Source organism: Ancylobacter dichloromethanicus, assembly GCF_018390645.1.
GTDB classification, from domain to species: Bacteria; Pseudomonadota; Alphaproteobacteria; order Rhizobiales; family Xanthobacteraceae; genus Ancylobacter; species Ancylobacter dichloromethanicus.
The window spans coordinates 141,911-368,002 of record NZ_JAHBGC010000038.1 but is presented as its reverse complement, the minus strand read 5'-3'; the positions used below and the strand labels follow the sequence as shown (position 1 = coordinate 368,002).

At 66.1% G+C, this 226,092-nt stretch carries 214 protein-coding genes, 1 tRNA gene, 5 pseudogenes and 1 riboswitch (1 of these 221 running past the window's edge); of the genes and pseudogenes, 94 read left to right on the top strand and 126 right to left on the bottom strand.

What is annotated here, in order from left to right; genetic code table 11:
• The 6 genes from KHC23_RS18040 to acs form a co-directional block, all read left to right on the top strand.
• Positions 1-486, top strand: the 3' end of a protein-coding gene (locus KHC23_RS18040; protein ID WP_213374302.1) for an NAD(P)H-dependent glycerol-3-phosphate dehydrogenase. It extends 504 nt beyond the left edge of the window; only the last 486 of its 990 coding nucleotides appear in the window; its start codon lies off the left edge, out of view; the stop codon is at positions 484-486.
• A 1-nt stretch (position 487) separates the two neighbouring features.
• The gene (locus KHC23_RS18035; protein WP_213374300.1) at positions 488-907 is read left to right on the top strand and encodes an EVE domain-containing protein; all 420 of its coding nucleotides are present in this window, start codon (positions 488-490) and stop codon (positions 905-907) included.
• Positions 868-1,566, top strand: coding sequence for a class I SAM-dependent methyltransferase (locus KHC23_RS24495; protein WP_246544718.1), 699 nt, complete (start codon positions 868-870; stop codon positions 1,564-1,566). The genes KHC23_RS18035 and KHC23_RS24495 overlap by 40 nt, the downstream gene beginning before the upstream one ends.
• On the top strand, positions 1,548-1,811 hold the full coding sequence (locus KHC23_RS18030; protein WP_246544757.1) for a superoxide dismutase family protein: 264 nt from the start codon (positions 1,548-1,550) through the stop codon (positions 1,809-1,811). Before KHC23_RS24495 ends, KHC23_RS18030 begins: the two co-directional genes overlap by 19 nt.
• 129 nt (positions 1,812-1,940) lie before the next feature.
• Complete coding sequence (locus tag KHC23_RS18025; RefSeq protein ID WP_246544717.1) at positions 1,941-2,951, top strand: PRC-barrel domain-containing protein; 1,011 nt, start codon at positions 1,941-1,943, stop codon at positions 2,949-2,951.
• A gap of 239 nt (positions 2,952-3,190) precedes the next feature.
• Positions 3,191-5,149: an acetate--CoA ligase gene (acs, locus tag KHC23_RS18020; RefSeq protein ID WP_213374296.1), complete on the top strand. Its 1,959-nt coding sequence runs from the start codon at positions 3,191-3,193 to the stop codon at positions 5,147-5,149.
• 150 nt (positions 5,150-5,299) lie between these two features.
• Here acs and KHC23_RS18015 read toward each other — a convergent pair whose 3' ends face one another.
• Positions 5,300-10,153: an NAD-glutamate dehydrogenase gene (locus KHC23_RS18015; protein ID WP_213374295.1), complete on the bottom strand. Its 4,854-nt coding sequence runs from the start codon at positions 10,151-10,153 to the stop codon at positions 5,300-5,302.
• A 249-nt stretch (positions 10,154-10,402) separates the two neighbouring features.
• On the opposite strand from KHC23_RS18015, the gene KHC23_RS18010 reads away from it, so the two are divergent.
• Complete coding sequence (locus KHC23_RS18010) at positions 10,403-11,113, top strand: OmpW/AlkL family protein (RefSeq protein WP_213374294.1); 711 nt, start codon at positions 10,403-10,405, stop codon at positions 11,111-11,113.
• A 64-nt stretch (positions 11,114-11,177) separates the two neighbouring features.
• Here the strand turns inward: KHC23_RS18010 and purH are convergent, their stop codons facing one another.
• The 3 genes from purH to KHC23_RS17995 form a co-directional block, all read right to left on the bottom strand.
• Positions 11,178-12,779, bottom strand: a complete 1,602-nt coding sequence (gene purH, locus KHC23_RS18005) for a bifunctional phosphoribosylaminoimidazolecarboxamide formyltransferase/IMP cyclohydrolase (RefSeq protein ID WP_213374293.1) — start codon at positions 12,777-12,779, stop codon at positions 11,178-11,180.
• A 200-nt stretch (positions 12,780-12,979) separates the two neighbouring features.
• Positions 12,980-14,698 (bottom strand): heparinase II/III family protein, encoded by a 1,719-nt coding sequence (locus KHC23_RS18000; RefSeq protein WP_213374291.1) that lies wholly within the window; start codon positions 14,696-14,698, stop codon positions 12,980-12,982.
• Between the two features lie 136 nt (positions 14,699-14,834).
• A complete protein-coding gene (locus tag KHC23_RS17995; protein WP_213374289.1) occupies positions 14,835-16,160 on the bottom strand; it encodes an RsmB/NOP family class I SAM-dependent RNA methyltransferase in 1,326 nt (441 codons plus the stop codon).
• 202 nt (positions 16,161-16,362) lie between these two features.
• Here KHC23_RS17995 and KHC23_RS17990 point away from each other — a divergent pair, with 202 nt between their 5' ends.
• Positions 16,363-17,334 (top strand): glucokinase, encoded by a 972-nt coding sequence (locus KHC23_RS17990; protein WP_213374287.1) that lies wholly within the window; start codon positions 16,363-16,365, stop codon positions 17,332-17,334.
• On the opposite strand, the gene KHC23_RS17985 is transcribed toward KHC23_RS17990, so the two are convergent.
• From KHC23_RS17985 to KHC23_RS17975, 3 genes are all read right to left on the bottom strand, one after another.
• Positions 17,309-18,094, bottom strand: coding sequence for an RluA family pseudouridine synthase (locus KHC23_RS17985; RefSeq protein ID WP_213374286.1), 786 nt, complete (start codon positions 18,092-18,094; stop codon positions 17,309-17,311). The two genes, KHC23_RS17990 and KHC23_RS17985, sit on opposite strands and share 26 nt — an antisense overlap.
• A gap of 58 nt (positions 18,095-18,152) precedes the next feature.
• Positions 18,153-18,935 (bottom strand): 3-hydroxybutyrate dehydrogenase, encoded by a 783-nt coding sequence (locus tag KHC23_RS17980; RefSeq protein WP_213374285.1) that lies wholly within the window; start codon positions 18,933-18,935, stop codon positions 18,153-18,155.
• Positions 18,936-19,067: 132 nt separating this feature from the next.
• Complete coding sequence (locus KHC23_RS17975; RefSeq protein ID WP_213374284.1) at positions 19,068-19,508, bottom strand: hypothetical protein; 441 nt, start codon at positions 19,506-19,508, stop codon at positions 19,068-19,070.
• A gap of 194 nt (positions 19,509-19,702) precedes the next feature.
• Here KHC23_RS17975 and KHC23_RS17970 point away from each other — a divergent pair, with 194 nt between their 5' ends.
• The 7 genes from KHC23_RS17970 to KHC23_RS17940 all read left to right on the top strand — a co-directional run bounded on the left by KHC23_RS17970 (position 19,703) and on the right by KHC23_RS17940 (position 25,791).
• Positions 19,703-20,293: a Fur family transcriptional regulator gene (locus tag KHC23_RS17970; protein ID WP_213374283.1), complete on the top strand. Its 591-nt coding sequence runs from the start codon at positions 19,703-19,705 to the stop codon at positions 20,291-20,293.
• 67 nt (positions 20,294-20,360) lie between these two features.
• Positions 20,361-21,659: a flavodoxin-dependent (E)-4-hydroxy-3-methylbut-2-enyl-diphosphate synthase gene (gene ispG, locus KHC23_RS17965; protein ID WP_213374282.1), complete on the top strand. Its 1,299-nt coding sequence runs from the start codon at positions 20,361-20,363 to the stop codon at positions 21,657-21,659.
• A gap of 4 nt (positions 21,660-21,663) precedes the next feature.
• A complete protein-coding gene (locus KHC23_RS17960; RefSeq protein WP_213374281.1) occupies positions 21,664-22,059 on the top strand; it encodes a rhodanese-like domain-containing protein in 396 nt (131 codons plus the stop codon).
• Positions 22,060-22,489: 430 nt separating this feature from the next.
• A complete protein-coding gene (locus tag KHC23_RS17955; protein WP_213374279.1) occupies positions 22,490-22,786 on the top strand; it encodes a GIY-YIG nuclease family protein in 297 nt (98 codons plus the stop codon).
• A gap of 233 nt (positions 22,787-23,019) precedes the next feature.
• On the top strand, positions 23,020-24,057 hold the full coding sequence (locus tag KHC23_RS17950; protein ID WP_213374276.1) for an aspartate-semialdehyde dehydrogenase: 1,038 nt from the start codon (positions 23,020-23,022) through the stop codon (positions 24,055-24,057).
• 139 nt (positions 24,058-24,196) lie between these two features.
• The gene (locus KHC23_RS17945; protein ID WP_271188593.1) at positions 24,197-24,835 is read left to right on the top strand and encodes a DUF1007 family protein; all 639 of its coding nucleotides are present in this window, start codon (positions 24,197-24,199) and stop codon (positions 24,833-24,835) included.
• The gene (locus KHC23_RS17940) at positions 24,832-25,791 is read left to right on the top strand and encodes a nickel/cobalt transporter (RefSeq protein WP_213374274.1); all 960 of its coding nucleotides are present in this window, start codon (positions 24,832-24,834) and stop codon (positions 25,789-25,791) included. Before KHC23_RS17945 ends, KHC23_RS17940 begins: the two co-directional genes overlap by 4 nt.
• A gap of 106 nt (positions 25,792-25,897) precedes the next feature.
• Here KHC23_RS17940 and KHC23_RS17935 read toward each other — a convergent pair whose 3' ends face one another.
• From KHC23_RS17935 to KHC23_RS17900, 8 genes are all read right to left on the bottom strand, one after another.
• The gene (locus tag KHC23_RS17935) at positions 25,898-26,638 is read right to left on the bottom strand and encodes an acetoacetate decarboxylase (protein ID WP_213374272.1); all 741 of its coding nucleotides are present in this window, start codon (positions 26,636-26,638) and stop codon (positions 25,898-25,900) included.
• A gap of 103 nt (positions 26,639-26,741) precedes the next feature.
• Positions 26,742-30,182, bottom strand: coding sequence for an autotransporter family protein (locus tag KHC23_RS17930; protein ID WP_213374270.1), 3,441 nt, complete (start codon positions 30,180-30,182; stop codon positions 26,742-26,744).
• 186 nt (positions 30,183-30,368) lie between these two features.
• A complete protein-coding gene (locus KHC23_RS17925) occupies positions 30,369-31,364 on the bottom strand; it encodes a WD40 repeat domain-containing protein (RefSeq protein ID WP_213374268.1) in 996 nt (331 codons plus the stop codon).
• 199 nt (positions 31,365-31,563) lie between these two features.
• Positions 31,564-32,538: a CobW family GTP-binding protein gene (locus KHC23_RS17920; RefSeq protein ID WP_213374266.1), complete on the bottom strand. Its 975-nt coding sequence runs from the start codon at positions 32,536-32,538 to the stop codon at positions 31,564-31,566.
• A gap of 133 nt (positions 32,539-32,671) precedes the next feature.
• Positions 32,672-33,652, bottom strand: coding sequence for a metal ABC transporter substrate-binding protein (locus KHC23_RS17915; protein ID WP_213374264.1), 981 nt, complete (start codon positions 33,650-33,652; stop codon positions 32,672-32,674).
• 12 nt (positions 33,653-33,664) lie between these two features.
• Complete coding sequence (locus tag KHC23_RS17910; RefSeq protein WP_213374262.1) at positions 33,665-34,531, bottom strand: metal ABC transporter permease; 867 nt, start codon at positions 34,529-34,531, stop codon at positions 33,665-33,667.
• Positions 34,531-35,280 (bottom strand): zinc ABC transporter ATP-binding protein AztA, encoded by a 750-nt coding sequence (aztA, locus tag KHC23_RS17905; protein WP_213374531.1) that lies wholly within the window; start codon positions 35,278-35,280, stop codon positions 34,531-34,533. Before aztA ends, KHC23_RS17910 begins: the two co-directional genes overlap by 1 nt.
• A complete protein-coding gene (locus KHC23_RS17900) occupies positions 35,280-35,555 on the bottom strand; it encodes a hypothetical protein (protein WP_246544716.1) in 276 nt (91 codons plus the stop codon). Before KHC23_RS17900 ends, aztA begins: the two co-directional genes overlap by 1 nt.
• A 307-nt stretch (positions 35,556-35,862) precedes the next feature.
• Here KHC23_RS17900 and ppa point away from each other — a divergent pair, with 307 nt between their 5' ends.
• The gene (gene ppa / locus KHC23_RS17895) at positions 35,863-36,387 is read left to right on the top strand and encodes an inorganic diphosphatase (protein WP_213374258.1); all 525 of its coding nucleotides are present in this window, start codon (positions 35,863-35,865) and stop codon (positions 36,385-36,387) included.
• A 108-nt stretch (positions 36,388-36,495) separates the two neighbouring features.
• Here the strand turns inward: ppa and KHC23_RS17890 are convergent, their stop codons facing one another.
• The 3 genes from KHC23_RS17890 to KHC23_RS17880 are packed head-to-tail and all read right to left on the bottom strand — an operon-like array spanning position 36,496 to position 38,690.
• Positions 36,496-37,545: an Ldh family oxidoreductase gene (locus tag KHC23_RS17890; protein WP_213374256.1), complete on the bottom strand. Its 1,050-nt coding sequence runs from the start codon at positions 37,543-37,545 to the stop codon at positions 36,496-36,498.
• Positions 37,545-38,363 carry a creatininase family protein gene (locus KHC23_RS17885; protein ID WP_213374254.1) on the bottom strand — a complete coding sequence of 273 codons (819 nt, stop codon included), beginning with the start codon at positions 38,361-38,363 and terminating at the stop codon, positions 37,545-37,547. Before KHC23_RS17885 ends, KHC23_RS17890 begins: the two co-directional genes overlap by 1 nt.
• A 39-nt stretch (positions 38,364-38,402) precedes the next feature.
• Positions 38,403-38,690 carry a RidA family protein gene (locus tag KHC23_RS17880; protein ID WP_213374252.1) on the bottom strand — a complete coding sequence of 96 codons (288 nt, stop codon included), beginning with the start codon at positions 38,688-38,690 and terminating at the stop codon, positions 38,403-38,405.
• A 163-nt stretch (positions 38,691-38,853) separates the two neighbouring features.
• Here KHC23_RS17880 and KHC23_RS17875 point away from each other — a divergent pair, with 163 nt between their 5' ends.
• The 9 genes and pseudogenes from KHC23_RS17875 to KHC23_RS17835 all read left to right on the top strand — a co-directional run bounded on the left by KHC23_RS17875 (position 38,854) and on the right by KHC23_RS17835 (position 46,340).
• Positions 38,854-39,885 carry an ABC transporter substrate-binding protein gene (locus tag KHC23_RS17875; protein ID WP_213374250.1) on the top strand — a complete coding sequence of 344 codons (1,032 nt, stop codon included), beginning with the start codon at positions 38,854-38,856 and terminating at the stop codon, positions 39,883-39,885.
• Positions 39,886-39,946: 61 nt separating this feature from the next.
• Entirely contained in the window at positions 39,947-40,774 is an 828-nt protein-coding gene (locus KHC23_RS17870; protein WP_213374248.1) for an ABC transporter ATP-binding protein, read from the top strand.
• Positions 40,775-40,786: 12 nt separating this feature from the next.
• The gene (locus KHC23_RS17865; RefSeq protein ID WP_213374246.1) at positions 40,787-41,569 is read left to right on the top strand and encodes an ABC transporter permease; all 783 of its coding nucleotides are present in this window, start codon (positions 40,787-40,789) and stop codon (positions 41,567-41,569) included.
• A 2-nt stretch (positions 41,570-41,571) separates the two neighbouring features.
• Positions 41,572-42,879: a cytosine deaminase gene (locus tag KHC23_RS17860; RefSeq protein WP_213374529.1), complete on the top strand. Its 1,308-nt coding sequence runs from the start codon at positions 41,572-41,574 to the stop codon at positions 42,877-42,879.
• Between the two features lie 148 nt (positions 42,880-43,027).
• Positions 43,028-43,288: pseudogene (locus tag KHC23_RS17855) on the top strand (FAD-binding protein); the annotation flags it as partial.
• Complete coding sequence (locus tag KHC23_RS17850; protein ID WP_213374244.1) at positions 43,288-43,875, top strand: NAD(P)H-dependent oxidoreductase; 588 nt, start codon at positions 43,288-43,290, stop codon at positions 43,873-43,875. The pseudogene KHC23_RS17855 and the gene KHC23_RS17850, both read left to right, overlap by 1 nt.
• A gap of 124 nt (positions 43,876-43,999) precedes the next feature.
• Positions 44,000-44,494, top strand: a complete 495-nt coding sequence (locus KHC23_RS17845; protein ID WP_213374242.1) for a MarR family winged helix-turn-helix transcriptional regulator — start codon at positions 44,000-44,002, stop codon at positions 44,492-44,494.
• A gap of 87 nt (positions 44,495-44,581) precedes the next feature.
• Complete coding sequence (locus tag KHC23_RS17840) at positions 44,582-45,565, top strand: 2-hydroxyacid dehydrogenase (RefSeq protein WP_213374240.1); 984 nt, start codon at positions 44,582-44,584, stop codon at positions 45,563-45,565.
• 13 nt (positions 45,566-45,578) lie between these two features.
• On the top strand, positions 45,579-46,340 hold the full coding sequence (locus tag KHC23_RS17835) for an AprI/Inh family metalloprotease inhibitor (protein ID WP_213374238.1): 762 nt from the start codon (positions 45,579-45,581) through the stop codon (positions 46,338-46,340).
• 37 nt (positions 46,341-46,377) lie between these two features.
• Here KHC23_RS17835 and KHC23_RS17830 read toward each other — a convergent pair.
• Positions 46,378-46,542, bottom strand: a pseudogene (locus KHC23_RS17830) (JAB domain-containing protein); the annotation flags it as partial.
• A 103-nt stretch (positions 46,543-46,645) separates the two neighbouring features.
• Complete coding sequence (locus tag KHC23_RS17825) at positions 46,646-46,876, bottom strand: helix-turn-helix transcriptional regulator (RefSeq protein ID WP_025828128.1); 231 nt, start codon at positions 46,874-46,876, stop codon at positions 46,646-46,648.
• Positions 46,877-47,501: 625 nt separating this feature from the next.
• On the opposite strand from KHC23_RS17825, the gene KHC23_RS17820 reads away from it, so the two are divergent.
• Positions 47,502-47,578, top strand: a tRNA-Arg gene (locus tag KHC23_RS17820).
• A gap of 264 nt (positions 47,579-47,842) precedes the next feature.
• On the opposite strand, the pseudogene KHC23_RS17815 reads toward KHC23_RS17820, so the two are convergent.
• A pseudogene (locus KHC23_RS17815) lies at positions 47,843-48,256 on the bottom strand (MerR family transcriptional regulator).
• A 258-nt stretch (positions 48,257-48,514) separates the two neighbouring features.
• Here KHC23_RS17815 and KHC23_RS17810 point away from each other — a divergent pair.
• From KHC23_RS17810 to KHC23_RS17800, 3 genes are all read left to right on the top strand, one after another.
• The gene (locus KHC23_RS17810; protein ID WP_213374236.1) at positions 48,515-49,090 is read left to right on the top strand and encodes a carboxymuconolactone decarboxylase family protein; all 576 of its coding nucleotides are present in this window, start codon (positions 48,515-48,517) and stop codon (positions 49,088-49,090) included.
• Positions 49,091-49,220: 130 nt separating this feature from the next.
• On the top strand, positions 49,221-50,576 hold the full coding sequence (locus KHC23_RS17805) for a dihydrolipoyl dehydrogenase family protein (protein ID WP_213374234.1): 1,356 nt from the start codon (positions 49,221-49,223) through the stop codon (positions 50,574-50,576).
• 105 nt (positions 50,577-50,681) lie between these two features.
• Positions 50,682-51,398, top strand: coding sequence for a haloacid dehalogenase type II (locus KHC23_RS17800; protein ID WP_213374232.1), 717 nt, complete (start codon positions 50,682-50,684; stop codon positions 51,396-51,398).
• A gap of 206 nt (positions 51,399-51,604) precedes the next feature.
• On the opposite strand, the gene KHC23_RS17795 is transcribed toward KHC23_RS17800, so the two are convergent.
• From KHC23_RS17795 to KHC23_RS17780, 4 genes are read right to left on the bottom strand one after another with little or no spacing between them, the layout of a single operon-like run.
• A complete protein-coding gene (locus KHC23_RS17795; RefSeq protein WP_213374230.1) occupies positions 51,605-52,147 on the bottom strand; it encodes a phosphatase PAP2 family protein in 543 nt (180 codons plus the stop codon).
• A 42-nt stretch (positions 52,148-52,189) separates the two neighbouring features.
• Complete coding sequence (locus tag KHC23_RS17790; protein ID WP_213374228.1) at positions 52,190-52,666, bottom strand: DUF2127 domain-containing protein; 477 nt, start codon at positions 52,664-52,666, stop codon at positions 52,190-52,192.
• On the bottom strand, positions 52,663-53,934 hold the full coding sequence (locus KHC23_RS17785) for an MFS transporter (RefSeq protein ID WP_213374226.1): 1,272 nt from the start codon (positions 53,932-53,934) through the stop codon (positions 52,663-52,665). The genes KHC23_RS17790 and KHC23_RS17785 overlap by 4 nt, the downstream gene beginning before the upstream one ends.
• Entirely contained in the window at positions 53,918-54,460 is a 543-nt protein-coding gene (locus KHC23_RS17780; protein WP_213374224.1) for a Chromate resistance protein ChrB, read from the bottom strand. Before KHC23_RS17780 ends, KHC23_RS17785 begins: the two co-directional genes overlap by 17 nt.
• 104 nt (positions 54,461-54,564) lie before the next feature.
• On the opposite strand from KHC23_RS17780, the gene KHC23_RS17775 reads away from it, so the two are divergent.
• From KHC23_RS17775 to KHC23_RS17765, 3 genes are all read left to right on the top strand, one after another.
• The gene (locus KHC23_RS17775; protein WP_213374222.1) at positions 54,565-55,275 is read left to right on the top strand and encodes a MerR family DNA-binding protein; all 711 of its coding nucleotides are present in this window, start codon (positions 54,565-54,567) and stop codon (positions 55,273-55,275) included.
• Positions 55,276-55,405: 130 nt separating this feature from the next.
• Positions 55,406-57,853 (top strand): heavy metal translocating P-type ATPase, encoded by a 2,448-nt coding sequence (locus KHC23_RS17770; RefSeq protein ID WP_213374220.1) that lies wholly within the window; start codon positions 55,406-55,408, stop codon positions 57,851-57,853.
• A complete protein-coding gene (locus KHC23_RS17765) occupies positions 57,850-58,578 on the top strand; it encodes a cytochrome c biogenesis CcdA family protein (RefSeq protein ID WP_213374218.1) in 729 nt (242 codons plus the stop codon). The genes KHC23_RS17770 and KHC23_RS17765 overlap by 4 nt, the downstream gene beginning before the upstream one ends.
• A gap of 143 nt (positions 58,579-58,721) precedes the next feature.
• Here the strand turns inward: KHC23_RS17765 and KHC23_RS17760 are convergent, their stop codons facing one another.
• The gene (locus KHC23_RS17760; protein WP_213374216.1) at positions 58,722-59,150 is read right to left on the bottom strand and encodes a MerR family transcriptional regulator; all 429 of its coding nucleotides are present in this window, start codon (positions 59,148-59,150) and stop codon (positions 58,722-58,724) included.
• Between the two features lie 86 nt (positions 59,151-59,236).
• Here KHC23_RS17760 and KHC23_RS17755 point away from each other — a divergent pair, with 86 nt between their 5' ends.
• The 4 genes from KHC23_RS17755 to merA all read left to right on the top strand — a co-directional run bounded on the left by KHC23_RS17755 (position 59,237) and on the right by merA (position 61,745).
• On the top strand, positions 59,237-59,653 hold the full coding sequence (locus KHC23_RS17755) for a mercuric transporter MerT family protein (protein WP_213374214.1): 417 nt from the start codon (positions 59,237-59,239) through the stop codon (positions 59,651-59,653).
• A gap of 64 nt (positions 59,654-59,717) precedes the next feature.
• Positions 59,718-60,026, top strand: a complete 309-nt coding sequence (locus KHC23_RS17750; protein ID WP_213374212.1) for a heavy-metal-associated domain-containing protein — start codon at positions 59,718-59,720, stop codon at positions 60,024-60,026.
• 31 nt (positions 60,027-60,057) lie between these two features.
• Complete coding sequence (locus tag KHC23_RS17745; RefSeq protein WP_246544715.1) at positions 60,058-60,315, top strand: hypothetical protein; 258 nt, start codon at positions 60,058-60,060, stop codon at positions 60,313-60,315.
• Complete coding sequence (merA, locus tag KHC23_RS17740; protein WP_213374208.1) at positions 60,312-61,745, top strand: mercury(II) reductase; 1,434 nt, start codon at positions 60,312-60,314, stop codon at positions 61,743-61,745. The genes KHC23_RS17745 and merA overlap by 4 nt, the downstream gene beginning before the upstream one ends.
• 297 nt (positions 61,746-62,042) lie before the next feature.
• Here the strand turns inward: merA and KHC23_RS17735 are convergent, their stop codons facing one another.
• From KHC23_RS17735 to KHC23_RS17720, 4 genes are all read right to left on the bottom strand, one after another.
• The gene (locus tag KHC23_RS17735) at positions 62,043-62,690 is read right to left on the bottom strand and encodes a class I SAM-dependent methyltransferase (RefSeq protein ID WP_213374206.1); all 648 of its coding nucleotides are present in this window, start codon (positions 62,688-62,690) and stop codon (positions 62,043-62,045) included.
• Positions 62,691-62,697: 7 nt separating this feature from the next.
• Complete coding sequence (locus KHC23_RS17730; RefSeq protein WP_246544714.1) at positions 62,698-63,219, bottom strand: redoxin domain-containing protein; 522 nt, start codon at positions 63,217-63,219, stop codon at positions 62,698-62,700.
• A gap of 850 nt (positions 63,220-64,069) precedes the next feature.
• Entirely contained in the window at positions 64,070-65,170 is a 1,101-nt protein-coding gene (locus tag KHC23_RS17725) for an inorganic phosphate transporter (protein WP_213374204.1), read from the bottom strand.
• Positions 65,171-65,437: 267 nt separating this feature from the next.
• Positions 65,438-66,496, bottom strand: coding sequence for a methyltransferase domain-containing protein (locus KHC23_RS17720; protein WP_271188591.1), 1,059 nt, complete (start codon positions 66,494-66,496; stop codon positions 65,438-65,440).
• Between the two features lie 278 nt (positions 66,497-66,774).
• On the opposite strand from KHC23_RS17720, the gene KHC23_RS24490 reads away from it, so the two are divergent.
• The 3 genes from KHC23_RS24490 to KHC23_RS17710 are packed head-to-tail and all read left to right on the top strand — an operon-like array spanning position 66,775 to position 68,905.
• Entirely contained in the window at positions 66,775-67,539 is a 765-nt protein-coding gene (locus tag KHC23_RS24490) for a radical SAM protein (protein ID WP_271188590.1), read from the top strand.
• Between the two features lie 3 nt (positions 67,540-67,542).
• Positions 67,543-68,085 (top strand): hypothetical protein, encoded by a 543-nt coding sequence (locus KHC23_RS24485; RefSeq protein ID WP_246544713.1) that lies wholly within the window; start codon positions 67,543-67,545, stop codon positions 68,083-68,085.
• Positions 68,072-68,905: a DUF547 domain-containing protein gene (locus KHC23_RS17710; RefSeq protein WP_246544712.1), complete on the top strand. Its 834-nt coding sequence runs from the start codon at positions 68,072-68,074 to the stop codon at positions 68,903-68,905. Before KHC23_RS24485 ends, KHC23_RS17710 begins: the two co-directional genes overlap by 14 nt.
• A 42-nt stretch (positions 68,906-68,947) precedes the next feature.
• On the opposite strand, the gene cueR is transcribed toward KHC23_RS17710, so the two are convergent.
• Genes cueR through KHC23_RS24690 form a run of 3 tightly spaced genes read right to left on the bottom strand, consistent with a single transcriptional unit; the run spans position 68,948 to position 71,830 of the window.
• Positions 68,948-69,373: a Cu(I)-responsive transcriptional regulator gene (cueR, locus tag KHC23_RS17705; RefSeq protein ID WP_246544748.1), complete on the bottom strand. Its 426-nt coding sequence runs from the start codon at positions 69,371-69,373 to the stop codon at positions 68,948-68,950.
• Positions 69,374-69,375: 2 nt separating this feature from the next.
• The gene (locus KHC23_RS17700; RefSeq protein WP_271188589.1) at positions 69,376-71,577 is read right to left on the bottom strand and encodes a heavy metal translocating P-type ATPase; all 2,202 of its coding nucleotides are present in this window, start codon (positions 71,575-71,577) and stop codon (positions 69,376-69,378) included.
• Complete coding sequence (locus tag KHC23_RS24690; protein WP_271188588.1) at positions 71,564-71,830, bottom strand: heavy-metal-associated domain-containing protein; 267 nt, start codon at positions 71,828-71,830, stop codon at positions 71,564-71,566. The genes KHC23_RS17700 and KHC23_RS24690 overlap by 14 nt, the downstream gene beginning before the upstream one ends.
• Before the next feature lie 449 nt (positions 71,831-72,279).
• Here KHC23_RS24690 and KHC23_RS17695 point away from each other — a divergent pair, with 449 nt between their 5' ends.
• From KHC23_RS17695 to KHC23_RS17685, 3 genes are all read left to right on the top strand, one after another.
• Entirely contained in the window at positions 72,280-72,729 is a 450-nt protein-coding gene (locus tag KHC23_RS17695; RefSeq protein ID WP_213374202.1) for a DUF6789 family protein, read from the top strand.
• Between the two features lie 254 nt (positions 72,730-72,983).
• Positions 72,984-73,985: an HPP family protein gene (locus KHC23_RS17690; protein ID WP_213374200.1), complete on the top strand. Its 1,002-nt coding sequence runs from the start codon at positions 72,984-72,986 to the stop codon at positions 73,983-73,985.
• 8 nt (positions 73,986-73,993) lie between these two features.
• Positions 73,994-74,317 carry a hypothetical protein gene (locus tag KHC23_RS17685; RefSeq protein WP_213374198.1) on the top strand — a complete coding sequence of 108 codons (324 nt, stop codon included), beginning with the start codon at positions 73,994-73,996 and terminating at the stop codon, positions 74,315-74,317.
• Positions 74,318-74,472: 155 nt separating this feature from the next.
• On the opposite strand, the gene KHC23_RS17680 is transcribed toward KHC23_RS17685, so the two are convergent.
• The 4 genes from KHC23_RS17680 to KHC23_RS17665 form a co-directional block, all read right to left on the bottom strand.
• Positions 74,473-74,952: a DsrE family protein gene (locus KHC23_RS17680; RefSeq protein ID WP_246544711.1), complete on the bottom strand. Its 480-nt coding sequence runs from the start codon at positions 74,950-74,952 to the stop codon at positions 74,473-74,475.
• 160 nt (positions 74,953-75,112) lie between these two features.
• Complete coding sequence (locus KHC23_RS17675; protein ID WP_213374196.1) at positions 75,113-75,781, bottom strand: hypothetical protein; 669 nt, start codon at positions 75,779-75,781, stop codon at positions 75,113-75,115.
• A gap of 104 nt (positions 75,782-75,885) precedes the next feature.
• On the bottom strand, positions 75,886-76,614 hold the full coding sequence (locus KHC23_RS17670; protein WP_271188587.1) for a cytochrome c biogenesis CcdA family protein: 729 nt from the start codon (positions 76,612-76,614) through the stop codon (positions 75,886-75,888).
• Between the two features lie 21 nt (positions 76,615-76,635).
• Entirely contained in the window at positions 76,636-77,034 is a 399-nt protein-coding gene (locus KHC23_RS17665; RefSeq protein ID WP_213374194.1) for a thioredoxin family protein, read from the bottom strand.
• 441 nt (positions 77,035-77,475) lie between these two features.
• Between KHC23_RS17665 and KHC23_RS17660 the strand changes: the two genes are divergently transcribed.
• Positions 77,476-78,270: a C40 family peptidase gene (locus tag KHC23_RS17660; RefSeq protein WP_213374192.1), complete on the top strand. Its 795-nt coding sequence runs from the start codon at positions 77,476-77,478 to the stop codon at positions 78,268-78,270.
• 149 nt (positions 78,271-78,419) lie between these two features.
• Here KHC23_RS17660 and KHC23_RS17655 read toward each other — a convergent pair whose 3' ends face one another.
• Both KHC23_RS17655 and KHC23_RS17650 read right to left on the bottom strand, forming a co-directional pair.
• The gene (locus KHC23_RS17655) at positions 78,420-78,710 is read right to left on the bottom strand and encodes a DUF427 domain-containing protein (protein ID WP_213374191.1); all 291 of its coding nucleotides are present in this window, start codon (positions 78,708-78,710) and stop codon (positions 78,420-78,422) included.
• A gap of 111 nt (positions 78,711-78,821) precedes the next feature.
• Entirely contained in the window at positions 78,822-79,481 is a 660-nt protein-coding gene (locus tag KHC23_RS17650) for a DUF3047 domain-containing protein (protein WP_213374189.1), read from the bottom strand.
• Between the two features lie 314 nt (positions 79,482-79,795).
• On the opposite strand from KHC23_RS17650, the gene KHC23_RS17645 reads away from it, so the two are divergent.
• Both KHC23_RS17645 and KHC23_RS17640 read left to right on the top strand, forming a co-directional pair.
• Positions 79,796-80,032 (top strand): hypothetical protein, encoded by a 237-nt coding sequence (locus KHC23_RS17645; RefSeq protein WP_213374187.1) that lies wholly within the window; start codon positions 79,796-79,798, stop codon positions 80,030-80,032.
• Positions 80,033-80,093: 61 nt separating this feature from the next.
• Positions 80,094-80,708 (top strand): CDP-alcohol phosphatidyltransferase family protein, encoded by a 615-nt coding sequence (locus KHC23_RS17640; protein ID WP_213374185.1) that lies wholly within the window; start codon positions 80,094-80,096, stop codon positions 80,706-80,708.
• Here the strand turns inward: KHC23_RS17640 and KHC23_RS17635 are convergent.
• From KHC23_RS17635 to KHC23_RS17570, 14 genes are all read right to left on the bottom strand, one after another.
• Positions 80,705-81,889, bottom strand: a complete 1,185-nt coding sequence (locus tag KHC23_RS17635; protein ID WP_213374183.1) for an FAD-dependent oxidoreductase — start codon at positions 81,887-81,889, stop codon at positions 80,705-80,707. The two genes, KHC23_RS17640 and KHC23_RS17635, sit on opposite strands and share 4 nt — an antisense overlap.
• On the bottom strand, positions 81,883-83,313 hold the full coding sequence (locus KHC23_RS17630; protein ID WP_213374181.1) for a dihydrolipoyl dehydrogenase family protein: 1,431 nt from the start codon (positions 83,311-83,313) through the stop codon (positions 81,883-81,885). The genes KHC23_RS17635 and KHC23_RS17630 overlap by 7 nt, the downstream gene beginning before the upstream one ends.
• 3 nt (positions 83,314-83,316) lie before the next feature.
• On the bottom strand, positions 83,317-84,024 hold the full coding sequence (locus KHC23_RS17625; protein WP_213374180.1) for a TVP38/TMEM64 family protein: 708 nt from the start codon (positions 84,022-84,024) through the stop codon (positions 83,317-83,319).
• 11 nt (positions 84,025-84,035) lie between these two features.
• Positions 84,036-84,755, bottom strand: a complete 720-nt coding sequence (locus KHC23_RS17620) for a phosphonate ABC transporter ATP-binding protein (protein ID WP_213374179.1) — start codon at positions 84,753-84,755, stop codon at positions 84,036-84,038.
• A complete protein-coding gene (gene phnE / locus KHC23_RS17615; protein WP_213374178.1) occupies positions 84,752-85,564 on the bottom strand; it encodes a phosphonate ABC transporter, permease protein PhnE in 813 nt (270 codons plus the stop codon). Before phnE ends, KHC23_RS17620 begins: the two co-directional genes overlap by 4 nt.
• A gap of 2 nt (positions 85,565-85,566) precedes the next feature.
• Complete coding sequence (locus tag KHC23_RS17610; protein ID WP_246544710.1) at positions 85,567-86,520, bottom strand: phosphate/phosphite/phosphonate ABC transporter substrate-binding protein; 954 nt, start codon at positions 86,518-86,520, stop codon at positions 85,567-85,569.
• A 567-nt stretch (positions 86,521-87,087) separates the two neighbouring features.
• Positions 87,088-87,726, bottom strand: a complete 639-nt coding sequence (locus KHC23_RS17605; RefSeq protein WP_213374176.1) for a TIGR04282 family arsenosugar biosynthesis glycosyltransferase — start codon at positions 87,724-87,726, stop codon at positions 87,088-87,090.
• Positions 87,710-88,396 (bottom strand): TIGR04283 family arsenosugar biosynthesis glycosyltransferase, encoded by a 687-nt coding sequence (locus KHC23_RS17600; RefSeq protein ID WP_246544709.1) that lies wholly within the window; start codon positions 88,394-88,396, stop codon positions 87,710-87,712. Before KHC23_RS17600 ends, KHC23_RS17605 begins: the two co-directional genes overlap by 17 nt.
• Before the next feature lie 46 nt (positions 88,397-88,442).
• Positions 88,443-90,317: a radical SAM protein gene (locus KHC23_RS17595; protein WP_246544708.1), complete on the bottom strand. Its 1,875-nt coding sequence runs from the start codon at positions 90,315-90,317 to the stop codon at positions 88,443-88,445.
• Positions 90,307-91,221 (bottom strand): radical SAM protein, encoded by a 915-nt coding sequence (locus tag KHC23_RS24480; RefSeq protein ID WP_246544707.1) that lies wholly within the window; start codon positions 91,219-91,221, stop codon positions 90,307-90,309. Before KHC23_RS24480 ends, KHC23_RS17595 begins: the two co-directional genes overlap by 11 nt.
• A gap of 117 nt (positions 91,222-91,338) precedes the next feature.
• Positions 91,339-92,208 carry an S-methyl-5'-thioadenosine phosphorylase gene (locus KHC23_RS17585; protein WP_213374172.1) on the bottom strand — a complete coding sequence of 290 codons (870 nt, stop codon included), beginning with the start codon at positions 92,206-92,208 and terminating at the stop codon, positions 91,339-91,341.
• Positions 92,209-92,247: 39 nt separating this feature from the next.
• Positions 92,248-92,850, bottom strand: a complete 603-nt coding sequence (locus KHC23_RS17580; RefSeq protein WP_213374170.1) for a TlpA disulfide reductase family protein — start codon at positions 92,848-92,850, stop codon at positions 92,248-92,250.
• Positions 92,847-93,518 (bottom strand): NrsF family protein, encoded by a 672-nt coding sequence (locus KHC23_RS17575; protein ID WP_213374168.1) that lies wholly within the window; start codon positions 93,516-93,518, stop codon positions 92,847-92,849. Before KHC23_RS17575 ends, KHC23_RS17580 begins: the two co-directional genes overlap by 4 nt.
• Positions 93,515-94,150, bottom strand: coding sequence for a sigma-70 family RNA polymerase sigma factor (locus KHC23_RS17570; RefSeq protein ID WP_213374511.1), 636 nt, complete (start codon positions 94,148-94,150; stop codon positions 93,515-93,517). The genes KHC23_RS17575 and KHC23_RS17570 overlap by 4 nt, the downstream gene beginning before the upstream one ends.
• A gap of 547 nt (positions 94,151-94,697) precedes the next feature.
• On the opposite strand from KHC23_RS17570, the gene KHC23_RS17565 reads away from it, so the two are divergent.
• The 5 genes from KHC23_RS17565 to KHC23_RS17545 all read left to right on the top strand — a co-directional run bounded on the left by KHC23_RS17565 (position 94,698) and on the right by KHC23_RS17545 (position 98,490).
• Positions 94,698-95,042 carry a BufA1 family periplasmic bufferin-type metallophore gene (locus KHC23_RS17565; RefSeq protein WP_213374166.1) on the top strand — a complete coding sequence of 115 codons (345 nt, stop codon included), beginning with the start codon at positions 94,698-94,700 and terminating at the stop codon, positions 95,040-95,042.
• A gap of 68 nt (positions 95,043-95,110) precedes the next feature.
• Positions 95,111-96,001, top strand: coding sequence for an MNIO family bufferin maturase (gene bufB / locus KHC23_RS17560; protein WP_213374164.1), 891 nt, complete (start codon positions 95,111-95,113; stop codon positions 95,999-96,001).
• Positions 95,985-96,791 carry an HvfC/BufC N-terminal domain-containing protein gene (locus KHC23_RS17555; protein WP_213374162.1) on the top strand — a complete coding sequence of 269 codons (807 nt, stop codon included), beginning with the start codon at positions 95,985-95,987 and terminating at the stop codon, positions 96,789-96,791. The genes bufB and KHC23_RS17555 overlap by 17 nt, the downstream gene beginning before the upstream one ends.
• Positions 96,788-97,312 (top strand): DoxX family protein, encoded by a 525-nt coding sequence (locus KHC23_RS17550; protein ID WP_213374160.1) that lies wholly within the window; start codon positions 96,788-96,790, stop codon positions 97,310-97,312. Before KHC23_RS17555 ends, KHC23_RS17550 begins: the two co-directional genes overlap by 4 nt.
• Before the next feature lie 206 nt (positions 97,313-97,518).
• Positions 97,519-98,490, top strand: coding sequence for a LysR family transcriptional regulator (locus KHC23_RS17545; RefSeq protein ID WP_213374158.1), 972 nt, complete (start codon positions 97,519-97,521; stop codon positions 98,488-98,490).
• Here KHC23_RS17545 and KHC23_RS17540 read toward each other — a convergent pair.
• Genes KHC23_RS17540 through trbB form a run of 11 tightly spaced genes read right to left on the bottom strand, consistent with a single transcriptional unit; the run spans position 98,423 to position 108,279 of the window.
• Complete coding sequence (locus tag KHC23_RS17540; RefSeq protein ID WP_213374156.1) at positions 98,423-98,662, bottom strand: DUF2274 domain-containing protein; 240 nt, start codon at positions 98,660-98,662, stop codon at positions 98,423-98,425. The genes KHC23_RS17545 and KHC23_RS17540 overlap by 68 nt on opposite strands.
• A 1-nt stretch (position 98,663) precedes the next feature.
• Positions 98,664-99,923, bottom strand: a complete 1,260-nt coding sequence (locus KHC23_RS17535) for a TraB/TrbI/VirB10 family type IV secretion system protein (protein ID WP_271188586.1) — start codon at positions 99,921-99,923, stop codon at positions 98,664-98,666.
• Positions 99,920-100,972: a P-type conjugative transfer protein TrbG gene (gene trbG, locus KHC23_RS17530; protein ID WP_213374154.1), complete on the bottom strand. Its 1,053-nt coding sequence runs from the start codon at positions 100,970-100,972 to the stop codon at positions 99,920-99,922. Before trbG ends, KHC23_RS17535 begins: the two co-directional genes overlap by 4 nt.
• Positions 100,969-101,652, bottom strand: coding sequence for a conjugal transfer protein TrbF (trbF, locus tag KHC23_RS17525; RefSeq protein WP_213374152.1), 684 nt, complete (start codon positions 101,650-101,652; stop codon positions 100,969-100,971). Before trbF ends, trbG begins: the two co-directional genes overlap by 4 nt.
• A 2-nt stretch (positions 101,653-101,654) precedes the next feature.
• Positions 101,655-103,010: a P-type conjugative transfer protein TrbL gene (trbL, locus tag KHC23_RS17520; protein ID WP_213374150.1), complete on the bottom strand. Its 1,356-nt coding sequence runs from the start codon at positions 103,008-103,010 to the stop codon at positions 101,655-101,657.
• 1 nt (position 103,011) lies between these two features.
• The gene (gene trbK-alt / locus KHC23_RS17515) at positions 103,012-103,431 is read right to left on the bottom strand and encodes a putative entry exclusion protein TrbK-alt (RefSeq protein ID WP_213374147.1); all 420 of its coding nucleotides are present in this window, start codon (positions 103,429-103,431) and stop codon (positions 103,012-103,014) included.
• 10 nt (positions 103,432-103,441) lie between these two features.
• The gene (trbJ, locus tag KHC23_RS17510) at positions 103,442-104,203 is read right to left on the bottom strand and encodes a P-type conjugative transfer protein TrbJ (RefSeq protein ID WP_213374145.1); all 762 of its coding nucleotides are present in this window, start codon (positions 104,201-104,203) and stop codon (positions 103,442-103,444) included.
• Complete coding sequence (gene trbE, locus KHC23_RS17505) at positions 104,200-106,638, bottom strand: conjugal transfer protein TrbE (protein WP_213374143.1); 2,439 nt, start codon at positions 106,636-106,638, stop codon at positions 104,200-104,202. Before trbE ends, trbJ begins: the two co-directional genes overlap by 4 nt.
• 14 nt (positions 106,639-106,652) lie before the next feature.
• A complete protein-coding gene (locus KHC23_RS17500; RefSeq protein ID WP_213374141.1) occupies positions 106,653-106,934 on the bottom strand; it encodes a VirB3 family type IV secretion system protein in 282 nt (93 codons plus the stop codon).
• Positions 106,934-107,227: a TrbC/VirB2 family type IV secretion system protein gene (locus KHC23_RS17495; RefSeq protein WP_246544745.1), complete on the bottom strand. Its 294-nt coding sequence runs from the start codon at positions 107,225-107,227 to the stop codon at positions 106,934-106,936. The genes KHC23_RS17500 and KHC23_RS17495 overlap by 1 nt, the downstream gene beginning before the upstream one ends.
• Positions 107,228-107,262: 35 nt before the next feature.
• The gene (gene trbB / locus KHC23_RS17490) at positions 107,263-108,279 is read right to left on the bottom strand and encodes a P-type conjugative transfer ATPase TrbB (protein WP_213374136.1); all 1,017 of its coding nucleotides are present in this window, start codon (positions 108,277-108,279) and stop codon (positions 107,263-107,265) included.
• A gap of 167 nt (positions 108,280-108,446) precedes the next feature.
• On the opposite strand from trbB, the gene KHC23_RS17485 reads away from it, so the two are divergent.
• Positions 108,447-108,926, top strand: coding sequence for an SRPBCC family protein (locus KHC23_RS17485; protein ID WP_213374134.1), 480 nt, complete (start codon positions 108,447-108,449; stop codon positions 108,924-108,926).
• A 35-nt stretch (positions 108,927-108,961) separates the two neighbouring features.
• Here the strand turns inward: KHC23_RS17485 and KHC23_RS17480 are convergent, their stop codons facing one another.
• The 30 genes and pseudogenes from KHC23_RS17480 to KHC23_RS17340 form a co-directional block, all read right to left on the bottom strand.
• Positions 108,962-109,393, bottom strand: a complete 432-nt coding sequence (locus KHC23_RS17480; protein ID WP_213374131.1) for a ribbon-helix-helix protein, CopG family — start codon at positions 109,391-109,393, stop codon at positions 108,962-108,964.
• A 6-nt stretch (positions 109,394-109,399) separates the two neighbouring features.
• Positions 109,400-111,382, bottom strand: a complete 1,983-nt coding sequence (locus tag KHC23_RS17475; RefSeq protein WP_213374507.1) for a conjugal transfer protein TraG — start codon at positions 111,380-111,382, stop codon at positions 109,400-109,402.
• Between the two features lie 25 nt (positions 111,383-111,407).
• On the bottom strand, positions 111,408-113,147 hold the full coding sequence (locus KHC23_RS17470; protein ID WP_213374129.1) for a relaxase/mobilization nuclease domain-containing protein: 1,740 nt from the start codon (positions 113,145-113,147) through the stop codon (positions 111,408-111,410).
• 244 nt (positions 113,148-113,391) lie between these two features.
• A complete protein-coding gene (locus KHC23_RS17465; protein WP_213374127.1) occupies positions 113,392-114,099 on the bottom strand; it encodes a lytic transglycosylase domain-containing protein in 708 nt (235 codons plus the stop codon).
• A gap of 69 nt (positions 114,100-114,168) precedes the next feature.
• Positions 114,169-114,516, bottom strand: coding sequence for a DUF736 domain-containing protein (locus tag KHC23_RS17460; RefSeq protein WP_213374505.1), 348 nt, complete (start codon positions 114,514-114,516; stop codon positions 114,169-114,171).
• A gap of 68 nt (positions 114,517-114,584) precedes the next feature.
• Entirely contained in the window at positions 114,585-115,130 is a 546-nt protein-coding gene (locus KHC23_RS17455) for a S26 family signal peptidase (protein WP_213374125.1), read from the bottom strand.
• A complete protein-coding gene (locus KHC23_RS17450) occupies positions 115,127-115,648 on the bottom strand; it encodes a DUF2840 domain-containing protein (protein ID WP_213374123.1) in 522 nt (173 codons plus the stop codon). Before KHC23_RS17450 ends, KHC23_RS17455 begins: the two co-directional genes overlap by 4 nt.
• Entirely contained in the window at positions 115,645-115,899 is a 255-nt protein-coding gene (locus tag KHC23_RS17445; protein ID WP_213374121.1) for a ribbon-helix-helix protein, read from the bottom strand. Before KHC23_RS17445 ends, KHC23_RS17450 begins: the two co-directional genes overlap by 4 nt.
• On the bottom strand, positions 115,896-116,534 hold the full coding sequence (gene parA, locus KHC23_RS17440; protein ID WP_213374120.1) for a ParA family partition ATPase: 639 nt from the start codon (positions 116,532-116,534) through the stop codon (positions 115,896-115,898). The genes KHC23_RS17445 and parA overlap by 4 nt, the downstream gene beginning before the upstream one ends.
• Positions 116,531-117,691 carry a replication initiator protein A gene (locus KHC23_RS17435; protein ID WP_213374118.1) on the bottom strand — a complete coding sequence of 387 codons (1,161 nt, stop codon included), beginning with the start codon at positions 117,689-117,691 and terminating at the stop codon, positions 116,531-116,533. The genes parA and KHC23_RS17435 overlap by 4 nt, the downstream gene beginning before the upstream one ends.
• An 18-nt stretch (positions 117,692-117,709) precedes the next feature.
• Positions 117,710-117,991: a helix-turn-helix transcriptional regulator gene (locus KHC23_RS17430; RefSeq protein ID WP_006022608.1), complete on the bottom strand. Its 282-nt coding sequence runs from the start codon at positions 117,989-117,991 to the stop codon at positions 117,710-117,712.
• Between the two features lie 139 nt (positions 117,992-118,130).
• On the bottom strand, positions 118,131-118,706 hold the full coding sequence (locus KHC23_RS17425) for a DUF2285 domain-containing protein (protein ID WP_271188584.1): 576 nt from the start codon (positions 118,704-118,706) through the stop codon (positions 118,131-118,133).
• Complete coding sequence (locus KHC23_RS24475; RefSeq protein ID WP_373878496.1) at positions 118,597-118,905, bottom strand: transcriptional regulator domain-containing protein; 309 nt, start codon at positions 118,903-118,905, stop codon at positions 118,597-118,599. The genes KHC23_RS17425 and KHC23_RS24475 overlap by 110 nt, the downstream gene beginning before the upstream one ends.
• Before the next feature lie 113 nt (positions 118,906-119,018).
• Positions 119,019-119,285 carry a DNA -binding domain-containing protein gene (locus KHC23_RS17420; RefSeq protein ID WP_213374116.1) on the bottom strand — a complete coding sequence of 89 codons (267 nt, stop codon included), beginning with the start codon at positions 119,283-119,285 and terminating at the stop codon, positions 119,019-119,021.
• 101 nt (positions 119,286-119,386) lie between these two features.
• A complete protein-coding gene (locus KHC23_RS17415; RefSeq protein WP_024922546.1) occupies positions 119,387-119,641 on the bottom strand; it encodes a helix-turn-helix domain-containing protein in 255 nt (84 codons plus the stop codon).
• A gap of 206 nt (positions 119,642-119,847) precedes the next feature.
• Positions 119,848-120,177 carry a DUF736 domain-containing protein gene (locus KHC23_RS17410; RefSeq protein WP_024922551.1) on the bottom strand — a complete coding sequence of 110 codons (330 nt, stop codon included), beginning with the start codon at positions 120,175-120,177 and terminating at the stop codon, positions 119,848-119,850.
• Positions 120,178-120,772: 595 nt separating this feature from the next.
• On the bottom strand, positions 120,773-121,213 hold the full coding sequence (locus tag KHC23_RS17405; protein WP_213374114.1) for a hypothetical protein: 441 nt from the start codon (positions 121,211-121,213) through the stop codon (positions 120,773-120,775).
• 141 nt (positions 121,214-121,354) lie between these two features.
• Positions 121,355-121,522, bottom strand: coding sequence for a hypothetical protein (locus tag KHC23_RS17400; protein ID WP_213374112.1), 168 nt, complete (start codon positions 121,520-121,522; stop codon positions 121,355-121,357).
• A gap of 219 nt (positions 121,523-121,741) precedes the next feature.
• Positions 121,742-122,302 (bottom strand): hypothetical protein, encoded by a 561-nt coding sequence (locus KHC23_RS17395; protein WP_246544704.1) that lies wholly within the window; start codon positions 122,300-122,302, stop codon positions 121,742-121,744.
• Between the two features lie 122 nt (positions 122,303-122,424).
• Positions 122,425-123,348: a DUF2493 domain-containing protein gene (locus KHC23_RS17390; RefSeq protein WP_213374110.1), complete on the bottom strand. Its 924-nt coding sequence runs from the start codon at positions 123,346-123,348 to the stop codon at positions 122,425-122,427.
• A gap of 312 nt (positions 123,349-123,660) precedes the next feature.
• Positions 123,661-124,698 (bottom strand): DUF7146 domain-containing protein, encoded by a 1,038-nt coding sequence (locus KHC23_RS17385; RefSeq protein WP_213374108.1) that lies wholly within the window; start codon positions 124,696-124,698, stop codon positions 123,661-123,663.
• Complete coding sequence (locus tag KHC23_RS17380) at positions 124,698-129,005, bottom strand: strawberry notch family protein (RefSeq protein WP_213374106.1); 4,308 nt, start codon at positions 129,003-129,005, stop codon at positions 124,698-124,700. The genes KHC23_RS17385 and KHC23_RS17380 overlap by 1 nt, the downstream gene beginning before the upstream one ends.
• Before the next feature lie 174 nt (positions 129,006-129,179).
• Positions 129,180-129,437, bottom strand: coding sequence for a DUF6117 family protein (locus KHC23_RS17375; RefSeq protein WP_213374104.1), 258 nt, complete (start codon positions 129,435-129,437; stop codon positions 129,180-129,182).
• Entirely contained in the window at positions 129,434-129,850 is a 417-nt protein-coding gene (locus KHC23_RS17370; protein ID WP_213374102.1) for a hypothetical protein, read from the bottom strand. The genes KHC23_RS17375 and KHC23_RS17370 overlap by 4 nt, the downstream gene beginning before the upstream one ends.
• 94 nt (positions 129,851-129,944) lie before the next feature.
• A complete protein-coding gene (locus tag KHC23_RS17365) occupies positions 129,945-132,095 on the bottom strand; it encodes a ParB/RepB/Spo0J family partition protein (RefSeq protein ID WP_213374099.1) in 2,151 nt (716 codons plus the stop codon).
• A gap of 161 nt (positions 132,096-132,256) precedes the next feature.
• A pseudogene (locus KHC23_RS17360) lies at positions 132,257-133,051 on the bottom strand (DUF932 domain-containing protein); the annotation flags it as partial.
• A gap of 129 nt (positions 133,052-133,180) precedes the next feature.
• Positions 133,181-135,442, bottom strand: coding sequence for a bifunctional organomercurial lyase/mercury(II) reductase MerBA (gene merBA / locus KHC23_RS17355; RefSeq protein ID WP_213374097.1), 2,262 nt, complete (start codon positions 135,440-135,442; stop codon positions 133,181-133,183).
• A complete protein-coding gene (locus KHC23_RS17350; protein WP_061026727.1) occupies positions 135,439-135,687 on the bottom strand; it encodes a MerC domain-containing protein in 249 nt (82 codons plus the stop codon). The genes merBA and KHC23_RS17350 overlap by 4 nt, the downstream gene beginning before the upstream one ends.
• A 1-nt stretch (position 135,688) precedes the next feature.
• Positions 135,689-135,970 carry a cation transporter gene (locus KHC23_RS17345; protein WP_425514565.1) on the bottom strand — a complete coding sequence of 94 codons (282 nt, stop codon included), beginning with the start codon at positions 135,968-135,970 and terminating at the stop codon, positions 135,689-135,691.
• A 33-nt stretch (positions 135,971-136,003) separates the two neighbouring features.
• Positions 136,004-136,429 (bottom strand): mercuric transporter MerT family protein, encoded by a 426-nt coding sequence (locus tag KHC23_RS17340; protein ID WP_213374095.1) that lies wholly within the window; start codon positions 136,427-136,429, stop codon positions 136,004-136,006.
• An 85-nt stretch (positions 136,430-136,514) separates the two neighbouring features.
• Between KHC23_RS17340 and KHC23_RS17335 the strand changes: the two genes are divergently transcribed.
• On the top strand, positions 136,515-136,943 hold the full coding sequence (locus KHC23_RS17335) for a MerR family transcriptional regulator (protein ID WP_213374093.1): 429 nt from the start codon (positions 136,515-136,517) through the stop codon (positions 136,941-136,943).
• A gap of 43 nt (positions 136,944-136,986) precedes the next feature.
• Here KHC23_RS17335 and KHC23_RS17330 read toward each other — a convergent pair whose 3' ends face one another.
• The 9 genes and pseudogenes from KHC23_RS17330 to KHC23_RS17290 all read right to left on the bottom strand — a co-directional run bounded on the left by KHC23_RS17330 (position 136,987) and on the right by KHC23_RS17290 (position 149,895).
• The gene (locus KHC23_RS17330; protein WP_061026723.1) at positions 136,987-137,919 is read right to left on the bottom strand and encodes an ArdC family protein; all 933 of its coding nucleotides are present in this window, start codon (positions 137,917-137,919) and stop codon (positions 136,987-136,989) included.
• Positions 137,920-138,142: 223 nt separating this feature from the next.
• On the bottom strand, positions 138,143-138,538 hold the full coding sequence (locus tag KHC23_RS17325; RefSeq protein WP_246544703.1) for a hypothetical protein: 396 nt from the start codon (positions 138,536-138,538) through the stop codon (positions 138,143-138,145).
• A gap of 44 nt (positions 138,539-138,582) precedes the next feature.
• Positions 138,583-140,751 (bottom strand): hypothetical protein, encoded by a 2,169-nt coding sequence (locus KHC23_RS17320; protein ID WP_246544702.1) that lies wholly within the window; start codon positions 140,749-140,751, stop codon positions 138,583-138,585.
• Positions 140,748-142,589 (bottom strand): hypothetical protein, encoded by a 1,842-nt coding sequence (locus tag KHC23_RS17315; protein ID WP_213374091.1) that lies wholly within the window; start codon positions 142,587-142,589, stop codon positions 140,748-140,750. The genes KHC23_RS17320 and KHC23_RS17315 overlap by 4 nt, the downstream gene beginning before the upstream one ends.
• Positions 142,586-144,016: a tyrosine-type recombinase/integrase gene (locus KHC23_RS17310; RefSeq protein WP_271188598.1), complete on the bottom strand. Its 1,431-nt coding sequence runs from the start codon at positions 144,014-144,016 to the stop codon at positions 142,586-142,588. The genes KHC23_RS17315 and KHC23_RS17310 overlap by 4 nt, the downstream gene beginning before the upstream one ends.
• A gap of 260 nt (positions 144,017-144,276) precedes the next feature.
• A pseudogene (locus KHC23_RS17305) lies at positions 144,277-144,678 on the bottom strand (DUF932 domain-containing protein); the annotation flags it as partial.
• 344 nt (positions 144,679-145,022) lie between these two features.
• Entirely contained in the window at positions 145,023-148,562 is a 3,540-nt protein-coding gene (locus KHC23_RS17300) for a DEAD/DEAH box helicase (RefSeq protein WP_213374089.1), read from the bottom strand.
• Entirely contained in the window at positions 148,546-149,322 is a 777-nt protein-coding gene (locus tag KHC23_RS17295) for a Hachiman antiphage defense system protein HamA (RefSeq protein WP_213374087.1), read from the bottom strand. Before KHC23_RS17295 ends, KHC23_RS17300 begins: the two co-directional genes overlap by 17 nt.
• Positions 149,323-149,340: 18 nt before the next feature.
• Positions 149,341-149,895: a hypothetical protein gene (locus KHC23_RS17290; RefSeq protein WP_025825451.1), complete on the bottom strand. Its 555-nt coding sequence runs from the start codon at positions 149,893-149,895 to the stop codon at positions 149,341-149,343.
• A gap of 184 nt (positions 149,896-150,079) precedes the next feature.
• Between KHC23_RS17290 and KHC23_RS17285 the strand changes: the two genes are divergently transcribed.
• The 3 genes from KHC23_RS17285 (at position 150,080) to KHC23_RS17275 (ending at position 153,656) form a co-directional block, all read left to right on the top strand.
• Positions 150,080-150,862, top strand: coding sequence for a helix-turn-helix domain-containing protein (locus KHC23_RS17285; RefSeq protein WP_213374084.1), 783 nt, complete (start codon positions 150,080-150,082; stop codon positions 150,860-150,862).
• Between the two features lie 83 nt (positions 150,863-150,945).
• On the top strand, positions 150,946-151,170 hold the full coding sequence (locus KHC23_RS17280) for a hypothetical protein (RefSeq protein WP_213374082.1): 225 nt from the start codon (positions 150,946-150,948) through the stop codon (positions 151,168-151,170).
• On the top strand, positions 151,167-153,656 hold the full coding sequence (locus KHC23_RS17275) for an AAA family ATPase (RefSeq protein ID WP_213374080.1): 2,490 nt from the start codon (positions 151,167-151,169) through the stop codon (positions 153,654-153,656). Before KHC23_RS17280 ends, KHC23_RS17275 begins: the two co-directional genes overlap by 4 nt.
• A gap of 1 nt (position 153,657) precedes the next feature.
• Here KHC23_RS17275 and KHC23_RS17270 read toward each other — a convergent pair whose 3' ends face one another.
• The 6 genes from KHC23_RS17270 to KHC23_RS17245 form a co-directional block, all read right to left on the bottom strand.
• Complete coding sequence (locus tag KHC23_RS17270; RefSeq protein WP_213374078.1) at positions 153,658-154,419, bottom strand: hypothetical protein; 762 nt, start codon at positions 154,417-154,419, stop codon at positions 153,658-153,660.
• A complete protein-coding gene (locus KHC23_RS17265) occupies positions 154,412-155,758 on the bottom strand; it encodes a PDDEXK nuclease domain-containing protein (protein ID WP_213374076.1) in 1,347 nt (448 codons plus the stop codon). Before KHC23_RS17265 ends, KHC23_RS17270 begins: the two co-directional genes overlap by 8 nt.
• Positions 155,755-156,996, bottom strand: coding sequence for a tyrosine-type recombinase/integrase (locus KHC23_RS17260; protein WP_213374074.1), 1,242 nt, complete (start codon positions 156,994-156,996; stop codon positions 155,755-155,757). Before KHC23_RS17260 ends, KHC23_RS17265 begins: the two co-directional genes overlap by 4 nt.
• 155 nt (positions 156,997-157,151) lie before the next feature.
• Positions 157,152-157,829, bottom strand: coding sequence for a JAB domain-containing protein (locus KHC23_RS17255; protein ID WP_213374072.1), 678 nt, complete (start codon positions 157,827-157,829; stop codon positions 157,152-157,154).
• Positions 157,830-157,846: 17 nt separating this feature from the next.
• On the bottom strand, positions 157,847-158,674 hold the full coding sequence (map, locus tag KHC23_RS17250; protein ID WP_213374070.1) for a type I methionyl aminopeptidase: 828 nt from the start codon (positions 158,672-158,674) through the stop codon (positions 157,847-157,849).
• Between the two features lie 115 nt (positions 158,675-158,789).
• Complete coding sequence (locus KHC23_RS17245; RefSeq protein ID WP_213374068.1) at positions 158,790-159,971, bottom strand: GNAT family N-acetyltransferase; 1,182 nt, start codon at positions 159,969-159,971, stop codon at positions 158,790-158,792.
• A 149-nt stretch (positions 159,972-160,120) separates the two neighbouring features.
• Here KHC23_RS17245 and KHC23_RS17240 point away from each other — a divergent pair, with 149 nt between their 5' ends.
• From KHC23_RS17240 to KHC23_RS17220, 5 genes are all read left to right on the top strand, one after another.
• On the top strand, positions 160,121-161,326 hold the full coding sequence (locus KHC23_RS17240; RefSeq protein ID WP_213374066.1) for a pyridoxal phosphate-dependent aminotransferase: 1,206 nt from the start codon (positions 160,121-160,123) through the stop codon (positions 161,324-161,326).
• A gap of 52 nt (positions 161,327-161,378) precedes the next feature.
• Complete coding sequence (locus tag KHC23_RS17235; protein ID WP_213374064.1) at positions 161,379-161,957, top strand: lysozyme inhibitor LprI family protein; 579 nt, start codon at positions 161,379-161,381, stop codon at positions 161,955-161,957.
• A 114-nt stretch (positions 161,958-162,071) separates the two neighbouring features.
• A complete protein-coding gene (locus KHC23_RS17230; protein WP_213374062.1) occupies positions 162,072-162,833 on the top strand; it encodes an SDR family NAD(P)-dependent oxidoreductase in 762 nt (253 codons plus the stop codon).
• A gap of 123 nt (positions 162,834-162,956) precedes the next feature.
• On the top strand, positions 162,957-163,865 hold the full coding sequence (locus tag KHC23_RS17225) for a sugar kinase (protein ID WP_213374060.1): 909 nt from the start codon (positions 162,957-162,959) through the stop codon (positions 163,863-163,865).
• A gap of 202 nt (positions 163,866-164,067) precedes the next feature.
• A complete protein-coding gene (locus KHC23_RS17220) occupies positions 164,068-164,955 on the top strand; it encodes a cation diffusion facilitator family transporter (protein WP_213374495.1) in 888 nt (295 codons plus the stop codon).
• A gap of 3 nt (positions 164,956-164,958) precedes the next feature.
• On the opposite strand, the gene KHC23_RS17215 is transcribed toward KHC23_RS17220, so the two are convergent.
• Complete coding sequence (locus tag KHC23_RS17215; RefSeq protein WP_373878499.1) at positions 164,959-166,128, bottom strand: lytic murein transglycosylase; 1,170 nt, start codon at positions 166,126-166,128, stop codon at positions 164,959-164,961.
• A gap of 225 nt (positions 166,129-166,353) precedes the next feature.
• Positions 166,354-166,481, top strand: a riboswitch (TPP riboswitch).
• A gap of 93 nt (positions 166,482-166,574) precedes the next feature.
• Here KHC23_RS17215 and thiC point away from each other — a divergent pair.
• A complete protein-coding gene (thiC, locus tag KHC23_RS17210) occupies positions 166,575-168,437 on the top strand; it encodes a phosphomethylpyrimidine synthase ThiC (RefSeq protein ID WP_246544699.1) in 1,863 nt (620 codons plus the stop codon).
• A gap of 52 nt (positions 168,438-168,489) precedes the next feature.
• A complete protein-coding gene (locus tag KHC23_RS17205) occupies positions 168,490-168,933 on the top strand; it encodes an NUDIX hydrolase (RefSeq protein WP_213374058.1) in 444 nt (147 codons plus the stop codon).
• Positions 168,934-169,049: 116 nt separating this feature from the next.
• Here the strand turns inward: KHC23_RS17205 and oxlT (KHC23_RS17200) are convergent, their stop codons facing one another.
• Both oxlT (KHC23_RS17200) and oxlT (KHC23_RS17195) read right to left on the bottom strand, forming a co-directional pair.
• The gene (gene oxlT, locus KHC23_RS17200; RefSeq protein ID WP_213374489.1) at positions 169,050-170,357 is read right to left on the bottom strand and encodes an oxalate/formate MFS antiporter; all 1,308 of its coding nucleotides are present in this window, start codon (positions 170,355-170,357) and stop codon (positions 169,050-169,052) included.
• A 720-nt stretch (positions 170,358-171,077) separates the two neighbouring features.
• Positions 171,078-172,382, bottom strand: a complete 1,305-nt coding sequence (gene oxlT / locus KHC23_RS17195) for an oxalate/formate MFS antiporter (protein WP_213374056.1) — start codon at positions 172,380-172,382, stop codon at positions 171,078-171,080.
• 562 nt (positions 172,383-172,944) lie between these two features.
• Here oxlT (KHC23_RS17195) and KHC23_RS17190 point away from each other — a divergent pair.
• From KHC23_RS17190 to frc (KHC23_RS17170), 5 genes are all read left to right on the top strand, one after another.
• Positions 172,945-173,646, top strand: coding sequence for a GntR family transcriptional regulator (locus KHC23_RS17190; protein WP_213374054.1), 702 nt, complete (start codon positions 172,945-172,947; stop codon positions 173,644-173,646).
• A gap of 422 nt (positions 173,647-174,068) precedes the next feature.
• A complete protein-coding gene (locus KHC23_RS17185; RefSeq protein WP_213374052.1) occupies positions 174,069-174,794 on the top strand; it encodes a GntR family transcriptional regulator in 726 nt (241 codons plus the stop codon).
• A gap of 43 nt (positions 174,795-174,837) precedes the next feature.
• Complete coding sequence (gene oxc / locus KHC23_RS17180; RefSeq protein WP_213374050.1) at positions 174,838-176,577, top strand: oxalyl-CoA decarboxylase; 1,740 nt, start codon at positions 174,838-174,840, stop codon at positions 176,575-176,577.
• A 103-nt stretch (positions 176,578-176,680) separates the two neighbouring features.
• Positions 176,681-177,958, top strand: a complete 1,278-nt coding sequence (frc, locus tag KHC23_RS17175) for a formyl-CoA transferase (protein ID WP_213374048.1) — start codon at positions 176,681-176,683, stop codon at positions 177,956-177,958.
• A gap of 430 nt (positions 177,959-178,388) precedes the next feature.
• Positions 178,389-179,639, top strand: coding sequence for a formyl-CoA transferase (frc, locus tag KHC23_RS17170; RefSeq protein ID WP_213374046.1), 1,251 nt, complete (start codon positions 178,389-178,391; stop codon positions 179,637-179,639).
• Between the two features lie 245 nt (positions 179,640-179,884).
• Here frc (KHC23_RS17170) and KHC23_RS17165 read toward each other — a convergent pair whose 3' ends face one another.
• A complete protein-coding gene (locus KHC23_RS17165; protein WP_213374044.1) occupies positions 179,885-180,703 on the bottom strand; it encodes an IclR family transcriptional regulator in 819 nt (272 codons plus the stop codon).
• 385 nt (positions 180,704-181,088) lie between these two features.
• On the opposite strand from KHC23_RS17165, the gene gcl reads away from it, so the two are divergent.
• The 7 genes from gcl (at position 181,089) to sucD (ending at position 189,124) form a co-directional block, all read left to right on the top strand.
• Positions 181,089-182,852: a glyoxylate carboligase gene (gene gcl / locus KHC23_RS17160; RefSeq protein WP_213374042.1), complete on the top strand. Its 1,764-nt coding sequence runs from the start codon at positions 181,089-181,091 to the stop codon at positions 182,850-182,852.
• A gap of 180 nt (positions 182,853-183,032) precedes the next feature.
• Positions 183,033-183,818: a 2-oxo-tetronate isomerase gene (gene otnI / locus KHC23_RS17155; protein ID WP_213374040.1), complete on the top strand. Its 786-nt coding sequence runs from the start codon at positions 183,033-183,035 to the stop codon at positions 183,816-183,818.
• Between the two features lie 51 nt (positions 183,819-183,869).
• Positions 183,870-184,760 carry a 2-hydroxy-3-oxopropionate reductase gene (gene glxR / locus KHC23_RS17150; RefSeq protein ID WP_213374038.1) on the top strand — a complete coding sequence of 297 codons (891 nt, stop codon included), beginning with the start codon at positions 183,870-183,872 and terminating at the stop codon, positions 184,758-184,760.
• Between the two features lie 371 nt (positions 184,761-185,131).
• Positions 185,132-186,109, top strand: a complete 978-nt coding sequence (locus tag KHC23_RS17145; protein WP_213374036.1) for a 2-dehydropantoate 2-reductase — start codon at positions 185,132-185,134, stop codon at positions 186,107-186,109.
• A gap of 12 nt (positions 186,110-186,121) precedes the next feature.
• Positions 186,122-186,895 carry a fumarylacetoacetate hydrolase family protein gene (locus KHC23_RS17140; protein WP_213374034.1) on the top strand — a complete coding sequence of 258 codons (774 nt, stop codon included), beginning with the start codon at positions 186,122-186,124 and terminating at the stop codon, positions 186,893-186,895.
• A gap of 133 nt (positions 186,896-187,028) precedes the next feature.
• Positions 187,029-188,228, top strand: coding sequence for an ADP-forming succinate--CoA ligase subunit beta (gene sucC, locus KHC23_RS17135; RefSeq protein WP_213374032.1), 1,200 nt, complete (start codon positions 187,029-187,031; stop codon positions 188,226-188,228).
• Positions 188,228-189,124: a succinate--CoA ligase subunit alpha gene (gene sucD / locus KHC23_RS17130; RefSeq protein WP_213374030.1), complete on the top strand. Its 897-nt coding sequence runs from the start codon at positions 188,228-188,230 to the stop codon at positions 189,122-189,124. The genes sucC and sucD overlap by 1 nt, the downstream gene beginning before the upstream one ends.
• Positions 189,125-189,202: 78 nt before the next feature.
• Here sucD and KHC23_RS24685 read toward each other — a convergent pair whose 3' ends face one another.
• The 3 genes from KHC23_RS24685 to KHC23_RS17120 all read right to left on the bottom strand — a co-directional run bounded on the left by KHC23_RS24685 (position 189,203) and on the right by KHC23_RS17120 (position 192,435).
• The gene (locus KHC23_RS24685) at positions 189,203-189,331 is read right to left on the bottom strand and encodes a hypothetical protein (RefSeq protein ID WP_271188583.1); all 129 of its coding nucleotides are present in this window, start codon (positions 189,329-189,331) and stop codon (positions 189,203-189,205) included.
• A 247-nt stretch (positions 189,332-189,578) separates the two neighbouring features.
• Positions 189,579-191,117: a hypothetical protein gene (locus KHC23_RS17125; protein ID WP_213374028.1), complete on the bottom strand. Its 1,539-nt coding sequence runs from the start codon at positions 191,115-191,117 to the stop codon at positions 189,579-189,581.
• Between the two features lie 25 nt (positions 191,118-191,142).
• A complete protein-coding gene (locus KHC23_RS17120; protein WP_213374026.1) occupies positions 191,143-192,435 on the bottom strand; it encodes an adenylosuccinate synthase in 1,293 nt (430 codons plus the stop codon).
• Positions 192,436-192,717: 282 nt separating this feature from the next.
• Here KHC23_RS17120 and KHC23_RS17115 point away from each other — a divergent pair, with 282 nt between their 5' ends.
• Complete coding sequence (locus KHC23_RS17115) at positions 192,718-193,626, top strand: VOC family protein (RefSeq protein ID WP_213374024.1); 909 nt, start codon at positions 192,718-192,720, stop codon at positions 193,624-193,626.
• A 133-nt stretch (positions 193,627-193,759) separates the two neighbouring features.
• Entirely contained in the window at positions 193,760-194,743 is a 984-nt protein-coding gene (locus tag KHC23_RS17110; RefSeq protein WP_213374022.1) for a DMT family transporter, read from the top strand.
• Here KHC23_RS17110 and KHC23_RS17105 read toward each other — a convergent pair.
• Positions 194,684-195,523: a GNAT family N-acetyltransferase gene (locus KHC23_RS17105; RefSeq protein ID WP_213374021.1), complete on the bottom strand. Its 840-nt coding sequence runs from the start codon at positions 195,521-195,523 to the stop codon at positions 194,684-194,686. The two genes, KHC23_RS17110 and KHC23_RS17105, sit on opposite strands and share 60 nt — an antisense overlap.
• Before the next feature lie 35 nt (positions 195,524-195,558).
• On the opposite strand from KHC23_RS17105, the gene KHC23_RS17100 reads away from it, so the two are divergent.
• The gene (locus KHC23_RS17100) at positions 195,559-195,990 is read left to right on the top strand and encodes an ion channel (protein WP_213374020.1); all 432 of its coding nucleotides are present in this window, start codon (positions 195,559-195,561) and stop codon (positions 195,988-195,990) included.
• A gap of 66 nt (positions 195,991-196,056) precedes the next feature.
• On the opposite strand, the gene KHC23_RS17095 is transcribed toward KHC23_RS17100, so the two are convergent.
• On the bottom strand, positions 196,057-196,443 hold the full coding sequence (locus KHC23_RS17095) for an MliC family protein (RefSeq protein WP_213374019.1): 387 nt from the start codon (positions 196,441-196,443) through the stop codon (positions 196,057-196,059).
• A 4-nt stretch (positions 196,444-196,447) separates the two neighbouring features.
• On the bottom strand, positions 196,448-197,377 hold the full coding sequence (puuE, locus tag KHC23_RS17090) for an allantoinase PuuE (RefSeq protein WP_213374017.1): 930 nt from the start codon (positions 197,375-197,377) through the stop codon (positions 196,448-196,450).
• 225 nt (positions 197,378-197,602) lie between these two features.
• On the opposite strand from puuE, the gene eda reads away from it, so the two are divergent.
• On the top strand, positions 197,603-198,250 hold the full coding sequence (eda, locus tag KHC23_RS17085) for a bifunctional 4-hydroxy-2-oxoglutarate aldolase/2-dehydro-3-deoxy-phosphogluconate aldolase (RefSeq protein ID WP_213374015.1): 648 nt from the start codon (positions 197,603-197,605) through the stop codon (positions 198,248-198,250).
• Between the two features lie 70 nt (positions 198,251-198,320).
• Here the strand turns inward: eda and serA are convergent, their stop codons facing one another.
• Together serA and KHC23_RS17075 are read right to left on the bottom strand one after the other, a co-directional pair.
• The gene (gene serA / locus KHC23_RS17080) at positions 198,321-199,907 is read right to left on the bottom strand and encodes a phosphoglycerate dehydrogenase (protein ID WP_213374013.1); all 1,587 of its coding nucleotides are present in this window, start codon (positions 199,905-199,907) and stop codon (positions 198,321-198,323) included.
• Between the two features lie 229 nt (positions 199,908-200,136).
• Positions 200,137-201,312, bottom strand: coding sequence for a phosphoserine transaminase (locus KHC23_RS17075; RefSeq protein WP_213374011.1), 1,176 nt, complete (start codon positions 201,310-201,312; stop codon positions 200,137-200,139).
• Positions 201,313-201,613: 301 nt separating this feature from the next.
• Between KHC23_RS17075 and KHC23_RS17070 the strand changes: the two genes are divergently transcribed.
• The 3 genes from KHC23_RS17070 to KHC23_RS17060 all read left to right on the top strand — a co-directional run bounded on the left by KHC23_RS17070 (position 201,614) and on the right by KHC23_RS17060 (position 203,455).
• The gene (locus tag KHC23_RS17070; RefSeq protein ID WP_213374009.1) at positions 201,614-202,219 is read left to right on the top strand and encodes a hypothetical protein; all 606 of its coding nucleotides are present in this window, start codon (positions 201,614-201,616) and stop codon (positions 202,217-202,219) included.
• A 214-nt stretch (positions 202,220-202,433) separates the two neighbouring features.
• Complete coding sequence (locus tag KHC23_RS17065) at positions 202,434-202,937, top strand: invasion associated locus B family protein (RefSeq protein ID WP_213374007.1); 504 nt, start codon at positions 202,434-202,436, stop codon at positions 202,935-202,937.
• Between the two features lie 29 nt (positions 202,938-202,966).
• The gene (locus KHC23_RS17060) at positions 202,967-203,455 is read left to right on the top strand and encodes an SH3 domain-containing protein (protein ID WP_213374005.1); all 489 of its coding nucleotides are present in this window, start codon (positions 202,967-202,969) and stop codon (positions 203,453-203,455) included.
• A gap of 13 nt (positions 203,456-203,468) precedes the next feature.
• Here KHC23_RS17060 and KHC23_RS17055 read toward each other — a convergent pair whose 3' ends face one another.
• On the bottom strand, positions 203,469-204,167 hold the full coding sequence (locus tag KHC23_RS17055) for an outer membrane protein (RefSeq protein ID WP_213374003.1): 699 nt from the start codon (positions 204,165-204,167) through the stop codon (positions 203,469-203,471).
• 179 nt (positions 204,168-204,346) lie between these two features.
• Positions 204,347-205,183, bottom strand: coding sequence for a tellurite resistance TerB family protein (locus tag KHC23_RS17050; protein ID WP_213374001.1), 837 nt, complete (start codon positions 205,181-205,183; stop codon positions 204,347-204,349).
• A gap of 277 nt (positions 205,184-205,460) precedes the next feature.
• Here KHC23_RS17050 and KHC23_RS17045 point away from each other — a divergent pair, with 277 nt between their 5' ends.
• The 6 genes from KHC23_RS17045 to KHC23_RS17020 all read left to right on the top strand — a co-directional run bounded on the left by KHC23_RS17045 (position 205,461) and on the right by KHC23_RS17020 (position 213,635).
• Positions 205,461-206,711 (top strand): sarcosine oxidase subunit beta family protein, encoded by a 1,251-nt coding sequence (locus KHC23_RS17045; RefSeq protein ID WP_213373999.1) that lies wholly within the window; start codon positions 205,461-205,463, stop codon positions 206,709-206,711.
• Between the two features lie 168 nt (positions 206,712-206,879).
• Positions 206,880-207,185 carry a sarcosine oxidase subunit delta gene (locus KHC23_RS17040; protein WP_213373997.1) on the top strand — a complete coding sequence of 102 codons (306 nt, stop codon included), beginning with the start codon at positions 206,880-206,882 and terminating at the stop codon, positions 207,183-207,185.
• Between the two features lie 139 nt (positions 207,186-207,324).
• Positions 207,325-210,360 carry a sarcosine oxidase subunit alpha gene (locus KHC23_RS17035; RefSeq protein ID WP_213373995.1) on the top strand — a complete coding sequence of 1,012 codons (3,036 nt, stop codon included), beginning with the start codon at positions 207,325-207,327 and terminating at the stop codon, positions 210,358-210,360.
• Between the two features lie 10 nt (positions 210,361-210,370).
• On the top strand, positions 210,371-210,937 hold the full coding sequence (locus KHC23_RS17030; RefSeq protein WP_271188582.1) for a sarcosine oxidase subunit gamma: 567 nt from the start codon (positions 210,371-210,373) through the stop codon (positions 210,935-210,937).
• A gap of 192 nt (positions 210,938-211,129) precedes the next feature.
• A complete protein-coding gene (locus KHC23_RS17025; RefSeq protein ID WP_213373991.1) occupies positions 211,130-212,494 on the top strand; it encodes an L-serine ammonia-lyase in 1,365 nt (454 codons plus the stop codon).
• Positions 212,495-212,576: 82 nt separating this feature from the next.
• The gene (locus tag KHC23_RS17020) at positions 212,577-213,635 is read left to right on the top strand and encodes a GlxA family transcriptional regulator (protein WP_213373989.1); all 1,059 of its coding nucleotides are present in this window, start codon (positions 212,577-212,579) and stop codon (positions 213,633-213,635) included.
• Positions 213,636-213,654: 19 nt separating this feature from the next.
• Here the strand turns inward: KHC23_RS17020 and KHC23_RS17015 are convergent, their stop codons facing one another.
• Complete coding sequence (locus KHC23_RS17015) at positions 213,655-214,380, bottom strand: anti-sigma factor (RefSeq protein WP_213373987.1); 726 nt, start codon at positions 214,378-214,380, stop codon at positions 213,655-213,657.
• Complete coding sequence (locus KHC23_RS17010) at positions 214,377-214,946, bottom strand: sigma-70 family RNA polymerase sigma factor (protein ID WP_213373985.1); 570 nt, start codon at positions 214,944-214,946, stop codon at positions 214,377-214,379. The genes KHC23_RS17015 and KHC23_RS17010 overlap by 4 nt, the downstream gene beginning before the upstream one ends.
• 165 nt (positions 214,947-215,111) lie before the next feature.
• Between KHC23_RS17010 and KHC23_RS17005 the strand changes: the two genes are divergently transcribed.
• The 3 genes from KHC23_RS17005 (at position 215,112) to KHC23_RS16995 (ending at position 218,750) form a co-directional block, all read left to right on the top strand.
• The gene (locus KHC23_RS17005) at positions 215,112-215,906 is read left to right on the top strand and encodes a DUF4394 domain-containing protein (protein WP_213373982.1); all 795 of its coding nucleotides are present in this window, start codon (positions 215,112-215,114) and stop codon (positions 215,904-215,906) included.
• Between the two features lie 194 nt (positions 215,907-216,100).
• Positions 216,101-217,360 (top strand): aromatic ring-hydroxylating oxygenase subunit alpha, encoded by a 1,260-nt coding sequence (locus KHC23_RS17000; RefSeq protein ID WP_213373980.1) that lies wholly within the window; start codon positions 216,101-216,103, stop codon positions 217,358-217,360.
• A 223-nt stretch (positions 217,361-217,583) separates the two neighbouring features.
• On the top strand, positions 217,584-218,750 hold the full coding sequence (locus KHC23_RS16995; protein ID WP_213374487.1) for an FAD-binding oxidoreductase: 1,167 nt from the start codon (positions 217,584-217,586) through the stop codon (positions 218,748-218,750).
• 84 nt (positions 218,751-218,834) lie between these two features.
• On the opposite strand, the gene KHC23_RS16990 is transcribed toward KHC23_RS16995, so the two are convergent.
• The gene (locus KHC23_RS16990) at positions 218,835-219,608 is read right to left on the bottom strand and encodes a hypothetical protein (protein WP_213373978.1); all 774 of its coding nucleotides are present in this window, start codon (positions 219,606-219,608) and stop codon (positions 218,835-218,837) included.
• Positions 219,609-219,771: 163 nt separating this feature from the next.
• On the opposite strand from KHC23_RS16990, the gene KHC23_RS16985 reads away from it, so the two are divergent.
• The 4 genes from KHC23_RS16985 (at position 219,772) to KHC23_RS16970 (ending at position 226,030) form a co-directional block, all read left to right on the top strand.
• Positions 219,772-220,749: a GlxA family transcriptional regulator gene (locus KHC23_RS16985; protein WP_213373976.1), complete on the top strand. Its 978-nt coding sequence runs from the start codon at positions 219,772-219,774 to the stop codon at positions 220,747-220,749.
• Between the two features lie 138 nt (positions 220,750-220,887).
• Positions 220,888-221,673 (top strand): YoaK family protein, encoded by a 786-nt coding sequence (locus tag KHC23_RS16980; protein ID WP_246544698.1) that lies wholly within the window; start codon positions 220,888-220,890, stop codon positions 221,671-221,673.
• 122 nt (positions 221,674-221,795) lie between these two features.
• Positions 221,796-223,835 carry an NADH:flavin oxidoreductase gene (locus tag KHC23_RS16975; RefSeq protein ID WP_213373972.1) on the top strand — a complete coding sequence of 680 codons (2,040 nt, stop codon included), beginning with the start codon at positions 221,796-221,798 and terminating at the stop codon, positions 223,833-223,835.
• Between the two features lie 263 nt (positions 223,836-224,098).
• Complete coding sequence (locus tag KHC23_RS16970; RefSeq protein ID WP_213373970.1) at positions 224,099-226,030, top strand: DUF3483 domain-containing protein; 1,932 nt, start codon at positions 224,099-224,101, stop codon at positions 226,028-226,030.
• Positions 226,031-226,092 lie beyond the last annotated feature (62 nt).

The following is a 226,092-nucleotide window of genomic DNA, read 5'->3' as shown; positions in this document are numbered from 1 at the left end:
CTCGGCTCGGCCTCGTTCCGGCTCTATCACAGCCGCGATGTGCGCGGCGTCGAGATCGGCGGCGCGGCCAAGAACGTGCTGGCCATCGCCGCCGGCATCGTCGGCGGGCGCCGGCTCGGGGCCAGCGCCGGCGCGGCGCTGATCGCGCGCGGCTTCGCCGAGCTGATGCGCTTCGGCAAGGCGTTCGGCGCGCAGGCGGAAACGCTGACCGGCCTGTCGGGCCTCGGCGATCTCATCCTCACCTGCTCCACCGCCCAGTCGCGCAACTATGCGCTCGGCCTCAGCCTCGGGCAGGACGAGGGGCTGCACCCGCCCGGCCGGCTGGCCGAGGGCGCGCTCACCGCCGGCGTGCTGGTGGCGATGGCCGACGGGCGCGGCGTCGACATGCCGATCGCCCGCGCCGTCGAGGCGGTGCTGGCCGGGCGCAGCGATATCGAACAGGCGATCGGGTCGCTGCTGGCCCGCCCCCAGAAAGCGGAAGCGTGAGATGGCGCACTGGCTCTACAAGTCCGAACCGTTCAAATGGTCCTGGGAAATGCAGGTCGCGGCCGGGGCCAAGGGCACGCATTGGGACGGCGTGCGCAACCACCTCGCCAAGCAGCAGCTCCTCGCCATGAAGCTCGGCGACCGGGGCTTCTTCTACCACTCCAACGAGGGCAAGGAGATCGTCGGCATCGTCGAGGTGATCAAGGAAGCCTATCCCGACCCCAGCGATCCCAAGGGCATCTTCGTCATGGTCAACCTCAAGGCCGTGACCGCGCTGAAGAACCCGGTCTCGCTGGCCGCCGTCAAGACCGAGCCGCGCCTCGCCGAGATGGCGCTGATGAAATTCTCCCGCCTGTCGGTGCAGCCGGTCACCGACGCCGAATGGGACATCGTGCTGGAGATGGCGGGCGGCACACGGTGACGCCGCGCGTCATCGCCGATCCCACCGCCTTCATCCGCGCCGAAACCCGCCTTCTGGCCCCGCCGCTGGTGCCCGAGATCGTCCTCCACCTCGCCGCCGAATCGCTGCCGATCTGGCAGCGCACCGAGGAGGAGCTGGGCAAGATCGGCCTGCCCCCGCCGTTCTGGGCCTTCGCCTGGGCCGGCGGGCAGGCGCTGGCCCGCCATGTGCTGGACCATCCCGGGATCGTGCGCGGCAAGCGGGTGCTGGATTTCGCCGCCGGCTCCGGCCTCGTCGGCATCGCCGCCTGCAAGGCCGGCGCGGCCTGCGTCACCTGCGCCGACATCGACCCGTTCGCCCATGCCGCCACCGCGCTGAACGCGGCCGAGAACGGCGTCGCGCCGCTGACGGTGGTGGCCGCCGACGTGATCGGCACGCAAGGCGGGTGGGACGTGGTGCTCGCCGGCGACATCGCCTATGAGCGCGACCTCGCGACCAAGGTCTTCGCCTGGCTGGAGACCCTCCAATCCGCCGGGGCCGAGGTGTGGATCGGCGATCCCGGCCGCTCCTACCTGCCGCGCGGGCGGCTGGAAAAGGTGGCGGACTATGCCGTCCCGGTGTCGCGCGAGCTGGAGGATGCGGAGATCAAGGCCACCAGCGTCTGGCGCCCGCGGCGCTGAGGCGCCCTGCTGCTGCCCGTCGGCGGCGAACGACCGCTTTTTTTTCGGAACAGGGCGCCTTCCCCAACGTTGGCCCACTGAACGAAGCGCAGAAACGGCGCACCGATGTGACGCTCGATCCCGGCACCCTGTTCGACGATGACGGCTCGGCGCCGGTCCTCCACGCCGGGCCGGACGACTATGCCAGCCAGCCGGCCGGAAACGCCGGCAACCGCATCGCCTGCGGCGTGATCGTACGCCCCTGAGGCGCCTCGCGCCCTCCCGCCGGTTCCCCGAACATTCACCGGCATTCTTGATTATCGTTAGCGACCAAAGCGTTGGATCTCGAATGCCTCCCTGGCGGCGACCTGTCGCTACACCCAAGGAGACATATGATGATGAACCGAAACATGCTACGCGCGGCTGCAGCCACCTCGATACTGGGCCTCGCCGCGGGCGGCGCGCTCGCCCAGCCGGCCCCGTCCACCACCGGGCAGGCGCCCGCCGCGCGGATGCAGGGCGACCAGCAGATGGACAGGGGCGCATCGGGCGAGCGTACTGCCGGCCAGCGGCAGGCGGCGCGGCAATGCCTCGACAATCTGCGCGCCTTCAACGACCGGATGAACGAGGACGGGTTCTGGCTTTCCGGCTGGGGCGGCCCGGGCACCCAGGCCGATCTGCGGCCGGGCGGGCGCGCCGTCGACAGTGACGCCACCTCCGCCCAGCGCACCTCCGCCGCCGATAATGTGCCGACGAACCAGTCGCCGGCGGCGCGGGCGCCCAACACCCAGGACAACGCGGTGACGCAGCCGCGCCCGCCCTGGGGCGGCCGCAGCTGGGGTATCGCCTCCCCGCCCTACCAGATCCGCACCCTCTATTCCGCCGCCAATGTTCTTGGCCAGCGGGGCGACCAGCAGACCTGCAGCGCCGTGCTCGCGGAGATGCAGGACGTCTATGGCGACTACACCGGCCGGCTGAAGCAGGCGGGCGTCGAGCCCGGCGATGTCACCTCCTGGCGCCAGCAGCGTCTGGTGAGCGCCCGTCCCGTCACCGAGATCGACGCCGGGCTGATCAATCTCGCCGACATCACCGGCACCGAGGTTCGCAACCTGCAGGATGAGCAGCTCGGCACGGTGGAGGATGTGGTGCTGGATTCCGAGCAGGGCGGCATCCACTACGTCATCATCTCCAGCGGCGGCGTGCTCGGCATCGGCGAGGACATGGTGGCCCTGCCGTGGCAGTCGCTACGCACCACGCCGGGGCTGAACACCCTTGTGCTCAACGCCTCCGGCGAGGCTGTCGAGGACGCACCCTCGGTCGACCCGGCCCAGTTCGTCGACCCGAACGGATCCAGCGAGATCCGGCAGGAGGTCGACCGCTTCTGGCACGAGCAGACGAGCGGCTGAGCAGCGGCGCCGGGCGCCTCGCGCGCCCCGCGCCTTCTCTCGACAATGGGTTCCCGCGGGGTGGCCGCAAAGGCCGCCCCGCCGCGTGCCGGAGGTGCGGGCCGCGCGCCCGCGCCGTCCGCGCGATTACCTACCGACCAAAGTCGCGCGCCGCCGCGGCTTGTCCCGTCCCGGCCGGCTCCCCATAATCCCGCCGAAGCAAGAGGGCGCGCAGCGCCGGCCTTAAGGGGAGAAACGCCATGTCCGACAAGATTTACGATGTGCCCGCCGAATGGGCCAAGCGCGCTTTCCTCGACGACCACGCCTATCAGGCGAAGTATGAGGCCTCGGTGCGCGACCCGGAAGCCTTCTGGGCCGACGAGGGCAAGCGGATCGAGTGGTTCGAGCCCTATACCGTGGTCAAGAACACCTCCTTCGACCCCGGCCACGTCTCGATCAAATGGTTCGAGGACGGCGTCACCAACGTCTCCTGGAACTGTATCGACCGGCACTTGCCGACCCGTGCCGACCAGGTCGCCATCATCTGGGAAGGCGACGACCCGTCCGAGCAGCGCCACATCACCTATCAGGAGTTGCACGACGAGGTCTGCCGCTTCGCCAATGTGCTGCGCAACCGCAATGTCGAGAAGGGCGACCGCGTCACCCTCTACATGCCGATGATCCCCGAGGCGGCGTTCGCGATGCTCGCCTGCGCGCGGCTCGGCGCCGTCCATTCGGTGGTGTTCGGCGGCTTCTCGCCCGACAGCCTCGCCGGGCGCATCCGCGACTGCGGCTCCAAGGTCGTCATCACCGCCGACGAGGGCCTGCGCGGCGGCCGCAAGGTGCCGCTGAAGGCCAATGTCGACGCCGCCATCGCCAAGCTCGGCGATGTCGAGGTCGACCATGTCGTGGTGGTGCGCCGCACCGGCGGCGCGGTCAACATGGAGCCCGGCCGCGACGTCTGGTACCATGAGGCCGCCGACCTCGTGACCAGCCATTGCCCCGCCGCCCCCGTGGAGGCCGAGCACCCGCTGTTCATCCTCTACACCTCGGGCTCGACCGGCCTGCCCAAGGGTGTGCTGCACACCACCGGCGGCTATCTCGTCTACGCGTCGATGACCCACCAGTACGTGTTCGACTATCACGACGGCGACATCTACTGGTGCACCGCCGATATCGGCTGGGTCACCGGCCACAGCTACATCGTCTATGGCCCGCTGGCCAACGGCGCCACCACGCTGATGTTCGAGGGCGTGCCGAACTACCCGAGCGCGTCCCGCTTCTGGGAAGTGGTCGACAAGCACAAGGTCAACATCTTCTACACCGCCCCCACCGCCATCCGCGCGCTGATGCAGGGTGGCGACGCGCCGGTGACGAAGACCAGCCGCGCCTCGCTGCGCCTGCTCGGCTCGGTGGGCGAGCCGATCAACCCGGAAGCGTGGGAATGGTATCACCGCGTGGTCGGCGACGAGCGCTGCCCGATCGTCGACACCTGGTGGCAGACCGAGACCGGCGGCATCCTCATTACCCCGCTGCCCGGCGCCACCAGGCTCAAGCCCGGCTCGGCCACCCGCCCGTTCTTCGGCGTCGTCCCGGAAGTGGTCGATGCCGAGGGCCGGCCGATGGAGGGCGCCTGCGAGGGCAATCTGGTGATCGCCGATTCCTGGCCCGGGCAGATGCGCACGGTCTATGGCGACCATGAGCGCTTCATGCAGACCTATTTCTCCACCTATCCCGGCAAGTATTTCACCGGCGACGGCTGCCGCCGCGATGCCGACGGCTATTACTGGATCACCGGCCGGGTCGACGACGTGATCAACGTCTCCGGCCACCGCATGGGCACCGCCGAGGTGGAAAGCGCCCTGGTCGCTCATCCCAAGGTCTCCGAGGCCGCCGTGGTCGGCTATCCCCACGACATCAAGGGCCAGGGCATCTATGCCTATGTGACGCTGATGGCGGGGGTCGAGCCGTCCGAGGAACTGCGCAAGGAACTGGTGACCTGGGTGCGCCAGGAGATCGGCCCGATCGCCTCGCCGGACCTGGTCCAGTTCGCCCCCGGCCTGCCCAAGACCCGTTCCGGCAAGATCATGCGCCGCATCCTGCGCAAGATCGCCGAGGACGAGTTCGGCAATCTCGGCGACACCTCGACGCTGGCCGACCCGAACGTGGTGGAAGACCTCATCTCGCACCGCCAGAACAAGAAGCACGCGGCGGTTTGACCGCCCGCTGTATCGAACGTCATGGCCGGGCCTGGCCCGGCCATCCACCACGTCCCATCCGCTCAAGGGCGTGAATGTCCGGCGCAGGGCCGGGCACGGCGGGGGCACGGCCTGTTCGCCGCTCCCGGACCAGCGCCCGGGGTGCGGCGCCTACCCCCGCACCAGGTCGCCGATCAGGCTGGCGGCGACGGAGAGCTTGGACACGCTGAGCCCCGAGCCGGCGATGTCGTGCACGCCGTTGCGGGCCCGCTCCACCACCTCGCCGCGCGCCATTGCCCAGCTCGACACGCCGGCGACGCCCGCCCCGTGCTCCTCGATCACCTCGGCGGTGAGCCGCCTCACCGCGCTCTCGAACGCCGCGATGGCACGCTCCAGCGCCAGCCGGTCGTAATAGTCGGTCACCGAGAGCGTGCGGGCCGGGCCGAGGATGCGGTCGAGCCGGAACAGCAGGGCGACGGCGAAGAAGGTCACGGCGGCATCCGCCAGCGGCGCGCGCGTGCGGTCGGCGATCAGCACGATGTCGGTGGCGCTCTCCACCGCCGGCAGGCGGGCGATGCGCCGCGCCAGCGCCTCGGGCACCCCGGCCTGCGTCCACTGGCTGATGCGGGCATCGTGCAGCACCCGCGTCTCCTCCGGCAGCAATTCGCGCACCGGGCCGGAGAGCACCTTCTCCACCGGGCCGATGCCGGCAGCGTAGTGGCCGACCAGTTCGTCGAGATTGCGCCGCAGGTCGACATTGCGCAGGAACCAGATCGAGCGGTCGAGCAGCATGTCCTGCACGACGCCGTAGAGGTCGAGCTGCACCGCGCCCGGCACCTGCCCGTCCAGCGCGTCGATCTCGCGGTTCAGCACGGCAAGCCCGAAACCGTCGCGCACCACCGCGAAGGCCTTGGCGATGCTGTCGATGCCGGCGCCGGTCTCGTCCGAAAGCCGGGCGATGAAGGCCGGGCCGCCATGGTTGATCATGGCGTTGGACAGCCGGGTGGCGATGATGTCGCGCCGCAGCCGGTGGCGCTCGATGCCCTCGGGGAAATGCTCGCGCAGCTCGGCCGGGAAATAGGCCGCGAGTTCGCGCGCGAGATAGGGATCGTCCGGCACGTCGGTGTCGAGCAGGTCCGAATGGGCGGAAAGCTTGGCATAGGCGAACAGCACCGCCATTTCCGGCCGGGTCAGGCTCTCGCCGCGGCCGCGCCGCTCGTTCAGCTCGCTGTCGGAGGGCAGGAACTCGACCGCCCGGTCGAGCAGCCCGCGCCCCTCCAGCCGCTGCATCAGCCGCTGGATGAAGCCGAGCTCGTCGAGGCCGCGCATCTCGGCGAGCGAGAGCGCGAGCGTCTGCAGATAGTTGTTGGCCAGCACCAGCGCCGCCACGTCGCCGGTCATGCCGGCGAGGATCTGCGCCCGCGCCTGCGGGTCGAGCCGGCCTTCGCGCAGAGCGGGCCCCATGGCGATCTTGATGTTCACCTCGATGTCGGAGGTGTTCACCCCGGCGGAATTGTCGATGGCGTCGGTGTTGAGCCGCACGCCGCGCCGCGCCGCCTCAATGCGCCCGCGCTGGGTGACGCCGAGATTGGCGCCCTCGCCGATCACCCGCGCCCGCACCTCGCCGCCGGTGACGCGCACGCCGTCATTGGCGCGGTCGCCCGCCTGCGCGTCGGTCTCGCTGGAGGCGCGCACATAGGTGCCGATGCCGCCGAACCACAGCAGGTCGGCCGGGGCGCGCAATATGGCGCTGATCACCTCGGAGGGCGAGGCCGAGCTCTTGTCGAACCCCAGCACCTCGCGCATCGCCACGGTGAGCGGGATGCTCTTGGCGGTGCGCGGAAACACCCCGCCGCCCGGCGAGATCAGCGACTTGTCGTAGTCTTGCCAGGACGAGCGCGGCAGCGCGAACAGCCGCTTGCGCTCGCGGAAGGAGGCTTCGGGGTCGGGATTGGGGTCGAGGAAGATGTCGCGATGGTCGAAGGCGGCCACCAGCCGGATGGTGTTCTCCAGGATCATGCCGTTGCCGAACACGTCGCCCGACATGTCGCCGACGCCGACCACGGTGAACGGCGTGGTGCGGATATCCACGTCCATCTCGCGGAAATGCCGGCGCACCGCCTCCCAGGCGCCGCGCGCGGTGATGCCCATCGCCTTGTGGTCGTAGCCGACCGAGCCGCCGGAGGCGAAGGCGTCGCCGAGCCAGAAGCCGCGCTGCAGCGAGAGCGCGTTGGCGGTGTCGGAGAAGGTCGCGGTGCCCTTGTCGGCGGCGACCACCAGATAGGGGTCGTCCTCATCGTGCCGCACCGTGTGCGGGGGATGGACGGTGCGCCCCTCCTCGATGTTGTCGGTGACGTCGAGCAGGCTGGAGATGAACAGCTTGTAGGCCTCGATACCTTCGGCCTGTATGGCCTCGCGCGGGCCGGCGGGAAGCTGCTGCGGTACGAAGCCGCCCTTGGCGCCCACCGGCACGATGACGGCGTTCTTCACCTGCTGCGCCTTGACCAGGCCCAGCACCTCGGTGCGGAAGTCCTGCGGCCGGTCGGACCAGCGCAGGCCGCCGCGCGCGACGCGGCCGAAGCGCAGATGGATGCCTTCCACCCGTGGCGACTGCACGAAGATCTCGAACAGCGGGCGCGGCGCCGGCAGGCCCTCGACCTCGGCGCTGACGAACTTGACGGCGATGGTCGGCCGGTGGCCGCCCTGCGTGCCACGCTGGAAGAAATTGGTCCGCACCGCCGCGCCGACCAGATTGACGAAGCGGCGCAGGATGCGGTCCTCGTCGAGGCTGGGCACGTCGACCAGCGCGCTCTCGATCTCGGCCTGCAGCTCGGCCTGACGCTCCGCCCGGCGCTCGCCCCTGTCGGGATCGAAGCGGGCATGGAACAGCGCCACCAGCTTCTGGGTGATGGCGGGGTGGGCGTTGAGCGTCTGCCAGAGATAATCCTGGCTGAACGGGATGCCGACCTGGCGCAGGTAGCGCCCCAGCGCGCGCATCAGCGCGATGTCGCGCCAGCCGAGCTGGGCGTTGAGCGCGAGGGCGTTGAAGCCGTCGCTCTCGCCCCCGCGCAGCACCGCCATCAGCGTGGCGTGCAGCCGCGTCCCGAGCTTGTCGAGCGGGATGTCGCCGCCGCCGCGCCGCGACAGCAGCATGTCGTGCAGGTAGACCGGCGCCCCGCCGGCCGGGCGGATGGTGAAGGTGCGCTCGTCGATGACGACGAAGCCCATCGATTCGAGCAGCGGCACGCGCTCGGAGAGCAGGCGCGGCACCTTGTAGCTGAACACCTTGAGCGAGACCCGGCCGCGCTCGCGCAGCGACGAGGGGCGGAAATCCGCCGCCACCGGGCTGGCGTCGCTCAGGTCTTCGATCAGGCGCAGATCGTCGATCGCCTCGGGCGGCGCGCTGGCCGACTGGTAGCCGGCCGGAAACGCCCGGGCGTAGCGCTCCATCAGCTCGGTCGCCTTGCTGGCGGGAACCGTCGCCGCCAGCGCCTCGGCGAAACCGTCCGCCCAGGTGCGGATGATCTCGCCGATCGCCTCTTCCAGCGTCGCGCGGTTGACGTTCGGCACCTCGCCGGGGCCGCGCTCGATGATGAAGTGCACCCGCGTCAGCGGACCGTCGAGGAACATCGGGCGGAAGGCGGCGATCTGGCCGCCGAAGCTCGCCGCCAGCAGGTTGCCGATCTTCTCGCGCACTTCGCTGCCATAGCGGTCGCGCGGCACGAAGATGAGGATCGAGACGAAGCGGTCGAAGCGCTCGTTCAGCGCCAGCACCCGCACCCGGGGGTGCTCATCGAGCTGGAGAATGGCGAGCGCGAACTGGTAGAGCGCGGTCGAATCGATCTGGAACAGGTCGTCGCGCGGATAGGTTTCCAGCACCTTCACCAGCGCCCGGCCGGAATGGCTCTCGGGCGCGAAGCCGGCCCGCGCCAGCACGGTGGCGGTCTTGCGCCGGAGCATCGGGATGGTGCGGACCGAACTGGTATAGGCGGTGGCGGTGAACAGGCCGCAAATGCACAGCCCGCCGACCACCCGTCCCTGCGAATCGTAGCGCTTGACCAGCACCACGTCGATCCACGCCCGCCGGTGCACCCTGGACAGGGTGCGGGACTTGGTGACGATCAGCGGGGCGGGGTCGGCGAGCGCGTCGGTCAGGTCGGCGCTCACGCTGCGCGGGTCGCCGGTGGGGCGGAACAGGCGGAAATCCTCGTCCGCCGTCAGCCCCAGCGCATCCTCCATGCGCCGCTCGAACGTCGTCGCCTTCGGCCCGCCCGGCGTGCCGGTGGCCTGATAGTGGCGGCAGCCGAGAAAGGTGAAGCGCCCGGCCAGCAGCCATTCGAGGAAGGCGATGGCCTCTTCCCGCTCCTCGCGCGGCACCATGGCCGGGGCGAGGGTGAGATTGGTCACGGCGCCGCGCACCTGCGCCATCATCGGCTGCCAGGCGCCCACCACGACGCGCACCTGGTTCAGCACCAGGCTGAGTTCCTCGACCAGCGCCGCGCGCCGGCTCTCATCCTCGATCCGTGGCACATGGATCTGGATCAGGCTCTCGCGCCGCATGCGCGCGCCGGCCGACGTCTCGCCGGGAATCAGGCTGCTCACCTGGCCGTTGGCGTCGCGGTCGACGCCCATGATCGGGTGCACCACGAAGCTCGCGGTCAGGCCCTGCGCGTTCAGCGCGCCCATCACCGAATCGAGCAGGAACGGCATGTCGTCATTGACGATCTCGATCACCGAGACCCGGCCCAGCCGGTCGCCGCCCTCTGCGGCCTGCGGCTGCTCGATGCGGATGTCGAAGCTCTCGCGGCGGCGGAGCTTCAGATGGCCATAGGCGAGGCGCGCGAGCGTGGCGAGTTCGTGCGGGGTGTAGACACGCACATCCTCCGCCACCGCCCGACCGAACAAGCCATGGGCGAACCGGGCCGGCACGTCGCCGTCGGTCGCCTGCAGGATAAGGTCCGCCTGCTCGACGAGCTGGCGCGCAACGCGCTCGTCTTCGCTGGCCAGGAACCCTTCGACGCCCATCGCTTCCCCCTGCCGGATGCCCGGGCCCCTTATGGCCGCCCGCGTGCCGGCTGTCTCCGACATTTCTATTATACGTCTATTCTTCGCGCTGGAATGCGGGTTCCTCCTCGCCCATGCCTCTGTTGCCCGTCGGTCACAGCCACACAAGACTATCGCCCGCTTGATCTCGATCAAGCGGGCACCGCACCCCGCGCCTCACGAATAGGCGTGCGCCCCGTAGCGGGGCAAGTGATTCAAGGGGTTTGGGGCATGCCGTCCATCCGGTTCATATCAAGTCGCATTTCCGCTCCGGCGGCGGGGCTCGCGCTCATGGGCGCCGTGCTGGCCGGCACGCCGGCGCTCGCCGCCGACATGGGCAACGCCCCGCCGCTCGCCTACAAGGCCCCCGCCCCGGTGAAGGAGCCGAGCCCCTGGCAGATCCGCCTGCGCGTGCTCGGCGTGTTTCCCGAGGGCGGCGGCTCGGTGCACGGGGTCGGCGGCTCGAACCTCGACTATTCCGACTCCGTCGTCCCCGAGCTCGACATCACCTACTACTTCACCAAGAACTGGGCCGCCGAACTCATTCTCGGCGTGACGCCGCACGACATCAATGGCCGCGGCACGCTCTCCAACCTGAACAAGATCGCCGAGGTCTGGCTGCTGCCGCCGACCCTCACCCTGCAGTATCATTTCACCGATTTCGGCGCCTTCAAGCCTTATGTCGGCGCCGGCATCAACTACACCTTCTTCTTCGACCAGAAGGCCTATTCGGCCGATTCGATCGACGTGAAGGACACGTTCGGCTGGGCCCTGCAGGCCGGCTTCGACTACATGTTCGACGCCCATTGGGGCCTCAACGTCGACGTGAAGAAGCTGTTCCTGCAGCCCGATTTCGACGTCGTGGTCGCCGGCGAGACGCTGTCCGGCAAGGCCGATCTCGACCCGTGGATCGTCGGCCTCGGCGTCACCTACCGCTTCTGAGCGGCGGACACGCACAAATCGAAGGGCCGGCCCCGCGCCGGCCCTTTCGCGTTTCGCGCCCCGCTCAGTGGCGGAAATGGCGCACGCCGGTGAACACCATGGCGATGCCGGCCGCGTCCGCCGCCGCGATCACCTCATTGTCGCGGATCGAGCCGCCCGGCTGGATCACCGCGCTCGCCCCCGCCTCGATGGCGGTCACCAGCCCGTCGGCGAAGGGGAAGAAGGCGTCCGAGGCCACCACGCTGCCCCGCGTCAGCGGTTCCGCGAAGCCACCGGCCGCCGCCGCGTCGCGCGCCTTGTGGGCGGCGATGCGCGCCGAATCGACCCGGCTCATCTGCCCGGCGCCGATGCCCACCGTGGCGAGGTCCTTCGCGTAGACGATGGCGTTCGACTTCACATGCTTCACCACCCGGAAGGCGAAGGCGAGGTCGGCCAGTTCCTTCGTGGTCGGCGCGCGTTTCGTCACCACCTTCAGCGCCATGTCGTCGACCACCGCATTGTCGCGCGACTGCACGAGATAGCCGCCCGCCAGCGACTTCACCGCCGTGCCGCGCCCACGCGGGTCGGGCAGCGCGCCGGTGACCAGCAGGCGCAGATTCTTCTTCCCGCCGATGATGGCGGCGGCCTCCTCGGTGGCGTTGGGGGCGACGATCACCTCGGTGAAGATCTCGACGATGGCGCGGGCGGCCTCGGCGTCCAGCGTGCGGTTCAGCGCCACGATGCCGCCGAAGGCCGAGGTCGGGTCGCAGGCCAGCGCCTTGCGATAGGCCTCGACCAGCGACGCGCCCTCGGCCACGCCGCACGGATTGGCATGCTTGACGATCACCACCGCCGGCGCGCGGGCCGGGTCGAACTCGGCCACCGCCTCGAAGGCGGCGTCGGTGTCGTTGAGGTTGTTGTAGGAGAGTGCCTTGCCCTGCAGCTGGCGGGCGGTGGCGACGCCCGGACGGGCCGCGCCACCGACATAGAACGCCGCGCTCTGGTGCGGGTTCTCGCCATAGCGCAGCGCCTCGGCGAGGCGCCCGCCGAACACGCGGCTCTCCGCCGCCGCTTCGGTATTTTCCTTCGCCTCCACCTCCGCGAACCAGCCGGCGATGGCGCCGTCATAGGTGGCGGTGCGGGCATAGGCGAGCTGCGCCAGCCTGCGCCGCGTCGCCAGCGTGGTGCCGCCCTCGGCGTCGATGTCCGCCAGCACGGTGGCGTAGCTCGACGGGTCGACCACCACCGCGACATCGGCGTGGTTCTTGGCCGCGGCGCGGATCATCGCCGGGCCGCCAATGTCGATGTTCTCGACGCAGTCGTCATAGCCGGCGCCGCGCGCCACGGTCGCCTCGAACGGGTAGAGATTGACCACCACGAGGTCGATCGGCCCGATGCCGTGTTCCTTCATGGACGCCTGATGCTCTTCATTGTCGCGGATGGCAAGGATGCCGCCATGCACCGCCGGGTGCAGCGTCTTCACCCGGCCGTCCATCATCTCGGGAAAGCCGGTGAGGTCGGCCACGTCCAGCACCCTCAGTCCCGCCTCGGCCAGCGCCTTGCGCGTGCCGCCGGTGGAGACCAGCTCGATTCCCTTGCCGGCGAGCGCCTGGGCGAAGGGCACGAGGCCGGTCTTGTCGGAGACCGAGAGCAGGGCACGGGCGATGGGGCGGATTTCGGCGGACATGGGGGCGGCCCGTTCGTTGGAAAGAGGATGGCGCCGCCCTATCACGTCTCGCCTTCCGGGTGAACCTTGCACGGCGACAGGCGGGCAACCTTCGCGGCTCGCGGGGCTCGCACCTCAGGATGACGGCATTCGAGCGGCAACATCGTCATGCCGAGGTCCCGCCGGAGGCGGCCTCGAAGCACGCAGGCGCCGCCCGCCGACTACCCCCGCAGCGCCTTGAGCTGGACGAAGGTCCATTCCACCCGCGGCGTCTGCCGGGCGGTGCCGGTGATCACCAATTGCTCGGTGCGGCGCGGGCCGGCGCCGCTGCCGAGGAAGATGCTCTCCTCGATCGCCACGCTGCTGTCCGGCGCGGTGAAGGCCCAGTCGTCGCCGTCCGGCAGGCGCAGGATCACCGTCTGCCCGTCCGAGGCGCGCGAGGGCTCGACCGAGGGGTGCAGGTGAAAGCGCACCGCGTAGCGGCCCGGCTGGTCGGCGGAAAACTCCTCGCCCTGCGCCACCCGGAACAGGTCCTCGCCGTCGAGCCGCATGCCGTCGGGCGAGAGCCGCCAGGAGCGCTGGTGAACCACGCCGAAACGCTGGGCATAGCCGTCATGGCTGGCGCGCAGCACATCGGCCCCGCCGCGCTCGCCGCGGTCGACATGCAGGTCGGCCGGGCCGCCGAGCACCGGCGCGCCGCACAGCCTTGTCAGCGGCCCGGCGGAGAGGAAGCGGCAGGAGGAGGCATCCGCGACCACCACAGTGGAATGCGCCGCCGTCTGCCGGGCCACCGCGCGCCATTCCTCGCGTCCGGCGGAAGGCAGGCCGCAATTGACCACGAGGCGGTGTCGGCCGGCCGACAGCTCGAAGGAGAGGCAGCCCGCATGCGCCTCCAGGCTCAGCGGCAGCGGCGGCGGGGCGCCGGTGTCGGCGATCACCACCGTCGAGCCCGCCTCCATGCGCTGATAGCCCGAATAGGGCGCGTTGGAGATCGGGCGCCCGCGCGCATCGTCATAGGCCAGCACCGTGGCAAGCACGTCCGCCGGCGTCGGCCCCATGCCGTTGAAAAGCGCGAAGGCGCCGTCGGCATGGCGGAAGAAGCGCAGCATCGGCATCATCCGGTCGATGGCGTTCAGCAGCGTGGGCGGCGGCGCCACATGGCGCGCGCCATAGCACTGGCGCAAAGGCAGCAGGTCGAGCAACACCTCGATCAGCATGCCGGGATTGCGGCTGACATGGCCGCCATCGCCCAGCACCTGCCGGTCGAGTTCCTCGATCAGCCGCTTCTGCGCGGCGCGCATCAGCCGCGTCTGGTCGGCCATGCACAGGCTGGCCAGCGCCAGGGTGAGCGCGCAGGCGAGGCGCGGGCGCCCGTCCGGGGCGCTCGGCCCCACGCTCTTGATGTAGCGCACCTGCGCCGTCAGGCTGCGGAGGAAGCGGCGGTGAAAGCCCGGATCGGCGTCCTGCAGGATCAGCGGCGCCTGGGTGAGCCAGCTCGACACCCGGCGCGCGGCCACCTCCGGCGCCGATGCCTGCGGCAACCGGTGGCCGCGCATGGCGATCCAGTCGCCCACCAGCGCGCGGGCATGGGCCCGGGCGAGCGGCGAGGCGGAAGCCTGCAAATGCCGCAGCCAGCCGAACGAATAGAGCTCGCGCGCCCATTCCGGCGAGGGCGGCTCCATCTCGAAGGGCGAGGCACCGTCGGTCAGCACCAGCTTGCCGGCGAAACTGTAGCGCCCGGCATAGAACTCGCCGGCCCGCGCCGGGTCGCCGGTGCGCAATTCGTGCGGGGCGAACAGCAGCCGCGAGGGCACCGGCACGGATGTCGCGCGCCAGGGAAACCATGGATGCGCCAGGGTGCGCGCCACCAGGCTGTTCCAACCGGTCTCAGCCGCGAACAGCGCCAGCCGGGCGCGGTCCGCATGAATCTCGCGGGCCATCAGCGCCTCGGCCCTTCTCGACGACGCCCGGGAATCACCAGTTCTGCCATGCGCGCGAGCTTAGCGGAGCAGGACATCACGTCCAGCCGCACCCGGGCACGCCCGCAAACCGCCACGCCGGCCCTTGTCCACTCCCTCACGCCTTCTTCAACCGCGCCGCGAAGAAGCCGTCGAGGCCGGCGAAGCGCGGGTCCTCGTCCGGCAGATGGGTGGGCAGGGTGCGCACCTCGCCGGCGGCGTTGATCCATTCGGCGGCGATGCCGCACTCGCCCGGCGTGACCGGCAGGCGGGAAAAATCCGGGTGGGCGTTCAGAAACGCCTCGACCTGTCGCTCCCCCTCCTCCGGCTCCAGCGAGCAGGTGGAATAGACCAGCACGCCGCCCGGCTTCACCAGATCGGCGGCGTGGGCGAGCAGGCGGGTCTGCAAGGCCGCGAGGCTGGCGATGTCGGCCGGCGCCTTGGTCCAGGCGACTTCCGGGTGGCGGCGTATGGTGCCGGTGGCCGAACAGGGCGCGTCGATCAGCACGGCGTCGAACGGCCCGGCCTTGAGGCGCGTCGCATCGGCCTCGACGATATCGACGGCGAGGTTCAGCCGCGCCATGTTCGCCTTCAGCCGGCGCAGGCGCGGGGCGGAGCGGTCCACCGCCACCACCCGCGCGCCGGCGGCCGCAAGCTGCGCCGTCTTGCCGCCGGGTGCGGCGCACAGGTCGGCGATCGTCATGCCTGCAGCAGGATGAAGCAGCAGCGCCGGCAGTGCCGCCGCGGCGTCCTGCACCCACCATTCGCCCTCATTGAAGCCCGCCAGCGCGGTGACGTTGCCGGCCTCGACGAGCCGGATCGAACCCGTCGGCAGGAGGCGTCCGCCGAGCTTTTCCGCCAGGGCCGCCGCATCGCCCTTGGCAGTGAGGTCGAGCGGGGCCTCGCGCGCCAGCGCCCGCGCGACCGCCTCGCCGAGCGTCGGGCCATAGGCCGCCGTCCAGCCTTCCACCAGCCATTCCGGCTGGTCGGCGACGTCGGGCAGAAGCGCCCTGCCCTCCCGCGCGATCCGCCTAAGTACCGCATTTGCAAGGCCTTTGAAGCCGGCGGTGGAGGCCTGCTCGCCCACCAGGCTCACCGTGGTGCCCACCGCGGCATGGTCCGGCACGTCCATGAACAGGATCTGCGCCGCGCCGACGAGAAGCAGGATCTCGACCCGGCGCGCCTTGTCGGGAATGCCGCGCTCCAGCAGCGCGCGCAGCAGCCCGCGCAATCCCCCCAACCGCCGAAGCGTGGTTGCGGCGATCATCCGCGCCAGCCCCCGGTCGCGCTCCTCCAGCCCGCGCGTCAGCCGCTCGAGCGTCTCCTCCAGCGGGTGACCGCTTTGCAGCACGGCTTCGACAGCGTCCGCAGCCGCCCGCCGCGCCGCAAGGCCGGGGACGTCGGGCGGGGACGGGGAGCGGGGGGATGGGCGGGTATCTTTCATCGCGATGGGACTAGGCCGAGCCACGCGGGAAGGCAACCTTATCCCGAAGATCGCCGCTGCCGCCCACCCAAATGACCCCTTGGGGGTTGTCGAAGCGGGCGAGATTGGGTCCTATCCGTTTCCACTCCACCCGGGCGGCACGCTCCGCGCCCGGCCATTCCGCGCCCGCCCCTTCCCGGCCTTGCCTCGCAGCGAACGGAACATGCCGCACCTGATCCTCATCGCCGATATCGGCGGAACCTCCTCCCGCCTCGCCCTCGTCGGCCCGGACGGCGTGCCGCGCGACATCCAGATTCACCGCAATGATGACTTTGCCGGCTTCAAGCCGATGATCGAGGCCGACCTCGCCCAGCGCGGCCCGGGCGTCCATGCCTCGGTCGGCGGCGCGGTGCTCGCGGTCGCCGGGCCGGCGGACGAGGAGACGGTACGGCTGACCAACCGCGACTGGGCCTTTTCCAAGCGCGAGATGCGCCGGCATTTCGGCTGGCAGAAATTCGCCGCGGTGAACGATTTCCAAGCCCTCGCGCTCGGCGTTCCCGCGCTCGCCGCCGAGGATCTCCTCGCCGTCGGTGGCGGTGTCGCCGAACCGAAGGCGCCCATCCTCGTCTGTGGCCCCGGCACCGGCTTCGGTTCGGCCATGCTGGTGCAGATCGGCCGCACCCGCCATGTCCTCACCGGCGAGGGCGGCCGCGTGCGGCTCGGCGCCGCCGATTCCGAGGAGGCGCTGCTGCTCGGCCATATGGTGCGCGAACTCGGCCCGGTGGCGGTGGAGCACGCGCTGTCCGGCTCCGGCCTTGCCCGCATCCATCGCATACTGACCGGCGCCAGCCTGTCGCCCGAGGCGGTCATTACCGCCGCCCGCAGCGGCGAGGCGGCGGCGGGGGAGACCTGCAATGTCTTCCTGCGGCTGTTCGGCCGTATCGCCGGCGACCTCGCGCTGATCACCAATGCGCGTGGCGGCGTCTATCTCGCCGGCGGCGTCTCGGTCGGCCTCGCGCCGTTGTTCGCCGGCTCGCCCTTCCGCGCAGCCTTTGAGGAGCACCCGCCCTTCGAGGCGCGGCTGATCGAGATGCCGGTGCATGTCATCACCCACCCGACGCCGGGGCTGATCGGCTGCGGCCAGTTCGGCGGCCGCCTCGCCCGCACGCTCAAGCCCGGCCTGCACGTGGTGTGAAATCGGTCGCATCGGCGCGCGCCTCCAACGCCGCCGGGTCGAACCCCGCCCGCTCCAGCGTGGCGCGCATGTGGGCGGGCAGTGGCGCGCGTACGTCGATCGGCGCGCGATCCCTCTTCTGCGGAAGCACCACCCGGCGCGAATGCAGATGCAGGATCGGCCCGCCCGGCAGGCGCGAGGCGCCGCCATAGATGCTGTCGCCGAGGATCGGATGGCCGAGGGCGTCGAGATGCACGCGAAGCTGGTGCGTGCGCCCTGTCAGCGGGGAAAGCGCCAGCACCGCCAGACCCTCGCCTGCGGCGATCGTCGCCCACTCGGTGATCGCCTCCTGCCCGCGCGGATCGACCGCCATCCACCAGCCGCGCGTCGGCGAGCGCTTGGCGAGCTTCAGCTCGATGCGCCCGCGCGGCTGCGCCGGCACGCCGCGCACCACCGCCATGTAGGTCTTTCCCACCGTGCCGTCGGCGAAGGCCTTGCCGAGATCGGCCAACGCCTTGCGGTGGCGCCCGAGCACGAGGCAGCCGGAGGTGTCCTTGTCCAGCCGATGCGCCAGCTCGGGTGCGTTCGGCAGGCCGAAGCGCAGCGCGTCGAGATGGTCGGCCAGCGTCTCGCCGCCTTTCGGCCCCTTGTGGACCGCGAGGCCGGGCGGCTTGTCGATGACGAGCATCATGCCGTCGCGGTGCAGGACGCGGGCGGCGATGTCGAACGGTGCATCGGTGGCGGAGGGCGCGCTCTGGGAAGACGAAACGATCTGGCTCATCGCGCCGTCACACCATAAAGCCGGGCGCGCGTCGAGAGCCCGCCGGGCCGGCCTCCGGTTACTTCGCCACCCAGCCGCCGTCGATCTGCTGCAGCGAGCCGGTGATCGAACGGGCGTTGTCGCCGGCGAGGAACACCGCCAGCGCCGCCACTTCCTCGACGGTGACGAACTGCTTGGTGGGCTGCTCGGCCAGCAGCATGTCCTTCACCTCCTGCTCGCTCATGCCGCGCGCCTTCATGGTGTCGGGGATCTGCTTCTCCACCAGCGGCGTCCAGACATAGCCGGGGCAGATGGCGTTGACGGTGATGCCGAACGGCGCGGTCTCCAGCGCCACGGTCTTGGTCAGGCCGGCGATGCCGTGCTTGGCCGACACATAGGCCGACTTGAAGGGCGAGGCGATGAGCGCATGGGCCGAGGCGGTGTTGATGATGCGGCCCCATCCGCGCGCTTTCATGCCCGGCACGGCGGCCTTGATGGCGTGGAAGGCGGCGGAGAGGTTCAGCGCGATGATGAGGTCCCATTTGTCGTCCGGGAACTCCTCCACCGGGGCCACATGCTGCACGCCGGCATTGTTCACCAATATGTCGACCGAGCCGAGCTTTTCGTCCGCCAGCGCGATCAGGCCGGCGCATTCCGAGCCCTTGGTGAGATCGGCGTCGGAATAGAGCGCCGCAACCCCGAAGCTGGTCTCGATGTCCGATCGCTCCTGCTCGATCGCCGCCGCGTCGCCGAAGCCGTTCAGCGTGACGTTCACCCCCTCGGCGGCCAGGGCGCGGGCGATGGCGAGGCCGATGCCGCTGGTCGATCCGGTGATGACGGCGTTCTTACCCTTCAAGGACATAGGAGGTTCCTCATGCGACGGAGACGGGCGGCGCGGGCCGCCCGCTGGACATTAATGCGGGGCGATGACAGGTGCGTCACCGCCCCGTGCCGGAGATCACGCGCCGCACAATGAGGCGGCTGCGTGGAAGCCTCAAGGCTGCTTGAGGCAGACCGCGACGACTTCCTTCACCGGATGCTCGCACGCGACCACGGTCTTGCCGCCGTCATCGGCGAAGGACGCGATGTGCTGGAAGCCGCGGTCGGTGTTGACGCAATAGCCGGAGAGAACCACCTCGCCGGCCTCGCAGCCGCTCGTGCAGCCTGCCGACGGGCAGGGCGCGCTGCGCACGGTAATGTCGGAAGACCCGGGCGCACCCGGGGCTCCGGCCGTTCCGGCGGGGCCCTGCGGACCGGTGGGCCCGGCCGGGCCGACGGGACCGGTGGCGCCGGCAGGGCCTGCCGCACCCGCAGGGCCGGCGGCCCCCGTTTCGCCCTTTGCACCGGCGGGACCGGCCGGGCCCGACGGCCCTTCGAAACACGCTGCCAAGGGCAAGGCGAGCGCGGCGACGAGAATGAGTTTGAAAACCTGCATGGAACCCCCAATAAGCTACCCAGCGACTGTATCCTGCTCCGGCTCCCGGTGGGTCACAAGGGAGCGGCACGCGGAAAGCCGCCGATCCCGGCAACTCTTTTCTCGCGCCGGCTTCCGCCTCGCCGCCGCCACGCGGCGTGCGGAAAACCGGTGGCGTCATGGCGCCGTGACCGGGGAAGCGCTATATTGGTTTCATGTCGGCTTCCACTCTCCCGTCCGCCGGCCCGCACGGGCCCGACGACCATGACCACGCGGCCTGCGTGGCGGGTGCCATCGCCCGCTTCGAGGCGCGTTGCGCCCTGAGCGGGGCGCGGCTGACGCCGCTGCGCCGGCGGGTGCTGGAGGAACTGGCCGACAGCCACACCCCGCTCGGCGCCTATGATCTGGTGGAGCGTCTCGGCACCTCCGGCGAGAAGCCGCCGCCGATGTCGGTCTACCGGGCGCTGGACTTTCTGGTGTCGGAAGGGCTGGCCCACCGTATCGAGAGCCGCAACGCCTATCTGGTCTGCGGCCGCGAGCACGGGCCGGATGACGTCATTGTGTTCCTCATCTGCGAAGGTTGCGGCGTGACCGCTGAAGTCGCCTCGCACGCCATCGGCCGCGACCTCGCCTGGGCGACGCGTGCCGAAGGCTTCACCCCGCGCACGCCGGTGGTGGAGATTGCCGGCACCTGCGCAAGATGCCGTAAAGCCGTCGCGGCGGAAGCTGCCGCGACCGGACGCACCGAAGACGAACGCACTGAGGTTGAACGCACTGGGATCGAACGCATCGGGGCAGCCCGTTGACGGCCCGCCCGCTCCGGCTTAACCCCTGCGACACGCTGCGCTTCCCAGTCTCCGGACGATAACCGCCATGGACGCCCTCTCCCCCGCCCCCGTCGTCGCGCCCGATCTGGAAGCCGCCGGCCCCGCGCCGCGCCGCCTCACCGTCGCCGTCAAGGTCGGCGGCGTCACCGTCGGCGGCGGGGCGCCGGTGGTCGTGCAGTCGATGACCAACACCGACACCGCCGATGCCGAAGGAACCGCCCGGCAGGTCGCCGCGCTCGCCCGCGCCGGCTCGGAGATGGTGCGCATCACGGTCGACCGCGATGAGTCCGCCGCCGCCGTGCCGGAGATCAAGGAGCGCCTGCTCCGCATGGGGCTCGACACCCCGCTGGTCGGCGACTTCCACTATAACGGCCACCTGCTGCTGACGAAGTACCCGGAGTGCGCGCAGGCGCTCGACAAGTACCGCATCAATCCCGGCAATGTGGGCTTCGGGCAGAAGCGCGACCGGCACTTCACCACCATCGTCGAGCAGGCGATCAAATACGCCAAGCCGGTCCGCATCGGCGCCAATTGGGGCTCGCTCGACGACGACCTGCTCACCGCGCTGATGGACGAGAATGCCAGGCTGCCCCGCCCGGCGGCGGCCCGCGCCGTCACCCGCGAGGCGCTGGTGCGCTCGGCGCTGCTCTCGGCCGCGCTGGCCGAGGAGATCGGCCTGCCGAGGAACCAGATCATCCTCTCCGCCAAGGTCTCGGCGGTGCAGGACCTCATCACCGTCTATGCCGAGCTGGCGCGCCGCGCCGATTACGCGCTGCATCTCGGCCTCACCGAGGCCGGCATGGGTTCGAAGGGCATCGTCGCTTCCACCGCCGCGATGGGCGTGCTGTTGCAACAAGGCATCGGCGACACCATCCGTGTCTCGCTGACCCCCGAGCCCGGCGGCGACCGCACCCGCGAGGTGACGGTGGCGCAGGAAATGCTGCAGACCATGGGCCTGCGCACCTTCGTGCCGCTGGTCGCCGCCTGCCCCGGCTGCGGGCGCACCACCTCCACCACCTTCCAGGAACTGGCCTTCGAGGTGCAGGACTTCATCCGCACCTCGATGCCGGAATGGAAGAAGCGCTATCCCGGCGTCGAGACCCTCAACGTCGCGGTGATGGGCTGCATCGTCAACGGACCTGGCGAGTCGAAGCATGCCGATATCGGCATCTCGCTGCCCGGCACCGGCGAGTTCCCCACCGCGCCGGTCTATCTCGACGGCAAGAAGGCGATGACCCTGCGCGGCCCGAGCCTGCGCGAGGATTTCAAGAAGATCGTCGAGGACTATGTCGAGCGCCGCTTCGGCGTCGGACGCCAGCCCTCGAAGGTCGACGCGGCGGAATGAACCGATGAAGAAGGGCTACAGGCAGCTTCTCGCCGAGGCCGACGCCCTCGTCACCGCGATCGACGTCGCCGAAGCCGCCGCCCTGCAGGGCGAGGCGGACGTGGTCTTCGTCGACCTGCGTGATCCGCGCGAACGCGAGCGGGAGGGCACCATATCAGGCGCCTTCTCCTGCCCGCGCGGCATGCTGGAGTTCTGGGTCGACCCGGAAAGCCCCTACGCCAAGCCGGTCTTCGCCGGGGACAAGCGCTTCGTTTTCTTCTGCGCCAGCGGCTGGCGCTCGGCGCTGGCCACCAAGACGGCGCAGGAAATGGGACTGGAGAAGGTTTGTCACCTCACAGGCGGCTTCACCGCGTGGAAGGCGGCAGGCGGCGCGGTGGAGACCCTGGCGCCGAAGGGGTAAGGGGTGCGGCAGGGATGCGCCCGGCTGACCATCCTTCGAGGCTCGCTGCGCTCGCACCTCAGGATGACGTGGCTCCATGAGGAAGACGCGGAGGCGCGCCCTCTTCGGAACGCCCTCTTCGGAACGCCGTCATCCTGAGGCGCCCGGCATCGCCGAGCCTCGAAGGATGGTCGCCTGAAGAAACCCCTTCCATACTCCCCGACGCGACGTCATCCTGAGGTGCGAGCGCAGCGAGCCTCGATGGATGGTCATCCGGGACTAAGAAACCCCTTCCATACTCCCCGACGCGACGTCATCCTGAGGTGCGAGCGCAGCGAGCCTCGAAGGATGGTCATCCGGGACGAAGAAACCCCTTCCATACTCCCCAACGCGACGTCATCCTGAGGTGCGAGCGCAGCGAGCCTCGAAGGATGGTCATCCGGGAACGAAAATGGGTGCGTTCGTCTACATGCTGCGCTGCGCCGACGGTTCGTTCTATGTCGGCTCGACCAGCGGTTCGTTGGAGAAGCGCCTCGCCGAGCACCAGAGCGGCAGCTATCCCGGTTATACGTTTCGGCGCCGGCCGGCAGTTTTAGTGTGGTCCGAACCGTTTGAACGCATCACCGACGCCATCGCGGCCGAGCGGCAGATCAAGGGCTGGAGCCGGATCAAGAAACAAGCGCTCACGCGAGGCGAGTGGGAGACGCTGCGACAGGCCGCGCGACGGCCGTCACGCCGGGAAGGGTGACGCGCGAGGTCGACCATCCTTCGAGGCTCGCTGCGCTCGCACCTCAGGATGACGTGGCTTTTAGGTACAGCCTCGACGGGTCGGAGTTCTCATCGGAGCGCCGTCATCCTGAGGGGGCGCGCAGCGAGCCTCGAAGGATGGTCATCCCCCACCCGTTGCCCTCTTGCCCCTTATCGCGTAAAAGCCCGCGCTCGCCCGAGCCTGTGAATGGCAGGGCCTTCAGGAGATCAGACATGGGCTACAAGGTCGCCATCGTCGGTGCCACGGGTAATGTGGGCCGCGAAATGCTCGACATCCTCTCCGAGCGCGGTTTTCCCGCCGACGAGGTGGTCGCGCTCGCTTCCCGCCGTTCGGTCGGCACCGAGGTTTCCTTCGGCGACAAGACGCTCAAGTGCAAAGCCCTGGAGAACTACGACTTTTCCGACACCGACATCTGCTTGATGTCGGCCGGTGGCGACGTGTCCAAGGAATGGTCGCCGAAGATCGGCCGCCAGGGCTGCGTGGTGATCGATAATTCCTCCGCCTTCCGCTACGATAGCGACGTGCCGCTGATCGTGCCGGAGGTGAACGCCGATGCCATCACCGGCTTCACCAAGAAGAACATCATCGCCAACCCCAACTGCTCGACCGCCCAGCTCGTCGTGGCCCTCAAGCCGCTGCACGACAAGGCGACGATCAAGCGCGTCGTCGTGGCGACCTATCAGTCGGTCTCCGGCGCCGGCAAGGACGCCATGGACGAGCTGTTCGCGCAGACCCGCGCGGTGTTCGTCTCCGACCCGGTGGAAGCCAAGAAGTTCCCCAAGCGCATCGCCTTCAACGTCATTCCTCACATCGACGTCTTCATGGAAGACGGCTACACGAAGGAGGAATGGAAGGTGATGGTCGAGACCAAGAAGATCCTCGACCCCAAGATCAAGCTCACCTGCACCGCCGTGCGCGTGCCGGTGTTCATCTCCCATTCCGAGGCGGTGAACGTCGAGTTCGAGAACCCGATCAGCGCCGAGGAAGCCACCGAGCTGCTGCGCAACGCGCCGGGCGTGCTGGTCGTCGACAAGCGCGAGCCGGGTGGCTACATCACCCCCTATGAGGCGGCCGGCGAGGACGCCACCTATGTCTCGCGCATCCGCGAGGACGCGACGGTAGAGAACGGCCTGTCTTTCTGGTGCGTGTCGGACAATCTGCGCAAGGGCGCGGCGCTGAACGCGGTGCAGATCGCCGAAGTGCTGATCAACCGCAAGCTGATCCAGCCCAAGGCGCAGAAGGCCGCCTGAGGCGACCCTCGCGAGGCGTGGAGAGATTATGACGGCCGCCTCCGGGCGGCCGTTGCCGTTTGCGGCGCGGATCGTCACCATTCCGCCGAACTCAGCCGCCACCACTGCGTCACCGCGGCTGCATCGGAGATGGCCCGACGTGATTCAGCGACTTATGGCGACCCTCATCGTCCTCACCGCCCTCACCGGCTCCGCGCTCGCCCACCCTCATGTCTGGGTCGAGGTGCACTCCGAGCTCGACTACGCGCCGGACGGCACGCTTTCCGGCGTGCGGCATCACTGGAAGTTCGACGAGGCGTTCTCGACCTATGCCCTGCAGGGGCTCGAGACGACGCCCGACGGCAAGCCGAGCGAGAAGACGCTGAAGGATCTGGCGCAGGTGAACATCGAATCCCTGCATGAATTCGACTTCTTCACCTATGCCAAGCGCGGCAAGCAGGACATCAAGTTCCTGCCGCCCAAGGACTATTCCCTCACCTATGACGGCACGGCGCTGACCCTGCACTTCACCCTGCCCTTCGCCAAGCCGCCGGCGCGAAAGGGCGAACTGGCGCTCGATGTCTACGACCCGACCTATTTCGTCGCCTTCCAGCTCGCCGACGACAACCCGGTGACGCTCGCCGGCAATGCCGGGGACTGCGCCCTGACGCTGCATCGCCCCGACCCGGCGGCGACCGGCAGCTCGACGACGCTGTCGGAGGGTTTCTTCAATGCCCTCACCTCGGCGAGCCAGTTCGGCTCGCAATTCGCCAATCGCGTCACGGTGAAGTGCTCGTGATCCGCCGGCTGGCGCTGTTCGTCCTGACGCTGGCCGCCGGCGCGCTGATGCTGCACCCCGTGCTGGCGCAGAGCCCGTTCGGCGTCGGCGCTCCCTCGCCACCCGAGGCGGGGGGCTTTGCCGGCTTCATCCTCGCCAAGCAGGCGGAGTTCTACCGCCTGCTCACCTCGGCGGTGCGCGCCTCAAAGCAGGACGGCCATGCGGTGCTGCTGCTCGGCGGCATCTCCTTCGCCTATGGCGTGTTCCACGCCGCCGGGCCCGGCCATGGCAAGGCGGTGATCTCGTCCTACCTGCTCGCCAACGAGGCGACGCTGAAGCGCGGTGTCGGCCTCGCCTTCGCCAGCGCGCTGGCGCAGGCGCTCACCGCCATCGTGGTGGCCGGCATCCTCGCCGCCGTCATCGGCGCCACCGCCGCCACGATGAGCCGGGCGGTCACCGTCATCGAGCTAGCCGCCTATGGCCTTATCGTCCTCATCGGCCTGCGCCTCGCCTGGAGCAAAGGCCGCGCACTCGCCGCCGCCTGGCGCGGCGGGCCGGCGCACCTGCACGGTCCGGATTGCGGTTGCGGCGACGACCACGCCCACATGCCGGCCCCGCAGGATCTGCCGCGTGGGCGCGGCTGGCGCGAATGGTGGGGGGCGGTGATGTCGGTGGGGCTACGTCCGTGCTCCGGCGCCATTCTCGTGCTGGTCTTCGCGCTGGCGCAGGGCATCTTCTGGGTCGGCGCCGCCTCGGCCCTGCTGATGGGCGTCGGCACGGCGCTGACGGTAAGCGGCGTCGCCGCACTCGCGGTATTCGCCAAGCACGCGGCAGTGCGGCTCGCCGCCAATCGGCCCGGCTCGGTGGCGGCAGTGGCGTTACGTGGCGTCGAGTTCCTCGCCGCGCTGGCGCTTGTCGCCTTCGGGCTCGCGCTGTTCTTCGGCTTCATGGCAACGGAACGGCTGACGCTGGGCTAGCGCCCCGCCTGCCCCTTATCGCAGACCGCCGCCGGCCGCGCCGAGACCGGATGATGTCGGCGCGAGCCGGCCCCGCGCAGCGCCGTGGCCGGGAAGCTGAAGGGCTTCAGTCCTTGAGATAGTCGTGGACCACCGTGCCGAGGCCGAGGGTGAGGTCGGTGCGGAAATGCGCCGCCGACAGCACTTCCAGCACCGGGAGCTTGGCGACGTCGGCCAGTGCGTGCGGAAACAGGCCGAGAGCGCCCGGCCCGGTCCACGCCTCCTGCACGACGACATTTTCCAGATGGTACTCGACCAGTTCGCACACCCGTGCCGAGCCATCGACATGGGGAATGATCTTGATAACCCAGTTCGGCCCCAGCAGCGATGCGTGCAGGGCCGCCTTGTCGAGCGCCTCGAACTTGTAGCCCATGGTGGCGGAGGTCACGAGGACACTGCCGTAATGCAGCGTCCCGACCAGCGTGTCGCTCTCGATGCGCAGCGACGGTTTGGCGAGTTTCTTGGGAAAGCCCCACAATTCGCGGCCGCCGGCAATCGGCGCCTCGTCATCCAGATACATGGAATGGACGTAGCCGCCCTTTACCCCGTTTAGCTCGACCGGGATCACCTGCCCGGTTTCGGTGTAGTCGCCGAAGCCGGTGGAATCCGGCATGCGGATGAACTCGTATTTGACGATCGGCTCGACCACCTTGAGCGGCTCGGGCACCACCTTCTCCAGCGCCGCCGGATCCGTGCGGTAGGTGATGACGAAGAATTCGCGGTTGAAGAACCTGTACGGCCCCTTGGGGTAGGAGGGGCTGGTGAGCGGCATGGAATAGGCGGTGCGGCGAACGTCTTCGATCTTCATGTCGGGGGACCTCCTGGGCGACGCAGCAGCGTAGCCGATCTGCCGCGTCGCGCGGGAGTCGCGGCGGCCGGACCCTGGCGTTTCGGGTCCGGCCGCGCAGGGCTCAGAAGCGGTAGGTGAAGCCGCCCTTGACGGTGTTGGTCTCGACCTCGCTGGCGAACTGCCCCTCATAGCCGAGGTTCAGCAGCACGTTCTCGCCCACCGCGAAGTCGACGCCGGCACCGAACAGGAAGCTGTCCTCGGCGATCGGCGCGCCGGCAACGGTGAAGGCCGTGCCGGTCGAGGCGAAGGCCATGCCGAGTTCCGGCGTGATATCGCCATAGGCGTGACGCCAGGCGAAGCTCGCATGCGGGGTCACCGTGCCTTCGCCCATGGCGAAGGTGGTGGCGAGCCGCAGGCCGAGCGTCGAATAGGGCACGTCATAGGAGAGGCCGGAGGAGACCAGCCCGCTGGTGAACGCCCCGGTCTCGGTGAAGCTGTCGGTGTCGATCCAGCTCCACGCCATCTGCGCGAAGGGCTCCAGGGCGATGCTGCCGGCCTCGAAGGCATAGGCGGCCTCGACGAAGACATTCGCCGTCGAGCCATCATAGGAGCCGAGCGGGTTCTCCAGCAGGCTCAGCATGGACACGGTGCGCGTCGTGTCGATGTCGCTCCAGCCATAGCTCACCCCGCCGCGCAGGTGGAAGGCGTCGAAGCTGGCGCCGGCATAGGCGGCGAGGATCACCGTGTCGGCATCGGCACTGCTCAGTCGGTCGTCGACATCGGAGCTGGCAGAGGCGTAGCCGGCCGCCAGACCGAAGGTGAAGTTGCCGGAGGTCACGTCGCCGCCGGCGAGGAAGCCGCCGAGCGAGGAGTCGACGTCGGCGGAATTGCCGGTGCCGTCCGCCGAGTTCCACTGGCCGAAGCCCTGCGCCCAGGCCGCATAGACCGGACCCACCGGCTCCGCCGGCAGGGCCTTGACCGGGAACGGGCTCGCCGCTTCCGGCGCCTTGGCCGCATAGGCCGTCACCGGCCCGCCGCTGGCCAGCGCCGCCAGCGCCGGGGAAGCGCCCGTCGCCGAGACCTGGCGCAGGCGGCCGACCAGCGTGTCGGCGATCAGCGAGGACTGATAGAACAGCGTGGTGCCGAGCGAGGCATGCACCTCGCCGGACAGCAGGTCGTAGCCGGCGCGGATCGCCTGTTCCTGCCCGGTGGTGCCGGCGAGCACGGTCGCCTGCAGCAGGCTGCCGTCGGCGCGATCAAGGGCGCCGGCGACGCTCGCCTGGTTGGCGGTGCGGGCGAGGCTGGCAAAGGCGACGTCGTTGCGCGCGATCGACAGGGTCACCGACGCGTCGTCACGGCCGAGCTCGGCATCGACGAACAGGAAGCCGGGTTCCTGGAGCGCGAACTGCGCGGCCGGCGTGGTGGTCGAGGCGGCGGAGACGATCTCGTAGACCGCGCCGTCATAGATCGGCCCGATCGCCGACAACACGACCGTGCCACCATTGATCGCCAGCGTGTCGGTGACGATCTGGTCCGAGGCGAGCCCGCTCAGTTCGACCTCGTAGAACGAGCCGGCCTCGAAGGTCGTCGTGCCGGCGACGGTCACGGTGCCGATGGAGTTGCCGGGCGACACCGTGCCGCCCTCGCCGACGGTCAGTTCGCCGACGGCCGCGTTGCCGCCGAGGAAGCCCCCGTCGCCGACGGTGAGAGCGGCCGATGCCAGCGAGCCGTTCAGGACGAAGTCGCCATCGACCTGCACCTCGCCGTCGAAGGCGGACGTGCCCGTGCCGGTGAAGCTGGAACCCTCGTCCACCAGCAGCGTGCCGAAGTCGCGGTACTGCGCATCGTCGCCGAGCAGGGACAGGTCGAACGTGCCGCTGCCGCCCAGTTCGAAGGTGTTGTAGCCGTCATTGCCGAGGACCAGGCCGACCACTTCGCTGCCGTCCATATAGACGAACAGATCGTCGCCGCCGCCCATGTCGACCGCGACCTCGTTGTCGCTGCTGATCAGGCCGGCATTGACGATGGTGTCATCCTGCGTGCCGATGAGGGTGATCGCCGTGCCGTCGGAACGGATCGTGCCGGCATTGTAGATCTGCGTCGCGAACGGGGCGGCCCCCTGCGAGCTGTCGTCGATCAGTATGGCGCGGCCGACATCGTCGAAATCGACGTTCGGGAAATTGTCGAAGGCCTCGATCACGCCGCCTTCGTAATTGTAGATGGTGCCGCCGCCGGCGGCGATGCCGTCCGCCGTGTTCGGGTCGCCGTCATTGGTGCCGGTGGCGCCCGTGCCCTGGATCAGGCCGTAATTGTGCAGCAGCACCTGGCCGTCGACATCGACGCCATCGCCGTCGCCGTCCGGCACCCCGTCCACTTCGCCGTCATCGTCGATGAGGCCCGTCACTTCGCCGCGAATGGTGCCGTAATTGACAACTTCGACGAGCGTGTCGCCGCTGCTGTCGACGTTGATGCCCGAGCCGTTGCGGCCGACGATCAGGCCGCCCTCATCGTTCTGCAACGTCACGGCACCGTCGCCGGTCACGCCATGCTTGGCGCCGATGATCTGTCCGGTCGAGGTGTTGACCACGGTGCCGCCATCGTCCTGGAAGTCGATGCCGTCGCCGTCGCTGGTGAGGTCGGTGGACTGGATGAGGCCGTGATTGATCACCACGGCGCCGCTGCCGGGGCGGATGCCATCGGCGACCGCGGACTGCAGCGTGCCGTAATTGACGATGGTGATGTCATTGTCCGGCGAGGTCAGGTCGGCGAAATCGAGCGCCTGCCCGGCGCCGCCGTCGATCAGGCCGTGGTTCTCGATGTAGATCTGCGCGTCCGAGGTGTCTGAATCGGCGGCGAACTTGAAGCCGTCATCCATGCCCAGAATCTGTCCGCCCTCTTTGTTGATGAGGGTGAACGAGACCAGCGTGTCGATGCTATCCTCGTCGTCGATCTTCAGGGCGCGGCTTTCCGCCTCCAGCGTCTGGATGGTGCCGGAATTGGTGAGGACGATGGTGCCCGCGCCGAAGCGGATGGCATCGTTGTCCTCGGCGGTGATGGTGCCGCTATTGTCGATATTCACATAGGCGCTTTCCGCCGTCGCCTTGTTGAGATCGAACACCTGGCCGCCGGTAGCGGTCATCGAGCCGGTGTTGACGACGTACAGTTCGCCATCGGCGAAAGCGCCGTTGATGCGCACCGTGTCATCGTCCGAGGTGATGTCGCCAGCATTGTGGAAGGTGAGCGTGCCGCTCACATCGGCGGCGCTGTCGAGCGTGCGGTCGCTGCTTTCGATCGTGCCGTTGTTGCGCAGGTCAATCCCCGCGCCGGTGGCCGGCGCGCTCCAGGTGATCGCCGTTCCGTCGACCTCCAGCGCGCCGCCCATCTCGATCAGGCCGGTATCGGTCCCGGACACGCTTTGCGGGTTGGTCTCGACCACGCCATTCGGCACGGAGAAGGACTCGGCGCGGGCGCCGGAGGCGATGGCGATGGCGAGCGGCGCGACGAGAAAGGCGCCAGCGGCTACCAGCGCAAGGCCGCTGGTCGATGAAAAATAGCGATTCATGGCAAGAAATCCCCGGACATCTTCTTTTGATACCTCCGGCTAGCGGGCGGCGATGACAGCGGGGTGACAGTTCGCCGGCGCACGCGCCGTTCTTCGCGCAACCGCTCCACGCGCGCGCCGGACGTGGCGCCGCGACCACAGTCGGGCCGTTAAGCTATTGATATGTCTTATGGTATCAAAAGACCGTCAGAAGACGACGAGCCCCGCCGCGCCGCTCTCGGTGCCAATGGCGAGGGCACCGCCATCGCCGCGCCAGGCCAGGGCTGTGACGGGCGCGGCATCGGGGCTGCGCAGCAGGATTTCGGCGCCGTCGGAAATCCGCACCATCAGCACCAGCCCGTCCTCATAACCGCAGGCGATCACCTCGTCGCGCGGATGGGCGGCAACGGCCGAGACGCGCACGTCGCGCGGCGCCAGCATGGTCGGCTGCTTGCCCATCGGCCCCTCCTTGCTGGCGAAGGGCCAGAGGATCGCCTCGCTGGAGCCGGAAGTGGCGAGGAACTTGCCGCCCGCGGTGAAGGCCATCGAGGTCACCCGCGACGGGTAGCCCGACATCCGCATATGGCCGCCATCGGCGAGGCGCCAGCCATGCAGCGCCGCCTCCTGCATGGTCGTCACCACGAAGCGCGTGTCCGGGCTCCACATCACGCCGCGATGCGAGCCTTTCCATTCCAGGAATTCCGGCTTGGCCTGGGCGTTGGGGAACCACAGCGAGACGCCGCCATAATGGGCAACGGCGAGGCGCGTGCCCTTCGGCGCGAAGGCGAGGCCGCCAACAGTGGAGGGGAAGTCGTGCGACTTGCGCTCGCCCTTGCCCGGCTGGAAATGCGCGGTCTTGCCGGCGGAGAAGGCCACCGCGCCATCCGGCCCAGCCGCGACCTGGTCGATCCAGCGGCCCTTCTGCTCGAACAGCGCCTGCATCGTGCCATCGGCCAGCGTCGCCACCACCCGCCCGTCATCGCCGCCGGTGAGGAGACGTCTGTCGTCGCCGGCCACCGACAGCACTGCGCCCTTATGCGCCGCGAGCCGCGTCTCTCCTTCACCGACCAGCACCACCTCGCCCTCGCCGAGCGCGAAGGCGGCGCTCGCGCCGAGGAATCGGACGCCCACCACGGCACCGTCGAGATCGAGCCGGCGGAGTTTCGAGGTGAGGGAGGAGGGAGAGGAGGAAAGAGGGGGCATCGGCTTCCGGCGGCTGGGGACTGACATGCCCGGTTAGCCTAAAAGCAGCGCCGCGTCACGGGCGGATGCCCTGCCCGCTCCGCGTCATCCCGAAGCGACCGCCCGCCCGCGCCGGGCATCGTCATCGGCCTGCCGACCGATGCCGGTTCCACGCCGCCCCGCGGCCGGCGCGACGGCCGGCGCGCGCCGGCCCCCGCGCTCAGGCGACGCAGCTCAGGAAGCCCTTCTCCAGCGCCGCCGCGTCAAGCTGCCGGCCGATGAAGACGATGCGGCTCGTCTTCGCCTCGTCCGCCCGCCAGGGGCGCTGGTGGTCGCCGTCGAGGATCATGTGGACGCCCTGGAACACGAAGCGGTCCGGGTCGTCCTTGAAGGCGAGGATGCCCTTCGAACGCAGGATGTTCGGCCCTTCGGTCTGGGTCAGTTCCTGAATCCAGGGGAAGAACTTGTCGGCATCGAGCGGCTTGTCCGAGGCGAAGGAATAGGAGCGCATGTCCTCGTCGTGAAAGTGGCGGTGGCCACCTTCCAGAAAGTCCGGGTCGATGGCCTGGATGCGGTCGAGGTCGAACGCGCCCTGCCCCAGCACCTTGTCGATGGCGATCTCCGAGCGCTGGGTGCGATGGATGCGGGCGAACGGGTTGATGGCGCGGATGCGCATCTCCACGTCCTTCAGGTCGGTCTCGGAGACCAGGTCAGTCTTGTTGAGCAGGATCACGTCGGCGAAGGCGATCTGGTTCTTGGCTTCCGGCGCGTCCTTCAGCCGGTCCTTCAGCCATTTGGCGTCGGCCACCGTCACCACCGCGTCGAGCATGGTCTTGGCGCCCACCGTCTCATCGACGAAAAAGGTCTGGGCGACCGGGGCCGGGTCGGCGAGGCCGGTGGTCTCGATGATGATGCCGTCGAAGTCGTTCTTGCGACGCAGCAGCCCGTCGATGATACGGATGAGATCGCCGCGCACCGTGCAGCAGATGCAGCCATTGTTCATCTCGAACACTTCCTCGTCGGCGCCCACCACGAGGTCGTTATCGATGCCGATCTCGCCGAACTCGTTGACCACGACAGCGAATTTCTTGCCGTGCGGCTCGGAGAGGATGCGGTTGAGCAGCGTCGTCTTGCCGGCACCGAGATAGCCGGTGAGCACGGTGACGGGAATCTTGGCGGAAGCCATGTCGGCCATGGTGAACTCCAGTGAGTCTCAAACGCGTCGTCCCGGACGCCGCCGCGCGGCGATCGGGGACCGCTTGTCCGTTCAAATATACCACGCGTCCCGTGCCGTCCTGCGGCCGCCCGGGACGCGGACAGATCAGGGGTCAGCTCGACAGGGCCGAGGAGAGCTGGGCGATGTTGTTCTTCACCATGTCGATGTAGGTGCTCGCCGGGCCCTTGTCATCGGAGAGCGCGTCCGAAAACAGTTCGCCGCCGATCTTCGCCTTGGTCTCCTTGGCGATGCGCTTCACCAGCCGCGGATCGGAGATGTTCTCCATGAACACGGCCGGGATGTTCTCGGCCCTGATCTGGCGGATGATGCGGGCGACGTCCTTGGCGGAAGCCTCCGACTCGGTGGAAACGCCCTGCGGGGCGATGAACTCGATGCCATAGGCGGCACCGAAATAGCCGAAGGCGTCGTGCGAGGTGATGATCCGCCGATTGCTGGCCGGAATGGTCGCCACCGCGGCCTTCACCTCGGCGTCGAGCGCCTGGAGCTTGGCGGTGTAGGCGGCGGCATTGGCCTCGTAGGCCGCCTTGCCCGCCGGATCGGCGGCGATCAGCGCGTCACGGATATTGGCGACGTAGATCTCCGCATTGGGCACCGACTGCCAGGCATGCGGATCGATGCCGCCATGGTCATGCTCGGCGTGATCGTGGTCGTGATCCTTGTCGTGGTCATGCGCGTCGGCATGATCGTGCCCTTCCTCGTCCTCCTCGGCCATTTCGCGCGGCGTGATGCCCCTGGTGGCGACGACGATCTCGGCCTTGGTGCCGGAGGCCTTCACCAGCCGATCGATCCAGCCCTCGAAGCCGAGGCCGTTGACGAAGACGATCTGCGCGGCCGCCACCTTCTTGGCGTCGGTCGGCGCCGGCTGGAAGACGTGGGCGTCGCCATTGGGGCCGACCAGGGTTGTGACCTCGACCCGGTCGCCACCGACCTGTTTGACGAAATCGCCGAGGATGGAGAAGGAGGCGACCACCGGGATCTTGGTCGCGGCCTCCTGCGCCGCGGCGGGGGCCGCGAAGGGAAGGGCCGCGCCGAGCGCGAGCGCGGCGGCGAGATACAGACGGCGGGTGAGCATGCGGGGGGCTCCTCAGGCTTCAAGATGGCGTTGCGGCAGGAAGCGGGGCAGCAGCCCGCCCACCGGCCCGAACAACACCGACAGCGCATAGGCACCGCCGGCGACGAGGATGATGGCGGGCCCGGAAGGCACGCCGGAATGATAGGAGACCAGCAGCCCCAACACGCCGGAGCCGCAGGCGATCAGCACCGAGAGGCCGATCAGTGTCGTCAGTTCGCGGGTCCAGAACCGTCCGGCGGCGGCGGGCAGCATCATCAGCCCGACCGCCAGCAGCGTGCCGAGGGCGTGGAAGCCGCCGACCAGGTTCATCACCACCAGCGCCAGGAAAATCAGATGGGTCGGCGCCCCGGCCCGGCTCACCGAGCGCAGGAAGCCGGGATCGACGCTCTCCAGCACCAGCGGCCGCCAGGCCAGCGCCAGCGCCACAAGGGTGAGGCTGGAGATCGAGACGATGAGCAGCAGAGTTGCGTCGTCGAGCGCCAGAACGGTGCCGAACAGCACATGCAGCAGGTCGACATTCGAGCCGCGCAGCGACACCAGCAGCACGCCCAGCGCCAGCGAGATCAGGTAGAAGGCGGCGAGCGCCGCGTCCTCCTTCATCTGCGTCGCCCGCGCCACCGCGCCGGCCCCGAGCGCCACCGCGAAGCCGGCCACCAGCCCGCCGGCGGTCATGGCGTACAGGTTGAGCCCGGCGGCGAGAAAGCCCACCGCGGCACCGGGCAGGATGGCATGGGCCATGGCGTCGCCGGCAAGACTCATGCGGCGCAGCATCATCAGCACGCCGATCGGGCCCGCCCCGACGCCGAGCGCCAGCACGCCGACCAGCGCGCGACGCATGAAATCGAACTCGGCGAAGGGACCGATGAGAAGATCGTACATCACGCCGCCCTCCCCGATGCTGGCGCGCAGGCGGGGGCGTCCTCGTCCCAGGCCTCGCACATGCGCCGCGCCTCGGCGAGATTGTCTGATGTCAGCACCTCGCCGGTCGCGCCCCAGGCGACCGCCTCGCGGGCAAGCAGAAGGGTGCGGGGGAAATGGCCGCGCACCAGCTCGAAATCATGCAGCACGGCGATGACGGTGCGCCCCTCGCCGTTCCAGCGGTTCACCAGCGCGGTGAGGTCGGCGATGGTGCCGGCATCGAGCGCGGTGAACGGCTCGTCCAGCAGCAGCAGGCGCGCATCCTGCAGCAGCAGGCGGGCGAACAGGGCGCGCTGCATCTGGCCGCCCGAAAGCGTGCCGATCGGCCGGGCCTCGAAGCCCTCCAGCCCGACAGCGGCGACGGCGTGCTCGATGCGCCCGCGATCGGCGCGGCTGATGCCGCCAAACAGCCCGGCGCGGCGCCACAGGCCCATGGACACAAGGTCGTAGACGTCGATGGGGAAGGAGCGGTCCAGTTCCGCCGCCTGCGGCAGATAGGCGATCTCCCGCGCCGGCACGGTCCCCTCGATGCGGCCGGTCAGCGGCGAGAGCACGCCGGCGATACCCTTGAGCAGGGTCGACTTGCCGGCCCCGTTCGGCCCGCAAATGGCGAGCATGTCGCCTTCCGGCACCTCGCCATCGAGGTGATGCACGGCCGGGTGGCGGTCATAGCCGAGGGTAAGATTGCGGAAGGAAAGGACGTTGCCCATCACGCGCCGGCTCCGATCACCGCCAGGGCCATCGCCCAGAGCAGCGCCGCCAGCGGCAGGGCGATGGCGAGGCGCTGCAGGGCGGAAAGCCGCAACAGCGAGAAGCCCGGTCGCGCCGGGGGATGCCGCTCCCCCGCCGCATGCGCGTGATGGCGATGCCCGTGGGGGCGGCGGGAAACACCCGCATGGCCCGCCGCGCCGCGCGGCGCGGCGCCGGCATGGTCATGTTCGTGGCCCGGAGGATGAGCCTGCCCGTGCCCGACGGCGACAGCCATTCCACGCCCATCCGGAGGGGAGCGATCAGGTGCGTGGTCGTGCAGGCGGACGGGGGCGACGGACATGCTCAAACTCCAGAGGCGGAATTGATACTGCATATCCCAACCCCGCGTCCAGCAAAAAGATATACTGTATCAATTGCCGGACGAAGCGTCATCGCGTCCGTGCCGGCCATGCCGATGCGGCCTGCCCGTCGAATTGATGCGACGAGACGTCTCGACGGCGCGCCCGCATCGACTTATGAGAGGGCGCCTCATGCCGCCGGCCTTGCCGGCCCGTCGATCCGGAGCCCGTTGGAGCCCAATCATGGATATTTCGCGCATTTCGGTCGGGCCCAACCCGCCCGACGAAGTTCATGCCATCATCGAGATCCCGGCCGGCGGCGCGCCGGTGAAGTACGAGATCGACAAGGAATCGGGCGCGCTGTTCGTCGATCGCTTCCTGCACACGCCGATGTTCTACCCCGGCAATTACGGCTTCGTCCCGAACACGCTCGGCGATGACGGCGACCCGATCGACGTGATCGTCGTCTCGCCGATTCCGCTGCTCGCCGGCTCGGTGATCGCGTGCCGGCCGATCGGGGTGCTGATGATGACCGACGAGAAGGGTGGGGACGAGAAGATCCTCGCCGTGCCGGCGGACTCGGTCTACCCCTACCATGCCAAGGTCAAGAGCTATGCCGACCTGCCCCCGCTGATCATCGATCAGATCGGCCACTTCTTCACTCACTACAAGGATCTGGAGAAGGGCAAGACGGTCTCGATCGCCGGCTGGGAAGGCCCCGAGCGCGCCCGCGAGCTGATCCTCAAGGCGATAGCCGCCTATAAGTGACCGCGTATTGGTGACCCCGGCGCCGCTTTGGCGCGGCGACACGCGAAAGGCCCGGACCTGTCCGGGCCTTTTTGCTGTCAGGCTGCCCGGTCCGCCCGGCCGCCCCGCCTATTCCGCGAGATCCTCGAACCCCATCTGCGCCAGCGCCCGCTGCACCCCCGCGCTCAGCGTCACGCCCTCCTGGGCGGCGCGCGCGCGATTGACGAGACGGCGCGCGCCCGGCAGGCGTGCCCCGGGCTCGCTCTCGATGGCCCGCGCCAGCCGCTCCAGATGGTCGAGATAGGCGTCGCCCGCCATCGCGCCAGGATCGATCGCGATGATCACGTGGCCGACCGCGGCGGGTGGCCCCTCGCCATCGAAGAAACTCGGCGCGTCGAAGGAGAAGGTGGAGGCCGTCAGCGCCGCCGCCATCACCTCGATGACGAAGGCCAGCGCGGTGCCCTTGGCGTCGCCCATCGGCACCATGGTGCCGGCGAGCCCGGCCTTGGCGTCGGTGGTCGGGTTGCCCTGTGCATCGAAGGCCCAGCCCTCGGGGATGGTGTCTTCGCCCCGCTGCACGGCGGCCAGGATGTTGCCGCGCGCCACTCTGGCGACGGAAAGGTCCACCACCGCCGGTGCCCGCCCCTTCAGCGGCGTGGCGAAGGCGATCGGGTTGGTGCCGAACACCGCCCGCTTGCCGCCCCACGGGGCGATGGAGGCCGAGGCGTTGGAAAAGGCGAGCCCCACCAGCCCCTCACGCGCAAGCGCCTCCACCGGCTGGCCGGCGACGCCGAAATGGCTGGAGCGGCGCACCGCCATCAGCGCGATGCCGCTCTCGCGGGCAATCGCCGCCAGTTCCGGCAGGCCGAGCGCAAGAGCGGGGTAGGCGAAACCGTTGCCGGCATCCACCGCCAGTACCGAGGGCGCGACGCGGCGCATCTTCGGCACCGCGTGGCCGTCGATCTTGCCCGCCGCCGCCATGGCGCCGTAGCTCGGCAGCCGCGTCAGGCCGTGCGTGCCGAGGCCGTCCGCCTCGGCGCGCACCAGCGCGTCGGCGGTGATGGCGGCGTTAGCGGGCGACGTGCCGAAACGCTCCAGCACCCGCGCCGCATAGGCGCGCGCGGCATCGAGTGCGAGAGTGCGACCGTGAAACCCCATGCGGGCGACCGAGCCTTCCATCAGAGCGCCGCCCCGCCGAGCGGGCCCGCCGGCAGCCGCGACAGGTCGAAACGGTGCACGTCGCCAAGCAGTTCGACGAAGGCGCGGGCGCCGTAGAGCGCGCAGGCCTCGCCTTTCTCCAGGTTCGCCTCGCTGGCGTCGCCCATGGCGCCGGTGGGCTGGATATCCTGCGCCATCCAGCCGAAGCCGGCCGGCGAGCCGGCGCGCAGGAAGGCGAATTCCTGCTCCATCGCCAGCGTCACCGGCGGGAAGTCGCGCACCTCGTCCTCGCGCACCGTGTCGGGCCGGAACGCCAGCATCAGCGCGGTTTCCACCCCGCCGGCGTGGATGCCGTGCTGGCGCTCCTGCGCGGTGAACAGCCCTTCCGGGTAGCCGAAGCGATGCCAGGAGACCGTCACCGCCAGCATGCCCAGCCGGGCGCGCAGTTCGCGCGCCACGAGGTCGAGAATCGGCACGTTGCCGCCATGGGAATTGACGATCACCAGCTTGCGCACGCCTGCGCGGTGCACGCTCTCGCCGATCTCGGTCCAGGCGCGGGTCACCGTCTCCGCGGACAGGGTCAGCGTACCGGGAAAATGGATATGCTCGTTGGACTTGCCGATCGACTGCAACGGCAGGAAGACGGCGGGGATGTCGGCCGGCAGCAGCCGCGCCACCTCCTTCAGATAGCCCTCGCCGATGAAGGCGTCGACGCCGACCGGCAGATGCGGCCCGTGCTGCTCCACCGCCGCCACCGGCAGCACGGCGATCCAGTTCTGCGTGTCGCCCTGCGCGAAGGCGGGCCAGGTGAGTTCGGTCCAGAAGCGTTTGGGGGGCATGTCGCAAGGTCCGGTCGATGCAATGGGCGCGTTTTAGGCTCAATCGATCGTCGCCGCCAGCGCCTCGAACTCCACCTTGAATTCGGGGCGGGTGAAGCCGGCAACGATCATCAGCGTCGAGGCCGGCGACGGATCGGCGAGACAGGCGTAGATGGCGGCCTGGCAGAGCGCCGCCTGCGCTTCCACGCTCTCGGGAATGACGTCCTCCACCGACACGCCGAGCTGGCCGGAAACCAGCGGCGGGCGGGCCCCGGGCGGTATGCGCACGGCATGGCTGTCGCGCGCGAAAGGCCGGCGGATGCTGGGCGGCACGAGATGACGGAGCATGGCTGAGTTCTCCGGCTGGGCACGGCAGGCAGGCCCGAAAAGTGAGCCTCCCGCATTGCGCGGGCCTGTCGCCAAGGCCTATGTGCATGGCGAATAAGCTCGCCTATCATGGCGGCACAGCTTCCGTCACGCACCGCCTCAACGTACCCGGATGGAGATTTCGATGCGCCCGCGTCTGTCGCGCTTGCGTTGCCTCTTCCCCCTCGCCGCGCTGGTGGCCGCCGCGCTGGTGGCCGCCGCGCTGCTGCCCGCCAAGCCGGCCCATGCCGCCGACAAGGTCACCTTCGGCACCAACTGGGTCGCGCAGGCCGAGCATGGCGGCTTCTACCAGGCGCTGGCGGACGGCACCTACGCCAAATACGGGCTCAATGTCACCATCCAGCCGGGCGGTCCGCAGGCCAACAACCGGCTGCTGCTGCCGGTCGGCAAGATCGATTTCTACATGGGCGGCAACATGCTGCAGGCGATCTCCTCGGTCGTCGAGGAGATTCCCACTCTGGTGGTCGCGGCCATCTTCCAGAAGGACCCGCAGGTCCTGATCGCCCATCCGGACGTGACCGAATTCGAGCAGCTCAAGACCCGCACCCTGTTCATCTCCAAGGAAGGCCTGGCCAGCTATTACCAGTGGCTGGTCGACGAATACGGCTTCAGCGAGGACCAGGTGAAGCCGTACACCTTCAACGCCGCGCCGTTCCTCGTCGACAAGAACAGCGCCATGCAGGGCTACGTCACCTCCGAGCCCTATGCGGTGGAGCAGCAGGGCGGCTTCAAGCCGACGCTGTTCCTGCTGGCCGATTACGGCTTCGACACCTACGCCACCACCATCGAGACCCGCAGCGAACTGGTGAAGCGCAATCCCGACCTGGTGCAGCGCTTCGTCGATGCCTCGATCATCGGCTGGTACAATTATCTCTACGGCGACAACGTGAAGGCCAATGCGCTGATCAAGCAGGACAACCCTGAAATGACCGACGCCATGATCGCCTTCTCCATCGCCAAGATGAAGGAATATGGCATCGTCGATTCCGGCGACACCGCCTCGCTCGGTATCGGCGCCATGACCGATGCGCGGATGAAGGATTTCTACGACAGGATGGTGAAGGCCAAGGTGCTGGAGCCCGGCATCGACTACGCCAAATCCTACACGCTGCAGTTCGTGAACAAGAGCGTCGGCAAGGAACTGGCGCCGAAATGATGCGCCGCCGAGATTGCCGGGCGCAGATGCCATCGCCCTCCCCCCTGTGCATCGACCGCGCATGAACGCACCGGCACCGGACCTCGATTCGCGGCAGAGCGTGGCCGGCACCGCCCCCGGCACGGCGCTGCTGCGCCTCAGCGGGGTCGGCAAGCGGTTCGCCAATGCCGTCACCGCGCTGGAAGGGCTCGACATGGACGTGCGGCAGGGCGAGTTCGTCTCGCTGCTCGGCCCTTCCGGCTGCGGCAAGTCGACCGCGCTGCGCCTCATCGCCGGGCTCACCGAGCCGAGCGAGGGCCGGCTCGACTGGCACGAGGAGGAGACAGTCCGCCGCGTCGCCGAGCCTCGTTCCATCGGCTTCGTGTTCCAGGAGCCGACGCTGATGCCGTGGGCCAGCGTGTTCGGCAATGTCCATCTGCCGCTCAAGCTCGCCGGGACCAGCCGACGCGAGGCCGAGCCGGCCATCGCCGAAGCGCTGGAACTGGTCGGCCTTGCCGGCTTTCGCGACGCCTATCCGCGCGAACTCTCCGGCGGCATGAAGATGCGCGTCTCCATCGCCCGCGCCCTGGTCACAAAGCCGCGCCTGCTGCTGATGGACGAGCCCTTCGCCGCGCTCGACGAGATCACCCGTTTCAAGCTCAACAACGATCTGCTGGAGGTGTGGCGGCGGCTCGGCTGCACCATCGTCTTCGTCACCCATTCTGTGTTCGAATCGGTCTACCTGTCCTCGCGCATCCTGGTGTTCCGCGCCCGGCCGGGGCGGGTTTCCTCCGAACTTGTCATCGACCCGAACCAACCGCGCGACGAGGCCTTCCGCACCTCGCCCGAATATGCCGGCCTGTGCCGCGAAACCTCCCTCGCCCTTGCCCGGGCGATGGACGCGCACTAGGCGGAGGCGGAGATGGCCACCTCGCCGCTGCGCTGGTTCCTGCCCCTCGGCGTGCTGGTGGCGCTGGTCCTTGCCTGGTCGCTGGTGGTCAAGATCAACAATCTGCCGCCCTATGTGCTGCCGGCGCCGGGCGAGGTGCTGGAGACGCTGATCGAGGACCGCGCCGTCCTGTTCGCCTCCATGCTGGTGACGTTGCAGACCACGGTGATCGCGCTGCTCTTTGCCGTCGCCGGCGGGGGTGCGCTGGCGCTGATCTTCGCCAGCGCCCGCATCGTCGAATTCTCGCTGTTCCCGATCGCCGTGATCTTGCAGGTGACGCCGGTGATCGCGGTGGCGCCGCTGATGCTGATCTACCTCTCCACCGATGCGGCGGTGCTGGTCTGCGCCTGGATCGTCGCTTTCTTCCCCGTGCTGTCCAACACCACGCTGGGGCTGAACTCGGTCGACCCTAATCTGCGCGACCTGTTCCGCCTCTCGGGCGCCTCGCGCGGGCAGACGCTGGTGCAGCTCAAGCTGCCCACCGCCCTGCCCTATTTCCTCGGCGGGCTGCGCATTGCCGGCGGGCTGGCGCTGATCGGCGCGGTGGTCGGCGAGATCGCCGCCGGCTCGGCCGGGCAGGGTTCGGGCCTCGCCTTCCGCATCGTCGAATCCGCCTACCGGCTGAACATTCCGCGCCTGTTCGCGGCGCTCATCCTGATCTCGCTCACCGGTATCTTCATCTACGCCGCGCTGAGCCTGCTCTCCTGGCTGGCGCTGCGGCGCTGGCACGAGAGCGAACTCGGCGGCCGGACATGACGATGCCCGACCTCAAGGCCGCTCCCGCCGGCTATGTGCTCGGCCATGCGCACGTGCCGGCCTGCCTCATCCCCGTCATCGCCGGTCCGGCGGAGGTGGAGGGGCTGGTCGCGCTCGACATCGCGCTGGAGGGCGGGCGCATCGCCCGGCTCGCCCCGGCCGGCATGCTCGGCGACGCCGGGCCCCGGCTCGACCTCAAGGGTCGGCTGGTGCTGCCCGGCCTGGTCGATATCCACACCCATCTCGACAAGGGTTTCATCTGGAAGCGGGCACCCAACCCGGACGGCACCTTCGACGGCGCGATGAACGCCGTCGCCGCCGACCGCGCCGCGCACTGGAGCGAGGACGACATCCGCCGGCGCTTCGATTTCGCCCTGCGCTGCGCCCATGCCCATGGCACGGTCGCCATCCGCACCCATCTCGATTCGGACGGCCCGCGCGCGGCTGCCGCGTGGCGGGTGTTCAGCGAGATGCGCGAGAGCTGGCGCGGGCGGATCGACCTGCAGGCGGTCGGCCTCATCGCCATAGACGGCGTCCTCGATGACGGGCGTTTCGCGCAGCTTCTGAACCTGGTGCGCGAACATGGCGGGCGGCTCGGCAGCTACACCTACGTGACCCCCAGCCTGACGGTGGGGCTGGCGCGCCTGTTCGACGCCGCCGAGCGTTTCGGCCTCGGCCTCGACCTTCATGTCGACGAGCGCGACCGCCACGGCCGCGGCCTCGCCACCCTCGCCCGAATGGCAGTCGACCGGCGCTTCGAGGGCCCCATCCTCGCGGGCCATTGCTGCGCGATGGCGGTGAAGGACGCGCATGAGATCGGCCACACGCTCGATCTGGTGGCGCAGGCCGGCATCGCCGTCGTCTCCCTGCCGATGTGCAACCTCTATCTCCAGGACCGGCATCCCGGCCGCACCCCGCGCTGGCGCGGCGTCACCCTGCTGCACGAGATGAAGGCGCGCGGCGTTCCGGTGATGGTGGCGAGCGACAATGCGCGCGACCCCTTCTATGCCTATGGCGACCTCGATCTGGTGGAAGTCTACCGGGAAGCCGCCCGCATCGCCCATCTCGACCACCCGCATGGTGATGGGCCCGCGCTCATCGCCCGCACCCCGGCCGTCCATATGGGCCTCGAAGCCGGCATGCTCGCCCCCGGCGGTCGCGCCGACCTGTCGATTTTCCCGGCGCGCAGCCTCAATGAATGGCTGTCCCGCCCGCAGCCGGACCGGACCATTCTGCGCGGCGGGCGCGCCATCGACACCACCCCGCCGGACTATGCCGAACTCGACGACCTGATGGAGCCTCCCGCGTGAGCCGAGGCAAAAGCGTCATTCTTTCTGCCCTAAGGGCAGGGCTCGCAGGCATCCGCACCGGGGACAGTCCGGCCCCGGTGCGCCAGAAGAGCCGTGACGTCTACCGGTACTGCCCGACATCAATGCCGCCTGTGCCGACAGCGGGCAGGAGCTGCGGCTGGCGGAAATCGTCGCCCGGCACGAGGATCGCGGCATCCCGGTGTTCAACCCGTACCGTTCCACGCGGGAGGAAGGCGGCATGAAGCAGACCGACGCGGCGCAGATCTCCTTCAAGCGCGAAGCGGACCCGAAGGGGCTGCTCGATCCCGGCAAGATGATCGCCTGGGATCACCCCGATTTCGACTTCCCTGCCGGCCGGACCTATCTGTTCGCAGGCCTGGAAAGCCGAACCGCAGGGGATGCCGGCTGATGCGCGCGCTGGTCGTCTATTGCCACCCGGTGGCCGAAAGCTTCACCGCCGGCGTGCGCGACGCCGTGCTGCGCGGGCTCAGGGCCGCCGGGCATGAGGTCGATCTCATCGACCTGCACGCTGAAGGCTTCGACCCGGTGATGGGCCGCGACGAGCGCCTCGGCTATCACGAGCCCGGGATCAACGTGCTGCCCGTTGCCGGCTATCTGGAACGGGTGAAGCGGGCCGAGGCGCTGATCTTCGTCGCGCCCACCTGGTGGTACGGCCCGCCCGCCATGCTGAAGGGCTGGCTCGACCGCGTGCTGGTGCCGCATGAGACCTTCGGCATGCCGCAGCCGAACCGGCCGCTGGAACGCCGGCTCACCAATATCCGCGTTCTCGCCGCCGTGACCTCGCTCGGTTCGCCCTGGTACTGGTGGCTGTGGATCGGCCAGCCGGGGCGGCGCATCCTGCTCGACGGCATTGGCGGCATCATTCATCCGCGGGCGAAAAAGCTTTGGCTCGCCTTGCACAGCATGGATTCGGCCAGTGCTTCCAGCCGCGCGACCTTTCTTTCCCGGGTCGAGGCACGCTTTTCGCGGCTGTGAGAGAAGGCGGATTCAACGAGAACTTTGACGAACTGCGTAATTGCGGCCATGTTCGTGTCACGGCAATGCGTTACTCGCGCGTTAGATATTTGTCGCCGTGGCGTATTCGGTCGCAGGAGCGCCCATGAAAGACGGCTTCGACAAGAAGATCGGCCAGAGACTGCACCATGTGGCGCGCCTCCAGCGCGCTCTCGCGGCGCGTCGCCTTCAGGACATCGGTTTGTTTCCCGGGCAGGAAACGGTGCTCAAGCTGCTCTGCGAGACCGACGGCCGAACCATGACCGAGCTCGCCGCCGCGTTGCGGGTGCGCCCGCCCACCGCGTCCAAGACGGTGGGCCGGCTCTCCGCTCAGGGCCTGCTGGTGCGCCGCGCCTCGGAAGGCGACGCTCGCCTCGTGCGGGTACATCTCACCGATGAGGGACGCCATCGGGCGGAGGCGATCGACGCCATCTCCGATTCGATCGAGGATTCGATGACCGCCGGCCTCGACGGCAAGGACCGCAAACGGCTGCGCAAGATGCTGCGCAAGATCGAGCGCAACCTTTCCGCCCAGCTCGGCGCCGTCACCGCCGACACCGAGGAGGACGCCGAGGACGGCCTTGAGGAAGAGCCGGCCTGACGGCGTGAAGCCATCGACCGCGAGGGGGCTTGAAACCAGCCGGGCTTTGGTGAGGAATACCGGCCCCTTCGCGCTGAGGAGTGCCCCATGCCCGCCCGCCCCGACCTTCTCCAGACCGGCCCGATGATGGGCATGATCGAGGCGCAGCTTCGCGAGCATTTCACCGTCCACCGGCTCGACGCGCCCGACGCCGAGGCCACCCTCGCCGAGGTCGGCCCGCGTATCCGCGCCGTCGCCACCGGCGTCGGCTCCACCGGCGGCGGCGCCCGCCGGGTGACCGACGCGCTGATGGCCCGGCTGCCGGCTCTGGAAATCGTCGCCAATTTCGGTGTCGGCTATGATTCGGTGGATGCCGAGGCGGCGGGTCGGCGTGGCGTCGTCGTCACCAACACGCCCGGCGTGCTGGATGACGAGGTGGCCGATCTTACCGTCGGGCTGCTGCTCGCGACGCTGCGGCAGATTCCGCAGGCCGAGCGGCATCTGCGGGAGGGGAAATGGCCGTCCGGCGGCTTCCCGCTCACCGCCACCCTGCGCGACCGCGCCCTCGGCATCGTCGGCATGGGGCGCATCGGCCGCGCCATCGCCCGCCGGCTGGAAGGTTTCGGCCGGCCGATCGCCTATCACAGCCGCCGCCCGGTGGCGGACGTGCCCTATACCCATTATCCCGACCTCATTGCCCTGGCCCGCAATGTCGATGCGCTGATCGTCATCGTGCCCGGCGGCGCCGAGACCGAACGCATGATCAATGCCGGGGTGCTCGCCGCGCTCGGGCCGACCGGTGTGCTGATCAATGTCGCGCGCGGCTCCGTGGTCGACGAGCCGGCGCTGATCGCGGCGCTGCAGAACGGCACCATCGCTGCCGCCGGCCTCGACGTCTTCGCCGACGAGCCGCATGTGCCGGACGCGCTGATCGACATGGACAATGCCGTGCTGCTGCCGCATGTCGCCTCCGCCACCCACGTCACCCGCAACGCCATGGGACAGCTCGTGGTCGACAATCTGCTGGCCTGGGCGGAGGATCGGCCGGTACTGACGCCGGTGCCGGAGACGCCGGTGAAGCCGGCGCGTTGATGAGGAGCCGCGCATGGATGCGGGCCGCAGGCCCTACCCGAGCCGACGTCGCCCGGTTGTGCTAGCGGCCGCCGCCGCGCTCGCCGTGCTGCTCGCGGCGCCGGGCCGGGCGGAGGACAGCGCGGCGCCCGGCGACGAGCCACCGCCGGCCGCCACGCTCGCCGCCGAGTACCGGCTGACCAACGCCGATGGCGACCGTGTCTGCCCGCTTGCGCTGTCCGAAAGGCCACTGGGCCGCAGGGGCGTCGCGGCCGAGCGCTATGAGGTTGGCCTCGATCGGCCGGCCTGTGCCGACGCCATCCTGTTCAGCGTCGACATCGCCTCCTGGGCTCCCGGCCCCGGCAACGCCATCCGCCTGCACGGCCCGGATGACACGCTGGTGGCGGAATTCACCGAGGGGGTCGGCGGCACATGGGAAGCGCTGCGCGAGGGCGACGGCGTCTATTTCCTCGTCAATCCCCGCCTTGCCGATCCCGGGCTGCACGCGGCCGATCTCGTCGGCGCCTGGGATGTCGCCGAAACCGCCGGCGAGCCGGCCTGCCACATCGAGCTGACCGGGACCGATGCCGGCGGCGGCACCTTCCGCGCCCGGCTGGTCGGCCGCTGTCCGGCCGGCCTCGCCACGCTCGCCCCCGATCGCTGGCGGCTCGACGGCGGCGGCCTCGTGCTGCTCGGCGCCGGTGGCGACGGCCTGCGTTTCGCGGCGCAGGAGGATGGCGGGTGGGAGAAGGTTCCCCCCGACGAGGGTCCCCCGCTGCTGCTCAGCCGTCCCTGACGGGGCCCCGGCGAGACGAGGCTCAGATATCAGCGGCTCAGATCAGCCGCAGCCCGCGCAAGGAGGCATGCCCGTCCTTGCCGACGATGATGTGGTCGTGCACCTCGATGCCGAGCGGCTTGGCCACGTCGATGATGGTCTTGGTCATCTGGATGTCGGCATTCGAGGGCGTCGGGTCACCGCTCGGGTGGTTGTGTATCAGCCAAGGCAGATTTATAATATCATGAAATTGCGCCATTTTTTGCGATTTCATCGGCGACTGGTGCCGGGCATTGGGATATGTCCACAATGCTCGACCGTGATTGTCACGCTTGATCACCGACGTGCTCATCGAGTCGCTTTGAAGCGCGGCACTTCACTCTATTCCCTTCGTCCCACGCTTCAAGCTCGTCGATCGGATAGAGGACGGCCTTACCGATCTTCACAAACGACGGTCCAATTTTCATAGCGCGCCAGTTTCGGAGAGTTCCTACCGAGACGCCTCCACGATAGCGCTCGGTCACTTCTTCCGGAGTGAGGAATTTGGTTTCTGACATACTGCCTCCTGCGATCGGTACGCTTCGGCGCTTTGTTGCCGACCATGGGGTGGTGGTCGGACGCGAGGTTGTGCCTCTGAGTGAGACCGTCACTCAGCATCACTACCAGGCTTGCCGGTTTCCGGCGGCTCACGCTGTTGCACGGAAATGGATGCACAAGAGCACGCGAGGAGGGAAGGCCTGTCCTGCGGGCGTAGGGGAGGCGGCAAGTCTCGGCTAAAAATCGGCGGGGTGTGACACGCGTGAGGCGCGTCAATTGAGGGGCGTTGGCGCGCTCGCAGTTTAACCCGCGAGTCCAAGCATCCCGAACAGCTTTTCGAACCGGCGCGAATGCGTCCCTTCATGAGCGCTGCCCTCCGAAGGCTGATGTCAAGGGTGTCTGTGTTGGATAGAAGTAGAAGAAGGCAACGAGTTTCAATGAGTTGAGAGCCTGGAGGCGAGCTGCCCTGTCTTGAAGATGTTTCGCGTAAGCACGGCGTAAGCAGATTTCGGAGAACGGCAGCGAAAAAGCGCGTAGCGTAGGATGCACCAGCACATCACGACATGCGTTTGGACCGAGAGGCACGATTGAAGGTGTCCGAATCCGTTGACCTGCAGAGGTTGGTCGGACTAGGCAATGAGAGATGCGCCCGTAGCTCAGCTGGATAGAGCGCCACCCTCCGAAGGTGGAGGCCACACGTTCGAATCGTGTCGGGCGCGCCATCTCATTTGACGAATGTTGGGGACGAAGGGTTCTAAGCCACTCATCCACTCTGAATTTCACTCAAGAAAATCGGCTCTGGCTTTGCCAGTCCATGAGCGCCGAAGGCGTGCGCGAAAGTTCAAATATTGTCCTCGCAGCCGAAACTACCCCGTAACTCAGTTGGCGGGCTGGCTTTTCGATTCTCGGCGCAGGCGGCCGATTTCAAGCTCCGTGATAAACTGAGAGCAAAACCTGGTGTGTTCAGGCGTAACGAAGCCGACCTATTAGAAGGTCGTCTCACGGAACAATGTCTCTATCAGCGGGCAATCGAGGCGCGTTGCATCGACGCACTGGGCAAACACCGTCTTCAACACTCCTTCCATCCGTTTCAAATCGGCGATCTTTGCCCGCACGTCTGCCAAGTGAGTCGTCGCTAGGCGGCTCGCTTCAGCGCAAGGTTGGCCCCGTTCGTCCACTAGGCGCAGCAAGGCGCGGATCTCCTCGAGCGCTCTCGCGCCTCGGTACAAAGCCAAGGCGGCGTTCATGTGCCCCGCCATAGCTCCGATAGCCGCAGGCGGTTCTCGGTCGCGGCGGCAACAAGCCGATCTTCTCGTGGTAGCGCACGGTTCGAGATTGGCGCCCGTCCGCCGGGCCAACTCGGCGCGTGGGAGGCCCTTTGGCAGCTTCCGATCGCGCATCGCGAAAAACCTCTTGACCCTGTAGCCGCTACAGACCCTAGACCAGGCCGAGATCGAGGATTTGGGCAAGCAGAGAAGGATGAGATGAGCGATCGATAGACCAGTTGCGACCGACGCTGTGACTGTCCGCGCCTCGACCTGGACCGCATGCAATCGAGCCGCCTCGCCGATAACGCCCACTTCCTCATCCCGCAGTCACGAGCACGTACATGATGTCATCAATACGCGCGTTTGCCATCTTAAGCGCAGGAGAATGCAATGACTGACAATGCCAGACTCTCACTCTCGCCGGTAACGCTGCAAAACGCTGACCCGCGGGCTAAGGCAGCCCTTGAAAAGGCAAAAGCCTCGGTCGGATTCATCCCTAACATGTATGCCGGGATGGCCAACTCGCCGGGGCTTCTGCAGACCTATCTTGATGGCTATACCGCATTTCGCGCGCACTCGGGATTCACACCGGCCGAGCAGGAGGTCGTCTTCCTGACGATCAGCCGCGAGAACGGATGCGAATATTGCATGGCGGCTCACAGCATGATCGCCGAGAAGGTCTCAAAGGTTTCCGCCGATGTTCTCGGCGCCCTGCGCTCGGCCGCGAGCATTGCCGATCCCAGGCTCGCTGCGCTCAGCACATTCACGTCACGTATATTTACGACGCGCGGACGACCAACGGCGGACGACCTGAAAGCCTTTCTGAGTGCCGGCTACAAGGAAGAGCAGGTGCTTGAAATCGTCCTCGCGCTCGCGGTCAAGACACTCAGCAATTATGCAAACCACGTGAACAACCCCAAGGTGGATGACGCATTCACTGCGTATGCGTGGAGGCCGAGCGCTTAACCAGCCGGAGACTGGCGACCCTCATCACGACTGCGTTTCTTGGAGCTTTGCGGTCGTGATCTGGCGGGCTGCCCGCCTTGAGACTGTCGATTGAGCGAGCCGAGGGAAACGCTCACCACAGGAGAATTCCATGAGCGACGCGCAAGATTATGATCTGATCGTGATTGGGGCCGGAACCGGCGGCAACGGCGTCGCTCGAATGACGGCCGCGGCGGGCTGGAACGTCGCCAGCGTCGACAGTCTGCCCTATGGCGGCACCTGTGCTTTGCGCGGTTGCGACCCCAAGAAGATGCTCATCGCCGTCACCGAAGGCGTGGATTGGGCGCATAATCTCAGAGGCAAAGGGCTCGAAGCCCAGACGTCGATCAACTGGCCGGACATGATCGCGTTCAAGCGGACATTCACTGGCGTCATGCCGGCGAGGATAGAAGCCGGGCTGAAGAAGGCAGGTATTTTCACGCTGCACGGCGATGCGCGCTTTACCGGCCCAGATACGATTGAAGTCAACGGATCACCGCTGCGAGCGAAGCATTTCCACATCGCCACTGGCGCGCGGCCGATGACCCTGAACATCCCCGGGGAAGACCTGCTGCTCACCAGCACCGATTTTCTCGAGCTGCCTGAAAAACCCAAGCGAATAGTCTTTGTCGGCGGCGGCTTCATCGCCATGGAATTCGCCCATGTTTCCAAGCGGGCGAGCGCCAGTGAAGTCACGGTCCTGGAAATGGTCGAGCGCCCGCTGGGCAATTTCGATCCCGATTTGGTTGACATGCTGGTCGAGACCACGATCGAGATGGGAATTAACCTGCAAACCGAGGCCAAGGTTCTGAAGATCGAGAAAACCGGCGAGGAATTTACCGTAGCCTATGAAACGCCATTTGGCGTGAAGACCGTTACGTGCGATCTGGTCGTCCACGGGAGCGGCCGGGCACCGAACATCGAGCACCTGAACCTTGCTGCCGCGGGCGTGGAAAGCGGTCGGCGCGGCATCAAGGTCAGCCGTTACATGCGTACCACCAACCCGAACATCTTCGCCGCAGGCGACTGCGCCGACAGCGGTCCAAACTTGACGCCAGTCTCGGCCTACGAGGGGCGGGTAGCGGGCAAGAACCTGCTGGCCGGCAAGGACGAGCGCGCGGTGAAATATCCGCCGATCCCGAGCGTCGTTTTCACACTGCCGCCGGTGGCCACCGTCGGGCTTTCCGAAGCGGCGGCGCGCGAGAAGGGCCTCAACTTCGATGTCAAATTCGAGAAGACCAACGGCTGGTATTCGTCCCTACGGGTTGGAGCGGTCAGAACCGGCTACAAGGTCCTCGTCGAGCGGGGGACGGGGGTGATCCTGGGGGCCCATCTGATTGGTCCCGGTGCCGAGGAACAGATCAACCTGTTCGCAATGGCGATGGGAGCGGGTCTGACCGCCAACCAAATGAAGGGCATCATCTTTGCCTATCCGAGCTACGCCTCGGACATCGGCTCGATGGTTTAGCCATCAGGTTAGTCAATGCGCCGTTTACCCGGCGGGTTCTTGAATCCCTGCAAATGGACCTAAGTTCCGAGACAGAAAGAAATTGCTAATCCGAGGAACCTCTCGATGATACGGCTCACTGGCATTCGCGCTTGCGTCTTCGACGCTTATGGGACGGTATTTGACTTCGCCTCCGCCGCCGCGCGTTGCCCGGATATTCCGGAAGACCGTCGCGCCGCGCTGACGACATTGTGGCGCGACAAGCAGCTTCAATACACCTGGCTACGAACGCTTCAGGGTCGCTATGTCGATTTCTGGCAGATCACTGGGGACGCGCTGGATTTTGCGCTCGATAGCTTGGCTATCCAAAATCCACGACTACGCGAGACGCTGATGGAACTCTACCGGACACTGCCGGCCTTTCCCGAGGTGCGAGAGGTGCTTTTTTCACTGCGGCAATCTGGCTTCACAACGGCGATCCTTTCCAACGGATCCCCCGCGATGCTGGACGCCGCAGTCTCAGGCGCGGGGTTGAACGGGCTGTTCGACGCTGTGCTCTCGGCTGATACGATCGGCGCCTTCAAGACCCACCCCAAAGTCTATCAATATGCGCTGGATCAACTTGGCCTACCGGCTTCAGCGGTGTCATTTCAATCGTCGAATGCATGGGACGCGCATGCGGCGTCGGATTTTGGGATGCGTGTCGTCTGGTGCAACCGCTACGGACAGCAACGTGAGCGGTTACCGGGAGTACCAGATCATGAAATTCGCACGCTCGCTGAGTTGCCCGCGCTAATGCCTACGACAAGGACCGGCCCCTGCGGGATATCTTTCCAGCAATAGCGTCACGTCAGCTCGAAAGCGATCAAAAAGCGTGAGGAGAAAGAATACCTGTTTCCCGCTGCAACAAGATTGTTAAGTTCAAATCGGATTGCGGATCAGCGGCACTGGGCGGTCCAGATACACGGGATGAACACTCCGATCGCGCGCTTTATTTCATTTCCGGCGGTCGCTGCAGGAGCGGTTTCTTGGACGTTCGACGACGCTCGCTAAAGGAATCCCGTAATCAATCGATCGACTCGCGTCCCTTCCCAATATAGTCCGCGCACGACCGCCGCCGCTAAAATGCCGGTGACGGCCCCTCCAAGCACGTCCGTGAAGTAGTGAGTCCCGACGTAGACGCGCGATATGCAGACAATTGCGGCCGCAGCGAGGAGTGCGATTCCGCGCCGCTGAAGTCCACGGAGAAGGAAGGAGGCAGCAATCGCAAAAGTCGCCGTCGCATGATCGGACGGAAACGACCAGTCGCTGCTAGGGCTGATGACCAAATGGCTGATGCCGGCGTCGTAGGGCCGGACCCGGTGCACAAACAGGAGGATGATCTGGTTAAGGCCTAGGCCCATGAAGAACGACAGGCCGGCAGCGATACACGTATGTCGCACGTGCAGCCGGTCATGCTGACTCCACCATTGCAGCGCCACGATAAGAACCACAAGCGGCACGCCGTACTGCGTGACCGAGGTCATAATCATATCGAGCAAGATGCTCTGTCCGGCAGCAGAATTGATCCATTGCGTAATGGCGTCATCCATCGAGTTTATTCGCTCCTGATTGGGTAGGTGGATTTACTTAGATCATCGCGTCAGTACGTGCCGTCTTACGAGACTGTACTCGTGCCAGATGAGGCCCATCACAAAGACGTCGAAGACGGTGAGAATGATTAGTCCCACGCCGTGCGTGTAGGAGAAACGGTAAAGCTGGTAGACGATGAATAGCCCGAGCACGATCAGCGAGGCGGGATAGGACCAGAGTTTGCCTCTGAGCAGTCCGACGACCAGGAAAATTTTTACCGCGCCATGGCTGAGCAAATAGATGGCGTAAAAAGCCTTCGTGCCAACCGAGAAATTCTGCGCCCATGCGAGCATGTGCGTCGCAATGAGATCGTGCGGGTCCTCGATAAGTTCGTCTTGAGTGAGCCTGTTGGCCAAGATCGCGATCGTGTTCGTGCTGATGAGGGCGAGTGCGATGCCGCCGATGCATTCGATGAGCGCGTGCGCACCCTTGAGCAAGATGCTCACTTCGAAGAGCTGATGGATCCGCTGCTCTTTCATTCATCCACCGCGACCAGCGGCCGGCGCAACCGACCGCGCAGCGCGAACAGGGTCACGAGCGCGAGGATCGCCAGGGCCGCGCCGACCAGGAACGTGCTGCCCGGACCATGCGCATCCCAAAGCGCCCCGGCGATCACACTGGCACAGAACTGTGCCAGACCGGACACCACGTTGAACATGCCGAACGCCGTTCCTCGACGATCCGGTGGCGCAGCATCGGCGATCATCGTGGCAAACAGACCCTGGGTGCAGCCCATGTGCAGCCCCCACAGCGCGACACCGGCGGCGAGCCCGGCAATACCCGTCGCCCGGGCGAGTACCAGATCAGCGGCGGCCAGGATGAAAAGGCCCGCGGCCAGCACATGCGTCCGATCCATGCGGTCGGACAGCGCCCCGACCGGATAGGCCGACAGCGAGTAGGTGATGTTCATCACCACGAGCACCGCCGGCACCAGCATCAACGGTAAACTGACGGACTGGGCGCGGAGAATTAGAAAGGCTTCGCTGAATCGGGCGAGCGTGAAGACCGCCCCAATGGCAATAACGAGCCAACAAGACGAGCCGAGGCTGAGGCTGCCGACCTTGGTAAAACGGCCCGTTTCTCGAATGGGGCGTACATTTTTCTCGCGTGTGGGTTCATGTACCGCAGCGAGGATCAGTCCGACCGCAATAAACGCTGGCGCAACGGCGATCCAGAAGACCACGGTGAAGTGATTGGAAGTCAGCCACATCAATGCAATTGCGACGAGTGGGCCGAGAAGGGCTCCTACGGTGTCGAGCGATTGCCTCAGACCGTAGCTCGCGCCGCGCAGATGTGGCGGACTGATGTCGGCGACGAGCGCATCGCGCGGCGCACCACGGAGGCCCTTGCCGAGGCGGTCGATGAAGCGCGCGGCAACGAGCCAGTCAACAACGGAGGCAAGCGGAAAGATCAGCTTGGTGCAAGCCGAGAGACCATAGCCCAGCGCCGTAAGGGCCTTGCGCCTGCCAAACCTATCGCTGAGCGCGCCCGTGAAGATTCTCGTTATCTGCCCCGTGGCTTCGGCAACGCCTTCAATGAAGCCAACAGTAAGCGCAGAGGTGCCGAGTACCGTCACGAGATACACGGGCAGAAGTGCGTGGATCATCTCGGAGGAGATGTCCATGAACATCGAGACGAAGCCGAGCGCCCACACTCCGGCGGGAATCGTACGCAGGCTGCCCCTTCTCTCTGCGGAGCAGACAGCCGTAGTCCCTGCTCCTAGGTCGCCTTCACTGATTTTCGCCATGGGCCTCAAAAACTTGCTGCGCGTAAGCGTCGAGAAGTTCCTCGCAGCCCTTCAGACGCGCAGCGGCCTCCTCGGCCAGAGTTCCGCCATAGAAGTCGAGCTTCCCGATCTTCTCGAGCCAACTCTGGAGTTTCTTGAGGTCGGTGTCCTCTTCTTCCAGTTCCGCATAGGTGAACTTGTTCGTGGCCCGCTCCTTGGCGATCTCAGCCTCGAACCCGGCACACCGGCCGATGAATTCTCGGTATTGTTCGTCCCGATCTGCTTTGAAACGGCCGACGACTTTGTCTTCCTGCGCCCGATCGAGCGCGACCGTCTCCAGGATCACCGCCTCACCGCCCATCCCGGCGATGTCGTTTTCCAGCATCTTCAGTCGGCGGACGTGGTCATCGGTCTTCGGTAGCAGGCAAACGCCATTCTGAAGATAGATGGCGCCCATACCTTTGAGGCGACGCCATAGAGCGATCCGTTTCGCGGAGGGCTCAGGCGGGACCTTGTAGGTCAGGAGAAGCCAGGATGGTGTGACCATCGCTTCATGGTTATGTAACCACCGTTACAAGTCAACGGGAACATTCGCTCTGCATTGACTCCGTACCAGTGTACGGAGTGCATTATCATCGAGAGAGAGGCGTCATGGCCAAAGCGATCACCATCAGCCGAGCCGCTGAGCGGGCGGGCGTCGGCGTCGAGACCGTCCGCTTCTATGAGCGTCGTGGATTGGTTGCGCAGCCGCCGCGACCTCACGGCGGCGGGTATCGTCTCTATGACGATACAATCGTCAAACGTATCCGCTTCATTCGTCAGGCGCAGGAACTCGGCTTTTCGTTGCGCGAGATCGCGGACCTTCTGTCACTGCGGGCCGATCCGGCCGCCGACTGCGGCGATGTCCGCGTTCAGGCCGTAGCCAAGCGTGAGGATGTCGATCGCAAGATCGCGCAGCTTCAGCATATGCGGGCTGCGCTCGACGTCCTGATCGCCTCCTGCCCTGGCTGCGGCGCACTGCGTGCCTGCACCATCATCGATGCCTTGTCCGCACGGACGGGCGCGAAAGCCAATCGATCGGAGGCAGACGGACCTCCGCCACTCGGCGAGGGTCAACGCCAGAGCCAGGCAGCAAGAGGACTCAAGATGAAAACAGCCATCTTCAAGATCGACGGTATGCACTGCGACGGTTGCGCGCGCACGGTCGCTGCGCTCGTCTCGTCGGAACCCGGGGTTCGGAAGGCGACTGTCTCGTTCAAGGCGCGGGAAGCTCGGATCTTGTTCGACCCGAATGCCGCGAGCGAGGAGCGCCTTGCCGCCACGATCCAGCAAGCCGGATATGCGGTTGTCGGCCGATTGTGACCTGGGCACCAAATTAGCTTCCGTCGCCTCTTGACTCCGTATGTAGGTACGGAGTGCAGGCTACCCTTCGAAGCCCCCGGCTCGAGGCTCTCCAAAGCGCCAACGGTCGGCAGGTTCAACGGAGGGTGCCATGACGATAGCGACCGCAGCGGAATCCGGAACATCGCCCTTATGGACCGAGGAACCGGCGAGCCGCCCCGATAGAGCCCGGATTCGTGCCCGCATCGGCGGCCTTCATTGCTCGCTCTGCACCGGCACCATCGAGAAGGCGCTTGGGCGTAAGCCCGGCGTCGACAAGGTGGCGGTGAGTCTGACCCACGAACAGGCGCTGGTCGAATACGATCCGGCGCGCGCCGACCCCGCCGAACTGCTGCAGACTTTGCGCGACATCGGCTACACGCTGCACGATCCGCGCAAGCTCCGGGCCTTTGAGGAGGAGGAGCGCGACCTCGTCCACGAGAGTGAGCGCTTCGTGATCGCGGTGACGCTCAGCATCGCCGCGATTCCCATCATCGCCGACCCGGCGGTGGGATGGATCGGCTTTCTCCCGGCGCTGGTGTGCTTGAGCCTTGGCGGCATGGTGTTCCTCGTCCTGAAGAAGCGGGGCCTGTGGAGAGCCGCCGTCACCACCGGCGCACTGGCGGTCATGGCGCTCTCGCTGCTCTATCTCAATTTCTTCGGCTATTTGACGCGGGTGGGGCCATGGCTCGCCGCGGCGCTATCGATCGTCCTGGTCTTTGGCGTTGGCCGGCACATTCTTTACATGGCGGCGCAGGCGCTCAGGCGCGGCATCCTGAACCAGCATGTTCTGCTGGAGATCGGCGCTTTCGCGGGGCTGGTCGGGGGCGCGATCGGACTTGCTCTGCACCGGAGAGGATATCCGACGGCGGAGTTTTTCGCCGTTTCAGTCATGGTCACAACCTATCACATTTTCTCCGAATGGCTGTCGCTGATCGTGAAGACGCGCAGCTCACAGGCGGTGAAGAAGCTCGTCAACCTTCAGCCGGAGACCGCCCACGTTCTGCGCGATCGCATCGAGTTGGAACTGCCCATCGCCGAAGTTCGCGTCGGCGACCGCGTGCGCATCCGCCCGGGTGAGCGAATCGCGGTCGATGGACTTGTAGTCGGAGGCCGCTCCAGCGTCGATCAATCGATCGTCACGGGCGAACCGATTCCGGTCGAGAAAGCAGAAGGGGACCGCGTGATCGGCGGATCGATCAACGGCACGGGCGCACTGCTGGTGGAGACGATGGCTGTTGGCCAAGACAGCTTCCTGCAGCGGATCGCCCGTGAGGTCGAGGACGCGCGCGCCTTGAAGCCCGGCCTGCTTCATCTCGTCGATCGCGTGCTGCGCGTCTATACGCCGAGCGTGCTCGGGATCGCCGCGCTGTCGGTCGTCGTGTGGCTCGCCGGATCCTGGCTCGCGACCGGGCAGGCCGATGTGGCGCGGGCGGTGTTCGCAGGCCTCAGCGTGCTCGTGATGGGTTACCCTTGCGCGGTCGGGATATCCGCCCCGCTGTCGATCGTCCGGGGCGCCGGCGAGGCCGCCGGGCGCGGCATCCTGATGCGCACGGGCGAAGCGTTCCAGGGCTACCGGCTTGCGCGCAAGATCGTGCTCGACAAGACGGGAACGCTCACGGCGGGCCGCCCCGTGGTGCGGGAAATCGAGACGCTGGACGGGAGCGAGAACGAACTGCTGGCGCTTGCCGCCGCAGCCGAGGCGTCGTCCGAGCATCCGCTCGCCCAAGCGGTAGTGCAGGCGGCATTCGAGCGCGAGATGACGCCGCCCGACGTCGGCGACTTCGAAGCGGCGCCCGGCAAGGGCGTCATCGCGCGCATCGGCGATCATGAGGTCGTCGTCGGCAGTCCGCGATTCTTTGACGAACGCGCCATCGATCTGTCGGGATTGTCTGCGCGCGTCGAGGCGCTGGAAGCGGCCGGGCGCACGGTGATCGCGGTGGGTCGTGACGGACGGGCCATGGGGCTGGTGGCGCTCGGCGACATGGTCCGGCCTGAAGCTGGCCCAGCCATCGCGGCGCTGCGCAAAGCCGGCGTCACGCCGATCATGCTGACCGGCGACAACGAACGCGCGGCCCGTTGCGTGGCGGACGAAATCGGCATCGATGAGGTCCACGCCGGCGTTCTGCCGCACGAGAAGGCGGAAATCGTGCGCGATCTCCAGAAGAATCATACAAGGGTGGCGATGGTCGGGGACGGCATCAACGACGCCCCCGCGCTGATGCAAGCCGATGTCGGGATCGCGATGGGCGGCGGCGCCGACATTGCGATCGAGTCCGCCGACATCATCATCCTGGCGAACCGGCTGGATGCGCTGGCCGAGGCGCGGGAGATCAGCCGAGGCAGCTACGGCAAGATGCTGCAGAATGTAGTTCTGGCCTTCGCCTTCAATGGAATAGGCATCCCGCTTGCTGCGACCGGCCTCATTCAACCGGTCTGGGCGATGGTCGCAATGGCGGTGAGCGTTACAGCGATCTTCGTCAACTCGCTGGCAGGGCAGCCGAGAATTTTCTTTGACGCGATCTCCAGCATCGGCGGTCCCGCGGAGTCAGGTCTGTGATCGGCAACCTCGATACGGCGATGCAAAACATTGACGCGCTCACGCCGCTGAGCATCGGACTGGTTTCGCTGGCCGGCCTCGTCGTCGGAGTTGCGCCGAGTTCGTTTCCGCTCATCTCCGTCGCCACGGGTCTTGCGCTCGGACAGGGCGCGGGGCCGGCCGACCAGCGGCGCATTCGCGGATTGGAACTCTCCGTCGGCTTCGCGCTCGGCGTCGCCACGGTCGACGCGTCCCTTGGCGCCTTGTTCGGGTTCTTCGGCTTCGCCGTGTTGCGCTTTTTGGCGAGCTACCTCGCGTTCGCCTATCTATTGTTCGCCATCGTCATGTTCGTCGCGGCGCTGGCGCTGCTGCGTGTTATCCACATCGTCGTGCCGACGCTGGCACCGGCGTCAAAGCCTGCCCGCAGCTTCGGCGGAAGCTATCTCCTCGGGCTTCCCTTCGGCCTGTCGACTTGCCCGGCATGCACGCCTTTGCTGTTGCCCGTCGTAGCTGTGGCCGCCGCGACGGCCGACCCTCTGTTGGGCGCGGTGCTGATGGGCGCCTTCGGCATTGCCCGCGGGATTCCGATCGTCGTCGCCGCGACGATGGCAGACAGTTTGGCGCATTTGGGATTCATGCGCCGATTTACGATCTGGGCCGAACGTTTCGGCGCCGCGCTCATGATCGCGGCAGCGCTGTTCTTTCTTGATCAGGCGGCGCTCTACGCGGGTTGGTTCCGTCCGTAATCAGCGTCCGATCCGGGGCGACATTTGCGCAGCGTCTCGACCGTGGCGCGATGACGCTTGCCCCTGTCGAGTTGCTCTGGGACGCCGTGTTTCCGCAGGCATGCCTCGCCGGAGCGAGGCGCCTCCGGTTTGACGGAGCCGACCTATTCGACGGCCGTCTCACGAAACAACGACTCTATCAGCGGGCAATCGAGGCGCGTTCCATCGCCACATTCGGCAACCACATCCTTCAACACGTGCTCCATGCGCCGCAGATCGGCGATCTTCGCGCGCACGTCCTGGAGGTGGATCGCGGCGAGGCCACGCGCCTCGGCGCAAGGCTGATTGCGTTCGTCGACCAGACATAACAAGGCGCGGATTTCATCCAGGGAGAAGCCGAGCTCGCGCGCTCTCAGCACGAAACGCAGACGCCGCTCATGCGTCGTGTCATAGCTGCGATAGCCGCTCGTCGTGCGCGGCGGCTCGGGCAGAAGGCCGACCTTCTCGTAGTAACGCACGGTTTCCAAGTTGCAACCCGTCCGCCGGGCCACCTCGGCCCGCTGGAGGCCCTTCGCCGGATTCTGATCGCGCATCGCAAAAAACCTCTTGACCCTGTAGTCGCTACAGACCGTAGCCTAGTCGAAGATCGAGGTTTTCGGCAAGCAGAGAGAGCTTGGAGATGAGCGATACACGAACCGCAATCGGCGCTGCGACGGCCCGTGCCTCGGCTGTGGCGTCCACGCGCCAAAACGGGGATCGAACCCCGCGCCTGCTCGCTGCAGGAGGCCTCGTGGGTGCTCTTGGGGCAGCGTCGTGCTGCGTCATTCCCTTCGCGCTCTTCCTGGCTGGCGTCAGCGGGGCCTGGATCGGCAATCTGACCGCGCTTGAGCCTTACCAGCCGATTTTCGCGGGCGTCTCGCTCGCCTTCATTGGCTACGGCGGCTGGCGCCTCCGGCGCAAACGGGGGATCGCATGCGCGGACGGCTACTGCGCCACGCCCCAATCGGACTGGATCGCGAAGATCGGCCTTTGGACCGCTGCGACGCTGGTCGTGCTCGCTGTCGGGTTCCCATATGCCGCGCGCTACTTCCTCTGAGGTCCTGGCGTCCGGCGAGAGCTGACATCGGCATCTAGTGTTCAATCCCAGGAAGGTTAGGTACATGAAAACCCAGATCGGAATATTCGCCGTGCTCGGCATGTTGCTTACGCCATTTGCCGCGCAGGCGGGGCAAGCCACCGTTGTCCTAGACGTGCATCATGCGGGCTGCGTGCTGTGCGGGCCGATCGTGAAGAGCACGCTCGCCCACGTCAAGGGCGTCACCAGTGTTTCGGTCAGTCAGGCGGACGGCAACGCCGATGTCATGGCGACCGTCTCTTATGACAACGCTCAGACGTCACCGGCGGCGATGATCAAGGCCACTACCGGCCAGGGTTACCCCGCGGAAATCTCGAAGCCTGCGAAAAGCTGATGCGCGGCTGCTTCGGCAACGGATGTCCGAGATGAACGCTGAAAAATCTATCGCCGCGATCGCTGCCGCCGGTTTGGCTGTCCTTTGTTGCGCCGGACCTCTCCTGTTGGCGACGATCGGTTCGGTCGCCATCTCCACGTCCGTGCTCACCGGTTCACTCGCGATCGTGGCCGGCGTCGTGGGGATCGGACTGGTTGGTGCCTGGATCTATCGTCGCAGCCGCTCATCCGACCGGAACGCTGTCGATTGCTGCGAGCGCGAAAGCGCGAAACGAAAGTCAAACACATGAACGATTGCTGTACGCCGGACACGAAGGATCGAACCCGCCGCTACGATCTCGCGGTCATCGGCGCAGGGTCGGCGGGGTTCTCGGCCGCGATCACTGCCGCCGAGCAGGGCGCGAATGTCGCGCTGGTCAGTCACGGAACGATCGGCGGAACCTGCGTCAACATCGGCTGCGTGCCGTCAAAGACGCTGATTCGCGCGGCGGAGACGCTGCACAACTCGCGCGCGTCGGCGCGGTTCGCCGGCGTGTCCGCGCACGCGGAAGTCAGCGACTGGCGCGCGACCGTCCGGCAGAAGGACGACCTCGTCGCCGGGTTGCGCCAGGCCAAATATGCAGACCTGCTGCCCGCCTATAACGGCGTCGCCTATCGCGAAGGGCAGGCGCGTCTTGTCGAGGGCGGCGTCGAGGTGGGAGGCACCCACATAGCCGCCGGCAAGATCATCATTGCGACCGGCGCGCGACCGGCGGCGCCCGCCATTCCCGGCGTCGAGACTGTGCCTTATTTGACCAGCACGACCGCGCTCGATCTCGACGAGTTGCCGCGGTCGCTGCTGGTGATCGGCGGCGGTTATATCGGGGCGGAGCTCGCGCAGATGTTCGCCCGCGTCGGCGTCAAGGTGACGCTGATCTGTCGTTCCCACCTATTGCCGGAGGCCGAGCCCGAGATTGGCGCGGCGCTGACCGGCTATTTCGCCGACGAGGGGATCGAGGTCGTTTCCGGTGTAGCCTACCGCGCAATCCGGAGGACCGAGAGCGGCGTGGCTCTCGAGATCGCGCGCGACGGCCGCAACATGACCATCGATGCCGAGAAAGTCCTGATCGCCACGGGACGAACGCCCAACATCGATGGCCTAGGCCTGACCGAGTTCGGCGTTGCGGTCTCCCCGAAAGGCAGCATCGTCGTCGACGACCATATGCGCACGACCCGCGCCAGCGTTTATGCCGCTGGCGACGTCACGGGCCGTGACCAGTTCGTTTACATGGCGGCCTATGGAGCCAAGCTCGCGGCAAGGAACGCTCTCAATGGTGACAGCCTGCGCTACGACAACAGCGCCATGCCCGCCATCGTCTTCACCGACCCACAGGTGGCGAGTGTCGGCTTGACCGAGGCCGCGGCGCGCGCGGCCGGGCGTGCCGTCCGAGTCTCGACGATCGGTCTCGACCAAGTGCCGCGTGCGCTCGCCGCTAGAGACACCCGCGGCCTCATCAAGCTCATCGCTGACGCCGGCAGTGGCCACCTGCTAGGCGCCCATATCCTCGCTCCGGAAGGCGCCGACAGTATCGAGACCGCAGTCATGGCGATCCGTGGCGGACTGACCGTACAGCAGATCGCCGACACGATATTCCCATATCTGACCACGGTCGAGGGCCTGAAGCTTGCAGCGCTGGCGTTCGACAAGGAGGTCGCGAAACTGTCTTGCTGCGCTGGATAACCGTGACCTCTGGCCATTCAGGTCGGCATCGACGTCGCCGACCGTCGCCCCGGATTCCGGGGCGCGTAGGTCGATGGTTACGGCTTCATTCTGCTGAATTTCCTGATCGTCGTCGCCCGGGGCACGATCTATGCCGCGATGGGCGACGTCAAGTTCATTGCCTCGATCTACTACGGGGTCAGCCTTGCGGTGATCGCGCTGATCTTGCATTCCTGTTACCGGCTGGTCAGGCTCTGCATGGGAGATCATCTCCGATGGGCGGACCGCGAATTCTTAGGTTGGCACTCTAAGCCGCGTTCAGCGGGCGGGCTTCGCCTCGACCAGCCTTATGAGGTCGTCGACGACGAAGTGCGCCGAGGTAAGCACTAGGCCCGCCTCGGAGATGAATTGCTCCGTCTGACGGTTAAAATGTGCTCCGTAAGCCCAGCCCACCCAAGGCTCCCAAAGTTGAGTGATCAGTCGTCGGATGCGTCCCCTTGGGCGCGTGTAATCCAACAGCCTGATCGTACCTTGGGGTCGCACGACTCGCCCGAGTTCACGCAGCGCCGGTACTTGGAGCTCGTCCGGGAGCGTGCAAAAAACGAAAGTTGCGATCGCGGCGTCGAAGAACGCATCGGGGAATGTCAACCGCGAGATGTCCATCTCTGTGAGTTGGACGGACGCGGGCGAAAGGGCACGCCTTGCCTCGGCTCGCTCAAGCATTGCTGGGCTAAGATCGATACCCACAACCTCAGAGCCGGAGGGGTAGAAGGGCATATTCCGACCGGTGCCGACTCCGGCATCAAGAAGGCGGCCCGACAGCCCCTGGAATAGCAGCGGCCGGATCTCTCGGTAGCGCCCGTACTCGAAGGGCAGATCAAGCAGGTCGTAGACAGGAGCGATTCTCTGATAACGACGTCGAAGATTGCGAGCGCCCTCGCTCGTGGGCCGAACGGGTGCGCTCACGGGTTCGTCATTCAGTCGTGCCACGGATCGGGTAGTTCTTCTGCTGGACGAATTTCAGCCCGTTCAGCACGCCATGAAGTTCGGGCCGCGCGAAGGGTGCATTGGAGATATCGACGATCTGTAGCCGCCCTTCCGGGTTGATGATGAACAGGCCGGGTTCTGGGAAGGGGCGGTCGGTTTCTTCAGGTGAGCGCGGCTCGGAGATGTAGAGACCGAGCCCCCGCATTTGATCGACGGACAACCCATAGCCGATGGGGATGCGCCAGCCTTCCTCGGCCGCCTCACTCTCGGCTTTTTCCTGAGGATCTCCCGAGACGGCGATCACTTCGGTCCCGATCGCGTGGAAGTCATCGAGCAGCCGGTCGAGCGTCTTGAGATAGGTCCGGCAGATCGGGCAATGCTTGCCGCGATAGACCACCACCATCTGCCAACCGGCGGAAGATCCAATCGTGATCTCCCCACCACCGACTTTTGGCACCGTGAGCGCTGGCATCGTTGCGCCTGCTTGAATCTTGTAAACCATGCTCATCAGATCCTCCTGTCCTTACTGGACGTAACGGTCGTGAAACGGACCTCTCCGCTGGATCCGGGTGCTTCGCGAGCGATGACGCCGACTCGACCACCAAGGGGCGGGGGGCTTTGGAGGGCGTTGCAGACCGCACTGCAACTGGCCAAGTCGGCGCCATCTATGAATGAGTTCGGTCACGGGCCGCAAAGGTTACGGCGACGGATGAGCCATCCGATGCGGAGGCCTAGTCGGCATTGGCGTTTGCGGTGGCGAGGCCTTCGGGCGCTGGAGCCACTTAAACGCGCTGTTGGCGGCTATGGCGCCAAGCATCTGCGCCAGGATAAATCCGGGAGCGGAGAGGGGCGCGATCTGCTCTAAGTAAGTCACCGCTGACGTCGATTTTCTTTCCAGGCTTAGGCATGCCAAATCTCGCCTTGGGCGTCCGTCTCATCGTTGGTGGTCAGCGGTCAGCCCCATAGCCTCGCATTTCGTCCGCGTCGAATTCCACGCCCAGCCCCGGCGCGACCCGGTTGACGAAGTCGAAGTAGGCCACGATCAGCTTGGCCGGCAGGATGTCTTCTTCCTCGAAGCGTGCCTCGCTGAGCGCGAAAAGTGGCGCTCGTCCATCGTTGCCGGCGCACGCGTCACCGTGACGGCCCCATCATGAGCGCGCGATCGGCCTCACCGAGCGCAGCAGGCATTTTGCCATGTGCGATCGCGTCGAACAGGGTCGGATCACTCCCGTACCGGGACGGCACTTCACGGTGGTACACTACCCGCCCGGATGGTTCATCGGACCCTCCGGTAGAATGCTGCGTGCGGAATTGTGGGTAGGCAGGAAAAGGAGCCGCCGCACGCGCAAATTCGCCCTTCAACGCACCAAGACGTAAAGTATTGCGCCGACCAACGCGCCGGTCGGCAGCGTGACGATCCAGGAAAGCACGATGTTCGTCATGACTTGGCGATCCACGCCGCCACCGCCGTTGAGCCCGGTGCCGACCAGCGCGCCGACCGAAACGTGGGTGGTCGAGACCGGCAGGCCGTTGAACGACGCGGTGCCGACCAGCAGGCTGGTGGTCACGCCCGCAGCCAGCGCTGCGCCGATATCAAGTTGGGTGATCTTGTCGCTCATGGTGCGCGCCACGCGGCGTGCGCCAAGCAGGCCGCCGGCGAGCATCGCCGCGCCGACCAGTGCCACCGCCAACGTGCCATGCCCGCCCAGCGCAGTTACGGGGAGCAACAGCGCGGCGATCTTGGGCGTGTCGTTCAAGCCACGCGCGAAACTGACCGTGCCGCCCAGCAGGAACAGCAGCGCATCCACCGCACCACGCGCATCGAACCGCCATGCAGGCCGCGCACCCGCCGCCCTGCATTCGGCCTTGGTGCCGGTGACTCGCACCGGCATGGTGCCACGCATCATCACTCCTTCGGGCGTAACGATGGTCGCCGACTGTGTGCACACGCACTCGGGTTCGGCAGCGGCGCGTGCAACCAGCCGGCGCAGCAGCGGCGCCAATAAAAAAGCCGGCACCATCGCTATCACCGGGCTGGCCAACAGTGGCAGCAGAAACGTACTGCCCAAGATGGCAAACCGCATGGCGCTGCCTACCGCGACCAGACCCGCGCCGCCCATCGCGCCAATCAACGCATGCGTGGTCGAAATCGGCAGGCCACGCCACGCAGCCAGCGCCACCGTCACCGCGCCGCCGCTGGCCACGGCGAAGGCGAAGCGCGTCTGTGTTGCGATCACCGAAGGCACCAGCCCTGCGCCGGTAAACGCCTTGAGCAAGGCGTGCGCGAAGAACACCGAGCACAACGACCCCGCCAGCGTGGCGGCACTGGCCCACAGCAAGCTGGTCCAGTAACCCGCGCGGCGACTGCCGTACAGCGTGGCCACGCCCTTGAAGTTGTCGTTCGCCCCGTTGGTTCCGGCCAGGAACAGTACCGCCAGCAGCAACACGCTATCCATCATTCACTCCGGGTGATCAGTCAGGCCGCTGCCGCGCTGCGGGGTGTCAGTTTTTCGTAGGTGTATCCCAGCACCACTTCCCAGATCAGGTGCAGGATCAGGGTCATCACCGGTGCTATCATGCCAAGCTTCGGCCCCAACAAGCCCGCACCGGCCATCGGAAGAGCAGATCGCGCCCGACTGGAAACTGGAAACAGTCTGGCGCGCGAAGATGTCTGTTAAACAGAGACTTAGATCGGCTTGTAGCGGCGCAGTCTGCCGCATACCGATCTAGCAGCAGCTACTGCCAGCGGCGGCGCCTTCCTCGTGTGAGAACGGCAAGTCCGTGCCGCAACCTTTGAAAATGCCGTAGTGCCGGCTTGTGTCGCCGAAGAATTCGAAATGCGGTGCGAGCCGGCTCTCCTGGAGCATTCGATAGGTGTTGCCGCAAACGGGAAAGAGACGCCCGGCATCGATGTCATGATGTTTGTCCAGGACGAAGTTGTGTGCAGCGTCGGGGATCGTCCCGCGATAGCGAACGGCCTGCCCGTAATCCTCGCAAGCGGATTCCAGCCCGTCGAGTTTGAAGAGACGGTAGGTTGCAGAATAAAATTCGACGGGACCGATAAGTTCAGCGATCTCGGGATCATTGATCCCAAGGTGGCGATCGCTGACCAGACGCGGGTCGCCAAATCCTGCGGACTTCGCCAGGTTTTGAAAGTCGCCCCAATAGAGCGCGCCGGCCAGACATTCGCCGTGCAGGATCGGGTTTGACCGCAATTCTGCGGGCACGCGCCGGTCCGAGTAGATGTCGGAGAAATAGAGTTCGCCGCCTTTCCTGAGGAGACGATAGATTGCGGCGAAGACCGCTGCTTTGTCAGGTATCAGGTTGATCACGCAGTTGGAGACGATCAGGTCGAAGCTGTCATTGTCGAAGCCCAGCTCATCGAGGCGCGACACGTCACCCTCGACAAACGTCACTGTTGGCTTCGGATAGCCGAACCGATCCCGGTGCCAGTTCTCGTGCGCTCGCGCGATCGCGAGTTGCTCGGGCGTCGCGTCGACTCCCACGACATGACCTTGAGGCCCCGCCAACTGCGCCAGGACATAGCAATCCTGGCCCGCGCCGCAGCCGAGATCGAGGATCCGCGTTCCACTGAGGGCCTGGGGAGCGACCAGCCCGCACCCGTAATAGCGGGCTTTGACCTCTTCGTGGACGTTCGCGAGCGCCCGGATCACCAAGGAGGGGGCCGCGTCCGGCGTCGTGCAGGCGTCGGTGCGCAAGTCGCCCGACCGGGTGAGGACCTTGCCGTAGTAATCTTGGGAATTGTCTAGGCCGATAGCGTCCACGCCGGCGTCTCCTTCACACTGAAGCCATTTCTTCTAAGTTCGCCGGCGACACCCGGCAGGTTACGGGCGAGCCGCCATGACCGCGCCGACGCCCTGCTCTGTTCGAATCCACCCACATGTTGAGAAAATCTCCTGGCCGGAAACCTTCAGCACGGGTCGGACGAACTATCGGATAAGGCCGGCCGCGCTGGGCGCATCTTCTGTGAAGACCGCGAACTCCCTCAGCGGCTGCCCGTTGCCATCCAGGCGAGTGATGCAGCGAGGACAAGCTGACCGTAGTGACCACGCCCCTCGAACGCGCCCGGCAGAGAATGCAAGAGACGGGACAATGGGATCCTGCGCAGTTCGTCGGCCGCCGGATTGCGATTGGGTGCGTTGCCCTGGAGATCACCCAGCGCTGCAACCTCGATTGCAGCGCTTGCTATCTCTCCGAGCACTCCGAAGCGGTGAAAGACCTGCCCCTCGAGGAGGTGTTTCGCCGTATCGACATGATTCACGACGCCTATGGGTCCGACGTCGATATCCAGGTGACGGGCGGCGACCCTACCCTCCGCAAGACCGACGAGCTCGTCTCAATTGTTCAGCGCATCAGTGAGCGCGGCATGCGGCCGGCGCTGTTCACCAACGGCATTCGCGCCACGCGCGCGTTGCTGACGCGGCTGGTGGATGCCGGCTTGATCGACGTCGCATTCCACGTCGACATGACGCAGGAGCGGCGCGGATACGCGAGCGAGAGCGAACTCAACAAGCTTCGACTCGCCTATATCGAGCGCGCGCGGGGATTGCCCGTGGCCATCTATTTCAACACCACGGTTTTCGACGGCAACATCGATCAGATCCCGGACGTGGTGGCTTTCTTCGCTCGACACAGCGATGTCGTGCGACTGGTGTCCTTCCAGCCGGTCGCAAAGACAGGGCGCGGGACCCTGCACCAGTGTTCTTCGATCACCACAAACGCTGTGATCAGGCGGATCGAGAGGGGTGTCGGAACGTCGGTGACCTTCGATATGGCGCATGTCGGCCATGCGCGCTGCAATCGCTAGGGGATGACGTTCATCGCGAACGGTCGAGCCTACGATGCCCTGGACAATAAGCCCCTATACAACGCGCTGCTGTCACGGACGGCAAAAATCCGGTTCGACCGACAGCGGCCGCGCCATGCGATCGCGACCTTTCTGAAATGCCTTGCGATGAACCCCGATGTCGCGGCGCGGGCCAGTTGGTGGTTTCTGCGAAAGCTGTGGCGCATGAAGGACGATCTGATCGCCGCGCACGGCCGCGTGAACAAACTCTCGTTCTTCATCCACAACTTCATGGACGCCTGCGAGCTGGATCCGGAGCGGATAAGAGCTTGCGTGTTCATGGCGGCAACGCGGGATGGTCCCGTCTCGATGTGCCTGTTCAATGCCCATCGCGACGCATCCATCCTCAGACCTGTCCGTCTCCGGAAGGATGACGGCGAGTGGTTTTGGAATCCTCTTTCGGGCGAGGTCGCGAAGGACGAGCCGTTGATCACGGCCCCAGAGATTGAGAGACCGCAGCGCGCAAGGGCCAAAGCGTCCCGAGGCGGCTCAGATGTGGAGCCGTGAACGCGCGGCACGAAAGCCTTGGGGCCGACGGCGCACACTGCTTCTCGCGTTCCTTACTGCAATCGTCGTCGCGGCGATCGGTGGTCTTGTGATGAACGAAACACCCGCAAAATTCGGTCCCCCCAGAACTCTTGATCTCGACCAATGGGACGCGGCCTGGACCGATGTCCTGGCGCATCACGTCGATGCGCGCGGCCGCGTGGACTTCTTGGGTCTTGCCAGCGACCGGGCCGAACTGGACGAGGTCATCAAATTCATTGCGGCTGTTGATCCGGCATCCTCGCCGGAGCAATTTCCCACCCCGAATGCCCGCCTGGCCTACTATCTCAACGCGTACAATGCGCTTGCCATGTACGGCGTCCTCGATGCCGGCGTGCCGAAGCGGTTCGGGTGGTTCGGCCGCGTTCGATTCTTCGTTATGCGCAAGTTCACGATGGGCGGCCGCGCTATCTCCCTCTACCACCTCGAGAACAGCGTGATCCGCCCCCTCGGCGATCCACGCGTGCATTTTGCGCTGAACTGCATGTCAGTCAGTTGCCCGAGGTTACCGCAGTCCGCGTTCACCGCGAACGCGCTCGACGAACAGCTCGCCGCCGCCGCGCGCGAGTTTGCTGCTGAGAAACGAAACGTCGATGTCGACGACGGCCGCAAAGAACTCCGCATATCGAGGATATTCAAGTTTTATACCAAGGATTTTCTCGCCAAGGCCCCGAGCCTTGTGGCCTATATCAATCAGTATAGGCTCTCGCCGGTGCGGACCGACTACAAGATCGTCTTCGACGACTACGACTGGTCGATCAACGATCAAGGCCGCAGGTGAGATGAACGGACAAATGGAGCACGCGGTGACCTCGCCTGCGCGCTAGCGTTTCCGACGGTTGGGGGCGCCTTCGAGTTCCTCGATGATTGGGCACTCCGGGCGATCATCGCCGTGGCACCGCTGCGCGAGATCGGCAATCGTATTCCGCATGGCTTGGAGATCTGCGATTCTGCGGTCGAGATCGGCGAGATGAGCGAGGGCAAGACGCCTAACGTCTTTGCTTGCCCGCTTCCGGTCTCGATAGAGCGACAGCAGTTCGCCCACATCCTTTAGGGAAAAGCCGAGGCTGCGTGCGTGCGCGACGAAGCGCAAAGTTTGGACGTCGGCCTGGGAGTAGGTGCGATAGCGATTGTCATTCCGGCGCGCACTCTCGATGATCCCGCTTTCCTCGTAGTACCGGATGGTTTTGGAAGGCAGGCCGGTCAGGGCCGCCACCTCGCCGATCATGAGTTCGCAATCGGGTTGCATGATCAAACCCCCTCCTTTGCAGCCGGCCGCCAGTGCCGCAACAGCAGCGCATTGGACACAACGCTCACCGAGGACAGTGCCATGGCCGCACCGGAAATCATCGGATTCAGAAGCCCGAAAGCGGCCAGCGGCATGCCAATCACGTTATAGAAGAACGCCCAGAACAGACACTGCCGAATCTTGTTGCGGGTGGCTCGGCTGACCGTGATCGCGTCGCCGACCAGAAGCGGATCGGACCGCATCAAGGTAATGCCAGCCGTTTGCATCGCGACGTCCGAGCCGCCGCCCATGGCGATGCCGACATTCGCGGCGGCGAGCGCCGGCGCATCGTTGACGCCATCCCCGACCATCCCGACAGTGCGTCCTTCCGCCTGGAGGCGGCGAACCACTTCGGCCTTCTGACCGGGAAGCACGGAGGCGATCACCCGCTCGATACCGAGCTCGGCCGCGACGGCGGCAGCGGTTCGTTCGTGGTCGCCAGTCAGCATGATGGTCTCAAGGCCAAGGCGCTGCAGGTTCTGAACGGCAGCCTTGGCACTCGCTCTGATGGGGTCGGCGACCGCGATGGCGCCCAGCAACAGCGGCTGGGGTTCAAGCGCGGCCACCCACATCACAGTGCGTCCGCGCTCCTCTAGGGCAGCCACCTGAGCCTCCAAGTACTCGGTCCGCACACCCTTCTCCGCAAGCAGGCGGCGATTGCCGATGGCGATCTGTCGCCCGGCAACGCAAGCGGTGAGGCCCATGCCTGGATGGCTTTGGAAGTCCTCGAGGCGGCCCAGCTTGAGGCCTTCCGCCTTTGTCATGACAGCATGGGCGAGCGGATGCTCGCTACCGGTTTGGGCGGCGGCGGTAAGCGCAAGCAGTTCGCTCTCCGAAATCCCCGTGGTGAGCATTTCCGTTACGGCGGGCTTGCCTTCCGTCACCGTGCCCGTCTTGTCGAGAACCACGGTGTCGAGCTTGTGGGCGAGTTCGAGCGCCTCCGGATCTCGAATCAGGATCCCGGCCTTGGCAGCCGCGCCAGTTCCGACCATCAAGGCCGTCGGCGTTGCAAGGCCGAGCGAGCACGGGCAGGCGATCACCATCACCGCGACGGCGGCGACAATGCCGGAGTTGAGATCGCCTGCGATGAGCCACCAACCGAAGAACGCGGCCGACGCGACCACTATCACGATCGGAACGAAAGCCGCGGCAACACGATCCACAAGCCGCTGAACCGGAGCCTTCTTGCCTTGCGCATTCTCAACGAGCGCGATGATCCGCGAGAGCGTCGATTGCTCTCCAACAAGCGTTGTCTTGATGCGAAGCAGCCCGCTGCCGTTGACCGATCCGCCGACGACAAGATCGCCCGCCTGCTTCGACAGCGACTGGCTTTCCCCGGTCAGAAGGCTCTCGTCGACCTCGCTGTGTCCCTCGAGCACCACGCCGTCGACCGGAAGCTTCTCGCCTGGCCGGACGACGACGATATCGCCGGGTGAAATGGCAGCAATCGGCACCTCGATCTCCGCGTCGTCGCGGATGACGCGCGCGTTCTCCGGCCGCAGTGCCATGAGTGCCCTGATGGCCGAGGTCGTCGCGCGCTTGGCGCGGACTTCGAGCCATTTGCCGACAAGGATCAACGTGACGACGACGGCAGCCGCCTCGAAATAGAGATGCTCGCCGGCGTGCCCTGCGAAAAGCATGTAAAGGCTGTAGAAATAGGCGGTCGACGTACCGAGCACGACCAGAAGGTCCATATTGCCGGTACGTGCCCGCAATGCCTTCCATGCGCCGACATAGAAACGCGCGCCGAGGATGAACTGGACGGGCGTCGCCAACGTGAGCTGCAACCAGGCAGGCACTTCGACGCCGACCATCGGCAGCAGCAAAGGCGCGCTGAGCACGGCGGCCCCCAACATCCGCCAGGTTTCCTGCTTGAGCCGCTTTTCTTCCGCGGCGAGGATCTGCCGGTCGCGCTCGACGTCGCCTGTCCGAAGGTCGGCATCATATCCGGCGCGGCGCACGGCCACGATGAGATCGGCGGGACGCAGGAGACCGGCGACGCCCTCGACGGTGGCGTTCTCGCTGGCAAGGTTGACCTCAGCCCGGATCACGCCCGGTTCTGCAAGAAGAGCCTTTTCGACGCGACCCGCGCAGGTCGCGCAGGTCATCCCTTCGATCGGGATGATGGCATGTGTTCGATCATCGAAGGCTTCAGTCACTTCCATTGGAGCCTCCCGTCTGGGCATCGGAGCCGGCGTCCTTAGCCCCGTAGCCGGCCGCCTCGACGGCCGCGATGAGCTCCGCAGGTGGTGCCTCTCCCTTGATCGTCGCGCGTCCGGTCGTGAAGTCGACCTTTGCTCCGACAACGCCCGGAACTCGAGACAGGATGCGCGTCACCGTGTTGGCGCACCCGCCGCATGTCATCCCGGAGACCGTGAGAACGGTCTCGCGCACTTGATGTGAACCTTGCTGATCCATGGAACTCACTCCTTCCACCTTACTGGAAGGCAAGATGGGGTTTCCAGTAACTGGAAGGTCAAGCCCCGCGCGCGAAATTGCCGTTTCAGGGGAAAAGCGCGGGAGGCGAGGAATCAAACCAGGTGGCGGCGTAGGCAGTGGGTGAAGCTGCTGCGGCTTTTCGATCGGCCTGCTGCGATGACCGCACCGTAACCTTCTGCCACGACAGGCCGAACTTCATGAGAGGATCACCAGCCGTCGGACTGCCCCGAATGATTGCACAGTCAAATGTCATTGCGGAACAAGCTGAAGAAGGCCTGAGCCGGCTCCCAATGGTCTGTTTCATCGCGGAGAAAACGGCGGGCGTTGTCTCGGACGATCAGCGCGAAACGCCTCGCGCTGATCGGACAGCCGCCAGCGCACCCCATTCTCGACTTTGAGTTTCCATCCATCCTCCCAGGAGCCAAGCTATGAGCAACGCCGAGAAATACGGAAAAGGCCCCCTCGCCGGACTGGCGGCGACGGTCGTTCTTTCCGCCATCATGATGATGAAGCAAGCCATGGGGCTCATGCCCGAACTCAACCCCATCGCGATGATCACGAAAATGTCGGGTTCCAGCACGCCGCTGATGGGCTGGATGGGGCATTTCGTGATCGGCACGGTGCTCTGGGGTCTCCTCTATGCGGCACTGGATGCCAAACTGGCCGGCCCCCACTGGTTGCGCGGCGCGATTTTCGCGACCGGCGCCTGGTTCGTCATGATGGTCATGCTGATGCCGATGGCTGGGGCTGGCCTGTTTGGACTCGGCCTGGGTATGATGGCGCCGGTTGCCACCCTCATGTTGCACTGGATCTATGGATCCGTACTAGGTGGCGTCTACGGTGCCTCGACGCGTCGGGGCCAAGCAGTTGCGGCCTGATCGCCTCGCGAACAGAGTCGCCGCAACCTCTGGATCGCGCACCAATCTCAGAGCCAGGCGTGGCAGTCACACCCTGCTGACTGTCGCCCAACTTCGCATGCTTGGCTGTCGCTCTGCTTACAGCCAGTTCGCGAGCAGTTCAGTCCGGTGCCTGCCCCATCCTGCTTGAGAACGACGGATTGGATGCCCTCTGTTCCGGCGTCGGAACGGCCCTACAGCGGGCTTCAGCGCTGTGTTAGGGGAATAGCCGACGGATGTTGCCAAGGAAATCATCGTGGCGGGATCTCGAGGGTTCCCGAGCCGCGAAATCGTCCCGTGCGATTTGGCTCGGAGAGGCCGGTACACTTGTCTATATCGCGGTGATCGCGTCGATCGCCCAGGCGACGCACCTTCCCTACGTGCTGTTCCCCGAACTCGGAGCGCTCTCTCACGACGTTCTCAAGCGACCGCACGGGATCTGGGCCAAAGCGCCACTGATGCTTGTCGTCACGCCCTTGCTTACGGGCGTCGTTGGCACTTTGATCACTCAGCATTTTGATTACAGCGCCATTTCGGTCCTCCTGACGATCGGCGTCGCTATTGCCATCATCGGCGTGCTGCGATCGCCGATCGCCCCAGCCATCTCCGCAGGGCTCCTTCCGCTTTCGCTAGGGATTTCAACTCCCCTCTATGCGCCCTCGTTGCTTATCGGGCTGGGCGCGCTCGCGGCAGTTTCGCTCATCTGGCGTCGCTTCGTTCCTCCGCCGCCGGAGGCCGGATCGCCAAGCGATCTGGTGGACGACATCGTTGAAGAGGCGCCGCGCGATTACTCATGGGTTCCCTTTTTCCTCGTCTTTTTGGTGATTGCGATCCTTCTGGTGGAAGTGACCGGCTGGCGATTACTGCTGTTCCCGCCGCTGGTCGTCATCGCATTCGAGATGTTTGCACACGCGCATATCTGCCCATGGGCTGGGCGACCATTCATCCTTCCGATTGCCTGCACCCTCACCGCGGCTGCCGGCGTCGCTCTCGTAGTGTTCTTTGGGGATGCTCCGCTCGCGGCGGCCGCCAGCACCCTCTTCGGAATCGGAGTTCTGCGCGTATTCGACCTGCATGTGCCGCCTGCACTCGCAGTTGGATTGCTACCGTTTGTAATTCCAAACGTCGGCTACGAATTTCCGATCTCTGTGGGGGTCGGAACGCTGCTACTGACCCTGTGCTTCCTCGCCTGGCGCAGGATGGCCGTCACGAAGTCTGCGAAGATTCTGCACTGGTGAGGCGTCGCATGACACGCATTCGGATCTATCACGAGCCTGACGGTGAACTCCTTGCCGAAGGTCCGCTCGGACTCTTCGGCATTACCTCATTTGAAGGCAACTACTACATCAGCAAGGGCTGTCTCAAGACCGAAGGATTCCGCACGAACTGGATTCCGGGATTCTGCGTGTACAAATTCTTCTATATCTGGCTTGATTTCCTCGATCGTGACGGCGGCCGGGACCGCATGCTTGGCTGGCGTTATTTTCTACCAAACCCGATCTTCTTCTTTATTTTTTTTCGGGTCGGCGTGCCACAGCAGAGCCCCCACATCAGAGTTCAGAAGCTCTGACGAGAGATTATTGCTGCACCCCGCGCAAGGTCATCGCGGATGGGCTATCCGCGGACGCGCATGCTGTCCGGCGGATGTCGGTTAGATCGTCTCTGGTCGATTAGATGATTAGATCGCCTCTGATGGCTGGGCTCGACGATTGATTGGATAGTCATCTATCCGTGAATATAGCTCCATCCGGCTTCCTCGAGCTCGACGACACGGCCGACGCCGAACGGGACTAACCTGGCGCCCGGGATCAAGGCGATAGCGTGGCCCTCTTTTTCCTCGGCGATCTGGCGCGAGGAGTCGCACATGCTGAAGACGATGCCTGGAATGTTTTGGCGCAAATAGGCCAGTGGTTGCTGCAGTGGCGACGTGTCAGAGCGGAACAGCCTAATGCCAGATCCATTCGCCACTATCTCGATCGAGACCTTCTCGTTCTTCATTGCATAGGCGCGGGTGATGTTCATTGAATAGCTGATAGCATGCCCCATGATCTTCTCGTTGTCGGAGTCGATCAGAATCACGACGCGATGCAGCGGGGATCGCGCCGGTGAGATGGCGAACGTCGATTGAGGATGCAGCAGCGTCGCGAGTGCAAAACCAACGATCAAAGCTATAATTGCCAGAAAGGCGCTTTGAACCCGTCGCATCGCTACTTCATTCCCCGGGATTTGTCCCGTTCATCAACCAAAGAGATTGTGTCCGACTCTGGCATCCGCATAGAGGACTTAGATGTTGGCGTCGGATTAGGTCTGGCGCTCTCTTCACGACGTCAGACCGGCTAAAGGGGCTACCCGCCTCATGCGAATGTCACGCTGGTATTCGCGCGATGATCTGGTGATGTGCGGTGACGCCGATTTCTCCACGCTCCAATCCGTGGGTGATGCCGTCGCTATGGTAGACGAGCAGTACGGCATTGTCGTGTGTCAGCAGGCGCGGTGACGTCATGCTGATGGCGGCACTTCCGTTCACGTCAGCAGTGAAGCTGTTGCCGTTTCCGCTACCGTCCGACGGCTTGAAGCCTATTGGCTTTTGGTCGAAATGGTTCTCGAACAAGCTGTAGACTCCGTTCGGCCGCAACTGAGCAAAGCGGCAATCAAGTCGCGCGCCCCCGTCGCTCGGCGTGAGCTTGACGGACCCTTTGGCGGCGAACCAATCCGCCAAACTGAAGCCAAGACTCTTCCCTTGCGCATTGAAGGCTTCGACATCCAATGACCCGGCCACGAGCGCAGGCCGAAAGCCCGCGATGTGGGGAATATTTTGCGGCCCGACGGCGGCTGCGGCCGAGGGGTCTTTGACGAAGGCATGGGGATCCAACGGCTGGGCCTGATGCGTCTCATCGGAGAAAAATACGGCATGCAGAATGAATTGGAGATCGTAGGCTGTCTCCGGAGCAGCCCACGCTTGCGTGCGCGCCGCCGCAGCAATACCAAGAGTTACTCCAGCACCAAGTAGGTGTCGACGGCTTAGTTTGTTCATGGCTACGTGTCCTCGCGAGTTACGGTGAATAGTTGGAAGCCGCTTGGGACCCACGTGTCGCAACTGCGTGGGTGCATTCGATTGAGATCGCCACATCGCGACCTTCAATAGCGTGTTGTCAGATCAACCAGCCAAGTCGGAGACGCAGCGACGAGCGCTGCCTCGAGTGTGCGATCGAACCCGCTGAGGATCATCGCTGCTACGGCCAAGGCTCCTACGCCGAGGATGACTTTACCGAGCTTCCCGACTCCCATGAGATTGCCACGCCAGCGACTGAGCGCCTGGCGTGAGAGCGAGCCGACGATGAGCAGCGGGATGGCGGTCCCAAGACCGAACGCCACCATGACGATCGCCACACTGGCGAGGTCGCGTCCCTGAGCCGCGAGGAGGGATGCTGCACCGAGGGTCGGCCCGACGCAGGGACTCCAGATCGCGCCAAGCAGCAATCCCAGAACGAACTGGCCACTGAGCCCACTCGGCGAGAATCGCGCGATCAGCTGATTGCCGGCATTGCTGATGCCTCCAGCAGCCATCGCGAAGCGCTGTTGCAACGCGTCGCTGAGGAGCACGATTCCCATCAGGACGAGGAGCACTGCCGAAACCGATCGGAAGATGCCACCATCCAAGCCTATGGAAAACCCGATCGTCGCCACGAATAGCCCGACGGCGACGAATGAGGTGACCAGGCCGGCGGCTAGCGCCGGCACGCCAAGGCGGTGCGCAGCAATCGCTGGACCAAGGACCAGCGGAAGTAACGGGAGCACGCATGGGGAAAGTGTAGAAAGCATCCCTGCCAGGAATCCAAAGCCGATGCCGCCGATCGGAAACGTCACGCTCAAGCTCCACGATCGCGTTCAGTTCGCTTTCTCGAGAAGCGCCTTGATCGAGTCAGGATTCGTATCGCCGACCGAGCGCCCTTTTTCCTTCGAGCCGCGGAAGACGATCAATGTACTTTGCATCTTCGCGCCAAACGAACGGACGACGTCTTTCTGGGTGTCGAAGTCCACCTTGTAGATAACGAGATCCTTAAACGAGGGGTTTGTGGCGAGATCATCGATGATAGGATGCTGTTTCGCGCAGACTGGACACCAACTCGCCGCGATGTCGACGAGAATAGGCTTTCCGTCCTGCTGCGATGCCGCAAACGCCTGTTGCGTGTACGGTGCCTGGCTTGCCGCAAGGGCTGCCCCGGCTGGAGCGAAGGATAGTCCGATCATGAACATGATCGTCGACAAGAGCTTGATGGATGGCATCCTGATCTCCCAATGACAGTTGAGCACGCTCGGCGTCTGGCGACGCCGATGCCCCTATGTCAGAGTTCGAAGCCGATCGGCGGAAGGTTACGCTGGCTGGAGGGCGTTGTCCGGGACGGCACGCTGGAAGTAGCCCGCATTCAAGGGGATGCGCCTGATCAAATCCAGGTGAAGTGCAGTGCTGATCCTTCCGGCATGGGCGTATCTCCGACCGATTGTTCGGGAGCGAGGGGGGCGGCGCAAACGCAGAACCAAGCGCAGACATCGGTGAAGGCGGTTGGCCTCCCGAGCTTGACCGCCTAGGCTATCGCATCTCCGACAGGACGATCAGGGATTTCGCCGTGCGCAAACTGATCCGATCAACTTCAAACCGAACGTAACCCTAATGCCGCTCACAACGAATCTATGAACATAAGATAGTGATCGATACCGGTGAGAGGCATGAACCGTCTATTGGCCAGGATTGGTCATACCCTCGCCAGATTTCTGAGCGGCGAGCGACACACCCACAGCTCAACCCCGCTGACGATGCCGGATCAACTGATGAATTGCCTCGAGCCCGCTGACGTGGTGTTGGTAGACGGCAATTCGAGGGTCGGCACCGCCATTAAGTACCTAACCCAGTCGACGTGGTCGCACGCGGCCCTCTATGTCGGGCCGCCCGGCTCAGAGTTATTTTCTGACCCGACGCATTGCTTCGTCGAAGCCGATCTCGTGGCAGGTGTTCGTAGCGTCGGCTTCGAGGAATTCGTGGGAATGCCGACGCGAATATGCCGACCGGTCGGGTTGAACGAAGCAGAATGCCGAGCGGTCGTCGATTTCGCGATCAGCCGCTTAGGGCACCGCTACGATCTCAGGAATATCGTCGACCTTGCACGCTACCTGTTCCCAACGCCCCCAGTGCCGTTCCACTTTCGCCGACGGATGATCGCGCTCGGAAGCGGAGATCCCACCAGAGCGATTTGCTCGACGCTTATTGCTCAAGCTTTCCAGTCGGTGAATTATCCAATTCTTCCGACAATCGAGTATCGCGCGGCGGCGACCCAGGAATGTCCCGGCTGCATGGACGAGATTTTGCACATCCGTCACCATTCCCTCTTCGTCCCGCGCGACTTCGATGTGTCGCCCTATTTCCGAATCGTGAAGCCGACAATCGATGGCAATTTCGACTTCAGAACTCTCCAATGGGAGCGGGAGGCTGCTCGCCAACCGGACGGGGATGCAGCACATCCATAAGCACCGACGATCCGTTCCCCTGGATAATCCCGCATATATGCTTGCGGCCCAACAAATGGGGTTGCCTGACACCGCGACTGTGCAAGATCGTCTGCATCTCCTGGATCATGAACGGGACCATGAGATGCGCTCTCCCGGAAGGGACGGTGCTATTGCGCAGCCTCAACTCGCACACCCTTCCAGAACGCAACCTTCCCCGCAATCTGGCTCGCCGCGCTCTTGGGCGTGGGATAGTACCAAGCCGCGTCGGCGTTGACCTTGTCACCGACGACAATCGAGTAGTAGTTGGCAGTTCCCTTCCACGGGCAGACCGTTTGAGTATCGCTGGGCCGAAAGAATTCTTTCCGCAACGACTCCGGCGGAAAATAATGATTGCCCTCGACAATCTCCGTCTTGTCGGCCTCAGCGATGACCGCTCCGTTCCAGACAGCCTTCATCATGCGACTACCTCCTGCATATGCTTCATCACTGCCGAAAACCCGTGAAAACCAACTTCGAATTGCTCGGCCGCGAGCGCCGACGCTAGACCGCGAACGCCAGCGCCGATTCGACTACTGCGAAGAGAACCAGATATCGCCATAGAATGCGTGAGCGCGTTGACCCGAATTATCGGTGTCAGTCATTATGGCGACGACATCGATGGACCGAATATCCTCACCGAACTGCTGTTTCAAATCTTCCCGTACGTTGCGCTTGTGGTTGACCCAAGAATTCAGGCGCGATGTACCAGAATCCGTCGCCAGAAGTCGGACGTTGCTAGTGAACGGGCTGGGCCACGCTGCTCCGACCGGATGTTGGGCTGCCCAGACGTAATTCATGGACAACGAACGCAACCCTAATGGACCGCGCTCCACGACGACGTAGATGCGCGCGGCGAAGTCATCTCCGGCCTTGGTGTTCTCGTCGACGCCCGTCACTGGTTGAGTAACCTTCCATGACCAGTTCAGGAAGGGCGTCTTCACCAGATCGACCTCAATCCTCCGAAAGCGCCCCGACGCGGCAGCTCGCGAAGTTGCTTCGAGAACCGTTAGGTTCAGATCGGGATCGAAAGTGAAGGCGTAGGCCGTTTCGCCCTTGAAGGCCTTTGCTTCCCAGGCACCCCAAGCGCCTTTCCAGAATTGGGTTACAGGAAAGCGCTGCTCGGCCGACGCTGCGATGCCGGCATGCAACACCGCTGGAAACAGCAGAAACCAGATCAGGCGTGAAAACATCCAGCAAACCTTGCGATGAGGCTAGAAAAGCAACGGTGCGTGCCGCCGGGGCTACTCATAGGCCGGCACGCACCGCCGCCCTGCGCGGAGATAGTCCGGGCTGCGACCATCTCCGCTGAATGCGCGTAGGTACGTCCGCGGAGAGAGTTCGACGCAAGGAGGGCAAAGGTTACGTCTGCCATCAGGTGCTTTCGATTCGACCGGGCCAGGTAACCTTTTCGGGCACGCCACGAAACGCTTGGCAGGACAGTTAGCCGTCAGCATCGGCCGCAAGCGTCTGTGAGGACTTCAGTGATCAATCGGGATCCCGACCCTTGCGCCTCTACACGTCGATCCTGCGGAAGCCAGTCCGCAGCGCGGCGTCCTGCTCCGGCCGAGGTCCGCTGGTGCAGACGTTGCACCGCGAGCCCGGCGAGATCATCTCGGCCGCCGCGGACGCACTCGAATTCCAGGCGACCGCGATCGAAGCTGGCGAACGACTGCGAAACAAGCTCGCGGTCTCGCTCGAGTCCCTGCGGACGACCATGCAGCGCAAGCCTCGGCGGCGCTAAACCATCCGCTGCGCTCGCCCCGTGATAGGATCCGAACACATAGCGCTGGAGGGAACCACCGATGTTCGATCGTCGATTCCAGCCCGTGATGAAGACGGCGCTTGCGGCTCCGGCTCGCACACTCGCAGGCGCTGGCGTCTCGGCCGACGCGCTCACCATGTTGGGCTTCGCAGTCGGCCTGGGCGGAGTGGCCTTGCTTGCTTTGCGTGCTTACCTGCCCGCCCTGGTGCTGCTGTTGTCGAACAGGCTGCTGGACGGTTTGGACGGCGCGGTCGCACGCCTGACTGGGCCGACGGACCGCGGAGCCTTTCTCGATGTAGCTCTCGATTTCGTGTTCTACGCGTTGGTTCCGTTCGGCTTCGCGCTCGCCGATCCCGCCCGCAATGCGTTGGCCGCGTGCGGGCTCCTGGTCGGCTTCATGGGGACGGCGAGCAGCTTCCTCGCATTCGCGGTCATAGCCGAACGACGCGGAATTTCGTCGGCCGCGTTTCCCCACAAGGGGCTGCATTACCTGGGCGGCCTCACCGAGGGCGCCGAGACGATCGCCTTCTTCGCACTCATGTGCCTGTTGCCGGACTGGTTCCCAGCACTCGCGTGGTCCTTTGCGGCGCTCTGTCTCATCACGACGGTAACGCGCTGGGTCTGGGGTTGGGCCGCCTTCTCCGAGCGCAACTAACCGCGGGGGCTACCGCGATCGAGGGGCGCAGCGCCGTCAATCCGATATTTGCCCACGAAGCGGCGGTCCAACCAGTTCTTGAACGACCAGACCCAATCGCCCTCCAAGACGAGGCCGTTTCGCGTGCCGATCGCGTGTCTCTCTCCCGTGGACAGAAGGTAGAGCGTTTGCTGCTGCGGCGAATACTCCGCGAGCGTTTCATTGGCGAGAAGCCGGCGGATGTTACGGGCCAAAACGGGGCCTTGCCGGACTGCATACACTCCGGATTTCGGCAGCTTGCGCGGTTGAAAGGCAGCGACGTCACCGGCCGCGAAGATGTTGTCGTGTCCGGATGCCCGTAACGTTCCGTCCACGACGGCGAAGCCGCGTTCGTCCACGACCAGTCCGCTCGCTCGCAGCCAGCTCGGAGCGGCCGCCTCAGTCACCCAAAGTGCCTCGTCAGCGGCCACGTTGCGGCCATCCGTGAGTTCGACTGTTCCGGGTAGAACGGCGCTCACGCGTGCGTTCTCGAGGACTTCGATGCCTCTGTCGTCGAGTATGCGCCTGCACCGCTGCCGGAATGCCCGTGGAAATTCGGGCAGGATGCGGTCGGACGCGCAGAGTAGCGTAAACTTCAAGGGCCGGGAGCGCAGACCGGCGTCGATCACTTCGGCCGTTAGCCTGCGATGGACCGAAAACGCGAGCTCGACTCCCGCAGCGCCGCCGACGACGATGACGATACGGCCCGGTCTCTCTCTGATACGCGCGCGAAGGGGCTCGAAACGGCTCAGAAAGGCGTCGATCGGCTTTACCGGGATTGCGTGTTCGGCGGCGCCGGTGACGCCTTCGGTATTAGGCGTCGAACCGACGTCGAGGGACACAATGTCGTAGGGCAACGGCGCCCCATCGCGACAGGACACGTGCTGCGATCGCAGATCGATGCCCACGGCTTCCGTCCGGAGAAAGGTCGCTCCCGCGGCGGTCGCGAGCGCGAGCGCGTCGATGTAGGCGTCCTCTTTCCGGTACAGGCCAGCGACCACGCCCGGCAACATGCCTGAATACGGTGTAGTCTGGGAGCGTGAGACCAGCGTCAGGCGCACGTCGGCCATCGGCGAGGTCGCGAACGACCTCAGGACCTCGACATGCGCATGCCCGGCCCCCACCAGAACAACCTGTCGAGGAAGCGTGGGCAACGCTACCATGGCGGCAGCCACTGGAGAGCGCCGACCAGTCGCCTTGTCCGCTCGCCGAACAGTGTCGGCTGGTAGTACCGGCTCGCGGCCGCCTTTCCGATCTCGCCCATGGTCGGATAAGGCAACATGAGATCGGTAATCGCCCTCAAGGTAAGCTTCCGCGAAACTGCCAGACACCAGAGCCCGATCATCTCTCCCGCCGCAGGGGCTAGGATCGAAGCTCCGAGTACCCGGGCGTGGGAGCCCAAAACGATCTTGATCTCTCCCTCCGGATGACGCTCCGTGACGGCGCGGTCGTTGCCCTTCAACGGAACGCGCTCGATCCGGACCTTCCCGTCGTAGCGCTCGCGCGCCTTCGCCTCGGTCAGGCCGACATGAGCCAGTTCGGGATCCGAGTAGGTCACCCACGGCAATGCTTCATAATGCGCCTTGGCCGGAAGACGGAACGCGAGATTCCGCACCACGATGCCCGCCTGATAGCCGGCTGCGTGGGTGAAACGAGGCGCGTCGATCACGTCGCCGAGCGCGAAGACGTGCCGTTGGCTGGTTCGTAGCCTTGCGTCGACGAGGATGCCCTTCGGGTCGTGAGCGATCCCCGCAGCTTCCAGACCCAGATCGTCGAAGACGGGCTCGCGGCCGGCCGCGACGAGCAGGTGCGAGCCCGACACCGCGTAATCCGCACCATCCTTCCGGAGTCGCACGACGACGCCTCCGAAAGGATGATCGATCGACGTGATCTCGACATTCTCCTGCAGCGATATACCCTCGCCGCGCATTATGTCGCGAAGCTTGTCGACGAGCTCAGGTTCGTCATGCGGTAGGATCGAAGCGCGCTCAACGACGGTGACGGAGCTCCCCAGCCGTCGATGGGCGACGGCCATCTCGACACCTATCGGACCACCTCCGATGATGACGAGATGATCGGGCTTGTTCCGCAAGTCGAACACATTGTCGTTCGTGAGGATTTTGGAGCGGTCCAGTCCCGGTATATTCGGTACGGCGGGTTTCGAGCCCGTCGCGATGACGAACCGCCGGGCCTGCAATCTGATGGCCCCGACCTGAATCGATCTCGCGTCGAGGAACCGGGCCGTGTCTCTATGCACGGTGACGCCGAGACCCCGGAACCGTTCGACGGAATCGTGGGGTGCGATGGTTGCGATCACGCCGCGCAGGCCGTCCTTGATCGCGGCGAAATCAACTCGAGGGGGCTGGCCCGATACGCCCGGGATCCCGGTGAACTCGCAGCGATGCGCCGCCTTCGCGGCAGCTAGCAACGCCTTGGAAGGCACGCATCCGGAATTGAGACACTCGCCGCCCATTTGACTACGCTCGATCAGAACGGTCTTCAGGCCGAGCTGGGACGCGCCTGCGGCCACTGAAAGTCCCGCGGCTCCGGCCCCTATGACGCAGACGTCGAACGTCGATTCTGCCATGGATCACGTCTCCATCTTCTCGGCCGCCGCAACGGATCGTCTCCTGGCCCACTGCCTGTAGACGACCGGCGCCAAGACAAGCAGACCGAGCCCGGTCAGCGCGATCAATACGCTCGGCGACATCAGGCTTCGGACGCTCGTCACGTTGCCGATCTGACGTCCGAAATTGACGTAGATCAGAGTGGCCGGAGCCATGCCGAGGAACGTCGCGAGCACGAATTGGCGCACCTTCACGTCGAACAGGGCCGAAACAAGATTGACGAGGAAGAACGGAAACAGCGGCACCAGCCGCATGAACAGCAGGTACCCGAAGGCGTTCTCCCGCATGTTGTCCGCGATCTTCGCGTAGAGAGGCCCCGCCTTGCGCCGCAACGGTTCGCCGAACGCGCTGCGCGCGACGAGGAAGACCATCAGCGCGCCCGCCGTCGCGGACGACAGCACCAGCACGGTCCCGAGCCAGACGCCGAAAAGGAAACCCCCGAGCAGGCTGAGGAGCGCCGCTACCGGGAGCGACAGAGCGGCGACCGCCATATAGGTCAACGCGAACGTCAGGGGCGCGAGGACGGGATGTGACGAGACGAGGTCCTGAAGCGCCTGACGCTTGGCCAGTACCGCTTCAGGACTGAGAATATCCGTCAAGCCACTGAAGTGGACTAAGATGACCGCCGCCACCAACATGACCACTAGAACATAGGGAGCGTAGCGGCGCATGATCTCCGTCCTCACATCGACTGTCTTGCCGGCCAGGGCGCGCGAGCGCTGCCCAGATCCTCGATCGCAACGACCCTATCGGCGTATTCTCGCGCGAGGTCGTGCTGGTGAAGGCTGCACAGCACGGTCAGGCCGTCGTCGCGGGCGAGCGAGCGGAGAAGAGCCAGGACGCCTCGGGCTGCGTGCGGATCGAGGCTCGCTATCGGCTCGTCGGCGAGCAGCACGCTGCTCTCCTGAACCAGCGCCCGTGCGATGGCCACCCGTTGCTGCTGACCGCCGGAGAGTCTATCGGCCCGAAGGAGCGATCTGTCGCGAAGGCCGACCCGCGCCAGCGCCCGCTCGGCCGCCCGCAGATCCCACACGTCGTACAGGCTCAGAGCCACGCGCCAGAAGGGCATGGACGCGAGCCTGCCGCCGATGACGTTGTCGAGCGCCGACCGCCTCCGGACCAGATTGAACTGCTGGAAGATAAAACCGATATGTCGCCTGGCATCCGAAAGTCCGCGGCCACCGAGCCGATGCATCGCGTTGCCCGCTACCCAGATTTCGCCGTCGTCGGCTTCGACCAGGCGGACCAAACAACGCAACAACGTCGTCTTGCCGGCGCCGCTTGGGCCGACGAGAGCGACGAATTCGCCCTTCTCCACACGGAGGGACAAACCGCTGAAAACCGGCCGGCCGCCGAACGACTTGGCCAGGTCCACGACCTCGATGCCCGCGTCGCCGCTCATGACAGCCGGCCCCGCAACCACGCGCTCGAGCGATCGATGATTGTGACCATCGCGAGGATCACCAAAAGAATCGCCAACACCCGCGGAAAAGCGAGGAGATCGATGTTGTTCTTGAGCTCCTGACCGATGCCGCCTGCGCCGACGATACCGAGCACGGTCGACGCCCGAACATTGAACTCCCAGACGTAAAGCAGGGTCGACACCAGGGATGGCAGGACGTCCGGCAGGAGCGCAAAGACGAACACCTTCGACTTTGATGCCCCGCTTAGCATCGCGGCCTCAAGAGGTCCGTCGGCCGCGGTCTCGACCGCCTCCGACCAGAGTTTTGCTATGGAGCCAGCGGAATGTACTCCTATGCCCAGAACGCCGGCGAAGGGACCGAGGCCTACGGCCGCGACGAACAGAAGCGCGAACACGAAGCTGTCGATGCCGCGCAGCGCGTTGAGCGAGACACGCGCCAAGCCGTAGATGAGCCGATTGGGAGCCGTGTTCGCCGCAGCGAGGAAGCAGACCGGGACCGCGATGATACCCCCGAGCGTGGTGCCGAGCGTCGCCATCGCCAAAGTCTCGGCGGCACGTTCGAGCAGCGTGCCCAAGTCGGAAAAGTCCGGCGGCCATGCCCGGAGCGTCCATGACCACAAGCGAGGAAGCCCATCTATCAGCCGGCCCAGATCCACCTCAGCGAAACGCCAGCAGAGCCAATACGCCGCGACCAGCGCGATGACCACGGAGCCGGTGCGCAAGAAGCGCGCTGACAGCATGGACGCCAGTTTGGTTCGCCGAATGTCGGCCTCCGTCCGCTCGGACATTCTCAATTCGTCTTGGCGCTAAGCTTTCCGACCGCAACGCCTGCGCCCTCGATCAGCTTGTAGCTGTCATGGGTGGCCGCGACCCAACCGGTGTAGTGTAGCGGCATCATCGACTTCGCCTGTTCTTCGGTGATGGCAAGCACGATCTCCTGCAATCTCTTCATCGTGTTCGGATCGAAGTCCTTTCTGACGACCAGTGGATCGTTCGGCAGTGGCTCCGAGGTCCAGACGACTTTGACGGCGTCCCGCTTGATGAGATCGCGCTCGATCATGCTGTTGAGATTGCGGTCGTAGTCGGTCGCGAGGTCCACCTGCCCGCTCGCCACAGCCATCTCGTTGGCTGGATGCGCGGCTCCGTCGCGATACCGGAAGAACGTCTTGGGATCGATGCCTTGGGTCTTGAACCAGTAGGTCGGGATCAGCCATCCGGACGTCGAGCCGACGTCCGCGAAGGAAATGGACATTCCCTTCGCATCTGCAGGGAACTTCTCGATCTTCAGATCGGGCTTCGCAACGATGATAGCGTGATAGGTAGGCTTTCCGTCGTATTTGACCGTCGCTATGGCCTGGGCGCCGCCCTCGTTGTTGGCCAGCACGTATCCCCAGGGCCCCATCCAGGCGACATCGGCCTGGCCGTTAGCGAGCGCCGTCGCTATTCCCGCCCAGTCGTTCGTCACGACGAGGTCGTAGTCCATGCCGAGCTTGCCGGCGACGTATTGGAAGAACGGCTCATAGGCCTTCTTCGTGTCGCCCGGGGTGGGCTGGAAAGGTCCGACTGCGAACCTGATCTTCTCAGCCGCGGAGGCAGGCGGAACCGCCCAGGCCAGACCAAGAGCGGCGACCGCAAAAAACGACAATCCTTGCAGGAAGGAGCGACGACCACCTTCAGCGAGCGCCCGTGAACCACAACGCATCGGAAACTCCGTTTTGAACCTTAACGAGTCATAGTTCGTCATGGGCCGGCGGATGGTTACCTTCCTCCCGGCAGGATAGAGGCAAGGCCGCCGATCCAGACGGGCAAGCCGCGGATACGCTGTGTCCGGCATGCTCTCTCACGCGGGCAGTCGAGCCGCCCGCGCCACCCGTCGACGGAGTAAACATCCGAATAACGCATGAGGAACGGCGCTACCCAACACACATACGGCACCGTTTCCGGTAGAGCGACGTATTTTGACGACTGGGAAATTCTTACTGCGCAGCCCGGCAAGATCAACTTCTCTATGCTCCATTGGAGCAGAAAGACATCCAGAAAAAAACGAAGCACCAAGAGGCCTGGGGCGTTAATGGTGTCACATCGGTTCGACGGTTGGATTTTTGACGGCATCTTCTCCTCCCGCTATTTATCTAATTTCGTGGCGCGATAGTTCACCTCGGCCGGCTCGCGATACAAGAGCTCTTCGCGCCCGCGACACCAATCTTCCGTCCTCCAATACTGGAAGCTTTCCCTGGCCGCGCGCGCCCTCCCGGACCCCGCTTCACGAAAGTCGTTCGATCAGCGACACGAAAAGTAACAACTAAAGCATCTAAACGAATAGTTTTGGTATAAGACCGACCGATCGCGCGCGCTTAAAGTCCGCGGCAGTATCAACATCCCAAAGAGTCTCCGTTTCGATTGCCTTCAGGCGCAGTTCCTTCACGCGCTCGCGGGTCTGTCTCATCACGACCTCGGTGCCGAACGCGACTTCTTCGAACAGACGCCGCTCAGGTTGCCTAAGGCCAATCAGTACGTATCCGCCGTCCTCGGCCGGCGTGAAGACCACATCGGTGTCGCGAAGAGCCGCCGCGCACCGGTCCAGGTGGACCGCCGAGAGCACCGGGCAATCGGTGCCGATCAGCACGACCGGACCGCGCTCAATCAGTCGGACGAATGCATCGAGCATGCGCTCACCTAAGTTTTCCCCTACTTGGCCGAATATCTCGATACCATAGACCCTGTGCAGCCATCGGAACATGTCGTGGCTTGAATCCGGCGCACACCAAAGAGAAACGGGGCGCAACGAAGATGTCAGCGCCGTCTCGACGGCCCGTCGGATGAAGAACGCATGAAGGCTCGCGGCGCCCTCGGCCCCTAGCTCGGGAATTAGACGCGTTTTCGCGTAGCCGGCCACGGGTGCCTTGGCGAAGATCGCAAGTTGCACCTGCCGTTCAGCGATGTCGCCCATACATGTACTCTATCGCTAATTGCTTTGGATCCGCGCCAAGATAGAAGGCGAGCCGCAGGCGCCACATCAGCAAGATCGTCCGGATCGGCCCTTTTTTCTCCCAGCGGCGGCCGGACGTCGTAACCTTGCTCCGGAGGCAGATGGGCGGCGTGATCCGCTTCAGCGCCGAAGTGAGCGCGATGTCCTCCATCAGCGCGATGGCCGGATATCCTCCCACTTCGTCGAACGCGGTGCGCTTCACGAATATCGCTTGGTCGCCTGTGGCGATGCCGGTCCACCGCGACCTCAAGTTCATCGCGAACGCGACCACGGACAGGATCCACAGCGGCGAGCCGATCCGGACGTCGAAGCGTCCCCAAACGTGCCGCGACCGGTCGATAGCGGTCTGCATTTCCTGCATGGCGCCGACGGGCAGAATCGTATCAGCATGCAGGAAAAGCAGGATCGAGCCCTTCGCCTCGAGCGCCCCAGCGTTCATCTGCCGGGCTCGGCCAGGCGGGGCGTCGATCACCTTGTCGGCGAGCCCTCGGGCCGAGCCAGCGGTCCCGTCCGTGCTGCCGCCATCAACAAGGATGATCTCGACATCATTGCCACGAAGCGTCTGAAGCCGTCGAAGACACGATTCGATGGTGCCTTCTTCGTTGAGCACGGGGATGATGATCGAGAGCATTGCTCGCTCATTCATCTGCAGGCGCAGGCTGGCCGCGCTAGCCTCGTCAACCCGAGCACGACGCGCCGCCTAACACGCAGAACTGTGAACAGAAAGGATGATTGAGTGACACGGCGGCGCTCGCTTCTCTCAAGGTGTGTCCGAGCTCGAAGCGCGGATCGTAGGGCAGAAGCGTGCATGAGACGACGGCGGGTCGCTCCTCGCCCCTACGCTTGAGGATCATCCGCGAAGACGAGCACATCACCTCCCGCGGCGACTTGTGCAGGATGTCCCAGCACGCTGTAGTAATTTCCGGTGTATCTTTACTGGTCTGCATCTCGGGAAACAGCACTAGCGAGTTAGGAGCTGAGCCTATGTTTTCGACATCGTTCTCGATGAGCATGCGGCCGTAACCTGCGCGCTCGGCCTCCTGATCCTCTCCCCACATCGTGCGGCCCGCGAGCGTCGTATGAATACCGTTCCTGCCAAGCCATTTCAGACCTGCCAGCGTGATCGCGAACGTTCCCGGGCCCCGCTCCTCCTCATGACGACGCCCGGTGTAGTGATCCAGCGAAACACGCAACGTCAGCGCGGCTCCGTATTGCCGAGCGAGCCGCAGCAAGGCGGATTTATGCCGTTGCATCGGCCGCATTGCGTTCGTGAGCACCAAAACCTTAAATCCTCGCCCGAGGCATTCCTCGACGATGTCCATGATCTCCGGATTCATGAACGGCTCGCCGCCGGTGAGACCGATTTCCTCGGTGCCAAGCCCATTCTCGGCGATCTCGTCCAAGAAAGGAACGACGTCCGATTTCCTGATGTAGACGAGACTGTCGTTCTTCGGGCTGGACTCGATATAGCAGTTTCTGCACGTGATATTGCAAAGCGTACCTGTGTTGATCCACAACGCCTGCAGGTGATCGAGCTCGACGCGAGCCCTCGGTGCACCTGATGCGGTGATGTCGGCACGCCTAAACTTCTCGTTTGGAAGAATCCCGAGGTGTCCGCGGTCGGTCGACGGCCAGAGGTGATCCAGTCTGGGCTTGCGCGCGTTTCCGGCCTTCGGCCGCCACTCGACCGAGCCTTCTTTGATCGGCACGCCACGCTCGCGTATCTCGTCGATCGGAAGCACGTCACAACTCGGCCAAATTCCGTTTTCGAGCGCAGCCGCGTAACCTTCAGGCAGCCCTGCTCGGCGCATTTTTGCGGCGGCGCGTTCGTAATCGTAGGCCAACGGAAGGTGTTGGACCGAAACGAGACCATCCAGAGCAGTAAGAACGCTATACCAGACCAGGGAGGTGCCGTCGTTCGCCGGCATACCGATCGCGCCCGCATTGTGCCAGAGTCGACCGCCGACAATCTGCGTGAACGGAATGCCGCAATGTCCGGCAATGACGCCATCCACTCCGGCGACGGCGATTTGGCGCGCTTTCTCGACGGCAGGCGTTGACGCGAAGATGAACTGGTTAATCGATTCGACGCCGCCATGCACAACGGCGAACCGGAGGCTTCCGATCTCGACGTCTATTCGGCGCGGAAGCGAAGACATCCAGTCCCTGAGCGTCGTGCTCATTTCACGGCTAGCATCCTGGAACCAGTCGGTCGCAAGCCGCTGACAGGCGCTTCCTTCCGGAAAGCCGCACCCACAATCTTGCGCGTTGGCAGCCAAGCTCTCTTCGCAATTGCCCATGACTACGTGACAACCGAAGTCGCGTATAAGTTCGGCCGTAGCTGCCGCGTCGGCCCCGTACGCCACGACGTCGCCAGTACAGATTACGCGCTCCGGAGGAATACCGCGCTGCCTCGTTTCGGCGATCATCGCCTGGAGCGCTTCGAGGTTGCTGTAGGGGCCTCCGAACACGAGCAGAGGATCACCGGGGCGGATGACGACGACGTTCGATTCAACGGCGGGACCTGACTGGTGCAGCACATTAATCAGCAAGGTGGAACTCCGGGCTTATGGGGAAGTAGCGTGCGACGCTTCGGGATCGTCGCGCGACAGAAGAGAGTCCCGCGACAGCAAGGTAATCTCGGCGCAATGGCGCCATGGCGCCGGTGCGCCTGGGCCATCTCCGTGCTAACGGGGCCGCCGCCGAAGAACGGAAGGCGCCGCGGGAGGACCGCGTCCTCGAAAAGCGTTTCGGTCGTAAACTAGGGAATTTGGTAGAGACTGAGGATCGGCGGGACGTGCAGCCGGCTTCCGGGCGCGATAATGATCCTCCGAGCTCGGATGCGCTGGCCGGCCGTCTCGGTTGTCCGTCCTTCCAAGAAGCATTTGCGCTCGGACTACAGCGCAGCTGAGCCGCACGAAGCGCTCCTCGGAATCGTGAGGCACGATCGCGTTGTAGCCCCTCGATGGTCGGCTCCCAGCTTCGCGGGCCGCGCAACTTGTCATGGCCGGTTCTTTCGTAGTGGTCGAGAGACACCCGGACCGCAAGCCTCCCCGGAAACTGCGCGTTGATGGCCGTGAGGCGCGTCTTCAGCCACTGCATCGGCTTCATCGCGTTGGTTAGGACGAGCACCCTGAAGCCGGCGCCCAGACTGTCGGCAATCATCCGGACGATATCTGGATTCATGAAGGGTTCGCCGCCAGTGAATCCGATCTCTTCCGGCGGATGGTCGCGCTCCCTCGCCTCCTCCAGGAAGCGCCGGACGTCCTCTCTGGTCAAATAGACGATACGGTCATTGCGCGGGCTTGATTCGATATAGCAGTTGTCGCAGGCAAGATTGCAAAGCGTTCCGGAATTGAACCAGAGCGTTTCGAGGGTGCTGAGCCGGACGCTCGCACGCAGCGCGCCGGTTGCGGTGACAAATGGATCGGCGAATTTCTGCGTTGCATGAACCATGGCACATCCGACGTCTCGACCTACTTATGAGAGTTCGCAGGCACGCGGAAAAAGGTTTCGTGCCAGCGCCGAATGAGGTGTCACGGTGCATTTGCGCAAACAGCATGAGCCGCTCGATTATCCAAGGACGCGACCAGCGATAGCGTCGAGTCCTGCGAGCACCTTCGGGTCGCGCGCGCCGGGCGCGGTGACAAGGGCGACATCCAGCGTGCGGTCGCATCCATGAGGACAGGGGGTAGGCCTGTCGTCCCTCAGCCGTGGCGCCAACAGGCGAATGAGTTGCTTGGCCTTCTCAGCGTTCTCGTTCAACACGCGGATGACATCGGCGACTTGGACATGAGCGTGGTCAGGGTGCCAGCAATCAAAGTCGGTGACCATCGCGACGGTGAGGAAACACATCTCGGCCTCGCGGGCGAGCTTCGCTTCCGGCATGTTGGTCATGCCGATGACATCGCATCCCCATGACCGATAGATGCGCGACTCGGCCAAGCTGGAGAACTGCGGTCCTTCGATGGCGAGGTAGGTGCCCTTGCGTCTGACCGGAATGGCAGCCTCGACCGCGCATTGATAGGCAATATTGGAAAGTCGATCGCAGGTCGGATGCGCCATTGAGACATGCGCGACCATGCCCTCTCCGAAAAAGCTGCTCGGTCGCGCGATTGTGCGATCAACAAATTGATCCACAAGGACAAAATGGCCCGGCGGCAGATCTTCGCAAAGCGAGCCGCAGGCCGACATCGACAAGAGATCGGTGACGCCAGACCTCTTCAAGGCATCGATATTTGCGCGGTAGTTGATCGAACTGGGCGAATGGCGATGGCCGCGACCGTGACGCGGGACAAAGACGACTTCGAGACCGTCGAGCGTGCCGAAAAGAAATTCGTCAGATGTCTCGCCAAAGGGCGACGCTACCCTCCGCCAGGTTGGATTCTCCAGCCCGGCGATGTCGTAAACGCCGCTTCCGCCGAGCACACCTAAGATCGTCATCCGTGCTCCCCCCTGTTTCGTGAACCAACGGCGAAGCCGTCACTTGAGATTGATGAAATAGTCGATGAACGAACGCGCGAGCGGCGAATCCCACGTCGTGGGGCCAACCAGAAACCCTGTGACGAGGCCGCGCTTGTCCAGGACGTAGGTGGTTGGATAGGCATAGACGGGCATGGTTGGTTCCGGCTTTGCCTCGCTGGTCAACGCACCAAATTCGTGGTTGGGATCGAGCACCACGGTCAGATGCCGAAGATTGTGTTGCTTGACGAACGACTTCACCTGCCGACCATCGCCCCCGTCGAGCGAGACCGCGACCACGACAAAGCGATCAGACGGAAGGCTTGCGGCCAGGGCCTCGAGAGAGGGCATTTCCTCTACACAGGGAGCGCACCAACTGGCCCAGAAATTGAGGAGAACGACCTTTCCGTAGAACTTGTCCATACGCAGGGGGCGGCCGTCGAGGCCGCGGAGTCGTATGAGCGGTGCAGGCCTAAGCGGCTCCTCCAGAACAAACTGGCTTATCCCGTTGCGTAGCGTCGGTGGATCGAGCGATTCGGGGCGAGCAGTCGCGATCGAGAGCGTTGCTGTCGCCGAAACAAGGACCATTCCGACAAAGCGCAAGAACGGACGGGCCCACATCATGCGGCATGGTCCAGCGGCTGGGGCGCTACCCAGGACAGCATCCGGTGCCCGAAAATCCGACCAAGAGCAATGATCAGGCAGGCTGCGCCAAGATTCCACATGAGGATCATGACCGTCGCGCCTATGTCGTGAAACAGCGTAAGGGCGCTGGCCGTCAGGGCGCCTACAGCGAGGCTGCCCATCCAGATCACCGTGACGGGACGCAGCCTTGCCGTGTAGCGGAGCATCACCAGGAGCGCTAAGGATAGCGGTAGGCTGGTCAACACCAAGGTAGCGAAGCACGACACCGCTTCGCCCATCTTCATCCCCTCGGGCCCCACAGCGACCCAATCGGTCAGGCAACCGACGCTAATGGTCAGCAACCAGACCAACAGGCTTGGCACGGGGAGAAGCGCGTAAAGGCGTGACCGATCGGGAAGGCTGAGCATGAAGGCCGCGACGGTCGCGAGCACGCCGGTCAGAAGAGAGGCGACCAGACCGACCACATAGGCGCGGTCGCCGAGCTGTTTTACGAAATCCGGACGTAGCCCGTGGCTGACGCCCAACAGGACGAGTACCCAGAAGGCGAGGAAGAGCCAGCAGCACGCCCGGAAAAGCGGCGGCCGAAGACGACGCACAGGCGTCGCATTGGCGCTGAGAGATGCAATCAGGTCCGGGGTCGTGATCACGACTTGTCACCCTTGGAAAGTATAGTTCGCAGGCTCTTCAAAGCCCTATGTGTTGCAACCTTGAGTGCCGCGATGGACACCCCGCTTTGCTCCGCAGCTTCCTTCAACGACATCTCCTGGAGCTTAAGGAGGGTGATGGCCTCCCGTTGGCCCGGCGGCAGCTTGTCGACGGCCTCGCGCAGCAAGCGTCCATCAGCTCTCGTTTCTAAGTTCGTCTCAACGTCCGGAATGGTTTCATGGTCTTCACTCAATGGCGTTTCGCGCGCGGAGGAGCGCCCTTGCTGCCGCAACCGATCGATGATGCGTCGGCGGCTGATAGCGACGAGCCAGGGCGTGAACGGTCGGGTCGGGTCGTAGATCTGCCGGATCGAATGAATGGTGAGCAGGATGTCCTGAATAGTGTCCTCTACATCATGCGAGGACCGGTGATGTCTACCTACCAACATGCGCAGATAAGGCGTGATTTCGGTTAGCAGCCGGCTATAAGCCTCTTGGTCGCCCCCCTGCGCGCGCGCCATGCAGATCGACCATTCGACATCGCGCTTTCGCGAGGCGTTCTCGGCTGAGCCGCTGGTATCGCCTTCACGAACGACTCTCAAAGTCGGTTTATCCTTGTGCCGGCCCGGTGCCATCGGCCATTGTCCTCGTAGTATCGCCGGTGCGACCCGACGTTTCGTCTTGTCGCGTTGTTCCACCGTAGCTCCGAGAGCGCCTTGTGGCAGGGAGTTTCTTTTTGCCGAGGGAACGTAACCTTTGGCACCAGGACACGAACGCGCGCGTGACCGCCTTCGCGTCGGACAACGCGGTCTCTCACAAGATGGTCCTCGCTAATCGAGCGAGACCTTGCCATTGCCGATGATGGCTTTCCCGGATGAACCCTTTCACGATGGCTGGATGTGCCATTCTTTCCTCAACACACGAAGGTTACGGCGAGCAGTTTACATCGGCAGGCGCTTTAGCGCACGACCTGCTTTGCCGCTCAATCGGCCGGCCAGGGCCTTTATCTATAGACTTGGCGGAACCAGGTTCCGCTCGATCTCGGCGAACGTGGGCCGATCCGGTCTGCCGATCGTACGTAACCATTCTCGCGACGGACCGAACTTTTAGGTGAGCAGGCCACGTCGGCTTGCCGCCGGCGCACGGTGTCCGTCGCTGGTCAACCCGTTCGGAGGATTCGAAATGAAGGCCACAAATCCGGTTCTCGTCGCCAGCGCGTTCGCCATTGCCCTGGGCAGCCTCGCGGCCTCAGCCGCCATGGCGCAGGACAAGCCGATGATGACCAAGGAACAAATGATGAAGAAGCAGGAAATGACCAAGAAGGAGGTCAAATCCGGCAAGATGGAGATGTGCTTCGGCGTCGCGCTGAAGGGCCAGAACGACTGCTACGCCGGTGCGGGCACGACGTGCGCAGGCACGAGCACGGTCGACTACCAGGGCAATGCTTTCAAGCTGGAGCCCAAGGGGACTTGCACCACGATCAAGACGCCCAGCGGCGTCGGCAGCCTCAAGCCGAAGTCGGTCTGAAGCACTCACGGGCGGACTGCCCCCGCGCGTCCGCTCGTATTTTCCCCCACGCGCATCGGGAGGCGCCCATGGCACGCGCACAAGCTTTCTCGGATCGCACCGCCATTCCAGCCCGAGCTGGCGTCGGCCTCAAGGCGGAGCATTATCGGCACATCCTCGAGCATAGGCCCGATGTCGGGTTCTTCGAGGTTCACGCCGAGAACTACATGGGCGCGGGCGGCCCCCCGCATCGCTATCTGGCGCAGATCCGCGAGCAGTATCCGCTGTCGCTGCATGGTGTCGGTCTATCCATCGGCGGCACGATGCCGCTCGATAGAGATCACCTGAAGAGGCTTTCTAGCCTGATTGCGCGATACCAGCCGGGATTGTTCTCCGAACATCTCGCCTGGTCCACACACGAGAGCAGCTTCTTCAATGATTTGCTGCCCGCTCCTTATACGAACGAGACGCTGTCTCGCGTGGTCGAACATATCGATCAAGTGCAAAGCGTCCTCGGACGCCAAATGCTCCTCGAGAACCCCTCGACCTATGTCTGGTTCGAGGAAAGCACCTGGAGCGAAACGGATTTCATCACAGAGATTGCTCGGAGAGCCGGCTGCGGTTTGCTGCTTGATGTGAATAACGTCTACGTGGCCTGCACCAATCAACAGTGGGACACAGCAGCCTACATCGACGGTTTCCCGCTTCGCTCTGTCAAGGAGATTCATCTTGCCGGCCATACACGCCAGGCCGACGACAAGGGGCGGCCCCTCCTGATCGACTCGCATGACAAAAGCGTCGACGAGTTGGTCTGGAATCTCTTTCGCGACGTCATAAGACGCATAGGGCCGACGCCAACACTCATCGAATGGGACGCGAATATTCCCACATGGTCCGAGCTCCAGGCAGAAGCGACAATGGCCGAGATGCTGATGGATCTCTCTTACGCGGAGGAGCGGAGCTATGGCGCTCTCGGGTGATCGGCAGCAGGAATTCGCCGCGGCGCTGCTTGATCCGGAGCGGCCAGCCCCGGCCGGAGTTGTCGGACCGGATGGCGACCCGTGCCCAAAGCGCTTCGCCGTCTATCGAAACAATGTCGTGGTCGGCCTCATCGAAATCCTGCGGGCGGCGTACCCCGCGGTTCGGCGGCTCGTCGGGGACGATTTCTTCGATGCCATGGCCGGCGTCCACGTACGTAGCGATCCGCCCCAGTCCCCTATTCTCCTCGCGTATGGAGGACGCTTTCCGGCCTTCATCGAGACGTTTCGTCCGGCATCGAGCCTGGCCTATCTAGCCGACGTGGCACGCATCGAATGGGCTTGGGTCGAGGCCTACCACGCTCAGGATGCTTGTGCGCTGACGGCGAGCTCTTTCAGCGGTGTACCGATCGACGAATACCCCAGCCTGCGCTTGCAGCTCCATCCGTCCGTGCGCGTGGTCCGTTCGGCGACGCCGGCCCTTACGATATGGAACATGAATGTTCGTGACGGCGATCCCGGCGAGGTAGAGTTCGATGGCGAGGGTGAGACAGCTCTCGTCGCCCGTCCCGATGCCGTCGTCGAGGTTCGCTCCCTCCCGCCGGGCGCGGCCGATTTCATCGATGCGCTTGACGCGGGTCACACCGTGGAAGAATCGGCCGAGCTCGCTGGAGAGTGCGACGCCCGCTTCGATCTTTCAGCCACCATTGCCGGCCTCATCGAAGCGGGCGCGCTATGCGCCTATGAGACGAGCTCGGGCGTCCGCTTCGAGGCAAAGGGAGTGGCAGGATGAACGTCCCCACATCACATGCGAGGCCGTCCGTTTGGTTGTGCCGCATCGCCACGATCGTAGAGACGCTGGCTTCATGGCTCGGCGCAATCGGCCTGATCGTTGCCCCGCCTCTATTGCGGATCGCTCTCGCGGTACCCTTCTTCAAGTCGGGGCTTACCCGCTGGGACGGCTTCTTGTCGCTATCGCCAAGCACTGAGTTTCTCTTTTCGGAAATGTTCAAGCTCCACATACTCGGCAATGAGTACCCGTTCCCGATGCCGGAGGTCGTCGCCTATCTGGTCGGCATGGCGGAGATCACATTGCCGATCTTGCTGGTTCTCGGCCTCGGCACCCGCTTCGTCGCTCTCGCGCTCTTGATGATGACCGGCGTCATCCAGCTTACTGTGCCGGAGGGATGGGCAAATTTCCATCTGCCATGGGCGTCGATGGCGCTGGCCATCATGGCGTTGGGGCCTGGTCGCCTTTCGTTCGACCGGCTCGTCGGTTCAGTGGCCAAGCGCGACATAAGGACGAACGCATGATCCGCACTCTGGACTCAGCAGTGCTCAATTCAGGCGGTTGGACTCCAATCGAAGTCGCCTGAAATCACGGGATGGCATTCTGGTGTGAAGCTAGCGTTTGACCTCCGCCGCCTAGAATTTTGGAGATCGTGTTGATCGACAACGAGGGGGGTGCCCACTGTATCAATAGCTTCTGAACGTGCGAGCAACGGGATCTAGACCAACATATGGAGGAACTACTGATTGAACTTCGCCAACTGCGCTATTTTGTAGCTGCGGCAGAGTTTGGTAGTTTCCGCAAGGCGGGGGCTGCGCTCGACATTCAGGAATCAGCGATAAGCCGGCGCGTCCGTGATCTTGAAGATCGACTCGGCGCATCTCTATTCCAACGTCATTCCGGTGGCGTCCGCTTAACACACGCAGGGAAGCGCTTTCTCCAGCGCGCACGTATCGCCCTTCGACAGATCGACTATGGCACGCGGGATGTCGCCGCAATAGGTCGATCCGATGACGGCAGCGTCAAAGTCGGCATCTTCTCTTCGCTGGCTTCTGGCTTCCTGTTTGAATTGTTGCGCGCCTATGACAAGGACCACCCGGACATCCTAGTTGAGCTGATCGACGGTAATCCAGCGGAGCATATCGCTGCCGTCCGCCAGTTTCAGCTCGATATCGCCTTCATTACCGGCAAGACGGAATGGCGAGACTGCCAAACGGAACACCTCTGGTCTGAAGGGGTGTTCGCTGTCTTACCAAGCGAGCATCCACTTATTGCAAAAGAAGTTATCCATTGGCGCGATCTTGCCGGCGAGAACTTCATTGTCAGCGACGCCGCACCTGGCCCAGAAATCCAAGACTACCTCGTACAGCGGCTCGCCGATCTTGGCCACCATCCAGACATTCAACTGCAATATGTCGGGCGGGATATTTTGCTGTCCATGGTCGCGGTCGGGCGTGGACTCACACTAACCAGCGAGGCAACGACAGGGGCTCAAATTCCGGGTATTGCCTACAGACCAATTGCGGACGAAGTGCTGCCGTTTAGCGCGGTATGGTCACCGCGAAACGACAATCCGGCGTGTCGGCGGCTGCTGAGCTTAGCGCGGGCTATGTCTCGATCGGCAGGAGCGACAATCATTCAGACAATTTCGGGATTGATCGTGACCTCCTCGCTTTCGCAAATCCCCGATCTGTGGCTATGAACCGCTCCAGCATCGGAGCGATGAGACGGACCGGATCGGCTGGTGTCTGTCCGGCCTCGCGGCCGAGAATTTCGGCATAGGCGATAAGATCGCGGTGGAGGCTCGCCGGCAGCTCCACCGTGACCTTCACGGGTTTGTCGTCGACGATCGGTCCCAATTTCAACTTGGCCATCTCAGCCTCCGTAAGGTTCGAGCACGAGATCGCGTGTCACGAGCACACGAACGGGGAAGCCCGGCCGGATGGTCAGCGTCGGCGCGATATTAAGCTGGCGCTGCACGATCTGCTGGCCGGTCTGATTGATGCTGTTGGACGCGCCGTTGCGGAGCGCTCGGACAATATCGCTTTCCTGGCCGGAGCTGCCCGCCTCGGCACCGACGCTGAGGAGCGTAGAAAGCGCGGCGGCCTTGAACAGGTCGCCCCAGTGGTAGTCGACACCATCCTCAAGGCCGGCATAGCCCTCGGCGTCCGCACCAGGCTGACGTTCCAAGACGATTGAGCGGCCATTGGGGAAGATCAGCCGGCTCCAGACAAGAAGTATGCGCCGCTGACCGAAACCGACGCCGCTATCATATTGTCCTATAATGCGCGTGCCTTGGGGCACGAGCAGGATCTTGCCGGTCGGGCTGTCGTAGATGTTCTCCGTCACCTGCGCGGTGATCTGGCCTGGCAGGTCTGAGCGGATGCCCGTGATGAGGGCGGCAGCGATCACGGCGCCGGCCTGCAGGACGTTCTTCGACGCCGGAGCCGCAACGCGATCCGGCGAGACGGTGCGCTTGTCGGGCCTCTGGTTGAGGAATGCGAGTTGGCGGTCCTGCGCCGAGGGCGTCGCCGGCTGCGGCGCGAGGCCGAGGCTGGCGAGATCAGCCGGCGGCGTGGCGGTCGCGGTGGACTGTGCTGAGGCTCCAGCGCTGGCGGGCCGAGTCTCGGTCGAGGCGAACAGCCGTGCGGTCCGTGCCGCCTCCAGCTCCTGCGCCCGGCGCTGCTCCTCTGGGCTTGGCCCCACGGCGCCTGTCGCCGGCGCGCCGATCGCCGGTACGGGGGCGCCATTCTGCGCGTTGAGGATCGGCCGGCCGAGATCGCCGGGGAGCGGAGGGCCAAGCTTCGGGACACCCGAATAGTCCTTCGGCAATCCAGCGAGTCCGTCCGGTGTCGAGCGATTGTCGGTCGAGTACAGCTCCTGACCCTGGCCACCGTGACGGGTCTGAAGCGCATAGATCAGCGCCCCACCAACACCGAGGCTTGCAGCGAGCCCCAGGCCAGCCAGCACTTTGCGGGACAGACGGGTCACACGCGGCGGCTCGGCGCGCAGCCGCATCGTCGCGGCGGGCTCGCCGGTCAGCGGCCGGGTGTCATCATCGTCGGCCGGCTGAGGCTGGGGCGTCGAACCAAGCGCCCGGCCTTCTTCCTTTTCGGGATCGCGTTCGTCGCTCACGATGCCGGCCTCCCGTCGGTGCGGGAGATGCGGACGCGCTTCTGGCTCTTGTCTGCGCCGAACCGCAATTCGGCGGCGGCGAACAGGCGATCGACGATCATGTAGTTGCCGCGCATGCGATAGTTCACCAGTTCGGAGGTGTCGCCCTCGGGCCCAACCACGAATAGCGGCGGCATCTCGCCCTGACCGATGCCGCGCGGAAATTCGATGAACACCTGCCTGCCGTCATCGAAGGCGCGCAGCGGCCGCCACGGCGCGCGGTCGCCCGTCACCCCGTATCGGAAATTGACGCGCGCGAGATCAATGCCGCTGGAGACGGGCTGCACGGCCTCGGCCTGCTGGTTCTGACGGCGCAGCGCGATGAGCTGGTCCTGCGGATATTGCCAGGACACCAAGGCCATGTAGGTCGAGGGCGTCGCACGCAGCTCCATGTGGTAGGTGCGCCGGTCCGTGTTGATGACGAGATTCGTCATCAGCTCGGCGCGGGTGGGCTTCACGAGGATATGGATCTGCTTGGCCGCGCCAATGCCGCTCTCGGTATCGCCGATGATCCAGCGCACGGTGTCGCCGGCGGCGACGGGACCGGAGCCGACGAGCTGCTCGCCGGGCTGAAGCGCGATGTCGGTGATCTGCCCCGGTGACGCGTAGACCTGATAGAGCGCGCCATCGACAAAGGGATAGACCTGCATCGAGTTGATGAAGCCGTTGCGGACGGGTTGGACGCGCGCGGCGGCATTGGCCTGGTTCACGCGCGCGGCGGGATCGGCCGGTTCCGGCTCGGGCTTGCCGTCCTTGCCGACCGGCTTCAACTGGCCGGGCAGCGGGAGCGGCTTCGGCAACTCCACGACCCGCACGGGTTTCGGCGGATCGGCTGCGATGACGGCGGGCGCGGCATCGTCATAGGAAATCTCGGGCGGTGGCGTGTGTCCGGCACAGCCGGCGAGCGCCGATGTGCAAAGCAGGAGAAGCGGCAAACCGGATTTACGGAAACCCGGAATGGCGCGGTTGAGGAAAGCCGGCCTTTCGGCTTTGCGGAAGGTCGGTGTCATTGTCCCAGCTCCTTCGACCAGTTGATGGCGTTGATGTAGATTCCGAGCGGGTTCTTCCGCAGCGTGTCGGCGTCGCGCGGGGGCTGCACGACGACGGTGAGGATGGCGGACCAGCGCTCGGTGGAAGCCAGCGAGCCGTCCCGATAGCGGCGCTCGATCCAGGCGATGCGGAAGCTCGACGGCGAGGCGCGGATGACCGACGACACCTCGATCGCGATCTGCTGCTTGCCGACCCTGGTGAAGGGGTCGTTGGCGCGGGCATAGTCGTTGAGCGCGAGCGCGCCGCCCTGCGTCGTGAAGTCGTATGCGCGCAGCCAGTTCTGCCGCACGATGATGGCATCGGACGGGATCGAGCGGACCTGCTCAATGAAACGCGCCAGGTAGAAGGCGATCTGTGGATCGTTCGGCTGGTAGTCGGCGGTCGCCGGTGCGACGGCCTGGGCCTGGCCGAGCCGATCGACCTGCACCACCCAGGGCACGATCGAGCCGTTGGCGGACTGCCAGACCAGCGCGGCCGAAAGCCCGCTCGCGAGCGCTAACGAGCCGAATGCCATGTAGCGCCAGTTGCGGGCCTGCACGCGGGCGGAGCCGATGCGATCGTCCCACACCTGCGCGGCGCGCTGATAGGGCGTCTCGGGCTGCGGGGCTTTGCCGTAATGGGTGGATGGTCGTTTGAACATGGTCAGTCGCTTTCGGAAAGGTTGACGGAGGAGCCGCCGCCATGGCTGTCGCCGCTGCGCACGGCGTGGGCAGCCGCGGAGACGCCGTGGGACATTTGCTGCGAGCGTTTCATACGTTTCGCCCAGGCCGGCGGGCCGTCGCTGGTGGAAGATGCGGCTCCTGCAGGGGCAGTCTCTGCCGCGGCTGCGGGCGCGGCCCCCGATGCGCCCGTGGCGATCTCCGTCGCGGCCTGGCCGCCGGCCTGATAGCTCTGCTTGAGGCTGTCGGCGGCGCGCCCGGCTGCGCGTTTCAGCGGGGAGGCGGCCGCCTTCGCGCCGGTGCTGGCAACATTGCCAAGGCCCGACGCGACGCCCGATGCGCCGGATTGGCCGGCCGCGCCGAGGCTGTAGGCGGTGGAGGCTGCGCCGGCGAGGGCTGCACCTCCACGAGCCGCGGCGGCAGCGCCGCCAGCAAGAGCGGCGCCACCGGATACGGCTGCGCCGGCGGCGGCCGCGCCTGCTGCGACAACGCCGCCGGCGGCAAGACCAGTGCCAATGGCCGCGCCGGCGCCGAGCTGCGGGCCACCGGAGATGAGGCCGTTGGCGATGCCGGGGCCGAAGATGCCGAGACCGAGCAGCGACAGCGCGGCGAGCACGATCGCCATGGCGTCGTCGATCGACGGCGTATTGCCGCCAAAGCCGGATGTGAACTCAGAGAACAGCGTCGAGCCGATGCCGATGATGACGGCGAGCACTAGCACCTTGATGCCGGAGGAGATGACGTTGCCCAGCACGCGCTCGGCCATGAAGACGGATTTGCCGAACAGGCCGAAGGGAATGAGGACGAAGCCGGCGAGCGTCGTCAGCTTGAACTCGATCAGGGTCACGAAAAGCTGGATCGCGAGGATGAAGAACGCCAGCAGCACCAGCGCCCAGGCGAAAAACATGCAGGCGATCTGGATAAAGTTCTCGAAAAACGACCAGTAGCCCATCAGACTGGAGATGGAGTCGAGCAGCGGGCGGCCGGCATCGAGACCGGTCTGCGCCACCTTACCGGGGCGCATGAGATCGCTGACCGCAAAGCCAGTGCCCGACGCCTTCAGGCCGAGACCCGCGAAGCTCTCGAAGACGATGCGGGCGAGATTGTTCCAGTTGGAGATCAGGTACGCGAAGACACCGACGAAGAGCGTCTTCTTGACTAGCCTCGCCATGATGTCGTCGTCGGCGCCCCACGACCAGAAGAGCGCGGCGAGCGTGACGTCGATGACGATCAAGGTGGTGGCGATGAAACCGACTTCGCCGCCGAGCAGCCCGAATCCCCCGTCGATGTAGCGAGTGAAGACCTCAAGGAAATGATCGATGACACCGGTGCCGCCCATGTCAGCGAGCTCCTTCGGTGGCAGAGATTGGCGGCCGGGCGGGTTCGGCCTGCGTCGCCGGTGCGGTCACATTCGTCGGCGCACTGTCCTTGCGGATGGGATCAGCCGATGCCGGCGCACTCGGAAACAACGTCGTCGGCGCAACCGGCGTCGGTGAGGATGTCGGGGCGGGTTGCCCGAGGAAGCGGCGCCGGTTCTCCGCCCATGCTTTCAGGCAACCGGGATCGCGCGTGCCGGCCTCGCCGATCTCGGAGCAGCGAAGCAATTCGGCGGCGAGAGGATCTTGTGCGGCGCCCGAACGGCCCTGCGTCGCGAGGGCGTTCGGCGTAACGTCCTTGCGGTTCATCTCGATCGCGGTCGCCGTGATGGCGACCGCGACGAAGACGATGGCGCCGACGCGAGCGAGGGTCCCGCCGTCCATCGTGCCAGCCTCAGTTGCCGCTGTTCGGGAACATGCGGGCGTTGCCGGGCTGATAGCCCGAGCCCGGCGTCAGGAAACGCCGGCGTTGCTCGCGGCCCTGTTCGGCGGCGGCGGCCTGCTCGGCGGACTGCAAGGCCTGCGCCCGACCGTTGGCCGCGACAACAGCGGTGAGATCCGCGAGTTGCTGCGCCTGCAGCGCAAGGAGCTGGTTGCCGGCCTGCGTCGCCTGCAGTGCGCCTGTCGCGCCCTGGCTCTGGCCGATCAGCGCGGACATCTGCGTGCGGTTAGTGTCGATGTTGCCGACGACACCCGCCTGCACCCGCATCGCGTCCTGCAGGCCGCCGACGGTATTCTGCCAGCGCGAGCGCGCATCGGTGACGAGCTGCTGATCGGAGGCCGACAGCGAGATGTTCCCGTATTTCTGCTGGAACATCCGGTCGATCTGCTGGACGTCGTAGGCAATATTCTGCGCCTGGTTGAGAAGCTGCTGCGTCCGCTGAACCGACTGCTGAAGCTGTTGCAGCGACGAGTACGGCAGGCTCGCGAGATTGCGGGCCTGGTTGATCAGCATCTGCGCTTCGTTCTGAAGCGAGGTGATTTGGTTGGTGACCTGCTGGAGCGAACGCGCCGCCGTCAGGACGTTTTGCGCGTAATTCGAGGGATCGAACACGATGATGGCGTGGGCCGGTGTCGCCAGCATAGGCGCGAGCGCCACTGGAGCGATCAGCAGCGCGGCAGCGAACCGCGCTGCGCGGGATTGGCGCAGTTTCATGAGGACTTCTCCTTGTTGGTGAGCGTGGGAATGAGGTCAGCCGCCCAACCGACTTCACGGTGGTGGAGCCAGGCCGCGAGAAATCCGTCGCGGCCGTGTTCGGCGACGATACGGGCGATGGCGGCCTGGTCGGTCTTTGACGAGGCGGCGCAGAGCGCGAGCGCAACGTCGGACAGGCCCAGCTCGAACAGCCGATTGCCGCGACGGGACTGGCAGTAGTAGTCGCGCTTGGGCATAGCCCGGGCGATGATCTCGATCTGGCGATCATTGAGGCCGAAGCGGCGGTAGATGGCGGTGATCTGCGGCTCGATCGCGCGCTCGTTCGGCAGCAGCAGTCGGGTCTGGCAGCTTTCGATGATGGCGGGCGCGATCGCCGAGCCATCGATGTCCGATAGACTCTGCGTGGCAAAGATGACGCTGGCGTTCTTTTTGCGCAGCGTCTTCAGCCATTCGCGGAGCTGGCCGGCGAAGCCGTCGTCATCCAGCGCCAGCCAGCCCTCGTCGATGATGAGGAGGGTTGGCGCACCGTCGAGCCGGTCTTCGATCCGGTGAAACAGGTAGGAGAGGACCGCGGGCGCCGCGCCGGTGCCGATCAGCCCTTCGGTCTCGAACGCTTGGACGAACGCCGATCCGAGATGCTCGCGTTCGGCGTCGAGCAACCGGCCGTAGGGACCGCCGACGCAATAGGGCCTGAGCGCCTGCTTGAGGTCGTTCGACTGGAGCAGCACGACCAGGCCGGTGATCGTGCGCTCCTCGATGGGCGCCGATGCCAGGGAGGTCAGCGCCGTCCAGATATGCTCTTTCACCTCGGGGGTGATCGGCACGCCTTCGCGGGTCAGGATCGACACGATCCAATCGCCGGCCCAGGCGCGCTCGGGAACATCCTGGATGCGGGCGAGCGGTTGAAGACTGACGCTGTCGATCGCGCCGTCGCTGAGATCGCCACCAAGATCGTGCCAGTCGCCACTCATGCTGAGCGCCGCCGCGCGGATCGAGCCGCCGAAGTCGAAGGCGAAGACTTGGGCACGGGCATAGCGTCGGAACTGCAGCGCCATCAGCGCCAGCAGCACGGACTTACCCGCGCCGGTCGGGCCGACGATCAGCGTATGGCCGACGTCGCCGACGTGAAGCGAAAGCCGGAACGGGGTCGAGCCTTCGGTCTTGCCGAGGAGCAGTGGGGGCGCTGCAAAATGCTCGTCCCGTTCCGGCCCCGCCCACACCGCGGACAGCGGGATCATGTGGGCGAGATTAAGCGTGGAAATTGGAGGCTGGCGGACGTTCGCGTAGACATGGCCGGGCAATGATCCGAGCCAGGCGTCTACCGCGTTGACGCCTTCGGCCATGGCCGTGAAATCGCGGCCCTGGATAACCTTCTCGACCAGCCGCAGCTTTTCGTCGGCTGTGCGCGGATCGTCATCCCACACCGTCACCGTCGCGGTGACATAGGCCATGCCGGCATAGTCGGCGCCGAGTTCCTGCAACGCCATATCGGCGTCGGCGGCCTTGTTGGAGGCGTCGGTGTCCACGAGAGCGGACGTCTCGTTGGTCATCACCTCCTTGAGGATCGCGGCGATCGACTTGCGCTTGGCGAACCATTGCCGGCGGATCTTGGTCAGCAGCTTGGTCGCGTCGGTCTTGTCGAGCAGGATCGCGCGCGTCGACCAGCGATACGGAAACGCGAGACGGTTCAGCTCGTCGAGCAGGCCTGGCGTCGTCGCCGTTGGAAAGCCCGTGATGGTGAGAATGCGCAGATGCGAAGCGCCAAGGCGAGGTTCGAGCCCGCCGGTGAGCGGCTGGTCGGCGAGCAGAGCATCGAGATAGACGGGCGTCTCGGGGACGCGGACGCGATGACGCTTGGTCGAGACGCAACCGTGCAGATAGGTCAGGGTCTCGGCGTCATCGAGCCAGCGACATTCCGGCATGAAGACTTCGACCAGGCGCAAGATGCGGTCGGTGCGATCGGCGAAGCCGGTAAGCGCCTCGCGAGGGTCGATGCCCGACGTCTCGCGGCCCTCGTAGAGCCAGGTTTCCGCGCGTGCGGCGTCTTCGGCTGGCGGCAGATAGGTGAAGGTCAGGAAGTAGCTGGACTCGAAATGCGCGCCGGCCTCCTCGAAGTCCGCCTTGCGCTCGGCATCGACCAGCGCAGAGGCGGCATCGGGAAAGCGGCTGTCGGGATAGAGGTTCGAGGCGTGGCGCTGCGCTTCGACGAAGATCGCCCAGCCTGAGCCAAGGCGACGGAAAGCGTTGTTGAGGCGGCCGGCAACGGCGACCAGTTCGGCCGGAACGGCGCTGTCGAGATCGGGGCCGCGAAACCGGGCGGTGCGCTGAAAGCTGCCGTCCTTGTTGAGGGCGATTCCTTCGCCCACCAGAGCGACCCAGGGGAGGAAGTCGGCAAGCCGGCTGTTGCGATTACGATATTCGGCGAGATTCATCATCGGCGCGCTCCCTGTCAGACCGTGAGGTGCGCGGGGACGCGCAGATGGCGGCGCATCACGTCGACGAAGAGCGGATCGCGCTTCGCCGCCCAAACCGCCGCGACATGGCCGATCGCCCAGATGGCGATGCCGACCAGCCAGAGGCGCAGCCCCAGTCCGACCGCGCCAGCGAGCGTCCCGTTCATGATGGCGATGGCGCGCGGCGCGCCGCCGAGCAGGATCGGCTCGGTCAGCGCCCGGTGAACGAGGACCGTGTAACCCGGGACTTCGCCGCCCTGTTCGACAACGCCCGTCATCAGACCAGCGCCCCGCCGCCGAAGGAGAAGAACGACAGGAAGAAGCTCGATGCAGCGAAGGCGATCGAGAGACCGAACACGATCTGGATCAGCCGCCGGAAGCCGCCGGACGTGTCGCCGAAGGCGAGCGTCAGGCCGGTGACGATGATGATGATCACCGCGATGATTTTTGAGACCGGCCCTTCGATCGACTGGAGGATTTGTTGGAGAGGTTGTTCCCACGGCATCGACGAGCCGGAGGCGTGGGCGGGCGCGGCCATCACCACCGACAGGGTGGCGACGGAAACGGTCATGGCTAGACGGCGGCGCGCGAGGCGCAGGCGTTGGATCACTGGCTTTCTCCTTCAGGGCTTTGGGTGAGTAAGGTCGGACCGCCGTCGCCCTCGATGACGGCGGGCGTGACGCGATAGTCGCCGTCGGGACCGAGGCCCTCGACGCGTGCGAGTTCGCAGAGCCGGCGCGCGGCGCCGCGGCCGGAGAGGACGGCAATGAGGTCGATCGTCTCGGCGATAAGTGCGCGCGGGACCGTGACGACAGCTTCCTGGATGAGCTGTTCCATCCGGCGCAGCGCACCGATCGCGCTGCCGGCGTGGATCGTGCCGACCCCGCCGGGATGGCCGGTGCCCCATGCCTTGAGCAGCTCCAGCGCCTCGGCTCCGCGCACCTCGCCGACCGGAATGCGATCAGGGCGCAGGCGCAGCGACGAGCGGACGAGATCGGAGAGCGAGGCGACGCCGTCTTTGGTGCGCATCGCCACAAGGTTCGGCGCAGCGCATTGCAGCTCGCGCGTATCTTCGATGATGACGACGCGATCGGCGGTCTTTGCGACCTCGGCGAGGAGGGCGTTGGTGAGTGTGGTCTTGCCGGTGGATGTGCCGCCGGCGATGAGAATGTTGGCGCGAGAGGCGACGCCCTGGCGCAGCATCTCGGCTTGCGCCGCCGACATGATCCCGGCGCGGACGTAATCGTCGAGCGTGAACACCGCGACGGCAGGCTTGCGGATCGCGAAGGCCGGCGCCGCGACGACCGGCGGCAGCAGGCCTTCGAACCGCTCTCCTGTTTCAGGCAGCTCCGCCGACACGCGCGGCGCGCCCGCATGAACCTCGGCGCCGACGTGATGGGCGACCAGGCGAACGATGCGCTCGCCGTCTGCAGCCGACAGCCGCTCGCCCGTATCGGAGAGCCCTTCGGACAGGCGGTCGATCCACAGCCGCCCATCGGGGTTGAGCATCACTTCAACGATGCTGGCGTCGTCGAGATAGCGCGCAATCGCTGGGCCGAGCGCGGTACGCAGCATCCGTGCGCCTCGCGCGAGACCTTCCGCATGTTGATGTGAAGCCGCCACATGACCCCCGATTCCATCGGGGTCGAGACAGTCCTTCCCCGGACGGGGATGATTAAAAGGGCCTGATTTTGGGCCGATTCAACAAAGATTCATTGGCGTAGTAGTGTAGCGTGCAAATACAGGAGAACGGCGGTGCGGGATTCCGGGTAGCGCGAGGCGTGCGATCAATGACGGCGAATATCGGACATGGGAGAACCGACTCAGCGACCCGATTCATCGCCGCCAGCGCGGACGTGATCTATCGTGCGTTTGTTGACTCCAAGGCATGGCCGCAGTGGCTTCCGCCGGAGGGCATGACCGGCCAGATCTACGAGTTCGACGCGCGCCCCGGCGGAAACTATCGAATGGCGCTGACCTATCGCGGGGATCATCCGAGCGCAGGCAAAACCTCCAATGACACTGATGTCGTCGAAGGTCGCTTCGCAGAGCTGATCCCAAATCATCGCGTCGTTCAGATCGTAACGTTTCAGTCCGATGATCCGGCTTTCGCCGGCGAGATGTGGATGGCGTGGAGCCTTTCGCCGGCGGCCGGCGGCACTGATGTCTCGATCATCGCCGAGAATGTGCCGATCGGAATAAGCAAAGCGGACCACGATGTCGGGCTTCGTTCGACTCTCGAAAACCTCGCGCGATTTGTCGAAGGATGATCTTACGCCGCTTCGGTTAGATTGACGGCGACGCACTACGGCTCACCGTCGGCAGCGACGTCCTCGGAAATCTCCTGCCTTAGCTTCGGCCCCTTCGCGAGGCGGCGGCCGAGAGCTGTGACGAATTGATCGTAGCGCTCGCCAGCCTTCGCACGTGCAGCCTGCGCGGCAGGCTCCGGCAAGGCCGGGGTGGTCGCGACCCAAAACCGCACGAACACCGCCAGCATCTCGACGGAGATGCCGACATCGCGTTCCATCCGCGACATGCGGCGATCAAGTTGGTCGAGGCGCTTGGTAATCGCGGCCTCCTGTCGTTCAGCCGCATCCGGAGAGAGGAAGGATTCGATGGCCGCCTCCGCGACCAACGATCGCGAATGATCGCGTCGCGCGGCATGTTCGGCGAGGCGACGCATCACGGCGGGCTCGAGATAGACGGACAGGCGCTGTTTCTTCGAGGGTTTCGTCATGGCGACCTAAAGCTCCATGCCGTCACCGGGATCGAGCGACACCTGACGCGCCACACCCTGCATCAGCCGGCTCATCCGGCTGTTGCGGGCGGCGTCATCCTCGGCGTCATCGGCAAGGCCGATCTCGAATTCGTTCTCGATCGGCGCCTTCTTCTCGACAGGCTTCACGCGGCTCAATTCGGGCTGCTGGCGACGCTCGGATTCGGTCGGATCGTCGCCCGTCTCCGTCCCGGGCTTCGCCTCGGCGATCACAGGCCGAACCGGGAGCGGCAGCGCGGTCCAATCATCAGCATGACCCTGTTTCGGTTGCGCGAGCGTAGGCGGCGGCAGGATGCGCTCCTTGAAGCGGGCGTCCTCGTAGTAGCGCGCCTTCTTCGCCCGGATCGGCGGTGTGCCCGCGACCATGACGATCTCGTCGGTCGGCGGGAGCTGCATGATCTCGCCGGGGGTGAGTAACTGGCGGGCCGTCTCCGAGCGCGAGACCATCAGATGTCCGAGCCAAGGCGACAGGCGATGTCCGGCATAGTTCCGCATCGCCTTCATCTCGGTAGCGGTGCCGAGCGCGTCTGACACGCGTTTGGCGGTGCGTTCGTCGTTCGTGGCGAAGCTGACCCGTACATGGCAGTTATCGAGGATCGAATTGTTCGCGCCGTAGGCTTTTTCGATCTGGTTGAGACTCTGTGCGATCAGGAAGCTCTTGAGGCCATAGCCCGCCATGAAGGCCAGCGCGGACTCGAAGAAGTCGAGCCGCCCAAGCGCCGGAAACTCGTCCAGCATCAGCAGCAGCCGATGGCGGCCGGCCTTCGCCTGCAGATCTTCCGTCAGGCGGCGGCCGATCTGATTGAGGATCAGGCGGATCAGCGGCTTGGTGCGATTGATGTCGGAGGGCGGCACGACGAGATAGAGGGTGGTCGGGTGCGTGCCGCCCACGATGTCGGTGATGCGCCAGTCGCAGCGCCGCGTCACCTCGGCGACGACGGGATCACGGTAGAGGCCGAGGAACGACATGGCGGTGCTCAGCACGCCCGATCGCTCGTTGTCGCTCTTGTTGAGCAACTCGCGCGCCGCGCTGGCGATGACGGGATGCGGGCCGGCTTCACCGAGATGTGCCATCTTCATCATCGCGTCGAGCGTCGACTCGATCGGCCGCTTCGGATCTGAGAGGAAGGCGGCGACGCCGGCGAGCGTTTTGTCGGCCTCCGCATAGAGGACGTGGAGGATCGCACCGACCAGCAGGGCGTGACTGGTTTTCTCCCAGTGGTTTCGCTTCTCCAGCGATCCTTCCGGATCGACCAGGATGTCGGCGATGTTCTGGACGTCACGGACTTCCCATTCGCCGCGGCGCACCTCGAGCAGCGGATTGTACGCTGACGATTTGGCGTTGGTCGGATCGAACAGCAGCACGCGGCCATGCTTGGCGCGGAAGCCGGCGGTGAGTTGCCAGTTCTCCCCCTTGATGTCGTGGACGATGGCCGAGCCGGGCCAGGTCAACAGCGACGGCACCACCAGGCCGACACCCTTGCCGCTACGGGTCGGTGCAAAACAGAGGACATGCTCCGGCCCGTCATGGCGGAGATAGTCCCGCTCGTATCGGCCAAGCACGACACCATCGGCGCCAAGCAAGCCGGCGGCCTGCACCTCCTGGCGCTCTGCCCATCGCGCCGAGCCATAGGTCTCGACCTTCTTGGCCTCGCGCGCCCGCCAGACCGACATGCCGATCGCAACCGCAATCGAGATGAAGCCGCCCGCCGCCGCGATGTAGGCGCCCTCGACAAAGATGGCCGGGGCGTAGGCGTCGAAGCCGTACCACCACCAGAAAAACGATGGCGGCAGATAGAAGGGAAAGCCGAACAGGCGGAACCACGGCGCGCCGAGTTCGGGCTGGAAGGCGAGCCGCCAGGCCACCCATTCGGTCGCGCCCCAGGTCGTGACCAGCACGATGGCGAAGACGGTGAGAATCTGGCCCCAGAGAATTTTCGTAGCGGACATGGCGATGTGTCTTTCTGCGAGGGGATCAGAGGCCGAGACCGCGCTTGCGGCCGAAGCTCCAGTCGATGCCGCCGTCATCGCGGGCGACGCCGGAGACGTGGCGGCCGAGCTGCTTTTCGAGCGAGGGGGTCCACGGCACGAGCTGGAAGCCGAGGCCATCGTCCAACATGGCGAAGCGGCCCGAAGCGAGCGTGAAGCGCTGACGGTAGGAGCCGGCGACATATTCGCCGCTGGCCGCGCGATTGAACGGCTGGCCGGTCTCGGCGGAGAGCTTCTCGCCGAGCGCCTCCAGCTCACGGCGACGCAGTGTGTCGATCAGGTTGTGGCTGAAGGTGACACGCTGGCCGTGCCGCTCGCCGAAGCCCTGTCCGAGCAGGTGATCGGCGCGGTGCTCCAGCGCCTGCCGAACCTCGGCGCCGAACCCGCCCTCGGACAGGGCAGCCGGCTCGCGGGCGATGTTCTGCCTGTCGAGCCAGGTCGCGCCCGACGCCGTGATCTGGCGGTCGATGTCGAGATCGGAACGGACGGCGATCGCAACACGACGTTGCCCCTGCGCGTCGTCGAACCTTCGCAACTCGACGATCGAGCCGGGCGAGCTGTCGCCGGCGGCGTCAAGGTCGGGCAGCTTGATGTGATGGGTGCGCCCATCAACGCCATCGACCACGGCATAGGCCGAGCCCCTCAGTTCATCGTCAAGGCCGCGATCGACCAGCCGGCCGATGATCGGCGTGTCGAGACTTTCGGCAGCGAGGACATAGCTGGCCGAGCCGCGCTCGATGCTGCGTTCCGTCAGCGCCCGGTGCATCCGTTTGATGATGTCGCCGCGCTCGCCCAACTCGCGCAGGGTCGCCTCGGCCTTGTCGTCGATCGTCCACTGGCCGGGACCGACCTGCTCGGCGAGCCCGAGCGTCTCGAGCTTGCGCAGCCGCCCGACCTTCAGTGCATGATATTCGTCGGGCCGGGTGTTCGGATCGGGCGCCATGTCGATGACGCCGGTGTCGCGGCTATCGCGGACAAGCTGACGATCGAGCTGGGTCCAGCGTTCGGTGTCGACCTGGCGCTCGAGGCTGCGGCGGATGTCGAGATCGGTGCGCGGCCCAAGTTCCTGCGTGATGAGATCACGCGCGCGGTCGCGCATCCCTTCCTTGATGTAGTCGCGTGAGATGACGAGATCCTGCCCGTCGTCACGCACGCCACCCACGATCAGATGGACATGGGGATGCTCTGTGTTCCAGTGATCGACGGCGACCCAATCGAGCCGAGTGCCGAGGTCCTTTTCCAATTGCCCGACGAGATCGTTGGTGAAGCTGCGGAGGTCCGCCATGTCCACCGCGTCGTCGGGCGAGACGATGAAACGGAAGTGATGGCGGTCATCCTGACACCGCTCGGCGAAAGCTTTGGGATCAGCGTCATCGCCGCCGGGACCGAACAGATGGGCCTTGTCCCCGTCACGGGTCACGCCCTCGCGGCGGAGATAGTTGAGATGCGTCGCGAGCGGCGCAGAGCGGGACGTCTGGCGCACGACGCGCGCCTTGATCACAGCGCCGCGTGAGCGCGAGTTGATCAGCCTGTTCGCCTGGATGCTCGCGCGCTGGCCGCGGCCGAAGCGGGAGCGGTTGCCGGGCACGATGCGGCCCGAGGGGGAGATGCCGGCGCCTGCCTTCTTGGCGGCGGCGAGCGCCTGCGCGATGAAGGGTCTGGCCCGCTGCGCGCTCGACGAGCGGATGCGGCCTGGCCGGATGCGGAAATCGTCCTCACCGCTCATGGCCGAGACCCCGCACATCGCATCAAGGCGCCGAAATCATGGAGAAAGCGGTCTCGCCGCGAGGTGCGTGGAAATCTGGCACCTCGCGAAAGCGGGTCATAACCTCTTGAAAAACCACAACCGACCGAAGCCGCACCTCGCGGCCTTTTATCCTGCCATCGTCCGGTCGTGTTGCCTGCCTCCACCCTCAACGCACCCCATGACACGCTGGAGCCCGCTATCGTGCGATCGGGAACCGGGCCGCTCATGGCGCAGTCCTTCCGCCCGGGCGCGGGACAAACAGCCCGTCCGACTGCGGCTCAATGGCGGAAACATCGCGCACGGATGATGTCGTCAGCGCAGCATCGGATGTGCGCTCGGCCGGTACGGGATCGGTCGTCGATCTGCGCTCCGGCTGCGCAACGAACAGCGGCGCGCGGGTCCAGGCCAAGGGATCGACCGCCGCGACCACGATCGGCCGAGTCGCATCGCCGCCGCCAACGGACGGCGCGACGATCGCGACATAGGCGCGCGTTTCCGCGGGCAGCGCGCGGCCCTTCAGCGCGTCCTCATAGCGGCCAGGACCGGCGTTGTAGGCGGCGATCCAGCCCGGCGAGCCGTAGTGGTCGAACAGCTCGCGGATGTAGCCAGCGCCGGCGATGATGTTGTCGTGCGGATCATAAGGATCAGCGCCGAGACGGTGGCGAAGGCGCAAGCCCGCCCATGTCTCCGGCATGATCTGCATGAGGCCCATCGCGCCCTTACGCGAAATGGCGCGCGGATCGCCGGCGCTTTCGGCACGCATCACCGCCCTGATCCATACCACCGGAACACCGAAGCGCTGCGATGCCTCAGCGATGTGCTCGGCATAGGGATCGCGCGGCGACGGCCGGGCTACGGCCAAGCCCTGCGCCAACGTGATCGCCGGCATGACGCTCGCGAGGGTAAGGCCGGAAAGGAGAAGGAGAGCCATGCGCCGGGCAGCGCAGCGCGGCCCGGACGCGGTCGAACGGCGCGTCGATTGACGGCGAGCAGGCATCGTTCAATCCTTCTCGCCGCGATCGCGTGGACGCGACCAGTGCAGAGACCAGGCCGAGCCGGCGTCGTCGTCGCGGAACAGGTTGGCGCGGATCGGATGCGGGAATGTCGGATCGTCGATCAGCAGAGCGACGTATTCACCGGCCTTCTCGCCGGAGCGTTTCCACCCGGCGCCGATCTCCGCGCCCGGCTCGTTGTTCATTCCGTCGAAGACGTGGATGCGATACTGGGGTGCATTCTCGGCGTCGGACGGTTCTGCCGCGATGATGATGACGTCCTGGTTCAGGACCAGCGTCGTCAGATGTCCGATGAAGCCTGCTTCGTCGTGGGTAAATGTGCCGATCTGTGGCATGATGGTCTCCTTGGCGGTGCGGTTGGGAAAGCCATCGGCGAGTACCGCTCTCGCCGAAGGGGAAGCGGTCAGCGTGTCGGCGTGCGCCATTCGAAGCGGCCGTTGGCGTCCTCGTCGGTCCACAGCGGGACGGCGCGGCCGATGATCTGGTCGGTCGAGATCAGGCCGAAGTAGCGGCCGTCGAGGCTGTCGCGGACCTGCCAATTCATGAGGAAGACTTCGCCGGTCTGGACGCGGCGGCAGCCCTGCCAGACGGGAAGATCACGACCAGCGCGATCGCGTTCGAGCGCTGCGCCGACCTCGATGCCATCCACCGTGATGGTGAGGTTGGAGCGGCAAACGGTCTGACCGGAGATGGCGAGGATACGCTTCATCAGCGGCACGCCCCTGGGCAGATAGCCGCGCTCGGCGAGGAACGTCGCGAGCGGCTCCGGCGCATCGACGGCGACAAGATCGGTGATCTCGAACGGTCCGTCGAAGTCGATCGAGTAGAGCCCGATCGGTGCGCTCGCCGATGCGTTCCAGATCAGTTTGATTGGCATCGGCGTGAGGCCGGGATAGCCGACGCCAAGGGCCGCGAGCGTGGTCGCGAGGAGAAGTCCGGCGCGGCTCACGGCTCGGCCCTCCGGCGCAGGAGGAACGCACGATGATGGTCGAGCGTGTAGGCGCGCGGCTGGTGTCCGGCGGTCAGCCGGTTGTGGACGTGCCGCCAGTGATCGGGCGAGACCGCTTCGGGATCGATGCCGATGCGCTCGATGGCGTCGATCGCCTGCAGCACGCGTTCGACCTTGGGCCAGCTCTCGATCTTGAGCAGGATGTCGCCGCCCGGCCGGACGAAGGGCAGCGTCTGGTAGGCTTCGCCGCGCGCAACGGCGCGCACGATGTCGATGCGCGAGATGATCGTGCCGAAGTCGTTCGACGCCCAGCGGATGAACGCGAACACCGTGCCGGGGCGAAACGACAGGATACGCCGGCGTCGATCGAGGATCTGTTCGTGGGCGTGCGAACCGAAGCGAATCCAGTTCTCGATTTTCTTCTCGACCCAGGTCAGCTCGACATGGGTGAGATTGTTTTGCGGGAGCGCGATCGGCGTCGGGCCGCCGCGCACGCGGGGGGCCGCGGCGCCGGTCATGAAGGTTCTCCTTCGCTGGGTGGGAATTCGCGCGCGAGCAGTTCGCGCAGCATGTCGGCGACAGTGACGCCGCGCTGGAACGCGATGATCTTGATGCGCCCCCGCAACTTCGGCGTGATGTCGATGGGCAGGCGGGCGGTGAAGCCCACCGCATCGGCCATGCGAGCCGGTTCAGTCTCAGTGGCCTTGATCCAGGCGTCGGGATTGGTCGGGCGCGCCGCGAAGCCGCGCCGTTCGGATCGCTCGTTCATGGCGCGATCCTTTCGATCTCGGTGACGAGCGCCGCGATCTCGCGCGCGGCAGGACCGTCATCGTCGATCTCGAAAGCAAGGCGACCGGACTGCGCAGCGTCGGCGTAGATGACGCGCTGCCCAACCGTCGTGCGCAGCACTGGCGGATCGTGGTCGGCCAGCGCCTCGGCCGTTTCGCGGGCGATCACGGTGCGCGCGCCGCAGCGATTGAGGATGAAGCGGGCGCGAAGCTCCGGCCGATAGATGCGCGCCTCCAACAGGAGCGCCAGCATCTCGGCCGATGCCCAGCCGTCGAGCGGCGATGGCTGGACGGGGATCAACACCAGGTCGGCGGCGAGCAGCGCCGAGCGCATCAGCCCGGCAACACGCGGCGGCCCGTCGATGACGAGATGATCGACATCGCGCGCCAGCTCGGGCGCCTCACGATGGAGCGTGTCGCGCGCCAGGCCGACGACACCGAACAGGCGCGGCGCGTGCTCGCGGGCGCGTTGCTGCGACCAGTCGAGGGCCGAGCCCTGCGGGTCCGCATCGACCAGCGTGACCCGCTTTCCCTTGCCGGCCCATTCGCCAGCGAGGTGCAGCGCGAGCGCCGTCTTGCCGACACCGCCCTTCTGATTGAGCAAGGCCACGATCATCGCCGTCCTCCCGATCGACGATCGAGGGGGAGTTGCGGCGTCGCGGCCGTCTCGCGTTTACCCGCGTCAGCACCGGCGACAGTAGGTGGGGATGCACACCCTTTGCCGGTCGCGCTGAGCGCAATTGCAGCGCGCCGAACGAGGTTTTCCACCTCGCGCGCGCGCTCTTCAAAGTTAGATTCTATGTTAGATTCTAAGTTAGGGGCGCGAATTTCGCTTTTCGTGCGGTGGGTTAGGCCCTGTTTGGGTTCCTGTTGGCACGAGGGGGCGGTTCCTGATGGCACGTGCTTTCGGGTTCCCGATGGCACGAAGGCTTTCACAGCTTTTCCACAGGGCGGCGTCCGCTCGAAAGCGAGCAGCGTCCGGCCGCCGGCCTCGATCTCCAGGAATAGGGTGTAGCCGGGAAGCGGTTGGCGACGGATGATGTCGCGCAGCTCGAAGGCGAAGCGTTTGAAGGGCGACAGCGCGCCGGATTTTTGGTGGAGGTGGCGGAAGTCGAACCGCCAGCCGTTGCGCTGGCGGCCACCATGCTTGCGCACCAGGCGATAGAGCCATCGATCGAGCCCGCCCGTGAGATCGAAATAGGCCCGGTCGATCGTCAGCACGAGCGCATCGTCGAGAACGGCTTGATAGAACCAGTCCGGGACGATCATCTCGATCCCGTCCGGCTTGCCGTTACGATCGGTGCGCTCCTTCCACTCGTTGATCCACGAGAAGCGGTGACGCCGGCCTTCGGTGGGCTGACGGATCGAGGTGCTGACCGTCGTCGATTGCAGGCGATCGAGCGCAGCCTTCAGGCGTTGATAGTCGCGCAGGCTTGTGCCGCGGCCGATAAATTTGAGAATCTCGTAGGGGGTGGCGATCATCAGGCGTGAGGTGCGCAAGCCGGCGTCACGCGCCTCGACGATCTGGCTCGCCGCCCAGATGAGGATGTCGGCGTCCCAAATGGTCGCCATGCCATGATCGGGAACGGCCTCCACGCGGATCGACACATCGCCGGCGGCGAAGTCGATCGGCGCGACGCGGTGGGACTTGGAGAGGGAGAAAAACGGATAGGCCATGAGATCCTGCGCGTCTCGGGCTGCGAACTCGCCGGGGAGCGCACGGAACAGATCGAGCTGCCCGCGCTCCGAGAGGGATTGGTGTCGCGCCGCCATTCGGGAATCCGGGGGCGGTCAGCGCGCGTATCGTCCGGCATGTGCCGGCGGCGCAGGCGTATGACGCTTGGCCGGAAGCACGCTGCCGCGCGGATCGGAGGTGGAGGTGACGGCGCCGCGCTCGGCCCAGGCCTCGAGATCGTCGACGGCATAGACGACGCGGCCGCCGAGCTTGCGGTAAGCCGGGCCGGTGCCGTAGGTCCGATGCTTTTCGAGGGTGCGGGCCGACAGGCTGAGGAATTCGGCGGCTTCCTTGGTGCGCAGGTAGCGCGGCGGGAGAACGGCGAGATCAGGTCGCATGAGAGGGCCTCCGTGGGTTCGTTGGGGCCGCCGGGAAGCGGCGGGTAACGAAGGCCACGTTGGCGAAGCAGGACCGGCGAGATGCAGGGCGAATTCGGGGGGTATCAAATTCGCCCACCATGGATTGTGGGCCGATCGGCTAGGTCTGCCTGCGATGACGAAGCAGCGAACGATAGCCGCCCGCGATCATCGCGCGGGCGTCACGCAGCAGCGATTTGATGGCGTGGCGCGCGGAGGATGCCTGCCATTCGTCGCGATCGAGAGGGCCGAGCCGGAATATGACCTGCGCGATCTCTTGCTGGGTCGCGCCCGCGCGGTAGCCATCGAAAGCTTGCAGCATCCTTCGCAATCGTGCCCGCTGCTGGCGGGTCAGGCGTGTGTCCGGTGGAATGGCTCGGCGATGGAGTGCGGCGAGCAGGCGGCCGATGGATTCAATCTGGTCGAACCCATCAAGGCCGAGGGACACAAATGCGCCGAGAGGCTTGTCCGGCGACGTGTTGTTGGCATGAACGAGCTGGACATGCTGGCCGTTGCCGAGGTCGTAGAGCAGGTTGGTCTCGCCGTCAGCGGTAACGGTAATGGCTGCGTCGATCGTCGGCTGTTGTTCAGTGCTTGCGGAAAGGACATCGGGCGGCTCGCCAAGAGCGATGGCGCTTGTATCCTCGCGGGGGAGCCAGAACACCGGCGCTTCGGGCGGGGCCTGCAGTGGGTCCACCGGGAAATCGCAACCCCCAACGCTGCCGGATCTTGTCGGTCAGCGGACGTGGATCGACCTTGTGATCGTTCAATGCCTGGAAATCCTTGTCGTAGGATTCGTTGCGGCGGAGCCATTCCCACGCGAGGTCGGATGCGGTCATGTCATCGACATGATCGTAGCCTTTGGGCGAACGCCAGCCCGATGCATCTGGTGTCATCGCGATCCTCCCGTAGTCCTTTGAACTTGTGGGAGAGTCAGGATTCCCGGCTGGGTTGTTCTACGGAAGTCAGGCAGACGGCAAAGGGCGATGCCGAAGCGGCATCGCGGTGATCACTGCGCCGAGCGGACCAGTTCGCGATAGCCGTGTTCGGTCATCCAGCGGGCACGTTCCAGATGTGAGTCGTGGATTTGGCGACAGCGCTGAGGTTCGCGGGCTGGGTCGAGACCGAAGAGGATCTGGACGGCCTCCCGCCAGTCGGCGCCATCGCGCGCCGAGTCGAGCAGGCGCAGATAAAGAGCCATATGCTCGCGATCGTAGGTCGTGAGCGTTTGGCTGATCGGTGGCGCGTCCAGAAACGGCGGCATCGTTTGTCCCATGGAGCGACTATATTCGCGTGGAAAGCATTCGTTAACACATGCCCCTGGTTATCTTGTGACAAAGGGCGACGGACGATGCTCGCGACGTGACAGGAGGGTCGCTACCGCTTTGCTGGTCGATCATCCCGCTCATGGAGCAACAGCACCCCTTCACCCTTGTCGGTGGAGAGCAGGACGATGCCGGCTGCCTCGAATGCCCTGCGAACCTGATCGCGCGTCGTCTCATACACCTCCAATCCATTCTCGGATTCGAGGCGCTTGAGCGCGGTCAGCGATGTCCGGGCCTTGTCAGCGAGCGTCTCCTGTGTCCACCCCAGCAACGCGCGCGCGGCCCGTGATTGTCGGGCGGTGATCATGCATGATCACCTCCCACCGACGCGAACGCACTTGCCAGAACTACGACTATAATAGTCGCCCTTGGCGCCTGCTGCGAGGAAAATCGATGCTGAGCGGCGTTTCGCACCGCGCCTCCGGGGCGACTGATTCGGTCGCCCGCCGGCGCGCCGCCAGCGACGCGGGAAGGCCCCGCCCGGTTCGACCGGGCGGGGCCTTGGCCCGGGGATCACTCCCCGCTGCGGCGGCCGTTGGGGCGGGACCAGATGAGGCTGTAGCCTTCGCCTTCCTCGTCGTCGAAGAGGTTGGCGTAGATTGGAGCGGTGAAGCTCGGATCGTCCAGCTTGAGGCCGAGATAATCGCGGCCCTCGTTGGAGCGCTTGGCCCAGGCGGCGCCGATCTCGACCCGGCCGACGAAGACGCGGTGGCTGGGGGCGTTGTCGCCGGAGCGGTTGGCCTCGGGCACGACGCGGACGTTCTTGGTCTGGAGCGAGAGGGTGACGATTTCGCCGGTGAACTCGTTGTTGCCGGTCTTCTTGAAGGTGCCGATGGTCGCCATGATAGTTCTCCTTGAACTCTGTTCCGAGCCCGCACCATTGCGGCCTCGATGGCGATCGGTGGGCCGGAGGCGATCGACGCGGCATCGCTTGCGACCGGAGCAACGCGGAGGACGGCGCAGGCGCGGCTTTCTTGTCCCGCGAGGAATGACGGCGCAGCCGGCAGGGGAAGAAAGTCGAGACGCGCCGTTGCGGCATAGGCGATCGAGGCGCAGCCGACCTTCGGCCAGATCAGTCCATTGAAGAGGCCGTTTTGGAGCGGTCTACCTGACAGAGATGCATCAACGGAGAACTAGGCGACACCGTCATAACCGCCAAGACCCGGCAACGACGTCGCCGACGGCGATCTTTCCTTCGTGCAGGCCCCATGAAAGTCCGAACGCTGTTGCCGACTACATTGCTCAAAGACACGGACGGCGACGCCCTGATGTTGGCCGAGTTTCGTGCGCCGCCTGACTTTACAGCCTTCTCCAACGCGGTTGCGCGTGTCCGGCTCCACTGCTGGTCAGTGTCATCAAGGCGTTTGCCGACACCCACGATGATGGGAATCGTAAGGTCACAATCACCTCGCGGTCTGCCCTGGCCGCGTCGTGAGGTTCAACCCCGTGCCAGGCCCTGTCCGGTCGAACCGGGCGTGGCCATTGCAACCATCCGCATCAGGGCGGTGACACCGACCGCGATGGCCCCAACAACGGAAAAGATGAGCTGCCAGCCTTCCGACGGCATGGTGTGTTTCACGATGCCATGCGTGGCGTGGTAGCCGGCGATCGCCGCCGGTGCGACGAAGGCCAGCGCGATGGCGATACGTGCCCAGAGCGGCCGCACGAAGACAAGCAGAAGTTGGCCGATGCCGAAGGTTAGCCCGGCAGCAAGTGCGCCGACGATGATCGCGCCGAGCCAGCCGGCGCCAGTGTCATAGGCCCACATTCCGGCGGTCACGCCCGCAAAGAATGGCAAGGCGAATACGGCGAGCGTGAACAGCAGCCAGCAGAAGAAGCCGATGGCTGCAATGGAGAGAAGGATGCCGATAAAGATCATGGTGGTGTCTCCGTAAGCAATGCTCGAACGGTTGCGCCTCCACCACCACCACGGCGCGGTGCCGAGCATAGCAAAAGATGATCGCTGGCGGGAGCGGAAACCGGCAAGGTTTCCGCTGCGGCAGTGGCGATCTTCGCCCCGTCATGGGGCGAAAGGATCGATTTCGTGGACGATTTGCGAGTCGTCGCCGTCGAATTCGGTGGCGGGGGTGACTGAGAGGGTGCCGTCGCCAGCGCGGAATATGACGATGGCGACCATCAGGCTGGTGGCGAGGCTGAAGGCGAAGGCGTGCGCGTCGGTGAAGGACATCGGTCCGGCTCCTGTTCCGAGCGGAGGACCATCCCCCGCTGACAGGCGCCCGATGTGTTCGGCCGATGGCCGCAATCACCGCGCCGGTAAAGCCGGCGCGGCGGCACGCTACGCGTAGTCCGACCCCTTGCGGGTTGATGGCGACAGGCCATCGGCTGGACCAAGGATCAGCGACATGAAGCGGGGGTGGTACTCGGCCTATGAGCCGAACGAGTTCCGTTAACCGGGAGACTCATGGCTTAGCCTCGGCGGCGCGTTCGCGATGAAGTCTCGGTAGGCGTAGTTGATGAGGTCGCGTACCAGCTCAAGGAGCCCCCCCACCGGCAGTCCGTCGAAGGGATCGCCGTGCGCCATGGAATTGCGGCGTTGGCTCAAGCTCGGCTTCGCCTGGCCCGTCACGAACCCGATCGCTGTTCCGCCGGTGCGAAGGATCATCGGGATGTTGCCATCGGTCAGCCCGTCGACATCCGCCATGTGAGTGAGGAGCGTCGCGAACGATCGCCTGTTCTTCGGGATCTGGTCGCCGTATCGATCCATCAGCGTCAGTTCGAGGGCGATCAGTGCGGCAAGCTCGCCCGCCTTCAGCACGTCGAGATCGATCCAGCCCATCAGATAGAGCGTCTGCGCCCGCGCGAATTTTGCCCGAACGATGTCGGGCACGCGGTCGTCGATCCCCAAGTTGACGATGAAACTCCGCCAGGCTTCAGGGTCGTCGAATTGCAGGAACCCTCCCGGCAAGCCGGGTGATGGCCAAGGGATAACGAGCGGTGTGGCGCGCAATGGAAGATCGATGTCGAGATTCAGAAATGCCTCCGATCTGAATGTGCCTATCCTGTCGATGTTGGTATTCGTCGGGGCGAGAATACCCGCATCGTGCCATTCTTGCGATGGTGCGGCGGCGCTTACGCGCCGCCAAATTTCCAGACCGGGATGCCGAGCTTCTTGGCCTTGTCGGCGAGGTTGTCGTTGATGCCCGTGCCGGGGAAGTGCATCACGCCCTTCGGCACGATGTCGAGCATCTCGTCGTTGCGTTTGAAGGGCGCTGCCCGGCCATGTTTGGTCCAGTCGGGTGCGAAGCCGATCTGCGGGACGTTGCGGTTCTTCGCCCAGAGCGAGGCGATCTTTTCGGCGCCCTTCGGCGATTTGCCGTGAACCAGCACCATGTCCGAGTGCTTCTCATGCACCTGATCGAGCTTGGCCCAGATCAGCCGGTGGTCGTTGAAGTCCAGTCCGCCGGTGACGACGATCTTCGGACCGGGAGGGAGAAGGACTTCCTGCTCGGCGCGTTTCTTGGCCATGAGGAAGTCGCGGCTATCGATCATCGCGGAGGTCAGGTTGCGGTGGTTGACCTTTGAGCCGGTGCGAGGGAGCCACGGTTTTCCAATCTGGCGTTCGTAGTGCTCGGCGGCCTGGTCGCGCATCAGCTCGAAAGCGTTCTGCCGTTCAATGAGCGTCTTGCCCTCGGCGATCTGGCGCTCGAGTTCGACCGACTTCACCTCGCTGCCGTCCTGTTGCCGCTGCGAGCGCTTCTGGGCCTGCTCGTTGTCGTCGAGTTCGCGGGCGATCCTCTCGGTGGCGCGGTGGAAGACGTTGACGGTCGACCAGAGGAGATCGTCGAGGTCGGGTTCGAGGCGGGTGTCCTCCAGGGTCGAGATCAGGGCGTCGAAGATGTCGGCGATCGCGCCTGCGACCAGATTGCCGTCTGGCAGGAGACGCTGGTCGGGCTCGTCGGCGAAGGGGCGGTAGCCGTGGAGCTGGAGTTCGCTGAGGACGTGATCGGTAGGGGACGATTCGTGATGGGGTTCGTAGTCGTCGTGCTCGGTCATGGAATGCTCCTTTGGCTGGACCGCGACCGTCGCGGCCTTCATGGCGACGGAGCCCACGGGCGGAACGGACCTGCACCCGGCGCGCGCGCCGGGCCGGAGCGAACGCGGAGGATGCCGGAGGCCGGCTATTTTGTTTCGCGATGGAACGGCGCGGTACGCGCCGCCGGAAAATAGTCGGCCGCAGGCATTGCCTGTCCGAACCGCTTGTGGGCCGATCGCCCTTTCGAAGGCCGAGGCGCGGTCCTCTTCGAAGGATCGGACATCCATGCGAGCATGATGGCGGCCGCGCGCCGCCGCCGTTCAGCCGCCGGTCTACGCCGCCAGGAGCATGAAGCGGGCGACGTCCTGCGGTGCGAGCTGCACCCGGATATGCGCCATCAGCGCGTCACGGCCGCAGGTGCGGAGATCCTCGTTGAAGTCCCCGTGAATGGGTGACAGGGCAATCGCCTCGATCCCGACCGCGTTCGCTCGTTCGATCAGCGTGTTTCGTGCACCGTCCCCCGCGCGATCATTGTCGCGGACGACATAGAGCCGGCGAAGCCCATCGTGAAACTGGATGGCGGCGAGGTGTGCTGCGGATAGTGCCGCCGCCGCCGACATGCCGGGCATGACCTCACGGGTCGACAGCACGCTTTCGATGCCTTCGCCGGCCGCCAGCACGTCGCCGGAGAGCCCAAAGCGGACCGCGTGCCCCAGAAGGTCGCCCAATGCTTTCCGCTGAATGTCGATCGGCGCTTTGCCGGAACCATCCGGGGCGAGCCAGGTCCGATGCGCGCCGGTGATCCGGTCGGAGAGATCGGTGACGGCGGCGACCATGGCCGGCCAGGTCTCGGTCGGGCTGTGCTCGTCCGGGCGATAGTAGCACCGGGAATGGAAACGCAGGCTCGCGCATCCGTGCAAAGCCGTAATGGCGCGTCCACGCAAATACGCCTCTACGAGCGTGCCGCCGATCGGCTGACACATGGCGACCAGCCGGCGTGCGGCCTCGGCAGACCCCGATGGTGCTGGCCTGCGAGCGTGCTGTCTCGGCGCTGGTTCGGGATCAGGCGGCATGCTGAGGAAGATGCGGGCCTCTTCGGCAACGTCGGCGAAGTCGATGAGGCCCAGTGATTCACGGATCACGTCGAGCAGATCGCCATATTCGCCCGTCGCGGCGTCGGTCCATTTTCCGGCGGGGCCTTTGGCGGTGTCCTTCAGGCGCACGAACATGGACTTACCCGGCGTGTTGCGAACATCGCCAACCTGCCAGTAGTTGCCTTGCCTGCGGCCGGCGCCGAGATAGCGTTTGCACACCGCCTCGGCCTGGCGGCCGAGACGGAATGCGAGATCGGAAGCGTCGCGGCGGGCCATCACGCTGCCTCCCGCTCGCCGATGCGCGCCACCGGATAGGTGTCGAGCAGCCTGCCGAGCACGGTCGGCCCCGTGCTGTCGATCGGCACGAAGAACCGCAGCGACCAGGAGATGATCTCGGTGAAGAGGCCGTAGGCGCGAAGGCGGTCGCGCATAGCCTCCGTGAAGCCGGACAGCTCGATGCGGCTCGCGCCCATGACACGAACGCGACGGAGCTGGAGCCCTTCGGCGAGGTCGAGGATCGTCCGCCCGTCGATGAGGGCGGCATAGGCGGCGTCGGCCGTCAGATCGGTCGTGCCGGTCGACGCGGCGTTCGCAGCCCAGGCCGGAGAAACGCGGCGGCCGATGATGCGCTCGCCATCGTCGGTCTGAAGCCGATAGACGCGGGTCGACTCGTTCGGCAGGCGCTTCCACACCGGCAACAGCAATCCCGCGACGATGTGGATCGTGCTCTCGCTGAAGGAAGGCACGTCGCCGAGTTCACGGGTCCAGGCTGTGGCGAACGTGCTGCGGTCGGCTTCCTGCCAATGGCTTTCCGCCATCGACTTCAAGGAAGCATGATGATGCTCCATAGGGCGGATCAGCCGAACGCGACGTTCGATCTCGCCGTCGTCCAGCATGAGCGACGGCGCCGGAATCTGCACGGCGGCTCGGCCGGAACGCTCGTTGACGAGCAGCTTCGCACCACGATCATCGAGCCAGCCAAGCGCGTCGTCGAGCGACAGCGGACGGTTGCGTTCGCGCTTGGTGATGGTCAGCAGACAGGTCTGCGCGCCCGATGCCGGATGCGTATAGATCGTCGTGCGATCGGTGACGACGAAGCTCTCCGCCGTCAGCGTTTCGAGGCCGACGTCGTAGACTCCGCTGGCGATCGCGCCCGACACCTTCGCATCCAGAAGCTGTTCGAAGGAGGTGAAGAGGATGCCCTGCAGCTCGATTGTAAGGGCCAGCAGCCGGTTGAGAAACGTCGTGATCGGCGGCAGCTCGTCCTTGATGCCGTTATCATCCATCAGCTTGAGGCCGGTGGCGGTCTCGAAGCGGTGCAGCGAGCAGTCCTCGATCTTGCCGCGCACGATCAGGAGATAGAGCTGGCGTAGCGCGTCGCGGGCATAGCAGGATTCCAGATTGTCCTCGGGTCGGAATAGGCCCTGGCCGCCGGTCTGGCGCTGCCCGCGCGTGATGGCGCCGAGCGTATCGAGCCGGCGCGCGATCGTGCTGAGGAAGCGCTTTTCCGCCTTCACGTCGGTCGCGATCGGACGGAAAAGCGGCGGCTGCGCTTGGTTCGTCCGGTTGGTCCGGCCGAGCCCTTGGATCGCCGCGTCTGCCTTCCAGCCCGGTTCGAGCAGGTAATGCACGCGCAGCCTCTGGTTCTTCGCCGACAGTTCCGCATGGTAGCTACGGCCGGTGCCGCCCGCGTCGCTGAACACGAGCACGCGCTTCAGGTCATCCATGAAGGCGGCGGTCTCGGCGAGGTTCGCCGATGGCGCGCGGTTCTCCACGGCCAGCCGGTCGCCCTTGCGGACGATCCGTCGCGAGCGGCCCGTCACCTCGGCCACCATGTCGGTGCCGAAGCGCTGAACGATCTGGTCGAGTGCGCCCGGCACGGGTGGAAGCGACGCAAGGCGCTCGATCAGCTCGTTGCGACGCGCGACGGCCTCGCGACTCTCGACGGGCTGGCCATCGCGATAGACCGGGCGCGACGACAGATTGCCCTCGCCATCGGTGTAGGGTTCGTAAAGCTGCACCGGGAAGGAGTGGGCGAGATAGTCGAGAACATATTCGCGCGGGGTGATGTCGACGCGCACGTCGTTCCATTCCTCGGTCGGGATCTCGGCCAGGCGTCGTTCCATCAAGGCTTCGCCGGTCGACACGATCTGCACCACGGCGGCATGACCGGCCTCCAGGTCGTTCTCGATCGAGCCGATCAAGGTCGGCGTCTTCATCGACGTGAGAAGGTGCCCGAAGAAACGCTGTTTGGCGGATTCGAAGGCCGAGCGGGCGGCGGACTTGGCCTGCCGGTTCAACGTGCCGGTCGAGCCGGTGATGTTGGCGGCCTCCATCGCCGCGTCGAGGTGATTGTGGATGATGGCGAAGGCGCCGGCATAGGCGTCGTAGATGCGGCGCTGCTCGTCGGTGAGCTGATGTTCGACCAGTTCGTATTCCACGCCGTCGTAGGAGAGCGAGCGGGCGGTGTAGAGTCCGAGCGAACGCAGGTCGCGGGCCAGAACCTCCATCGCCGCGACGCCGCCGTCCTCGATCGCCTCGACGAATTCCGCCCGTGTGGCGAAGGGGAAGTCGTCGCCGCCCCAGAGGCCGAGCCGCTGGGCATAGGCGAGATTGTGGACGGTAGTCGCGCCGGTGGCGGAGACATAGACGACGCGCGCGTTCGGCAGAGCGTGCTGAAGCCGAAGGCCGGCGCGACCTTGCTGCGAGGCGGCAACGTCGCCCCGTTCTCCCTTGCCGCCGCCGGCGTTCTGCATTGCGTGGCTCTCGTCGAAAATGATCACCCCGTCGAAATCGGAGCCCAACCAATCGACGATCTGCCGGACGCGCGAAACCTTCTCGCCACGGTCGTCGGAGCGCAGCGTGGCATAGGTTGCAAATAGGACGCCTTCCGACAGCGCGATGGGCTTGCCCTGCGGGAAGCGCGACAGGGGTGTGACCAGCAGGCGCTCCATGCCCAGCGCGGACCAGTCGCGCTGTGCGTCCTCGATCAGCTTGTCGGACTTGCTGATCCAGACAGCTTTACGGCGTCCCTGAAGCCAGTTGTCGAGGATGATGCCGGCCGACTGTCGGCCCTTTCCGGCTCCGGTGCCATCGCCGAGCATGAAGCCGCGGCGGAAGCGAACGGTGTCGGCCGCGTCGGCGGGTGCGGCCTTCACGACATCGAAGGTCTCGTCGACCGTCCAAAACCCAGCCAGATAATCGCTGTGCGCCTCGCCGGCATAAATCAGCGTCTCGATCTGGGCATCGGACAGCAGGTTGCGGATGTTCGCCGGCAGGGTCGGCCGATAGCTCGGCTTCGGCGGCGCGACGCTCGCCATGGCGGCGGACTGGACGAGCTTGGTCGGGTGCGCCTGCGCACCGGGAATACGGATCGACTGCAATCCGTATTCTTCATAGATCGCCTCGGTCAGGTGCGCGCCGTTGGCCGGCGTCCAGTCCACGCTCTCGTAGGTGAGCGCGACACCGGCGGGATCAGCGGCGACCGATGCGGGCGAAAGCAAGGACACCGTGCGGGCGAGATAGCCGCGCACGGATTTCGGGGGCGCAGCCGCGACCGGCGTGGAGATCGCTGGCAAGGCGACGGGCGGGCGTGCCGGCATATCCCGCTCGATCCAGGTGAGCAGCGTGGCGACATCGTGCGCCATGCCGGGCGACGTCGGAAAGGCTGCCGGGTCCTCGGCCGGCAGTTTGTCGATGACGGTCAGCCGGGTGGGAAACGTGGTGCCGTGCTTGGCATAGACCGAACCGGCGATAGCCGCAGAGAAGACGACGCGGCCGCGTTTCTGCAGGCGCGCAAACGCATCGCACCAATCCGGCAGGTCCGGCCCGACATTGGCGCCGGTGATCGCCACGAGTCGGCCACCAGGCGCGAGCCGGTTCAGCGCCGAGGCGATATGGCGAAAGCCGGCATCGGCGACGCGGCCGGAGACGTTGGACATGGCCGAGAACGGCGGATTCATCAGCACGACGGACGGAACGGCCGCCCGATCGAGATGATCGTCGATCTGGGCGGCGTCGAAGCGCGTGACCGAAACGGCCGGGAAAACGGAGGCGAGAAGATCGGCGCGAAGATCGGCCAGTTCGTTGAGGATCAGCGAACCGCCGGCCGTTGATGCAAGTGCGGCGAGCAGGCCGGTGCCGGCGGAGGGTTCCAGCACGATGTCGTCCGGCGCGATAGCCGCAGCCGTCGCCATGGCGAGACCAAGCGGGACCGGCGTCGAGAATTGCTGGAGTGCCTGGCTCTCCTCCGAGCGCCGGGTGTGGGTCGGAAGCAGTCCGATGATTTTCGACAGAGTCGAGAGGCGTGCAGCCGGAGATGCGGATTTACGGAACAGCGCCTTTCCGTATTTGCGCAAGAACAGGACGATGGCGACCTCGCAGGCCTCATAGGCGGTCTTCCAATCCCAGACGCCAGCGGCGTCGGAGGAGCCGAACGCGGTTTCCATCGCCGCACGCAGCAGCGACGTGTCGATGCGTTCGCCGCGTTCGAGATAGCCGAGCAGATTCTGGGCGGCCGAAAGGATGGCGGGCGCGTGGCCAACGGGCGCGGCCGGGTCGGCCACGGGCAACAGGACGGTCATCGGGAGATCCTCGGGAGAGCGGGAAGGGACAAGCCCGGTCGGCGCTCTCTCTCGAACCGCCCGGACTCACTCCGTCCCGGCGGGCCTCTCACTCTCGAAGGCTGGCATGAAAAAAGCGCCCGGCCGTTAGGCGGGGCGCTTTGAAGATGGGGCGGAAGGCGCGGACTCCCTCAACTATGAAGGCGTCTCGGGATACACGAAGCCGCCCGGATCGTCAGGATGTGGCGGCAGATAGGCGTCATACGGATTGCCCTCGGCGAGATGGCCGAAGGGTGTGAAGACATAGTCTCCGTCATCGCGCCCTACGGCGCAGATGACATAGCGTTGGGCACCGGTCTCGGCATCGAGGCATTCCATGAGCGCGAGATTTCCGTCCGCTGCCGCCCGCAGCAGCGTCTGGAAATTGCTCCGGGCATGGTCGGGAATGCTCATATCCGCTCTCCATCGTCGGATAGCGTCTCGGCGAGCCAGCCATCGGTGTAGGCCCAGGCCACCGTCTCGCCCGTGGCGAGATCGAGGACGTGGGCGCCGCCACCAAAGCCGTCGAGCCGGGGCCGCGAGCAGGTGTTGGCGTACTGGAAGCCCCAGCGATCGGTGAGACCGAATTCCACGGCGCAGCGTTTGACGAACTGGATCAGCCGTTCGGGATCGCCGGTGACATCATCGCGCATCCAGAGCTTGGTGCCGCCGTGCTCGGGCTCGATCGAGAGCCGGAATCCATCCGAAGGCGGTTCTTCGGATGCACCCGCCTCGGACAGCGTGTTGTAGAGGTCGAGCGCACGGGCGGCGTTTTCGGGTGTGCCGACATCGAGCAGGCACGAGAAATGGGTAAAATATTCGGCCATGACAGCTCCTGAAACGAGAAAACTCGGCGCGAGGCCGGGCTGAGAGGGGGCTGAAGGAGTGCGCGGGGTGGCCGAACCGCCCCGCGACAAGGTGCTATTCGGCTGCGATCATGGCCGCCGGTTCGTCGTCTTCGGCCTCGGCCAGGTCATCGTCCTCGCCATCATCGGCGAGGAATGCCGGCAGCTCCTCGTCGCCACCCACCGGTACGGCGGGCTGCGCGTCGGCGGGAGCGGTGTCATCCGACATGCGCAGCGGCTCGGGCAGCCAGCCGGTGTCGGCCAGCAGGCGTTCGGCCTCCTTGGCCATGTCGCCCTTCTTCATATGGTCGATGAGCTGGGCGGCCCGTTCGCCGGCGCCCTCACGGACAGCCTCCAGAATACGAGGCTTGGTCACGCGGCCGAGATAATTGCCGACCGTGGGCTTCCAGCCCGCCACCACCATGTTCATCCCGGTCGCGCGCGCGAGACGATCGGCCTGTGCCATGCGCACGTCGAGACCGTGCTGACTGACGCCCGAGCCGGAATATGGGTTCGGCCGTTCGAACAGCGCATTGACGCCGTAGCTGACGCAAAGGGCCAGCAGCTCCATGCGCGTGCCGTCATCGAGATTGGTCAGCCAGTCCCAGAGAGCCTGATCGTCGGCGGGAACATGATCCCCCCAGCGTTCGTGGCGATCATTCACCGCCTGGGCGGAAGGGCTGTCCTTCAGCTCCTCGGACTGGGCCGAGAAGAAGATGTGGCGAACATTCGCCTCGAGGCAGCCGGTCGGGTTGGTGTGGATGAACGTGTCGCTGAGGAGCTTGTGCAGCAACATCGTCATGGCGACGTGCGGATTTTCTGCCAGCGCATTGCGCAGCGCCAGCGTGCGATGGGCCGTCAACTCGATCACGAGACGTTCGGGGAGCGGCTTGATGCCGTTGTCCTCGTCCTCCTCCTCGGTTTGCACAGGCTGGCCGCCGATGGTGATCACCGCGCGCTGGACGGCGGGCGTGCGGATTTCGCCGGTTTCGGGATCGACCTCGTCCTCCGGCGTTTCGTCAGCGGCGACCTCCACCGGTCGCTCGTCTTCAGGCAGGACATAACCGCGATCCACGGACAGCGAGCCGTCGGCATCAATGCTGACGAACACGCCGGCGATTGCTATCTCATCGGGGGCATAGCGGACAGGACGTTCGTCGAGGGCGTCAAGGGCGGCCTCGATCTCGCCCAGGCGCTGGTCGATCTCGTCCGGCAGTTCATCTGCGTCCTCATACTCGGCGGTCAGGCGGTCGAGTTCCGCCTGCAGCGCGTCGCTGGTCGCCTGTTCCTCGGCGGTGATGTCGAGAGGGACGCCCTTGATCGCGCGCAGGCCGTGCGCGACGCCGTAGGGAATGCTGACGGCGGCCTCGACCCATTTCCAGCCGTGCGTCGCAATTTCGTCGGCGATCGTCGTGAGCTTCTCGGACACGAGCCGGTCGAGAAGCCCGACGTCCTGAAGCCAGCCGCCGTCGTCCGACTCGAAGAGGTCGCGCATCACGACGCCGCCGGCCGCCTCGTAGGCGTCGATACCGACGAAGACGGCGCGCTTGTCCGAGGCGCGCACCGTCGTCTCGGTCAACATGCGGCGGATGTGATAGGGCTCTTTCTGCCAGCTATTGCGGATCGTCTCCCAAACCTGCTCCTGGCGAGCATGGTCCTGCGAAACGGTGAAGGCCATGAGATGCTTCAGCTCCATGCCGTCTTCGGCATAGATGTCGAGCAGCGCGGGCGAAACCGATGCGAGGCGCAGCCGCTGCTTGACGACATTGACGTCGACGAAGAACGCCGCGGCGATGTCCTCTTCGGTCATGCCCTTGTCGCGCATGGCCTGGAACGCGCGATACTGGTCGAGCGGATGGGCCGGCACGCGCTCGTCATTCTCCGCGAGCGAGATTTCCTCCATCAGGATGCCGCTGTCGGTCGCGCCGACGACGCAGGGCACCGGCGCGGTCTTGTTGAGGCGCTTCTGCTTCACCAGCATCTCCAGCGCCCGATAACGGCGGCCGCCGGCGGGCACTTCGAACATGCCGGTCTCCTGGCCCTCGCCATCGAGAACGGGGCGCACATGCAGGCTCTGGATGAGGCCACGCCGCGCGATCGACGCGGCCAGATCCTCGATCGAAACACCGGCCTTCACGCGCCGGATGTTGGACTGGCTCAGCACCAGCTTGTTGAAGGGGATGTCGCGCGCGGACGACAAGACGATCTTCTGAACGGCAGTTGCCATCGGGGTTACTCCGCGACGAGCGCCGAGAGCCTCTCTCTCGAACCCGAACTCGTCACGAAGCGAAGCGCCGCCCTCTCACTCTTGGAGGGCAGCGCCACAGATACGGGGAAATGGAAAGGCACGAATGCGCAAAGCCGGAAACACGCTTCCGGCTCCGCGGGTCAGGCGGCGCGGTCGAGCAGCTTCTTGGCCTTGCCCTCCAGATCGAGCCGCGCATCCTGATTGGTCTTTTCGCGGGCAATGGCGGTGATGCCCGCCACGAAGTCGAAGATCGACTCCGGGGGATGGCCTTCCTCCGCCAGGACGGTGTCGATGATCTTGCCCGTCTCGGCCTTGGAAAATCCGCGCTTGCGCAGAAATTCGGTGCGGTCCTCGTCCGATTTCGCGACGATCCGTTCGCGCGCCGCCCTGATGCCGTTGATGAAGGGCATCGGTGAGGAGTTCGCGAAGTTCAGCAGTGCCGGCGCCGCTTCGTGGGCGAAACGCGACGCCGCGTACTTGCTATGCCGGATGGTGATTTCCTCGAAATCCTCCACGCCCCACAAATTCCGATTCTGGCAGACCGCGCGGAGATAGAAGCTCGCCATGCCGAGCGTCTTCGCGCCAACCTCGGAATTCCAGCAGTAAAAGCCGCGGAAGTAGAGGTCAGGCGATCCATCCGGGAGCCGGCCGGCTTCGATGGGGTTGAGATCGTCCACGAGGAAGAGGAACACGTCGCGATCGGAGGCATAGAGCGTCGTCGTGTCCTTCGTGATGTCGACGCGGGGATTGTAGACGCCCGTCGACCAGTCCAGCACGCCGGGCACTTTCCAGCGCGTGTCGCCAGTACCGTTGCCGGCAATCCGCTGCACCGCTTCGACCAGCTCGTGATCGTAGACCCGGCCATAGTCGGGGCCGGTGACGGCGCGAAGCTCGATTCGGCCGTTGTCGGTTTCGAGCGTTTTCATCTGCTCCGCCACTTATCTGAACAGTCAAGCTGTCTCAGCCGGATGATTTAGCGGCGTTTGCCTGAAAATCTGCGGCTTCCCGACCCATCTCGGCGCGTGAGACAGATTCGCGGATCGCTCACGGACCTTGGCGGCTGCTCAGCCTGCGCAGCAGGAGAGCTTGGCGACATCCTTACCGAACGACAGCGCTGCGAGCTTCAGGCCCTCGACGGTGGTGAGATACGGAAAGATTGTATCTGCGAGGTCGTCGACGGTAAGGCCCTGCCGGATCGCGAGCGTCGCGGTCTGGATGCTGTCGGCGCCTTCCGGGGCGAGGATTTGCGCGCCGAGCAGCCGGCCGCTGCCGGCGTCGGCCACAAGCTTGATGAGCCCCCGGGTATCGCGCGCTGCGAGCGCCCGCGGCACCTGGTCGAGGCCGATTGTCGATACACGGATGGCATGCCCGGCCGCGCGCGCCGCAGCCTCGGTCAGGCCGACGCTCGCCACCTGCGGATCGGTGAACACGATGGCGGGCATGGCGCTGTTGTCGTAGCGCAAGCTGTCGCCGTTGAGGGCGTTCTTGGCGGCGAGCTTGGCGCCATAGGCGGCCATGTAGACAAACTGGTCGCGGCCGGTGACGTCGCCCGCAGCATAGATGCCGGCCCTGGTGGTCCGCATGCGGTCATCGACGACGATGCCGCCCTTCGGCGAGAGGGCGATGCCGTGCTCGGTGAGCCCAAGGCCTTCGATGTTGGGCGCGCGCCCTGTAGTGATCAGCACTTGATCGGCGTCGATGGTCGTGTTCTGGCCGTCGCGTGAAACATCGAGCGCAATGCCGTTCTCGATCTTGCGGATCGCACGGTAAGCGATACCGGAGACCACGGTGATCCCTTCGTCCTCGAAATATCCCGTCAGCGCCGCACCGATCTCGGGCTCGGCCTCGGGAAGCAAATGGGACCGGCATACGAGCGTGACCTTGACGCCGGCGCGGGCGAACATCTGGGCGAGCTCCGCTCCGATATAGCCGCCGCCGATGATGAGCAACAATCGCGGTAGCTCCTCAAGGTCGAGCGCGGTCGTGCTGGTGAGATACGGTACAGTCTCGATGCCAGGGATGGCGGGCACCGCCGGCCGCGCGCCGGTCGCGATGATGATCTTGCCGGCGGGAATGCGCGCGCCGTCCACCTCGACACCACCTTCTACGAGGCGCGCCGGTCCTTCGCGATAAGCGATACCGTTGTAGGCGGGGAGCAGGTTCGTGTACTTGGCCTGGCGCAGTTCGGAAACGAGGGCGTCCTTCTGACGAACGGTTCCGCGCCAGTCGGTCAGTTCGGCCTCCGCCGTGATGCCGGCGAAACGTGCTGCCACGCGCGCGTTGTGAAGCGTCTCCGCGGCTCGGATCAGAGTCTTCGACGGCACGCAGCCAATATTGACGCAGGTGCCGCCGATGGTGCCGCTGCCGATGAGCGCCACCTGCGCGCCCTGATCGGCGGCCGTGATCGAGGCCGAGAAGCCGGCCGAGCCGGCGCCGATGACGACGAGATCGTAGGCGCCACCATTGCGACCGTTCGTGCGAAAGCGGTCCGCCACTACAGCGCACTTCGATGTCGAGCCGACCGACGATTGTGCCGCCGTTTCGAGGCCGGCGAGGCTCGGCCCGAACAGAGCGCGACCAGCCTCCAGCCCTTCCTCGATCGACAACCGAAACCCGGCCTCGTCCCCAGCCTGTTGGCGGCGCCAGGCGGAGAGATGGTCGTCAGAACAGAAGAAGGCGGTGGTCGCGCACAGCGAGTTCGCAGCACACGCGCCTTCGTAGCGAACGCTTTGCCACATGACGGCCGTCCGCGGCTCGGTCTGGGCAAGCACCCGTCCTTGGTCCCGCGTGGCGATCCGGATTGGCGCGCCACAATGGCGGCAGCGCGATGCAATCGTGATGTCGAGATCAGTCATGGCGCCAATGCCGAGTGCGTCGACAGCGCACATGGCGTTGAAAACACGTCCGTGGAGTGTGACCCGGTGCCCGGTGTTCCGGTCGGTGAAGGGATAGGCGCCGACGATCCGCTCGCCGTCGAGCACGACAAGGTCGCGACGACGGAGTTCTTCGAGCAGAGGCCGGATGGCTGCCTCGCTCAACCCCGCGCGCTCCGCAAGCGCGCCCGTGGTCGGGGCTCGTCCTTCCTCGGCGTAGAGCTTAAGCAGCGCAACACGAACGCGGTCCGTGGCGGGATCGTAGCCACTCCAGCGATCGAACACATGGCCGGACCCGACCATTGCTTGCAGGGCATCCTTGACCGCTGGTGATTTGACCACAGACCAATCCGGAAACGTCACGCCCGGCCGCACGGTGTAGCTCGGGAGCGTCGTGGATGCGGAAGCTGCAAGCTTGTCCCGGGACGAGGAGGATGCGCAACAGTCGTTCATGGCTTCACGCCTTCGTTGTGAATCTTGGTCTCGCTGCGGTCGGCTTTTGCACGGCGACGATGGATAGCCCACGCGACGAGAGCGAAGCACGCGACCATCAGGGGAAGCACAACCGGACCCGCACCTGCCAGCCATGCGCCGAGGCCGGCCAGTGGCAGGACTCCGGCGAGAAACGGCGTCGCGCAACAGATCGCAGCGAGGACGGCGCCAGCCGTGCCCGCACGGATCAGAGCGCGGTCATTCACCTCAACTGCCCTGCTTCACCGGATGGGCCGGATAGCCCGCGTTCATGCTGGCGGTCGCGATGGCGTCGGGGTTCGTCTTCGCGTCGTCGAAGCTCACGGTTGCGGTCTTGGCGCGGAACGAAACGGCGACCTTTGCGACGCCGACGACCCCCTCCATCGAACTCTTCACGATGTAGGGACACGAGGCACAGGTCATGTTGTCGACGGAGAAGGTGATCGTGCGCTCGCCGGCGAATGCAGTCGATGCCGTCATCATCGAGGCGATCAGGGCGAGTGCGCTCAAATATTTGTTCATCGGACGGGTCTCCTTTTGGTGTCAGGCGCGAAGCAGTAGCGGGGCGACGTAGTCGAAGGCGAAGGCGGCGATCACGAGCACAGTCGCGATCCAGAGCGCGAGCTGGACGAGACGGTTGGAAATGGGGCGCGCGCAAGCGGCACCCTCGGCGCAGGCTCGCCGCGGCTTCCAGTAGACGAGATAGAAGCCGTAACCGAGAAGGCCCGCGGTGCCGGCGACGAAGATCGGTTTGTAGGGTGCAAGTGCCGTTAGATTGCCAATCCAGGCGCCACCGATGCCGAGGCTGAACAGGATCAGCGGCACGATGCAGCAGGACGAGGCGGCGAGCGCGCCGAAAATGCCGCCAACGGCGATCAGACGCTGCCGTCCGACCTCACCGCGCTCTGACGCGGAAAGATCCGCCGCAGGGGGCGCCGTGCCTGCCGTTCCGGATCGCGATGCGACCATGTCCGTTCTCTCTTTCCTTGTCGAAATCCTATGCGTGCCGTACCATGGGGTCTGTAGTCGCTACAGGGTCAAGAGGGATTTTGCGATGCGCGATCACGCCGTGGTGAAGGGCCTGCAGCGAGCCGAGCTCGCCCAACGGACGGGGTGCAACCTGGAGACCGTGCGCTATTACGAGAAGGTCGGTCTTCTGCCCGAACCGCCGCGCACGGCTGGCGGCTATCGCAGCTACGACACGTCGCATGAGCGGCGCCTTCGCTTCGTGTTGCGGGCGCGCGAGCTTGGCTTCTCCCTTGATGAAATCCGTGAGCTGCTGCGTCTCGTCGACGAGCGCAACCAGCCCTGTGCCGAGGCGCGCGCCGTCGCCGCCGCACACCTTGAGGACGTGCAGGCGAAGATCGCCGATCTGAAGCGCATGGAGCGGGTGCTCAAGAAGGTTGTCGCACAATGTGCCGACGGGACGTTGCCGGAATGCCCGCTGATCGAGACGCTGTTCCGGGAGGGTGCGGTCAACTGATCGCACCCGGTGGAGCCCGTGAAACGGCCCACTGAGGGGGCGCCTACGCGGCGCCCCTGACTTCGTGCCGATGAGCATTGGCTTGCCGGGCGTTCATCCAGTCGGCGATCTCTTGTGCCTTGCTCGCAGCCGTGAAGATGGCGCGCTTGTCGGAGCGCAGCACTTCGAGCCAGGAGGCGATGTAGCGGGCGTGGTCGGGTCGTGGCTCAACACTGAGGTTGAGGTCGGCGCAAATCATGGCGCTGAGAAGCTCGACCGTGCATTCTTCCATGGCGTAGGCGGCCGAGCCGAACCGTCCGGACAGATCGCGGTCGAGGCGATGCTTGGCGCCGGAAGCGTGACCGCATTCGTGGAGCAGCACCGCGTAGTAGGCAACAGCGTCTCGGAAGCAAGCGAACTCGGGCATCTGCACGCAGTCCTTCGATGGGATGTAGCAGGCCTGCGATCCGCCGTGGCGAATGTCGATGCCCAGCGCCGCGCAGAAGCGTTCGGCGTGCGCGATGCGCTCGACCTCGGGAAGCACGGGCATCTCGGGCGGCGTGTAGCCGTCGACCTGGGCGCAGTTGAAGACGGTGTAGCCGCGGGCGAATAGACGTCGGGCGGCCGCGTCCTGATCTGCGTCGCCGTCCTGACGCTCCGCCTCGCCGTTGCGATCGCTGATCTTCCAGAATACGATCAGATGGCCGCGCTCGCCCTTGCGGACTTGGGCGCCGAGCTCCTGCCATTGGCGATAAGTGCCCCAGATGCCGGCGGCATAACCGGACGCCTGCGCCGCAGCCCAGAGCGAGAGGATGTTGACGCCGCGATAGGCCTTGCGCGAGGCGATGTTGACGGGCGTGGTGATGGCCGATCCGTCGTGATGCCAGGGCATCCGGTACTCGCCGGCGCCGACCTCGATGGCGGCGATGATCTGGTTGGTGACGCGCTCGTAGATGTCGTTGCCGGTCTGGGCCTGGCTGTTGGTATCGGTGGTCATGGGTGGCTCCTATGCTCGCCCTCTCCGTCGAGGGCGAAGCGGCAGGGGCAGACGCGGCGAGCCGGGCCGTCACACCCTGTTCACGGTTGCTGGTGCGGAACAGGGTTGACGGGCCGGCAGCGTCTGCCACAACCGAGCCCCTGCCTCGACGGGCGAGCACAGGAGACGTCGGCCATGACCGATGGCCGCAGGACCTGCCGGCGGTGAGGATATTGCGTGGCTCTCAGCCAGCGCCGTCTCGCGGCGAGCGCCGCAGCGGAACGACCTTAGCCTCATTCGATCGCGCCAGCTCATCCTGCAAGCCGGCAATCACCTCATCACGCTCGGCAACTTGCAACGTCAGCACCTGGATGTGCTGCGCGAGCGTGCGGGTCAGCGCGCGCAGTTCGGCCATCTCGGCACCGCGCACGGCCCGGAGCTCGGCTTCAAGGGAGCGGACGCGATCCTTTAGTGCTTGAGGAGATGATCGCCGGTGGCGGGCTTCGGCAGCACGAAACTCGGCGAGAAGATCGACCGCGCGGTTCGCCGTTGCCCGGCTGACGCCGGCCTCGCGCGCCAGATTGGAGACGGTGAGCGGGCCGTCGGTGCGCTCGGGCCGACCGTCGAGCAGTCGTGCCATTGCCGCCCTCAATGCCGCCTCGCTCTTCGGACCCGTTCGCGTGGTCATGTACCACCATCGATAAGGGGTGCAATCAGCCGGCGCTTGCGCTCGTTGTCCTGCGTAATGGCTGCGCGTTGCAGCAGCGTCAGGCGACCGTTGCTGAGCAAAGCTTCGCCCTCGGCGATCGAGGCCCGCCATGGTTGGAGGTGGCGCGCGGTCAGGCAAGCGTTGGGGCAACGGTCTGGGCTGCATCGCGACAGGGCTGGTGCAGTCCGTTCAGGATCCGGCGAGGCTGCTAGGCAGAGCGCGGTCGCGGCTTCGAACAGGCAATCGTTGAGAAAGCCGACGTGCAAGGTTCGACCGAGATGGGCGAGCATCGTGCGCAACCGCTTGCGGTCCACGATCCGGCCGGGCAGATCGCCAAGCTCATCCTGCACACGCGCGAACTCGCGTCGCAATCGCGTGGCACCGGGTCCCGCCGGACCGTCATGATGAAGAAACGCTTCGTAATGAGCAACGATGTCGTCGAGCTGACCGAGCGCGCGTTCACGCTCGACCGCCAAGCGAAAATCGCCATGGGCCGAGCCCGCATAGCCTTCGAACATGGCGACGGAAGCATGCTTGTATTGAATCTTGCCTGCGATCGTGCCGAACGGCCGGTTGGCGATGTACCATGCGATCGTGCGGCGAAGCTGCCGGGTCGTGAACTTCCAGGGCTCATCCGCGATCCGAGGAATGACCGGTTCGTTGCCAGAACGCGCATCGAGACCTTCGCGGAGAAGATTAAGCGTCGGCGTCGCACCAATGCCGAGATGATCCGCGCTCCAGGGCCAGTCCTTCAGCGCCACCCATAGGGACGATAGCCCCTTCTCACGACGATTGCGAGCCGAGAGGATCTCCATCACTGCAACGGCGCGGGCGACGGGTTCGATCGTGATCCAGTCGGCCGTCACGCCGCGCGCACCCTGCCGCTTGTAGACGGTGCTGCGCACCCGGTAGCGTTCGATCAAGCCGTCGGCGCTGCGCTCCGTCGACACGCAGCCTGGCTGCATGGCCTGCACCTCACTGTCGCGCATGCCGGTGAGATAGGCGCAGATAACGTAACAGGCGCCCTGCAGCATGCGTTCCTCACGGGCAAGGCTCAGGCCGTCGAAGCGTTCGCGCCACGGCAGGCCGGTGTCCGGGTCGACGGAGATCGGCGTATCGAGACCGCCGACCTCAGTCCCGAGCTCGGCCGCTGCCTGATCAATCATCCGTGCCGTCGGTTCGGACTGGCTGATACGGCCGCTCTCGGGAGCGCCGACGTGCAGGCGCATCAGGTGAAGATTGTAAGGAGGTGTCTCTGCGCCGGTTTGTGGGTCGATGCGGCGGGCGACATTGGGTGCGCGCTCCCAGATCGGCACGCGTCTGCCGGCCATCCGGCGCGCCTCGAGCCATTTGATCAGGCGGGCGCGGTAAGTCTCGGCAAGCGCTTGTCCGGCCCGGGCGTCCTGCGCCATCAGTTGCTCGCAACGAGCTTCGAGGGCATCAAGCTCCGCTCGCGCTGCGAGGATATCCGGCGCAAAGACCTCGACGTATTTGAGCGACCAGCGCAGCATGGCGCCGATGATTGGTTCGGGAATGCGCGGCGTAGCATTCTCGGCCGGTGCCGGCGGCCGCTTGGCAACATGGTGAGCCGCACGCCCACGCCACGGCAGAAAGCCAATGCCGCCTTCCGACAGCCATGGCGACAGATGATGCAGGTCGATGGGGACCTCGACGTACTTCACTGTCTCGTGTGGCGTTCGCCGGCCACCATCGCGGGCGTGTACCAGATAGGCGTCAAGGACGGGCTGGTCGATCCGGCGCAGATCGACGGCGCCAACGTGCGCGTTGAGGAACGCCGCAAAATGCTGGATGTAGCGCAGCAGCCGGATCGCCCAAGCGACACCACACGGCGCCCGGTATCCTGGCACATGGATGCGCAGGCGCGTGAGCACATACTCCTTGGCGAGCCGCCGGGTCACAGGATCGATGATACGGGCGAAATTGAGCCGGTAATTGCTGTAGCGGGCGTTCACCCGGAAGATGGCAGCTCCCAAATCCCAGTGGTCATCGCCAAAGCGCGGGAATTGCGCTCGGTCGGCATCCTCCCTGACCGGAATGCCGGCAAGCACGGGCTCGTCGTCGCCATAGACGGCCGATGGAAGCGATGTGGGCTCCAGCGAAGCGTTGTTAGCGGAGGGCATCATGGTGCTCCAGCTTCCGGTGGCAGGTAAGTGAGCGTCGGGTCCGATGCCGCGAGCTGGCCGGCCTGTTCGATCTCGGCCGCACTGAACCGCGGCAAAATCTGATCGGCGATCCGCCCATGAACGCGGCCGAACTTGGCGATCCAGTCGGCTTCACTGAGCGACTGTCGTTGCGCCCGGATGAAGCCGAGAAACGACAGAAGCGCTGGCAGCTTGCGTGCGGTGATCACTGCATTGCTGCATTCGAGGCACCCCCAGAATGGTGACGGACAAGCGTCCCCTTCGGCGCCAAACGGGCCCTTGTAGAAACCACCGCAACTGGCGAGCCAGACATCCTGCTCGCCGCTGAGCAGAGCGTTGACAGACGCGCCGCCGGAAACCGGCAGACCGACAGCCTTGTCCGGATCGGCTCGAAGGGCTGCCTCCTGCTCGGATGACAGGACGTACGGATGCAGAGCCGCATCGAGCGCGTCCCCCATGGCGTCGGCGATGGTGGCTTCGTGGATATGGCGAAGCGCGGGGATATCGGCGTAGTGATTGGCCGCAACGGCCACGCTGTGGCCGACCGCAAAGCGGTCGAGTTGACCGCCGGTTTGCCGATACCATGCTGCTTTATGCGTCTTGCGCAGGCGTGTCAGGTTGAGCCGGAGAGGCTTCCCCTCTTCATCGCAAATACCATGTCGCTCGGTCCATGAAGCGACAAGTTCCCTCGTGGCGAGGACGCGCGGGGTCAACCGCCCCCAGGCGAAGTGAGCCCAGAGCGTGACGGCGGCAAGCCGGCCTCGCGCCGGAGCGGTCCATTGCAGCACCTTACGGATCAGGCCGCCCGGTGTCGATGAAGCGCCATCACGCACGCGCAACCGCTTCCACTCGGCACCGCGCGCCCGCCGCTTACAATACTCGATCTCGACATAGCCGCCTGCAGGGTTCTTCAGGCAATCCGCCCGCAACTCCTTGATCGCTTCGATCTCCAGCCCGGTATCGAGCGACAGCAGAATCATCAGCGGCACGAGATCGGCGGCGAGCAGATACCTGCGGCCATGCAGATCGTAGACCAAGCGATCGTTCGGCAAGCCACTCTCGCGGCGAAGCGTGTAGAGCTGCTTGAAGATAGGATGCCGGTGGCCAATGACGCCTTCGGCGTCGACTACAACCATCGCGCGTTCGTGCGCAACCTGCAAAGCGTTGGTCCGATCGGCATCCTTGAGCGTCGAAATGCGATCCGTCTCGGCAAAGCGACCCATCAGTGTGGTGAGATCGGCGCGAGCAGCATTCCGCAATGCTGTGGCGATGGGATCGCCATAAGCATCACGTGGCAGGGCACGGACGCCTGGTCGGTCGCTCGTGTACATCAGCCGCCGCGAGGCATCGGGCGGCAGACAACCCGGCTCGGCGGCCTCGGCGAGCCGGAACAGATTGAGCACCTTGCTCATGCGGTGAAGCCGATGATTGGGATGCAGACCACTCTCGTCCATCCATGCATCGAATCCGTCGAAGCAAGCTGCGCTTACATCTGAGATACGAGTGACGCGGGGCTTTGTGGAATCGAGATAGCGCCAGAAGAACTTGAGTGCGTTGGCATAAGCTGCCGCGGTCGAAACCGAGCCGGCCGGGCCGCCGACCTGACAAGCGCGCCAGAGCGCGCCCGCAAGCGGTTGGGCCAACACCTTGCGGCCAGACAGCGCGGTCAGATCGATCGTAATACTGCGATCCGCGAGGGTGACGGTGAATCGGAGCGATGCGATGGCGATGGCGGCTTCGCCCTCGGGATCAGGCAACGCCTCAGGAAACAATGCGCGGCGTCCCGGCCGGCGCACCGGCCCCGCTGTCAGATCGGTCATTGCGCGTCACCGGCCGCATCTTCGGCCCAGCGATCAGCGGCCGCGTCGACCAGTTCCTGCGCCTCGGCAAGACTGTCGAGATAGATGTAGGTGCTGGTCACGCTGGCGTGGCCTAACAGGTGCTGGAGCTTCTGCAGCGGATCCCCGAGAATCCGGCGGTAGGCTGCGCCATGCCGATCCTGCGGATCGAACACCACCCCGATTTGCTCACGGATCAGCATGGAAAGCATGTTGACGGCGAAGGTGTGCCGCAGCGTGTGTGGCGTCACGTTAACGTCGATGCCGAAACGGCGGCAGCGCGCGCAGGCGCGGCGGAAGGCCGCCTCCCAGGTTGCTGACGGGACGGGCTCGCCGCCTTCCGTTAGCCAAAGGAGGGCATGCTGCGCCTTGCCGGGCGCGCCGGTCAACGCACGGCCGCGCTCGCCCGGCGTCAGCCGGTCGACGCGGACCCGCTTGCCCATCGCGTCGACGACCTTCTCGCCATCCGGCGTCAACCAAAGCGGATTGGACACGATCGGTTCTGACCGGGCTGCCGAGATCGCGCGTTCAAGATCGATGTAGTCGTTGATGAGCCTCAAAACCCGGCGGGGAATGCGAATGCGGCGCGGTCGTCCGCCCTTGGCGACCGCGCCGGGAAGGTCAAACGGGAGCGAGCGCATGCCGGAGTCCGCCTTGCGCGGAAGATCGGCGAGTAACAGGCTGCCGCCCTCCGACAACCGCAGACCGGTCGTGACCAGGAGTTCGGCGAACAGCGCGTTGCGCTCGCCATTGCGGCCACGCCAGGTCGGGTCTTCGGCACCGTCAGGCAGCCTTCCCCGCAAGCCCACGTCGCGAAACAGCAGATAGCTGCCAAGATTGACGAAACGCATATCGTGCCGCCGCGCGGCACGTTCGCGCGAGCGGTTCGCCGTCACAGCCAGCAACGCGCGAGTCCCCGCCGTCCTGCGAAGGGTCACGCTGTAGCTGAAGGGCGAGGACGTCATGATCCCTTCTTCGACGGCCCACCGATAGAGCTTATCGAGCGCCGCAACGCTCCGATTCCAGCTCGCCGCCGAGATGCGATAGGGAGCCGCCGATAGCCGCCGGGCCCGATGGAACGCCAGAACGTCATGACGGTCGGCCTGCCAGACTGTCTTCCCGCCGCGCCGCTCGCAAAGAAAGCGGGCCCAGACCAGAATGTCCCGCGCGTAGGAGCGCCAGGTGTTCGGCGAGCGCGCGCCCATACCTGGGCAGGCGCGGAAGAACCGATTGAGATGGAGATCGTAGCTCCCGTCATCCATTAGAATGAACGGCATGCCGTCAATCAGCCCGGCGCGCTCGCCAACGTCGAGCGCGCCGGGCACGATCCTCACTGCAAGGCCATCAATGGAAAGCGGAAGCGGACGCGACAGCGCGTCAAGGTTCGTAAAATACAATTGCACGCACACACCCAAGCGGAGCGCCTTCGGCGCGACTCTTTTTGTTTAGATTGCGAGGGGTTCCCCTCGCGCTCTCCCGCTCGCCGCGTGGCAGGGGTGCAGGACTTTGCCTGCACCCCTTGACAAGTTTGTGGAGTCGCCGCCGCGTCAAGCGTTGTCCTCGCTTACGCTGCGGGAACGCTTGACCCGGACGTCTGAAGAGCTTCACCGCAACACCGGTGACGCGGCTCCATGCCTGATTCTGAGACAGGATCACAGAGTCAAGATAAGGCCCGATGCGAGGTCAGGCCATATTGCAGGTTGATGCCGGCCAGCGCGGCCGGGAGCTGGCGCAGATAAGCGGCCGGCGCGCCGACTTGGGCAGCGAGTTGACCGAAGCTCCAGTGCGTCGGCGCGACGGGCGTGTCCGAGCCCGGCAGGATGAGAGACAACCGTTCCGGATCGGTACGGCTCGCCTCGACATGGATGAGCGCTGTTTCCACCACGCGTGTCCGGCTGCGCTCCGACCGACTGCGCACCGAGTCCGCCAACTCCGACAGGGAAAGGTAGCGCTCGTCGTCGGGCCGGTAAAACCACTCCGACGAGACGCGGCCGATCCGCTCGCCGCGGCTGACATCCACCTTGTAGCCGCCGCTCATGTCGCGGCGCGCGTCGAGAACCTGCATGTTCATGGGATTAAACTCCATGACGGGCGCCGGGAGCCTCTCTCTCGACACTCAACCCGTCATGGATCTCTGATCCCCACTCTCACTCTGAGGGGCGTTGCGGGGGTTCCCCGCAGAAGGGGTCGGCCGAGACCTTGGCTCGGCCGCAGGGGAAGGCTTTCCCCTCCCGGGCTCCCAGATTGCGGTCACATTCCCCATCAGCGGGCCATTCACTCCCAAACGGCCGGGCTTCGGAGCTGGAGGCAGTTCGGCGACGCCGATCTTCGAGTCTTGTCGTCAGCCACGGAACCGGAGGGTCTCGACGAACAGCGTGAACGCAGCGGACGCGTGGGGCTTCATCATTCGCCCTCCTACACATTCCAAAGGTCGTCCGGGCCGAGATAGACGAGATCGAGTTGTCCACCTTGTGCTGCGACAGTGGCCCGTAGAAGCCCACGGCGACCTGCGTTCAATGCGTAAGGGAGGACGCCATGTGACAATCCTTCGGGGGACAGGACGAGAGGCTGGCCATTCCAGTGATACAGGGAAACCGGTGATCCTGGAGGCGGCGGCAAAGTGGTCCAGTTTACATTCGCCAAGTAGATATGCTCCGACCAAGTTTGGCTGGCGCCTGGAGCGAACTCCTGCGCGAAATCGAGCCAAAGGCTTCGTGTTTCGGGCGTTGGCCAGTCCGGCTGGTCGACAAAAGCGGCCACTTCAGGCGAGCGGAGCCAAATTCTCAAGTCGTGCCCGGTCTCGAATGTCGCCCCTGTGTCATTTACGGCTTTGATGGCGGCGAGGCGCGAGTTGAATCCAGCTTGCATCAGGATCGAGGCTGACCGGTTCATGGTGCCGGTTTCGACCGCCGACAGTGCTAGACCAAGCTCATGATCTTCTAACGCGGCGACCGCGCCGAGACCGCCAACTACATCGCCATTTGCGGCCGCTCGAACGCGTAGCGCCTCCATGGCCCACGGCAGCCGGTAAACAAGGCCATCTTCGATGAACCGCAAGCCGTCACCATCGCCATTGGCAACCAAGGCCGCCAGAGGCTCTCCGCGAAGCCAAAAGCGCAGAATGTCCCGCCAATTGCCGGGTAGCGGATCCGGCGAGAAGGGATGGAAAGGGAATACACGCTCGGCAATGCCGGTGATCGCAGCGATCGCCACGTCGCTATCCCCAATGAGCAGAGCGCCGTTCGCCTGAACAAGCAACTGATTGGCCTCCGGTGCGACGGCATCCAGAGCTTGGCCTGCTGCCAAGCCAAGGCCCGCAAGGAAGTAGCCCTTGCGCTTTGCCGGGGTGGAGTTGGCCCAGATATGCCGACTTCGGGTCAGCAGCGTGGACTTAAAAGCGATGCGAGTTTCGTTCGATGTTCGCAGAAGCCGTCGCTGCCATAAAGATGATTGTAGGATCGCGTCGAGCGTCGCCTCGATGTCGGCATCCGGCACATCTTCTTCGCCAATGAGGCTGAGGATCGCGGTGTCGAGCGTCGCGAGGTGCGTTTCCCATTGCTTCCGCGCGTCATCCCGGTCTTTGGGCTTTTCCCCCGGCACCTCTGGAAAATTCCAAGCAGCCGCGTTGTTGACGACGTACTCTGTCAGATGATTGAGGTCGCCGCCGACGATTTTGTGCATGCGCAGGAGAAGGGCCGTGAGCAATTGGATCAGGCCGCTTTCCATCTCCCGCGCGCCCGGGTCTCCAATCAGCTGGACCCATTCGTTGTGCTTTTTGCTCCGTCGATCCTCGAAGATCGGGAAAAGGACAAGGCCTTCGACGTCGATATAGGCTCGGCCGGCGCGCCCAATGACATTCTTGAACTCTGAGACCTTGATCATCTCGCCGTTGCGATAAAGCGAGTGCATGACGACAGCGGTGGCCGACAGGTTCAGCCCTTGGGCAAGGGTCGGCGACGAGATCGTGACTTTGAGGATGCCGTCGCGAAGGAGACGCTCGACTTCCTTCCGGTAGGCCGTGGGCAGAGCGCCGTGATGGAGCGCAACGCCGAGCCGGAGGCATTTCAGAATATCGCTATTTGGGCCTAGCCATTCCTCTCCCAAAGCGATGGCCGTCTGGAGCACCGCAGGCTCCACTTCTAGGAGCGACGGCAGCGCGCCGCGTTCGTGCAAATCGACGATGACCTCGGCGTATGGCTCCACGCTCCGGCGTTGCGGGCAATAGATGAGAACCGTTTGCCGGTCTTCGACCAGGCGCCAAGCCGTGGCGAGGCAAAGCTCTCGTTGGTCGCAGGGGAATATCTTCGTTCGCTTCCTTTTTGGTTTGACGAAAAGCTGCGGAATGAAGCCAGTAAAGAACCGAGGCACGAACGGGCGTTCGCCGTCGACACGGAGGTTCAGGCGTGCATTCGGGCTATTCCAACTGACTTCTCCGAAACGGAGACGCGTTGGGCGCCAATCGTTTTTGACAGGCCCGCCAGCCTGATCGCGGCGTAGCCATGCGGAGAAATCCTCCAGCTGATCTCCATCTGGGAGGATTGCCGAGAGGCACACGATCCGGCGCTGATCGGCGTCAGGTCGGCGAAGCAAGCGCTGAATTTGGACTTCGTAACGAACTTCACGTTCGCCTGGGCCGATCATATGGCCTTCGTCGAAAATCAGCAGACCGACATCGTCGAGCAGTGAAGGATCATTGCGAAGCGCGAAATCGATCTTCTCCGGTGTGGCGACCACGATGTCGCGTTCCCGAATAGCGTCTTCGTCGAAGCCGGAGACGCCGATGCTCCCATAAAGAGCCGAAATCGTCTTACCGAGTGGCCCAAAGATACGTTGGAGGTTCGCTTCCGTCTGGGCTGAGAGAGCCCTTAGCGGTGTCACAAAAATGACCCTCCGGCCGCCTGCAAGGCACCGAAGAATGCATAGCTCCGCGACACGGGTTTTGCCGGCGCTGGTCGGCAGTGAGACGACGAGATTATCGGACTGATTGACGGCGCGAGCCGCCGCCTCGATCTGCGATGGCCAGAGGTCGATTTCAGCCTTTGGCCGGACGCCAAGAGAGGCGATGAAAAGTGATCGCAAGCCGAGCCAGTCGGCAGCGGCACCGCCTGTGGGAATCAAGGGGATCTTTTCATGAAACGTATTGGACCAGAGATCGGACAGAAGATGGATCGCGATGCGATGAGCCCACCATTGCGGAAGCAGGTTGAGCTCTGCACAGATGGCGAGGCTTTCCCGTAGGCGTCCGATCGCCTGATCGACCAAGGCACGTTCGCCCCGGTCGAGCGCCAGCAGGAAGATCGAGATAGCGCCGAAGAAGTTGTCGGTGAGGGCGATGTCTAGGCCTTCCCAAAGGAAGTCATGACCATCGCGTTCAGGAGCTTCTTGGCCAGCCGGTTCATTGTTTTCTTCAGCGAGCCGCGCCTGAAACAAGCCGGTGATCCGTGCGTCAGATCCTTCGCCGTTCAGACGATAATCATGCACAAGTGTACGCAAGGTCGTGATGTCCCTGCGCATCAGCAGCGCCAGAGTCCTTTCAAGCGGCGAGAAGTTCTCCTCGTTTACGACGATTGCGAGGAGCGAATAGGCCCGCGCCGAAAGCTGCGCGAGATGGTAGCTGGCGGCTGCCATCACGAAATGGAAGTCCCGATCCGACTCGCCGCGATTACCTTTGGCCATGACGGACTCAAGGGCGGTTGCCGCCTGCACAAAGGCGACCCGGGCCTGGGCGGGATCGCCATTCATCTCCAGCATTCGCAGGCCAAGGCCAAGTAGTCCGTAGGCGTAGCTGTGAAGATCGTAGCTGAGTTGCGGCGAGAATTGCGGCGCGTCGGGTGGAAGGACGCCGCCCCGCCAAATCATGGCGCGGGCTTGGCCTTGCGCGATGAGCCTGCCTCGAAAACCGGCTGCGGCCGCCTCGGTAATGGCCGCTGAAATGGCGTCAGGGTTGGTTGGCATTCGCGATCACACGATCATAGACAGCGCCGACGAAGGCCGCATGGCCGTCGACGTGGAGACCAACGCCCCACTGGTTGATCTGCCCGGGATAGGCTTGAATCGACTGCGTCAGCAACGCCTGCGGCGAGTTGCCCGAGAACGTGAACAATAGATGCTGGACACTCGCCAACGGGATGCCGTGACGCACCAGTGCGTCGTCGATTGCGTCTGCCAGGGGCTCGTTCGCGAGTTCAAGCAGGCGCGCTGATATGAATGACAGCGCGTGCGATGAAGGCCGCCCATTGTCTTTGTCCAGACCAGCGCGCGCCTCCGTAAGGGTCTGCGCGCGGAGAGAGGCACGGCTCTTGGCCTCAGTCTTGAGAAAACGGAGCCGTTGAGTGGCCTGGTCAAGGATCATGCCGATGACATCGTCTCCTCGCATTGCCATGTTGCGATGATCTTTCCACCGCAGACGTTTGATCGGCACGCGATAGCCGCTATGTGCGTCGATCCATTCGGTCGCGTAGATTTCACCGAGATCGCCGGAACGGATCTGCTTTGTCTGAGGCAACAACCCTGTGACTAGGTCGGCAGCCCCCGGCTTGCCGAGGCGACGTAATGCGCGGGCGACTCGCTCTTCGGCCGCATAGTGACCAGGCACCGCTGTGGCCGTCAGCTGGACGCCTGTCGGGCGATCGACGGCGCGGCCGGTCTTGATGTGGAGGTGGTGGTTGCCGAGTGGAGTATCGGCTCCGTCACACCAGTCGTTGAATTGCACCATGCGCTCATACCTTCTCGATTAAGCGCGGCGCAGCATTCGCGGGATGTGGACGCGGTGAAAACCGTGGGTCTGCACTTGTCGGCGAAGCTTGGGGGTATCATTGACGCCGAACGCGATAGCCGCCTTCAGGGGGCTGGCAAAGGTAGCGTAGAAGGTCCAGCGAGCGTCCTTCGGCAGTGGCGCGTTCTGGCGTCGGTCGGTGATGACAACATCGCGGGGGTCCTTCGTATTGCGAAAGGCATGGAAGGTGATCCAGTCGGGCCGCTTGTACCGTGCCGCCTTGCTGAACGGCACCGACTGAACCTTCACGTCGCTTTGGTCGAGAACCCAATCGCGCTGCTCTAATATCTGCCTGACCATGTGGCCGACCATCTGCTTAACGCGGTCAATCAGGACGTCTTCGCGGAACTCCTCCAGAAGTTGTTCTTCAATGCCTTCGACGGCGGGCTTTCCGAGCTCTGAGGCTGTCTCAAGGCGAGCGATGATGGCAGGCCGCGTGAGAAACGACCAAATGCGCTGACCGATGTCGGACTCCGACAGCGAAGCGAATTTTTCCGGATTGTAGCGAAGCATGATCGGGCCTCTTTGACCGGGCATAATTGGCCGGTCATAAATGCCTAGTCAAGGGCGCCGCACATTGAATCGCTCAGTCTGCCGGTTTGCCGCTCGTGTGCCGCTCCGATTCCGGTCGGATGCCTCACGCTGCGTGGCTCCTCCATGTAGATTTGGGTCATCGAAAACGCGGAATGAGGTTGAGATGAAGAAGGTCGTGCCGAACGGGAAGGTCGTGAAAGCCTTGAGGGAGCAGCTCGAGAGACTGTCGACCCAAAAGGAAATGGCGAATGAAATCGGGGTCAGCGTTCGGATGCTTCGGATGATCGAAAATGAGAATGCGCCGATTACAGTAACAACGGCCGATCGGCTGGCAAAAGCGCTGCAAGTTCACCGCGAGCGGATCATCCTCGTCTCGGAGCCTTTGGAGATGGCGCCGACGGGAAGCGCGCCGGACGTCTTCTCCGCGCTGATGGAGGATGAAGACCGGCTCATACCCCGCAACGACTATGATATCGCCCGAGCGACCACGGATGAAGGCGCGCTCTATACCGAGGCAGCTCGCTCACACGACGTGGCCTGCATCATCGAGACGACGCTTGATGAGGAAACGGGGGCCTATGCGCAGGAACTGTTCGATATCCTCGTCGGCTTGTCCTGGTCGCAACGCGATATTCTCGTGGACATTCCCCCAGCTACGGAGATCGCGGTTCGCCGGCGTATCCGACAGCTCATCGTTCTTCTCAAGGGCAACGACATCTGGATCTATCAGACCTCTGTCTTGAGGAGATTGCCGGAGCGCTACACGGTCGCGCCGGCAGACGAGCCTTGCACGTATCAAAGCCGTCAGGTCGTGGCGCTGGGTCCGCCGGGTGAGTATGGCGAGACCACCATGCGTGTGCCGATCGATCACGGCCAGCCGTTCATCCTTCCGGCGTGGCGCAAGCTTCGCAAGGGCGACAATGAGGGGTTGGCGACGCCTCCATAACGGGAAGCAATCGTTTGATCATCAAGCTGTTGGGCGCGCGCTGAAATCGAATAAATGTGCATTTGGCGGAAGCCGGGGGGCATATGAAGTTTAAGCTGGAAAATACTTTCGAGGAAAATGTCGCCTTGTTTCAGGCTGAGGCCGAGCAAATCGATCCTGACTGCGCGAAGATCCTCTTCGACAATATGCATCTCCTGGATTCGGGAGGTGACACCGCGCCAAGCCGAGCAACGATCGGCGAGTTTCACAAGGCATTACTGGCTGCACTTAATGGTCTGTCCAACCCAACAGGCGAGGACAAGGCATGACGCGGTATTTCCTAGGCAGCTTATCGATCGAGGGCTTTCGCGGGATCAACAATGACGGCGACCCGCTCGTCCTCAAATTCAAATCCGACGCCGTCAACTCGGTCCATGCGCCGAACGGGGTCGGTAAAAGTTCAATATTCGAAGCCGTCTGTTTCGCGATCCACGGCATCGTTCCGCGCCTGAAGGCGCTCCAGGAAGCCGAGCAGGGCGACAGCTATATCGTCAATCGCTTCCATCCCGGGCAGCAGGCGACGGTCGACCTGATATTCGCCAGCGACGACGGGTCGCCGGATGTGGCGATCAAGGTGGTGCGGTCCGCCAACGGCGCGCGCCTTGTGACTTCTCCCAGCGGTCATGCTGATCCGCAGCAATTTCTGGCAAGTCTGCAGGAGGATTTTGTCCTCGTTGACTATAATCGGTTCGCGAAGCTGATCGACATCTCCGCCTTGGAGCGGGGGCGTTCTTTCGCATCGCTCGTGGGACTGAGCCGATATTCGCGCCTGCGCCAGGCCTTCGACGGCGCCAAGCGAACGCAAAACATCAACGGTGATCTGGGGCTCTCCGCGCTAGATGCTGAGGTGACCACAGGGGCGCGCGCGTTGAGCGCGATCGAGCGGCGTGTCATCGCCGCCCACGACGAGGTCGCCGGGGCGGGAGGCGCCGCCGTCGATAAGCTTTCCGATTTGAAGGCGGCGGTGACAACCGCCTTGTCCGCCATCGCCTTGCTCAAGCCATTGATCGGCGCGGCCTCGGTCATGGATCTCGATTTCGACGCCGCGGAGCTGGCGATCGAGAAGGAGGAAGGCGGGGAAGCGCGCAAAATGCTGGATGCGCTGACCACCTCGGTCACGTCGCTATCGGGGCTAGAAGTCACGGTGGAGGAACTGGCTGACCTTGATCGGCTGCTTGAGCTGGCCGGAAGGAGAGACGAAGCGGTGCGCAGCGTTGGCGCGGAAGCATTGCATGCCCTTTTGCGCGATGCGCTGGCTGTGGTGTCCGGCGCCGATTGGCACGACCCGAATCAATGTCCAGTTTGCGAGGCGAAAGGCAGTGTCCCCCTAAAACCGCGGCTGGAAGGCAAGATCGCTAAATACGATGCCGCCGCCCAGCTAGGCGCCGAACTTGTCAAGGATGTCGCCACGGCGCCTGGGATCGCGAAGCTCCGCCAGGTTGAAGAGGCGGCGGCCATGGCGATCGCAACGGGCGATCGACTGCACGTCGCGTTCGATTTGGCGGCCAAGAAGGGCGATGTGGCGACCTCCGACCTGGAGGGCATCAAGGCGCGTCTCGGGGTTCTTGAAACGCAGCGCGGCGAGACTCTTGCTCGGGTGCAGGAAGAGGCTGACGCATTGCAGGCGCGGTTGCCGCCGTCATTGGTGCAGGTGACCCGCATCCTCAGTTTCGCAAAGCAGTTCCGCGATGCCGTGCTGGAATACGAGAGCGGTGCGCCAGCGCTCAAGGCGAAACAGGACAAGCTCAAGGTTCTGAATCGTTGGAAGACGTTCATCACGCGTGCCGGCCAGAGCTTCGCCGACGCCGAGGCCGCGCTGGCTAACGAGCGGATTGCCGAGATTCAGACCGCTTGCCAGGATCTGTTTGGTCGGTTCGTGCGCGGCGGGCCTGATGTGAAGCCGACCCTGAGCCGGGCGCAGAACAGCGAGAACGTTGATCTGAAGCTCGCGGACTTCTTCGGCCTTCAGGACCTCAGCGCCCGGGCTCTCCTCTCGGAAAGCTATCGGAACGCTGTGGCAGCCGCGATTTTCCTGGCGGCTGCGACCAAGCACAGCGGCGTTCCGCGCTTCATGGTACTTGACGACGTGACGTCCAGCTTTGACGCTGGTCACCAGTTCGCGTTGATGGACGCGGTGCGGACATTGCTACGCTATGGCGCAGTGCCGGACGGGCTGCAGTTCATTTTCTTGAGCCATGACACCAGCCTGGAGAAATACTTCGACAAGCTGAACGGCACCGCGGATTGGCATCACCAGAAGTTGCAGGGCATGCCTCCGAAAGGGCGGCTCATGGTATCGGCTCAAGAGGCTGATCGTCTCAAGGCGCAGGCGTTGCAGCATCTGAATGCTGGCCAGATCGATATTGGTGCACCGTTTCTGCGGCAGTATCTCGAATACAAGCTGGGACAGATCATCGCCAAGCTGGAGGTCCCGGTTCCACCGGACTATGCCACCCGTGGCGACAAGCGGACGCTCTCGACCTACATCGACGCGATCGGCGAGGCAGTGAAGCTTTATCATGCGGCCAATCGGTGTGTGCTGACGCCTCAGCAGATCACCGATCTCCAAAACCATCATGTGCCATCGATCGTTGGCAATTTCGTCAGCCACTACGAGACCGGCGCAGGTACTCCCTTCAACGCTTATGCATTGCTGGGTGTGCTGCAGAGCATCGATGCGCTGGCAGACTGCTTCACATATGTTGATCCAGCCAACAACCAGAAGCGCTTTTACCGCCGGTTGGACCGGCGCTAGGCTAGATTTCGGGGAGGGAGGGATCGACGAGTTCGAGCATTCCCTCCGCGACCATCAGATCAATGGCGAGGCCGAGGGCCTCGGTTTCGTTCTCGGTGAAGCGCGCGTTGTCATATCGGGTAGCGAGGTCGATGCTGAGCTCTTCGATCAGGCGCACGACCATGTAGATGTGCAGCGCGTAGGACCGTCGGGCGAGCCCTTCATCGGTCTCCGGAAAGTAGCGCGTCAGGTTCGTTGGTCCGGGGAGGCCATCCATCTCGCCGTCCCATTCTGTCGCGCTCTGCACGATGTCATGTTGCGAAACGTGGGCGGCGGCCGACAGCCCGCCGTAGAGCCGGGCGAGTGATTGTTCCAGGGCGGCGATATTCGGGGCGCCATTGAGTTTTCGCCGGTTTGCACGAACTGCCTTGAGCTGAGCGAGTATCTCAAGTTCCTGGCGCAGCATCGCGTGCGCTTGCAGGTAGCGGGCCTCTGCGATGGCTGTCTCACAAGGGGCCATCCCGATCACGAAGGCGGCGAAGAGGGCGTCACGCTCGAAAGCGGTCCGCTCACCTTCGACAACGGTCCCGTTGATACGCAACAGGCCGCTGGCGAGGACGCCCGTCACGAGCAAATGGGCATCGATCAGCCGTCCGTAGACGGCCATCGATTTGGCCTTGGCTTGGTCGCCATAAACCTTCTGGACGGCATAGAGGGTCGCGGCTTGCTCGATCAGTTCCTGTTTGTGAGGCTCGATCGCCTCCTCGTTCAGGGCATCAGTCATCGGTGTCTATTGCCCTGAGTTCGGCCAGGAAGATCGTGCCGACCTCCACCGCCCGCTTCGCTACGTCGGTGTCGACGTCCACGCCGTGTGAGGCTTCGTTCATCGCCCGCAGGGAGCCAAGCATCTGCTCGGTGCTGGCCGGCGCCAGGCCCTGCCGCTGGAGGTCACGCAGCATGTTCATGATGCCGACTGGTCGATTGACGACGACGCCTCTCGCGGCGGCGAGGTTGCGGAGGGCGCGCTCGATCTCGATGCGGAGCTTGACCACTGACATCAGCGGGAATTCTCGTGCGAATTCTTCGACGGTCGGCAATTCATGCTGGAGCTGAGGCGGTAGTGCGGGTGACAGACGGTACTGGGCCACGCCCATCGGCTTGCTGCTGTCGCGCAGGGCATATTCGACGATCACCTCGTTGCGGCCCTTGCACAGAATGATGCCGATGGTCGGCTGATCGTCCCTATGCCGAAGCTGGTCGTCGACGGCAGAGAGGTAAAAGTTCATCTTGCCCGCGAATTCAGGCTTGAAGTCCTCGATCTTCAGCTCGATCACGACGAAGCACCGCAGCCGAAGGTGATAGAAAAGCAGGTCGAGATAGTAATCCTGCCCGCCGATCTCGAGATGGTATTGGCTGCCGACGAAGGCGAAGCCCTTGCCGAGTTCGAGGATGAGCGAACGCAGATGCTCGATCAGCCCGCGTTCGAGGTCGCGTTCCAACATGTCGGGGCCGAGCGCGAGGAAGTCGAATGTGTAAGGGTCTTTGAGGAGCTGCTGGGCAAGCTCGGACTGTTGGGCAGGAAGGGTTCGCGAGAAGTTGGTGAGCGCGCTGCCTTGGCGGGCGAACAGATCGCTCTCGATCTGGTGGACGAGGACGGGACGGCTCCAGCCATGTTCAATGGCCTGTCGAGCGTACCATGCGCGTTCCTCGGTCGCCTTGACGCTATCGAGTAGGCTGACGTTATGGCCCCAGGGTAATTGTGCAATGACCCGTTGCACAAATTCGCTGTCCGGCCAGGCGTCAGCCAAAGCGCGCATATATTTCAGGTTTCGAGCCGAGAGGCCGGTCATTTCAGGGAAAGCCCGGCGGAGATCCTCAGCCAGGCGGTCGATGACCTTGGCGCCCCAACCCTCACGCCCCTGCCGGGCCAGGATATCACGGCCGATGCCCCAGTAGAGCAGAATCAGTTCACGATTGACCGATAGGCTGGCGCGATAGCGCGCCTCGGCGATCTTCTGCTTCAAGTCACCGACGAAGGCAGAATAGCTTTGCGCGTCGATCTCGGCGGCCGTTTTCGCGGCCTTGGCGCGGCGGGGCGTCGGTTTGGCCGGAGGGCGGCTCATGCGGCCGCCTTCAGACGCTTCTTCGCCAGCATGGCGCGAACGAATTTGTCCCATTTCGCCATGCCGGCGCGCTTCTCGACCATGTAGTGCCAGCGATCGTAGTGCTTGGAGCTGACGTCCTGTAGCGCATGATTCTGGAGGCGATCGCGGATTTCCTTCGGCACGCCCGCCTTGCCGGCCAGCGTTTTGAAGGTGCGGCGGAGATCGCGGTTCGTCGCATAAGGGATCACGCCGCGGTCCCTCTGGCGCCAGACGAAGCTATAGAGCGTGCCGTGGCTGACGGGCTGCTTCGGGTCTTTGGCCGAGGGGAAGAACCAGCCGTATCCGTTCGGCTTGATCGACTCGATCAACTCGGCGGCGAGCAGAGGCACGGGAACGGCGTGAGGCTGCTCGTTCTTGGTCTTGGACCAGTCGATGATACGCTCTTTGGCGTCCCACTGATCGACATGGAGTCGCGCGATCTCCTCGACGCGCTGGCCGGTCAGCAAAATAAGCTGCACAGCGCGCGGATAGGAGGGGTGAACCGGCGTGTCGGGGCACTCTAGCCAGCGATAGAGCTGAACGAACTCATCTTCGTCGAGCCAGCGAGTGCCTTTGACCTTGGGTTCAGTCGGGATGCCCGTCGCCGGATTGAAAGGAAGCCGGAAGCGACGAGAGGATTGCTGCCGATAGTCGTTGTCGGACTTCATGCCCCAACTAAAGGCGGCATGGAGGTATGAGCGCACATGGTCGGCCATCGACTTTGCGCCGCGCTCGTAGATCGGACGGATCAGCTCGATAATTTCCTCGGCCTCGATCTCGCGGGCGAGGCGGTTACGTCCGAGCGTGTCGGCGATCTTGTTGAGGCCTTTTTCCGTTTCCTTCCAGGATGGCTTGCCCGCATCCTTGAGCGCGGCGACATAGCCCTCGAACAGATCGGTGACGGTGCCGGGGCGAGTGTCGGTGGCGATCTTGATGCTACGCCCCTTCTGGATGACGTCCGCGAAGTCGCGCTTGTAGATTTCGCGGGCTTGCGCGAGCGACATTGAGGGATAGGCGCCGATCTTCTTCTTGGTGCGTTTGCCGTCCCGCCATTGCTGAGCCATCCAGTCAGCGGTGACACGTTTCGGCATGGGCTTGAGAACAAGGACGAGACGGCCGGTACCGCGCCCTTCGCCATCGGTGAGGTTCTCTTGCTTGTGACTGATCTCGACGCGCTTCAGCGCATGTCGGATCGCGGTATCGGTTAGGGCGGGCATAGCGTTTTCCTCCTTTCCGGAACTGGGATCGGTCGAGGAGAAGCAGGGATCGCTAGCTGGGAGCGGAAGGCCGTTTTCTACCCCTTTTACAGCCCCCAATTTGCCAAAACCGCCCCCACTACGCAATACCCAAAAATCGCTATTTTATCAGTGATTCAATGTGCTTGGGCGTGACCTAGTGTGATCGAAGAGAGGGTAGTGGGATGGTTGTGGACCAGGATGATGGCGCTCGCCGCCACCTCCAGTGCGCGCTTCACCACCTCGCGCGGATAGACCGGCGTGTGGTCCACGGTACCGCGCTGCTGCACCTCGTCGAGGATGAGCTGGTTGCGCTTGTCGAGGAAGAGGACGCGGAACTGCTCCTGCTCGACAAAGGCCATGCTGGCGCGGCAATGGGCGATCACCGCGCTCCAGGAGGACAGGAGCGGGCGCGCCCGCACCTGTCCGCGCGTGACCCGCTCCACCGCGGCGCCGATCAGCTTGAGCTCGGTGACGATGGCCTCGCCCACGCCCTTCACTTCACGCAGCCGACCGGGCGGGGCGGCGATCACTTCGGCGAAGGAGCCGAAACGGTCGATCAGCGCCTTGGCCAGCGGCTTCACATCGGCGCGGGAGACGGCGCGGAACAGCACCAGTTCGAGCAGTTCGTAATCGGGCAGCGCCTCGCCTCCGGCCTGGCGGAAGCGCTCGCGCAGCCTCTCGCGATGGCCGACAAAATGCGGCTCCGCCTCGGCGAAGCCGGCGGGCAGAACCGCCGGCGTGGCGGCCGGCGGCGGCCCGGCGGCGGACACCTCACCACCGCCGCCGCTCCGCCCTGCTCGGTTGCGCGCCATGCGGGCTCCCGCCTCACTCAGTCATTGCTGAAGATCGGCTTGTGGTAGCCCTTGGGCGAGAGCGTGAAGATCTCGCAGCCGGTCTCGGTCACGCCCACCGTGTGCTCGAACTGGGCGGAGAGCGAGCGATCGCGCGTCACCGCCGTCCAGCCGTCGGACAGCACCTTCACATGCGGCCGGCCGAGATTGATCATCGGCTCGATGGTGAAGATCATGCCGGGCAGCAGCTCCGGCCCGTCGCCGCGGCGGCCGACATGCACGATGTTCGGCTCGTCGTGGAAGATCTGGCCGACGCCATGGCCGCAGAAATCCCGCACCACGCTCATGTGGAACGGCTCGACGAATTCCTGGATCGCCGCGCCGATGTCGCCGACATGGCGGCCGGGCTTCACCTCGGCGATGCCGCGCATCATCGATTCATAGGTCACGTCGAGCAGCCGTTCGGCGCGGCGGGGGATCTCCCCCACCGGGTACATGCGGCTTGAATCGCCGTACCAGCCCTCGACGATCAGCGTCACGTCGACATTGACCACGTCGCCCTCGCGCAGCGGCTTGTCGTTCGGGATGCCGTGGCAGACGACATGGTTGATCGAGGTGCAGGTGGACTTGCGGTAGCCGCGATACATCAGCGTCGCCGGCAGGGCGCCATGGTCCATGGCGAACTCGAAGACCAGTCGGTCGATCGCCTCGGTGCTGACGCCCGGCGCCACCAGCTCGTGCACCAGGTCGAGCGCCTGCGCGGTCAGCTGCCCGGCCTTGCGCATGCCGGCGAAACCCTCGGGGCCGTGCAGCTTGATATGTCCGGTCTTGCGCAGCGGCGCACCGGCCGCCTCCACATAGCTCATCGTCGAAAGTCCAATTGTGTCGCGTCGGGGCGATCGCTGCGCCGAATGTAAGCCATCCGCCGGCTGGCGCAAGGAAAGCGCGTGCCGAACCCGCCGGGGACGAGCCCGCCGCCGCTCAGCCCAGTACCTTCGCCATATGCACCAGCCGCCGGTCCGGCAACTGCTCGACCCGCTCGATGGCATAGCCCTTGCGGCGGTACCACTGGATGTTGGCGGAGAGCGGTTCGCCGGTATAGAGCCGCACCGCAGGCCGGCCGAGCGCCCGCGCCCGCGCCTCGGCGGCCGCCAGCAGGAGATTGCCATGGCCGAAGCCCTGCGCCCGCGGGCAGGCGGCGAGGCTGTCGGCCAGCAGATCCCCGGCGCGCGGCTGCAGGATGGCGACACCGGCAAGCCCCTCCGCGCCGTCGAGAACCCAGACTTCACGTTCGCGGAACACCTGCGCGTAGTCCCACAGCAGTGGCACCGGCTCGACGCCGAGCAGGATGCGGTTGCGGGCATAGGCCGCGCGCTGCAGCGTCTCCACCTCCGTCAGGTCGGAGAGGTCGGCGCGGCGCAGGGTGCGGCCCTCGACCGCCAACTCCCGCGCGTTGAGCACCGACAGCGACACGTGCTGCCGACCCTCGCCGTCGAAATTCTCCGGTGCCAGCCAGGCCTCCATCGCCACCGCGATCTGCGGCCACTCCTCCGACAGGATGGAGAACCACGCCGTGTCACGGTTGCGGCCCTTGACGATCATGTGGTGGCGAAAAAGTCCCTCGAAGCGGAAACCGTAGCGTTCCGCCGCCCGGCGCGAGGGGGCGTTCAGCGCGTTGCACTTCCACTCATAGCGACGGTAGCCCAGCGTCTGGAAGACGTGACCGGCCATCAGGTACATCGCCTCGGTGCCGGCGGGCGTACGCATCAGCGCCGGGGTGTAGAGGATGTGGCCGACCTCGATCGTCCGGTTCGCCGGGTCGATCCGGAGATAGGTGGCATGGCCCACCGCGACGCCGCTCGCCTTGTCGATGATCGCGAACATCAGCGGATCGTCGCGCCGCGACGCCGGGTCGTAATAGGCGGCGAAGGCGTCATAGTCGGCATAGGGGCCGTTGGGCAGATAGGCCCAGATCGCCTCCTTTTCCGGCCCGTGGCTCGCCGCGAACAGCGCCGGCCCGTGCGTCGCGAGGTCGAAGGGGACGATATCGACATGCCGGCCGGCAAGGCGGATCGGCCCCGGCCGCTGCGCCGGAACGGTATCGACGGGAGCGCCGATCGGCAGCGCCCCGCGCTCGGATGTCTGGTCGTGCGGCACACCCATCAGCGTCTCACCCACTCGCGCGGCCGTCGGCCCGGCCTGCGGAAACCCTTGAAGCTCGCCCCTCTCCCGTGTGACAGGAATAGCAAAGACTGCAAGAGCTTTGACCCGACCTGCCGCCCGAAACGCCGTCGAAACGCCGCGAGGACCCGATGATGCCAGTTGCTCCTTCCCCGATACATCCCGTCGCGGCCTTCGGGCGGATCGGCGAGGAGAACGCCTTCGCCGTGCTGGCGCGCGCCGCCGCGCTCGCGGCGCAGGGGCGCGACATCATCAATCTCGGCATCGGCCAGCCCGATTTCCCGACGCCCGGCCACATCGTCGAGGCCGCTATCAAGGCGCTGCGCGACGGCCAGCACGGCTACACCCCCTCGGTCGGCATCCAGCCGCTGCGCGAGGCGGTGGCGGGCGACATCCACCGCCGATTCGGCCTGGAGATCGACCCCGGCCGGGTGATGATCGTGCCCGGCGGCAAGGTCACGATGTTCTCGGCTATTCTCATGCTGGGCGAGCCCGGGACGGAAATCCTCTATCCCGATCCCGGCTTTCCGATCTACCGCTCGATGATCGAGTTCACCGGCGCCACACCGGTGCCGGTGCCCGCGCGCGAGGAGAACGGCTTCGGCTTTTCCGCCGCGGAGGCGCTCTCGCTCATCACCGAGCGCACCCGCCTCGTGATCCTCAACTCGCCGGCCAACCCGACCGGCGGCGTCACCCCGAAGGCCGAGATCGACGCCTTCGTCGCCGGGCTGGCGCGGCACCCCCACGTCGCCATCCTATCGGATGAGATCTACGACCAGTTCCTGTTCGACGGCGAGGCGCACACGACGCTGCTGGCCTATCCGGAAATCCGCGACCGCCTGATCCTACTTAATGGCTGGTCGAAGACCTATGCCATGACCGGCTGGCGGCTCGGCTGGGCGCTGTGGCCGGAGGCCCTGTTCGACGCCGCCCGCAAGCTCGCGGTCAACGCCTGGTCCTGCGTCAACGCCCCGGCGCAATTTGGCGCGCTGGCCGCATTGACCGGGCCGCAGGACTGCGTGGCGGAGATGGTCGCCGCCTTCGATCGCCGCCGGCATCTGGTGGTCGAGGGGCTCAACGCCCTGCCGGGGGTGCGCTGCGCCGTACCGAAGGGAGCGTTCTACGCCTTCCCCAACATTGCCGGCACCGGCTGGGGTTCGGCGAAGGCGCTCGCCACCGCCTTGCTCGACGACGCCGGAGTCGCCACCATAGGCGGGCCGGATTTCGGCGTGTTCGGCGAGGGCTATATCCGCCTCTCCTATGCCAATTCGGCCGAGAATATCTCGCGCGCGCTGGAGCGCATGGACAGCTTCCTGCGAACCGCCCGCGCAGCCTGACCCCGGCGCCCTGACCTCGGCGCCCCCGCAGCCGAGCGGAGAGGAGGAGACGATGACGCACCCGGTCCGCCGCTTCGGCCCGATTGCCGCCGCGCTGCTGCTTCTCTGCACGGCGGTGCCGGCCGTCCGGGCGGGCGACGCCGCGCAATGCCGGCGCGAGAACGCAGATCCGCGCGGCTATCTCGACTGTCTCAACCTGCTGCAGAGGACCGGCGAACAGGCGCTGCAGCGCAGCGTCGACGGCGTAGAGGCGGCGATCGAGGCGCGCGAGGACCTGCAGCCGTCGCAGCGCCGTCGCTGGATTTCGCTGTTCCGGGAGTCACAGGGCCGGTTCGTGCACTGGCGCAATTTCGAGTGTCAGAGCATTGCGCCATTCGAGGGCGAAGGCAGCCGGCAGACTGTTGGCGGGCGTCTCGGCGGCATCGGCGTCATCGAGCAGCGCCTCGTCTGCCTGATCAGCCATAATGAGCGCCGGGCAACCGACCTGGAAGCGCGCTACGCGCCGGCCGGAGGCTGGCCGCCATTGCCTGCCGCCGCACCGGAAGCCGCCGCCCCCGCGACCGGGCGAAGCGGCGCCGCGTCCCCCGTCGTCCCCGCCGGCGTCCCGCGCATCATCGACCTCGCTCCCTGAGACCGTTTCGAGAATAGGCCGACCCGCCGCCTTGTGCCTTCGCGGTTGTGCGGGGATCATGCCGTATCAGCGTTTCCTCAGCTTTCCCCCTGAATGAGTGAAGGATCACCGAACATGGATCTCGGACTGAAGGGTCTGCGCGCCGTCGTTACCGGCGGCACCAAGGGCATCGGCCTCGCCATTGCCGAGACGCTCGCCGCCGAGGGCTGCGACGTCGCGCTGTGCAGCCGCAACGGCGCGGAAGCGGAAGCCACCGCTGCCCGCCTCGCCGAGACCGGCGCGAAGACGCTCGGCGTCGCTGCCGACGTGTCCGATGGCGCCGCCCTCGCCGCCTTTGTGGAGAAGGCCGCCGAGACGTTCGGCGGGCTCGACATCGTCGTCGCCAATGTCAGCGCACTCGCGGTCGGCCATGACGAGGAGCACTGGAAGAAGGGCTTCGACACCGACCTGATGGGCACGGTCCGTCTCGTCAATGCCGCGATGCCCTGGCTGGAGAAGAGCGCGGCCGCCTCCATCGTCGCCATTTCATCGGTATCGGGCCGTGAGATCGATTTCGCCTGCGGCCCCTACGGCGTGTTCAAGGCGGCGCTCATCCACTACATGCAGGGCCTCGCCTTCCAGCTGGCGCCGAAGAAGATCCGCGCCAACACGGTCTCGCCAGGCAACACCTATTTCGACGGCGGCATCTGGAACCAGATCAAGGACGGCAACCCGGCCCTGTTCGCCGAGGCGTTGGCGCTCAACCCCACCGGCCGCATGGCGACACCGCAGGAAATCGCCAATGCCGCGGTCTTCCTGGCGAGCCCGGCCGCGAGCTTCGTCTACGGCACCAACCTCGTCGTCGATGGCGCCCTGACCCGCGGCGTGCAGCTCTGAGCCGGCCGATCCCGTGCCCCCCTCGGCGGCACGGGATATCGCCCCGATTCCGCCCGGACCTTGCCTCGCCGGGGGATTAGGGCGAGGCTCCCGCGCGAATCGACGCGCGACACGGAGGGACGCATGGCCAAGGTAATCTCGATCGGCGAAGTCATGGTCGAGCTGGCGCGCGGCGCCGATGGACGTTTCAGCCAGGCCTCCGGCGGCGACACCTTCAACACCGCCGTCTATCTCGCCCGCGCCGGCATCGATGTCGCCTACGCCACCGCCCTCGGCGACGACCCTTATTCCGATGCGATCCACGCCTCCGCCCAGGGCGAGGGCATCGACACCCGGCTGATGGCCCGCCTGCCGGGCCGCACGGCGGGGCTCTATCTGATCGACACCGACCCGCAGGGCGAGCGCACCTTCACCTATTGGCGCGACGCCGCGCCGGCGCGCGAGCTTTTCGAGCTGCCGGGCTGGGAAGCGGTGTGCGAATCGCTGATCGAGGCCAACCTCATCTATCTCTCGGGAGTCACCCTCTCGCTCTATTCCAATGCCGGGCTCGGCCGGCTGCTGGCGACGCTGGAATTCGCCCGCGAGCGCGGCACCCGCATCGTCTTCGATGGCAATTTCCGCCCGCGCAACTGGCAGGGCGACGTTGCCCGCGCCCGCGCGGTCTATGCCGAAGCCCTCAAGCGCACCTCGATCGCCCTGCCCACCTTCGAGGACGAGGCGACGCTGTGGGGCGACGGCTCGCCGACCGCCACCGCAGAGCGCCTCGCCACCTTCGGCGTGCAGGAAATCGTGGTGAAGAACGGCGCCGAGGGCGCGCTGGTCGTCACCGGGGGGGCGGCGCAGTTCGTCCCCATCCCGCAGCCGGTCGAACCGGTCGACACCACGGCGGCGGGCGACAGCTTCAACGCCGCCTATCTTGCCGCGCGGCTTTCCGGCGAGGCGCCGGCCGCGGCGGCCGAAGCCGGCCATCTTCTCGCCGGCCGCGTCATCCGCCATCGCGGGGCGATCCTGCCGCGCCACGCCAACGCCTGACGCGCCGCAACCTGTTCGCACTCCGGCCGCTTTCCCGCATCATCGCTTTCGGAACGCCCCCAGGCCTTGGTCAACAGGCCGGAGACCTGTGCAAACGCTTCTGCGAATGACTTGCAAGTCATTGAACTTACTTGATTTTCCTGTAACGAGCGACTAATCGCTGCGGCACGGGGCGCGCGGCGCCGAAACGGGCATGGCGCCGATGGCTCACTCCTCGCGGATCGCATTGATCAATGTCGGCATCAGCATGCTGGTGCTGGGGCTGAAATATCTCGCCTTCCTGCTGACCGGCAGCGTGGCGCTGTATTCCGACGCGCTGGAAAGCATCGTCAATGTGGCGACCGCCATCGCCGCGGTGGTGGCGCTGCGGGTCAGCGCCAAGCCGGCCGACGCCGCCCATCCCTATGGCTATGCCAAGGCGGAATATTTCTCCGCCGTCATCGTCGGCGTGCTGATCGTGGTGGCGGCGATCTCGATCTTCCGCGAAGTCTATCTCGGCTGGCTTTCGCCGCACGGTTTCGACGCCTCGCCGCAGGGGATTGCGGTCAACGCCCTCGCCACCGTCATCAACGGCGCGTGGTGCGCCGTGCTGATCCGCCAGGGCCGGCGCGCCCGCTCGCCGGCGCTCGCCGCCGATGGGCGGCATCTGCTGACCGATGTCATCTCCTCCGCCGGCGTGCTGGTCGGCGTCGTGCTGGCAGCGCTCTCGGGCTGGGAGAAGCTCGACCTCGTGCTGGCCGGCCTCGTCGCCTTCAACATCCTGTGGTCGGGCTGGTCGGTGCTGAAGGAGAGCGTCGGCGGGCTGATGGACCAGGCGGTGCCGGCGGACACGCTGGAGCGCATCCGCAAGCGCATCGCCGCCGAGGCGACCGGCGCCATCGAGGCGCACGATCTGCGCACCCGGCAGGCGGGCCGCATGATCTTCGTCGACTTCCACCTCGTCGTGCCCGGCGACATGGCGGTCAGCCACGCTCACGCCATCTGCGACCGCATCGAGGACGCGCTGGAGGCCGAGGTCGCCGACGTGCTCGTCAACATCCATGTCGAGCCGGAAGTGAAGGCCAAGCAACAGGGCGTGCCGGTGCTCTGACGCTCACTTTCCCGCGCGCAGGGCCGCCAGCAGCTCGGGGGTCGGGTAGGAATCGGCCGGCAGGCCGAGCCGCATCTGCTCGACCTTGATCGCTTGCCGCGTCGCCGCGCCGACAATGCCGTCGATGCGCCCGACATGGTGGCCGCGCGCGTTCAGCAGCGTCTGCAACTCCTTGGCCTGCGCCATGGAAAGCACCGGGATCTTGTCGCCCTGCCCGCGGTTGAACGGCCCCGCCCCGGCGACGCGCGAGGCGAGATAGGCCGCCGAGGTGGCGTAGACGAGCGAGTTGTTCCACTCGGTGAACACGTCGAAATTCGGATAGACGAGGAAGGCCGGGCCGTTCCGCCCCATCGGCAGCAGCAGCGAGGCCGGGAGCTGGTCGGCCGGAAGCTGTCCCCCGCCGGCCCGCACCACGCCCATGCGCGCCCATTGCGCGCGCGGAATCTTGGTCGAAAGGTCGGCCTTGTCCCAGGGCAGGTCCGCCGGCACCCGCACTTCCTCCAGCCAGGGCTGGCCGGCCTTCCAGCCCAGCGCCTGGATGTAGTTGGCCGCCGAGGCCAGGGCGTCGGGGGTGGAGCGGATCAGGTCGACCCGCCCGTCGCCGTCGAAATCGATGCCGTAATTGAGATAATGGTCGGGCAGGAACTGAAACTGGCCGAGTTCGCCCGCCCACGGGCCGCGCATGGTCTGCGCGGTCAGGTCGCCGCGGTCGATGATCTTCAGCGCGGCCATCAACTGGGTACGGAACATCTCCGAACGTCGGCAGTCCCAGGCCAGAGACGCCACCGAGCGGATCGTCTGCTTGTCGCCCATGAAGGCGCCGAAATCGGTCTCCAGCCCCCAGAAGGCGACCAGCACCGCGCCGGGCACGCCGAAGCGCTGCTCGATCCGGCTGAACAGCTCCGGATTCTTCTGGATCTTCTGCCGACCCTGCTGAATGCGGTAATTGGCGACCATGCGGTCGGAGAACTGGAAGAAGCTCTGCCCGAACACCTTCTGCCCGCGATCGGTGCCGACGATGTCCGGCGCGTAGGTCACCCCTTTGAGTGCCGAGGCAACGGTGCGCGGCGACACGCCTTCCGCCACCGCCTGCTGCCTGAAGCCGGCGAGCCACGCATCGAAGCCGGCCCCGGTGGTGCCGCAGTTCTGCTGGGCGCGCGCCCCGGCCGGCATGGCGAAGGGCGCGGCGAGCGCCGCCAGAACGGCGATCCTGCCGAGCCAGATCTTCCCGCCAAGCCAAGGCTTCCCGCCGAGCAAAAACGTTCCGCTGCGCATGGCACTCCCCGGTGAATCGGTCTGCAACATTTCGTGCGTCTCTAGCAATCTACAGGAAATACGGCGCCCGCAGGGTGACGGTTCAGCGGATTTGACCCGACGCCGACTTTGGTCGAAGATTGCTCTCGTTCCAAGGGGAGCCCCGCTAGGGGGCTGAGAGAGCGCCGGCCACGCCGCAAGGCAGGGCAACGCGATGACCCTTCGAACCTGATCCGGGTCATGCCGGCGAAGGGATCGGAACCGAATGGCGTCGCGTCTCGGGGCATTGCCCATGGCGCACAGCGCCATCCTTCCCCAACGTCAAACACCCGGGTCTCCCCAACCACTGGTTCTGGAGATCCATCATGTCGACCAAAAATCCGAACGGCACCGGCACCAGCCGCCCCGACGCCCTCGGCGCCCTCGGCGTCGCCACCGGCCCGATTCCCGGCTCGCGGCGAATCTATGCCGAATGCCCGGCGCGCGGCTTTCGCGTGCCGTTCCGCGAGATCCTGCTGCACCCTTCGGCCAACGAGCCCAACCTCGCCGTCTATGACGCCTCCGGCCCCTATACCGACGCCGATGCGGTGATCGACATCGCAGCCGGCCTCGCGCGCCCGCGCGACGCCTGGGTGCGTGCGCGCGCAGATGTAGAGCACTATGCCGGGCGGCTCGTGAAGCCGGAGGACAATGGCAACGTCCCCGCCGACAAGCTCGTCTCACCCTTCCCGCTGCGCCGCCAGCCGCTGCGGGCAAAATCCGGTGCCGTCACCCAGATGGCCTATGCCCGCGCCGGCATCGTCACCGCCGAGATGGAATATGTCGCGCTGCGCGAGAACGGCCTGCGTGAGCGCATCCGCGACATCATCCGCGACGGCGAGGATTTCGGCGCCGCCATTCCCGACGTGGTGACGCCGGAATTCGTGCGCGACGAGGTGGCGCGCGGGCGGGCGGTCATCCCCGCCAACATCAACCATGGCGAACTGGAGCCGATGGCCATCGGCCGCAACTTCCTGGTCAAGATCAACGCCAATATCGGCAACTCCGCCGTCACCTCCTCGGTGGCGGACGAGGTGGACAAGATGGTGTGGGCGATACGCTGGGGCGCCGACACGGTGATGGACCTCTCCACTGGCCGCAATATCCACAACATCCGCGACTGGATCGTGCGTAACGCGCCGGTACCCATCGGCACCGTGCCGATCTATCAGGCGCTGGAGAAGGTCGGCGGCATCGCCGAGGACCTCAGCTGGGAGGTGTTCCGCGACACGCTGGTCGAGCAGGCCGAGCAGGGCGTCGACTATTTCACCATCCATGCCGGCGTGCGCCTGCCCTATGTGCCGCTGACCGCGAACCGGGTCACCGGCATCGTCTCGCGCGGCGGCTCGATCATGGCCAAATGGTGCCTCGCCCATCACCGCGAGAGCTTCCTCTATGAGCGATTCGCCGAGATCTGCGAGATCATGCGCGCCTATGACGTCACCTTCTCGCTCGGCGACGGGCTGCGCCCCGGCTCGATCGCCGATGCCAATGATGCCGCCCAGTTCGCCGAGCTGGAGACGCTGGGCGAGCTGACGCAGATCGCCTGGGCCCATGACTGCCAGGTGATGATCGAGGGCCCCGGCCATGTGCCGATGCACAAGATCAAGGCCAACATGGACAAGCAACTCGCCACCTGCGGCGAGGCGCCGTTCTACACGCTCGGGCCGCTGACCACCGACATCGCCCCCGGCTACGACCACATCACCAGCGCCATCGGGGCGGCGATGATCGGCTGGTTCGGCACCGCCATGCTCTGCTACGTCACGCCGAAGGAGCATCTCGGCCTGCCCAACCGCGACGACGTGAAGACCGGCGTCATCACCTACAAGATCGCCGCCCACGCCGCCGACCTCGCCAAGGGCCACCCGCTGGCGCGGGCCTGGGACGACGCGCTCTCGCGGGCGCGCTTCGAGTTCCGCTGGCAGGACCAGTTCAGCCTCGCCCTCGATCCCGACACCGCCATGGCCTTCCATGACGAGACGTTGCCGAAGGAGGCGCACAAGCTGGCGCATTTCTGCTCCATGTGCGGGCCGAAATTCTGCTCGATGAAGATCAGTCATGAAATTCGCGACACCGCCCGGCAAGCCGAGGCGGACGTCGAGGCCGCGCGCGGCATGGAAGACATGGCGGAGCGATTCCGGGCCGGCGGCGGGCAGATCTATCGCGACGCGACAGCGGCGGAGTAGGTTTTTGCGCGCGGCCGGGCTCCTCCGGCCGCGCGCGCCCTGGAGTGCCTGCATGCCTTCATCGTCCACCGTCCGCCCCACCGTCGCCGTCCTCGCCCTCGTCGAGCGCGAAGGCTCCGTGCTGCTCGTGCGCCGCGCCAACCCGCCGGACCAGGGCCTGTGGGGCTTCCCCGGTGGCCGGGTGGAGCCGGGCGAGACGCATCTTGAGGCCGCGCTGCGCGAGCTCAGCGAGGAAACCGGCCTCCTCGCCGACGCGCCGCGCCTGCTCACCGTGCTCGACTTCATCGAGCATGATGATTCGGGCGCCCTCGCCCATCATTTCGCGATGATCGCGGTGCTGTGCCGCTGGCAGTCCGGCGAGCCGGTGGCGGCGGACGACGCGCTGGAGGCGCGCTGGTTCGGGCGCGCTGAACTGGCGGCCCTCGGCCGGCACGCCAGCCAGAAGGTCGAGCATCTCGCCGAACTCGCGCTGGCCGCTTCGCCGCAAGCCGAGTGAGCGGCGGAGCGGACCAGTCACTCCGGCCCGGCCACGAAAAAGGGGCCCCGCGGGGCCCCTAGTCGAGAAGGAACGTTGTCAGCTCCGTCCGGCGGCCGCGCGGGCCGCCGATCGGGTCAGGCATGCGCCGAAGCGGTGGTCGGTTTTTCCGCCGATGGCGTCGCGAGCGTGGACCGCGCCACATGCGCCTTGAGCGTGCGCGGCAGCAGCGTGACCGCCAGGAACGCGGCGAACAGGTCCATGCCGGCGACCGTATAGAGCACGGTCGACCAGGTTCCGGTGGCTTCCATCAGCAGGTTGCCGACCGGCACGAACAGCGCGCCGATGCCCTTGGCGGTGTAGAGCACGCCGTAGATCTTGCCGATGTGCTTGGTGCCGAAGGCATCGCCCGCCAGCGCCGAGAACAGCGAGTAGACCTCGCCCCAGGCCAGGAAGACCACGCCCGAGAGGATGAGGAACGCCCACGGATTGTGGCCGAAGGCGCCGAGCGCGATGATGCCGAGGCCTTCGAGCGTGAAGGCGATGACCATCGTCTTCTCGCGGCCGATATGGTCCGAGATCCAGCCGAACAGCGGCCGCGAGATGCCGTTCATGACGCGGTCGAGCATCAGCGCGAGCGGCAGGGCGGCCATCACGAAGAAGTACAGGTCGACCTGGAACTCCTTCACGCCGAGATCCTGCGCGATGACGCCGAGCTGGGCCACCGCCATCATGCCGCCGGTGACGACGCAGATGAACATCAGGAACATCAGCCAGAACAGCTTGGTGCCCAGGGCTTCCGTCAGTGTGTAGTCGCGGCGGCTCTGGTTGAGCTTGTTGGACGCCTTGACCTCGCCGACCTTCGGCGAGCGCAGGAACCACGCGGCGACGAAGGCAAGGCTGCCCTGAAGCAGGCCGAAGAAGAAGAAGGTCTCCTGGAAGCCGGCCGAATCGATCATCGCCGCGATCGGCAGGATGGTGGCGGCCGAACCCGCGCCATAGCCGCCCGCCGTGAGGCCGACGGCGAGGCCGCGGCGATCCGGGAACCACTTCAGCGCGTTGTTGATGCAGGTCGCGTAGATCGAGCCCACGCCGATGCCGCCAATGGCCGCGCCGAGATAGAAGCCCATCAGGCTGGTGGCCTGCGAGTTGATCACCCAGGCCGTGCCGATGAAGACGGCGCCGAAGGCCACCATCAGGCGCGGGCCGAGCTTGTCGATGAAGTAGCCCTCGATCGGCGCGAGCCAGGTCTGCACGAGGACGAAGATGGTGAACGCGATCTGGATCGACGCGCGTTCCCAGCCGAAAGTCTCCTGAATCTCAGGAACGAACAGGGTCCAGGCGTACTGGATGTTCGCGGTGGCCACCATGCAGATGACACCGACGACAAGCTGCAGCCAGCGGCGGCCTTCCGAAAAATCCTGGCCTGGCCCGACGGCCGCCATGGTCTTGGACGTACTCAAGGGCGATCTCCTCATCCCAAATCGATTTGTGCCGCGGATCGGCTTGTTTTGTTGCGGTCGCTCCGTGCCTGAAGGCCCGGGCGCCGGCTTGTCATTGGTCGCGGGGGACGTCTGTGCCCGCCCCCGCAACGGCCGCTTCGCGGCATTTCATTCCCAAAGGTTGCGCGGTATCCGCCCCCCTTACGTTGCGTCCCGAAAGCCTCGGTGGCGCCTGACGCAGGGTTGCGGAACCGACCCGCTGAGGCCGGATCATAATCGACAATATTATGTATGCCAATTGGGATTTATGACTCATCGTTCGTTCGGTAAGCTAAAAGTCGTCGTAGACTTTTCATTTGACCTGACAATGTGCATTAAAAGATGTCATATCGTTGTCGTGCATTTTCGTTGCGTAAGTTCAAATTCAAATAGCAGATGAATAACAGGAACTCTGAGGAATGACGACTGCGGCTCATCATGCCGAACAACCGGGAGGTCGGGTCGAAAGCGGCGGGAACAGCCGGGACCTCGGCGCAAACACGGTGCGTTTACAATTTTAATGCTGAGAAAGTGAGCGCAGGCGACCGAGCCGCGGCGGCCACCTGACACCTCCCGCGGGATCGGCAGGTTCGAACACACCCCGCCAAGGGGCCCGGCTCAAAGAAAAAGGGCCCGTCCGAGGACGGGCCCTGAAAGAGCGACGCGGAGAAAGGCGGGCGCGCCCTACTCGGCCGCCACCGTCTTCGCCGCCGCCGCCCGCGCCACGGCACGGCGGCCATGGGCGGAGGCCAGCGGCTTCAGCACCACCAGCGCCATCACGGCGGCGACGATGTTGAGCGCGGCGGCGGCGATGAACACCGCGTGCCAGCTTCCGGTCACGGTGGTGAGGATGCTGGTGAACGGCACGATCAGCGCCGCCGTGCCCTTGGCGGTGTAGAGCAGGCCCGCATTGGTGGTGGCGAACCGGGTGCCGAAGGCATCGCCGCACATCGCCGGGAACAGCGAGTAGATCTCGCCCCAGGCGAAGAAGACGAGGCCGGTGAGGATCACGAACATCACCGGATTGTGGCCGAGGACGCTGAGCGCGTAAATGCCGACGCCCTCGATGGCGAAGGCGATGAACATGGTGTTCTCGCGGCCGATCTGGTCCGACACCCAGCCGAAGAACGGACGGGTCAGCCCATTCAGCACGCGGTCGATCGCGGCCGCGAAGGTCAGCGCCGGCAGGGTGATGCCGATCAGGCTCACCGGGACGTCGGCGATGCCGAAATCCTTGGCGATCGGGCCGAGCTGCGCGGTCGCCATCAGGCCGCCGGCGGCCATCATGACGAACATCGCATACATGACCCAGAACAGCGGCGTGGAGAGCATCTCCTTCGGCGCGAAGTCACGCGCCGACTGGGCGACCTTGTGCACGGCCTTGGCGGCGAAAGCGGCGATCTGCTCCTTCTTGGGAGCGACCAGGAACAGGCCGAACAGGAAGATGATCACGCCCTGGCCGACGCCGAAATAGAAGAACGCGGCCTCATAGCCCTGATTCTTGATCATGTTCTGAATCGGGATGACGGTCAGCGCCGAGCCGGCGCCGAAGCCGGCAGCGGTGATGCCGGCGGCAAGGCCGCGACGGTCCGGGAACCATTTGAGCGAATTGCCGACGCAGGTGCCGTACACCGCGCCGGCGCCGACACCGCCGAGGGCCGCGCCGACATAAAGCAGGGTCAGCGTGTCGGCGTGGGAATTGATCACCCAGGCCAGGCCGCACAGCAGGCCGCCGAACAGCACCACGACGCGCGGGCCGTATTTGTCGACGAACCACCCCTCGACCGGCACCAGCCAGGTCTCGGTGACGATGAAGATGGAGAACGCCACCTGGATCGCCGCGCGATCCCAGCCATGGGCTTCCTGCATCGGATTGACGAAGAAGGTCCAGCCATACTGCATGTTCGCGATCATGCACATGCAGATCACGCCGAACACGAGCTGAAGCCAGCGCTTATTGTTGACAGATGACGTAGCGTCAGTGGTCATGATGGTCCTCGAACGTTTCCCAACGTAAAGAGAGCTGAAATTTTCTGTTCTTGTTTTTGAATGCGCGTCGATCGGCCGGATTTCGACCCGTGCCCGATCGGCCATTCCCGTCATCATACTGGCATTTTTCGGTTATGCAAAATTTTGCATACCAAAAACATCTAGATGTAACAGAAATATTGCTTCCCTAACGGCATATTCCCATAGGGAATACTGTCACTTTATTACCTAGCGTCAGCCTTGCCCCGGAACGGCCACAAAGCGCCGCGCGCCGCCGGGCCGCAAGGCCGGAGGAAAAGGGGCAACCGAAACGCGGCGGGGGAAACGGGAGACGAGGAGGAAGCCGGGCACGGCACGCCATGCGCGGCCGCCGGCTCCGTACCTGCGCCGCATGGACATTCTGTATGTGTTATACGATGCTGAACCGCCCTGTTCCCCAAAGAGAATCGCCAAGGTTCGCGGGAGCGGCGCGCAATGGCCCGACCGAACGGGCGCCCTGCAGGAAAACTGCAGCGGCAAACAACAAGAACAAGACCTTCAGCAACTGACGAGGAAGCCGCCCGTGGAAAGCGCCGATACCCAGACCAGACTGAACATCGCCCCTCTCGCCGCCAATACCAGCCTTCGAACCCTGGCCTATGACGCCATCAAGAAGGCGATCACCGAGATGGACATGTACGGGCAGGACGGCGAGATCCGGCTCGACGAGCGTCAGTTGTCCCACGATCTCGGGGTCAGCCGCACCCCGATCCGTGAGGCCCTGACCGTTCTCGAACAGGAAGGCTTCGTGCGCTCGGTGCCGCGCCGCGGCATCTTCGTGGTGCGTAAGTCCAAGCGCGAGATCATCGAGATGATCATCGTCTGGGCGGCGCTGGAGAGCATGGCCGCCCGCCTGGCGGCGAGCCGCGCCAGCGACCGCGATCTCGCCGAACTGCGCGAGATGTTCCACGGCTTCGAGGGCGAGGCGCCCGCCGAGCACATGAACGAGTACTCGAACGCCAATATCCGCTTCCACCAGACCATCATCCGGCTCGGCGGCTGCGAGATGATCGAGCAGGTGACGGAAAACCTGTTCATCCACATTCGCGGCATAAGGGCGGTCTCGGTGCGGCAGGAAAACCGCTCCGAGCGCTCGCTGCAGGAGCACCGCGCCATCATCGCCGCGCTGGTCGCGCGCGACGCCGATCTGGCCGAGCGGCTGGTGCGCGAGCACACGCTGGGCCTCGCCGCCCATGTCGAGAAGCACGGCAAGTTTCCCTCCTGACCGCGCCCCTGCGCGGCTTGCCGGAGCGCGTGGAGGCGCATCGCATCGCCCCGCCGCTCACGGGCCGTCGCTATTCTCCGGGCCCACAGCCACCCTCGGCCGTGGGCCTTTTCCGTTGCGCGCACCGGCGCTTACGGGAAGGCGACAAGGCGCGCGCGGCGCCACCAGCGAACTTTTGGCTGCATGTTGCAGCAAAGTGTTCAGACACTCTCGCCAGTCGCCCTCACCCGTGGTATATTGCATACGCAAGTGCGCTCCGGCCATCTTACGTTAGGTCAGAATGGACGCGAGAAAGCGCGCTGCGGGGAGAGGAAGAGGAGCCGGAGGCTGCCCCGAGACGGGGACAAGCGAATTGACATGTTGGTATTTGGTATGCCAATTTTTCGGAAATCCCCGGCGGATTTTCCGCAGAGGACGTTTCCGTGAGCAGCAAGGAAGTTGTGAGCAAGCGCTGGCAAAGCGGTGAGAATGGCCTGACCATCGAACGCCTGCCGGCCAAGGAGAGCTTCAAGAGCAAGGCTTACGCCGCCCTCAAGGAAGCCATCACGCACATGAACATCTACGGCTCAAGCGAGCCGATGCTGCTCGACGAGCGCGATATTTCCGAGCGTCTCGGCGCAAGCCGGACGCCCATCCGCGAGGCGGTCGCGATGCTGGAGCAGGAAGGCCTGCTCCGCGCCGTGCCCCGGCGTGGCATTATGGTGGTTCGCCGCTCCAAGGCCGAGATCGTCGAGATGATCGAGGCCTGGGCGGCGCTTGAAAGCATGGCGGCCCGCCTTGCCACGCAGCGCGCAAGCGACGAGGCGATCGCCGAGCTGAGGACTTTGTTCAAGAAGTTCGATCTGTCGCGGATCGAGCGTGACCGGTGCGACGAATATTCGAGTGCGAATATCGCGTTTCACCAGGCGCTGATCCGGCTGAGCGGCTCTTCGCTGCTCGCGGCGATGACGGAAAACCTGTTCTTCCATGTACGGGCCATCCGCCACCGCACGATCTTCGAGATGGACCGGGCGCAGCGTTCGGCGTCCGACCATCTGGAGATCATCGTTGCCCTCGAGGCGCGGGACGCGGACCGCGCCGAGCGTCTGGTCAGAGACCACACGCTCCGGCTCGCCGAGCATGTCGAGAACCACGTAGACCTAGATTAGGGCGGCAAGAACCCGCCGAAGGACGTTTGGGAGGGAATACGGGATGTCCGCAGTCGCACAGGTTATGGACGTGAATGCCGCCACCGAGACCGAACAGGAGCTCACTGACGGCTTCCACCTGGTCATCGATGCGCTCAAACTGAACGATATCGACACCATTTACGGCGTTCCCGGGATCCCGATCACGGATCTGGGCCGCATGGCGCAGGCCGAAGGCATCCGCGTCGTCTCGTTCCGCCACGAGCAGAACGCGGGCAACGCCGCCGCCATCGCCGGCTTTCTGACCAAGAAGCCGGGCGTGTGCCTCACCGTCTCGGCGCCGGGCTTCCTCAACGGCCTCACCGCCCTGGCGAACGCCACCACCAACTGCTTCCCCATGATCCTCATCTCCGGCTCGTCCGAGCGCGAGATCGTCGACCTCCAGCAGGGCGACTATGAGGAGATGGACCAGCTCGCCATCGCCAAGCCGCTCTGCAAGGCGGCGTTCCGCGTGCTGCACGCGGCCGATATCGGCATCGGCGTCGCCCGCGCCATCCGCGCGGCGGTTTCCGGCCGTCCCGGCGGCGTCTATCTCGACCTGCCGGCCAAGCTGTTCTCGCAGGTGATGGAAGCCGATGCCGGCGCCAAGTCGCTGGTCAAGGTGATCGACGCCGCCCCGGCGCAGCTCCCCTCCCCGGCCGCCGTCACCCGCGCGCTCGACGTGCTGAAGTCGGCCAAGAAGCCGCTGATCATCCTCGGCAAGGGCGCCGCCTACGCGCAGGCCGACGAGGAAATCCGCTCCTTCATCGAGACCTCCGGCATCCCCTTCCTGCCGATGTCGATGGCCAAGGGCCTGCTGCCCGACACCCATCCGCTCTCGGCCGGCGCCGCCCGCTCGACGGTGCTGAAGGACTCGGATGTCGTCCTGCTCGTCGGCGCCCGCCTCAACTGGCTGCTGTCGCACGGCAAGGGCAAGACCTGGGGTGACGCTCCGAAGAAGTTCATCCAGGTCGACATCGAGCCCAAGGAAATGGACTCGAACGTCGAGATCGCGGCGCCGCTGGTCGGCGACATCGGTTCGGTGATCGAGGCCCTGAACGAGGGTATCAAGACCGGCTGGACCCCGCCCTCGCAGGAGTGGATCGGCGCGATCAACGCCCGCAAGGAAGTCAACATCGGCAAGATGTCCCAGCGGCTGCTGAAGAACTCCACGCCGATGGACTTCCACTCGGCGCTCGGCGCGCTCAAGCAGGTCATCAAGGAGCGTCCGGACGCGATCCTCGTCAATGAGGGCGCCAACACGCTCGACCTCGCCCGCGGCGTGATCGACATGTACCAGCCGCGCAAGCGCCTGGACGTCGGCACCTGGGGCGTGATGGGCATCGGCATGGGCTTCGCCGTCGGCGCCGCCGTGGAGACCGGCAAGCCGGTGCTGGCGGTCGAGGGCGACTCGGCGTTCGGCTTCTCCGGCATGGAGGTGGAGACCATCTGCCGCTACAACCTGCCGGTCTGCGTCGTCATCTTCAACAATAACGGCATCTATCGCGGCACCGACTCCGACCCGACGGGTCGCGACCCCGGCACCACGGTGTTCGTGCCCGGTTCGCGCTACGACAAGATGATGGAAGCCTTTGGCGGCGTCGGCTACCACGTCACCACCCCGGACGAGCTCAAGCGCGCCGTGGACGAGGCGATGGATAGCGGCAAGCCGACCCTCATCAACGCGGTGATCGATCCGGCGGCCGGCAGCGAGAGCGGCAACATCGGCAGCCTGAACCCGCAGAGCGTCGTGAAGAAGAAGTAAGTCGAACCGAGACGGGCGGGGACCCCACCCCGCCCGTCTCATTCCCGTGTCAACGAACATAACGGCGTAAAAACGCCGAACAAAAAACCTCGAGAGGAACCCCATGGGCAAGGCATTGGACGGCGTTCGCGTCCTCGATTTCACCCATGTTCAGTCCGGCCCCACCTGCACGCAGCTTCTCGCGTGGTTCGGGGCCGATGTGATCAAGGTAGAGCGTCCCGGCGAAGGCGACGTGACCCGCGCCCAATTGCGCGACGTCCCCAACGCGGACAGCCTCTACTTCACCATGCTGAACTCCAACAAGCGCTCCATCACGCTCGACACCAAGAACCCCGAGGGCAAGAAGGTGCTCGAGGAACTGGTGAAGATCTGCGACGTGATGGTGGAGAATTTCGCTCCCGGCGCGCTCGATCGCATGGGCTTCTCCTGGGAGCGCATCCAGGAACTCAACCCCCGCATCATCCTCGCTTCCGTGAAGGGCTTCGGCCCCGGCCCGTTCGAGGACTGCAAGGTCTATGAGAACGTCGCCCAGTGCACCGGCGGCTCGGCCTCGACCACCGGCTTCCGCGACGGACTTCCTCTCGTCACCGCCGCCCAGATCGGCGATTCCGGCACCGGCCTGCACCTCGCGCTCGGCATCGTCACCGCGCTCTACCAGCGCACGCTGACCGGCCGTGGCCAGAAGGTGCTGTGCGCCATGCAGGATGCGGTGCTGAACTTCTGCCGCGTGAAGATGCGCGACCAGCAGCGCCTGGAGCGCGGCCCGCTGCGCGAATACAGCCAGTTCGGCGAGGGCCTGCCCTTCGGCGATTCGGTGCCCCGCGCCGGCAATGATTCCGGTGGCGGCCAGCCGGGCCGCATCCTCAAGTGCAAGGGCTGGGAGACCGATCCCAACGCCTACATCTATTTCATCACCCAGGCCCCGGTCTGGGCGAAGATCTGCGACGTCATCGGCGAGCCGGACTGGAAGACCGATCCGAACTACGCCACGCCGGCGGCGCGCCTGCCGCACCTCAACGAGATCTTCCACCGTGTCGAATCGTGGACCATGGCCCACACCAAGTTCGAGGCGATGGAAATCCTCAACGAGGTCGACATTCCCTGCGGCCCGGTGCTCTCGATGAAGGAGATCGCCGAGGACCAGTCGCTCTACGCGACCGGCACGCTGGTCGAGATCGATCACCCCACGCGCGGCAAATACCTGACCGTCGGCAACCCGATCAAGCTGTCGGACAACGACGTCGAGGTCGAGCGTTCGCCGCTGCTGGGCGAGCACACCGAGGAAATCCTCGCGCAGGTGCTGCGGCTCAGTGGCGACGAGATCGCCCGCATCAAGGCCTCCGGCGCGGTCGGGGAACCGGTGCGGCTGGCGGCCGAGTGAGCCTGTCCGCGTGACGGCAGCCGCCCCGGGCGGCGCGACGAATTGGCGGTCGGCGCGTGCGCCGGCCGTGAGTGGCAGGCCTCCCGGCGGCGGGAGCAGAAGTGCGGGCGCACTCCCTCGCGGCGGCGCGCCCTTCAACGAGACGAGCGGGGCGCCAGGCGGAAATCGTCATGGCGCCACGCGAGGAGCGGTCTACCGGGCGGAGCGCGCGACCGCGCCGACGCCCGGTGGATTGTAAGACCAGGGTGGACGAACAAAATCGTGAGTCGTTCCGAAGTCGATCACCCCCTGGGAGATGTCTGCCGATCCTGTTCGGGAATCGGGGGCATGGGGAGAAGTATGATGTCCATCCAAGAGGGATGGGGATCTCATTCCGGCGGCAGGGTGAGCCTCCGTCGGACTGTTAACGGAAAAAGGGAAGTCGACTACAATGTCTAAGCCCCTCGAAGGTATTAAGATCATCGATTTCACGCACGTCCAGGCCGGTCCGGCCTGCACGCAGCTTCTTGCCTGGTTCGGCGCCGACGTGATCAAGGTCGAGCGCCCCGGTTCGGGCGACGTCACGCGCTCGCAGCTGCGTCATGTCAAGGACGCCGACGCGCTGTACTTCACCATGCTGAACTCCAACAAGCGTTCGCTGACGCTCGACACCAAGACGGCGCAGGGCAAGGAAGTCCTGACCAAGCTGATCAAGGAATCGGACGTGATGGTCGAGAATTTCGGCCCCGGCGCGCTCGACCGCATGGGCTTCACCTGGGAGCACATCCAGTCGCTCAACCCGGGCATGGTTCTCGCCTCGGTGAAGGGCTTCTCGGAAGGCCACGCCTATGAGGACCTGAAGGTCTACGAGAACGTCGCGCAGTGCGCGGGCGGCGCCGCCTCCACCACCGGCTTCTGGGATGGCCCCCCCACCGTGTCCGCCGCCGCTCTCGGCGACAGCAACACCGGCATGCACCTCGCCATCGGCATCCTCACCGCGCTGCACCAGAAGACGAAGACCGGCAAGGGCCAGAAGGTCGCCGTGTCGATGCAGGATTCGGTGCTCAACCTCTGCCGCGTCAAGCTGCGCGACCAGCAGCGCCTCGACGCGCTGGGCTATCTCGAAGAGTACCCCCAGTACCCCCATGGCGAGTTCTCCGACGTGGTGCCGCGCGGCGGCAATGCGGGCGGCGGCGGCCAGCCGGGCTGGGTGCTGAAGTGCAAGGGCTGGGAGACCGACCCGAACGCCTATATCTACTTCACCATCCAGGGCCACGCCTGGGCGCCGATCTGCAAGGCGCTGGGCAAGCCGGAATGGATCGACGACGCGGCTTACAACACCGCCGAAGCGCGCCAGGACAAGATCTTCGACATCTTCGCCTTCATCGAGTCCTGGCTCGCCGACAAGACGAAGTTCGAGGCCATCGACATCCTGCGCAAGTTCGACATCCCCTGCGCCCCGGTGCTGTCGATGAAGGAAATCGCCAACGACCCGTCGCTGCGCAAGAGCGGCACCGTGGTCGAGGTCGATCACCCCAAGCTCGGCAAGTACCTGACCGTCGGCTCGCCGATCAAGTTCTCCGACGTCGAGGTCGAGGTCACCGCCTCGCCGCTGCTCGGCCAGCACACCAACGAAGTGCTCGCCCAGCTCGGCTACTCGCAGGAAGAAATCGCTGCGATGCACGACGCCAAGGCGGTCTGACCGTCTTGAACTCTCGCGGAGCGGCGCCCGGCGCCGCTCCGCCCGCGAACCCTGCGGGAAACGATCGGCATTTCTCTCGAAGCTGCGCGGCAATGTGGCGGAGTGGAATAGCCAACGAGCCTCCCGGAGCAGGACGAAGGGTTCACCCGACGTTCGGTTCCTCCTAGGCGACTGGTGCCGGCGCTCACCGCGCCGGCATTTTTTTGTCTCGCGGAATAGCCGTCAGGGACGCCGAAGCGGCCCCCTCACCGCCCCGAATACTGCGTCGTCAGCCGCCGCGCCGCCTCGCGCACGCGGGCGCCGAGATCGGCGATGCGCTCGGGCGGCATGCGCACGGTCGGCGCGGAAATGGAGATCGCCCCCACCGGCTCGCGCCATTCGTCGAGCACCGCCGCCGCCACGCAGCGCATGCCCGGCGTGTGCTCCTCATCGTCGATGGAAAAGCCGCGTTCGGCAATTTCGGCCAGGTCCGCCTGCAGGGCCCGCCGGCTGACATGGGTGTGCTCGGTGAAGCGCAGGAGCTGGTCGCCGCCCAGCCAGGCGCGCCGCGCCTCCGGGTTCATGGCCGAGAGAATGGCCTTGCCCCCGCCCGAGGCGTGGATCGGCAGGTCGCCGCCGATGCGGAAGAAGGCGCGCACCGCGGCGTGGCTTTCCACCTGCGCCACGCAGACCAGATGCGGCCCCTCGATCAGCGACAGGTTCACCGTCTCGTTGACCCCGTGCGACAGCTCGCGCAGCAGCGAACGGGCGATTTCCGGCAGCTTGCGGATGCGCAGATAGGCCGATCCGACGCGGAACAGGCCGATGCCGACCATCCACAGGCCGGTGGCCGGGTCGTGGCCGACAAGGCCGCGCCGCTCCAGCGTGGTGAGCAAGCGGTGCACGGTGGAGGTCGGCAGTTCGGCGGCACGGGCGACCTCGCTCAGCGTCAGCCCGTCCGCGAGCGCCAGCACCTCCAGCAGCGCGATGGCGCGGTCGAGCGACTGCACCTCGCCGCCGCCCTCGGTGCCGGTGGCGGAAGACGGGCGGCCACGGCGGCGCACGGTCGGGACGGCCTGGTTCATCGGAAAACTCACCTCCGCATGCGGGCGGCAGCTCGCGCCCCCGACCGCCTCTTCGCCTGCCGCCAATCCTACGCCATCGGCGGGCCATGGCGCTTGCCTAGCATAAAGGCGCATCCGTCATTTTTTCGCAAACCAGAAATATATCCCGTATTGCGGAAATGATGGTGACGTGGCATGTTTTCCGCGATTTCGGAAATTCATTCCGCAGTGCGGAAAGAATGATGCCGCTACGCAGCATGTGCCCGGTTCGCGAAACCGCCGCCCGCCGTTGCGCAGGGCCACCGGAAGTCGAGTTTTGAACAGGTCGGAAAGGCCGGTGCCGGGCGCCGCCAGCCCCATGAGGGGCCAGCCCCCGCCGGCGCAAACGACGCCAGGAGGAAGTGCCATGGCCAAGATGCGTGCCGTCGATGCCGCGATCCGGATTCTTGCGATGGAAGGCGTCAACACCGCCTTCGGCGTGCCCGGTGCCGCGATCAATCCGCTCTATTCCGCGATGCGCGCCTACGGGCAGACGCGCCACATCCTGGCGCGCCACGTCGAGGCCGCCTCGCACATGGCCGAGGGCTACACCCGCGCCAAGGCCGGCAATATCGGCGTGTGCATCGGCACCTCCGGCCCGGCCGGCACCGACATGATCACCGGCCTCTATTCCGCCGCCGCCGATTCGATCCCGATCCTGTGCATCACCGGCCAGGCGCCGCGCGCGCGGCTCTACAAGGAAGACTTCCAGGCGGTGGACATCGAATCCATCGCCAAGCCGGTCGCCAAATGGGCGGTCATGGTGCGCGAGCCGGCGCTGGTGCCGATGGTGTTCCAGCAGGCGTTCCACGTCATGCGCTCGGGTCGCCCCGGCCCGGTGCTGATCGATCTGCCGATCGACGTGCAACTGGCCGAGATCGAGTTCGACGAGGAGACCTATTCCCCGCTCGACGTCTACAAGCCCAAGGCCACGCGCAAGCAGGCCGAGAAGGCGCTCGCCATGCTGAACGCGGCCGAGCGGCCACTCATCGTCTCGGGCGGCGGCATCATCAACGCCGACGCCTCCGACAAGCTGGTGGAGTTCGCCGAGTTGACCGGCGTGCCGGTCATCCCGACCCTGATGGGCTGGGGCACCATTCCCGACGATCACGACCTGATGGCCGGCATGTGCGGGCTCCAGACCTCGCACCGCTACGGCAACGCCAACATGCTGGCCTCGGACTTCGTGTTCGGCATCGGCAATCGGTGGGCCAACCGGCACACCGGCTCGGTCGAGGTCTACACCAAGGGCCGCACCTTCATTCACGTCGACATCGAGCCGACCCAGATCGGCCGCGTCTTCGGCCCCGATCTCGGCATCGTCTCCGATGCCGGCGCGGCGCTCGACCTCTTCATCGAGGTGGCCAGGGAATACAAGGCCGCCGGCAAGCTGAAGGACCGCTCGGCCTGGGCCGGCGAATGCCTCGACCGCAAGAAGACCATGCTGCGCAAGACGCATTTCGATAATGTGCCGCTCAAGCCGCAGCGCGTCTATGAGGAGATGAACGAGGCGTTCGGCCGCGACACCCGCTACGTCTCGACCATCGGCCTCAGCCAGATCGCCGGCGCGCAGATGCTGCACGTCTACAAGCCGCGCAACTGGATCAATTGCGGCCAGGCCGGCCCGCTCGGCTGGACCCTGCCGGCGGCGCTCGGCGTGCGCGCGGCCGATCCGGACGCGGAGATCGTGGCGCTTTCGGGCGACTACGACTTCCAGTTCCTCATCGAGGAACTGGCGGTGGGCGCCCAGCACAAGCTGCCCTATCTCCACGTCGTCGTGAACAACTCCTATCTCGGGCTGATCCGCCAGGCGCAGCGCGGCTTCAACATGGACTTCGAGGTCTCGCTCGCCTTCGACAACATCAACGCCGAGGAAAATGCCGGCTATGGCGTCGACCACGTCGCGGTCGCCGAAGGGCTGGGCTGCAAGGCGGTCCGCGTCTCCTCGCCGAACGAGTTCAAGGACGCCTTCGTCAAGGCCAAGGCGCTGATGAAGGAGCACCAGGTGCCGGTGGTGATGGAGTTCATCCTCGAGCGCGTGACCAACATCGCCATGGGCACCGAGATCGACGCGGTCAACGAGTTCGAGGAAGTGCTCGACCTGCCGCTCGAAGGCGCCCCCAAGGCCTGATTGCACAGGGCGCCGGGCGGATCATCCGCGCGCGCCCCGTCCCCCTTTCGGCGGGAGCCTCGCGCTTCCGCCGCGCGCGCTTTCATGCCATCGACAGCAAGTGCGCCCATACAGCCAAGGCACGCCGCCGGTGGCGGGTGCCGATGCCCCAGACCAATTTTCCCTGCCCAGGAGCGGTCCATGCCCCGTTTTGCCGCCAATCTCACCATGCTGTTCAACGAGGTGCCCTTCCTCGACCGGTTCGAGAAGGCCGCCGCCGCCGGTTTCACCGGCGTCGAATACCTCTTCCCCTACGACTTTCCGGTCGAGGAACTGGTCGCCCGGCTGAAGGCCAACAACCTCAAGCAGGTGCTGCACAATCTGCCCGCCGGCAATTGGGGCGGCGGCGAGCGCGGCATCGCGATCTTCCCCGACCGCGTCGACGAGTTCCGCGCCGGCGTCGACAAGGCGATCGACTACGCCACCGCGCTGGGCTGCCCGCAGGTCAACATCCTCGCCGGCATCGTGCCCGCCGGCGCCGATCGCGAAGTGCTGCACAACACCTTCGTCAACAACCTGAAGTTCGCCGCGCCGAAGATCAAGGAAGCCGGCCTCAAGCTGCTGATCGAGCCGATCAACACGCGCGACATTCCCGGCTTCTTCCTCAACTACACGAAGCAGGCCAAGGCGATCATCGAGGAGGTCGGTTCCGACAACCTCTTCATCCAGTACGACATCTACCACATGCAGATCATGGAGGGCGATCTCGCCCGCACCATCGAGGCGAACCTGGCCGCCATCGCGCATGTCCAGCTTGCCGACAATCCCGGCCGCAACGAGCCCGGCACCGGCGAGATCAACTACCCGTTCCTGTTCCGCCATCTCGATGCCATCGGCTACGAGGGCTGGGTGGGCTGCGAGTACAAGCCGAAGGGCGAGACCGGGGCAGGCCTCGGCTGGCTCAAGGAACTCGCCGGCGTGGCGTGAGGCCACGGCGGTCAAGAAACCGAATACGTCTGGGAAAACGAGGATAAGACGATGGCGAATGTTGGATTTGTCGGTCTCGGCATCATGGGCGCGCCCATGGCCGGTCATCTCATCGACGCCGGCCACACGCTCTATCTCTATGACGTCAGGCCGGTTCCGGCCGAACTGACGGGCAAGGGCGGCGTCGCCTGCGCCAGCGGCACGGAAGTCGCCAAGAATGCCGACATCATCATCACCATGGTGCCGGACACCCCGCATGTCGCGGCTGCCCTGTTCGGCGAGAACGGTATCGCGGCGGGCCTCTCGGCCGGCAAGATCGTCGTCGACATGTCGTCGATCGCGCCGGTCGAGACCAAGGAGTTCGCCAAGAAGATCAACGATCTCGGCTGCGACTATCTCGACGCCCCGGTGTCGGGCGGCGAGGTCGGCGCCAAGGCGGCCTCGCTCACCATCATGGTCGGCGGCCCGGAGGCGGCCTTCGAGACGGTGAAGCCGCTGTTCGAGAAGATGGGCAAGAACATCACCCTGGTCGGCGGCAATGGCGACGGCCAGACCACCAAGGTGGCGAACCAGATCATCGTCGCGCTGAACATCCTCGCCGTCGGCGAGGCGCTGCTGTTCGCCTCCAAGGCCGGCGCGGACCCGGCCAAGGTGCGTCAGGCGCTGATGGGCGGCTTCGCCAATTCGCGCATCCTGGAAGTCCATGGCGAGCGGATGATCAACCGCACCTTCAACCCCGGCTTCCGCATCGAACTGCACCAGAAGGACCTGAACCTGGCCCTGAACGGCGCGCGGCAGATGCAGATGGCGCTTCCCTCCACCGCCCTTGCGCAGCAGCTTTTCAGCACCTGCGCCGCCAATGGCGGCTCGGCCTGGGATCACTCGGCGCTGGTCAAGGCATTGGAACTGATGGCCAATCACACCGTCGCGCCGGATGCGTGACACCATCTGAATTCATAATTCAGCATGACTTTCGGGGGCGCCTTGGCGCCCCCGAACTGTTTCTGGCGAGAAAAGTAAGCATTGCTGTCCCGCTAGTGTAACGCACTGCACAACACCGTCTTTTGCGTATTCATTCAGACAATTGTTCTGGCCTATACACCGTGGACAACACGGTCCCCGCCGACGTAACTTAAGCGACACGTCGCAAACACGCCCCGCAAGGCAACGCGAAGCGGCTAAACATGCGCGACGTTTTATCACGCCCGTGCCTTCGCTCTTGACTAGGGCCTTATCGTCCCTAATCATGGCATACAAAATACCAAACAAAGTCCGGGCACCGCGGGGGTAGCCTGGACATAGGAGGGAGTCCCATGAAGGTCTGCATCTATGGTGCCGGCGCGATCGGCGGTTATGTCGGGGTTCAGCTCAAGCGGGCGGGCGTCGATGTCAGCCTGGTCGCCCGTGGCGCCCATCTCGAGGCCATGAAGAAGAACGGCCTCAAGCTGCTGATCGACGGCGAAGAGCGTGTCGAGCACATTCCCTGCTCCGACAACCCGGCCGAGCTCGGCCCGCAGGACTATGTCATCGTCGCCCTCAAGGCGCATTCGGTGCCGGGCGTGGTCGACGCCATGCAGCCGCTGCTGGGCAACGACACCGCCGTGGTCACCGCCGTCAACGGCGTGCCCTACTGGTACTACTACAAGCATGGCGACCATCTGGAGAACAAGACGCTGGAAAGCGTCGATCCCGGCGGCAAGCAGTGGGCCGGCCTGCGCCCCGAGCGCGCCATCGGCTGCATCGTCTATCCCGCCACCGAAGTGGTCGAGCCGGGCGTCATCAAGCACGTCTATGGCGACAAGTTCCCGCTGGGCGAGCCCTCGGGCGAGATCACCGAACGCGCCACCAAGCTGTCGGAGGCCTTCGCGGCCGGCGGCATGCGCGCCCCGGTGCTGCCCAACATCCGCGACGAACTGTGGCTGAAGCTGTGGGGCAATCTCTGCTTCAACCCGATCAGCGCCCTCACCCACGCCACGCTCGACGTGATCGCCTCCGATCCCGGCACCCGTGCCGTGGCCAAGGCGATGATGCTTGAGGCGCAGGAAATCGCCGTCCAGTCCGGCGTCAACTTCCGCGTCGGCGTCGAGCGCCGCATCGATGGCGCCGGCGCGGTCGGCGCGCACAAGACCTCGATGCTGCAGGATCTGGAGCGCCTGCGCGCCATGGAGATCGACGCGCTGGTGACGGTGGTCCAGGAAATGGGCCGCCTTGCCGGAATTCCCACCCCAACCCTCGACGTCGTGCTCGCCCTGGTTCGCCAGCGCGGGCAGATCGCCGGCTGCTACAACTGAGTTCGGCGACACATGGCACACTGGGTTCGTTACCAGCGCTCGGGCGCGGCCGGCTTCGGCACGCTTGAGGGCGACACCATCACCGTCCACAGCGGCGACATGTTCAATGGCGCCACCCCGACCGGAGAGCGCGTCGCGCTCTCCGAGGTCGACCTCCTCGCCCCGACGGAGCCGACCAAGATCATCGCGCTGTGGAACAACTTCCATGCCCTCGCGGCGAAGCTCAATTCGCCCGTTCCGGCCGATCCGCTCTACCTGCTGAAGGCCGGCTCCTGCCTCACCAATCCCGGCGCCACCGTGCACCGGCCGGCCTCCTATGACGGCAAGGTCGTCTATGAGGGCGAACTCGGCATCGTCATCGGCAAGAAGGCGACCGCCGTCTCCGAGGAGGAGGCCGGCGGCTACATCTTCGGCTACACCTGCGTCAACGACATCACCGCGGCCGACATCATCAACAAGGACGCCACCTTCGCCCAATGGGTGCGGGCCAAGAGCTTCGACGGCTTCGGGCCGTTCGGCCCGGTGGTGGCGACCGGTGTCGATCCCGCCAGCCTGGTCGTGCGCACCGTGCTGAACGGCGACGAGCGCCAGCGCTACCCGATCAGCGACATGGTGTTTTCCGCCCGCCAGCTGGTCAGCCGCATCTCGCACGACATGACGCTGAACCCCGGCGACGTGATCTGCTGCGGCACGTCGGTCGGCGTCGGCGTGATGAAGGCCCCGACCAACACGGTGGAAATCGTGATCGAGGGCATCGGCACGCTGAGCAACACCTTCGTGCAGTAGCGGCATAGGGTGTCTGCGTTTCGGCGCAGTAGCGTCTTGGCGCGCTAACGCCTATAGGGAAATAGGATACGCCAATCGACGGGAGGGCCTCCGGCGGCTCTCCCGACCCGCCGGTTGTGGAGGAGCGGATTTAATGAACATCCATGAATATCAGGCCAAGGGAGTGCTCCGCGAATACGGAGTACCGGTACCGAACGGCGTTGCCATTCTCGACGCCACTGAAGCGGACGCCGCTGCGGCCAAGGTCGCCGGCCCCGTCTGGGTGGTGAAGAGCCAGATTCACGCCGGCGGGCGCGGCAAGGGCAAGTTCAAGGAAGCCGATGCCGGCGAGAAGGGCGGCGTGCGCGTCGTCAAGTCGGCCGCCGACGCCGCCGCCAATGCCCGGCAGATCCTCGGCAAGACGCTGGTGACGATCCAGACCGGCCCGGCCGGCAAGCAGGTCAACCGCGTCTATATCGAGGAAGGCTCCGAGATCGAGAAGGAGTTCTACCTCTCCGCCCTCGTCGACCGCGCCACCTCGCGCGTCGCCTTCGTGGTCTCCACCGAGGGCGGCATGGACATTGAGGAGGTCGCCCACTCCACCCCCGAGAAGATCCACACCTTCTCCGTCGACCCGGCCACCGGCGTGATGCCCCATCACGGCCGCACCGTCGCCCAGGCGCTCGGCCTGACCGGCGACCTCGCCAAGCAGGCGGGCGACATCGTCTCCAAGCTCTATGCCGCCTTCGTCGGCAAGGACATGGCGATGCTGGAGATCAACCCGCTGGTGGTCACCCGGGACGGCAAGCTGAAGTGCCTCGACGCCAAGATCTCCTTCGATTCCAACTCGCTCTACCGCCATGCGGAAATCGTTGCCCTGCGCGACGAGACCGAGGAGGACGCCAAGGAAATCGAGGCCTCCAAATATGACCTCGCCTATATCGCGCTCGACGGCTCGATCGGCTGCATGGTCAACGGCGCCGGCCTCGCCATGGCCACGCTCGACATCATCAAGCTCTATGGCGAGAGCCCGGCCAACTTCCTCGACGTCGGCGGCGGCGCCACGGAGGAGAAGGTGACGGCGGCGTTCAAGATCATCACCTCGGACCCGAGCGTGAAGGGCATCCTGGTCAACATCTTCGGCGGCATCATGAAGTGCGACGTCATCGCCCGCGGCGTCATCGCCGCGGTGAAGACGGTCGGCCTCGAGGTTCCGCTGGTGGTGCGCCTCGAAGGCACCAATGTCGAGGAAGGCAAGACCATCATCCGCGAGAGCGGCCTGAACGTGATCCCGGCGGACGATCTCGACGACGCCGCCCAGAAGATCGTCAAGGCTGTGCAGGGAGCCGCCTGATGTCCATTCTCATCGACAAGACCACCAAGATCATCACCCAGGGCTTCACCGGCAAGAACGGCACCTTCCACTCCGAGCAGGCGCTGGCCTATGGCTCGCAGGTGGTCGGCGGCACCTCGCCCGGCAAGGGCGGCGCGGTCCATCTCGGCCTGCCGGTGTTCGACACCGTCGCCGAGGCACGCGAGAAGACCGGCGCCGACGCGTCGGTGATCTACGTGCCGCCCCCGGGCGCGGCCGATGCCATCTGCGAGGCGATCGCGGCGGAGATCCCGCTCATCGTCTGCATCACCGAGGGCATTCCGGTGCTCGACATGGTGAAGGTGCGCCGCGCGCTGGACGGCTCCAAGTCCCGCCTCGTCGGCCCCAACTGCCCCGGCATCGTCACCGCCGGCGAATGCAAGATCGGCATTATGCCGGCTAATATCTTCAAGAAGGGCTCGGTCGGCGTGGTCTCGCGCTCCGGCACGCTGACCTATGAGGCGGTGTTCCAGACCTCGCAGGAGGGCCTGGGCCAGACCACCGCCGTCGGCATTGGCGGCGACCCGGTGAAGGGCACCGAGTTCATCGACATGCTGGAGCTGTTCCTGGCCGACGACGCCACCGAGTCGATCGTCATGATCGGCGAGATCGGCGGCTCGGCCGAGGAAGAAGCGGCGCAGTTCCTCAAGGACGAAGCCAAGCGCGGCCGCAAGAAGCCTATGGTCGGCTTCATCGCCGGCCGCACCGCCCCTCCCGGCCGCCGCATGGGCCATGCCGGCGCCATCATCTCCGGCGGCAAGGGCGGCGCCGAGGACAAGATCGCGGCGATGGAAGAGGCCGGCATCGTGGTCTCGCCCTCCCCGGCCCGCCTCGGCAAGACGCTGGTCGACGTGCTGAACAAGCGCGCCGCCGCCTGATTTAGCCGGCAGGACCGGACGAGCGAAGCCCCGTGGCAGCGATGCCGCGGGGCTTTTTCTGTCGCGCCGCTTTTCCCGTCACGCCGGGTAGCAGTCCGGCGGCAGCGCCGCCGTCTCCTCCGCTTGCAGCGTCTCGACGATGAGGATCGTCATCCACGCATGGCAGAGGATGAGCAGCGGCAGCAGGGGGTACACCGATTGAAACATGCGCCGTCTCCGATCCAAGCTCTCTCGCGGCGCAACATACGGAAAGGCGTCCGTATCTGGTATATCTAATACCATATGCCACCATTGCATGCCGCGCATGACATTGACCCACCGGCGCTGCGGGAAACGTCCCTCGTCGGCCCGGCTCGTCGCAGCTTCGGCTCGTCGCAGCGGACCTCGGCCACGCAAAGAAAAAGGGGAAGCGAAACGCTTCCCCTTTTGTCGGCACCGGATGACGAGATGGGCGTCAGTTCTGGCCTTGCTGCGCCGGTGCGGCGGGGGTCAGGCCCCACGCCTGAAAGGCCTCGCGGAACGCCTGATTGCCCTCGTCGCCCTTCTCCAGAACCAAAATGGCGCGGCGGCCGTTCTCGAACACCAGCGGCAGGTCGAGCCAGTTGCGGCTCATGATGAAGCTGAGATTGCGCTGCACATCCGTGTCGAGAGAGGACAGGCCGATCAGGAAGTAGTTCGGCGCCACCCGCACGGCGAGGCCGACCAGCGGCGCGCCCTGCGCGCCCTCGGAGGCCTTGGCCCGCATGCCCGGCACGCTGGAAATGTTGCCGAGGTCGAAACCGGGCGGCAGCTTGAACTGCACCTCGATGATGTGCGAGGCGGGAATGGTCGGGTCCTGGTTGCGGCGGAAGGTCAGCGTCGCGGTGATGTTCCGCGCCGGGATCGAGATTTCCGCGCGGACGCCGAGATCGCTCGGCTGGCCGGCGCCGGCGCTGGCGTTCTCGGTGCTCCACTCGACCGTGCCGACATATTGCTGCAGGCCCTGCTCGCCGCCGCCGGCGCTTTCCTCGAACAGCACGGCGCGCGGCTCGGCGGCGATCCCCGCTTCCGACGTGCCGCCGGCCTGTGGCGTCGCCGGCTGCGGCGCCGCGCCCTGGTCGGGGGCCTGGGAGATGCGGTCGGTCGATTTCGGTGCATCGGCCGGCGCCGGGGCGCTGGGAGCCTGCGCGGTGGGCGACGAGCCGCCGGTTCCCGCGCCGCCGATCAGCGCGACGATGGTCTCGCGCTGGGTGTAGCCGACGACACCGCCGGCAATGAGCAGCAGAACAAACACCACGACGGCAAACAGCCGCCCCTTGCCGCGGCCGGAAGGCGCCTCCTCCGTGGCCGCCTCGTCGGAGGGCGTCTCCTCCTCGGCGTCGCGCGTCTGCGCGGCGACTTCCTCCGCCTCGCGCTCGCGCACGAGACGGGCGGCCTCGCTGCGCCAGTCGGAGGAGCCGCCCGCCGCGCGGGTCGGCACGAGGCCGGCCGCCACCGCCTCGGCCTCGGTCGGATGGAAACCCGACACCGGCTCGGCAGGCCGCGCCGGCGTGCGCGCGGGGGAGGTGGAAGGCGGGGCGCTCGCGGGCGGCGCATTCGGCTGCCGGGCGCCGGGCGGCGGGGCCGACAGCGGCGGAGGCGCCGCCGGAGCCGCCGCAAGCGCCGCCGGAGACGGCTGCGGGGGAACGGTCGGCGCCCCGATGCTGGACGGCGCGGACGCCGGCGGGGCCGGTGCCGGAGCAACCGGCGCCGAGGGAGCGGAAGAGGCCGGCCCCGAAGAGCCCGGCACCTTCGGCGCCGGCGCTCCGCCGAATTCGGCTTCGACCCGCCCGATCGCGGTCTCCAGCGACTGCCGCTCCCGGGCGAAGTCGGGTTCGGGGAGCGGGGGATCGACCGCGCTCAGCTGAGCGAGAAGCGCCCGACGGGCCCGCTCATAGACAGCCTTGCGGGCCTCGCCGGTCTTTTCCGGGAGGCCGCCAATAGCGCGAGCGATGAGCGGGTAGTAGTCGGCCATGGGGGGATCAGATCTGACGTGGGGTTTATGATTCGAAGGGGTTCTTCATCAGGATCGTATCATCGCGCTCGGGGCTGGTGGACAGCAAAGCCACCGGGCAGCCGATCAGTTCCTCGATGAGGCGCACATATTTGACCGCCTCGGCCGGCAGATCGGCCCAGGAGCGCGCGCCGGCGGTCGATTCGGTCCAGCCCTCGATGGTCTCGTAGATCGGCTCCACCCGTGCCTGGGCGTCCTGCCCGGAGGGGAAATAGTCGATCTCGCGGCCATCCAGCCGGTAGCGCGTGCACACTTTCAGTTCGGTGAAGCCGTCCAGCACGTCGAGCTTGGTGAGGGCGATGCCGTTGATGCCGGAGGTGCGCACGGTCTGGCGCACCAGCGCGGCGTCGAACCAGCCGCAGCGGCGCGGCCGCCCGGTCACGGTGCCGAACTCGCGGCCACGCTCGCCGATGCGGCGGCCGGTATCGTCGTGCAGCTCGCTCGGAAACGGTCCCTCGCCGACGCGGGTGGTGTAGGCCTTGGTGATGCCGAGCACATAGCCGATCGCGCCCGGGCCGAGGCCGGAGCCGGTCGCCGCCTGCGCCGCCACCGTGTTGGACGAGGTGACGAAGGGGTAGGTGCCGTGGTCGATGTCGAGCAGCGCGCCCTGCGCGCCCTCGAACAGGATCTTGGCCCCGCGCCGGCGCTCGTCGTCGAGCAGCGCCCAGGCGCGGTCCATGTAGGGCAGCACCTTCGGCGCGATCTCCACCAGCTCGGCGCGCAGCTGGGCGGCGTCGACCTGCTCGATGCCGAGGCCGCGCCGCAGCGCGTTGTGATGCGCCAGCAGGCGGTCGATCTTGGCGCCGAGCGTCTCCGGCGAGGCGAGGTCGACGAGGCGGATGGCGCGCCGGCCGACCTTGTCCTCGTAGGCCGGGCCGATGCCGCGCTTGGTGGTGCCGATCTTGGTGCCGGCGGAGGCGTTCTCGCGGATGGCGTCGAGTTCGCGGTGCAGCGGCAGGATCAGCGCGACGTTCTCCGCCACACGCAGCCGCTCGGGCGTCACCTCGATGCCCTGGCCGCTGATGCGGGCGATCTCGTCGACCAGCGCCCACGGGTCGAGCACCACGCCATTGCCGATGATCGACAGCCGGGCGCCGCGCACCACGCCGGACGGCAGCAGCGACAGCTTGTAGGTCTTGTCGCCGACGACCAGCGTATGCCCGGCATTATGGCCGCCCTGGAAGCGGACGACGACGTCCGCCTGCTCGCTGAGCCAATCGACAATCTTGCCCTTACCCTCGTCGCCCCACTGGGAACCGACGACGACCACATTCGCCACGAGCCACGCTCCTGAATTGCGAGGCGGGGTCCGGCGGCGTGCCGTGCCCGCGCACAGACAAAGCCCCGGCGAAACGTCCGGCCGGGGCTGCATCGTCTTAAGGGATGAGGCCGGGTGAGGCAAGAACGCAGAGCGGCACCCCCGCGCCCCGTCCGGCGGCCACGCCTTCGGGCGCGAATGGCGTGGCGGTATTGCGGGCCTGCAATCGGCGACGGATTGCGCCCTCGCCCGGGCCGCACAATTCTGTGTGCGACACACGCCGTGCCGCCGCAAGGAGTCACCATGACCACGACACCGTTCGCCACATTCCCGCCCTCCGTCCCGCAGGCGACGGCCCCGGTTCTGCCGGCCGGCCTGCGGCTGGGAGCGGTGCGCCTGCGTGTACGCGACGCGGCACGCGCGGCGGCGTTCTATACCGGGACGGTGGGCCTCACCCTTCTCGGCACCGGCGAGGATGGCAGCCTGCGCCTCGGCATTGGCGAGGACACGCTGGTCGAGCTGGTCGGGGCCCCCGCAGCCGGGCCCCGCCCGCATGGCACCACCGGCCTGTTTCACGTCGCCATCCTCGTTCCCGACCGGCCCTCGCTCGCCGTCGTGCTGCGCCGGCTGGTCGCCAAGGGCGTGCGGCTCGGTGCCTCCGATCATCTGGTGAGCGAGGCGCTCTATCTCGACGATCCCGACGGCAACGGCATCGAGATCTACCGCGACCGCCCGGCCGGCGAGTGGCGCTGGGATGGCGCGACGGTGGAGATGGCGACCCAACCGCTCGATTTGCGCAACCTGCTGGCCGAATGCCCCGAGGGCGTGCCGCTCGACGCGCCGATGCCGGACGGCACGCGCATCGGCCATGTCCATCTCCAGGTCGGCGACCTCGCCGCGGCACGGCGCTTCTATGTCGACCATCTGGGCTTCGCGGTGACGACGGACCGCTATCCGGGCGCGCTGTTCGTCAGCGCCGGCGGCTACCACCATCATCTCGGGCTGAACATCTGGCAGAGCCGGCATGGCGGCCCGCCTCCGGCCAACAGCGTCGGGCTGATCGACTTCGACGTTTTGCTGCCGGATGCGGCCTCGGTCGAGGCGGCGCGGGCCCGGCTGGCCGCGGCGGGCGAGGTCGTCGCCCCGTCCGCTGGCGGCTTCGCCGTTTCCGATCCATGGGGCACCCGGCTGCACATTCACGCGCCCGGCTGAAGGCTGAAAGCGGGCCCCATCCATCGGCCGGACGGGGCCACGCATCAGAACTTTTCATGGCTGACGCGGCCCCTTCGGCGTGGAAATGCTTTAGAGCGTTGGTGCGCCAACAGTTCCGCACCCGGCATCGCCCATGTTCCGTCGCCTGCTCGACGCGCCCTATCTACTGCTGACCCTCGTGCCGCTGTTCTGGGCCGGCAATATCGTGATGGGCCGCCACGTCGCCGGCCATGTGCCGCCGGTCGGCCTCGCCTGGCTGCGCTGGGTGCTGGCGGTGCTCATCCTGCTGCCCTTCGCCTGGCGGGCGATGCGGGCGGACTGGCCGCTGATGCGGCGGCACTGGAAGCTGGTCGGGGTGCTTTCGCTGACCGGCATCACCCTGTTCAACACCATGCAGTACCACGCGCTGGAATTCACCCCGGCGCTGAACGCGCTGCTGATCCAGTCGACCGGCCCGCTGCTCATCGCCTTCTGGTCGTTCCTCCTGAACGGCGAGCGGCTCTCGGCCGGACAGGGGGTAGGCATCGGCCTGTCGCTGCTCGGCGTGCTGACCATCGTCTGCCGCGGCGATCCGGCGGTGCTGGTCAACATCGCGTTCAACCGCGGCGATGTGTGGATGGTGGCGGCGATGGTGGTCTATGGCGTCTATTCCTCGCTGCTGGCGCGCCGGCCTGCCTTCTCCCAGCTCGGCTTTCTCGGCTTCAGCCTCGGGCTCGGCGCGCTGCTGCTCACCCCGGCCTTCGTCGCCGAACGCGTGGCGAGCCCGCCGCTGGTGTTCGATGCGAGGGCGCTCATCGCCATCGCCTATGTCGCGGTGTTTCCCTCGGTGCTGGCCTATCTGTTCTTCAATCGCGGCATCCAGCTCGTCGGGCCCAACCGCGCCGCGCCGTTCTTCCATCTGATGCCGGTCTTCGGCTCGGCGCTGGCCATCCTGTTCCTCGGCGAGCGCCCGCATCTCTACCATGCCGCCGGCTATGCGCTGGTGCTGGCCGGCGTCGTCACCGCCACGCTGTGGGCGCCGAAGACCGGGCGCCCCCATGCCGCGCGCCCGCCCGGCTCAGCCGAGCTCGAAGCTGGTGACGCCATAGACCCGCTGCAACGCCACCGGGCGGATTGAGCCGGTATACATCCGCGCGGTCTCGAACACCGGGGCGAGGCCGTGCCGCCGGGCCAGCGCCAGCGCCCCCGCGTTGGGCTCGGGCACGTCGAGCACGACCGGCGCGCTCCCCGCCGCCGCCCGCAGCGCGCCGAACACGCTCTCCGCCGCGCCCTCGTCCTCGGCGACCAGCGGGCCGATCTTCCAGCCCGCCCGCGCCGGGCGCGCCACGCCCCATGCCGCCAGCCGGCCCGCGCGCAGCACCGCCCGCCCAGCATGGCCCGGCGCGGTGAGCCACGCCTTGAGGAAAGCGGCGCGGGGCGCGGGAAACACCTGCGCATCGCTGGCCGCCACCGCCTCGAACGCCACCTCCGCGAGATCCACGGTCGCGCCCGCGTCGCCCGGTCCCGGAGTCCCGGCGAAACGGATGTTGCGATGGGCGAAGACGAAACCCTGCCGCGCATAATTCGCCTGCTGCGCCAGCACCCCGTCGAGGCCGATGGTGCGCGCCCCGGCATGGGCGAGGCCCGCCCGCCACAGGCGCAGGCCGATCCCCCGCCCCCGCAGGTCCGGCCGCACGATGTAGAAGCCGAGAAAGGCGAAGCGCGTGTCGTAATTGACCACCGAGATCACCGCCGCCGGCGCGCCGTCCGCTTCCGCCACCAGGAAGCCGCCGGGGTCCACCGCGCCGAAGCAGGCGGAGTCGGCAAGGCCCGGATTCCAGCCCTCGGCCGCCGCCCAATCGACGGCAATCTGTATTTCCTGCGGCCGCAAAGGCCGGATAGTGATGTCGTCATCCATGGCCTGCACTGCCGATTCGCCAACCGGGTGCTATCATGCTCAATGAAATGATCACCGGCATCTTCCTGAATGTCATGGTGATGCTCGTGCATCTCGGCGCCACCCTGATGCTGGCGCTGATGGTCTCGCCCTTCGAGAAATGGCTGGGCAAGAACCCCCGCCTTCGCCTGATCGCGACCCTGATGCTGGTCAACATCGTCCTGCTCACCGCGCATCTGCTGGAAGTGGGCCTGTGGGCCCTCGTCTATGCCCGCCGCGAACTCGTCACCCACGCCGGCGACGCCTATTATTCCGCCTTCGTGAACTACACCACGCTCGGCTATGGCGACGTGCTGCAGGCGACCCGCACCCGCCTGCTCGGCCCGATGACGGCGGCCAGCGGCATATTGATGTTCGGCTGGTCGACCGCGCTGCTCATCTACGTCCTGCAGGGCCATCTGCCCCGCTTCAACACGACGAAAAACTAGGACACGACGAAAAACCGCGGAAAGGGCAACAGCCCGTCCGGCGCAGCCAGCGCCCGGGAAAATCCATCAGCCCGCCTTCGCGCGGCAGGAAGCCACCGGCGCCGCGTCCTCGCCCAGGGTCACGTCGTAGAGGTCGGCGCCGCCGCCCTTGGTCCACCAGATGTATTTGCCGCCGGCATAGCGCGCGCCCGAGGCGGCGATGACATTCGACGCCACCACGAACTCGCCCTTGAACGACAGGCTGGCCAGCGCCACCGGCGGCGCGTTGAAATAATGCGCCTCCAGCGTGCCGAAGGCGCCGCAGTCATAGCGCGCCTGGATCGTCTCGGCCTCGCTCCCGGACGGCAGGGGGATGACCATCTCCCCCGCCCGCGCGGCAACCGGCGCCACAGCGAGGCCGGGGATGGCGGCGAGGCCAAGAACGGCGGCGACAACGGCGTGGCGATACTTCATGGCCTCACTCCGGCGTTTGAGACGGCTTGTGGTGTGCGTGCCAGTGGCGGGCGATGTCGATGCGGCGCGGCACCCACACCCGGTCATGGCGGGCGATATGGTCGAGGAAGCGCTGCAGGGCGAGGATACGCCCCGGCCGCCCCACCAGCCGGCAATGCAGGCCGACGCTCAGCATCTTCGGCGCCTCGGCGCCCTCGGCATAAAGCGCGTCGAAACTGTCGCGCAGATAGGCGAAGAACGGCTCGCCATGGTCGAACCCGGCGGGGATGGCGAAGCGCATGTCGTTGGTGTCGAGTGTGTAGGGAATGGAGAGATGCGGCCCGCGCGGCCCCTCGACCCAGAACGGCAGATCGTCGGAATAAATGTCGGAATCGTAGAGGAACCCGCCCTCCTCCATGACGATGCGCCGCGTGTGCTCGGAAGTGCGCCCGGTGTACCAGCCGAGCGGGCGCTCGCCGGTGATCTCGGCGTGCAGGCGCATCGCGGTGTCGAAATCGGCCTTCTCCGCGGCATAGGAATGGTGGCGGTAGTCGATCCATTTCAACCCGTGGCTGGCGATCTCCCAACCCGCCTCCTTCATGGCGGCGACCGCTTCCGGGTTGCGCGCCAGCGCCGTCGCCACGCCGTAGACGGTGACCGGCAGGGCGCGCGCGGTGAACAGCCGCCACAGTCGCCAGAAGCCGGCCCGCGACCCGTATTCGTAGAGCGATTCCATGTTCATGTGCCGCTGCCCCGGCCAGGGCTGGGCGCCGACGATCTCCGACAGGAAGGCCTCGGAAGCGGCGTCGCCATGCAGCAGGCAGTTCTCGCCGCCTTCCTCGTAATTGAGGACGAACTGCACCGCGATGCGCGCCCCGCCCGGCCATTTCGGGTCCGGCGGGGTGCGGCCATAGCCGATCATGTCGCGGGGATAGATGGAATCGATGTTGAACATGCGGGCGATCCGGGCGGCGGCGAAAGGCGTCAGCCGCAGGCTAGCCGGTTCGGCGCGGCGGCGGAACCGCCCGTCGCGGCGGCATCGCCCGGTGCGCGGCCGCAACATATAAGCCGCACAGATATTGCATCCTGCTCACGACAAGCCGCTGCCTCTCGACAAGCCGCTGCCCGGTGGTCTTCATGGGGCAGGAAATTCCCGCCGAGAACTCTCGCAAGGTGCCCGATGTCGCTTCCCGATCCCAGCCTCCTGCTCGCCCGCGCCCCTGTCGTCCCCGTCGTCACCGTGCCCAGCGTGGCCGCGGGCGTGAAGCTCGCCCGGGCGCTGACCGAGGGCGGCCTGCCGCTGATCGAGGTCACGCTGCGCACGCCGGCGGCGCTGGAAGCCATCGCCGCCATCGCCGCCGAGGTGCCGGACGCGATCGTCGGCGCCGGCACGGTGACGCGGCCCGACCTGATCCAGAAATGCATCGACGCCGGCGCCCGCTTCCTCGTCAGCCCCGGCTGTCCCACCGCGCTCGCCGAGGCGCTGGCCGAAGCGCCGGTGCCGGTGATGCCCGGCTGCGCCACCGCGACCGAGGCGATGACGCTCGCGGCGATGGGCTTCCCGGTGCTGAAGCTGTTCCCCGCCGAATCGGTCGGCGGCGTCAACCTCATCAAGTCGCTGGCCGGGCCGCTGCCGGATCTGCGCTTCTGCCCCACCGGCGGCATCGGCCCCTCCAATGTCGGCTCCTATCTCGCCCAGCCCAACATTCTCGCCGTCGGCGGCTCCTGGGTGGCGCCGAACGAGGCGGTCACGATGGGTGACTGGGAACAGATCGTCGCGCTGGCCAAGGCCGCCGCCCGGCTGCACCGCGCCGCCTTCCCGCTCTGAGGCGAGGTGCCCGGACGAAAAAGGCCCTCCGGAGCAGCTCCGGAGGGCCTTTTTGTGCAGGCGTCCTGCCTCAGAACGCCAGCGGCCTGGCCTGCTTCACCGAGGGAAGCTGCTGCACCTTGTCGAGCAGTTCGGCCGGCACCTTGCCGTCGACCTCGACCAGCGCGATGGCGTCGCCGCCCTGGCGGTCGCGGCCGAGCGCGAAGGTGGCGATGTTGATGCCCGCGTCGCCGAGCAGGCTGGCGAAGCTGCCGACGAAGCCCGGACGATCCTCATTGGTGACATAGAGCATCGAGGGCGCGAACTCGGCATCCACCTTGATGCCCTTGATGTCGACGATGCGCGGGCGCCCATCGGCGAACACCGTGCCCGAGATCGAGCGCTCCATCTTCTCGGTGATGACGGTGAGCGTGATCAGGCTCTCATAGTCGCCGGCGATCTCGCGGGTGGTCTCCTCCACCACGATGCCGCGCTCCTTGGCGATCGAGGGCGCCGAGACCACGTTGATGTCGGCCAGCGCCGGGCGCAGCAGGCCGGCCACCGCCGCCGAGGTCAGCGCCTTGATCTTCAGGCTCGCCACCGCGCCGTCATAGGTGATGCGCACGGTCTGGATGTCGGTGTCGGTGAGCTGGCCGGCAAAGGAACCGAGCTTCTCCGCCAGCTCGATGAAGGGCTTCAGCTTCGGGGCTTCCTCCGCCGTGATCGAGGGGAAGTTCACCGCGTTGGAAATGGCGCCGCGCAGCAGATAGTCGCTCATCTGCTCGGCCACCTGCAGCGCGACATTCTCCTGCGCCTCGGTGGTGGAGGCGCCCAGATGCGGGGTGCAGATCACGTTGGGATGGCCGAACAGCGGGTTCTCGGTCGCCGGCTCGGTGATGAACACGTCGAAGGCCGCGCCCGCGACATGGCCGCTCTCCAGCGCCTGCGCCAGCGCCGCCTCGTCGACCAGCCCGCCGCGCGCGCAGTTGACGATGCGCACGCCCTTCCGAGTCTTGGCGATCGCCTCGGCCGAGAGCACGTTGCGGGTCTTGTCGGTCAGCGGCGTGTGCAGGGTGATGATGTCGGCGCGGGCCAGCAGGTCGTCCAGCTCGACCTTCTCCACGCCGATGTCGAGCGCCCGCTCGGGCGAGAGGAACGGGTCGAAGGCGATGACCTTCATCTTCAGCCCGAGGGCGCGGTCGGCGACGATGGAGCCGATATTGCCGCAGCCGATGATGCCCAGCGTCTTGGCGGTCAGTTCCACGCCCATGAAGCGGTTCTTCTCCCACTTGCCGGCCTGGGTGGAGGCGTCGGCGGCGGGAATCTCGCGGGCCAGCGCGAACATCATGGCGATGGCGTGCTCGGCGGTGGTGATGGAGTTGCCGAACGGCGTGTTCATCACGATCACGCCCTTGGCGGTGGCGGCCGGGATGTCGACATTGTCGACGCCGATGCCGGCGCGCCCGACCACTTTCAGCCGCGCCGCGCTGGCCAGGATCTTCGGCGTCACCTTGGTGGCCGAGCGGATGGCGAGGCCGTCATAATTGCCGATGATCTCGGCCAGCTTGTCCTTGTCCTTGCCCAGCGCCGGCTGGAAGTCGACCTCGATGCCGCGGTCTTTGAAGATCTGCACGGCGGCGGGCGAGAGAGCGTCGGAAATGAGAACGCGGGGAGCCATGGGCTTCATCCTGTGCGTACAAAGGGGGAGAGCGACCCGCGCGCGGCGGGAGGGAATGTGGGCTCCCGCCGCTGGCGGGAGAGGACGACGAAGCGTTCGTCGGGCCCTGGCACGGAGGAAATCGACGGCGAGACGCGGCCGGGAGAGGAAGCCATTCGCCGTCGAAGACCGAAGCCGAAGCCCCTTCGCCGTCCCCTTGCGTCAGCGGCGGGGACGTTGCGAAAGACGCTCAGGCCGCCTGCCTGAGGCCGGCCTTGGCGCTTTCGAAGGCCCAGTCGAGCCAGGGCAGCAGGGCGTCGAGATCGGACGCCTCGACCGTGGCGCCGGCCCAGATGCGCAGGCCCGCCGGCGCGTCGCGATAGGCGCCGATGTCATAGGCGACGCCGGCCTTTTCCAGCGCGGCCGCCAGCGCCTTGGCGAAGGCCGCCTGCGCGTCGGGCGCCAGCGCCTTCACCTCGGGGTCGGCGACCACGAGGCACACGCTGGTGTTGGAGCGGGTCTCCGGCACCTTGGCGAGGAAGTCGATCCACGGCGTCTTCGCGACATAGTCGGCGAGCACCTTGAAATTGGCGTCCGAGCGCGCCTGCAGGCCCTTCAGCCCGCCGACCTGCTTTGCCCAGCCAAGCGCGTCGAGATAGTCCTCGACGCAGAGCATGGACGGGGTGTTGATGGTCTCGCCCTCGAAGGTGCCCTCGATCAGCTTGCCGCCCTTGGTCAGGCGGAAGATCTTCGGCAGCGGCCAGGCCGGGACATAGCTCTCCAGCCGCTCGACGGCGCGCGGCGAGAGGATCAGCATGCCGTGCGCGGCCTCGCCGCCCAGCACCTTCTGCCAGCTATAGGTCACCACATCGAGCTTCGACCAGTCGAGATCCTGCGCGAAGGCGGCCGAGGTGGCGTCGCAGATGGTCAGCCCCTGCCGGTCGGCCGGGACGAAGTCGGCGTTCGGCACCCGCACGCCTGACGTGGTGCCGTTCCAGGTGAACACCACGTCATGGTCGAAATTCACCTGCGCCAGGTCCGGCAGTTCGCCATAGGGCGCCTTGAGGACGCGGGCGTCCTTGAGCTTGAGCTGCTTGACCACATCCGTCACCCAGCCTTCGCCGAAGCTCTCCCACGCCAGCAGGTCGACCGGGCGGGCGCCGAGCAGCGACCACAGCGCCATCTCGACCGCGCCGGTGTCGGAAGCGGGAACGATGCCGATGCGGTAGTCGGCGGGGATTTCGAGGATGTCGCGGGTGAGGTCGATGGCGCGCTTCAGCTTCGCCTTGCCGACCTTGGCCCGGTGCGAGCGGCCGAGCGGTGCGTCGCTCAGGCCTTCCAGCGTCCAGCCGGGACGCTTGGCACAGGGGCCGGACGAAAAATTGGGATTGGCCGGCTTCACAGCCGGCTGCGCGGTAGTCGTCATGATAACCATCCTTCCAGATGGGTGCCCCTCGGTGGGGAGGGGTAGCCCGAGGAGCGAGATACTCCCGGCAGGCGGCCGACGCAAGCCATTTTCGCGCCGCGGCGGCCCTCGCCTCCCCCGGCCGCCGCGACAGGCCGCCACGCGGCGCAATTTTCCCTAGCGTCGCCCGCGCTGATCGGCACACTGTTCGCCGCGCGGCTCGCCCCTCGCCGGAGGGCGGCCCGCGACAGCATGCCGGAGGGAAGCCGTCCACGCTCCCATCCGGCATCTGCGGGACGGACAGCACCAAGAAGGACGCACCATGACCTCGAACGACACCCTGGACGACGTCACGACGGAATATAGCGAGCGCGAAGCCGTGGCCGTCTTCAGCTCGGAGGCCGCGCTTCACGCCGCGGTCGACGCGCTGCTGCAGCTTGGCCTCGAGGAAAAGGACATGAGCGTTCTCGGCGCGCACGGCGCCTTCTCGCTGAAGCCGCTCAGCGAGCTGGAGGATTCCGGCGATTCGGAGCGCGGCGCCTATGTGCCGGCCGATGACCGCGCCGAGGGCATGGCCGCGCTGGTCGGCAGCCCGGCGCTGGTGGCGGGCCTGTGCGCCGCGCTGGTCGCCGGCACCGGCGGCGCGGCGCTGATTCCCGCCATCGCCATCACCGCCGGCAGCACCGCGGCGGGCGGCGTGGTCGGCCTCGTCCTCGCTCGCGTCTTCGGCCGCAAGCATGCCGCCTTCATCGCGCGGCAGATCGGCGATGGCGGCCTGCTGCTCTGGGTGCACGCGCCCGACGCCGCCAGGGACGCGGAGATCGGCGAGATCCTGACCTCGAAGGGCGGGCGCGATGTGCATTTCCACACCGTCAGCCGCCAGTGGACGCTGCACGGCCCGCAGCCGGACCCGCTGCTGCGCGCCTGAGCGCCATCGCCTCTGAAACCTCCGGACAGCACGGGTGGCCCCGCGGGGCCGCCCGTTTTCGTCTCCGCCCTCGGCCCGCCGACGCGGCAAATGCGGCGTGAATCGGTCCGGATGTCCTTATTGTGATCGCATCGAAGCCCTCTGCCTTAACGCGGTCTTAACGCGCCGCGACAAGTCTTCCCAGTCGAACGCAGACGAGAGGAGGCTTCCCCCCATGATTGGACGGACCGCCATCGCACTGAGTGTGATGTTCCTGGCCACCAGCGGCGCAATGGCTTCGACGCCGACCTCGCTGGGCGAGTACAAGGACTGGAGCGCCTGGCGCTTCAACGTCGACGGCAAGCCGCAATGCTATGCGATCAGCGCGCCGACCGCGAAACGACCGGAGCGCCTGACGCATGGTGACGTGACATTCTTCGTCACGGCGCTGAACGGCGGGAATCAACGCACCGAGGTCAGCTTCCAGACCGGCTATAATTTCGCCAGCGGCTCGCAGGTCGTGGCCAGCATCGGCGACGACACCTTCATGATGATGACCGAGGGCAACAGCGCCTGGCTGCGCCGGGCCGAGCGCGAGCCGGCCTTTCTCGAAGCCTTGCGGGCCGGGAGCCAGATGAACGTCAGCGCCAAGTCGGGCCGCGGCAACGACACCAGCTATGTGTTCTCGCTCTCCGGCGTCACCGCGGCGACCAACCGCATCCTGCAGAACTGCCGCTGAGAACCATGGCGGGAAGCGAGGTCCCGAGGATGGGGGGTGCGACGGCGCTTTTCGTCCTCGCGGCCCTCTTCCTGTCCGGGGGCCCGGCCCAGGCCGGGCGCGAGCTGCCCTATTTCGCCGCGCTGCGGAACGCCGTCACCAATGTGCGCGTGGGGCCGGGGCTCGGCTACCCCGTGCACTGGGTGTTCCACCGGCGCGGCTGGCCGGTCGAGGTGGTCAACCGCTTCGGCCATTGGCGCCGCATCCGCGACAATACCGGTGAGATCGGCTGGATCCACGGCGCCCTGCTCACGCCGCGCCGGGCGGCGGCGATCCGCCTGCGGGGCGGGCACAATGTCGCCCTGCGGGCCGCCCCCGAGGACAAGGCGCGCGTGCTCGCCTATCTCGCGGCGGATGTGCTGGTGCGGCCGGAAAGCTGCGCCGCCGGCTGGTGCGAGGTGGAGGTGACCGGACACGGGCTTGACGGCTTCGTGCCGCAGGCGCGGCTCTGGGGCGTCTATCCCGACGAAAGCTTCTGACGCGCGAAGCCGTTCAGTCGAACAGATAGCGCACGCCGAGCCGCAGCTCATGCGCGCTCTGGCTGAAATCGGACAATAGGCCGCCAACGGCGGCGCTTTCGACGCCGAGATAGCGGTAGCCGATGTCGAGCTGCCAGTTCGGCGCCAGGGTGACGGCGGCCCCCGCCATCACCGCCCAGGCAAAGCCCCAGCCCTGCGCGTCGCCGGCACCGGTGAAACCGATGTCGGAAATGGAAACATGGCTGGCGCCGAGGCCCGCCCCGACATAGGGCGTCACCCCATGCCAGGTGCCGAGGTCGAGATAGGCATTGGCCAGCAGCGCGGTCGCGCGGACCTCGCCCGACAGGCCGCGAAACGAGATGTCCGCCGGGCTGCGATAGTCGGCGGTGAGGTCGACCCGCACCAGGTCGCTCAGCCGCACGCCGACGCCGATGCCGAACACCCCGGCATCGTCGATGCGCGGCGCGGGACCGAACCCCGCCACATCGGGCGCCTCGTTGAACACGTAGCCGATATCGCCGCGCAAATACCAGGCCCGGGCGTCCTCGATCTCGGGAGCCCGCGCCAGCAGGTCGTCGGCGTCGAGGTCGTCGATGGAGTCCGCCGCACGCGCGGCGCCGGCACCGGCCAGCAGAGCGAAGCCAAGCGCCGCCACAAGCACCCTTCCCGGGCGCAGACCCGAACGAACCGTCCCCATACCGCCCACACGCATGCAACCATCCCCGACGAGCCGGAAGCGTCCCGGCGTTCTTCGACGGCTGCACTGTGCCCGCGAGTGATTAAGAGCGGCTTAACCTTAACGCTTAACCTTGATTACCTCCGGCAAGCCCACGGGGCTTTGCCGCCCGGCGAACCGAAGGTTCTGCTGCCCAGCAAGCCCCCCGCGCCGCCTCAGCCGGCGCGCGCGGCGCGGGCGCTGGCCTCCAGATGCGGCACCAGCGCCGGGTCGAGCTTGAGCGCCGTCGCCAGCCGGGCGAGGAACACCCGCTCGGAGGTGGTGTCGGCGTCGATGGCGAGCAGCGCCGTCATGTAGATCTCCGCCGCCTGCTCGGGCGAGGCCGCGTCGCCGGCGAGCGCTTCCGGGGTCGCCGGCGCGCCCAGCTCCTGGCTGAGGAAGCGCTCGGCATCGTCGAGCTGCGCGCCCTGCCCGCCGAGCTTGGTGGAGATGGCGGCGCGCTCGGCCTCGTCCACATGCCCGTCGGCGAGCGAGGCGGCGATCATGGTGCGCAGCAGCGTCACGTCGAAATGGGTGCGCTCGGCCTGCGCCGGGTGGAACGGCGACTGCGCCGGCGGAAGCTGCGCCGGCACCGGCTCGGCCGCCGTCTGCTGCGGCTGCTGGCCCTGCTGGTAGTTCTGGTAGGCCTTGTAGGCGAGCGTGCCGACCAGCGCGAGCCCGCCGAGCGCCACGGCATTGCCGGCCATCTTGCGCCCGCCCTTGCTGCCGAGCACCAGCGAGACCAGCGCGCCGGCCGCGGCGCCGGAGGCGAGCGAGCCGCCATTATTGCCGAGATATTCCTTGGCGCGGCCGACCACGTCGCCGGAGCCGGAAGGCCGCGAGGTCGCGCCCGGGGGCTGCGCATTGGCACTGCCGGTCAGCCCACCCGTCAGCCCGCCCAGCAGACCGCCGAGGGAACCCTGCTGCGCCGGGACGCCGCCCTGCCCGCCCGCCTGCGGCGTGAGAAACTGGTCGAGGAGCCGCTTGGCGTCGAAATTTCCGCTGTTGAACATGGCGCGTCCCGGGTTGCTGTGGTGCTGAGGGAGGTAGGGGGCGATCATGGCTTCCGCAAGGAAAGCCCGGACACATCCGTCACCAGCGCGTGATCGAGGCCGGGCAAGGTGCCGGCGGCGGCGGTGTCGCATCCAATGTCGCATCCGTTCAACGCCAGCGCCGAAACAATGCTCGCATCGGCAAGGGTGTCGCGCGACCATACGTCATCGTGGTGAAGGCGGCCGAAGCGCTGCGAGCCGGACCTTGTGTCTCACTACCTTTGCGTCGGAGGCGAATGTGCAGAAATTCTCCGGCTTCGAGCTGTTCCGCCGCGCGCTTGGCGGCCACAAGAGCTGGCAGCCGCAATGGCGCAATCCCGAGCCGAAGGCCGAATATGACGTCGTCATCGTCGGCGCCGGCGGGCACGGGCTGGCGTGCGCCTATTACCTCGCCAAGGAGCACGGCATCACCAATGTCGCGGTGATCGAGCGCGGCTGGCTGGGCGGCGGCAATACCGGCCGCAACACCACCATCGTGCGCTCCAACTATTTGTTCGACGAGAGCGCGGCGCTGTATGAGCACGCGGTGAAGCTGTGGGAAGGCCTGTCGCAGGACCTCAACTACAATGTGATGTATTCGGCGCGCGGCGTGCTGATGCTGGCGCACAACCACCACGACGAGATCAGCTTCAAGCGCCACGTCCACGCCAACCGGCTGAACGGCGTCGACAATGAATGGCTGAATGCCGAGCAGGTGAAGGAATTCTGCCCGCCGCTCAACATCAAGAGCATGCGCTACCCCATCATCGGCGGCGCCCTGCAGCGGCGCGGCGGCACCGCGCGGCACGACGCGGTGGCGTGGGGCTTCGCCCGCGCGGCGGATTCGCGCGGCGTCGACATCATCCAGAACTGCGAGGTGAAGGGCATCCGCCGCGGCCCCGACGGCGCGGTCGAGGGCGTCGAGACCTCGCGCGGCTTCATCCGGGCGAAGAAGGTCGGCGTCTCCGCCGCCGGCCACACCAGCGTGGTGATGGCGATGGCCGGGCTGCGCATGCCGCTGGAGAGCTACCCGCTGCAGGCGCTGGTGTCGGAGCCGGTAAAGCCGGCCTTCCCCACCGTTGTCATGAGCAATACCATCCACGCCTATATCTCGCAGTCCGACAAGGGCGAGATGGTGATCGGCGCCGGCACCGACGCCTACACCTCCTATTCCCAGCGCGGCGCGCTGCACATCGCCGCCCACACGCTGGACGCCATCTGCGAACTGGTGCCGCAGTTCCGGCGCCTGCGCATGCTGCGCAACTGGGGCGGCATCGTCGACGTGACGCCGGACCGCTCGCCGATCATCGCCAAAACCCCGGTGCCGGGCCTCTATGTGAATTGCGGCTGGGGCACCGGCGGCTTCAAGGCGACCCCGGGCTCGGGCCATGTCTTCGCCCACACCATCGCCCGCGACGCCCCGCACGCCATCAACGCCCCCTTCACGCTGGAGCGTTTCCGCGATGGCTTCCTGATCGACGAAGCGGCGGCCGCCGCCGTCGCGCATTGAGGGGAGAGGGTCATGAACCGTTCCCGCAGCCCCATCCTTCGAGGCCCGGCGTGCCGCCGGGCACCTCAGGATGACGCCGCTCTTTCTCTCCCAGAACAACGTCATCCTGAGGTGCCGCCGCAGGCGGCCTCGAAGGATGGTCGTTCATCCGCGCCGAGGATCTGAGCCATGCTCATCATCACCTGCCCCTGGTGCGGCGCCCGGCCGGAAACCGAGTTCCGCTATGGCGGCGAGGCGCATATCGCCCGCCCCGCCGACCCTTCCGCCCTCACCGACCAGGAATGGGCGGATTTCCTCTACAACCGCACCAACCCCAAGGGCCTGCACGCCGAGCGCTGGCGCCACATCCATGGCTGCGGCCGCTATTTCAACGCCCTGCGCGACACGGTGAGCGATTTCTTAGTCACCACCTACAAGGCCGGCGAGCCCAGACCCGAAAATTCCCGCCCGGATGTCGAGGGGAGCGGGAGATGAGCCGCCTCCGCCCTCTTCTCCCTCTCCCCGTCGGGGAGAGGGCCGGGGTGAGGGACCTTCCCTTCGCTGCCGCCGCCTTCCCCCTCACCCCGACCTCTCCCCGCCGGGGAGAGGTGGACACCGCCCGAGGGTCCGCGACATGACCAACCGCTTCCGTACCGCCTCGGGCGGGCGTATCGACCGCGCCGCGCCGCTGTCCTTCCGCTTCGACGGCCAGACCTTCTCGGGCTTTTCCGGCGACACGCTGGCCTCGGCGCTCCTCGCCAATGGCGTCCACCTCGTCGGCCGCTCGTTCAAGTATCACCGCCCGCGCGGCTTCCTCTCCGCCGGCTCGGACGAGCCGAACGCGCTGGTCAACGTCTTCCGCGATGCTGCCCGCGCCGCGCCGAACCTGCGCGCCACCCAGGTGGAGATCCATGAGGGGCTGAAGGCGTCGAGCCAGAACCGCTGGCCCTCGCTCGCCTTCGACGCCGGCGCGGTCAACGACCTCGCCTCGCCCTTCCTGCCCTCGGGCTTCTACTACAAGACCTTCATGTGGCCGGCGGGGGCGTGGAAGCGCTTCTACGAGCCGAAGATCCGCGCCATGGCGGGCCTTGGCGTCGCCCCCACGCTGCCGGACCCGGACCGCTACACCCAGAACCACGCCCATTGCGACGTGCTGGTCGTCGGCGCTGGCCCGGCCGGCCTCGCCGCCGCGCTGGCCGCCGCCGAAAGCGGCGCGACGGTCATCCTCTGCGACGAGCAGGCCGAACTCGGCGGCTCGCTGCTGTCGGAAGTCTCGGCCACCATCGAGGGCCGGCCGGCGACCGAGTGGCTCGCCGACACGCTGGCGAACCTCAAAGGCCGCGACAACGTCACCCTGCTGCCGCGCACCACCGCCTTCGGCTATTACCCGCACAACCTCATCGCGCTGGCCGAGCGCGTCACCGATCACCTCGCCGCCCCCGCCGCCGGCCTGCCGCGCGAGCGCATGTGGCAGGTGCGGGCGAAGGAAGTGGTGATCGCCGCCGGGGCGCTGGAGCGCCCGCTGGTGTTCCCCGACAATGACCGGCCGGGCGTGCTGCTGGCCGATTCCGCCCGCACCTACGCCAATCGCTACGGCGCCAGGGTGAGCGAGCGCGCGGTGATCTTCACCGCCTGCGATGCCGGCTACCGCGCCGCGCTGGACCTCAAGGCGGCCGGCATCACCATCGCCGCCATCGCCGATCTGCGCACTGAGGTGTCAGGCGAACTCCCCGCCCGCGCGCTGGCCGCCGGCATCGACGTGCGCCCCTCCACCGTCGTGGTCGGCACCAGGGGCCGGCTGCGCGTCGCCTCCGCCCTCCTCGCCAAGGCGAAGGGCGGCGAGGTAGGCCCCACCGAGACGGTTCCCTGCGACACCGTGCTGATGTCCGGTGGCTTCACGCCGAGCGTGCACCTGTTCTCGCAGTCGCGCGGCAAGCTGGTCTGGGACGGCGCGGCCGGCGCCTACCTCCCCGGCACCTCGGTCGAGCGCGAGCGCTCCGCCGGCGCCTGCCGGGGCATATATGGCCTGCAGCGCGTGCTGGAGGACGGCTACGCCCAGGGCGAGGCAGCCGCGATCGCCTCCCGTGACTACGCGTCCCCCGCGCGCGGCGCCACGCCCGCCCCCGCCGTGTCCTCGCGCGCCTTCCCCGCCAGTGCCGAGGATCTCGGCACCGCCGGCTTCATCGGCGCCACCCCGCACGGGCGCAACCCGGCGCTGGCCAAGGCCTTTGTCGACTGGCAGAACGACGTCACCTCCAAGGATATCCTGCTCGCGACCCGCGAGGGCATGCGCTCGATCGAGCATGTGAAGCGCTACACCACCACCGGCATGGCGACCGACCAGGGCAAGACCTCGAACATGAACACCCTCGGCATCGTGTCCGAGGCGCTCGACACCCCGGTGCCGCAGATCGGGCTCACCACCTTCCGCCCGCCCTTCACCCCCACCACCTTCGGCCTCTTCGCCGGGGCGGCGCGCGGCGACGTGTTCGACCCCGTCCGCAACACCGCCATCCACGGCTGGGCCGCCGAACAGGGCGCCGCCTTCGAGGATGTCGGCAACTGGAAGCGGGCGCATTATTTCCCGCGTGCGGGTGAAGATATGCACGCCGCCGTCGCCCGCGAGTGCAAGGCGGTGCGCGCCTCAGTCGGCCTGTTCGACGCCTCCACCCTCGGCAAGATCGAGATCGTCGGGCCGGACGCCGCCGAGTTCATGAACCGCATGTACACCAATGCCTGGGCCAAGCTGGAGCCCGGCCGGCTGCGCTATGGCGTCATGCTGCGCGAGGACGGCTTCGTGATGGATGACGGCGTCGTCGGGCGCATGGCGGCGGACCGCTTCCACGTCACCACCACCACCGGCGGCGCCCCGCGCGTGCTCGCTCACATGGAGGACTATCTCCAGACCGAATGGCCGGACCTCGATGTGTGGCTCACCTCCACCACCGAGCAATGGTCGGTCATCGCCGTGCAGGGGCCCAAGGCCCGCGAGGTGATCGCCCCGCTGATCGAGGGCATCGACCTCTCCAGGGAAGCCTTCCCGCATATGAGCGTGCGCGAGGGGCGCATCTGCGGCGTGCCCACGCGGCTGTTCAGCGTGTCCTTCACCGGCGAGCTCGGCTTCGAGATCAACGTGCCCTCCGCCTATGGCCGCGCGGTGTGGGAAGCGGTCTACGCGGCGGGCGAGCGCTTCGGCATCACGCCCTACGGCACCGAGACCATGCACGTGCTGCGCGCCGAGAAGGGCTACATCATCGTCGGCCAGGAAACCGACGGCACCGCGACGCCCGACGACGCCAATCTCGGCTGGGCGGTCGGCAAGGCGAAGAAGGACTTCGTCGGCAAGCGCTCGCTCATCCGCGAATCCATGTCGGCGCCGGACCGCCGCCAGCTGGTCGGACTGAAGACCACCGACCCCCAGGTCGTGCTGGAGGAGGGCGCGCAGATCGTCGCCGATCCCTCGGTGCCGGTCCCGGTGCCGATGCTCGGCTTCGTTACCTCGTCCTATCACAGCGCCGTTCTCGGCCGCTCCATCGCGCTGGCCATGGTGAAGGGCGGGCGCGCCCGCATCGGTCAGAAGCTGATGGTGCCGATGCCGGCCCACGCCATCGAGGTCGAGGTGGTCGAGCCGATATTCTACGATCCCAAGGGGGAACGCCTCAATGGTTGAGAGCCCGTCCGTGATCACGCCCCTCGCCGCCGCCAACCCGCTCACAGCGCTTGCCGCCGTCTCGCGCGACATCGCAGCGGCGCGACTTGCCGCGCTGGGTGACGCCGCCCGCCTCGCCTTCCGCGGCCGCGAGGCGGCGATCGGCCCGGCCGGCGAGGCCTTCGGCGTCGCCCTGCCGCGCGAGGCGTGCCGCTTCAACGCCGCCAATGGCCGCTTCGCCTTCTGGCTCGGCCCGGATGAGTGGCTGCTGCTGGTCCCCGACGCCGAGCCCGCCCCGCTCTTCGCCGCCATTGAGGCCGCCACATCAGGCCTGCCGCATTCGCTCGTCGATGTCTCCGCCCGCAGCGTCGGCATCGAGGTGGCGGGCGAAAAGGCCGCCTTCGTGCTGAACCAGGGCAACCCGCTGGACCTGTCCTTGGGCGCGTTCCCGGTCGGCATGTGCACCCGCACCCTGTTTCACAAGGCGGAGATCGTGCTCGTGCGCCATGCTCCCGACGTGTTCCACCTCGATGTCTGGCGCTCCTTCGCGCCCTATGTCTGGGAATTGCTGGAAGACGCCCGCCGCGAGCTGGCGTGACCGCCGGCGAGCGGGGCGGCGATAGAGTTTCCCCGGGTCCCGGCGTGGCGCTCCGGCTGCGCCTCCGCTGGGCCGGGACACGGAAGACGACCTGACCGACCCGGTATCGCGGCCAAGCGGCACGACGTGCAGCGCCGGGCCGGGACCCAGGAAAGACCCTGCCGCTTTGTCGTCCCACCGGGTTAGGCGTCCATGATCAGCGCGTTCGAGCTTTTCAAGATCGGCATCGGCCCGTCCTCCTCGCACACGGTGGGGCCGATGGTGGCGGCGGCGAGCTTCGCCGAGCGCCTCGCCGCCGAAGGCCAGTTGCCGCGCGTCGCCCGCGTCGAGGCGACGCTTTACGGCTCGCTGGCCTGGACCGGCAAGGGCCACGGCACCGACAAGGCGGTGATGCTCGGCCTCGCCGGCCAGCACCCGCGCACCATCGACCCCGACCGCGCCGACGCGCTCATCGCCGGCGTGGCGGAAGAGGGCCGCCTGCCGCTCGCCGGCACCCATGGCATCGGCTTCAAGGCCGCCCGCGACATCGTCTTCGATGGCGTCGCGCCCACCCCGCAGCACCCGAACACGCTGGCCTTCCGCGCCTTCGCCGGGGATGGCGGGCTCATCGCCGAGGCGCGCTGGTGCTCCATCGGCGGCGGCTTCGTCGTGCCGGAAGAAGACGTCGGCCGCCCGGCCCCGCCGGAACAGGTCGCCCTGCCCTATCCGTTCCGCAGCGCCCGCGACATGCTGGCCTACGCCGCGCGCGAAAACCTTTCCATCGCCGGCCTCGTCGCCGCCAATGAGCACGCCCGCCGGCCGGTCGCCGAGGTGGAGGCGCATCTCGACGGCGTGGTCGAGGCGATGATGTCGTGCATCGACCGCGGCCTCGCCACCTCCGGCGAGCTGCCCGGCGGGTTGAAGGTGAAGCGCCGGGCCAGGGCGATCCGCGACGCACTGGTCGCCCGCAACGCCCCCACCCCGCACGAGATCATGGACTGGGTCAGCCTCTACGCCATCGCGGTGAACGAGGAGAACGCCGCCGGCGGGCGGGTCGTCACCGCCCCCACCAATGGCGCCGCCGGCGTGGTGCCGGCGACGCTGCGCTACTACCGCGACCATTGCCCCGGCGCCGACCGGGCCGGGCTGCACGTCTTTCTGCTCACCGCCACCGCCATCGGCGCGCTGTTCAAGATCAACGCCTCGATTTCCGGCGCCGAGGTCGGCTGCCAGGGCGAGGTCGGCGTCGCCTGCTCGATGGCGGCGGGCGGGCTCGCCGCCGCGCTCGGGGGCAGCCCGGCGCAGGTGGAGAACGCCGCCGAAATCGGCATGGAGCATCACCTCGGCATGACCTGCGATCCCATTGCCGGGCTGGTGCAGGTGCCCTGCATCGAGCGCAACGCCTTCGGCGCCATCAGCGCGGTCAACGCTGCCTCGCTGGCGCTGCATGGCGACGGCACCCACATCGTCTCGCTCGACAAGGTGATCGTCACCATGCGCGAGACCGGCCGCGACATGGCCTCGAAATACAAGGAAACCTCGCTCGGCGGCCTCGCCGTCAACCTGCCGGAATGCTGACCGCATGCGGGGCGACGGCGAAACGGCATTGTCCTTGCTACCTGGGGCGGCAAATTTGCTATGCTGCCCCCAGGAGCAGGCCATGAACCATCAGCGACCCATCTCCCCCGGACTGTCCAACCCGCCGAAAGCGGTGGCGGCGCCCGCGCTGAATGTCGGATTCATCCTCGCCGACAACTTCACCCTGTCGGCCTTCTCGCTGATCGTCGACCAGCTTCGCCTCGCCGCCGACGATGGCGACCGCTCGCGCCCGATCCTCGCCCGCTGGCAGGTGATGTCGTCGCGCCCCGAGCCGATCCGGGCGAGCTGCGGCATCACCGTCGCGCCCTCCGGCCCGTTCACCGACCCGGCTAATTTCGCCTATATCGTCGTCGTCGGCGGCCTGCTGCATGGCGGCCAGCAGCTCGACGAGGAAAGCATCGCCTATCTCAGGCGCGCCGCCCGCGCCGGCGTGCCGCTGGTCGGCGTGTGCACCGGCAGCTTCGTCCTCGCCCGCGCCGGGCTGATGACCGGCCGGCGCTGCTGCGTCTCCTGGTACCATTATCAGGACTTCATGGAGGAGTTCCCCCACCACACCCCGGTGGCGGACCGGCTCTATGTCATCGACGGCGACCGCATCACCTGCGCCGGCGGCGGCGGCGCGGCGGACCTCGCCACCGCGCTGGTAGAGAAGTTCCTCGGCCGCTCCATCGCCCAGAAGAGCCGGCATGTGCTGCTGCTGGACCGCCAGCGGCCGGGCACCGAATCCCAGCCGCACCCGCCGATCGCCGATCTCGTGGCCGACGACCGCGTGCGCCGGGCGCTGCTGATGATGGAGCAGCACCTCGCCGACCCGCTGCCGATCGCCGACATTTCCCGCCGGCTGCAGCTTTCCACCCGCCAACTAGAGCGCCTGTTCCAGACCGTGATGGGCCAGCGCCCGGCAGAGTTCTACCGCCGGCTGCGGCTGCGCTATGCCCGCTTCCTGCTCGACACCACCGGCCGCTCGGTCACCGATATCGCGCTGGAGGCCGGCTTTTCCGACTGCGCCCACTTCTCCCGCCAGTTCAAGGCGCAGCACGGCTTCACCCCCTCCGACGCCCGCGCCCGCACCCCGGGGCCACCGGCGCAGAGCGTGGCCGGGCAGCGGCTGTTCGACTGAGCCCGGCGCCGCGACGCCTTCAGATGCCCGCCTCGGTCGGGCTCGCATTGCCCTTCATCAGGATCGGCCCGGTCGGGCGCCCCGTGGGGGAGCCGCCGGCCGGCTCCAGCGTCACCTCGTAGAGCTGTTCCGCCGCCGGGCGCGGCAGGCCCTCGACGCTCAGCTCCACATTGCGCATCGCCTCCAGGAGGCCGACCGAGACCGGACCGCGCGCACGGTCCCACAGCGTCCACACCTGCAGCGACTTGCCCTCCGGCGCCCTGAGCGCGCTCAGCGCCAGAAGCTCGGTGCGGCCGTCGCGAAAGGCGTTGACCACCGCCGCCGGCCGGTTCTGGTCGGAGAGCAGCACCGCCACCAGCACCGGCGCCTGCGCCGCCTGCCGGGCGAGATGGGCGGTGCCGAGGGCGAGCAGCAGCAGCGCGGCGGAGGCCGCGAGCCCATAGCCGCGCCACAGCCCGAGGCTGCCCCACCAATGCGTGAAGCGCGCCGCGCGCGCCGGCACGGGGGAAGCCGCCCGCGCCGCCGGCTTTGCGAGTGCCGCCTCGATGCGCGGCCACAGCGCCGGGTCGGGCGTCACCGGCACGGCGGTGGCGTCGAGTTCGGCCAGCCGCACCCGCCACAGATCGACCTGAACGACGAGCCCGGCGTCGCGCGCCAGCCGCTCCTCGCAGCGCCGCATCTCTTCGGGGTCGAGCAGGCCGAGCACATATTCGCTGGCCAGCCGGTCGCGCTCGTCGGCGCTCATGTCATGCACTCCCGCAGGGTGAGCAGGCTGCGCCTTATCCATGCCTTGGCGGTGCCGAGCGGCACGCCCAGCCGCCCGGCCAGCTCGCCATGGGTGAGCCCGCGCATATAGGCCAGCAGGATCGCCCGGCGCCGCTGCGGCTCCAGCCGGTCGAGGCAGCGCCGCAGCGCGCTGGATTCGGACAGCGCCAGCACCAGCGTCTCGGCGTCGGCCTCCTCGGTGGCGGGCTCGATCGCCTCGAAACTGTCGACCAGCTCGGTGCGCTTCTCGCCGCGCAGCACGTTAAGCGCCGTGTTGCGCAGGATGGCGAACACCCAGGAGGAGGGCTTGCCGCGCGCCGCGTCGAAACTGCCCGCCTTCTCCCAGATGCGCAGGAAGGTGTCGTGCACCACCTCGTCGGCGAGGTCGCGGCGGCGCAGCATGCGCAGCGCGACGCCGGTCATCTTCGGCGCCAGCCGCTCATAGAGCCGGTGCAGCCCGGCCCGCTCCCCGCGGGCGCAGCCGCGCAGCGCCTCGGCGAGTTCGTCATCGGCCGCCCCATCGGCGGTGTGAAGCAGGGTCGTCATCGGGCGGCTCCCGCAAAGTAAGGCTTGATACTCATACGCCCCGGCATCGGTTTCGGATGCAATGTGAAGAGATTTTTTCGCCCCTCGCTGCATCCGCCGGGCGATCCCGCGTGTAGCCGCTCCGTCCCAGCCGACACGGGTTCGGCGCGAAACGGAGTTCGCCACATGAAAAGCTCGATGATCGCCCTCACCTTCAGCGCGTTCACCTTCACCGGCCTCGCCCTCGCCGCCGGCGGCGCGCAGGCCCAGTCCGTCGCCGCCCTGCTCGACGGCAACAGGATCGCCGTCGTCGATATCAAGGCCGCCAAGGTCGGCACGCCGATGACGGTCGCCGGCGAGGGCCGCCTCGTCGGCATCGACGTGCGCCCCGCCGACGGCAGGCTCTATGGCCTGTTCGAGGACGGCACCGTCGTCACCATCGACACCGCCAGCGGCAAGGCGATGAAAAAGTCCACCCTCGGCACCATGCTGCCGGCCGGCTCCATGGCGACCGTCGACTTCAACCCGGTCGCCGACCGGCTGCGGGTGATGGGCAGCGACGGCACCAATCTTCGCGCCAATGTCGACGACGGCAAGGTGATCACGGACGGCGCGCTGAAATATGCCGAGGGCGACATGCACAAGGGCAAGGCGTCGAAGATCGTCGCCGGCGCCTACACCAATTCGATGAAGGGCGCCAAGGAGACCGCGCTCTACGACATCGACGCCGCCGCCGGCACGCTCGTCAAGCAGGCCCCGCCCAATGACGGCGTGCTCAACTCGGTCGGCAAGCTCGGCGTCTCCGGGGATGCCTACGCCTTCGACATCGTCACCACCGAGGGCGGCGCCCATGAGGGCTGGCTGATGGCCGGCGACACGCTCTATTCGGTCGACCTCGCCACCGGCAAGGCCACCGCCGTGGGCAAGATCGCCGGCGTCACCGGCAAGGTGCACGACATCGCCATCCTGCCGGCGATGTGAGCGTGAAGGCCCTCTGAACGATCCGGGGGGCGGCGCGGGAGCGTGCCGTCCCCCTTCCTTGCTCCCCTGTCGCGGGGAATGTCGCGTCCAGAGAATTGTCTGTCGTTTCCAGAGAAGTCGCCGTCGCGCTTCCGTCGAACAATTCCAGATGACGCGACAAGCGGGCCCGGGACCCGCGCGAGGGAGAACAGACGATGCTGGACGCGACCTCCACCCCGCTGAAGGCGCTGCTGCGCCGCCGAAAGCCGGGCTACAGCCTTGAAGCGCCGTTCTACATCAGCCCCGAGATCTTCGAGGCGGACATGGACGTCATCTTCGGCCATCACTGGATCTTCGTCGGCGTCGACCCCGACATTCCCGAGCCGGGCGACGCAATGGCGCTCGATATCGGCAAGGCCAAGATCGTCCTGGTGCGCGACGACGACAACGAGGTCCGCGCCTTCCACAATGTGTGCCGCCATCGCGGCGCGCCGATCGTGCACGACTACAAGACCACGGTCGGCAACCTCGTCTGCCGCTACCATTCCTGGACCTACGGCCTCGACGGCAAGCTGCTCGCCGCCTCGCATATGGGCGAGAATTTCGACCCCTCCTGCCACGGCCTCAAGCCGGTGCATGTGCGCTCGCTGGAAGGGCTCATCTTCATCTGCCTGTCCGACGACCCGCCGGCCGATTTCGACGTCATGGCCGCCAAGATGGCGCCCTATCTCGCCCCGCACGACCTGAAGAACGCCAAGGTCGCCTTCGAGAAGGACATCATCGAGCCGGGCAACTGGAAGCTCACCATGGAGAACAACCGCGAGTGTTATCACTGCGCGGGCAACCATCCCGAGCTCACCGTGCCGTTGTTCGCCTATGGCTTCGGCTTCGCCCCCGAGGAACTCGACGAGCATGAGCGCAAGGAGGCCGAGGAATATGACAAGCTGCTGAAGTCGAGCCATCGCGAATGGGAGAGCTGCGGCTTTCCCTCCACCATGATGGAGCACCTCGACGACATGGCGACCGGCTTCCGCACCGAGCGCCTGCCGCTGGCGGGCGACGGCGAGAGCCACACCAACGACACCAGGGCGGCGTGCCGGAAGCTGCTTGGCAAGATCAACGATCCCCGCCACGGCGCGCTGCATTTCTGGACCCAGCCCAATTCCTGGCACCACTTCATGTCCGACCACGCGGTGGTGTTCTCGGTGCTGCCGCTCGACGCCGAGCGCTCGCTGCTGCGCACCAAATGGCTGGTGCACAAGGATGCGGTCGAGGGGGTCGACTACGACCTCGAAAACCTCGTCGGCGTGTGGGACGCCACCAACGACCAGGATTCGACGCTGGTCAGCTATTGCCAGGAAGGCGCCCGCAGCCCGGCCTACGAGCCTGGCCCCTACTCGCCGCACACCGAGATGCTCGTGGACAAGTTCTGCAACTGGTACGTCGGCCGGATGAGCGCGCATCTGGGCCGCTGAGGGCGAGCTTCCCGCCGCTGCCACGCCGGGTGACGATCACCGTCATCCCGAGGTGACGGGCAACGTCATCCCGAGGTGACGATCACCGTCATCCTGAGGTGCGAGCGCAGCGGGCCTCGAAGGATGTTGAAGCAAAGCACGCCCATCCTTCGAGGCCCGGCGGTGCCGGCCACCTCAGGATGACGTCGTACGTGAAACCATGAAACTGTCAGGCACCGACCCCATGGACGCCGCCACCCCCACCGTCCTGCCCGACCCCGCCGCGCTGCGCCTCACCGGCGCCCTGCCCGAATGGAATCCGGAGGGCGACGACACGCTGGTCGTGCTCGCCATCCGCGAGGAGACGGCGGATGTGAAGACCTTCGTGCTGGCGCAGAAGGACCCCTGCGTGTTCCGCTACCAGCCCGGCCAGTTCCTCACCCTCGATCTCGACATCGGCGGCGAGAGCGTCAACCGCTGCTACACCATCGCCTCCGCGCCGACCCGCCCGCACACCCTCGCCATCACGGTGAAGCGCGTGCCGGGCGGCCCGGTGTCGAACCACCTGCACGACCATGTGACGGTCGGCTCGACGCTGCGCGCCATCGGCCCGATGGGCGAGTTCTCCTGCTTCACACAGGGCACGCCCACGCCCGCCTCGAAATATCTGTTCCTGTCCGGCGGCAGCGGCATCACCCCGCTGATGTCGATGGCCCGCACCTTCCACGATCTCGGCGCGCTGCGCGACACCGTGTTCGTCCACGCGGCCCGCTCGCCCGCCGACATCATCTTCCGCGAGGAGCTGGAGCTGATGGCGCGCAACCAGCCCGGCACGTTCCGCTTCGCGCCGATCTGCGAGGCGGACAACCCGCGCGCGCCGTGGCACGGCCTGCGCGGCCGCATCAGCCTCGGCGTGCTCGAACATGTCGCGCCCGATTACCGCGAGCGCGAGATCTTCGTGTGCGGCCCGGCGCCGTTCATGAAGGCGGTGCGCGAGATGCTGAAGGGCGCGGGCTTCGACATGGCGCGCCACCATGAGGAAAGCTTCGACTTCGCCGAACTCGCCCGCGCCGAGCCCGAACTGGCGGCCGAGGTTGTCTCGGCCGAGCTGCTCCAGGCCATTCCCGAGGCGCTGGAGGTGCCGGTCACCACCTACACCATCGAGTTCGCCAAGCTGAAGCGCTCGATCGAGTGCCGCTCGGACATGTTCGTGCTGGATGCGGCGCGCCGCGCCGGGGTGCGCCTGCCCTCTTCCTGCTCGAAGGGGCTGTGCGGCACCTGCAAGTCGAAGCTGGTCTCGGGCACGGTCGACATGAAGCATGGCGGCGGCATCCGCCAGCGCGAAATCGACGCCGGCATGGCGCTGCTGTGCTGCTCCAAGCCGACCAGCGACCTCATTGTCGACCGCTGAGCCGGTTGGCTTGCCCCATCCCGGCTGGAAACGCGCGCTGGAGCCTGATCCGATCAGGTTGAAACCTGATCGGTAAAACGTTCTCTAGCGCCAGAGGTCGAGCGCGCCGGTCACCGCCTGTTTCATGCCGTCATAGGCGCGCGTGGTGCCCTCGACGGTCCGGTCGACCACCTCGGTCGCGCTCGGCAGCGGCGGCAGGCCGAGAAAGCCCTCCTCCTTCGGCTCCTCCACCCGGGCGACGAGGGGTGCCGGCGGAACGAAGGCCGGGTCACGGGTGGCCATCGCCAGATCGAGCGGCTGGCCGGGCGCGCCGCCATTCGGCGGCACCGGCGCGGTGGAGGGGATGGCGGAGGTTTCGGGCGGCATCTGCCGCGCGCCGACCACCACCGGATAGGAGGCGCGCGTCACCATCGGGTCGCGGCTGTCGCAGCGCGCGCCGCACTGGTCGAAGCGCTCGACCCCGGCCGGCAGCGCGGCCACCGCGATGTCGCTGGAGAGCGGTGCTTCGGCGCCCGCGGGACGCGGAGTCCCGGTGGCCGCCTTCGCGGTCCTGTGCGGCGGCTTGTAGACCGCGCCGGGCTCGATGGCCCGGATCATGGTCGGAATGTCGAGCCGGTCGCCCTTGTCGGTCGGTTCCTCGGTGAGATCGACCGGCATCGCCACCAGCCGGGCGAGCGTCTTGACGCTCTCCTGCGCCCGCAGCGTGCCGGCCTCGTCGGCCTTGCCGCGCGCATAGCCATTGCCCTCGGCGACGACATAGGTGCCGGCGGCGATGGCGAGCGCGAAGCCCACCGGCAGCATGATGCGGCCGGGCAGCCAGGACTGGAAGGTGGAGCGCGAGCGCGTCATGGAACGCATGAAAGGAATCCCCCGTTGTCGGGGCTCATTTCCCCCTGCATTGGCGACGAATTTGCGGCATGATTGGCGCCGGCCGGTGGCCAAGCCGGGGTAATCCTGCGCGCCCTTTTCCGAACATGATCCGCCGCAACTTTCGGCAAGAACTCCTCCGGGTGCATCCGACGTGCTCGATCCCGCCTCGCTTACGCGCATCGGCTTCCTGACCCTGCCGAACCACTCGATGATCGCCTGCGCCAACGCGCTGGAGGCGCTGCGCATGGCCAATTACGTGGCCGAGGGCGATCTCTATTCCTGGCGCATCGTGACGCTGGACGGTGCGCCCGCCACGGCCAGCAACGGCCTCACCCTGTCGCCCACCCTCGCGCTCAGTGAGGCCGGCCCGCTCGACCTCTTGCTGGTATGCGGGGGCATCGACATACGCCACGCCGCCACCCCCGCCGTGGCCGACACGCTGCGCCGCCTCGGCCGACGCGGCGTCGCGCTGGGCGCGCTGTGCACCGGCAGCTTCGTGCTGGCCGAAGCCGGGCTGCTCGATTTCTACCGCTGCGCCGTCCACTGGGAGAACCTGCCGGCGATCCGCGAGGAATTCCCGCAGATCGACTTCGTCGAGGAAGCCTTCGTCATCGACCGCGACCGCCTCACCTGCACCGGCGGCGTCGCGCCGCTGGAAATGATGCTGACGTTGATCGAGGCGAAGGGCGGCCGCGCGCTGGCCGACAAGGTGTCGGAGCAGTTCATCGTCGACCGCGCCCCGCGCCGGCCGGCAAAGGTGGCGGCCCGCCCGCGCCCGCTGCTGCCCGACCCGACGCTGGCCCGCGCGGTGCGGCTGATGGAGACCGCGATCGAGCAGCCGCTCGGCATCGCCGCCGTCGCCAACCGGCTCGGCGTCTCCTCCCGCCAGCTGGAGCGGCTGTTCCAGCGCCATCTCGGCGTCTCCCCGGCGGCCTACCAGCTGCGCCTGCGGCTGGAGCGGGCGCGCGAATTGCTGCGCCTGTCGCCGCTGCCGGTCACCGATGTCGGCCTCGCCTGCGGCTTCCAGTCGGCGGCGCACTTCTCCACCGCCTATGCCCGCCATTTCGGCCGCCCGCCGAGCCGCGAGCGCCGCGGCGCCGCCGCGCCCGCGCCGCGCCCGGGCGGCTGAAGGGCTCCGCATTGTCCGCACTGGCGTGGCGCGGTTCGTGGTATTAATTACACAGGGCCGATGGCCCCGATCTCCCGAATGCGGCCCGCGCCGCGTGCTGCCGTGAATGCGCCCGAAAGCGGGCCCGAGAATGCGCCGATGAACGCGCCCGTGAATCCGTCCGCCTACCGCCGGCTGGCGGCCCGCTACAGCGACCTGACCTCAGGCATGCTGGCGCCGGAGCGCACGCCGCTCGCCGATGCCTGGCTCGGCCTGCCCATGACCTTCGTCGCCGGCGCCACCAATGCCGGCGGGCTGCTCGCGGTCGGCCAGTACACCTCGCACATGTCGGGCATCATCTCCTCGGCCGCCGACCATGCGGTACTCGGCGCCATGGACCTCGTTCTGGCCGGCTTCGGCGCCCTGTTCGCCTTCCTGCTCGGCGCCGCCACCTCGGCGCTGCTGGTCAACTGGGGCCGGCTGCATGTCGCCGGACGCGAATATTCGCTGCCGCTGACGCTGGAGGCGTTCCTGCTGCTCGCCTTCGCCCTGCTCGGCGCCTATACGCGCCAGTCCGGCCTGGTGCTCGGTCTCGCGGTCGCGGTGCTGTGCTTCATCATGGGGCTGCAGAACGCCACCGTGACCAAGATGTCGGGCGCCAAGATCCGCACCACCCACATGACCGGCATCGTCACTGATATCGGCATCGAGCTCGGCAAGCTGTTCTATTCCAACCACCGCCGGCGGCGCGGCGGCGGCGTTCCGCTGGTGCTGGCCGATCGCGAGAAACTGAAGCTGCTGGCCTATTTCCTCGCCGCCTTCTTTCTCGGCGGCGTGGTCGGCGCGGTCGGCTTCAACTATGCCGGCTTCGTCTTCGCCGTGCCGCTGGCCCTGCTGGTGTTCGCGCTCGCCGGGCCGTCGGCGCTGCGCATCCTGCTGCGCTGACGCGGCGCGGTCGCAACGCTACCGGCGCGATGGCGCAAATCTTCTGTCGGGCATAGGCGCGCGCGACCTATCGTGCCAGCATCGGGTTTCGAATGCGTAGGCGAAGGAGCGCGCCGACCATCATGATCGCCAATGCCGAGGCACTATTGAAACCCTTGACCATCAAGGGCCTGACCATCCGCAACCGGGTGATGTCGACCTCGCACGCGCCGGGCTACGGCAAGGACGGCAAGCCGCAGGAGCGCTACCAGCTCTACCATATGGAAAAGGCCAAGGGTGGCATCGGGCTGACCATGTTCGGCGGCTCCTCCTCGGTCGCCATCGACAGCCCGGCGGCGCCGTGGAACCAGATTTCCGTCACCGACGACAGCGTCATCCCCTATTTCCAGCAATTCGCCGAGCGGGTGCACGCCCACGGCGCCAGGCTGATGATCCAGCTCACCCATATGGGCCGCCGCACCAAGTGGGACACCGAAAACTGGCTGCCGACGCTCTCCGCCTCGGTGCGGCGCGAGCCGGCCTCGCGCACCGTGCCGCGCGCCATGGACCGGCACGACATCCGCCGCGTGGTGAAGGCGTTCGCCGACGCCGCCCGCCGCTGCCAGCAGGGCGGGCTCGATGGCTGCGAGATTTCCGCCGCCCATGGCCATCTGGTCGACCAGTTCTGGAGCCCCTCCGTCAACCAGCGCACCGATGAATATGGCGGCAGCCTGGAAAACCGCATGCGCTTCGGCCGGGAAGTGCTCACCGCCATGCGCGAGGCCACCGGCGACGACTATGTCATCGGCATGCGCATGTCCGGCGACGAGCTGATCGCCGACGGCCTCTCCCATGAGGATTGCGTCGCCATCGCCGCCGAATACGCGAAGCTCGGCCTGGTCGACTTCCTCAACGTGGTCGGCGGGCAGGCGCGGGACGAGATGGCCCATGCCGTCTCGCTGCCCAACATGTCCTTCCCGGTCGCGCCCTTCCTCTATCTCCCCAGCGCCATCAAGCGCGAGGTCGAGGTGCCGATCTTCCACGCCCAGCGGGTGACCGACCTCGCCACCGGCGCCCGCGCCGTCGCCGAGGGCCATGTCGACATGATCGCCATGACCCGCGCCCACATCGCCGACCCGCATCTGGTCAAGAAGCTGATGGAAGGCCGCGACGACGACATCCGCCAATGCGTCGGCGCCGGCTACTGCATCGACCGCATCTATGTCGGCGGCGACGCGCTGTGCATCCAGAACGCCGCGACCGGGCGCGAGGCCACCATGCCGCACGTCATCCCGAAGGCGGAGGTGGCGCGCAAGGTGGTGGTGGTCGGCGCCGGCCCGGCCGGGCTGGAAGCCGCCCGCGTGTGCGCCGAGCGCGGCCACAAGGTGGTGCTGTTCGAGAAGCAGCCGATGGTCGGCGGCCAGATCAACATCGCGGCGAAAGCGACCTGGCGCGAGGCGCTGTCCGGCATTCCCCGCTGGCTCTACGCGCAGGTGCAGAAGAAGGGCGTCGACATCCGCCTCGGCCGCGAGGCGAGCGCCGACGACATCGCCGCCGAGGCGCCGGACGTGGTGGTCATGGCCACCGGCGGCGTGCCCAATCCCGGCCACGCCAGCGGCCATGAGCACGCCGTTTCCACCTGGGACATCCTCACCGGCAAGGTCGAGCCCACCGGCTCGGTGCTGCTGTTCGACGAGATCGGCGGCCACAACGCCGCCTCCACCGCCGAGGTGCTGGCGAAGAAGGGCTGCCTGGTCGAGATGGTGACGCACGACGTGCAGATCGCGCAGGAGGTCGGCACCACCAACAAGCCGGTGCATCTGCGCGAACTCTACAAGCTCGGCGTGGTGATGACGCCGAACACCGAGCTGATCGAGATCTACCCCGAGGGCAACCGCCTCATCGCCGCCCTGCGCAACACCATGACCGACGCCGAGGAAGAGCGCGTGGTCGACCGCGTCGTGGTCGATTACGGCACGCTCCCCGTCGACTCCCTGTTCGAGGCGCTGCGCGGCGCCTCGGTCAATGACGGCGAGACCGATCTCGACGCCCTCGTCGCCGGCCGCCCGCAGCGCTGGACCGGCCAGCCCGGCTTCGCGCTCTACCGCGTCGGCGATGCCTGGACCGGGCGCAACATCCACGCCGCGCTCTACGATTCGCTCCGGCTCTGCAAGGATTTGTGAGGCGAAGCGGGCCATGATCGCCTCGATGGATCCGCAAATGGAACGTCTCCCCCGGGCTTGGCCCGGTCATGATGGCGCTCGGCATGCGGTGCCCCCCTGCCCCCTCACCCCACCCTCTCCCCCGCGGGGAGAGGGCTCCCGCGCCCGCGCGCTTCTTTCTCGCCTTTCCCGCTGGCGGGTTGTCCTCACCTCTCCCCGTCGGGGAGAGGTCGACCCGCAGGGCCGGGTGAGGGGTCGCGCCGCTTCCCCTGCGAGGCGCGCCGATGACTGAATTGGCCCTGCTCCTCTCGCTCACCGTCCTCGCCATGGTCGCCGTCGCCGGCACGCTGGCCACGCGGCGCGCGCTTCTGTGGCGCATCGGCGGCGCGGCGAAGGTCGATTGGGCGGCCGGCCTGCTCGCTTTGCCCAGGCGCTACCTCGTCGATGTCCACCACATTGTCGGGCGCGACGCTTACGCCGCGCGCATGCACGCGCTGGCCGCCGGCGGGCTCATCGTCGGCTCAGCGCTGGCGCTGCTCGGTCTCGTCCCCGCGCTGGGCGATATCAGGCTGTTCTGGTGGCTCACGGCGCTGGCCTTCGCCGCCGCCTTTGCCGGCGGGGCGATGGTCGGGCGGCGGCGGTACCCGAGGCGGCCGGCCCGGCTGTCCGGCGGCCGGTTCCAGCTTCTGCCGTTCCTGCTCGCGGCCTATGCCGGCGGCGGTTTCCTCGTCGCGCTGGACGCCTCGCTCGGTGGCGCGCTATGGCCGCTCGGCTGCGCCGGCCTCGCCTTCGCCGCGGTCGGCGGCCTCGGCCTCGCGCTGCAGATCGACCGCGGGCCGATGCGCCACGCCTTCGCCGGTGCCGCCCATCTCGTCGCCCATCCCCGCCCCGGGCGATTCGCCGGCGAGCGCGCCACCGCCCTCGCCCCGCTCGCTCTCGACACCCCGCGCCTCGGCGCCGCCATGCCGGAGGATTTCGCCTTCAACCGGCTGATCGGCTTCGACGCCTGCATCCAGTGCGGGCGCTGCGAGGTGGCCTGCCCGGCCTTCGCCGCCGGCCAGCCCTTGAACCCCAAGCGGCTGATCCAGGACCTCGCCGCCAGCCTGCAACCGCACGCCAGCAACGCGACTTACGCCGGCAGCCCCTACCCCAATGCCCGCCCGGTCGCCGGCGTCGGCGGGCCGGGCCTGCCGATCGTCGGCATCGGGGCGATGATCCACCCGGACACGCTGTGGTCCTGCACCACCTGCCGCGCCTGCGTCGAGGAATGCCCGATGATGATCGAGCATGTCGACGCCATCATCGACCTGCGCCGCTTCCAGACGCTGGAACTCGGGGCCGTGCCACCAAGGGCCGCTCTTCCGCTGATGGAACTGCGCTATGCCGACGAGCCTTCCGGCCGCCCGCTTGCCGCCCGCACCGATTTCGCCGCCGGCCTCCCTTTGCCGCTGATGGCGACCAGGGGCGGCGCCGATATCCTGCTCTGGCTCGGCGAGGGCGCCTATGAGCTGCGCTATGGCCGCACCCTGCGGGCCCTTGTCAGCCTGCTGCACAAGGCGAAGGTCGACTTCGCCGTGCTCGGCGCGGAGGAGCGCGACTGCGGCGACCTCGCCCGCCGGCTCGGCGACGAGGCCGGCTTCCAGCGCCTCGCCCGCGCGAATATCGAGACGCTCTCGCGCTACCGCTTCGCCCGCATCCTCACCGCCGACCCGCACGCGCTGCACGCGCTGCGCAATGAATACAAAGACTTCGGCGGCGCCTACGAGGTGGTCCACCACACCGCCTTCCTCGACGAACTGGCGGCCACCGGCCGGCTCGAACTCGGCGCGCTGAGTGAGGCGCGCGTCACCTATCACGACCCCTGCTATCTCGGCCGCTACAATGGCGAGGTGGACGCCCCGCGCCGCCTGCTCGACCGGCTCGGCATCGCGCGGCTGGAGATGGAGCGTTCCGGCAAGCGCTCCATGTGCTGCGGCGGCGGCGGCGGCGCGCCGGTATCGGACATCGAGGGCGAGCGGCGCATTCCCGATATCCGCATGGCGCAGGCCATGGCGACCGGCGCCGGCATCGTGGCGGTAGCCTGCCCGCAATGTTCCGCCATGCTGGAGGGCGTCACCGGCGAGCGCCCGGCGGTGCACGACATCGCCGAACTGGTGCTGATGGCGGTGGAGCGCGCCGACGCGGCGCCCGCGCGCACAGCGGAGGGCGTGGCATGAGCCGCCCGCGCAAGGACCCCCGCGCCGCTCGCGCCGCCCGCCGCGCCGGCGGCGGCACCCGC

Bases quoted from the DNA above. Each gene is read 5' to 3' on its own strand.
- KHC23_RS18035 (WP_213374300.1), top strand. From the start codon at position 488: ATGGCGCACTGGCTCTACAAGTCCGAACCGTTCAAATGGTCCTGGGAA.
- KHC23_RS24495 (WP_246544718.1), top strand. From the start codon at position 868: ATGGGACATCGTGCTGGAGATGGCGGGCGGCACACGGTGACGCCGCGC.
- KHC23_RS18025 (WP_246544717.1), top strand. From the start codon at position 1,941: ATGATGAACCGAAACATGCTACGCGCGGCTGCAGCCACCTCGATACTG.
- acs (WP_213374296.1), top strand. From the start codon at position 3,191: ATGTCCGACAAGATTTACGATGTGCCCGCCGAATGGGCCAAGCGCGCT.
- KHC23_RS18015 (WP_213374295.1), bottom strand. From the start codon at position 10,153: ATGGGCGTCGAAGGGTTCCTGGCCAGCGAAGACGAGCGCGTTGCGCGC.
- KHC23_RS18010 (WP_213374294.1), top strand. From the start codon at position 10,403: ATGCCGTCCATCCGGTTCATATCAAGTCGCATTTCCGCTCCGGCGGCG.
- purH (WP_213374293.1), bottom strand. From the start codon at position 12,779: ATGTCCGCCGAAATCCGCCCCATCGCCCGTGCCCTGCTCTCGGTCTCC.
- KHC23_RS18000 (WP_213374291.1), bottom strand. From the start codon at position 14,698: ATGGCCCGCGAGATTCATGCGGACCGCGCCCGGCTGGCGCTGTTCGCG.
- KHC23_RS17995 (WP_213374289.1), bottom strand. From the start codon at position 16,160: ATGAAAGATACCCGCCCATCCCCCCGCTCCCCGTCCCCGCCCGACGTC.
- KHC23_RS17990 (WP_213374287.1), top strand. From the start codon at position 16,363: ATGCCGCACCTGATCCTCATCGCCGATATCGGCGGAACCTCCTCCCGC.
- KHC23_RS17985 (WP_213374286.1), bottom strand. From the start codon at position 18,094: ATGAGCCAGATCGTTTCGTCTTCCCAGAGCGCGCCCTCCGCCACCGAT.
- KHC23_RS17980 (WP_213374285.1), bottom strand. From the start codon at position 18,935: ATGTCCTTGAAGGGTAAGAACGCCGTCATCACCGGATCGACCAGCGGC.
- KHC23_RS17975 (WP_213374284.1), bottom strand. From the start codon at position 19,508: ATGCAGGTTTTCAAACTCATTCTCGTCGCCGCGCTCGCCTTGCCCTTG.
- KHC23_RS17970 (WP_213374283.1), top strand. From the start codon at position 19,703: ATGTCGGCTTCCACTCTCCCGTCCGCCGGCCCGCACGGGCCCGACGAC.
- ispG (WP_213374282.1), top strand. From the start codon at position 20,361: ATGGACGCCCTCTCCCCCGCCCCCGTCGTCGCGCCCGATCTGGAAGCC.
- KHC23_RS17960 (WP_213374281.1), top strand. From the start codon at position 21,664: ATGAAGAAGGGCTACAGGCAGCTTCTCGCCGAGGCCGACGCCCTCGTC.
- KHC23_RS17955 (WP_213374279.1), top strand. From the start codon at position 22,490: ATGGGTGCGTTCGTCTACATGCTGCGCTGCGCCGACGGTTCGTTCTAT.
- KHC23_RS17950 (WP_213374276.1), top strand. From the start codon at position 23,020: ATGGGCTACAAGGTCGCCATCGTCGGTGCCACGGGTAATGTGGGCCGC.
- KHC23_RS17935 (WP_213374272.1), bottom strand. From the start codon at position 26,638: ATGAAGATCGAAGACGTTCGCCGCACCGCCTATTCCATGCCGCTCACC.
- KHC23_RS17930 (WP_213374270.1), bottom strand. From the start codon at position 30,182: ATGAATCGCTATTTTTCATCGACCAGCGGCCTTGCGCTGGTAGCCGCT.
- KHC23_RS17925 (WP_213374268.1), bottom strand. From the start codon at position 31,364: ATGCCCCCTCTTTCCTCCTCTCCCTCCTCCCTCACCTCGAAACTCCGC.
- KHC23_RS17920 (WP_213374266.1), bottom strand. From the start codon at position 32,538: ATGGCCGACATGGCTTCCGCCAAGATTCCCGTCACCGTGCTCACCGGC.
- KHC23_RS17915 (WP_213374264.1), bottom strand. From the start codon at position 33,652: ATGCTCACCCGCCGTCTGTATCTCGCCGCCGCGCTCGCGCTCGGCGCG.
- KHC23_RS17910 (WP_213374262.1), bottom strand. From the start codon at position 34,531: ATGTACGATCTTCTCATCGGTCCCTTCGCCGAGTTCGATTTCATGCGT.
- aztA (WP_213374531.1), bottom strand. From the start codon at position 35,280: ATGGGCAACGTCCTTTCCTTCCGCAATCTTACCCTCGGCTATGACCGC.
- KHC23_RS17900 (WP_246544716.1), bottom strand. From the start codon at position 35,555: ATGGCTGTCGCCGTCGGGCACGGGCAGGCTCATCCTCCGGGCCACGAA.
- ppa (WP_213374258.1), top strand. From the start codon at position 35,863: ATGGATATTTCGCGCATTTCGGTCGGGCCCAACCCGCCCGACGAAGTT.
- KHC23_RS17890 (WP_213374256.1), bottom strand. From the start codon at position 37,545: ATGGAAGGCTCGGTCGCCCGCATGGGGTTTCACGGTCGCACTCTCGCA.
- KHC23_RS17885 (WP_213374254.1), bottom strand. From the start codon at position 38,363: ATGCCCCCCAAACGCTTCTGGACCGAACTCACCTGGCCCGCCTTCGCG.
- KHC23_RS17880 (WP_213374252.1), bottom strand. From the start codon at position 38,690: ATGCTCCGTCATCTCGTGCCGCCCAGCATCCGCCGGCCTTTCGCGCGC.
- KHC23_RS17875 (WP_213374250.1), top strand. From the start codon at position 38,854: ATGCGCCCGCGTCTGTCGCGCTTGCGTTGCCTCTTCCCCCTCGCCGCG.
- KHC23_RS17870 (WP_213374248.1), top strand. From the start codon at position 39,947: ATGAACGCACCGGCACCGGACCTCGATTCGCGGCAGAGCGTGGCCGGC.
- KHC23_RS17865 (WP_213374246.1), top strand. From the start codon at position 40,787: ATGGCCACCTCGCCGCTGCGCTGGTTCCTGCCCCTCGGCGTGCTGGTG.
- KHC23_RS17860 (WP_213374529.1), top strand. From the start codon at position 41,572: ATGCCCGACCTCAAGGCCGCTCCCGCCGGCTATGTGCTCGGCCATGCG.
- KHC23_RS17850 (WP_213374244.1), top strand. From the start codon at position 43,288: ATGCGCGCGCTGGTCGTCTATTGCCACCCGGTGGCCGAAAGCTTCACC.
- KHC23_RS17845 (WP_213374242.1), top strand. From the start codon at position 44,000: ATGAAAGACGGCTTCGACAAGAAGATCGGCCAGAGACTGCACCATGTG.
- KHC23_RS17840 (WP_213374240.1), top strand. From the start codon at position 44,582: ATGCCCGCCCGCCCCGACCTTCTCCAGACCGGCCCGATGATGGGCATG.
- KHC23_RS17835 (WP_213374238.1), top strand. From the start codon at position 45,579: ATGGATGCGGGCCGCAGGCCCTACCCGAGCCGACGTCGCCCGGTTGTG.
- KHC23_RS17825 (WP_025828128.1), bottom strand. From the start codon at position 46,876: ATGTCAGAAACCAAATTCCTCACTCCGGAAGAAGTGACCGAGCGCTAT.
- KHC23_RS17810 (WP_213374236.1), top strand. From the start codon at position 48,515: ATGACTGACAATGCCAGACTCTCACTCTCGCCGGTAACGCTGCAAAAC.
- KHC23_RS17805 (WP_213374234.1), top strand. From the start codon at position 49,221: ATGAGCGACGCGCAAGATTATGATCTGATCGTGATTGGGGCCGGAACC.
- KHC23_RS17800 (WP_213374232.1), top strand. From the start codon at position 50,682: ATGATACGGCTCACTGGCATTCGCGCTTGCGTCTTCGACGCTTATGGG.
- KHC23_RS17795 (WP_213374230.1), bottom strand. From the start codon at position 52,147: ATGGATGACGCCATTACGCAATGGATCAATTCTGCTGCCGGACAGAGC.
- KHC23_RS17790 (WP_213374228.1), bottom strand. From the start codon at position 52,666: ATGAAAGAGCAGCGGATCCATCAGCTCTTCGAAGTGAGCATCTTGCTC.
- KHC23_RS17785 (WP_213374226.1), bottom strand. From the start codon at position 53,934: ATGGCGAAAATCAGTGAAGGCGACCTAGGAGCAGGGACTACGGCTGTC.
- KHC23_RS17780 (WP_213374224.1), bottom strand. From the start codon at position 54,460: ATGGTCACACCATCCTGGCTTCTCCTGACCTACAAGGTCCCGCCTGAG.
- KHC23_RS17775 (WP_213374222.1), top strand. From the start codon at position 54,565: ATGGCCAAAGCGATCACCATCAGCCGAGCCGCTGAGCGGGCGGGCGTC.
- KHC23_RS17770 (WP_213374220.1), top strand. From the start codon at position 55,406: ATGACGATAGCGACCGCAGCGGAATCCGGAACATCGCCCTTATGGACC.
- KHC23_RS17760 (WP_213374216.1), bottom strand. From the start codon at position 59,150: ATGCGCGATCAGAATCCGGCGAAGGGCCTCCAGCGGGCCGAGGTGGCC.
- KHC23_RS17755 (WP_213374214.1), top strand. From the start codon at position 59,237: ATGAGCGATACACGAACCGCAATCGGCGCTGCGACGGCCCGTGCCTCG.
- KHC23_RS17750 (WP_213374212.1), top strand. From the start codon at position 59,718: ATGAAAACCCAGATCGGAATATTCGCCGTGCTCGGCATGTTGCTTACG.
- KHC23_RS17745 (WP_246544715.1), top strand. From the start codon at position 60,058: ATGAACGCTGAAAAATCTATCGCCGCGATCGCTGCCGCCGGTTTGGCT.
- merA (WP_213374208.1), top strand. From the start codon at position 60,312: ATGAACGATTGCTGTACGCCGGACACGAAGGATCGAACCCGCCGCTAC.
- KHC23_RS17730 (WP_246544714.1), bottom strand. From the start codon at position 63,219: ATGAGCATGGTTTACAAGATTCAAGCAGGCGCAACGATGCCAGCGCTC.
- KHC23_RS17725 (WP_213374204.1), bottom strand. From the start codon at position 65,170: ATGATGGATAGCGTGTTGCTGCTGGCGGTACTGTTCCTGGCCGGAACC.
- KHC23_RS24485 (WP_246544713.1), top strand. From the start codon at position 67,543: ATGACGTTCATCGCGAACGGTCGAGCCTACGATGCCCTGGACAATAAG.
- KHC23_RS17710 (WP_246544712.1), top strand. From the start codon at position 68,072: ATGTGGAGCCGTGAACGCGCGGCACGAAAGCCTTGGGGCCGACGGCGC.
- cueR (WP_246544748.1), bottom strand. From the start codon at position 69,373: ATGCAACCCGATTGCGAACTCATGATCGGCGAGGTGGCGGCCCTGACC.
- KHC23_RS17700 (WP_271188589.1), bottom strand. From the start codon at position 71,577: ATGGAAGTGACTGAAGCCTTCGATGATCGAACACATGCCATCATCCCG.
- KHC23_RS24690 (WP_271188588.1), bottom strand. From the start codon at position 71,830: ATGGATCAGCAAGGTTCACATCAAGTGCGCGAGACCGTTCTCACGGTC.
- KHC23_RS17695 (WP_213374202.1), top strand. From the start codon at position 72,280: ATGAGCAACGCCGAGAAATACGGAAAAGGCCCCCTCGCCGGACTGGCG.
- KHC23_RS17690 (WP_213374200.1), top strand. From the start codon at position 72,984: ATGTTGCCAAGGAAATCATCGTGGCGGGATCTCGAGGGTTCCCGAGCC.
- KHC23_RS17685 (WP_213374198.1), top strand. From the start codon at position 73,994: ATGACACGCATTCGGATCTATCACGAGCCTGACGGTGAACTCCTTGCC.
- KHC23_RS17680 (WP_246544711.1), bottom strand. From the start codon at position 74,952: ATGCGACGGGTTCAAAGCGCCTTTCTGGCAATTATAGCTTTGATCGTT.
- KHC23_RS17675 (WP_213374196.1), bottom strand. From the start codon at position 75,781: ATGAACAAACTAAGCCGTCGACACCTACTTGGTGCTGGAGTAACTCTT.
- KHC23_RS17665 (WP_213374194.1), bottom strand. From the start codon at position 77,034: ATGCCATCCATCAAGCTCTTGTCGACGATCATGTTCATGATCGGACTA.
- KHC23_RS17660 (WP_213374192.1), top strand. From the start codon at position 77,476: ATGAACCGTCTATTGGCCAGGATTGGTCATACCCTCGCCAGATTTCTG.
- KHC23_RS17655 (WP_213374191.1), bottom strand. From the start codon at position 78,710: ATGATGAAGGCTGTCTGGAACGGAGCGGTCATCGCTGAGGCCGACAAG.
- KHC23_RS17650 (WP_213374189.1), bottom strand. From the start codon at position 79,481: ATGTTTTCACGCCTGATCTGGTTTCTGCTGTTTCCAGCGGTGTTGCAT.
- KHC23_RS17640 (WP_213374185.1), top strand. From the start codon at position 80,094: ATGTTCGATCGTCGATTCCAGCCCGTGATGAAGACGGCGCTTGCGGCT.
- KHC23_RS17635 (WP_213374183.1), bottom strand. From the start codon at position 81,889: ATGGTAGCGTTGCCCACGCTTCCTCGACAGGTTGTTCTGGTGGGGGCC.
- KHC23_RS17630 (WP_213374181.1), bottom strand. From the start codon at position 83,313: ATGGCAGAATCGACGTTCGACGTCTGCGTCATAGGGGCCGGAGCCGCG.
- KHC23_RS17625 (WP_213374180.1), bottom strand. From the start codon at position 84,024: ATGCGCCGCTACGCTCCCTATGTTCTAGTGGTCATGTTGGTGGCGGCG.
- KHC23_RS17620 (WP_213374179.1), bottom strand. From the start codon at position 84,755: ATGAGCGGCGACGCGGGCATCGAGGTCGTGGACCTGGCCAAGTCGTTC.
- phnE (WP_213374178.1), bottom strand. From the start codon at position 85,564: ATGTCCGAGCGGACGGAGGCCGACATTCGGCGAACCAAACTGGCGTCC.
- KHC23_RS17610 (WP_246544710.1), bottom strand. From the start codon at position 86,520: ATGACGAACTATGACTCGTTAAGGTTCAAAACGGAGTTTCCGATGCGT.
- KHC23_RS17605 (WP_213374176.1), bottom strand. From the start codon at position 87,726: ATGGGCGACATCGCTGAACGGCAGGTGCAACTTGCGATCTTCGCCAAG.
- KHC23_RS17600 (WP_246544709.1), bottom strand. From the start codon at position 88,396: ATGCTCTCGATCATCATCCCCGTGCTCAACGAAGAAGGCACCATCGAA.
- KHC23_RS24480 (WP_246544707.1), bottom strand. From the start codon at position 91,221: ATGGTTCATGCAACGCAGAAATTCGCCGATCCATTTGTCACCGCAACC.
- KHC23_RS17585 (WP_213374172.1), bottom strand. From the start codon at position 92,208: ATGACGATCTTAGGTGTGCTCGGCGGAAGCGGCGTTTACGACATCGCC.
- KHC23_RS17580 (WP_213374170.1), bottom strand. From the start codon at position 92,850: ATGATGTGGGCCCGTCCGTTCTTGCGCTTTGTCGGAATGGTCCTTGTT.
- KHC23_RS17570 (WP_213374511.1), bottom strand. From the start codon at position 94,150: ATGGCACCGGGCCGGCACAAGGATAAACCGACTTTGAGAGTCGTTCGT.
- KHC23_RS17565 (WP_213374166.1), top strand. From the start codon at position 94,698: ATGAAGGCCACAAATCCGGTTCTCGTCGCCAGCGCGTTCGCCATTGCC.
- bufB (WP_213374164.1), top strand. From the start codon at position 95,111: ATGGCACGCGCACAAGCTTTCTCGGATCGCACCGCCATTCCAGCCCGA.
- KHC23_RS17555 (WP_213374162.1), top strand. From the start codon at position 95,985: ATGGCGCTCTCGGGTGATCGGCAGCAGGAATTCGCCGCGGCGCTGCTT.
- KHC23_RS17550 (WP_213374160.1), top strand. From the start codon at position 96,788: ATGAACGTCCCCACATCACATGCGAGGCCGTCCGTTTGGTTGTGCCGC.
- KHC23_RS17545 (WP_213374158.1), top strand. From the start codon at position 97,519: ATGGAGGAACTACTGATTGAACTTCGCCAACTGCGCTATTTTGTAGCT.
- KHC23_RS17540 (WP_213374156.1), bottom strand. From the start codon at position 98,662: ATGGCCAAGTTGAAATTGGGACCGATCGTCGACGACAAACCCGTGAAG.
- trbG (WP_213374154.1), bottom strand. From the start codon at position 100,972: ATGACACCGACCTTCCGCAAAGCCGAAAGGCCGGCTTTCCTCAACCGC.
- trbF (WP_213374152.1), bottom strand. From the start codon at position 101,652: ATGTTCAAACGACCATCCACCCATTACGGCAAAGCCCCGCAGCCCGAG.
- trbL (WP_213374150.1), bottom strand. From the start codon at position 103,010: ATGGGCGGCACCGGTGTCATCGATCATTTCCTTGAGGTCTTCACTCGC.
- trbK-alt (WP_213374147.1), bottom strand. From the start codon at position 103,431: ATGGACGGCGGGACCCTCGCTCGCGTCGGCGCCATCGTCTTCGTCGCG.
- trbJ (WP_213374145.1), bottom strand. From the start codon at position 104,203: ATGAAACTGCGCCAATCCCGCGCAGCGCGGTTCGCTGCCGCGCTGCTG.
- trbE (WP_213374143.1), bottom strand. From the start codon at position 106,638: ATGATGAATCTCGCCGAATATCGTAATCGCAACAGCCGGCTTGCCGAC.
- KHC23_RS17500 (WP_213374141.1), bottom strand. From the start codon at position 106,934: ATGACGGGCGTTGTCGAACAGGGCGGCGAAGTCCCGGGTTACACGGTC.
- KHC23_RS17495 (WP_246544745.1), bottom strand. From the start codon at position 107,227: ATGACCGTTTCCGTCGCCACCCTGTCGGTGGTGATGGCCGCGCCCGCC.
- KHC23_RS17485 (WP_213374134.1), top strand. From the start codon at position 108,447: ATGACGGCGAATATCGGACATGGGAGAACCGACTCAGCGACCCGATTC.
- KHC23_RS17480 (WP_213374131.1), bottom strand. From the start codon at position 109,393: ATGACGAAACCCTCGAAGAAACAGCGCCTGTCCGTCTATCTCGAGCCC.
- KHC23_RS17475 (WP_213374507.1), bottom strand. From the start codon at position 111,382: ATGTCCGCTACGAAAATTCTCTGGGGCCAGATTCTCACCGTCTTCGCC.
- KHC23_RS17470 (WP_213374129.1), bottom strand. From the start codon at position 113,147: ATGAGCGGTGAGGACGATTTCCGCATCCGGCCAGGCCGCATCCGCTCG.
- KHC23_RS17465 (WP_213374127.1), bottom strand. From the start codon at position 114,099: ATGGCTCTCCTTCTCCTTTCCGGCCTTACCCTCGCGAGCGTCATGCCG.
- KHC23_RS17460 (WP_213374505.1), bottom strand. From the start codon at position 114,516: ATGCCACAGATCGGCACATTTACCCACGACGAAGCAGGCTTCATCGGA.
- KHC23_RS17450 (WP_213374123.1), bottom strand. From the start codon at position 115,648: ATGACCGGCGCCGCGGCCCCCCGCGTGCGCGGCGGCCCGACGCCGATC.
- KHC23_RS17445 (WP_213374121.1), bottom strand. From the start codon at position 115,899: ATGAACGAGCGATCCGAACGGCGCGGCTTCGCGGCGCGCCCGACCAAT.
- parA (WP_213374120.1), bottom strand. From the start codon at position 116,534: ATGATCGTGGCCTTGCTCAATCAGAAGGGCGGTGTCGGCAAGACGGCG.
- KHC23_RS17435 (WP_213374118.1), bottom strand. From the start codon at position 117,691: ATGGCGGCGCGACACCAATCCCTCTCGGAGCGCGGGCAGCTCGATCTG.
- KHC23_RS17430 (WP_006022608.1), bottom strand. From the start codon at position 117,991: ATGCGACCTGATCTCGCCGTTCTCCCGCCGCGCTACCTGCGCACCAAG.
- KHC23_RS24475 (WP_373878496.1), bottom strand. From the start codon at position 118,905: ATGACACCAGATGCATCGGGCTGGCGTTCGCCCAAAGGCTACGATCAT.
- KHC23_RS17420 (WP_213374116.1), bottom strand. From the start codon at position 119,285: ATGGGACAAACGATGCCGCCGTTTCTGGACGCGCCACCGATCAGCCAA.
- KHC23_RS17415 (WP_024922546.1), bottom strand. From the start codon at position 119,641: ATGATCACCGCCCGACAATCACGGGCCGCGCGCGCGTTGCTGGGGTGG.
- KHC23_RS17410 (WP_024922551.1), bottom strand. From the start codon at position 120,177: ATGGCGACCATCGGCACCTTCAAGAAGACCGGCAACAACGAGTTCACC.
- KHC23_RS17405 (WP_213374114.1), bottom strand. From the start codon at position 121,213: ATGATCTTTATCGGCATCCTTCTCTCCATTGCAGCCATCGGCTTCTTC.
- KHC23_RS17400 (WP_213374112.1), bottom strand. From the start codon at position 121,522: ATGTCCTTCACCGACGCGCACGCCTTCGCCTTCAGCCTCGCCACCAGC.
- KHC23_RS17390 (WP_213374110.1), bottom strand. From the start codon at position 123,348: ATGACCGAGCACGACGACTACGAACCCCATCACGAATCGTCCCCTACC.
- KHC23_RS17385 (WP_213374108.1), bottom strand. From the start codon at position 124,698: ATGGCCCGCCGCGACGCTTCCGATCTCGCATTCCGTCTCGGCCGCCAG.
- KHC23_RS17380 (WP_213374106.1), bottom strand. From the start codon at position 129,005: ATGACCGTCCTGTTGCCCGTGGCCGACCCGGCCGCGCCCGTTGGCCAC.
- KHC23_RS17375 (WP_213374104.1), bottom strand. From the start codon at position 129,437: ATGAGCATTCCCGACCATGCCCGGAGCAATTTCCAGACGCTGCTGCGG.
- KHC23_RS17370 (WP_213374102.1), bottom strand. From the start codon at position 129,850: ATGGCCGAATATTTTACCCATTTCTCGTGCCTGCTCGATGTCGGCACA.
- KHC23_RS17365 (WP_213374099.1), bottom strand. From the start codon at position 132,095: ATGGCAACTGCCGTTCAGAAGATCGTCTTGTCGTCCGCGCGCGACATC.
- merBA (WP_213374097.1), bottom strand. From the start codon at position 135,442: ATGAACGACTGTTGCGCATCCTCCTCGTCCCGGGACAAGCTTGCAGCT.
- KHC23_RS17340 (WP_213374095.1), bottom strand. From the start codon at position 136,429: ATGGTCGCATCGCGATCCGGAACGGCAGGCACGGCGCCCCCTGCGGCG.
- KHC23_RS17335 (WP_213374093.1), top strand. From the start codon at position 136,515: ATGCGCGATCACGCCGTGGTGAAGGGCCTGCAGCGAGCCGAGCTCGCC.
- KHC23_RS17330 (WP_061026723.1), bottom strand. From the start codon at position 137,919: ATGACCACCGATACCAACAGCCAGGCCCAGACCGGCAACGACATCTAC.
- KHC23_RS17325 (WP_246544703.1), bottom strand. From the start codon at position 138,538: ATGGCACGACTGCTCGACGGTCGGCCCGAGCGCACCGACGGCCCGCTC.
- KHC23_RS17320 (WP_246544702.1), bottom strand. From the start codon at position 140,751: ATGATGCCCTCCGCTAACAACGCTTCGCTGGAGCCCACATCGCTTCCA.
- KHC23_RS17315 (WP_213374091.1), bottom strand. From the start codon at position 142,589: ATGACCGATCTGACAGCGGGGCCGGTGCGCCGGCCGGGACGCCGCGCA.
- KHC23_RS17300 (WP_213374089.1), bottom strand. From the start codon at position 148,562: ATGCCAACCAACCCTGACGCCATTTCAGCGGCCATTACCGAGGCGGCC.
- KHC23_RS17295 (WP_213374087.1), bottom strand. From the start codon at position 149,322: ATGGTGCAATTCAACGACTGGTGTGACGGAGCCGATACTCCACTCGGC.
- KHC23_RS17290 (WP_025825451.1), bottom strand. From the start codon at position 149,895: ATGCTTCGCTACAATCCGGAAAAATTCGCTTCGCTGTCGGAGTCCGAC.
- KHC23_RS17285 (WP_213374084.1), top strand. From the start codon at position 150,080: ATGAAGAAGGTCGTGCCGAACGGGAAGGTCGTGAAAGCCTTGAGGGAG.
- KHC23_RS17280 (WP_213374082.1), top strand. From the start codon at position 150,946: ATGAAGTTTAAGCTGGAAAATACTTTCGAGGAAAATGTCGCCTTGTTT.
- KHC23_RS17275 (WP_213374080.1), top strand. From the start codon at position 151,167: ATGACGCGGTATTTCCTAGGCAGCTTATCGATCGAGGGCTTTCGCGGG.
- KHC23_RS17270 (WP_213374078.1), bottom strand. From the start codon at position 154,419: ATGACTGATGCCCTGAACGAGGAGGCGATCGAGCCTCACAAACAGGAA.
- KHC23_RS17265 (WP_213374076.1), bottom strand. From the start codon at position 155,758: ATGAGCCGCCCTCCGGCCAAACCGACGCCCCGCCGCGCCAAGGCCGCG.
- KHC23_RS17260 (WP_213374074.1), bottom strand. From the start codon at position 156,996: ATGCCCGCCCTAACCGATACCGCGATCCGACATGCGCTGAAGCGCGTC.
- KHC23_RS17255 (WP_213374072.1), bottom strand. From the start codon at position 157,829: ATGGCGCGCAACCGAGCAGGGCGGAGCGGCGGCGGTGGTGAGGTGTCC.
- map (WP_213374070.1), bottom strand. From the start codon at position 158,674: ATGAGCTATGTGGAGGCGGCCGGTGCGCCGCTGCGCAAGACCGGACAT.
- KHC23_RS17245 (WP_213374068.1), bottom strand. From the start codon at position 159,971: ATGGGTGTGCCGCACGACCAGACATCCGAGCGCGGGGCGCTGCCGATC.
- KHC23_RS17240 (WP_213374066.1), top strand. From the start codon at position 160,121: ATGATGCCAGTTGCTCCTTCCCCGATACATCCCGTCGCGGCCTTCGGG.
- KHC23_RS17235 (WP_213374064.1), top strand. From the start codon at position 161,379: ATGACGCACCCGGTCCGCCGCTTCGGCCCGATTGCCGCCGCGCTGCTG.
- KHC23_RS17230 (WP_213374062.1), top strand. From the start codon at position 162,072: ATGGATCTCGGACTGAAGGGTCTGCGCGCCGTCGTTACCGGCGGCACC.
- KHC23_RS17225 (WP_213374060.1), top strand. From the start codon at position 162,957: ATGGCCAAGGTAATCTCGATCGGCGAAGTCATGGTCGAGCTGGCGCGC.
- KHC23_RS17220 (WP_213374495.1), top strand. From the start codon at position 164,068: ATGGCTCACTCCTCGCGGATCGCATTGATCAATGTCGGCATCAGCATG.
- KHC23_RS17215 (WP_373878499.1), bottom strand. From the start codon at position 166,128: ATGCCGGCCGGGGCGCGCGCCCAGCAGAACTGCGGCACCACCGGGGCC.
- thiC (WP_246544699.1), top strand. From the start codon at position 166,575: ATGTCGACCAAAAATCCGAACGGCACCGGCACCAGCCGCCCCGACGCC.
- KHC23_RS17205 (WP_213374058.1), top strand. From the start codon at position 168,490: ATGCCTTCATCGTCCACCGTCCGCCCCACCGTCGCCGTCCTCGCCCTC.
- oxlT (WP_213374489.1), bottom strand. From the start codon at position 170,357: ATGGCGGCCGTCGGGCCAGGCCAGGATTTTTCGGAAGGCCGCCGCTGG.
- oxlT (WP_213374056.1), bottom strand. From the start codon at position 172,382: ATGACCACTGACGCTACGTCATCTGTCAACAATAAGCGCTGGCTTCAG.
- oxc (WP_213374050.1), top strand. From the start codon at position 174,838: ATGTCCGCAGTCGCACAGGTTATGGACGTGAATGCCGCCACCGAGACC.
- frc (WP_213374048.1), top strand. From the start codon at position 176,681: ATGGGCAAGGCATTGGACGGCGTTCGCGTCCTCGATTTCACCCATGTT.
- frc (WP_213374046.1), top strand. From the start codon at position 178,389: ATGTCTAAGCCCCTCGAAGGTATTAAGATCATCGATTTCACGCACGTC.
- KHC23_RS17165 (WP_213374044.1), bottom strand. From the start codon at position 180,703: ATGAACCAGGCCGTCCCGACCGTGCGCCGCCGTGGCCGCCCGTCTTCC.
- gcl (WP_213374042.1), top strand. From the start codon at position 181,089: ATGGCCAAGATGCGTGCCGTCGATGCCGCGATCCGGATTCTTGCGATG.
- otnI (WP_213374040.1), top strand. From the start codon at position 183,033: ATGCCCCGTTTTGCCGCCAATCTCACCATGCTGTTCAACGAGGTGCCC.
- glxR (WP_213374038.1), top strand. From the start codon at position 183,870: ATGGCGAATGTTGGATTTGTCGGTCTCGGCATCATGGGCGCGCCCATG.
- KHC23_RS17145 (WP_213374036.1), top strand. From the start codon at position 185,132: ATGAAGGTCTGCATCTATGGTGCCGGCGCGATCGGCGGTTATGTCGGG.
- KHC23_RS17140 (WP_213374034.1), top strand. From the start codon at position 186,122: ATGGCACACTGGGTTCGTTACCAGCGCTCGGGCGCGGCCGGCTTCGGC.
- sucC (WP_213374032.1), top strand. From the start codon at position 187,029: ATGAACATCCATGAATATCAGGCCAAGGGAGTGCTCCGCGAATACGGA.
- sucD (WP_213374030.1), top strand. From the start codon at position 188,228: ATGTCCATTCTCATCGACAAGACCACCAAGATCATCACCCAGGGCTTC.
- KHC23_RS24685 (WP_271188583.1), bottom strand. From the start codon at position 189,331: ATGTTTCAATCGGTGTACCCCCTGCTGCCGCTGCTCATCCTCTGCCAT.
- KHC23_RS17125 (WP_213374028.1), bottom strand. From the start codon at position 191,117: ATGGCCGACTACTACCCGCTCATCGCTCGCGCTATTGGCGGCCTCCCG.
- KHC23_RS17115 (WP_213374024.1), top strand. From the start codon at position 192,718: ATGACCACGACACCGTTCGCCACATTCCCGCCCTCCGTCCCGCAGGCG.
- KHC23_RS17110 (WP_213374022.1), top strand. From the start codon at position 193,760: ATGTTCCGTCGCCTGCTCGACGCGCCCTATCTACTGCTGACCCTCGTG.
- KHC23_RS17105 (WP_213374021.1), bottom strand. From the start codon at position 195,523: ATGGATGACGACATCACTATCCGGCCTTTGCGGCCGCAGGAAATACAG.
- KHC23_RS17100 (WP_213374020.1), top strand. From the start codon at position 195,559: ATGCTCAATGAAATGATCACCGGCATCTTCCTGAATGTCATGGTGATG.
- KHC23_RS17095 (WP_213374019.1), bottom strand. From the start codon at position 196,443: ATGAAGTATCGCCACGCCGTTGTCGCCGCCGTTCTTGGCCTCGCCGCC.
- puuE (WP_213374017.1), bottom strand. From the start codon at position 197,377: ATGTTCAACATCGATTCCATCTATCCCCGCGACATGATCGGCTATGGC.
- eda (WP_213374015.1), top strand. From the start codon at position 197,603: ATGTCGCTTCCCGATCCCAGCCTCCTGCTCGCCCGCGCCCCTGTCGTC.
- serA (WP_213374013.1), bottom strand. From the start codon at position 199,907: ATGGCTCCCCGCGTTCTCATTTCCGACGCTCTCTCGCCCGCCGCCGTG.
- KHC23_RS17075 (WP_213374011.1), bottom strand. From the start codon at position 201,312: ATGACGACTACCGCGCAGCCGGCTGTGAAGCCGGCCAATCCCAATTTT.
- KHC23_RS17070 (WP_213374009.1), top strand. From the start codon at position 201,614: ATGACCTCGAACGACACCCTGGACGACGTCACGACGGAATATAGCGAG.
- KHC23_RS17065 (WP_213374007.1), top strand. From the start codon at position 202,434: ATGATTGGACGGACCGCCATCGCACTGAGTGTGATGTTCCTGGCCACC.
- KHC23_RS17060 (WP_213374005.1), top strand. From the start codon at position 202,967: ATGGGGGGTGCGACGGCGCTTTTCGTCCTCGCGGCCCTCTTCCTGTCC.
- KHC23_RS17055 (WP_213374003.1), bottom strand. From the start codon at position 204,167: ATGCGTGTGGGCGGTATGGGGACGGTTCGTTCGGGTCTGCGCCCGGGA.
- KHC23_RS17050 (WP_213374001.1), bottom strand. From the start codon at position 205,183: ATGTTCAACAGCGGAAATTTCGACGCCAAGCGGCTCCTCGACCAGTTT.
- KHC23_RS17040 (WP_213373997.1), top strand. From the start codon at position 206,880: ATGCTCATCATCACCTGCCCCTGGTGCGGCGCCCGGCCGGAAACCGAG.
- KHC23_RS17035 (WP_213373995.1), top strand. From the start codon at position 207,325: ATGACCAACCGCTTCCGTACCGCCTCGGGCGGGCGTATCGACCGCGCC.
- KHC23_RS17025 (WP_213373991.1), top strand. From the start codon at position 211,130: ATGATCAGCGCGTTCGAGCTTTTCAAGATCGGCATCGGCCCGTCCTCC.
- KHC23_RS17020 (WP_213373989.1), top strand. From the start codon at position 212,577: ATGAACCATCAGCGACCCATCTCCCCCGGACTGTCCAACCCGCCGAAA.
- KHC23_RS17015 (WP_213373987.1), bottom strand. From the start codon at position 214,380: ATGAGCGCCGACGAGCGCGACCGGCTGGCCAGCGAATATGTGCTCGGC.
- KHC23_RS17010 (WP_213373985.1), bottom strand. From the start codon at position 214,946: ATGACGACCCTGCTTCACACCGCCGATGGGGCGGCCGATGACGAACTC.
- KHC23_RS17005 (WP_213373982.1), top strand. From the start codon at position 215,112: ATGAAAAGCTCGATGATCGCCCTCACCTTCAGCGCGTTCACCTTCACC.
- KHC23_RS17000 (WP_213373980.1), top strand. From the start codon at position 216,101: ATGCTGGACGCGACCTCCACCCCGCTGAAGGCGCTGCTGCGCCGCCGA.
- KHC23_RS16995 (WP_213374487.1), top strand. From the start codon at position 217,584: ATGGACGCCGCCACCCCCACCGTCCTGCCCGACCCCGCCGCGCTGCGC.
- KHC23_RS16990 (WP_213373978.1), bottom strand. From the start codon at position 219,608: ATGCGTTCCATGACGCGCTCGCGCTCCACCTTCCAGTCCTGGCTGCCC.
- KHC23_RS16980 (WP_246544698.1), top strand. From the start codon at position 220,888: ATGAACGCGCCCGTGAATCCGTCCGCCTACCGCCGGCTGGCGGCCCGC.
- KHC23_RS16975 (WP_213373972.1), top strand. From the start codon at position 221,796: ATGATCGCCAATGCCGAGGCACTATTGAAACCCTTGACCATCAAGGGC.
- KHC23_RS16970 (WP_213373970.1), top strand. From the start codon at position 224,099: ATGACTGAATTGGCCCTGCTCCTCTCGCTCACCGTCCTCGCCATGGTC.